This is a genomic window from Anaerolineales bacterium (assembly GCA_019637805.1).
Classification (GTDB): Bacteria; Chloroflexota; Anaerolineae; order Anaerolineales; family UBA11579; genus JAMCZK01.
This window is the reverse complement of the sequence record JAHBVB010000001.1, coordinates 677,176-903,610: the sequence shown is the minus strand read 5'-3', so window position 1 is coordinate 903,610 and position 226,435 is coordinate 677,176. Positions and strand designations below refer to the sequence as shown.

Sequence of the window (226,435 nt, the reverse complement as noted above, 5' to 3'; positions counted from 1 at the left end):
ACCGGACACCAGCAGACCACGCGGCAAGCGCTGCGCCCAAGCCTCTGCCAGCACAAAAGAAGGCATCACCGAATACGCCGCCAGCGGGCGCAGGCTGCCGCGTTCGGACTGGCGCTTGTAGGTGGCCACGAAGGCGGCGGGATCCTCAGGCGAGATAACCACCACGCCATCCTTGGTGCCCAGCAATACCAGCTTTTGGGGATCAGCGGCCATAAACTCCACCGTGCCCAGCTCGGCATCGCTATATTGGCCCATCAGCACGCCAGACCACGGCCAGCCGGGCGGCGTCAGAGAACTCTCCAGCTCCTCCGCCCGGGCCACGTCGACGATATGCGCATAGGGCAAATCCAGTTGGCGCAGCCCCCAACTGAGGCGCAGGCCGTCACGCCCCAACCAATAGGCCGACTGCAGCAAGCCATAGAGGCGATAGAACAGAATGGGCAACGGCAGCGCGCAAAGTAAGGCCACCACCACCAGCAGGATGACACCCAGCCCAGGCGGCTGGTCCAGCGCCGCGCTCAGGCAGACCACTAAAATGCTGGTGGCCAGCAAAGCCGCCGCGCCGTGCAGCAACAGACCACGGCGGCGTGGCGGCGAGAACAAGACCCAGTTTCCGCTCGAAGGAACGTCCATTGAACTCCGTTATGTTAATCCAAAAGACGGCAAATTGGCCCGCTGGAGGGATGCGAAGGCGCTTCAGCTTGACCCTGACTATGCGCCCATATACAATTCGCATGTGTCTTTGCTGCATCCTCCGGCCAACCCCTCACCCAACCAGTCCAAAGCATGGGCCCAACGTCTCAAGGCGTTTGGCCTGGGGCGGCTGGCGGCCGCCTGTTTGCAGGCCGGGCGTGCCCTGACGCCGTTGGCGGCGCAGGCGCTCTACATCACCCAACCCCTGGCCAGCCCCTGGCTCTCCAAACAGGCGTTGGGTGACTTGGCGCAACTTTTGGAAGAACCCGAGCAGACCGCCGCTTTTATTCAATGGCTGCAGGACGAATCTGAATGACTTTCTCGGCTGAGCATTTGGTGGCTCTGGCTTTATTCTTGTTGTTGCTGCTCTCCTTTGTGGGAAGAGACAACCCCAAACGCGCCTTTCGTTCCATCCCCGCCTTTAAAGAACTGCGCCGCACCATCCAGCTCTCCGTGGAAGATGGCTCCCAACTGCAGATCAGCCTGGGTCACGGCGGCCTGTTGGGGCCGCACAGTGCGGCCGCCTTTGCCGGCCTGACCCTGCTTAACCAGATGGCGGACACCGCTGCAGACAGCGATCAGCCGCCCATCGCCACCGGCGGTGACGCCACGCTGATGCTGCTGGCGCAGGATACGCTGCGCCACGCTTACTGGCGGCTCAAACTGCCGGAACAGTACCATCCCCACCTGGGCCGAGTGACCGGGCTGACGCCGTTCTCCTACGCCGCCGGCAGCCTGGCATTGATCCTGGACGGCTCCGTGTCCGCCAGTGCGCTGGTGGGCCACCACGGCCAGGAAGCCGGCCTGATCAGCAGCGCCAGCCAGCTGCGCGGCGCTTTCGTGCTGGGCGGCAGCCCAGACCTGAGCGGGCAGGCGCTGCTCTATGCCAGCGCGGAGGAGCCGCTGCTGGGCGAAGAGCTGTACGCGGCCGGCGCCTACTCGCAAGCCGGGCCGGCCCACCAGGCCAGCCTGCGAGCCCAAGATGTGCTGCGCTGGGTGATCATCATCGCCATTCTGATCAGCGCCGGGCTGCCCCTGCTGGAGAGCCTGCTGTGACCCGGCGGTTTAGCCTGCCGATCGCCGCGGCCGTGGCAGTGCTGGGCGGCGGCTTTGTCCTGGTCAGTCTGCTGATGCCAGGCCTGGAGGAAATGCACAGCCGCGTGCTGAACTGGGCGGTGCTTTTGGCGGCCTTGGCGCTGCTGCTCGGCTTGGCCAACCTGTTTCAGGTGCACTGGCAAAAAATTCGAGAGGGCGACCAACGCTTCTACAGCACGGTGCTGCTTGCTGCCATGCTGGCCACCTTCGGCATTACCCTATGGGAGGGCAGCCGGGCGGAAATCCCCATGTGGATATTTAGCCACATTCAACTGCCCATTGAAACCAGCCTGATGGCCGGCTTGGCCGCCAGTCTGACATTGGCGGCCGCCCGCCTGGTGCAACGGCGCAATACGCCGCTGGGCTATACGTTTTTGGTCACGCTATTTATTCTGCTATTGGGCAGCGGCCCACTTTTTGGGCAAGAAATCCCCTTTTTGACCCAAAGAGTAGCGCCGACCATCAACAACTTCCTGGCTACCGGGGCCATGCGCGGTCTGCTGATCGGCGTGGCGTTGGGCAGCATGCTCACCGGCCTGCGGGTGCTGATCGGCGCCGACCGGCCCTACGGTGGTTAAGCGCGCATGAGCCACGGCCACCACGACCCTGAAGACAACCTGCCGGAGTGGCTGCGCGCCCTGCGCCGCCAGCAGGAAGAGCAAGCCGGCCAGTCGGAGCCCGCCGCGGCGCCCGACCCGGCTGAGGAGCCGGACTGGCTGCAAGAGATCCGGCAGCGCTACCGCCCGGGGGCAACCAAAGCTGAGTCGCAGGAACCCACCGTGGGACCGTCAGAAGAAGCGCCGGCCCCCGCGCTGCAAGACACCCAGCCTCAGCTGCCGCTGCGCCTGGAACGCGAGGGTGAAGGGGAACCCCTAGCCGAAGAACTGGCAGAACCTCCCGAACCCTGGCTGCCTTTTGAAGCTGAAGAACCGCTTGAGATTGAACCAGTGGATGAAGCCCTGGAATTGGCCGAACCTGAAGCGCGGCAGTTATATGACGATAACCAAGAGGCTGAGCTGGCAGAGGACAACCTTGAACTGCCGGCGACGCCCGCCTTCATTGATGAAAGCGATGAGGCAGTTTTCCCCAGCACACCGGCTTTTTCCGAGGACCCCGATGACCTGCTAACGGAGCGGGGCTGGCTGGAATCTCTACGCCCGATCGAAGATTTTCCCCATGAGGATGCCCGTTCAGCCGCCATGCTGCCCGAAGGGCCGCAGCAGGAAGGCCCGTTGGCAGGGCTGAGTGATGTGCTGCCCACCAGCCACCTGGTGGGCCAGATCGGCAAATCGGTCGAGTACTCCACCCGCCTGCAGGTCACCGGCAGCCAGCGGCAACACGCCGCCGTCTTGCAGGAACTGCTGCAAAGCGAAGAGCAGCGCACCGCTAACCCCGTGGAGCGTCCTTTAGGCAACCGGCTGTTGGGGCTGCTGGGCAGCCTTTTGCTTATAACCGCGGTGCTTATCCCTCTGGTGACTGGGTCGCAGTCCGCTGGCCGGCCAGACTCTACACTGGCCCCTGAAGTACGCAATATTTTCAATAGCATTGATGTGCTCCCGGCGGGTGCGCCGGTACTGGTGGCCTTTGACCTGCAACCGGCGCAATACGGCGAAGTGGCCCCGGCGGTTTCAGCGGTATTGGGTCACTTGCTGGATAAGCAGGCCCGGCTGGTCCTGCTCTCTACGCAGGAAAGCGGCGCAGCACTGGCAGAACGCCTGCTGGCAGAGCATCTGGGCAATACACCTCTGGTTTCCACCGGCAGCTATGTCAATCTAGGCTATCTTGCCGGCGGCAGTGCTGCCTTACGCAGCCTGACCAGCGACCCGCGCGGGGTAATTCTCAGCGGCCCGGGGCGCAGCGACCCCTGGCAAACGCCTGCGCTGCAATCCATCCAGCATCTGCGTGACTTCGCCATGATCCTGGTGATCGCCAGCGATGGGGACAGCGTGCGCGTTTGGATCGAACAAGCGGGCACAGAACTCCCCGCCGGTTTGTACGCCATCACCAGCGCCCAGGCCCAACCCCTGCTGCGCACTTATCTGCAGAGCAGCCCACCCAGCCTGCGCGGGCTGGTCAGCGGCGTGTCCGGAGCGGTAATTTACGAACGGTTGCGCGGCGATGTGGGCCTGGGCCGCCACTATTGGGACGCCTACAGCTACGGGCTGGGCGCCATGGTGCTGGTGATCTTGTTCGGCAGCCTCTACAGCCGCCTGGCACAAACCACAGAACCCAAACCTGCCAAGCCGGGAGCCCCAAGTGGCGCTTGATCTGAATTTCTTCGGACTGGTGCTGGCGGCTGTGCTCAGCCTGTTGGCGCTCTCCTATGTCTTTGGCGAGCACCCGCTCTTCCGCGTGGTGCTGTATCTGTTCATTGGTGTCTCGGCGGGGTATGCCGCCGCCGTGGTGGTGCAGGACGTGCTCCTGCCCCAGTTAGTCTTCCCAGTGCTGGATGAGCTGTTCGGCACACCCACCCTGGACCTGGGTGAGTTGGGTATCCGTGTGGCACTGGCCCTTTTGCTGCTGGCCAAGCTCTTTCCCAAAACCGCCCGTCTGGGCAATCCGGCCACGGCCTTGCTGGCCGGGGTGGGAGCCGCCCTGGCCGTGGCCGGCGCGGCGCAGGGCACTATCCTGCCCCAGGTAGCGGCCACTCGCAACATTTTCGACGTGACCACCTTGCAACTGGCCCTGCAAGGCGGCTACTATCTGGACGCGATGGAGGTCATTTTCAGCGGCCTGCTGCTGGTATTGGCCAGCGTGAGCACCCTGGCCTATTTCCATTTCGGCGCCACAAGCCGCGGCAAGCAGGAGCCGCAGCGCAGCCTGCTGATTGATTCGCTGGCCTGGCTGGGCAGCTTCTTCATTGCCATCGCCCTGGCGGCCTTGTTCCACGGTGTGCTGCTGGCCGCGCTGGGTGCGTTGGTGGAACGCCTGGACTTCTTGCAAAGCACGCTGCGGCTGCTGTTGGGGATGCCATGAACGAGCCTGTGCAACACGGCCAATCCCTGATCGCCATTGATGTGGGCAGCGCCAACACCCGCGCCCACTTCTTTGACGTCGTCGAAGGGCGCTATCGCTTCCTGGCCACTGGTGAAGTGCCCAGCACCGGCGGCGCGCCGGCCTTTGACATCAACCTGGGTGTGCTAGAGGCGCTCAACCGCCTGCAGGAACTGATTGGGCGCACATTGGTCTCCAGCGAAGGGCTGCACATTTCTCCGGACAACGAAGGCGGAGTAGGCGCCAATGCGGTCAGCGCCAGCTTCTCCGCCGGGCAGCCGGTCAAACTGGTGACGGTCGGCCTGCTCGAAGGCGTTTCCCTGGACAGCGTCAACAAGCTGGCGGGGTCAAACTATTGCCAAGTGGTGGGCAGCTTTAACCTGAATGATCGCCGCAAGCCTGAAGCCATTATTGATTCGATCTGCCAAAGCCTGCCGGACATCATCCTGATGGCGGGCGGCACCAACCGCGGCGCCTCACGCTCGGTGGTGCGCCTGGCCAACTACATTGCCCTGGCGCTCAAGCTGATCCCCGAAAGCAGCCGTCCGCAGGTACTGTTCGCCGGCAACGAAAGCCTGGCTGAAGAGCTGGACCAATTGCTGGGGGCGCTGACCGGGGTGCACCATGCGCCCAACATTCGCCCCAGCCTGGACCAGGAAAACCTGACGCCCGCAGAACAGAAATTACGCGAACTGGCTTTTGATGTGCAAGCCAAACGGCTGACCGGCCTGCAGGAATTCCGAGGGCTGGCGGAAGGCGAACTGTATCCGTCGGCCGCCGCCCTGGGCCGCATTGTGCGCTTCTTCAGCACGGTGGTGGACCCGCCCAAGGGCGTACTGGGGGTTGACCTGGGTGCGGCTCACACCACGGTGGCGGCCGCTTTTGGCGGCGACCAGCGTTTACGCGTCTTTTCGGACTTGGGCATTGGCGGCAGCCTGAGCGGCATGCTGGCAGAAACACACCTTTCGCAGATCATGCGCTGGATTCCCTACGATCTGAGCGACGAAGCCGTCTTGGACTATTTGCACAACAAGCCACTCTTCCCCAACAGTCTGCCCACTTCGCTGGAGGAACTCGCCATCGAACAGGCTGCTGCGCGCCAGGTGATGCGCCTGGCGATTGGCAAGAGCTTGGCGCTCCTGCCACCAGACGCGATTTATCCTTTGCCTGGCACCGTGCCCTGGTTTGACCGTGTGCTGGTCAGCGGAGCGGCGGTCAGCCGGGCGCCGCGGCTGGAGCAGAGCTTGATGATGATCCTGGATGCTCTGCAGCCCGTAGGCATCGCCACCATCATTCTTGACCAGAACAACCTCGGTGCCTCCTTAGGCGCAGCCGCCGGGTTGGATGCGCTGCTTGCCGTGCAGGTGCTGGAAAGCAATGCCTTCATGAACCTGGGCACGGTCATCTCGCCGGTCGGTCGCGGCCGCGGCGGGCCGCTGCTGCGCATTCAAGTGGTGCGCAATGGGCAGAAAGAGCCCGTAGTGGATGTGCACGAAGGCGGCCTGCGCGTCATCCCGCTGCCGCAGGGCCAGGTGGCCGACCTGTATGTGCAGCCTCTGCAAAACGTGAATATTGGCCTGGGGCCGGGCCGAGGCGGTTGGGTGCGCCGAGTGGTGGGCGGCGCCTTTGGCCTGGTGATCGATGCGCGCGGCCGGCCCATTCAGGTGCCCAGCGCATTCAACCAACGCCGTGAAGCCCTGCTTGCCTGGCAAGAGGCTTTGAGGAGCTGAGATGCCCAACAGTCCCTTAGCTCCCATCAGCTACATGCAGCCCCTCATCCGGCTGCGCCGCACCCGGCGCCTGGATACCGAGGGCGAGGTGCTGGTCAGTGTGGGCCAGACGGTGGCCTCCGGCGAGCCGATTGCCCGCGGCACCCTGGCGGGCGGGCACCTGATGCTGGACGCGACCAGGGCTTTGGGCTTGCCGCCAGAACGAGCCCAGCGAGAAATCCTGCGCCAGCCTGGTGAGCAAGTCGAACCAGGTGATATTCTGGCGGGACAGCGCAAGGTCGGGGCGCGGCAGTTGCGCGCTCCCGTGGCCGGCGCCATCGCGGCGATCAGCGAGGGCCAGATCCTGCTGCAGGTCAACGACGAGCGTTCATTCCTGCCCGCGCGAGTTCCCGGGCAAATCGTAGACGTACACCCGGGGTACGGCGCAACCATTGAATTTCGCGGCGCCTGGGTGCAGGGTGTGTGGGGCAACCGCCAACTGGCAGAAGGTTACTTGCATATAGTGGGCGAAGGCGGCACACAGCTGCTGACTGCCGACCAGGTGGATATGAACTTGCGTGGTGCCATTTTGGTGGCCGGGCGCTGCGAACAAGCCCAGTCTTTGGAACTGGCAGCCCAAGTGCCGATCCGCGGGCTCATTCTGGGCAGCCTGGCCACCCACCTCGGCCCGCTGGCGGCCAAGCTGCCTTATCCACTCATTTTGATAGAAGGCTTTGGCTCCACGCCCCTGAATAGCGAAGCCTATCGCCTGTTGAGCCAGTTGGAGAACGAAGTGGCCACGCTCAACGCGCAAAAATCTGATCCGGCCACTGGTGACCGGCCTGAAGTGCTGATCCCTGTCAAAGATGCAGGCATCCCGCCTGAGGCGCTGCCCCCGCAAAGTTTCCGGGCAGGCCAATCGGTGCGCGTCCTGGTAGGGCCACAGAAGGGCTTGCTGGGCGAGATCCTATCCATTTCCCTGGCGGGGGTGCCCTTGCCCAGCGGCTTACGCGCCTCTGCCGCTGAAATAGTACTAGAGGATGGCAGTCAGATCAGAGCACCGCTGGTAAACTTGGAGCTTCTGGGGTAACTTCCCCAAAGGATCTGCATGCTCGACGATCTTGATCTGGATATCCCCGAAGCTGGACCTCCGCCCAAAAAGCCTGCGAATCGCGGTTTCATCACCATCGTAGCGGTGATGGGCGGCTTGATGCTGTTGGCCCTGCTGGCCATGGTTTATTACGCCATGGTGGTCTTGCCTCAGCAACGTGCCGCCCTGCCGCAGGCGACCCCGGCCGTCGAACTAACCGAAACACAAATTGTTGCCGAGATCCAGGCAACCGGCAGCGCCCAGCCGACCAACACGGGCACCCCTGAGCCGAGCAGCACCAACACGCCGCGGCCCACGGCCACAGAAACCCTGGTGCCCACTCAGATCACGCCCATCTTCACCAGTGCCGCACAGGCCGCCGAAAATGATGCCACCGCCACTGTGCATGCCCTGCTGACCCAGGCGGCGCTGGCGCAGACCGAAGCAGTGGCCGGAACGCCGGAAGCCGGCGAGGCGGCCAGTGGAGAGGCTTCGGCGACACCCACTGCCACTGTGACGCCCAGCGCTCTGCCGCAGAGCGGCTTCGCCGATGAAGTCGGCGTGCCGGGTTTGCTTGCCGCGGCGGCTATGCTGCTCTTCTTGATCTTTACTGCGCGGCGTCTGCGCACCGCATAACCGAGACCCCAAGAACGATGATCAAACTGAAGCTAATTTCACCTGCAGGTCTCTTCTTCTACCTGCTTCGCAGAAACGACAAAGTCTGGGGATCTTTGTCGCCAACGGAGAAAGAGCTTATCCTCCAAAATAACTCTAGGCACAATCAGGAGCGCCCAACCTACGCAAACCCTGCCTTATACAAGGGTGGGGCTTCCTATGATTCAGTTGACCCTGAACCATTGGATTTAAAAACTCAGTCTTTTAAAGAGTTTTTGCAGGATATCGCTCCAACTTCCGTTCTTGAGATTGGCCCTGGCAGTGGACAGTTAACCAAATACATAGTGCAAACGCCCTCTGTAGAAAAATACACTGCCGTAGACATTAACAAAGCCTTTCTGGATTATCTGCAACCTCGCCTTGCAAAGGCACAAAAAGATAAACCAGAGTTCTCTTACAAGTTGCTGGCTGGAGACATAAACGAGATCGATTTAGGTACGGAAAAATATGACGCTATCGTATTCCTCAGCGCGGTTCATCACATTCCTGATCGACTAAGGCTCTTTAGCCTTCTAAGCTCTCTTCTCAAAGATGACGGGAGGATATACACTCAGGAACCTGCGCATTACATCCCGCGGCAACTGTATTTATTCAAGAAGTTTATGCGCACATACAGGCACAAAGGCTATTGGTCTAATTCTGAGAATTACGGTACTCATCATTTTTGTACTATTGAAGAATTTGAAGAAATTGCTTCCCGCTTGGATCACCTGGAAATTTCAAGTTGTTATTTCTTTAGAATAAATTTTCCGTTTCCGAACTTGATCAAAAAGATTCTGGTAAAGGGTTTGCTTGCTTTTGGTAAACACCCAGAACTTGATGGGACTTTTAGCACGCATAGCCGAAAATCTCTCTTGCATTACTTCGCAGATGAGATCATTGTCCAGTTTCATCGTCCCAGCAAACTTTAGATCAACGCCGCCAATTTCCCTATCACCGTTCGGGCTACTTCGTCTTTGCTCATCAGCGGCAATTCCTCCGCGCCCTGTTTGCTCACCAGCACGACCCGGTTGGTGTCCACCTCAAAGCCGGCATCGCTGGCGCTGATGTCGTTAGCCACAATCATGTCGACCTGCTTGGCCTCCAGCTTCTTCTGTGCGTTCTGAAGCAGGTCCTGGCTTTCAGCGGCGAAACCGATGATGGTTTTGAGCTTCCGGCTGCGGGTTTTGGTCACCGCCGCCAGAATATCCGGGTTGGCAACCAGTTCAATTTGCGGCGCCCCTGCGGCGCGCTTGATCTTTTGGGCCGCACTGGTCTTGGGCCGGAAGTCGGCCACGGCGGCGGCCATCAGCAACGCATCGGCGTCTTTGGCCTGCTTGAGGACTTCAGCCAGCATCTCCTCGGCGCTGCGCACCGGGCGCAGCTCTGCGCCGGTGGGAGCGGCCAGCGCAGTGGGGCCGGAGACCAGGGTGACCTCTGCGCCAGCATCCAACGCCGCCTGGGCCAATGCGTAGCCTTGCTTGCCTGAAGAACGGTTGGCAATGGCGCGCACCGGGTCTATCGCTTCCTGCGTGCCGCCAGCGGTCACCAGTATGCGGCGACCCGCCAGCGGGCCGTGCCGCGTGAGGATATAACGCGCCTGACCGGCGATGGCCGCTGGTTCCACCATGCGGCCCACACCAACCATACCGGAAGCCAGATGGCCGCTCTGCGGGCCAAGAATATGGGCGCCGCGCTCAGCCAGTTGGGCCAGGTTAGCCTGCGTGGCCGAGCTCGTATACATATCGCCATCCATGGCCGGAGCCAACACCCAGGGCGCGCGGCCGGTAAGGGCGGCTAAGGTCAGCAGGTTATCTGCCCGCCCCTGGGCCAATTTTGCCAGGGTATTGGCGGTGGCCGGGGCCACCAGGATCAAGTTGGCCTCTTTGCCGAGGCGCACATGCAACACATGGCCTTCGTTGCCCCACAGGTCGGCATCCACATAGGCGCGCCGTCCGGTGACAGACTGGAAGGTGAGCGGAGTGATGAACTGGGCGGCCGCGGCGGTCAATACCACGTCCACCTCGGCGCCCAACTGGGTCAGCTTGGAGGCCAAGTCCGCCGCTTTGTAGCTGGCGATGGAGCCTGTGACCCCCAGAACAATGCGTTTTTCCGTCAACACACTCATGCCCTAATCGCTCCCGTCCAAACGAGTAACAATCGCATCTGCCAAACGGACTGCCGCACCTGGGTCTAGTTCGAGGAACAGATACGGCTCAATCAGTTCCAGCTCCATCAGCAGCAGTTTGCCCTGGCGTTCAATGGCGTCCACGCGCGCATAGAGCAGGTCTGCCTCAATGGCCTCCAAGACGGCAGCCGCCTGCCCCACCAGGGCGGCTGGAGCCTCTGCCGCCGCGGCGCGGCCGCCAAAATCACGTTGCACGCGGAAATCGCCGGCCTGGGGCTGCTTGATCACGGCATGGCTGAACTGGTGATCAAAGAAGAGCAAAGACCACTCACCCTGGCTCTGAATTTCCGGGGCGAATGATTGCACAATCACGCCTCCAGCCCGCAGCATTTCGGCGAACCTGGGCTGCAACTCGACTGCAGTGGATGGGTCTACTCGCAGGGTTTCATGAGCCGCAGCGGAGATCGTCGGTTTGATGACACCCTGTTGCCAGCCTTTCTCGGCAAGCAAAGCTGACAGATCGACTTGCGCGCCCTGCGGCAGCCAGACCGAGGGCAGCACCGCCACGCCTGCCTCTTGCAAGTCGCTCAGATACATCTTGTCCATATTCCAACGCAACACATCCACGGGGTTGGCCACATGCACCTTGGCGGCATCCAGCCTGTCCAGCCAAGCGGTGAACTCTGCGGCGCGCAGGTGGTAATCCCAGGTGGAGCGCAGCACTACCAGATCGTAGGCTGCCCAATCCACCGCCGGGTCATCCCAGCAACAGCCATCCACACGCTGGTCGCGCTCGCGCAGAACATCTGCTGCCAGGGCATCCCCATCCGTCAGGTTGGGAAAGCTCTTGTCCGTGGCAAAGGCAATTCGGGCCATCAGCGATTCAGTCCCCATACAATGCGCAAACCGTCCAGAGTCAGCCAGGGCGCCAGGATCTCGATCACGTCGGTCTCATTGGCGATCAGCTCGGCCAAGCCGCCCGTGCCAATCACTTTCATGCCCTCGCCCAGCTCGGCGCGGAAGCGGGCTACCAAGCCTTCCACCAGGCCCACATAGCCAAACAGCAGGCCTGACTGCAGGGCGTGGGTAGTGTTGCGGCCCACCGCCGAAGGCGGCCTTTGCAAATCCACGCGGCTCAGTTTGGCCCCGGCGGAAAACAGCGCCTCGGCGGCGATGCCAATGCCGGGAGCAATCGCCCCGCCCAGGTATTCGCCGTCGGCGGTGATGGCGTCAAAGGTGGTGCCCGTGCCAAAGTCCACCACGCAGGCCGGGCCGCCGTATAGTTGCTGCACGGCGGCGCAGTCCACGATGCGGTCTGCGCCTACGGCGCGGGGATCCTCGTACAACACGCGTACGCCAGTCTTAACCCCAGCGTCCACCACGAGCGGGTCGTGCTGCAAATAATTGCGGCAGGCTTCCACGATCTTGCCGGTCAGCGGCGGCACCACCGACGCCATACAGACGCCTCCCAATTGGGCAACATCTATGCCTGCATGGTTAAGCATGCCCACAAACTGCAAACCATACTGATCGGGCATGCTGCGGTGGTCCGTGGCAATCCGCCAGCGGGCTCCCAGCGTATCGCCGTCATACAGCCCCAAAGTAACGTTGGTATTGCCCACGTCAACAGCTAAAAGCATAGTGTCCTCAATCCAAGATCAGGTTATCGATCAAACGGGTGGAGCCAATATGAACCGCCATGGAGAGCAATGCGCCCTGCTCGACATGTTCCAGTTCCTGTAAGGTAAGCGGGTGTGCGCAAGAGACGTATTGAATGCGCGCCAACGGCTCCGCCTCAATCGTGCCGCGCATCAAGCCGCGCAAAGCCTCAGCATTGCGCTCGCCGGCCTCGTAGGCCGCTTCAGCCGCCTGCAAGGCACGGAACAGCACAGCCGCGGCCATGCGCTGGTCGGTGTTCAGGTAAGCATTGCGGCTGGACATGGCCAACCCGTCGGCCTCGCGCACCGTGGCGCCAACCACAATGTCCACCGGAATATTCAAGTCGGCGACCATCTGGCGAATCACGGCGACTTGCTGGGCATCCTTCTGTCCGAAATAGGCCGTATCAGGCTGCACGGCATTGAACAGTTTGGCGACCACCGTGGCAACGCCGCGGAAGTGCCCCGGGCGCATGGCCCCTTCCAGCGGAGCGCTGACGCCTTCCACATCCACCCAGGTGTTGAAGCCGGCAGGATAGATGACCTCAGGCGTGGGTAGCCAAACCAGGTCCACCCCGGCCTCTTGCAGTTTCTGCAAATCAACCGGGGTGTCGCGGGGATACGCATCCAGATCTTCAGTGGGGGCAAACTGGGTCGGGTTCACAAAAATGCTGACAGCAACCACATCGCAGTCCTGCTTGGCCTGAGCCACCAGAGAAAGGTGACCTTGATGCAGAAACCCCATAGTAGGCACGAACCCCAACCGGCCTTTGACTCCGGCCCGTGCCTGGCGCAATTCTTCAATAGTGACGGCTTGTTTCATGTCGCTCCTTGCAGCGCAGAGACCAACTTCCACATGGTTTCGTTGACCGGGGCGGACAGTCCCACCCCGCGTGCAGCCCGCACCACCGCCCCGCAGATGGCATCAATTTCCGTCGGGGCGCCGCGGCGCACGTCCTGCAGCATCGAGGACAGGTTGCCCGCAGTGCGCTGGGCGACCTCTTCTGCGGCGGCCGCCGGATCGCTGTGGGTCAAGGCAATGCCCTGCGCAGCGGCCACGGCCGCCACCTCCTGTGCCAACTGCCGGCACAGCTGGCGAGCGCTGGGCCGCGCCAGCAGTTCGCCGTTGGGTACATTCAGCAGAGCGCTCAGGGGATTGATCGCCGCGTTGATCACCAATTTGCTCCAGGCTAGTCCGGTCACATTTTCTGCCAAGTCCACCTGAAAGCCGGCTTGGCGAAGGAGTTGGGCCAGGTCTTCATGCGCCGTCAAAGAAATATAGCCTTCACCGCCCCAACGCACCTGGCCCGGTCCGACCAATGTGGCCCCCACGGTGATCACACCATACGCCACCCGCTCCTCACCCAATGCCGCCGCCAAGGTCTCGCGGTTGCCCAGGCCGTTCTGCAGGGTCAGAGCGAGGCCGTCTGGCGCCAGGCATTCTCGCAGCTGGGCCGCGGCCCGCGAAGTTTGCCAGGCCTTGACCAGCACCAAGGCCAGTTTTGCCCCGGTGAAATCGCCTGGTTCATGGCTGGCGCGCAGCGGCCAGCTTTGCCGGCGGTCAGCCTCCAGCAGGGTCACGCCCTCAAGATTGAGCGCGTCTATCCCCTCGACCCAGGAACCCAGAAGGTTCACTGCATAGCCCGCTTGCGCCAGGCGGGCGGCAAACAGGCAGCCCAACGCGCCGCTGCCCACGATCAGAATGGGGTCAGGACTTACTTTTGCCATTCAGGTCTTTGAGCAGGGCTTGCCACTGCTCTTCTTTGATGGATACGCTGTGTTCTTCCCCAGGGAAGCTACGCTGCTCCACCTCAGCCTTGTAAGCGGCAAAGGCATCCGCCATGACAGCGTGCATATTGGCATATTTTTTGACAAACTTGGGCGTGAAGCGGTCGAACAGACCCAGCAGGTCATGCGTCACCAGCACCTGGCCGTCGCAACTTACACCGGCGCCAATGCCTATGGTGGGGATGGTCAGCTCTTGGGAGATCCATTCCGCCAAGCGAGCTGGCACCGATTCGAGCACCAGGCTGAATGCGCCTGCTTTCTGCAAAGCCAAGGCGTCCTCGATCAGCTTTTTTGCCGCCGAGCTGGTACGCGCCTGCGGGCGAAACCCCCCCAGAGTATTCACGCTCTGCGGGGTCAGGCCCAGATGGCCCATCACAGGGATGCCGGCCGCCACGATCTGGCGCACAGCGTCGGCGCGCTCGCGGCCGCCCTCCAGCTTGACCGCGTCCATGCCGGCCTCCTGCAAAAAGCGGCCGGCATTGGCCACCGCTTGCTCCACAGAGACCTGGTACGACATGAAGGGCAGGTCCCCCACCAGCAGCGCGGAGTGAGCGCCGCGCGCCACGGCTCTGCAGTGGTGCAGCATGTCGTCCATGGTGACGGCCAGCGTATTGGGGTAGCCTAATACCACCATGCCCAGCGAATCACCCACCAGGATGGCATCAATGCCAGCCTGGTCCACCGCCAGGGCCGTGGGATAGTCATAAGCGGTCAGCATCGTGATCGGCTGGCCGTCTTTCTTCTTTTGGCGGAAATCACGCACCGTCACTTTGGGGCGCGCCGCCTGATGGTCTTGGGTCTTGGGAGCTTGTGTAGACACGGTACCCTCCTCTATCGGTAGAGTTCGTATAAGTAAAACAAAACCTCTCCACTTGGAGAGGCGGTTTGGGGCAAGCCCCGAGCTATGAACCGTCTCGGCTGCGGTGCAGTCCAAGCAGTTTGTTAATTATCTCTTAGTTACAAGCTTTGAGCAAGGTTAAGGCGTGTAGCCCATTTCTTTCAAGTAGGGCTCAAAGGCCAGGTTGGTGGTGTCCAACTGATCAGGCGTGAGCTCCGTGCGGAAACGTTCCGCCTGGCCGAACTGAAAGTGCTGGCCCTTTACGCCTTTTTCGGAGCGGTAGAAGTCAATCGCTTCGCGCACCGCCGCGGCGTCTGGGTCAGCTTTGAGGAAACGAGCCAGCCCTGCCGCCTGCGTGTCGTAATCCTCCAGCAGGTCCTCATAACGCATAATGTGCACGCCCGGTATGGCCACCCAGCTGCGCCATATGCGCAGATACAACTTCATGAAATCAATGGCCTGCTGGATGGTTTCCAGACGGCTGAAGGTATTGCTGCGGCCGGCCGCGCGCGCTCGCTGCCCATATTCATAGGCGGAGAGCAAGGCCGCGCGCGGATCACGGTAAATATAGGTGACCTTCATGCGGCCGCTGTCCATCAGACGGCGAGCCATGGCGCTGGGCTGCGAATGGGTCTTGATGGCGAAGGTGTTGCCCAGCATGGCAGGCACCAGTACCGGCCCGAGACGCTTGATACTCAAGCTGCCAATGTTGCAGTTCACTTCGGTCAGGATCGGCGCCAGCAGGAAACGTTTGCGGATCTGACGAGCGTCCTGCCCTCCGGCGGCAACCACAATGTCGTGGGTCAGGTTGTAATGCCAACCGGAACCGGCCCGCGGCATGCCCGCAGCCAGGATGATCATAGAAGGATGCCTTGAAATAGAGTTTTCATAGAACAGGGGAGTAACGAAAAGTCAGGTAGGCATGTTACCATAGTTAAGGAGAGTGACGATGCGGCGATTGCTTACTTTTGTATTAGGCTTACTGAGCGGCGCGCTGGTGGGCGCGGCGACCGCCATCTTGCTGGCGCCAACCTCTGGCGAAGACTTGCGCAGCGATTTCCAAACGCGCTTCAGCCGTTTCCGTGAGGAGTTGCAGAGTGCGGCAGACGAACGCCGCGAAGAACTGGAGCGCCAGCTGGAAGCCATGCGCCACCCCCGACGGGAAATCCCGCTGGAAGACCGCTAACTTAAAAAGCCCCTGCTGAAGCAGGGGCTTTTTTGTTGTTATTGACCAAATGAGAAGTTGTAAGCCGCGGGTGTGCGTGTAAAGCGCGTACTGCCCATCACCACCAGGGTCACTTCGTCCGCAGCGTCAAAGTCTAAGGGGATATTCAAGCTGTTGACGCCGTCCAGAACATAGTTCGTCACAGTCACTTCGTCGCCATAGGCGATCAGCGCCAGGCGGAAGGTTTGCGGCAGCACATTCTGCACGCGGGCAAAGCCGTCCGCCAGCCAACCGCCATCCCCCTGCTCAAAGTCTTCAAAGTACTCCAGGGCCGGGATGGCGATATCGTCCACCAGCAGGCCTTCGCCATTCAAGGCGGCATCGGTAATGTATTCAAAGCGCAGCAAAACCTCCAGCCCAGCATAAGGGGAAAGGTCTACCGTCTCTTCGATCCAGCCGTCCGAGACGCCGGTGTAGGCATAACCATAGTTATTGCCCATCGGATTGCTGCTAGTGCCGCTGGGCGTGCGCAGGAAATCCCAATCATCGCCGCCATTGGTGGAAGCCAGAACATAGAGGTAATCCCAATCCTCTTCAATGTCATACCATGTCTGGTAGCTGAGCTCGATTGGCCCGCTCACGCCGCCGAAGTCGAAGGCGCGGGTGAGGGTCATATCCGACTCATCGCCTTTGTTCGACCAGAAAGCATAGTTCCCGGAATAAGGATCCTCGGGTAACAAAGCCACACTGTTGGCGCCTTCAAAACGCAGGGTTGCCTGGCCGCGACAGCCGATGCGGATGTAGTCCACCCCGTATTGGCGCACATCCCGATGGTTGAGCTCGGTTGTGCAGTTGCTCACGTACTCGGTATCGCTCGGTTGGAAATTCAGCACTTGCGGATAGGTCGGATAGTCGTAACGTCCGTCCAATACGGCGCTGTCCCCCAAATAATTGGCGACTGCCCAGTCCATGACGACATCATCGGCTTGGATAAGCTGGGCGCTGAGCGGGTCCGTGGCGTTCAAGTCCGCCAGCACGGCATCTACGCTGTCCAGGCCATTGGCCGGGTGGGCTACCAATGCCTGGGTGGCCTGCTCCCCGAAACGCTCCAAGAAGTAGGTCACGAACATAAAAGCCGCTCCGTAATGCGGAGTGGTGCTGTAAGGATCATTGGGCCAATCGTTCAACTGCAAGTCGGGATTGCTGACGTAGTTCCAGATAAAGCCATCATGAAAATAGCCATTCAGCAGCGCGGCCAGTTCGGACATGCCTTCGTTCAGCCAGCTGGTCTCGTTACGATCCCGATACCAGTGGATCATGTGTTGGAATTCGTGGGCCAAAACGCCATAGGTGTATTCATCATCCAACGGGCTGTTGTCGGCGTTGAAGACAAACATCTCCGCCGCGTTGGAGTAGGTTTGGGCCAACGGGTTGACCGAATCAGCCGAGGAGAAGTAGCCCGCGGTGTTAAACCCGATGCCGCGCACGTACAGGATATAGATGTGCGGATCATTGTCAATGCCGGGGATCCACTCATCGCCGAAGAAAGCCCGGTTGGTGGGCACCATTTGGTTCTCAAACGTTTGGGCCAGGCGCAGCAGATCGGCTTCGTTGTAGCGAACCCCATCTTCAATGAAGAAGTACAGTTCATCGCCCAAATAACGCAGGGTGGCGGAGACTTCAAAGGTTTGATCGGTATCGTTGTTGCTCACCCAAAAGCTGCGCTTGTCGCCCACCTGGTAATAGCGCGCCGGGGCGGGAATGGTTTCAGGAATGTCCTCGATGCCCAGCAAACGATCGGCCAGCTCCAGCGGGTTGTTTTCGGGAACAATCGTGTTTTGCAATGTCAGCAAAGTTTCATGCGTGGGCGGCTCACTGTTTACAAACGGCGCCGCGGTGGGCGATTGCCTTCCAGGGCCTGGGGAGTATTCATCCGCCCAAGTAGAGGACTCTTCCAGAAAGTTGGTCACGGTGTTGCAAGCGAGGCTGGTAACCAGCAACATACTGAGAAAGATAAAGTTAGTTCTTTTCACGATGAGCCTTCCAGGCAAATGATTGGATTCCAGGAGTTAACCCAGCCAACATGCCGAGTGTTATCCACATGATTGGGAATGTGAGTGAATCCTGGGTGGTATTGCGCATGCTCAGTGCGATCAAGGCAAACAGGCCCGCTGTGGCGACAAATTGCAAAAATTTGTCGCCAGACATGGCCATGCGGCGCATAGAAGCAAAAAAGGACAAAAAGAAGAGCATAAACAGCCAGAAACCGGGCAGGCCGGTTTCAGCCAACAAGCGCACATACAGGCTTTTGATGTTAGGGATCAAATGGGAATCAGGGACGATGTGGCGGGCGACTTCCGCCGTATGGATCACCCAATCAGGGTACTCCTGGAACAGGTACAGGCCCGCCGCCCCCAGGCCGACCCCGCTGACCGGGTGGGCGGAGAAAACTTCCCAACCCGCTAAGGCATATGCCAGGCGCGGGCCGGCGCTGATATTGATGATGTAGTCCAGAGGATTGTCGCGGCTGGCGAAATCCCACAGGCTGGCAAAGTAATCATACTCGGCCAAAAAGCTGACGGTGGAAAAGAGGGCCACCAGGACCAGCAGCAACAAGCCCAGGCGCAGCCCGGCAGCTGCCAGGCTGCCCTGGCGCAGCGGGATGCGGAACCACTGCCAGGCAGATGCCAGCCGGTCCCGCCCCATGATCACGCCCACTATGGCGGTGGAGGCCAGGCCAATGATCAGGCCGCCGCGCGAGTAGGAAAAAACCAGCACCGCCCAGGTCAGGCCAAGCAGCAGCCAATCCACCCATTTCTGTTTAAACAAAGACCGTCCTTTGAGCAAGGCAGCAAACAGCCAGGGCATATAAAAGATATTGATCTGGTCGCCCAGCCAGGAAGGCTCATAAGCGAAGCCGCTCACCCGGCGCGGCACCAGAGGCCGGATCGAGATGTACGACTGAATGTCACTGATCAGGCTGCGGGGGATCAGGTCTGTGTGCTGCGCCAAGGCCTGCACCAGGCTCCAGGCGACCGTCAAACCCAGGCCGGCATAGATCCATTTGAGCGCCGTGTTCAGATCTGACTGGCTGCGCGTCATCCAAAAAGCGGTGAAAAAGAAGGCCAACCCGATCAAAAAGGAAAACCAACCGCGCAAAACACGCTCTTCATAGATGGCATTGCGCAGGGGGATGGGGGCAAACAACACACCGATCAAGCTGGCGACCAATCCGAAAAGTACAAAGGCCATCAGCAGGTTGAAGTTCAGGGGTAGCGGCATCCGGCGATTTCTGAGAAAGATCAACAGCAGCACGGGCAGCAGCGCCAGCAACGGGATGAAGGATAGAGGGCGCACCAGAGTGGCGCCCAGAAAATCTGGCATAGAACGAAAGCTGGTTACCGGCACACCAAGCAACAGCAGCCCCCAGAGCAAGCGCGAGATTCGCTGCAAATTGGGCATTGAGAACAGCTTGTCCATCATGAAGGGCGTCTGGGGGTCAAAGTCAGCCAGAGCGGCGCCAACAAGGCGCCCACCAATGAACCCACAAAGAGGTGCAGCCCCTGGCTGGTGGCCCGCCCTGCCGGGGCATCGGCCAGCTGTGCCGCGTATAGTTCCACATAGGGCGAAATGCCTTTGGTGTGCTCTGCCAGGTAGGCCAGTTCTTCTTTCAGTTCGCGCAAACGCGCCAGATCCGGGTCGGCTTTTTGGGCCTCGCTATTCAGTTGCGTGCGCAGGATTTGCATCTCAGGGGTGACCGCCACTGCGGCGCGCGCCGCAGCCACGAAGGATTCTGCCCAATGGCTGGCCAGTGCCTGAGCCAGCGCTGGCTGTTCCGACAGTGCGTAAAAGTGCCAGCCGCCATCCGAGGGATGGCTGAGCTGCAAGCGGCCGGAACGCAGTTCCCCAAGGCTTATTCCGCCCGCCTCACTGACCGCAGCCAGCACAGCATCGGACCAGGCCAGCTCTTCCAGGCGTTCGGTCTCACGGCCCAGGAATTGGAACAATTCGCGATCCTCAGCTGCCGGCCAGGCCTCTTCCAGGTTGTGGTCCACCACTACGGTGGCCTGGGCGCGGTACAGCGGCGGAAAGAGCTGATAAGCGGCAAAGCCCAGCAAGGCGCCAAGCAAAGCCCCCAACAGCCAAAAACGCCAAGCCTCCAGCCAGGTGGCCAGCAAGTCTCGTTGAGGTTTTGCAGGACGTCCAGATTTCGCCATAATTTCCTTCTACTTGGCCAGCATACGCCGGCGCCGGGCATGGATCAGCGGAGCCACCAGGCGGCGCAGCCAGTATTTGGCCACGATCGGGGCCAGCCAGCCGCCGCCTTCGCGCCAGTGCACCCGCAGCATTTCGTCCCAAGCCCGTTGATCATTCTGAATGGTTTTGGAATCTGTGTGCAGGCGGAACTGGGCCCACAGGCGCGGCAGATATTGTATCCGGCTGATTCTCGCCAGGCGCACCCACAAGTCATAGTCCATGGCGAACACGAATGAGGGATCCAGCGGGCCGACCTGCCGCCATAGGTCGGCCCGCCAAAAGGCGGCCTGCTGTGGGATGTGCACGTAGCCGCGGCGCAGGCGGGCATAGTCGGTCTGCGCGGCGGGGAAACGCCCGACCGCGCGGCCGGCGGCGTCAATGTATTCTGCGTCGCCGTACACCAGTCCGGTTTGGGGATGCTCCTCCAAATAGGCAACCGCCTCCGCCACGGCGTGGGGATGCAGCACATCGTCGGCATTCAGCCAGGCCAGGTAGCGGCCTGTGCTGCGCGCAAAACCTTTGTTGATCGCATCGGTCTGGCCCTGGTCCGCCTCGCTCACCCACCAAGCCAGGCGTTGGGCGTGGCTGGCAATGATCTCGCGGCTGCCGTCTTGCGAGCCGCCGTCCACCACGATGTATTCGATATGCGGATAGCTCTGGGCGAAAACGGACTGCATGGTCTGCGGCAAATAGACCGCTTGGTTAAACGAAGGCGTCACAATCGTGACAAGCGGCGCGGCGGCCATCAGTCCCAATCCTGTGAGTTGTAGTAGTGACCGGAGATGCTGGCGGTGAGCTGGCGAATACGCTCGATCTCCTCAGCAGACAAGCGCTGTTTCCAGTTTTCCAGGTTGGCGGCGCTGTCCAGGCGGGTGGAGTAGATCGACCGCAGGGAAACTTCCTGTGGATTGCCAGCCTCTGTGGCCCTCAGAATGCCGGCCTCGACCCCTTCCGTAAAAGGCAGTTCCATTTCATTGTACAGATCCTGGAAAAGCTCTATAGGCTGGCGCGAGAGATCTTCATGGCGCACGATGTGAATCTCTGGATGCTCCTTTTGCAGCTCAAGGGCCACGGTGCAGATCATGCGCCACAACAGGCTGCCCTGGCCGACCACATCATCGGGATGCTTCAGTGAAGCTTCCATTTCGGCTCGGAAGGGCTCCAGCCAATCGCGCATCAGCAGCGGTTGGGCCAGCAAATCACTGAAGTCGAAGGGCCAGCCCAGGCGCTTGAGGCTGCTGACAAAAGCCGCCGGATGGCGCAGCACAATCACAACATGGCAATCCAGTCGCCGGGCAAACCACGAAGCGGAAAATACGGCGAAGGGATCTTTGAACAAGACTCGCTGGCGGCGCAAACGTCCCAGCAAAAAAATACCCAGGTCGCGCGCCATGCGCAGCCCGTCTTTGAGCGAGCGCAATGAGCGGATTTCCTGCCAAACGTTGTAATCCAACCGCAGGGTTTGGTGGAAGGTCGATAAATACAGGTCTTCGTTGTCTTCGCAAATATAGGTGTACCAGTGGGCTACAGACACGCCGAACACGCCAGGGCGGTGGAGCACATTGAAAGGCTCACTCAGATAAGCCACGCGCCCGCTGAGGCTGAGCATGCGCCCCACCCAGGTAGTGCCAGAGCGATGCAGGCCGGTGACCAGGATGGGACGCTTGGCCGAAGGGGTCAACGGTGCCGGGCGCAGCCAGCCCAGGCCCAGGCTGCTGAGCAGCGCGTAGAGGATGCGCCCCCACTGCTCCAAGGCCATGGCCGGGTGCAGCCCAAAGCTGCGCAAATAGGCCTTAAAGGCGGGCCAGGCCTGGCCCGCATCCAGCAGGTAGCGGGCGTCCAAGCGGTGGGCGCCGGCGCGCACCGTGCGCCTGTGGGCCTTAACCTTTTCGGCCAGCACGGGCTCACCGCCGGCCCAATCCAAAATGCGAAATGCTTCGGTGCCAAAGTGCGAGGCCTTGGCGACGTTCTTGGCGGCCGGGTGGTGGCGGGCGGCGGCCCACACCTCCGGCACGTAATGCATCGGCGCCAGGCGGGCCATGCGCAGCCACAAATGGTGGTCCAGCAGATAGTTATAGCTCAGGTCCAGCTGCCCGGCACTGAACTGGATGGGGCGGCGCATAAATACGGTTGGCTGGCCGATGATGCGGAAAGAGAGCAGGTCCACCAAGTCGTAGTCACGGTAACGAATGGTGTTGAAAACACGCCCACCCCAGTCGATCGAGTGCAAGTCGCTGTAGACCATGCCGGCTTTGGGGTTGTCTTGCAAAGCCTTAACCGCCCGGGAGATCGCCCCAGGCTGATAGACATCGTCCGAATTGAGCCAAGCAATAATCTCACCCTTGGCGCGCGCCAGGCCTTTGTTGATCGCATCGGCCTGTCCCCGGTCGCGCTCGCTGACCCACCAGGTCAGTCGGTCGGCGTATTTGCGAATGATCTCCACGCTGCCGTCATCCGAACCGCCGTCTATCACCATGTACTCGATGTTGGGATAATCCTGCCCCAGTACGGAGAGGATGGTCTCCTCCAGGTAGGCAGCCTGGTTGTAGGACGGAGTAATGATGGAAACCAGGGGTTTGTCGTTAGGCATAGTTACTCGGCCGCGAGGCGAAGGTCATAAATAATGTAGCCATCCCCCTGGCTAAACACCGGGTAATGCGTCTGCAAGTATTCGGCCAGTTCAGGCTGTTCGCGTAGCTGGTTAAAAGCGGTGACCAGAAAGTAACTCATGCCCTCAGTGCGGTCGAGGAAGAAGGCTTCGAATTCTGCGGGCTGATTGCCGCGCAGGCCAGCCAGGTTCAACTCCGGGGTGGTGGGCCATAAGCTCACTGTGCGCCAGCCGTAGTAACTGAGCAGGTTGCCATAGGCGGATACCAGGCCAATCGTGCGCCCGTCTCTAGGGACAGCCGCACCCACCCGCTCCCAATAGGGCGGTTCGTGGTGGTAACTCACCCCTAGCATATCTGAGCGGGCGATCCAAGCGCCGAAAAAGGTCGCCGCCAACATCAGGCCGGCAAAAGCGGCCCGCCACCCGCCAGGCTGTGTGGCCACCTGGCGCACCAGCAGATCCAGCAGCCCGGCCAGCGAAAGGGCCGCCAGCGGCACCACGAACAAATGGTAATAGTCGTGTGTGGTGGTTTGGTGCGGCAGGGTAATGCCATAAAGCGCGTAACCAGCCCAGGCGCCCAGCAGCAGCCAGCGGGCGCGGCCGCCAGCCGCCAGCACACCGCTCAGCGCGGCGCCCAGGGCGGCCACGCCCAACAACCGGGCCAGGAAGAGCACCCAGCGCACATAGAAGCCCGGTTCCAGGGCCAGCGGCAGCAGGGCCACGATCCAGTTTTGGACGTAGCCGCTGGAGGTCGCTTCCCCTTTGGTTAAGTAGTACAAAGCCGCCGGCAGCACACACACGGCCAGCATGGTCCACACTTGCTTATCCCGCAGGGCTTGGCGCAGCGGCATGGCAGCCAGCACGGCCGCGGCCATGACGCCAAGGGCAAAATAGGCGGCGAAGGCTTTGACCAGGATGGCCAGACCCGTGGCTGCAGCGGCCCACCAGGCCCATTTCCCTTGGCGTTCAGCCGACCAACGATAAGCCGCATACATCGCGGCCACCAGCAAGGCGGCCATCAGCGGGTCGGGCTGGAAGGAACGGCTGGCTACTACTCCAAAAGGCAAAAACAGGTAATAGGCCACAGCCAACAGCGCCGCGGCAGAGTGTACGAAACGCCGCGCCAAGGCAAACAGCGGTACAGCGGCCAGCACCCAAAACAATGAGGACAGAACACGGGCAACCCATAGCTGCTCACCGCCTACCAGAAGGTATCCGCCGGCCGCCAGGCTCTCCAGGATCGGCGGTTCCAGGTCGGCAACGCTGTTGCGCATGTTAATCGCCTGTTGCTGGATGAACGCATCCGGCGAAGGCGAGAGCTGATAGTAAATACTGCGCGCCACTACCGCCCCGCGCAGTTGGCGGGTGGGGTGAAAGTCGAGGGGAGGGTCGGTCAGATCCACCAGGCGCAGGCCAAAGCCCAGCACCATCAGGACGATCAAGAGGATTTCAGCCCAGCGCGCAGAAAAGCGCGCTTGCCAGGCGGGGTTTTTGCGTTTGGTTTGTCTCATACGAAGGGTCAGAACAAAGAATTATAGTCAACCTTGGGGAAGACTGTGAGCTTGCCACCCAGAGTGGCGTCCAGCACCCGGCGACCGGCGGCTTCGTAAGCAGCGCGGGCCATCGCGTATGACCGCTCGGACATGTCCAGGTCGGGCAGCTGCCAGCGAAAGCCGGCCCCAAAATAGTCCTTGTTGAAATGATCGGCGTCGGCGCCCTGGGAAACCACGGTGGTGTTGGGTGTTCCCTTGGCGCTGAAGCTGTGGTCCACACCGATCAAAATCACCTCTTCAAAGCCCATGTGGAAGGCCAATTGCAAGGCCACATAAGTCACCGTGGCGCCTTCCCATACGCGCCCACCCGCATCCCGAGCAAAGAGGGGGCGTTCGTAGGTGGTGTGCAAAAAGCTGGTGTGCTCGTCTGGAGTGATAAAGCGCCGCGCTCGCCACGAGAGGAATTTAGGCATTTGCAGCGCCTGAATATCCCCAGCCGACTGCTCGACGACCAGGTCATTCACGCACACAAAAAAGCTGGTGGGGAAGCCCCATTCAGGGAAGGCGAGATAGACCCGGTTCATGCCAAAGGTGTATTCATTTTTGAGTTTGCTTACATCTGTGCGCGCCAGGCTGGGCCCATTGCCCAGAATAAAAGCGCGCTGACCGGTATAGGCGTCCTTGTATGCTGCCAACCGCCGCCGACTGGCCTGCCGCCAGGGATGCCAGGCAGCCGCCGGCCACAGAGCGGCGTGGCGCAGTGCCAGCCAGGACTGGCGTCCGGCGGCCCACAGCGGGGCAGGCACCAGGCGTTTGGCTTGGTGGCGCAAAGAAGAACTCATTCGGTGCTGAGACGGGCCAGCGCGCCGCCGTCGGCGACGATGGATTGGCCGGTGATGTAGCTGGAACGCGCAGCATCAGCCAGGAAATAGATGACCTCAGCGATCTCTGCCGGGGCGGCCAGGCGCTGCAACAAGATCTTACCGGCCAGGTCGGCCTTGCGTTGGTCAAGGCTGCCGCCAGCGACATGGCCGCGGCCCAGGCCGGCGGTCAGCATGGGTGTGTCCGTGGCGCCGGGCAGCACGGCGTTGGCGCGCACGCCGTGCGGGGCGAATTCAATCGCCATCGCCCGGGTCAGTGCCAGCAGGCCGCCTTTGGTACTGGCATAGGCGCCAATCTCGGCTGAGGTGGCCTGAGCATGCACAGAAGACACGTTGACCACCGCGCCGCGCGCCTGCAGCAAAGCGGCATAAAAGGCTTTGACGTACAAAAACGGCGCGCGCAGATTGACCGCGTGGATCCAGTCCCATTCCTCAGGAGTAGTTTCGTTGATAGGCTTGGTGATCTGCACGGCCGCATTGTTGACCAGAGCGTCCAGACCGTCGGGGAGCTGGGCAGCAAGTTCCCCGGCTACGGCATCGATCTGGGCCGGGTCAGCTGCATCGCTGTGGAGGAATTCGATCCCGGCCGGCAGCGCCGATTTCGGGTTCTCAATATCCAGCGCCCATACCTGCCAGCCCTGCTGGGCAAACAGCTCGGCCGCGGCACGGCCCACCCCACCGGCGGCCCCCGTAACCAATACAGTTCGGCGCTTGTCCATCTTGGGTATTGTATCCATGCCGCCGCGGCCTGCTCAGGCCAGCGGGGGGTAATCCTCGGGCCGCAGGCTGTCCGCCGCCAGTCCCAAGCCGTCCAATAGGTTGCGGATGGTGTTCCAATGCACGTGTTCCCAGGCGCGCGGGCTGGCATTGGAATTGTGGGCGGCCAACAGCACGTTGTCCATGGCCAGCAGCGGGCTGTCTTGGGGCAATGGCTCATGCTCAAAGACGTCCAAGCCGGCGCCGGCCAGCCGCCCGGCTTGCAGGGCTGCCACCAGGGCCTTCTCGTCCACCAGGGGGCCGCGAGCGGTGTTTACCAACAACGCCCCGGGCTTGACCTGAGCCAGTGTGGCGGCATTGATGATGTGCTGGCTGCTCGGATTGAGGTCGCAATTCAGGCTGATAAAGTCGGCTTCGGCCAGCAGATGATCCAGGCTGGTCATTTGCACCGGCACGCTCTGCAGGAAATCGGCAGGCATCTCAAGGATGTCATGGCCCAACAGGCGCATGCCGAAGCCCTGGGCGCGGCCCAGTACTGCCTTGCCAATGCGGCCTACACCGATCACTCCCAGGGTGCACTCAGACAGCGAGCGGCCGGGCAGCTTCTCCCACTGGCCGGCTTTCATCGCCCGGTCCATCCAGGGTGACTGGCGCGCAAAGGCGAGGATATAGCTCAGCACCGAATCGGCCACCGGCTCTGTGAAAGCGCCGGGCGTGTTGCGCACGGCAATGCCCAGCTGCGCGGCGGCGGCTTGGTCGATCGAATCGATGCCCGTGCCCCACTTGGAGATCACCTTGAGGCGCGGCGCGCAGGCGGCCAGCACCTCTGCCGTAAAACGGTCGTCGCCGCAGATGGCGCCATCGAACTGGCCAGCGTAGTGCAAGATCTGCTCAGCTTCCATGCGCTCCTCCACCACCGGGGCGATCAATTCAATGCCGTAGCGGGCAAAGGCCGGGCGAAAACGCTCCACGGTAGGCAGCATGTAAGGGGCGGAAAGCAAGACCGTCTTGGACATCTAACCTGCCTGGCGTTGGCGCATCAGAAAATCAACCACTTGAAAGTCGAGCTCTTCATCAATATCCCAGGCTTCCGCACGTGGAATGGGGAACATCAGCGGCGCGGAGCCAATGCGATGGTCGTATTTTTCCAGGTTCTCACGCGTGAACAGATACAAACACGAATTCTCTTCGTACACCGGCGGCAAATCCTGGGTGCGCAGCAGTTCTCGCGGGTTGTGGTTGATCGCCGCCCCGGCGCCATCGTATAAGCGGGTTTGCAAGGCAGTGACCGTGAAGAGTGAGTCCTTACTGTGATCCGCCAAAAACGCTTCGATCGCGGCCTGAATAGTGGCCGGCTGCAGCAGCGGATTGGTGCTGTGGGTTTGCAAATACAAATCTGCCGGGACCTGTGCTGTATCGTGCAACAGGATGGTGTTCATCGGGATGTCGCCGGCGCGCAAGTGTTCGGGGCGCGGCAGCACGCGCACCACCGGGAAGTCTTGCGCAAGGCCCTGCTGGATGCTGGGGCTATCTGTGTCGACCACCACTTCGGTGATCTGCGGGCAGGCCAGTAAAGCTTCGATGACGTAATGGAACAGAGGTCGCCCAGCCAGCAGGCGATAGTTCTTGCCCGGGACGCGTTCCGAATGCTCGCGCATGGGTACCAAAGCCACGATGCGGCGAACCGTCATCAGCGCACGCTCGCCGGGTTCTCACCGCGCCGGTCCGCGGCCTTGGCCCCACTGCTGGATTTTTTCTCCAGAGAACTGGGCGGATAATAGAAGACCTGCTGCAAAGCTGGGCTGGGCGTCAGAGGACCGCGGTACCCGCGATAGGTGCCCCAGTACTGCAAAAAACGAAAAGCGATAATGCCGCCCAGCTCGCGCAGCAACACGCCCTGGCGCAGGGCGACCCCTAAATCGGAGAAGACGCTGCGCACAAACAGGCTGAGCATATTGCCCAAACTGAAGCGACTCTTGGGCAGGATCTGGCGCAGGGCCAGCGCCTCACGGCGGTGCCGGTTAATGACCTGCACCGGGCTCTCGTCATGCAGGTGAGCCACACCGGCCTCAGCCACATAGGCGATCTTGTAGCCCTGCTCGCGCAGGGCTGAAGACCAGGCGATATCTTCCAGGCCAGTCAAGTGCTCATCGTATGGCTGCGCTTTCCAAGCAGACAGGCGCAAGGCCAAATTGGCGTTGTTGCAAAATGGGCTGGGCTGGTCCAGGTCGGTCTCTTCAGGAAACCATTTGATGAAATGTTGGCTTTCGGAGAATTTGGTGCCTTCGCCACCGCGTTGTTTGCCGTAGGCAATCGCCACCACCGGATCATCGAACGGCGCAATCAAATTGGCTAACCACTCACGGCTGAGCGGCACTACATGGGCGCTGGCCAGCACGGCGAATTCGCCGCGCGCCGCAGCCAGGCCCATGTTCAACGAACGGCCGAAAGTGAAATCGCTCGGCTGGATGTGCAGGACGCGCACAGGGTACCGCGCCGCAATCTCCAACGTAGCGTCTGTGGAGCCAGAGTCGACCAGGATGATCTCGTAATCACGGAAGCTTTGCTGCTCGATGGCCGCCAATAGGTTGCCGAGATGTTTTTGCTCATTAAACGCCCGGATGACAAAGGACACGCGGGGATTTTTGGCGTTTGCAGAGGGCTGCATAGCCGAATCTTACCAGTTCTGGTCTTTTTCGTACCCCAGGCGCTGCAATAGGTCGCCAGTGACGGTTTTGAAGAGTTTTTTGTGAGCGGGGGTAAAGTGCTTCTTCCAGCCGCCTGAACCACCGCTGCGGAACGTAGGCGAGTTCTCAGGCTGGATGGCCCGGGCAAGTATCTGCACGCCGTTCTCCCGACTGGAGCGGGTCTGAAAACCGCGCTGCAGCGTGTAGTCCCAAATACGTCCCAACTGGCCAAGAGTATCCTGCAAAAGGTCTTCGTAACGGAGACTCAGCACTGCGGGCTGTTCCAACCAACCCAGATAGGGTTCAAAGCGAGCGCGGACATCCGGAAAGGGCACTTTCAACTCTGGGCGGCCGAGGATACTGACCTTCAGACGTTGATCAAAGCTTTTGAGCTGATGCATGTAGTACTTGTGGTGTACATGCCGGCTACTGATATCAGTGACATAAAAGACGTGTGAGACGACCACGTCGCGTGGGTCCCGGTAAATAAAGTATGCGGCCGCGCCCGGTGAAGTGAGTTTTGATACCAACTGCGGCAAAGCATGCAAATGGCCATAGCCAATATCGCCGGGCCGCAAACGTTCTAAGTCAGCCAGAATAGCGTTCAGCGGCCGAGGCAGGCCACTGGCGCCTTCAAAGGTCAGCACTGGCGGCATGCCGCTCGCGGCTACCGGTCCTAAACCAGTAAAACCGGCCAGGATTTGCGTCAGCAGGTGGGTTCCGCTTTTGGGGAAAGAATTGCCGAAAAGCCAGGGCATCTGTCCGATGGGCAAGCCCGCAAAACGAGCCTGGGCCAACCAGCGGCGCAAGTGGCGCCGCACCAGGCGGGCGGCGAAAGCGGAGCTTACCACTTGCGGTCTCGCTCGTACCCCAGACGCTGCAATAGGTCATCGGTGGCCGTTTTGAAGTTTTGTTTGTTGGCTTCTGTGAAATGCTCGCGCCATTCGCCAGGCTGGCCGCGCCGGAACGTGCCCGAGGCACGCGGTTTGACCGCCGCGGTCAGGACATCAATGGCTTGCTGGCGTGACGCCTGCGGAGTGAAGCCGTGTTCGGCCAAGTGGTCCAGCATACGACCCAGCGCCGCGGGACGGTCCAGGATCAGGTCTTCAAAGCGCAAACTGCACACCGCCGGCTGTTGCAGCCAACCAAGATAATGTTCGTACTTGGCGGCGATCGATGAAAGCCGGGCAGTGTCCATCTGCACACCTTGAATGGCTGCATTAATGCGCTCTTCCACGCTGGAGAGTTCCTGGTTGTAATATTCGTGCATGCCATGGCCCGCGTGCATTTGCGTGGCGTAAAAGACCTGCGAGACAATCACATCGCGCGGGTCGCGGTAGACAAAGAAAGCCGCAATGCCCGGTCGGGTTAGCTCTTCAATATAGGGAGCACGCGCATGCAAATAGCAGTAAGCAATATCGCCCGGCCCCAGCCGGCGCAGGTTGGCGACCACCTGCGCCTCCGGCAGGTTGCGGTTGGCCGCTGAGCGGCTGAGCGGCGGCATGCCCGGGTCCACAAAAGGGCCCAGCTGAGTGAGGCCGTTAAGGATCTGAATGAGTAAGTGCGAGCCGGACTTAGGCATAGCGTTGCCCACCACGGCTGGCACAGACTCGGCCAGCTGCCGGCCCCAGCGGCGAGCGGCCTGCGCCCGGCGCCACTGCCAGCGCGCCTGCTTGAACGGCTGCTTGAGTGCAGTCAGCGGGCTCATACAGCTCCCAGATGCGGATCGCTGGGTTGCGGCCGATCGCTCAGCGAGACCAGGCCTTTTTCAACCAGCGGATCCACCACGTCCATCACCTGTTCCAGGCTGCAATCCAGCTCCAGCGCAATATCGGCGGCGCTGCGCGTCCCGTCAATGCGATCCATGATGCGGAAGTGGCGCCGGTGGCCCTCGGGGTCCTGGTGATAGTCCACCCACAGGCCAAAGCCGGAAGCAAAGATCTCGCCCTTGTAATGGTTGATCAAATAGCGCGTCTGGTCAAAAGCGGCCAGCAATGCCAGCACCAGATCACGCGAAGCTTCCAACCTTTGCTGTGAGACGATCTCTGGGCGGTCCAGATGGGAGTGATATTGCGGATAAGGATAGAAGCGCGACCCGGGCAGCTGCGGGTTGACCACCCGCGAGAGCGAGAGCATGGGCACCCGCACGCCAGGCGCATTGAACTGGCGCTCGTCATTGTCAATAATCGTACGTATAGCGCCCACGTAAGCCTCGGGCTCGCGTTGGCGCAGCGCCAGCACCAGGGCGCCGTCGGCCGGGCTGTGGCCCTGGTGGGAGAGCTGCAACGTGTGCGGCGCATCATTACCCAGCATCTCCAGGAACAGCCCGCCGTGCATTTGTGGGAGCAAATGCTCATGCTGACTCAGGTAAGCGATGGACCCCTGGGTTTCGGGAAAGACCAGGAAGCGCACGCTGTAGTGTGGCTTGGGGCCAGCCAGCAAGGCGCGCATCACGTCCAACCCCACCACCACTCCGCTGAGGTCGTCGTTGACCTGTGCTGGATGATCCAGATGGGCAGCCAGCACAAAGCAATCTTCGACCTCGCCGGGGACGAAGACCTCACCAATCTTGAGCGCGCCGGGTTCAAAGCGAGCAGCGATCTTGACCAGGTAGCGTTCCTCATCCAAGCTGTCGATCAAGGTCTTGGGCGCACACAGGCCCCAATCATGCTGGTAATACTTGAAGACAAAGGGGATCGCGTCTGGCAGATGGGGATGGCAATGTAAGTGCTTGAGTAGTTCCTCGCGGCTGACCTCACCCTCAAATGGCAGCGAGTACGAAACCACGTGCAGAGGATTGTCGGCCAGGTCGATCAAGCGGCGGCCATCCAAGGTTTCCAAATAAGCTTCGTCACAACCCCATTTTTCCGGCACGGTCCAGGTCCAGATCTTGGTTCCGCTGGGCACTTCATGGATGGTCATGGGCACTTCTTCGGCCAGGCGCGCCAGGGCGGCATCGTAGCCATCCGACACCAGATGGCGCGGCAGCCACCATAACTCCTTGATCAGTTCCAGCATGCTGCTCATGCAGACTCCGGACGGTTGGCCACCAAAGCCCAGGGATCGGCCGCCAGCAGCGCATCCGTGGCGGTCACAAAGTCCGCCAGGTGACAGGCGGCCACCTGCCCAAAGTGCAACGGAGCCTGGCGCCATTGCCCGGCAGCTTGCAATCTCTCTTGAATCGGGGCCAGCCGCAGCTGCGGCTGGTACTGCTCATCTCGCACGAACATCAAATACTTCTTGGGCAGCCACTGCCCGCCCAGGTGCACGCGGGCATGAAAGTCTTTCCAATAGCGATAAGGTACATTGGCGCGCTGCTCGCTGTAATGCACCATGGAGGCAGCTTGAATATCGGCGCCTAGCAACAAAAGTTTGAAGTCCAATTGGAGTATGCGCTCAAAGGCCGAGCCCTGGTCAAAAGCGGAGCAGGTATCCGGCACGGCCAGGGCCTTGGCGTGTTTCCCCAGCAAAGCCACGGATTGCATGGGGTGAGTGGTGCGTAGCACCTTGGGCTGTGTGCGTACAAATTCCGAGAAAGCGCCCATACCCTGCGAGGGGGTGGCGTAAGGGTCATAGTCTTCGCCGCGGGCGAAGGCGAAATTGAAAACCGGTACGGCCAGGGTGCCTTCCTCGCCAATCAGCTCAAGCAGCGTGGCCAGGACCATCTCCAGCCCGCCCTGAGGGCGTCCCAGCGGGTGCAAAGCCGAGTGCACCAGTAGGCCATCGCCCGCTTGTATGCCCACGGCCTGTAAAGCCTGGCGTAATGCGTCCGCGGTCAGTTCCGGCAGCGGCATGTTACAACACCTTGCGCACCAGGGTCAGGTCAGTGGCAAAGCCCTGCTTGTGCCAAAAGTCCAACCCAGCCTGGTTGCCCGCCTGCACCTGCACTTCCACAGAATGCAGTCCAAGTTCACGGAATTTCTGCAAAGCCGTATCGGTCAACTGCGCCCCCAAGCCAGAGCCGCGCAGTGATTCGTCTACATACAAATCGCTGATCTCGCCCACTTGCACAGCACCCAGAAAGGCGGCGCTTTGCTTCACACGCGCCAGCAAAAAGGCGCCAGGCTGCCCCACTGGCCCGGCCACCCATAAGAAGCTAAAGCGGCCCAGGCTGCGCTGAAAGCTGCCCAGCCATTTCTCGGCCGCGTCGACGGGCAGGGGAAAAGCCAAACCCAGGCTGTGGTGGAACTGCTGCAGGCGCAGCCAGGCGGCCGCGGTTGCAGGCAGATCGGCTTCTTCGGCGGAGCGCACCGGCCAATCAGCCATGCAGTGCCTCGCGCACCGGCGCTGGCCAGGCTGCCGGTTCCAGTCCGTATTGGCTCAAAAAGGCATAGGCCAAGCGTTCGAGGCCAAAGGCCACGCAGCCGGTATGGGCAGGCTTGCCATCGGGCAGGGTAATGTTGAGGTGGCGGCCGAAAAAATCTTGATGGTAATTGTACGAACCCACCGCCAGCGAGCTTTCTTTGAACGGCAGGCGGGCGCGGATTTCATATTTGAGTTGAAAGGCGTTTTGGAAGGCGGCCTGCTTGCGGAACTCGCCGACGAAGAAAGGGTCGTTGGCGCTTTCCACCAGGTACGCCAGGCCGATCTGTTCCAGGTAAGCAGCAACTTTCTGGCGGCCGCGCTCACGGTTCTCCAGCACGAAGTCGGCCGGGCCGACAAAGATGATCTCGCGCATGGTGAAGTCCCACAAGCGTTCCAGGGTGTTCAAGTTACTGGACTCGTAGCGGAAGCAGTGCCCCACAGCGGTGGCAGTCAGCTGGCCGCCGGGCAGCGGTTTGTCTGCCAAGGCAAAGTAGTAATGGTAGCAAACCGCCGGGGACAGCAGCGCCTGGATCTTGGAGAAAGCCTCTGGGGGCGCATTGAGACCAGTCTCTTCATAATGCGTGTGCTCGGCAAAGTCATTGATCACATGCAGGTCTTCACGCAGGTGCGTAGCAAAGGTCAACGAGTGAGGAAAGGCGCGGAAATACTTAACCCGATCCAGCTTTTCCGCGGAGATTAACGTCGGAAAACGCTGCGGAGCGGCCTCAAATTCGGCGGCCAGGAGCACAAAATAGCGCTCAAAGACTTCGATCAGGCGCGTGACCAGCGGCCCCAGCGAATAAATGCCAGTGTGCTCGCGGCTCACCTCGCCGCGCGCCAACAATTCAGGCATCGGGTCGGTGGCGTACGGCACTGGGCGGGCCATGTGGTCTTCCAATACCTCTACTTTGGGGGGCAAGGCGCCGCTGGCCATATCCGCCACCACTTGCTGCACCTTGGCCTCGAGCGCAGTCAATGCCTCAGCGCTCAAGCTGCTACGCAGCTGCAGGTGGACGCTGTCGCCGTCAGGCGCGATCTCCGCAGTTTGGATGGCCTCATCCACATAAGCCAACTTGGACTGCACTTGGCCCACCAAGTGCGTTGGAATGGTCACCTGCGGCGCGAAGCGGTGTTCAGCCGCCATTCTGCAACTCTTCTACATGCGCCAGGATCAAAGGCAGGCTGGTCAGCCCACCAATCGTCTCTGCTGTGATTTGCACCCCATAGCGGACTTCCAAAGCCAGCATCAAATCCATATGTGCCATCGAATCCCACTGGGGCAATTCCCCCAGTTGAGCATCTGGGTCGATCTCAGTCAAATCCACACGGAAAGTTTCGGCCAGTAGCGCAAGCAACTCATCCATCAAAGGGGTGTCTGTCATATCAGTGCTCATTTGCAGTCTTATACCAGAAAAGGCTTGTCGTTTATCACGCCGTCGAAGACGGCCTGCACCGCTGCTGAATTTTCCGGCTGTAAAGCCTCTGTTGGGAAATCTTTGAAATGCACCAAGCCCTTGGTGGCGTGCGGATACAGAAAATCGCCAAAGGGCAGCGCCGTGCGATACAGCTGGTAGTACAGCACCCGGCGCGCTTCACTGACCATCTCAGCCGGCTGCGTCAGGCTCTCAGCTGCCAGGAACTGGTTCACTTGGCCCAGGTATTCGTCGGCAGACGCGGGATAGAAAACGGTCTTGTACTGCGTATAGCGCGCCGCCCCAGCACTCAACACCGGCTTGCCCAGAATAGAAGCTTCCAAGCCGATGGAGGAGTTGTAGACCATCACAAAGTGCGAGCGCTGAATGAGCGCATAGGAACTGAGGTACTCAGTGGCATCCACAAAGATCACATTGGGCAATTCAGCCACGCGGTTGGCCTGCACCCACTCAGCCACGCTCTCGCGACTCTTCTTGTTGCTGTTGGGGCGCATTTCATCCGGATGGGCGCGAATGACAAACAATGTGTCTTGATGCTGGCGGATTATGGGCAGCAAGGCATCCAACCAGGCAAACATGTGGGCAAAGCGGGTATTGGCATGCACCTGGCTGGTATCAAAAATGACGTTGGTGAATATGGGCACGATGTGTTTAAACTGGGCGGCCTTGCTTAGAAAAGCGTCGCCCAACTCTTGCATCTGCGGCCAAAACTGCACGCCCGCCATGCTAAAACGTCCCTGGAAACGATTGCCTAAATATTCATCCAACTGAGCGTTTTGGGCAGCATCCAACTGGAAATCGGGGGGAATATCCATAGGGTACGCGGTAGCCTCGCCCTCAGTGAAAAAAGCGGTGAAGGGTCGCAGGCCAACTTCATGGGTGATGGTGCGCAGGCCGCGCCGCCGGGCGGCCAGGGCGGCAGTAGCCTCCGGGAACATGATGCCGTTGAAGAGCACGACTGCCTTAGGCTGCACCGCATCCAGCATCTGCTCAAACTCCTGGGCGACGTTGTAGGCCGAGAGGATGTACTGCCGGAAGAAGATACGCGTCTGCTTGTCATCTTCCAAGTGGTGGCGGCGCAATGCCCAGCGCAGGCTGGGCAACACCAGCTGGCCCAGCGGCCAGTCCTGGTAGCTATACTCCGTCAACTGTGCCAGGTCCATACCTTGAATGTCGGCGCCAATCTCAGCACGCTCCTCAAAGCCAAACCAGCGCGTCTCGGCATCGGCGTATAGGTGGCGGGACAACGCTATGCACTCGTTGCATTCCGGTTCTTCGTTGGGGTCCAGCGCATTGGTGCCCAGCACGCAGCGGCGCATGCCGCTGCTGCAAATGAAATGCACAATGCGCACCCCGGCCAAACGCAGTCCCCAGGCCGACAAGATGGAGAAAGCCGCATTCTGACTGATGAAGCCCATGCGCGCCGAGGAGTTAAAAAACACCACTGCGGGGCCTTGCGGCTCCGCCTTGGTGGCCACGTCCCGGGCAATGCGCCGGGCGCGGTAGGTGCTTAGCAGATTGCGCAGCTTAGAGGAGATGCGTGCCAGCAAAGGTGCTCCCCTCCGAGCGCGTGCTACTGCACGCGGCGCATCTTCTTCAGCGAAGGCAATTCGCTGTCGTAGACGCGCTTCTTTCCGTCTCCCAGAGACTGCTCAGTCACACGGATATATTTGACCAGCTTCTGCAGGCCGCCCGGCTCCACAGAGGCGGCCTGGTCAGTGCCCCACATGGCCCGGTCCAGGGTGATGTGGCGTTCGACCAGACAGGCACCCATGGCCACGGCCACCGCGGAGGTCACCAAGCCAACTTCATGGCCAGAATAGCCCACCGGGCAGGGATATTGTTCTAATAAAGTCTGGATCATGCGCAGGTTGAGCTCTTCCGGTTCGCAGGGGTAGGTGCTGGTGGTGTGGGTCAGCACCAGGTTATCGGTACCCACCACATCCACCGAGGCCTTGATCTGCTCATCGGTGGACATGCCGGTCGAGAGGATGATCGGGCGGCCGGTCTTCTTGAGCTTGCGCAGCATTTCGTGGTCGGTCATGGCCGCAGAGGGCACTTTGTAGCACGGTGTGTCAAAGGCCTCCATGAAGTCGATCGATTCCAAATCCCACACCGAGACAAACCAGTCCATGCCCTTTTGTTTGCAGTGGGCATCAATCTCACGATAAGCTGTCTCGTCAAACTCCACTTTGTAGCGATAGTCCAGATAGGTAATGTAGCCCCAAGGAGTTTCGCGCATCTTGTCGCGCTGGTCGGGAGGCGTGGCCAATTCTGGGGTGCGCTTTTGGAACTTGACTGCGTCGGCGCCAGCCCACTTGGCCAGGTCAATCAGCTGCTTAGCGACGTCAATATCGCCGTTGTGGTTAATGCCAATCTCGCCGATGATATAGGCTGGGTGACCATCACCGACTATGCGCTTACCGAGCTGAATTTCACGCTTCATTTGTTCTCCTTGGGGAGGTTCTCTAGAATTAAATCACAAAGCTCGCGGACTGCGCCCCGGCCGCCGGGGTAAATCAAAACTCTGTCTGCCTGGCGCAATACGGCTGGATGAGAGTCGCCCACTGCCACGGCGCAACCGACCAGAGGGAAGCAGGGCAGGTCGTTGGTGTCATTGCCAATATAAACCGTGTTTTCGGCCGCGATCTGCTTTTCAGCCAATATCTTCTTTAACAAAGTAGCTTTATCTTCAATGCCCTGGTAATACTCAATGCCCAGCTTTTCACAGCGGCGCGCCACCACCGGGTTGGTCTCCATCGACATCACCAGGGTCTGCACCCCAGCTTTGCGCAATTGCAGCAGGCCCAGCCCGTCGCCGCGGTTGGCGGCCACCTGTTCGCGACCGTCCTGGTCCACCCACACGCGGTTGTCAGTCATCACGCCGTCGAAGTCCAGCACCAGCAAGCGTACCTCGGCGGGCAGCGGCCGGCGAGAGGCACCGGGCCAGACCAGGTCCAGTTCGCCTGAGGCGGCCAGCCACTCAGCCCGCTTCCAATCGTTGTGGGTATCAATATCCACTGTGTAGCGGGGATCAATATGCACCGGCCAGATCGACGCTCCGCTCATACTGCCCTGCAGAATCGTCGCCGCCCGAATAGCGTCCACATGTCCGGTCTGCCAGTAGGTCGGTGGCAAGACCTGGCGGGGCGAATTGTAGGGTTCCAGGTTGTGATCCACGGTCAGCAGCGGCTGCATCGCTTCGCTTTCGTTTATCCGCCACATCTTGTAAGGGTTTTGGCCGGAAGGTACTACGCCACGCACGGAATCGGCGGCGGGGTGGTTGAGCAAGATCTCCACGGCTTCATCCACCAGACTGTGCGGCCGCACCGGAGAGGTGGGGCGCAGCTGCACCACGATCTCGGGATGGTAATCTTCGTTCTCGGCCAGCCACCCCAAAGCATGCTGGAAGACTGGCAAATCTTGAGTGCTGTCCTGAGCGAATTCGGCCGGGCGTAAAAACGGTGCTTCGGCCCCGTATTGGCGAGCCAGCTCCGCCATTTCGGCATCGTCGGTGGAAATGATGGTGCGGGTCACTTTCTGGGCTTGCACCCCGGCAGCGACACTATAAGCCAATAAGGGATGCCCCAGAAAGGGGAGTGCATTTTTGCGCGGAATGCTCTTGGAGCCGCCGCGGGCGGGGATGATCGCCAGAACTTCCGGCTTCTTGGCGCTCACCAGGCCGTCCAGCCCCCATCCACAACCAGATTGGCTCCCGTCATGTAGCTGGAGGCATCCGAGGCCAGGAAAAGCAGGCCGCCATTCATCTCATCCGGCTGTGCCATGCGCCCCAGAACCGTGCGGGCAGAGTATTGCTGCACAAAATGCTCGTCATGTCCGTTGAATACGCCACCCGGTGTGAGGGCATTCACGCGAATGTTCTTGTCGCCGTAATACGTAGCCAGGTACTTGGTCAGCCCTAAAATGCCCGCTTTGGTGACGGTGTAATCCACTGGTTTGTATTGGGCAGGCTCACCCGGGCGCTGGTACAGGCGCTGGTCAGGCCCACCCAGGCCATAGGTGGAGCAGATATTGATAATGACGCCGCGACCCTGAGAGAGCATGTGCATTACCGTGGCTTGCGAGCATAGGAACGCGCCGGTCAGATTGACCCTGAGCGCGGCTTCCCAGGTTTCCAGCGCGTAGTCCTCAAAGGCGCTGCTGTGTTTACCCGCTCCAGATTTGTCGAATTTGGGGTCCAGGGCGGCGCTGTTGACCAGGATGTCCAGGCTGCCGAACTGCTCGGCCGCAGCGGCAGCCATCGCTCGCGCAGAATCAGCCTCGCCCACGTTGGTTTGCTGGGCTAAAGCCCGTCCGCCAGCGGCGCGGATGCCCTCGGCCACCGCTTCGGCGGCGTCCAGATCCATGTCCGCCACCAGCACCGCCGCCCCGGCCGAAGCCAGGGTTTGGCAAAACTGGCGGCCAAGCAAGCCCGCGCCGCCGGTTACTACGGCAGCGCGGGCAGTCAGGTCAAAAGAAGGGAGTGCGGACATGGTGGGCAACTGGCTGCCCTGCTGTGCAGCCTACTGGGCTCCGTTGCCGGAGACCGGCAGGGTCAGACCCTGGTCCTCCAGATATTGAATGATCTGGCGGGCATTTTGCTCTGGGGAGTTCTTGACCGTGTCCAGGGTGATCTCGGGATTGCGGGGCTCTTCGTAGGGATCGTCCACCCCGGTAAAACCGGTGATCTCGCCGCGGCGGGCCTTGGCGTACAGGCCTTTCACATCGCGCTGCTCACACACTTCCACAGGGGTATTGACAAATATCTCAATGAAGCGATCTTCTCCGACCATCTTGCGGCACTCGTTGCGCGCCGCCCGGAAGGGGCTGATGGCGGCGGCAATCACGGCGCCGTGCTGGCGCACAAGCTCACCGGCCACAAAACCGATGCGCAGGATATTGGTGTCACGATCTTCCCGACTGAAACCCAGACCCTTGGAGAGATGGGTGCGCACCACATCCCCGTCCAGAACAGTGACCTGGCGGCCACGCTCCATCAACAGCGAGGTGACCAGCTGCGCCACGGTGGACTTGCCGGATCCGCTCAGGCCCGTGAACCACAGGCAGAAACCCTGCTTGTGGCGCGGGGGGTACATTTCCATCAGGATTTCGGAGGTTTCACGACGAGTGAACCATTCCGGCAAATATTCCCCTTTGGCCAGGTAATTATCGCGCACTTGGGTGCCGGAGATGTTGAGGATCTTGGCGCCGGTCGGTTCCTGGCCGGCTTCTACATAGCGTTCTTCATCCGCCAGGTAGACCAACTCCTTGAAGGGCACCATCTCTACACCAATCTCATCCTGGTGTTTAGAGAGCAGCTCCTGGGCGTCATAGGGGCCGTAGAAGGGCTTGCCGTCACCGTCTTTGCCGGGACCGGCGTGGTCACGACCGACGATGAAATGCGTGGCGCCGTAGTTGCGGCGGATGATGGCGTGCCAAAGCGCCTCACGCGGGCCGGCCATGCGCATCGCCAGGGGCAGCAGGCTCAACACGGTCTTGTTCTTATCGTAATAGTTTTCCACCAGGCTGCGGTAGACGCGCACACGCGTGTAATGGTCTACATCGCCGGGCTTGGTCAAGCCGACCACGGGATGGATCACCAAGCTACCATTGACCTGCTCGGCTGCGCGCTTGGTCAGCTCTTCATGGATGCGGTGCATCGGGTTGCGGGTTTGGAAGAAGACTACATTGTGGTTGCCCATCTCTTCCAAGAGGGCGCGCACTTCGGCCGGGGTGCGGCGCAGTTCGACGAAGTCACTGTACATCGGCAGGTCAAAGACCTGCAGCTTGCCGGAGATGCACAGATCGCCCCAACGGATCATTTCCGAGACCAGCGGGTGGCGCGGATCCGTGGAGCCTAATACCTTCTGGGCTTCGACCTGAGGATCCCACTTGAACGTCTCTTCAATGTCCATGACGGCGAAGGCGTTGTTGCGTACATCGCGCAGCACGACCTGGTCGCTCTTCGGCAGTTCATCGCTCTTGATCGTCAGGGTGATTGGCAATGGAAAAAGAGTGCCATCGGCCAGGCGCATCTCTTCCATGACACGTTCGTAATCCGCCTGGCCCATAAAACGGTCCAGAGGGGAAAAAGCGCCTACTGCCAGCAGTTCGAGGTCATGCAGGGAACGCGGGGACAGGCGCACATCCGGCAAACGGCTGGCTTGTTCTCGCAAAGAGTCGCGCTCAGACCCGGTCTTGACCAGGTTCACTAGGGCGCCGCCATAAGGGGTATTTAGTACAGTGGATTTATCTTGGGTTGCCATTTAACTCCATAAATGACCCGGCACAAAACAGCCTGCACATAGTGGCAGGCTGTCAAACACGGGGTTCACGGCAGAAATGATACCACCAAGGCCCCTAAACAGCTATACACGCCTGGTTGGTTATAATCCCTTTCTTATGTTAAAAGCCCCCGTGCTTTCCCCAAAGACCACTCGCCTTTTAGGCGTTCTTGGTCTTATCGGCATCCTATTGGCTTTTGCCTTTTACTGCGCACGGTTTATTGAACGCACCAGCTTTGTCGTAGATGAACAGCGCTATTACGCTCTATTTGACGACGCCATGATCTCGATGCAATACGCACGCAACTTGGCCAATGGAGATGGCCTGGTATGGAACGCCGGCGGCGAGCGCGTGGAGGGCTTTAGCAACCCCGGCTGGGTGCTGTTCATGGCTCTTTTTCACAAGCTGGGCTTGCCGCCCGAGACGGTCAGCCTGCCCATCCAGATTAGCAGCGCCATCTTTCTAGGCCTGAATATTATTGTTGTTTGGCTGGTCGGCCGGCGGCTCTTTACAGGCGAGTTGGCTGCGCTGCTAGCCGCCGGGCTGACGGGGTTCTATTTCCATCTCAACAACTGGGCCCTGCAGGGCATGGAGGTCGGCCTGCTAACGCTGCTGCTAAGCAGCGCGGTCTGGCTGGCGCTGCGCGCGCGGGATGGCGGGCGCTTTTCGTTTTGGCCTTATGCCCTGCTGGCGCTGGGCACCTGGGTACGCGTGGACATGCTGGTGCCCCTGACAGCCCTGTGCATCCTGCAGGCCTGGCAAGATGCACCCCACCGCCGCCAGCATCTGGCCTGGGGCTTGGGGCTGCTGGGTGCCTCGCTGGCCCTGCAAACCGGCTTGCGTTATTGGTATTACGGAGAACTGGTGCCGAACACCTACACGCTCAAGGTTGCCGGTATCTCGCTGGCGGAACGCCTGCGCCGCGGTCTGGATGTCTTTGGCGGTTTCGTTTGGGATTCAGGTTGGTTCTTGACCCTGCTCCCGCTCTTGCTAATGGCCTTCTGGCCGGACAAAGCGACGCTGCTTTTGTTTGCCCTGCTGGCTGGGCAAGTGGCTTACAGCATTTACGTCGGCGGCGACGCCTGGGAACACAAAGGCGGCGCCAACCGCTTCATCGCCCTGGCCATGCCCTTATTCTTTTTGCTTTTCGTGCAAGTGTTGGACAAACTGCGCCGCAGGCTGCTGCAGTTGCGACCAGACAACTGGACTGCCTTGGCCAGCCATGGCGTGATGGCCGCGCTGGTGTTCACCAGTCTATTCAGCTTCAATGTCATCCACGAGAACGACGCCCGCGACAAGTGGCTGACGATCAAACGGCCCATCTTCGTGCCGGGTACGGAACGCTATACGCGGATCGGCCTGCTGATCAACCAAATCACCACGCCAGAGGCACGAATTGCGGTGGCTACGGCAGGCAACATCATCTACTTTGCGGAACGCTACGGGATTGACATGCTGGGCAAGAGCGACAAAGTTATTGCGAGCAGCGCGCCCCACAGTGCAGGCGGCACGCTCAGCAATGTGGAAGACACCTTCCGCCCGGGCCACAACAAATGGGACTACCAGCACTCCATCGTGCAGTTGCAGCCAGACATTGTGGCTCAGATCTGGGGCAGCAGCCGCGAAATGGCGCCCTACTTGGAAGCAGGCGGCTTTGAGCATTTTGAACTGGATGGCTATGTGCTCTACATCCGCACCGACTCACCCAATGTCCTCTGGGATCAGATCAACAGCTTGGCACCTTAATATGCCCGCTCTCAAACGCCTCCCACTCTATCCAATCGCCATGGCCATCCTGCTGGCTGCGTTTTTGCTTTACGGCTGGGCATTCATCCAGCGCACCAGCATCGAAGTGGAGGGGCAGCGCATGCACGCCTTGTTCGACGACGCCATGATCTCGATGCAGTTCGCCAAGAATTTTGCCCGCGGCGATGGTCTGGTGTGGAACGCAGGCGGGGAGCGCATTGAAGGCTTCAGCAATCCCTTGTGGGTGCTAGTGATGAGCTTGGTACACCTCTTCCCCCTGGAGATCACAGAAACCAGTTTCTACATCAAGCTGATCAGCCTGTGCTGCTTGTTCCTCAATCTGTGGATGGTCAAGGGTTTGGCCGAACAATTCTCGTCCAACCGCTTGGTGCCTTTGGCGGCGGTCTTCCTCACCGCGTTCTATTTCCCGCTCAACAATTGGAGCCTGCAGGGTATGGAAGTTGGCCTGCAGGCCCTGCTGTTCAGCGCGGCCCTGTACCTGGCCATACGCGGCCTGCAACACGGTCATTTCCAACCCTGGACTTATTTGCTCTTCGGCCTGGGCGTGCTGCTGCGCATGGATGCCGCCGCGCCGGCCCTAGCCGCCACAGCCGCGCTGGTCTGGATAGACCCAGGACATCGCCGCCAACACCTATTGGGTGGCCTGGGGGCCGTGTTCGGCACGCTGCTGGTTTTGACGCTGTGGCGGCTGGCCTACTACGGCGACCCACTGCCCACCACTTATTACCTCAAACTGGGCACTGGCTCCAGCGTCTTGCGCATCAGCATTGGCCTGCGTCGCCTGTGGGATTTTGTATGGACTTCAAACTGGGCTATCTTTGCCCTGCCGCTCACATTGCCTGCTGTGGACCGACGCAAAACCCTACTGCCGCTATACGCGGCAGTGTTGGCCCAGGTGGGCTACAGCGTCTACGTAGGCGGCGACGCCTGGGAGCATGTGGGCGGAGCCAATCGCTTCATCGCCGCGGTAATGCCAATCTTCTTTGTGCTTTACGCCCACACGCTGGGGCAGCTGGCCGCCGCTCTCCTGGCTACTATCAAAAAACCGCCCGCATGGGCCGGCGCCACAGCCCAGACGGTCCTGGTCCTGTGGGTGGGGATGAGCTTGCTCAGCCTGAACACGTTGAACGTACAGAATGGGTTTGCCCGCTGGACCTTGCGGGACAAGCCCATTTTCACGGAGAGCGTGGAACGCTACGCCAGCATCGGCCTCAAGCTGGGCGAGCTGACCGCGCCGCAGGCCACGATCGCGGTGGTGACCGCCGGCAACCTGCCCTATTTTTCCGAACGCACCAGCATTGACCTGCTGGGCAAAAACGACCCGGTCATCGCCCGCCAGGAAGCACACCTCAATGCCAGTCTATTTGAGCCGGGCAATTACCGCCCAGGTCACAACAAATGGGATTACGCCTACTCGATTGGGGAACTGCAGCCGGATGTGATTGCACAACTATGGGAAGACACGGATGCAGAAGCTGCCCCGTATCTGATGAACTACAAGAAGTATGTAGTGGATGGGATACCTTACTATTTCCGCAGCGACTCGCCCAACATCCACTGGGATCTGCTCAGCCCATAAGTTTCAGTCCAGGTCAATACGGCGGCCTTCAGCCGCCGAACGATGCACCGCCTCGACGATCCGTTGAGCCTGAATGCCATCCTCCAGCGTACAGCGCGGCGTGGTTTCGCCGTGGGTGACGGCAATGAAGTGGCGCATTTCGTCCAGAAACATATCATTGCGATCAAAGTCGGGCGGCGCCAGGAATTCCTGAGCGCCACTTTCGGCGGGCTGCACATATAGCGCTCCGCTGGGCGCGTCCCAATGCAGCAGCCCGCGGCTACAAATCACTTCCAGCCAGTGGGCTGCTGGCTGTTGCAGATAATTCAGATGCACAGAGGCCAGCACGCCGCTGGCAAACTCCAGGCCCACTTCGGCCTGGTCTTCGACTTCGATCTCCAATTGACCGCTGCGGCGGGTGCTGGCCCACAGGGCGCGCACATCACCCAGCAGCCAGCGCAGGTAATCGAAGGGGTGGCTGAGGGTCAGCACCACTCCGCCGCCCAGGTCGCTGCGCGCACTGTAACCCTGGCGGTAATCTTCCCAAGGGTGCCAGTTGGGCAGATATTCACCCCAGTGCGCCCGGGCGGCCAGTGGCTGACCCAGCTCGCCAGAAGTGAGGAATTTGGCGGCCTGCTGCAAACCCGGATGGAAACGGTATTGGAAACCGACCAGTGCCTGCCCGCCGCCGCGGGCCAGAGCCGCCTGCAGCTCCGCCACACGTGCCAACGAATGTGAAATGGGTTTTTCCATCAACAGGTGGCAGCCGGCGGCAGCGGCCGGAATGGCCACGTCCAGGTGCAGGGCAGTGGGGTTGGCCACAATGACCGCATCCGGCTTATGGGCCAGGGCCGCCTGCAGGTCCGTCTCCACGATAAAACCATCCAACTCTTCATCGGGTAATGAGCTGCTGCGCGTGCGATAGAAAAGCACATCCCTTTCGCCCAGCGTGCGCAGGTTGCGGAAGTGGCGGCGCCCGATCGAGCCGAAGCCGGCGATGAGGAATTTCACGCTACCAATCCCCGCCTTGCTCATAGCCCCAAGTTTGCAGCACAGCGCCGGCGGCTTCCTTGAACAATTGTTTGTCCCTCTCAGTGAACAACTGTTTCCAAGAACCGCGCTTGCCCTTTTCCAACAAAGCCGCCAAGTCTGGCGCCTTTTGGCTCTGCCAGTCCGCATCCGGGTTCTCGCCCATCTCGGCCTGCACACGGGCTTCCATGGTGTCCGGGTTCACACCTAGGAAACTCCACAATTTGGAGAGCATTTCGTAGGGTCGCGCCAATAAATCCTCATAGCGCAGCGAAAAATAGCGCGCTCCATACAACTGGTGTCCTAATTTATCGGTTTCACTGACGTTTTCGGCCCAGCTCTTGGCCATGTTCTTAACCGCCTGGGGCGTGAACACGGAACGCTCGCCGGCAAAGAACGGCTCCGGGTTTTTGGCAAACTCATCACGCAGTTTCAGATCCGCTTTATTGAGGAATTGGACGCCGTCGATAAAGTTTTGGAAGCGATGCGAGATCAGTGTGTCGCGCCCGTCTCGTACGATGTTGATCAGGCTGCCGTCCGGGTACAGGCGGTGCATCTCGCTGACGGCTTTGCCGCCCAGCAGCACATTGGGGCTCTTGTCGCCCACCACCCGCTTGCCCTCGCGCAAGGCGTCGCGTTCGAGGATGTAGTCGCTCATCGCCCGCAGGGCGACCGGCGACATATCCCGGCCGCGGTTCCAGCGGTTGCTGCGTCGTGCCAACCAGTCTTCGTATTTCTTGTCGGCCAGGATGCCACTGAGCAGCGGCGGGCGGGTGAAGAAATGCGCCTGCCAGTTGCAGTGCACGTCCGGGTGCACGCGTACCAGGCGGGCCAGCAAGGTAGTGCCGGAGCGCGCGTGCCCAAAAATGAAGAACTTGGGCATTGGAAAGAACTGGCGAATTTCGGCCAGGTCCTCAGAGTGGATGGGAGGGACTTCGCGCAGCGTCCCGGATTCACTTTTGCCGGTGAGCAGCACGCGCAGGGCGCGTTGAATGCGATTACTCATCTTGTTTTCCTATACGAGAAAGCAAATAGTCTGCGGTGCGCTGCCCGGCGCTGCCGTCGGTGAAAGTGCACTCGCGCTGCACAAACGCAGCACGGGCTGCCTGGTCTGCCTGCGGGTTCTGCAAGTAATGGTTGATCGCCGCCGCCAGCTCCGCGGCGATATAAGCCACGCGCCCCGCGCCCGACTGGCGAAAGCGGGAGTGCGTGGGCCAGTCACCAATGCGCGAAAGCGGCAAGGTGAACTTGCCCGGCCAACCCAGCGGTGAGTCAATGCAAGCGCTGACCACCGGGCTGCCTTGCACCGAAGCTTCCACCACCATGGTGGAATAGACGGTCACGAATACATCGGAATACGCCATCATCGAGGCTTTTTCGGGCATGTCTTCTCCCGAATAATAGCCTAAAGAACCACCCAGGGGCACCGGTTCGACCAGGTGCACATGCGGGAAGCGCTGCGCCAGGGCGCGGATTTGCTCGCGTTCGGCAGCGAAGCGCTCCACATCCATGAAGTGATTGGGGTGCAGGCGGATCAAGAGCTGGCTGGGCTCAGCCAGCTGCTGGCCGGAAACCAGCTCAGCCAGTGCTTCAATGTTCTGGATATTGGGCGAGAAGGTGATGAAGCTGCTGGCATAAGAAATCAACTTGCGCTGCGGGTCCAGCCCATGCTGCGCAAAATACTGTTGGCGCGGCAAGCGCCACTCATCACGAAAATAGCCGTCGTAGGAAGGAATGCCGCCGACGTGGACGCGCTTGGCGTCCCAATCAGAGCCCTGGGTCAATTCCTCTTTTTGCAGCTCAGACCAACAGCTGATCCAGTCCACGGGGGCACCGGGCAGGCTGTAGCTGCTGCTGTTGTCCCAGCCCACGATCACCGCCGCAGTCGGCACGCCGCGGGCAGCCGCCTCGCGCAATAGATAGCGGTCATGCCGCCAACCCGGCGTGCTGGCCACGACCAGTTCCGGCTGATACTTGGCGAACAGGTCGGCATACAGATTGGGAGTGAAGCGCCGCTGGGCACGCACCAACAATTGGCGCGCCCAGCGCAAATTGCGCAGGGCAGCCACCACGATTTGCATCAACGGGAACAACCTTTTGCGCCGCGGATTGGCCTCAGCTTCCACCTGCTGGATGTAACTTTCCACCGCCTCCAGATTGATGCGCCGTGAGGCGCCAGCGCGGCGCAAAAAGTCCAGCCACCACTGCCAGAACGGCGAGACAGTTTTGAAGTAGTTTTCGGCCTGCGACAGGCGCAGTCCTTCCACCACCAGGCCGGGTCGCCCGAAACGCTGCTGGATCTGCTCGATCAGGCCGTCGTCGCTGAGCAGGACCACTTCCACACCGGCAACGATCAGACGATCGACCAGATCGCTTTGCAGGAAATAGACAATCGCCAGACCATGGTCGGCACTGATGAAAACGCGGCGCTTGCCCATCTTAGCTGCGGTGGAGCTTGTCAAAGCTCCAACCATGGATCCTTTGCAATAGTCTGCGCACCAGGCCGGAACGCCAAAAACTCGATAAAGTGGCAGGTTTTTCGGCGCGGTCCGCCAGGCCGGCAGGTGCTTCCAACAAATCCTGGGGGCGCGGCAGTGTGTTGCCCATGTGCTGCACGTGCCAACCGACCGTACACAGGCGCAGGTAGCCCGCCTGGTTCATGGCCTCGTCCAGGAAGCGCACGCGTCCCATCGGCCGCTGTGCGGGGATGGGTAACACCGCCTGCAAGGCCGCCTTGGGCGCGGTGAACTGGAAGTGCGCCGCGCCCAGATAATATGATCGCCCTTTTGCGCTGAGGCGGACGGCTTTGTTTTGGGCATAGAACTCGCCGGCCTGCGCCTCGCTATCGCCCAGGCTGCGGGCATGCCGCCAAAAGTCTTCCCAGGGCAGCAGCTCGCCGCGTTCCAGCTTCACCCCGGACTGTTGTTTGGCCCAGGCCAGCGTGGTGGTGGAGTACTTCTCTGGGATGAGCATCGGCATGGCGGTGACCATACCCAGCTTGGGAAAGGCTCGCAGAGTTTCCACGCTGGCCTGCAGCCAACCCGGATAGAAATACACATCGCTGTCGGCATAAGCCACGATCTCGCCCGGCGCGGCCGCCAAAGCCGCATTCCAGGCGGCTGGCTTGCCCAGGTTGCGCTCAGACAGCCACAAATGCTGGATGCGTTGGGCGGCCTGTTCGGCCAGCAAATATTCGCGCACTTCAGCACAGCTGCCATTATCAAAAACGAGTAGATCGTATTCGCCTTGCGGGGTATTGGCGCGCAGGCTGCCCAGACACAGCTTGAGCACATCCAAGCTTTCCGCGTAATACCCGCTCAGAAAGGGGATATAGGCAATGACGACCACCGTCACTGGAGCGGGCGGGGCGATCTCTTCGATAGACTTGACCGGATTCTGTCCGACGCGCATTTTAGGCCAATCCCATTCTGTTCAATTTGCGCCGCAGACGGCGCAGCCAGGTCAGCAGCCGCCAGCGCAGCCCGCGGCCTTCCATCTCGTCGGTCTGCAAGCCGCGTTCCAGCCAGCGGAAGGCGCGCGCCAGGCTCCAGGGACTGCGCTCCACGCGCCCGTCCACCAGACGGTGGCGCAGGTCCAGCAGCGTATACATAGTACGCATGCCGCCAGCCAGCTCGGCATTCTCATAGGTCTCCGGGTGGCGCTGGTGATCCTTGCCGCCATCCAGGTGCGCATAATCGTGGTTTTGGTGCACCACAGTTAAATCAGGGGTGGCGTCTATATCCAACCACGGCTGGCGCACGGCCTGGTAGATCATCCAATTGTCCCAGCCCGCCCGGCCAATCGCAAAGTCAGGAATATCCACATACAACTGGCGCGGGAACAAGAAATAGTCGCTGCCTCCCAACGGGTGCAGGCGACCGCGAGCCTGTACATCGGCACGCAAACGCTGTGACCAGCCTGGGCCAAAGTCCAAGGGCTCACGCACATCCAGGTCATAACGCTGGCCCATCAGCACAAAGTCAGCATGGTGTTCGTGCAATTTGAGGGCTAGGGCCAACGTCTCGGGAAAAAAGAGGATGTCGCTGTTGCTGAATAACAGCAGCTCTGCTTGCGAGGCTTGGCGCGCCGCCTGGAAGATGGCGCTGACCAAGGGGGTTCCATGCGCATTGCGGGCCACCTGCGGGATGTGGTTGGCGCCAAGCTCTTTGGCGGCGGCGGCCAAGCCGGGCTCATCGCCGATCAGCAAGACTTCCACCTCTGGCCCCATCTGCAGCCAGGAGCGGATGGCGTTGCGCTGGATGATGTTGATGTGCTCGTCGCTGAATGGCTTGGGCGTGGAGAAGATCGTCAGCTTCTTCATTGGCGTGGGTCTACATCATATTGGCTTTTGTGCGGCACGGCGGCGTTGATTTGGGCCAAGTGCGGCTGCTGCTCGAACAAGCGGATCACGTCCAACCAGGAAAAAGCATCATCCGCAAAGTGCGTCGCCACCTCGCGCAGCAGCTGCAGGTCCTCAGGCGTATCCAGCGTCCAACGGTACTGGCCATAGCTGGGGTGATGCTCCATATGCAGAATATTGAAGCGCTGCGGATTCTCGTACAAGAACGGCATGACATGCTCGCGCTGGTGCGGCGCTTTGGCTTCGCGCCAGGCCGCATCCAGGGCGGCACGGGTGCAGTACTCGGCGTCCAGGCCGATCGGGATGCTGCGCGGCTGGCCGGGCAGGCGATTGGCGGCGAAGTCCAGCCCGGGTTGGGCCGCCAGAAAGACTCCCAGGTTGTCGTCCAGTATGCTGGGATCGATCAACGGGCAATCGCCGGTCAGACGCACGACGATCTCGGCCCGGCTTTCTTCGGCGGCCTGGTGGAAGCGATCCAGCACGTCGTGCAGGCTGCCGCGTGTACAGGGCAGCCCGGCCGCCTGGCAAAATTCAGCGATGGCGTCGTCTTGCTCATCAGTGGAGGTGGCCACCACCACCTGGTCTATGCACTGGGCGCGCGCCGCCCGGCGGGTGACCCAGGCCAAGGCCGGCTGGCCGCCCAGGTCAGCCAGCACCTTGCCCGGCAGCCGGCTGGAGCCCATGCGGGCCTGTACGATCGCCACGACGCGCGCGGCCATCAGCGCGGCCCCTGCATTGCAAGGCGATAGGCCTCAAACAAGCCTTGCTGATTGTGCGCCCAGTCGGCGCGCTGCTCCGCAGTGCGCCGTGCTGCAGCAGCCATGCCGGCCAGCTCTTTGGCCGCGGCGGCCCGCAGGATGCGCTCAGCCAACACCTCGGGCTTGCCGGCCGGGAAGAGCCAGCCTTGCTCGCCGGGCTGTACCCATTCGCGGTTGCCCGGGATGTCGGAAACCAGCGCGGGCAGACCGCTGGCCAGCGCTTCCATCAGCGAAACCGAGGAACCGTCGCTGAGCGAAGCGCTCAAATACAAGTCAGCCGCCCGGTAATACTCGGGCAGTTCAGTTTGGCTCAGGCGTCCGGGCAGGCGCACGCGCTCCTGCAGGCCGGCCCGCGCAAAAATGGCGTGCAGCCGCCCTTCCAGGCGGCCGCTGCCCGGCATCAGCAGGCGCAGGCGCGGCTGCTGGCGGGCAGCCAGCACAAAGGCGCGCGCCACCGTTAGGGGGTCGTAGACGGCTTCCCAACTGCGCAAGTGCAGCAGCACAAAGTTGTCCCTCCAGCCCAGGCGGGCGCGCAGGCCGCCGTCGCTGTTGTGCGGGTTGAAGGCTTGCAGATCAATGCCCCAGGGAAAGGTGACGATCTTATCAGCAGGCATGCCGTAGTTTTCCGCCGCTTGGCGCACTACGGCGCAATCACCGATCAGCGCATTGGCCGCCCGCAAACTTTTGCGCACGCGCAGGCGTTTCAAGCCGTTGCGCCGGGCGGTCCACAAAATATCAGATCCCCAGGACATGGCCACCAACGGGTGAAAGCGGCTGCGCGCCGCCAGGTAGGCGCAGTCATCCAGCGGGCCGGCGTGCAGCAGGTCAGGCTGGGCCTCGTCCAGCGCGGCCGGCAGGCTGCCGCGCCAGGCCAGGGCTTGCACTCCGGCAGGCAGGGCGCGCGGCTCGCTGCCGCCCTCGCCGGGCAGTCGCAAAAAAACCGCCTGGCCGCCGCCTTGTTGGATGGCGGCCAGGAAACGGTGGTCATGCGGCGTGTAGCTGCGGCTGAAGTACAAGACCTTCATGGCAGAGAGCTAGGCCAGATCCTCCGGGCGGATATCTTTGCCGTAAGGCAGGTCGGCGGCGGCTTTCCTGCCCAGCACCTGGGGGATGTCCCAGGCCATCAGTGCGCCGGGAGTGGCCGGGCGCAGCACCTCGAGCATATCTTCGCTGAAGACTTCGCCCGCCTTGATCTGGCGCGCCGCCCGCAGGCAGTGGCGCTGCACGATGTAGGTTTCCTTCTCGTTCTCGGCCACAAACTTTTCGGCCGAGCCGAGGGCGCGCTCCAAAATGCGCACTTCGGCGACCATGTGGGCCCAATTCTGCGGGTTGAGCGCAAATTTGTGATCGGGGCCGTCGCGCTCGTTGCTGTCGGTAAAGTGGCGCTCGATCACGCGGGCACCCAGCGCCACGGCGCCCACCACGGGGGCGGCGCTCTGGGTATGGTCGGAGAGGCCCAGGATCACATTCGGCCAGCGTTCGGCATAGGTCTTGAGCACGTTGAGGTGCAAGTGGTCGTAGTTGCCCTCCGCAGCGGTGTAATTGGTGTTGCACTGCATCAGCACCACCTGCCGGTTGACCGCCAGCAGCATCTCCATGGTGCGTTCCACATCAGCCATATCGGAATCGCCGGTGGCGATCATGACTGGCTTGCCGAACTCGGCCATGCGCAGGATGGCCTGCGGCCAGGAGATCAGGCTGGAGCCGGCTTTGTAAGCCGGCACATAGGGGTCGAGCATCTCAATCGCATCGTAGTCATACGGAGAGGAAAAATAATGGATATCAAATTCCTCACAGGCTTCCTTCAGCGTCGGCGTCCACTCGAAAGGGATCGAGGCCTCGGCGTAGACCTCGACCACGCTCTTGGTCCAGGCCGCCTGGTGGCCGATCTGGCCATCCAGCGAGCGAAAGCCATAATCGGAGACGATCTTGGGAGCCTGGAAGTTCTGGAACTTGGCCGCATCGGCCCCGGCTTCTTTGGCCAGGCGGATCAGCTCAACGGCGCGCTGCAGGCTGCCATCATGGTTGGCAGCAATGTCGGCGATGAAATAGGTGGGGTGCTGCAGGCCGATCTTGCGGCCCTGAATGGTGATCTCCATGACGGTCATCCTTCCTGCGGCTGGGATTCGGCCATGGCCCGCAGGCGCAGGCGGTGGCCGTTCTCTAGCTGGGCGTGTAAACCTTCAATGCCCCGGGCAATGCTGGGCGGGCGGCGGCCCAGTGCTCCCACCAGCCGGCTGGTGTTCAGGCTCAGGTCGGGGGAGCGTTTAGCGGCCGGATTGTGCGCCGTGCTCTCGGCAGGCTCGATCGAGCTGGGATCCAAACCAAACCGTTCGGCAAGCGCCAGGCCGAATTCATACTTGGTGATCGAATCGGCGCTGGCCACGTGATAAATGCCATTCAGGTCTTTATCCAACATCTCCAGCAAGAGTTCGGCTAGGTCGGTGACCAGCAGCGGACAAAAGCGCCGGTCGGTGTGGCCCTGCACAGATTGCCCAGCGGAGAGGTTGTTATAAAAGAACTCGGCCAGGCTTTGCTGGCCATTCACACTCCAGCCAAAAAATACTGTGCGGGCCAAGATCGCTCCCGGGTGGGCAGACTTGACCGCCAATTCAGCCATGCGTTTGCTCTGTGCATAAACGCTGAGCGGCTTGGGGCCGTCCGTCTCGCGGTAGTTGCCCTTGCTGCCGTCAAAGACGGCATCAGTGGAGATGTGCACCAGGCGCAGGCCGCGGGCGGCCGCTTCAGCCGCCAGGCGGCCGGGCATCTCGGTGTTCAGCCGCCGGGCCAGCTGCGGCTGCTGCTCGGCCTGGTTCAGGTTGGCCAGGGCGGCGCAATTCACCACCCAGTCCGGCTGCACGGCGTCCAGCAGGGGGCCCAAGCCATCTAGATCCAACAGGTCTGCCTGCACGGTTTCAAAGCCAGGGTTGTGCAGCCCTTGGCGGTGTACCACGCCCACCACTTCATAACGCGGCGCAGCGGCCAGGGCCAGGTTGCTGCCCAGCAGGCCGCTGACGCCGGTCACCAGGATGCGGGTCATCCCAGTTTGCCCGCCTGCCATTCAGCCGCGATGGGGGCCACAATATCCTGGATCTCGCTCACATTCAGGACCTGGTCGTTCTCATTGCTGGCGTAGTGGAAGCCATCCGGCAGCGGCTTGCCTTTGCCATCCCAGGAACGCACAAACCAGGGCCCTTGGGCGGGCTGCAGTACGTACATATCGTCCAATTCCACCGCGGTGCGCGCTTCGTCCTCGGAAATCAGCACTTCATGCAGTTTCTCGCCGGGACGAATGCCGATCACATCCAGCTCAGCCTCAGGGGCCATGGCGCGCGCCAGGTCGGTAATGGTCGTGCTGGGAAGTTTAGGCACAAAGACCTCACCGCCCTGCATCAATTCGATCGACTTCAACACAAAGCGCACGCCCTGCTCCAACGAGAGCCAGAAGCGCGTCATACGCTCGTCGGTGATGCTCAGTTTGCCGGCAGCGCGCTGCTTTAAAAAGAGTGGCACTACCGAACCGCGGCTGCCGACCACATTGCCGTAGCGCACGCAGCTGAAACGCGTCGGGCGCTCGCCGGAATAGGCGTTGCTCTGCACGGTCAGCTTCTCGGCAGCCAGCTTGGTGGCCCCGTACAAGTTGACCGGGCTGACCGCTTTGTCGGTACTCAGCGCCAGCACCTTGTGCACGCCGGTGGCCAGGGCGGCCTCGACTACGTTGGCGGTGCCCAGAATATTGGTCTTGATCGCTTCCATTGGGTTGTACTCGCAGGCCGGCACCTGCTTCAGCGCCGCGGCGTGAATGACAATGGTGACGCCGTCCATGGCGCGGGTCAGGCGGTCCTGGTCGCGCACATCGCCAATGAAATAGCGCAAGTTGGGCTGGTCAAAGCCAGCCATGCGCATTTCATGCTGCTTCAGCTCATCCCGGCTAAAAACGATCACCTTGGCCGGTTTGTATTCATCCAACAACAGGCGGATGCAGGCCTTGCCAAATGAGCCCGTCCCGCCGGTAACCAGTACGACTTGTTTTGTCCAATCCATCACTAACTCCACTCTACTTGGAAATCACAACCAGGGGATACAGGCCCTTTTCGCCAAAAAAGTGCGGGAACATTTCTTCCAGGCCGTACAACAAGCGCAGCCAGTAACGACCCAACCATTCAGGGCGAATAAAGAAGCGCAGCACATTAGTGCTGGCGCTGCGCCACACCAGCAGGTCAAAGTGCATCTTGTCGCCTAAGGCAGTCTTTAGCCCGGCGGCCTGATTCTTGTTAACAAAGGTGCCTTTACCCAGCTCTGCTTCTTCAGGCAAAAGGATTTCTTTCGCCTGCTGCTTGCGGCCTTTGCGCCAGGCGATAAAGCGCTCAAACAGGTTGTTCAAGGGAGAGAAACTCCAGCCGTTGACCACTACGGCTTTGCGCCCGCTCGCCAGGACACGATGCAACTCCCCGTAGGCTTGCAGGTGCTGCTCGGCCGGCAGGTGGTGGATGGTGTGCAGCGAGACCACCGCATCAAAACGCTTAGGCGCAAAGGGTAGGCGCGAAATATCGGCGACCACAAAGGCGCCGTGGCTGCCGACCCGCTCACGGGCGGCCTTAAGCGCTGTGATCGAAATGTCAGCGCAGACGCGCAAGCGGTAGCCGCGCGAGTACTCCACATAAGCAGGGTATTGGATCGGCCCGGAGCCGGCATCCAGGAACAGGTCGCCCGTGGGCAGCAGGTGGCGAGCCACCCGCTGGTGGCAGCGCTGGATGTACTCCTGGCTCACCGGACGCAGATCTTCGTAGCGTGCGTTCTGGTATACGCCGTCGGCGACCTCCATCCAGCCCACCTTGTCATAAAACTGGCGCACCTGGCGCTTAATGTCTTGCTCGTTATGGCTCATTCCGTCTTTATGCATCCCAATCAAAAGGTTGGCCCAGCAAATACTCAAAAGTGGCCGCATACTGGGCCTGCCCCTCTGCCGACCACAGTGTTTCCAGAGGCCGCGTCTCAGCATCCGTCCAGAAGTGCAAGAGATGCCAGGGAAACGGCTGGGGATAGTCGAAAAAGAAGCGGTAGGCGTAATGCCAGGCCGTGTCGATCTGCTCGGGGGTCAGCCGGGCGGCGGGCAAATCCGCCAGGCATGTTTCCAACAGGGCAAAGTACTCATCCCAAGAACCAGGATCTTTCGTGAAGCCTTTGCCGCGGTAATGCGTGCGCCCCGCCACGATCACAGGCAAGCCGCTCATGGCCATCTCCAACCCCACCGTGGTGGTATAGACCAGGCCCAGGTCGGCGATCGCCACCAGGTCATAGGTGTTAACCGGGTCGCCAGCCGCCACCACGCGCACATTCTCGGGCAATTCGGGCAGCTGCGTGTGGACCAAATCCGCCACTGAGGGGCCATCCAGGTTCTTCTCGCCCGGGTGCACGCGCAGCACAAACTGCACCTGCGGCCGCTGGGCGAAGAAGGCCAGGCTGCGGTGCAGCCAGGTGCTCATGTCACCGCTAAAGGTGGCCCGGCCCAGGGTCAGGCTGTCGCCGATCACATTGGCAGCCAGCAGCACCACCGGGCGCTGGTCCAGGCCCAGTTTGGCGCGCACGGCCTCGCCACCCTCGGCGGGCAGGTTTTGCCAACGGCGGTAGAAATTGTGGAACAGGTCCGCCGCCTGGCGGCTGGCAAACAGTTCCTGTACCTGGGCGCGTTGGGCTTCTTCAAAAGGCCGGCCGCGGCGAGACGCCCACAGCGCGTCGGTCTCTTGCAGCATCACCGGCTGGTTGCGCGCCAACCAAATGCGCTCGCGCTGCTCACCGAACTCGTAGCTCACCACGGGGATATCCAAATAGCGCGCCGCCTGGAAGATCGCCCCAAATTCCAGAATGAGGCCGTTGGGCAAGATGACCACGTCGGGCCGCTCCGCCTGCAGCCAAGCCAGGGCTGCGGCGGCGGCGGCCCGGTTACGCTGGGCGCGCAGCTGGAACAGCTGGCTGGTCTTGTCGACCTCTTCCACCTGCAAGGTGTACTGGGTATCCATCACCGAGACCTGCTCCACGGCTTCGGCCAACGCTGCCGGCAGCTCCACAGCTGCAGGCGCCTCCAGAAAAGATTGCAGGCCGATCAGCCCAGCAGCCGGTTTGAGCACCTGGCGCAGGTAAGCCTCCCGCCGGCGCAGGTCAAAGCGGCTGACCGGCTCCTTCCAGGTAGCGTAGGGCAGCCAGGCCAGGGTGGTTTGGTGGCCGCTGCCCGCCAGGGCCAGCGAAAGCAGCGCCGCATGACCGATCCAATAATGCAGTGTGGCAAACACCAGCGCCTTGCCGCTGGTGGTCGCCTGCTGTGCTACGGCGTCCGCCGCGGCAGACGCCGCAGCGCACCAGCCCGGCAGGGATGTGCGCAATTCCTCAAGCTTGAAGCCGTCACCAGGCGCCTTGCGGCCGCGCAGGCTCCAATCCAGTTCAGCCGTCAGGGGCAGGCTGCCCAGCCAGCCCTTCAAGCGCTCACGCGTATTAGGCACGCGCCGCTCCATCATGCTCGATCATCCAATCCAGCTTGGGCCGCACCAGACCCTGGCGCGGCTCCGGCCACTGCATGCCCGGGGCGCCCATCGCATCCACGATGAAGGCCAGGGCGCGCTCGTCCTGAAAATAGCGGCGCACGCGGAACGCGCTGGCGTTCAAGCCCAGCACATACTGGCCTTCGTTCAGCGTGTCGGCCGGAATGGTGACGCGGCTGACATAGTGGCCGGCGGGACGCGTGGCGTATTTCTCATAGTCTTTGGGGTCGTCCGTATCGAAGGAAGTGAAGACCACTTCGCCGCGCATGGTTTGCAGGTAAATGCCCAGGCGCAGCCCTTGGATCGGCTGGCTGAGTTCGTATTCGACTTCGATGTCTACCGGCTGCGGAGACTGGACCGTCTCGGCCACCCGGCCGGCGGTGTCTTTGACGCGCATGGCAATCGGGCGGAAAGGGGCCGCATCGGCAGGCACCTCTTCGGCAGGCCAGGTGCGTTCACCGGTCTGCGAGAGGCCGGTGGCCATGTAATGGTCCACGGCCTGGCTGGTGGGCGCCCGGTAGACCAGCTCGCCTTTGTCCAACACGATCGATTCTTCGGTCAGGCGCAGAATGGCGGACATGTTGTGGCTGACGAACAACACGGTGCGGCCCGCCTCGGCCACTTCACCCATTTTGCCCAGGCACTTGCGCTGGAATTCAGCATCGCCCACCGCCAGCACTTCGTCCACCACCAATATCTCCGGCTCCAGATGGGCCGCCACGGAGAAGGCCAGGCGCAAATACATCCCGCTGGAATAATGCTTGACAGCCGTATCAATGAACTTGGACACGCCGGAAAACTCGACGATCTCGTCGAACTTGGCGCCAATTTCGCGGCGCTTCATACCCAGCACCGCGCCATTCAGGTAAATGTTCTCGCGCCCAGAGAGCTCCGGATGAAAGCCGGTGCCCACCTCAAGCAGGGAGCCGACCCGGCCGTTGATCTCGGCATAGCCGGCGCTGGGGTCAGTGACCCGCGAGAGGATCTTGAGCAGCGTGCTCTTGCCTGCGCCGTTGCGCCCAATCACGCCCAAAACCTGCCCCTGGCGCACATCGAACGAGATGTCTTTCAAGGCCCAAATGCGCTCGGCATCCCGGCGCAAATCGCCCTTCAACATACGCGCCGGCCAGCTGACCATATCCGCCAGGCTGTCGCGCAGGGTGCGGTAGCGCTCTACTTTGCCGCCCAAGGCATAGCTCTTGCCCAGGCCATCAACCCGAATGGCGTATTCGCTCATGGCTTAGACCACATCCGCAAAGGTGCGTTCCATACGGCGGAAGTACACCAGCCCGCTCAGCAGCAGCACCAGTGAGGTCAGGATCGAGATCCACAGCATATCCAGCGAATAGATCGGCGTGCCCACCAGGGCGCTGCGAAAGCCTTCCACCACGCCCACCATCGGGTTGAGCGCGTAAAGCCATTCCCAGCCAACCGGCAGGCGGCTAAAGACTTCACTGGCTTCATAGGCAATCGGGGTGGCCAGCATCCAGAACTGGGTCAGGAAGGGGATGATGTAGCGGATATCGCGGTAGTGAACGTTGAGCGCGGCCAGCCACAGGCCCACTCCCAGAGCGGTAACCAGGGAGAGCAGCAAGTACAGCGGCAAGCCCCACACGCCACTGGTTGGCATCACGCCGTAATAGACCATCATGCCCGCCAGCAGCAGAAAGGCCACCAGAAAGTCGACCACGCCGCTGAGCACCGAAGAGAGCGGCACGATAATGCGTGGGAAATAGACCTTGGTGATCATGTTGCGGTTGGTCACCAGCGAGCGGCCCGCATCACTCATCGAAGTGGAGAACAGGTTCCAGGGCAGCAGGCCGGCATAGGTGAACAGCGGGCGCGGCACGCCGCCGCTGGACAGCCCGGCGATATCACCAAAGAGCACATTGAAGATCAGCATCTGCAGCACAGGCTGCAGAATGGCCCAGGCGCCGCCCAGCAAGGTCTGTTTGTAACGCACCAGAATGTCACGCCAAGTCAGGAAAACGATCAGCTCGCGGAAACGGAACAGTTCCTTGAAGTCCAAGCCGACCAAGCCGCGTTGCGGCTTGATCAGGACGCGCTGGCTGCTTTGCGCCGGGGGAGTCAGCGGTTTATCCACCCACCACCTCGGCGCGGTGCTGGCGATACCAGTCGATCGTCTTGCGCAAGCCCTCTTCGAACGGTGTGCCTGCCACGAAGCCAAAGTTGTCCTTGGCGCGCTGCACGTCCAGCAGACGGCGCGGCTGGCCGTTGGGCTTGTCCGTCTGCCAAACGAATTCGCCCTGGTAGCCCACCAGGCGGGCGATCAGCTCGGCCAAATCCTTGATGCTAATCTCCTGGCCGGATCCCAGGTTGATGGGCTCACCACCTTCATAGCGTTCAGCCGCCAGCACCACGCCCTCAGCGGCGTCTTCCACATACAGGAACTCACGCGTGGGCGAGCCGTCGCCCCACAGCGGCACACTGGCGTCGCCGCGCTCCTGGGCTTCCAGGAACTTGCGGATCAGCGCCGGGATGACGTGCGAGGTTTCCAAGTCAAAATTGTCGCGCGGCCCATACAGGTTCACCGGCAATAGATAGATCGCATTGAAATCGTACTGCTGGCGATAGGCCTGCGCCTGCACCAGCAGCATTTTCTTGGCCAGGCCGTAGGGCGCGTTGGTCTCCTCAGGGTAGCCGTTCCACAGCTCTTCTTCGCGGAAAGGTGTGGGCGTGTGCAGCGGGTAGGAGCAGATCGTGCCCAGGGCGACGAACTTGTCCACGCCAGTTTGCCAGGCCTGGTGCATCAGCGGCACGCCCATCATCAAATTGTCATAGAAGAATTCGCCAGGGCGGGCGCGGTTGGCGCCAATCCCGCCGGCCAGGGCGGCCACATGGATCAGAATGTCGGGCTTGCCATCCGCCAGCATGCGCGCAATGTCTTCCGGCTGGACCAGGTCATAATCTTTCCGGCGCGGCACAAATATCTCGGTGGCGCCGCGGCTGCGCAGCTTCTCCACAATGAAGGAACCCAAAAAACCGCCGCCGCCGGTGACGGTCACTCGCTTGCCCTGCCAAAAATTGTTCTCTGCCATAGTCACCTATTCCACAATGAATTGCGCATTCCGGAAGCGCTCATCCAACGGGTTTTTGATCAAACCCTGCTGCAGGGCATGCAAAACTTCCCGCACGCCGTCATCTACGTTTAGGCGAGTCTCAAAGCCCAGCTCCCTGCGTATCTTTTCAAAGGACACGCGAATATCACGCATGTCGCCGCCGAAAGTCAGATCCTTGTAGCTGATGCGGATCTCGGGAAGACGCTTGATGACGAAATTGACGATCTCGTCTTTGCGGTAATTGCCTTGTTCGGTGCCCAAATTGTAAACTTGGCCGCGCGTCTTCTCTTCCGGCGCTTCCAGCCCCAGCACCAGGCCTGCGACCACGTCACGCACATGCACAAAGGAGCGCGAATAGCCGCGCTGGTAGATCAGCAGCTCGCGCTTGGTGTAGGCGTCCAGCACAAACTGGTTGACGATCAAATCGAAGCGCGTGCGCGGCGAGATGCCATACAAGGTCGCCAGGCGAAAGATCAGCGGCGCACAATCTGCCGCCTGGTTCTCCAGCAAATAATTCTCAGCGGCGATCTTGGTCTCGGCGTACAGCGACTGCGGGTTCAGGGCGGTCTCCTCGTCCACCGGCTGGCCGTCCTCAGACAGGCCATAGTTGCTGTAAGTGGAAGCGAAGACAAAGCGCTTCACGCCCAGTTCCTGGGCCTGTTCAAAGACGCGCTGCGTGCTCTCCACGTTGTAGCGCCAGGCCACTGAGCGCCCTACGGCCTGGCAGGCCGGGAAGCCGACAATGGCGGCCAGATGCACCACCGCATCCGGCTTCTGCCCGCTGCCTTTAAAGACCTCACGCAGCGCGCGCGGTTCCCACACATCCACATTGGCGAAATAGAAATTGGGGTGCGCCAGATAGCTGAGCAGCGAATCACCGCCAAACAGCAGTTTGTCCATCACGGTCACGCGGTAGCCGCGGCGCAGCAGTTCACCCACCAGTAGTGAGCCGATGTAGCCCGCCCCACCGGTCACCAGCACATGCTGGGCTTCAGCCGGCTTAGTGGGCATGCTCGCCCTCCCACTCCAGGTAGACCTTGTGGCCCAAAATGCGCAGCACGGGGCCGGGTTGCTCGGCTTCGGCCAATTGCATGCCCTGCTCTAGGCAGGTCAGGCGGCATACATCAGCAATGTCTTCGGGGTCTTGGCTGGCCTTCTCCACCCGCACGCTGGTGTAGCCTTGCTCGCGCACCTCTTCCAGCAGCTGCTGCACGCGCTTGCGCGTCTTGCGATACAACTGCATGGAATGGTCGATGTAATTGACCGTCAGGCGTGCTCGCCGGCTGATGCCCTGCGGGGTGATGATGTAGCGCAATTTACGGCGCTGGGCGCGTTTTACTTTGACGTAGCCTTTGGCCACCAGGCGCTTCAGATGCCAGTTAACCGTGCCCACCGCCACGCCCAGCTGGGACGCCAAAGTCGCCTGGGTCACATCAGGGTCGTTTTCTATCTGCTCCAACAGGAGCATATCGCGGGCTGTATCGAATCCGGAATCCATGATTTCAAAATTCAAGCGCTGAATTATAACAATGAATTGCTAAGAAGAAGGTGAGGCGTTGCTGCGCATCCAGTCCGACAGGATATACAAACCAGCCGTAGCCAAACCCACGCCAGCCACCTGATGCAGATCCACCAGAGGCCACTCAAAGTCAGCGTAACGGCGTAAATACCAGGGGATGAACCAGACCAGCAGGCACACCGCCACACCGATAGACCGGTGCAGCCAGGGGTCGCTGCGCTCGCGCGAGCGCACCCAGGCCCAGGCAGCCAGGATGAGTTGGATGGAAGCAAAGGCGCTGCGGTAGCGCGGGTTGTCCCACAGGTCGCCGCCGCCGCGGTAGGAAGTGAGGATATTGGTGGCCCACACCGCCAGCAGCAGCGCCCCCGGCACTTCAAGCCACTTGCGGTCACGCAGAACCAGATAGATGGCATACAGCAGGAAGGCCAGCAACACGGTCCAGCCCAACGCCCGCCAAACGCCAATCATCGTCCAGACCAGCGGGCCTCCGGCAGTCAGCGCGGCTGGCAACAAAGGGCGCAGCACGCCGTAGCTGACCAGGAAGGGGATCTGCGCACCCAGCGGCAGACGCTCAAATTCGCGCGCCACCCAGCCGGAGGCGTTGGCGCTGACGTACACCTGCCACTGCGCAGCTTGCACCAGCCACAGCTCGCTTTCATCAAAAAGCAGGAAGAAGAGCAGCACACCCAGGCCGGTGGCAGCCAACACGCCCAGCCAAACCCTGCGGCTGCGCAGCCAAGGCCAGCGTTCGATCGCCAAAAAGACCAGAGCCAGCGTGCCCAGCAATGAAGGGATGAAAGCGGAGGTCAGGGCCGCGGTGAGGCCAAGCGGGACCAGTAATAAAGCCAGGTTGGCCGCGCTAAGCTTCTCGCGGCAGCGCAGCAGCGCATACAACGCCAGGGGCAGCAGGCAGACAGTAAAGGCCTCACGCATTTGGGAAGAGCCGAGCAGCACCGCTTCTGGATAGAGCGCCACGCCGCAGGCTGCCAAATGAGCCACGCGCGGCCCCAGTGTACGCCGGGCGAAAGCCCAGGTGTAGGCCACCGCCAGACCGGAGACCGCCGCGGCCAGCACCAACACCATCAACGGCTGGTGCTCGCCGCCACCCAAGTACCGGTATACCGCTGCGCTCAGAAACAACAGACCGCCGTACTGGTCGGTGTGGCTGTAGCCTTGAAACGCGTGCACCAGCGGCGTCTCAGACTGGGCCAGCTGCCAGGCGGCTTGGTCTCGATTGAAGGCGTCTTGCATCACATAGCCCGCCTGCTGCACGTCGGTGTCGTAGCCGCCGGCGGGCAGGGCCAGCAGCCACACCACGCCCATCAGCAGGCGCAGCAGCACGGCGGCGCCTGTCAGCCAAGCGAGCCAGCGCGGCGGTTGCTCCGGTCGCAAAATGCGCCAGGTCAGCCCAAACAGGCCCACAGCGATGGTTAGTAGAACCAAAAAGGAGGGCAGGCTGGACAGGTGGGCAAAGCCAGAAGAGATCCAGGATAAACCCGCAGCCAAGGCGATTAGGGACGCGGCGTAAGGCAGCCGAGGCAGGAATTTGTTCAGCGTTTTCACCGGCAACTAGACTCTAGGGTATCAGAAATCAAGAGTTGGCCCGCTTCGCCGGCAGGGAAGACCGCCACGGCCGCGGCGTATGAGGCGCCGCGGCAACGCAACACCAGTACATCACTGCTAGCCGGAAAGGAAACATGCGGCTGGCCGAACGGCAGGGCCACACTGCCAGGATCGGGTCCTAGCAAATAGAAAGTGATTCGCTCAAAATCCATCACAGAAGTGAGATAGAAGTCGCCTTCACTGGTGCCGGCCCCAGCCGCATAATAACGCGGGTGCAGCGCGCGCCCATAAAGTGCTTGGAGGTCGCCGTTTTTCAGCCCTTCCAGCAACCAGGGTTGCGCCTGGCCCGTGGCCTGCAGCATGGCGCTGGCCTCGGTACTGCTGGGCCGCTGGTAACGCGGGGTGGATAAGGCTTCGATCAACAAGAAAGAATTGCCCATCAGCAAAAGCAGCAAAAGCGCACCAGCTGCGCGCCCGGCTGTCAATTTGGCCGGTGCAGAAGGTGGACTGACAGGCTGAGACAGGTCAGACAGAAAAGCCTGCACTGCCGGACTGCGCCGCAAAAACACAAAGGTCCACAGCAACAATTGCCCCAGGCCCAGCGCGTAGTACAACACCAGGCTCCAGTCCGCGGGCAGGTTGTAACGCCAGCCAGAGACCCGCGCCAGTGCCAGGTTGGCGGTGAAACCCAGGTTGATCACCAGCGGCACCAGGCCTGCCCAGCGCGCTTGCCGCCAGGCCACCGCCAGACCCAAGGCCACCAGGAACAGGTTCAAAGCAATCGGCAGGACGCTTTCCAGCGCCAGGCGACCATCCCAACTCGGCCAGTACGGCAGCTCCCGCACATGACTCTCAAGGTCGCGCAACTCTAAGGAAAGCGGCATGGGCAGCGCAGTCAGGATCAGGTTGCGGGCGTAGTTATCGGCAACAAAGCCTGCCACATAACCCGGGTTCTCTTGCGTAAAAGTGCGCACGCTTTGCATATGGCGGGCGTAATACTGGCCCTCGCTTTCGCCGTCCAGGAACGGCAAGCCAAAGGTGCCCGGCGTGTGGCTGTAACGATTGGCCAAAAAGCCGGCCACCACCGCGTCCTCGATCGCCCATTGGCCCATCAGCACGCGGTTGCGCACCACCCAGGGGGCCGCCACCAACAGCGCTCCTAACCCGAACAGCAGCACCGGCCGCCAGCCAACCCGTAACCCCCAGGTGAGCAGCCCGATCAAACCGAAGAACGGCACCAGGGTCAGCACCTGCGAGCGCAGCAAAATAAACCAGCCCAGCAAGCCACCCAGCAGCAGCGCACCCAGCCAGTTGCGCGGCGAGCCTCGCAGCCAGGCCACTGCGCCCAGCCCAAAAGCAGACATAGCCAGCGCAGTGGGCAGGTCTGCCATGATCAGCTTGGCATGTGAGCTGTTAATCACATTGCCCAGGGCAATCGCATTGGACTCTTTTAAGATAATCAGGCCGGCCAGCACCAAGCCGGAGAGTGGGTTATGCAGGCGGCTGGCCAGCAGGAACAAAAAGGCGGGAAACAAGGCCAACACCAACACCTGCAGGCTGACCACCGCGCCGTAATTCGCCCCCACCACAGCTTCCAGGCCGGCGAGAAACTGAATGTAGAGCGGACGGCGGATGGCGACGAAGTCATTGAAGCGAAAGCCTTCGCCGATCAGCACACTGTTGGCTATCACATCATGGTTGAAAGCATCCGAGAGCGGGAAGCTTTGCTGCGTGGGTGGCAAAGGCGGCGAATTGTAATAAGTGGGCTGCGCAGGCTGGCCCAGCCACAACACCGCCGCCACCAGCCAAACCAGTGCAGCCAGCGCCAGTTCGAAGCACCGCGGCGCAACCAGGGCTGCCCAACGTTGGCGCAGGCCAAAAGCCAACCGCAATGTGAGCAGCGCTGCGGCCAGTGAAAGCCCAACCTGGGTCAGGAGGATGGGGGCATTGGGCGCGTTCCAGGTGGTGGCATCAAACCCCAGGCCAAGCCCAGTCAGCGCCACCAGACCGGCGAGGGCCAGGATGCCCAGGTAAACAGCAAGCCCCAGACGCAAGACGGGCTTCTGGCCAGTAAAGTCCGCTGCGCTCCCGAACCGCTCGGCCAGCAGCAACACCAACGCCAGACCACTGACCAGGGCGGCGAACCACAGCAAAGGCAGCAAGCGCAATAGATACAATGAAAGGGAGCCGAACAGAGAAACCGCCCGGGCTTCGGGCAGCAGCGCCAACCCGACTGAGATGAAGAAGACCACCGCCAACAGGGCGGCCAAGCCGGCAAACATGGCCTGGGGCAGACCGCCCACAGGCTTGAGTTTCTGCGCCAGCCCGCTTGGCTGGCGCCAGGTGCGTAGTGCCAGCCAGGTGAACAAAAGCGCCGGCAGCACGGCGGCCAGCGTCAGGGCCAGGCGTTCCAGTGAATAGCCACCCAGGCTGGCGCGACCGGCTTCGCTGGGCGAGGCCAGTAAAGCGGCCGCGGTCGCCCAGCCCGCCAAAGCCGCCAAGGCCAGGGCGAGTTGCCAGGCCTTCTGGGTCTTCAGGGGAGTCACAGCGGCGGCCATGCGCTCCTTAATCAGTCAACGATCTTGTATTCCGCCACACGCCGTTCCAGCGCTTGCCAGATGTCAGGAGCGGCTTCGCCGGCGGCCAAGTGTTCGGCAATAAAGCGGCCCATGTCGGCGCAGTGGTCGGAGTTGTTGTAGTTGTACATGCCGATGCGCCCGGTGGTCAGCAGGTTGGGCACCTGGCGCAGCTTGTCGCTGACCAGCTTCATCTTTTCGGCGTACTCCAGGTCGTAGCGCGGGTAAAAGTTGGGTTTGCGGATCACCAGGCTGCCTTCTACTTCATCAGCCTTGACAAAGCCGGTCTTGACCAAGCCGTCCACCACCTGTTGCACCAGGTCGGCGTCACTGGCCTGCCACAGGGCGCTGCCTTCGGCCGCGGTGAAGTCTGCGGTGATCACGGTGCGGTCAGCCGGGCCCAACTGCGGGTTCATCTGTTTCTGCTCGAACAAACGGCTGAAAACGACATTGCGCTGCGGGAAGAAGACCCACTGGTCTTGCATCACCAGCGAGCGCTTGACCCACACATACACCAGGACCAAGTGGCGGAACTGCAAGCCGGTCACCGCCCGGTTGAATTCAGCATCGCTGTCGCCGAAGACCATACGGCCCAGCAAGGGCAGCGGGAGCGAAGACACCAGGTAATCGCAGTCGAAATCCTGCGCCTTGCCATTCACCGCGCTGTGCACAGCGCGCACCCGGCCGCCGTCCATCTGCAGGCCGCGTACATCCACGCCGGTCAGCACCCGGCCACCGTGCGCCTGAATGCCTTCGGCCAGCGCCTGCGGCCAGTCGCCAAAGCCCGCTTTGGGATAATAGAAGAATTCCGCATTGGTATCTGCGGTTTCTTTCTTCAGGCCCAGCAGCTTCAACACCAGCTCCATGCCGCCTGAGGCGGGCAGGCGCGTGCGCGCCATTTCGGGATGCAGGCTGGCGGGCTGGCCCCAGACCTTGTCGGCCAGCGGCTCAAAGACCAATTCGTAGGTCGGCCGCCCAAAGCGGCGAATAATGTATTCTTCGTAGGAACGCGGCGCGTGGCGGTTGAAGAGTCCTTTGAGCAATTCGATGCCGTAACCAAAGCCGATCTGCAAAAAGCGCCAGGGGCCTAGCGCGCTGGCCAGGTTGCCCAGCTTCAACGGATAGTCCACCAGCTTGCCTTCCAAGTACAGGCGGTTCTTTTTCGGCAGGCGAACCAGCCGGTCGCCCATCAGGTCCAGAGCTTCGTCCAATACTCCCGGGATCACTGAATAGAGCTTGTGCGCGCCGTAGTCCAGCACAAAGCCGTCGTGTTCAAAGCTGGCGCACAGGCCGCCGATCACGGCTTCTTTCTCCAGCACGGTCACAGCATACTTGCCTGTGCGCGCCAAAAAATACCCCGCTGCCAAGCCGCCCACACCGGCGCCCAGCACTACGATCTTTTCTTTTTCCATCAAATGATTACGCTCCGCAAAAAGAAGGCGGCCGGCCGCTTTGACGCTGGCGAGCCGCCTCTGATATCCCAACAATAATAACGGGCCTTAAGCCTTTTCCGCCAGCACCAACATCTGCCCCATCCAATAAGGGATCTGCATGTGGGCCAGGCCCAGGCGTTTCACCAACCAGCCTGCCGCTCGGGCCACTGGGCGCACATAAGCTTCCATGCGGAAAAGCACATAGCCTAGCTCCAGGCTCTGCCAGTGCGGGCGCGTGCTCAGCACGTTCAGGCCCATCTCCGCCAGCATGCGCTTCAGCGTGGGCGGGGTGAAGTAATACAAGTGCACCGAAAGCAGGAAGACCCAGCGACGGCCCATCAGACGCGCGACCAACGAGTCGATGTCAGGATAATTGACCACCAGCAAACCGCCTGGCTTCAGTACCCGGGCGCATTCGGCCAGAGTGGTCTTGGGGTCTGGCGTATGTTCCAGCACATCCCACAGGCTGACCACATCAAAGCTCTCGTCTGCCAACTGCATGTCATGGATGGTGCCAGGCACCACATCCAGGCCGTAGTGCTGCTTGGCCCACTCCGACATCCAGCGGTTGGGTTCGCAGCCCGCCACCTGCCAGCCAGCGCGCTGCGCCACCGCCAGAAAGGAACCGCCGGCCGTGCCCACGTCCAGCAGGCGGCCGCGGCTGGGGCGCAGGCGCTCGATCAGCTTGAGCGACTTGGCAAACGTGCGCTCGCGGCCGGCCGCCTGCGAGACAAACAGCTCATCCGTACCATCGCTGTAACCGCCAATGACCACATCGGAGCGGAGCCGCGGGTTTAGATACAGCAGGCCGCAGGACTTGCAGCGCACCAACTGGTCCAACAGCACTTCATCGCCCGAAGAACGGAAAGTGTTGGCAATTTCGTCAGGCTTGGCCTCTTCGTAGCGCGGCGGGTAAACCACTTCATACTCGTCTGCGCCGCACAGATTGCAGGGCACAGTCTCTAGTAGGGCCTTATAGGCTTCAACAGTATTGGGCATCAGTTATCGGCTTCTTCGTAAGAAAGTTTTGATCTCTTGGAAACGAGTGTTGATAGCGTTGAGGGACAGACCAATGCCCAGGGCGATCAACCCTGAAGGCACGCCCAGCAGCACCACGCCGCCCAAAATGCTGTCCGGCAAGCTGCCCTGCCCAAAGATGCTGAACAAGCGCAGCACACCGGCGACCAGCGCCAGGCTCCAGAAAAATGCAGCGATGGCGCCAAACAGGCGCAGCGGGCGATGGTCGCGCAGCAGGATGGCGGCGGTCAGCACGATGCGGTAGCCGTCGGCGAAAGGCCGCAGCTTGGACTGGCTGTCCTCCGGGCGGCTGCGGTAACTGACCGGCACCTCCAGCACGCTCAGCCCTTCGGCCAAGGCCTGCAAGGTGATCTCGGTCTCCACCTCAAAGCCGCTGGTCAGCACCGGCACACTCTCCATGAAGCGGCGGTTGAAAGCCCGATAGCCGGAAAGCACATCGTCATATTGTGTATCGAATAGACGGTTAATGTAGGCCACGATCATGCGGTTGCCAAATTGATTGAGGCGCTTCATGTTGGCGTCGCTGGCGCCGTCCAAGCGATGGCCCACGGTCATGTCCGCCGCGCCGGTCAGCACCGGCTGCAGCAAAGTGCTGACTTCCTCGGCCGGGTAGGTGTCGTCACCATCCACCAGGACCACAATGTCTTCTTTGAGGTCATCGAAGATGGCGCGCAGCACATTGCCTTTGCCCAGTGCAGGCACCGGGTGCACTTCGGCCCCGGCTTTGCGCGCCAAGTCAGCGCTGCCGTCGGTGGAGGCATTGTCAAACACGTAAATTGGAGCGCGCGGCAAAGCCTTACGAAAGTCTTTGACCACTTTAGCGATCGTGGCCGCCTCGTTGTGGCAGGGGATCGCCACGGCGATACTCGGTTTGGCGCTGCGGGTCTTTTTTGCGGGCATACGGGCTATTCCTTAGCGGGCCAGCCAGCGCAGGGCCAGCGCCCGGTAAGGCACCATCTCCATCTTGGTCTCGAAGCGCCGGCGCAGGAAGTTAAAGGGCTGGCGCAGCAGCTTAAGGGGATGATAACGCAGTTTCCACCACAGGAAGTGAGCGTACAAGCGCAGGCGGAAACGCGCCAATTCAGCGTAGTCCTCTCGCCAGGTAGGGCTGAAGTTGAGTTCAGACAAACTGGCATAGCCGGAGAATTGCTTGTGAATAGAAGAACCTGGCACCGGCGTGACAATGAACAAAGCTACTTCGTCCACGCCCACTTGGGTCAAGTCGTGCACCAGATCCCAGGTCATCTGGCGGTCTTGGGCGGTTTCGCCAGGATAGCCCAGCACAAAGCAGGCCTGGGAGCGAATGCCCACTTGGTTCATGCGCTTGACCAGGCGCACAGCATGCTGCAAATTGAAGGGCTTGCGCATCAGCTTGAGCAGACGCGGCGACCCCGTCTCGGGCGAGATCGAGATATAGCGGCAGCCCGCCGCGGCCATCTGGTCGATGGTTTCTTCATCACGCATCGTCTCCACTTTGGTCCCAGCGGCGATCTTCCAGGTGACCTGCAAACCCCGGCGCAAGATCTCAGCACAGATGGCGCGGATGCGCTCGTCCGAGATGGTCGGGTCCAGGTCTTCGACGTGAAATTCACTGACGCCCAGCGTCTTCTGAAAATGCTCGATCTCATCGACTACGTTGGCGGCCGAACGCGGTCGCCATTTCTGGCGATTGGTGGCCGGCACCACACAGAAGCCGCACGGGTATGGGCAGCCGCGCGAGGTCAGCAGCGGCAGGTAGCGCTCGGCCGAAAGCGGGCCATGGGCAAAACGCAGGCTCCAATAATTCTCCAGCGGGAACAGGTCCCAGGCCGGGAGGGGCAGTGCGTCCAGCTGGCTTTCATCCATGAAGCCAGCCGGCAGGTTATAGAAATCCGGGCTGCCCAGGCCGTCAATAGCGCGGAGAGCCGCCGGGTCGCCGGCTTGCAAAGCCTCCAACAGGCGCAGGGCGCGTCGCTCTGCCTCGCCGGTCAGCACGAAATCAGCCCCGGCGGCATAGAATTCAGCGGCGACCTCGGACAAGGCGTAGGCGGTAACCGCCTGGGTGTTCTCCATCACCACCAGCTTGGCGGCCGGGGCCGCGGCTCGGGCGGCGCGCACCAGCGCCAGGCTGGAAAGGTGGTTGGTCAGATTAATGGCGTAGACGAAGACCACCTGCGCATCCGCCGGGATACGCTCAGCGACTTGGGCGGCGGTCAGGCCGTAAAAGTTGAAGTTGCCTTCACGGCGCGCCTGCCGCGGAGCCGCCGCGTAGGCATCAATCACCTGCAGCGGGTGCCCGGCGGCGCGCAACGCCCCGGCCAAATAGGCCAGGCTGATGGGCATGTAGACAATGCCGGTGGTGAAGGGGTCATTGCGTTGCGCCACCAGGTTGGGATTGATCAGGACGATGGACATAGAAAGAACGCCTCCAGTGAGGCGCTCAAGAAATTATACCCAGTGCGGCTGCTTGACTCAGTCGCACACGAATGGAGCCGGCCCCTCGGCAATCAGGGCAGGCTCCGGGCCGTTCAAAAATAAGACCGCGGCGGCTCGCATATAACCCTCCCGCGCACAACCCAACACCAATACATCGCTCGCATTGGGGAAGGCGGGCGCTATCGTGGCGGGCAGCGCCACCTGGTCATAGACCTGCAGGCCTACCAGGCGGAAAGACAGCCGGGCAAAAGGCTGCGGGGAGAAGGCATCGGCCTCATTGCTGGGCAACCCGCCGCCCGCGGGGTAATGACTGGGGTACAGACCACGGCCCCAGTACAAGCGTGCCTCCGGCTGCTGTAGGAAGGCCTCGCCATCCAGGCCAGCCGCCTGCAGGCGTTGCAGGGCGGCGGCCCGATCCAGGTCGGCATAGCGGCTGGGCACGGCCAGTTCCACCAGCGGGATGGTCGCACCGGCCAACAGCACTAAGGCCGCCGCGGCCAGCAAAGTCCGGCGCCCTGGTGCAACGCTCTGAGTTTCAGCCACGGGTTGCGCCTCAGCCTGCCGCTGGCTCCCAAACAAAAAGCTGCCCAGCCACAGGGTCAGCTGCCCCAGGCCAACGCAGTAGAACAAGAGCACCACCCAGTCGGCAGGCAGGATCAAGCGCCAGCCGGAGACGCGCGCCAAGGCGGTACTGATGCTGTAGAGCAGATGCAGACCGATCGGCACCAAGGTCAGCCAGCCCAGTTTGCGCCAGGCCGCGCCAATGCCCACAGCGATGACCGCCAGATTAAAGAGCAGGGGCAGCCAGGCCTCCGAGGGCAAGTCTCCCTCCCAGGCGCCCCAGTAGGGCGTGCTGGTCACATAACTGTCCAGCGAACAGCACTCGTTCCACAGGCGGCCTTCCAAGCCCTGCCAGTAAGGCTGCAGGTTGTAAAACGCCACCAAGCGGTCAGACAGATCAAAGCGCATGGGTAAGGCCAGCAAGGAAGAGACTTCGTTGCGCAGAGTGTGCGCTGTGATAAAGCCGGCCACCTCGCCGGGATGCGCCAGCACAAAGGCGCGCACGTGGGCCGAGCCTAAACGGACATAGTCTTCTACAGGCGTATCCGTGGGGAAGCCGGGATCCGCCAATTCCGGGGTCAGGCTGTATTGTTTGGCCATGTAAAGCATCTGCAAGGGCTGAGAATAGCCAAACTGGCCCGTACGCTGGGCGTTGCGCAGCAGCCAGGGCAGCGCCGCCAGGGCAAAGCCCACCAGCAGGACCGCCGCCAGCTGCAGGCGCGGCCGCCAGCCCCCGCCCGCCTGCCAAAAAGCCAGCAGCATCAAAAAGGGCAGAAAGATCAGGGTCTGCGAACGCAGCAACAGCATCAGGCCCAAGGCCGCACCGACCGCAAGCGCCCAGAGTGGGTTGCGCGGCTGCCTTTGCAGCCAGTGCAGCAATAGTAGTGTGAAGGCGGCCAGCGCCAGCGCCGCGGGTAAATCCGTCATCAGCAATTTGGAATGCGAAACCAGGATGTCACCGGACAGCGCCAGGGCATTCACTTCTCGTAAAGTGACCACAGCAGCCAGCAGCACACCGGCAAACCGCGTATGCAATCGTTTGGCCACGAAATACAGCATGGCGGGAAACAAGGCCAGCACCAGAATTTGTGCATTGACCACATTGGCATAGCTCTGCCCGGCCAGCACATGCAGCAGGGCCAAAAAGGTCGAATACAAGGGCTTTTCAATCACGTCGGGCAGGCCGGCGCCGATCAACAGGTGCTGCGCGGCAACATCCACAGTGGCCGCGTCGGAATTCGGATAGAACTCGAAGTTAGGTGCGGTCGGCGCGGGGGAGAAGTAGGTGGGCAAGATCGGCTGGGCGATCCACAACCCGGCCGCCAGCGCCCAGATCAAGAGCGCCAGGGCAGCATCCAGGCGGGTGAAACGCCAAGCGAGTTTGCGGTTGGCCCAGGCCAGCACGCCAGCCACCACCAGAGCGATCAGCCAACCCACGGCAACCTGTGTATTCAAGACGGGCGTGCCTGGGGTATCCCAACCAGTCCGGTCAGGCTGCAAGCCCAGGCCGCTATAACCCATAAACACTGCCAGCGAAAAGAGCGCCAATCCGGCCCACAAGGCCGGTTTCCAGACAGCTTTTTCGGCTGGCCACGGTTTGTTTTCAGGGCGCAGCCGGGGCAACAGCAGTAGGTTGAGGAATGCCAGCCACAAGAGCCAAACTATCAGCGGCAGCAGGCGCACCAGCCGGGCATAGACAAACGCATCGGTGAATTTGGCGGTCAGCAGCACCAGATAAACACACACCACCCCCAGCACTACCGAGACTCCCAGAATGCCCTTCAGGACCTGCGGCTGGCTGAGGATCTGGGCTACGCGGTGGGCGAACGGCTGCCCGTGCTGCAACATCAGCGCCAGCAGGCCACAGGTTGTGCTAAGGCCGAGCAGCAAGACCAACAACCCCCAGCGAGCCAGAGACAACTCCAAAAACCCGCTGCCTTCGCTGGGGAGAAACAGGAGGAAAGCAACCGCGATAAAACCGCCTTGCGCGGTGAGCCAGCCCCAGTTTTGCCACACCCTAGGGGCACTCAAAACTGCGATCCTTGGGCAGGAAAATCTCCACGCCTAAATCCCGGTAGTCCGAGATGGATTGGTAGTGCTGCAGCAAAGGTACCGTCACCCATTTGACCCAGGCGTTGTTTTCCTCGGCCATGCCGTCCCCCAAAGTATCTTCCATCTCTGCTTCTTTATATAGGATCGCCTGACGCTCGCTGACGATCAAAGCAAAACGTCCCGAGGCCAGGTCTCGTTCAAAGGCTTCAAAATAAGCGCCATCGCCTTCCAGCGCTTTGTCCATCACGAACTTCTTTTCATAGTCCACGATCAGCGGCAAGTCGCCCAGTTGGCCAAAGGTGAGCAGCTGGCGCTGGTCCATCAGCAGCACATCTCCGTGCTGGCGCGCGCAGGCCACCTGGTCTTGAATACGCTCCAGCACGAATTGGGTTCGCTCGGCCTCCGGCAGCTCCAGCGGCTTGCCGCTGGTTAGCGGCAGCAAAGCCGGGAGGAAGACCATCGCCGCCAAAAGCCAGCGCACAGTAGACGGGCGCGCCAACAACGGCTCCAGCCGCCCGGCCAAACCGCCCTCCCAGGCCAGGGCAGCCAGCAGCAACAGTCCCACCAGGAACATATCCATATTGTGCAGGTCGGCGCCGCCGCCGATCTTGGCGCTGGCGATCAGACCCACCACCAGCAACGCCCCCAGCCCCAGCAGGGTGGCGATGCGCTGCCACAAGACGGTTTGCCAGCCGCCGCGCCGCGCCAGCCAAACCAACAACCCGATCAGCGGCAGCGTGGCGGCGGCCAAGCCCAGCACAATGCCTGGGCCGTAGACCGGGTTGGGCAGCAGGCGCCCCCAAATATAGGGCTGTAGCTGGGTGACTTGCTGCAAGCCTTCGAGGGTTTCCACGGTGGTGGCAGTTCCCAAGCTGGAAGGCGCCTCTCCGCCCGGAGACGCAGCGGGCGAGAGGGCGGCCAACAGGCCGATGACAATGCCCTGCAGCACAGGCAGACCTTTGCTCCAGGCAGCAGCCAAACCCAGCAGGCTGGCGCGCAGCCAATCACGCCAGGTCAGTTTTCCCCGCGCCAATCCGGCGTCACCAAAGGTCAATATCACGGTGTAAATCGCCGGGGCAAACCGCCAGCTAAAGCGGCTCATGCCGGCGTAATCCCCCGCCAGGTAGACCAGCGGCAAAGCGAGCCAAAGCGGTTTGCGCCGGGCCAGAGCCACCAAAATCGCCGCCAACACCAAGGGGGTATACACCGGACCTTGGTTGAGGAACACCAAAGACCACAGCCCGGCCAACAGCCATTGGGCGCGCCCGTTCCTCGCTGGGCGGAAAGCCACCCAGCCCAACAGGACGTAAGGCAGTGTGATCAGCAGCGCGCCCCAAAAGCGCACCCAGGCAATCGATACATTCGGGATCAGGAAAGGCAGACCCCACAGGGTTTGGCGTACCTCGTCGATCCAGGCAAAAATAGGGCCGGAATGACGGTAACGCTCTGCCCCAAAAGCCAGCGAATAGTCCCACAGCCGGTTGCCTTCAGACCAGTGCAAGGCGAAGGGGAAGTTGCTGACCTTGACAAAGGCAACCCCCAACACCAGCGCTGCGCCTGTCACCAGCCCGGCCAGCAGCACAGACGCCCAATCCAACAACCTTGGGCCTTCGCCCAACAGCCAGGCGGACGCAGCAATTACGCAGGCAAAAAGCACCAGACGGATGCCGAGGCCCACAAATAAAGCGCCCCAGGGGGAATAAAACAGGAACCAGGCAAACAAGACCTGTAAAGCCAATAAGAGCGCCCAGCGGGTATGGCGCGCAAGTTTAGAGCGCAGGGCCAATAATTTGGCTTCGATCTCCGTTTTTTGTAGCGTATTGAACAGAAAAATATAGACGAGAGCCGCCAAAGTCGCTAAAGCCAGCCAAATCAGCCCGGCAGTCGCCGCCCATTTCAAGGAAAAGCGGCCCACCCAGAAGCCGGAGCCATCTCCCAAGTGAAAAACTTCATAGCCTGCCCAAAAAATCAGGAACAAAATAAGGGCGAACCCCAGAGTTCGCCCCCAGTGCAATACGGGAGGGTTAGCGCGTTTCATTCAGCAACTCAGTCATCAGCCGGGCGTAATTATTGCACATTTGCTCTGCGCTGTACGGCTGGGCCGCTTGCTGGGCACCGCGGCCCAACCGGCTGCGCACAGCGGGGTCGGCCAGCAGGCGCTGCAAAGCGACGCTCAGGGCTGTCGTATCTCCGGGAGGCACCAGCAGGCCGTGCTTACCGTCCCCGATCAGCTTGCCCGCCGCGCCCACCTGGGTAGCCACGATGGGCAACCCGCTGGCCATGGCTTCTAACAGGGCGATAGACAGGCCCTCGCTCAACGAAGGCTGGACATAAACATCGGCAGCCTGCAGCCAACGGCGCGCCGCCGGCTGGTTGCCCAGAAAGCGCACCCACTCGGCCAGGCCCAACTCGGCGGCCAGGTGTTCCAGCTCGGCGCGCAGTTCGCCTTCGCCCAGCACGGCCAGGCGCGGGCGCGGTTCGGGCAGGGCAGCCAGGGCGCGCAGCAGCCCCGCGTGGTTTTTGACCAGCGCCAGGCGGCCCACGGCCATCAGCAAAAGATCCTGTGGGGTTGCGCCCGCTTGGGCGCGCATGGCCTGGCGCTCCTCAGGTGTCACCGGCGGCAGAGCCAGATCAATGCCATTCTCGATCAATCGGATCTTGGTAGGGTGCACGCCCTGCGCCAGGGCCAGCTGGCGCACCTCTTCCGACACCACAACCAGTCCACTGACCAATCCAGAATTGATCAGCCGCCCGTGTAAAAAAGACAGCAACCCAAAGGCATCGGCCACAGCGCCATGCACGCTGGCCAAGCGTACCGGTACCCCTCGCAGCCAAGCCAGCGGCAGGCCGATCAGATTGCTGTGCTGGGTGAACGCCTCCACAACCTGCACCCCGCGCAACAGTCCGAGCAAGCGCCACAAGCCCAGCAGCAGCCTCGGCAGATGCCTAATGGCACTGCCCCCAAATTGCCAAGCGTCCAAGTTAAGGATCTCAAAGGGATAGGCCGCCCGCCAGACATCCGCCAGCCCCTGTTTGTCATACAAGAAAGCCACCCGCACAGGATAGCCCTGGCTGTGCAACCAGGCGGCCTGGGTCAACAACATTTGCTGGGCTCCGCCCAGCTCCATTTGTGTGCCCAACAGCAGCACAGAAAACCGTGAGGTGTGAGCCGCCATGCTCAGCCTTGCTCCAAGCCATAACGGCGGCGGCGCACCCAGGCCACCAGGCGCTGTCGCGCCCCGGACGGGATGAACGAAGCCAACCAGGGAACCACGCCGCCCCAGGCCAGCGGCCAGGCAGCCAGCGCCCGGCCGCACAGTTGGCGCACCAGGCGCATATCCTGGGCCTGGCCCTCACCCAGCAGGTTGCGGGCAAAGCTGGTGTACAAGCGCGCATACGCCTGCCGGCGGAAATTGGCGCTGAGCCCCGGGTCATCAGCGAAAGCCTTGTCCAAATAACGCTCAAAGTGGCTGACGGCTTCACGGCGTTGTGTCGAGATATTGCTGCCGTGCACACGCACGCCCACCAGGTCTTCGCGCACCAGGCTCACCGGGTGGCGCATCGCCATGCGCCGCCACAGGTCCAGGTCTTCGCCCCAGCGCATGGCCGTGTCAAAGCCGCCGGCTGCTTGCAGGGCATCCTTGCGCATCAGCATGCAGGGCATCGCCATCAGCACATCCCACTCTTGCAGCATGGCGGGGTAAATCTGCCCATCAAAACGCGAAGTGTCCCGCAAGCCCAAGTCACGGCCGGCATCATCGAACTTGGAAAACCAGCAGTGCACGAAGCCCAACTGCGGGTGGCGCTCAAAGAGCGCCACTTGCTTTTCCAGCTTGCTGGGCATAAAGAGATCATCCGAATCGAGGAAGGCGATGTAGCGGCCAGCCGCCTCAGCCACGCCGCGGTTGCGCGCCGCAGAGACCCCCGAGGCCGGCTGGGTGATATAGCGCAGCTTGCCCGCCTTGGCCAGCGGCTGCAAGATCTCAGCGGTTTCGTCCTCGGAACCGTCATCCACGACGATGATCTCGCAGTCAGGATAGGTCTGGGCAAAGACGCTCTCCAGCGCCTGCAGGATATAGGCGGCCCGGTTGCGGGTGGGGATGACCACGCTGACAGTCGGCGGCATGGCTAGATCTCCCGCTTGAAGAGGCGCGCCTGCCAGCGGTGCAGCAGCGGCAACAACCCGCTGCGCTGCAAGGCCGCCCGGACTGCGTGGCGCAAACGCCCCAGCTTCCACAGGGGTTGGCGGCGCGTAAGGTAAGCGTCCAAATCAGGCACAAAATTCGAGAGCGGCAGCCAGCTGGAGCCGCTGGCTAGTGCCTCCAAGCGCAAGGCGCTAGCCGCGTGCAACTGCGCCGGGTCGACTTTGTCAAAGACGCCGTAGCGCAGTTGCACGGCCGTGCGCTCCACGCTGGATTCTGTGGCGCCTTGGCGCGTGCTCAGCCCCTGGGCGGCATCGGTGAAATAACCCAGCAGGCCTTCAGCCCGCACCATACGCAGTCCTAAGGCCGCCAGGCGCAGCGAATAGTCCATATCGGCAGCGACGCGAAATTGCTCATCGTAATAGCCGGCCTGCTCACCCACCGCGGCGCGCAGCAGCCAAAAAGCGCCACCCTGGGCAAAGGCGCGCTGGAAATGGCCCGGGCTGTAAGCCGGCGTCTGGCGCAGTTCGCCCTGCTCTTCTCCATAGCGCGCCACGCGCAGATAATCTCCGTAGCACAGGACAGCCTCCGGCTCGCCATCCAAGGCCACGGCCTGACGCTGCAGGGAATCGACCACGCGGCGGTCGTCCACATTCCAGGGCGCCAAATACGGCGCTCTGGCGGCGCGCCAGGCGCGGTTCCATGAAGCGCCCAAAGTCTCCAGGCGCGGGGCTTGCAGCACCTGCACCTGTTTCTGATGCTTGGCGGCAAAGTCCCTGCACAGCTGCTTTTCACGCGCGTTGGGCAGGTTCAGCACCAGCACCAGTTCAGTTTCGGGGAAGATGGTTTGGGCTTGCAGGTTTTCGAAAAAGCCGGGTAAGTATTCCTCTCCCTGATAGACGGAAGCCAGAACACTAATAGAAGGCAAAAAATGCATTGCGCGGGATTATACCTGCGCCAAATTATGCGTGCCTAAGCGCTCAGCGGCCCCAAACGCGCCGCACCGGCTCAAATTCATCCAGAATATTGAAGATGCCCTGCACAAACTCGGTGGCCGTCCAGCGCGCCGCCCGCTGGCGGCCGCGCGCGACCAAGCGCTGGCGCAGCCTGGCATCCTTGTGCAATTTGGCGATGCCCTCGGCAATCGTCTCAGGGCTGGCCGGGTCCACCAGCAGGGCGGCATCCGCCAGTTGCTCCTCGGCCCCGTCCACTTTGGCGGCCAGCACCGGGCAACCTTGGGCAAAGGCTTCCAGCGGAGGCAGATTCTCCGGGCCGAAGAAGCTCACATAGCTCAGCGCCAGAGCGTGCTGGTAGAGGGCCAAGAGGGTCTCTTGTTCGACAAAGCCGAGAAAGTGCACCTGGTCGCCCAGACCCATCGCTTGAACGGCTTGCTGGATATAGGCCTTGTTGCCGTAGTCCGAGCCGGTCAACACCAGCGGTACGCGCAAACCCTGCTGGCGCAATTGTCGCAAAGCCAGCAGCAGGTTGTAGTGGTTCTTATGCGCCCAGAATTGGGCCGGGTAAAACAAATAGCCCGCTTCCAAGCCGGCAGGCAAGGGCAGTTCAGCCGCCTGCTGAGCGTACGCAGGCGTGGGGTGCGGCAGGATGTGGATGCGTTCCGCAGGAATTTGATAGAAGTCTACGATCTCTTGTTTGCCCGCCTGCGTGCCCGCCACTACGCCCGCGGCCCGGCGCAGGAAGGGGGCCAGGCCGCGCTCGCGGGCGGCCCACTCAGCGTATTCGCTCACCTCTGGGAACCAGGGCTGCTTGCGGTGCTGCAAATCCAGCACGATGGTCAGATACGGCAGGTCGATATCCAAGGGGCGCGGGCCGACCATCCAGACAAAGTCCACGTTCAATTGGCGCAGCTGGCGCTCCAGCGGACTGCGCCAGTCTCGCCGCTGGCGCCAGCTGGGCAGCAGTCGCTCGGCGAAGTCGTTCAGTTTCTCAGCCAGGCCGGGGCCGCGATAGGGCAGCCATTCCAAACCCGCTTGCTCGACCTGTTGGCGAGCCAGTTCACTGGGCGCGGAAACGACCACGAATTGGTGCTGTGATTGGGCGGCCAGCCGGCAGAGGGCGGCCAGCAGATCGCCCTGCATGGTAAATGCGCCGCCGTCTTCCGGGCGGTAGTGGTCCAAATAGACGGCGACCTTCATGCCGCCACCTTGCGGGCGACCGCCAGAATGTGCCAGGTGTCCTCGGTAATGGCGGCGTCAGTTTCGTACGCGGGCAAAAACTCCACCGGCTCAAAGCCGCTGCTTTCCAGGAAGGCGGCCATTTCCTGCACCAGGAAATAGCGGTTGACCTGAGTTTCGCTCAACTCCACGCGCCCCTCTGGCCCGTCCGCCACAATGGTGTAACCCACTTCAGCCAACTGGCTGGCGACATCCAAGCGGGTACGCGAAGTGCGCTGAATGCGCGTCTCGCCCTGGGTCCAGCTGCGTTCACGGTGGGGCTCATAGCCGCGCAACATGGCAGCGGCATGCCAAAATTCGAAGACGAACAGCCCGCCCGCCCGCAGGTGGCGGGCGACACCCTGCAATACCTGAAGGACGGCGGCGTTGGTTTGCACATAGCCAATCGAATCGAACAGGCAGTAAGCCGCATCAAAAGGCCCACCGTCCACGTCTAGATGGCGCATGTCTTGTAAGAGAAAATCCACTTTGGAGTTGGCCGCGGCGGCTTTGCGCCGGGCCACAGTCAGCAAATCTTCGGAATAATCTGTCGCCACGATTTGGTAGCCCAGCTTCTCCAGCTCCAAGGCATGGCGGCCGCTGCCACAAGCCAGCTCCAGTAGACGCCGGCTGGTTCCGCTGGCGTGCTGCTGCAGGCAGGCGTGCACGAAGGCCGCCTCGGCCGCATAAGGCTTCTCCGCATAGAAGATGTCGTAGTACTCGGCATGCTTGCCGGTATAGGAACTCATCAGCGGACAATTCCTCTAGCCCCCACTAACCCTCCCAGTTGGGGGCTTCGCGGATAGCGTCAGCAATAAAAGTGATCTGCTCTTCGGTCAGGTTCCAGGTGGAAGGCAGGTACAAGCCGTTTTCCCACAGCGAATCGGCTACCGGGCAGGGCACTTCACGGAAACCCTCCATCTTTTGCAAAACAGGCTGCTGGTTCATGGGGCAAAAGAAGGTGCGCGTCTGAATGCCGCGCTCGGCCAGGGCATCGGTCAGCTTATTGCGGTCAATGCCAAATTCCGGTTGGACCACAATGCCATACATCCAATACACGTTTTTGGCCCATTCCAGCTCGGTGGGCAGCTGAATTCCGGGGATCCCTGCCAATTTTTCGTTGTAGAGGCGCGCCACCCGGCGCTTTTCTTCCACGATCATATCTATCTTGCGCAGTTGGCCCAGGCCCAGGGCTGCCACGAATGCCGGCATGCGGAAGTTGAAACCGGCCAACTCGTGCTTGAAGCGCGGATTGGTGAAAGCCAGGTTGCGCAGTAAACGCAGCCGCTCAGCGTAGCCTTCATCGTTGGTGGTGATCATGCCACCTTCACCGGTGGTGATGATCTTGTTGGCGTAGAAGCTGAAAATCGCCATCTGCCCAAAGCTGCCAGTCATGCGCCCGCGCACCGTGGCCCCATGCGATTCGGCGCAGTCTTCAATCACCACCAGGTTGTGCTTATTGGCGATCTCCATCAAGCGATCCATGTCCACGGGGTGCCCATACAGGTGCACTGGGATGATCGCCTTGGTGCGCGGTGTAATCAAGTCCTCGATCAAATCCAGATCCAGGTTCCAGGTCTCGGGTTCGGAATCCACCGGCACGGGAACGGCGCCATTGTGCAAAGCCCCCAGAGCGGTAGCAATATTGGTACTGGCGCTCACCAGCACTTCGTCACCGGGCTGCAAATCCAGCGCCGCTACCGCCAGGTGCAAAGCCGACGAGCCACTGTTCACCGTCACGCCGAATTTGCAGCCTACATAGGCTGCAAATTCATTTTCAAAATCCTCAATGTATTTGCCATAGGTTCCAGAGACTTCGCCCTTACGCAGGGCGTCCACCACCATGGCAATTTCGTCTTCAGCAATCACGGGGTCAAAGACTGGGATCATTTTTTACATCCACAAAGACTTTGTCGTTCTCTTCGCCCAGGTACGGGCCTTGTTTAACGCTGATGCACTGCATGTCTTCCAAGACGCGGATGGCGTGTACACCGTGAATGAGCACAATCGCATCCCCCGGACCCATCTCAATTTCGCGCAGTTTCTCACCGTCGTCGCCGAACAAGTCCACCACCACCACCCCGCGCTGCACCACAAACATCTGCTGCAGATCATCGATCGTGCGGCTGACGGCCTTGTGATAATGCGGTGGCTCCACAAAACCGGCTTCGTGCGCCAGGAGGCCGAATTGGAATGAAGATTCTGCCGGAGAGTAAAAGGTGGTTTTATCCACGCGGGCATTCGCCCAAATGATCTCGGCATATTTAATGCCGTTGTATTCCACAACTTCAATGCTCATGAATTGGGCCTCCGGGTCGTTAAATTGTACTAGCCAAGATGATTTTTCGGTTTCCTGGCCACCACGCCAATAAATACGCCAAACAAATAGCTGGTATCTCTCTCCACCTGCAGACCGCCTTCAGTCACGAGCACGTGCAGCTCATCGCGGTCGTAGTTGCGGCCCAGCCAAATCTTATGGCTTTCATCCGCAATGCGGCCCAGCCAACCGGCTGGCCCCCGCCGGTTTGGAACTCCAATGAACAAAGATCCGCCTGGTTTAAGCAATCTCGCCATGGATTGGACGGCCAATAAGGGTTGGTCAATTTCTTCAATGGAAGAGCTGTTCCAAGCCAAGTCCAAGCTCTCTGGGGTGAGCGCCGGGTTGAATAGGTCCATCAGCACAAATTGCCCGGCAAATTGGGAAAAGCCAGCCTGCTGATGATCTTCTTGGTTGATATCCGCCGCGATGCTGAGCTGCACCTGAGGAAGCTGAGCCAGCAGGTGCGCCCCGTAACCACTGCCGCAGGCCACCTCAGCCACGCGCAGGTTCTCGCCGGTATGCAAGACTTGTGTCGCCAAAAAACGCACCAAGCCCTGGTTCATGCGCGCCCGCAGCCACTGATAAGGTCGTGTGGCTTCTAAGCGATCAAAAAGGGTCACAGCTTCTCCACCACGATCACCACCGAGGAGCCAAAGGGTAAGCGCAACCAGGGCAACAATAACGCTTCAAGCCGGCAAACAAGATCCAGCAAGGCGTTGACTGGCGGCGAGGGCAAAAACACGTCAGAACGGGTTGGCTGGTTGGCAGCCGGTTTGCGCAGGCGGTAAAGCACGCCGCGCACAAACACGACCAGCGGAAAGACCGCCGCGAACAAATACCCGGCATAGAGGGTCTGCACTGGTTGACCAGCGAACAGCGTTTTAAGCTGGGCCAGGTTGTACCGCCTTACCGAGTCCACGGCAATGTCATGCTGGCTGAGCAGCCAGGCATGCGCAGCCACCACCAGAATGCCGTAACCGCCGGGGCGAAGTGCGGAGACGAAGCTTGTGGCCAGCTCATCCGGCTGTACAGAAGCGACTTCAAGCACATCCACACAGGTAACCAGGTCGAATTGCTGGCGGAATGGCACGCGATTGGCGCTGGCCCGAACCAATGCCCCCGCCTGGCGGCGCGAAGCCCAGTGCAGCGCCACCGGGGAAAAGTCCAACCCAACAGCCAAGGCACTGCCGCCCGCTTGGGCGGCCAGTAAGCCACCGGTGCCGCAGCCCAGGTCGAGATAGCGGGTCGCCCGTCCCTGTTTATAGTCCGGTGGGATCAGGCGCTGCAAAAAGCGGCGCAATCCCCGGAACCACCAATGGCTTGGCTCCACTTCGTACAAACTTTGGTATTCATCAGGGCGCATAAAGACTTAATCACGGCCGGTGAGAAAACGGATGCGCAAACTGATCACTCGCAGCACATAGCGAAAACCAGTCACTAAAAAGCTTATCAGCGACGGCGCCGACTTGGAAAGACCCACGCTGCGATCACGGAAGGCATAGCCGACCTCGCGCACTCTCAATCCCGCCCGCTGCGCATCATAGATAAATTCAATGAAGTACTCACCATAACCGAAGGGGATCAACGTGACATGGTCAAAGACATTCCGCCGGATGGCGATGAAGCCGCTGTCATAATCGCGTACATGGCCGCCCAGCACCAGGCGGGCGAAACCGTTGATGGCATGACTGGCCCAAACCCGCAGGGGGTGGCGGCTGTCACTGCCACCCTCCACATAACGCGAGCCGATGGCGATGTCGCAGTCATCCAACTGGGCGATCAATTGGGCCATGACCGCGGCTGGCATGGTCATATCGGCATCCATCCAACCGATGATATCTCCGCTCGCTTCAAGTACGCCGCGGTGGAAGGCCGCCGCCAGGCCGCGTGCTTTACGGCGGATCAGCACCACTTCAGGCAAGCCTAACGCTGCAACCTGATCCGCCGTGCCATCTGGCGAATTGTCATCCACCACGATGATCTCCAGCGGTGGCCGGATCTCGGCGCGCAAAGCCTCAATGAGTTCAACAATATTCTCGCGCTCATTGTGGGTGGGGATGACAATGCTGACTTTGGGCTGAACGCTCATACTGTCTTTCGGTCCCTTACCACCTTTGCCGGGTTACCGACTGCTAAGACATAAGCAGGAACATCCGAATGCACTACGGACTGCGCCCCAATCACGGCCCCCGAGCCAATGGTCACTCCAGGCCGCACCAACACCCCAGTCGCCAGCCAAACGTCATCGCCTATCGTGATCGGCGCATAGCGATAGCCTTGCTGCTTGATCGGCGTATTGGGGTCAAAGTAAGCATGTTCCGCGGCCACCAGTGAGCTATACGCCGCAATCGCCACCTGGTTGCCTATGGTGATGTCATCGCCCGCATTGAGAATGGAACCCATGCCGACTTGAGTTTCAGCGCCAATCTGTAACTTCGCCTGGTTGGCTGCGACCAGGCGGGCCATCGTCTCCAGGTAAACGCCATCGCCCAGCACAATACTGCCCCGTTCGCGCAGGCGGAGATCCACATAAGGCAGTAGGGTGACATTGTCGCCAATAATCATCCGACCACGCCAACCGGGATCAGTGCGCACCAAAATTGGCCCTAAAGCCCGCAGGCCGCGGCCAATCTTGGCACCGGCGGCGCGTAAACGCAGCCAGGCCAGCAACGACCAAACGCCCCAGCGCACTGGGTGCTTGCGAGCAGCCATCAGCCACGCTCCTTGCGCACAGCATTTTGCAGACCCCAATAGATAGGCATGACCGCTCCCAACACACGCGTTGCCAGCCAATACCAAGGGCTGCGCAACAGACGCTCAATATCTTCTACGGGCCGCAGAGGTTCAGCAAGCTGGCCGCTGTCCAGGTCAGCGCGCAACTGCTGGATGGCTGGCGGATGCTGACCGCTGAAGCGCTGCAGCCACTGCAAAATTGGGCGACCCTTCTCGCCCAGGAACAGCGGCTCTTCAAGACGCAGATAATTCTTTTCATACCACTGTTGATTGCGTTTGAAGCTGTCGGTCCAGGTCACTTGAGAATAATAGCCGACCTTCTGCAGCGCCTGCTTCGGGAAGACGTAGGAATAATGGTGCAGGACGATGGGTTTTCCATCGCGCTGCGGAGTGGACTCAAGTTTCACAGCGCGCAAATCCCTGTCGTTTTGATCCACGACTGTAGCTGGCCTATGGTCTGTATAGCGAAAACCCTGCCCCCACTTGAACAAGCGATAAATCAGTGGATAGTTTTGAATATGCCACTTTCCGGTAATCACATAGTCCCAGCCTCCAAAGAACTCTACATAAGGAAAAGCCACCGCGGTTATGCCGGGTACGGCCTGCAGTCTTTCAAGGACGGCCCGAATGTCTTCGGGATGATAAAACTCGTCACTATCCACCTGCCACAGCCAATCACCGGTGGCGCGTTTGGCATAGGCCTGCGACATCTCATTCTTTTCCGGCCAAAAGCCGTCAGCGTAGCCTTCATCGGCAGCGGACACCAGGATCAATTTGCCCTCGGGATCTTCTTCCCTTTGAAAGCGCTGCAATCGTTCCCAAGTATCATCCTGCGAGTGTCCATCAACTCTGGCCAAAGGGGCGGCCGTTTGCACTGCGCCCTCGACCACGATGATCTGGTGCGCAAATGGGTACAAAGCCCGCAGGTTGTATTCGAGTAACGGTTGGGCGTTGAGCGCAATGATACCGAAGGTCACACGCGGTTGGCTCATGCGCGCCTCCAGCCCAACTGGCGCAAAGCGGCCTTTATACCAAAGGTTGCCTTGTCCACTAACGACCTTGGCGACCCCAATACGCGCCCAAAGTCCAGATACCGGCGCCAGGCCTCGATCCCCAGTGAGACATTGGCCCGACAAGCGGCCCACCAACGACGCTCGAGGGCGGCATCAAAAGCCGCTGCCGGGAAGACCCCCGAAGCTCGATTGGCTGTACGCAGCGCCGAAAACCAGTCTTCCAACTGCTCCAATCCGACGCGTCCCTGCGGATATTGCCAGTGGCTGATGGCGTGATGCATTTCGACCTCCGCCTGACTGGGGCTAAGGCCCATGCGTTGCAGCTGGCGTAGGCGAATTTGCTCAGCAATTTCCTGCTGCACATGGCCAAATTGCTGGCCAACCTGGTTGGGATGCAAACGATACAGCAGTAAAACCTCGTCCAAATTGGCAAAGCGCAGTTCGTCAGCTGCGCGCACCCACAAGTCATAGTCCTGGGCCCGGGCAAGGCGTTGATCGTATTGAAAGCCATCCGGGTCAAAACGAGTACGGCGCAGCATCACCGAGCTGTGCACCAACACCGGATTGAAAATCAATTCGCTGCGAATATCTGCGTCATGTGTGGGATACGCCCAGACCTGCTCTCGCTCCGTGCCTATGGTGCGCGCCCAACTGCCCAAGATATCAATGTCCGGGTGCTTATCCAAATAACGCGCCTGCAGTTCCAGGCGAGGCGGCAGGCAAATGTCATCATGATCCATGCGCGCAACGTATTCGCCAACCGCCTGTTGCAAGCCTGTATTCAATGAAGCCGCCAATCCCTGCTGTGATGGATTGGCCAAAACGCGTAAGCGAGGGTCTGTGCAATCGGTCAAGATCTGCGCGGTGTCATCCGTCGATCCGTCGTCTACCACCAGCAATTCAAAATCAGTCAGGGTTTGCCGCCATAGGCTGTACAGCGCAGCGGGCAAATGCTGCTGTCCATTGTACACAGCCATCACCACACTGACTTTAGGCATGGTCACCTGACAGCTCTTCCAGCAGGGCCAGCTCCATAGCCGCCACCCGCTCGAGAGAGAAATGCCGAAGTGCATACTCTCGAGCAGTTTTGCCCAACTGGGCCCGCAGGCTGGCGTCACCGGCTGCACGGCGAATTACCTCGCGCAAGCTGTCGGCGTCTGTTTCAGCAAGCAGCCCGTTGTCGCCATCTTGGATAATCTCGGCAATCCCGGATACCCGCGTGCCGATCACGGCGAGGCCACAAGCCATAGCCTCAATCAACGCTTTGGGATGGCCTTCATAAAAAGACGGCAGAATAAACACATCGCAGGTATTCAAAAGGGTGGGCAAATCGGTGTTGTCCATGCGGCCCGGCAGGCTAAGTTTTATGTCAAGGGTGTCCGCCTTGGCCCGCAATTCCGCTTTCTGGGGCCCGGCGCCAACCAAAACCAATTCGACATCCAACCCTGCCACAGCATTCAGCAAAGCGAGTAAATTTTTCTCCCAGGCCAGGCGGCCCACAAAGCCAATTCGTAAGCGGGAATTCTCTTGGGATTTCTGCGGCACAAACCGGTCAGTCTCCACATAGTTCGGGATGACTCGAATGCGTTCCTCAGGCAATCGATAATTTTCCTGGACGCGCTCAGCGATGACCTGAGTAGTCACTACCACTCGGTCGGCGGCGCCAAACACGTGTTTTTCGAGCTGGCGCGCGGCACGCGCCTGCCTAGAATCAACGCCATGGGTTTGTTCATCCACGAAAGAAAGCAAATAGCCACAACGGGCCACAAATCTTGCGCCAGCACGACGCGCAGCCGCCAGAGCGATCTCTGAGCCACTGACCTGATTGCTTTTGAATGCGTGCCCGCGTGGCGGAAACCATCTCAGGCAGCGTTTATACAACCCTGATGGCAGCTCGCGCGCATTGAAGCGCACACTAATCTCTGGTATTCGGGCAGCAATCTCGGCCTCGCCCGGTCCTCCATAAGTCACAAACTGGATGCGCCTGCCTAGCTTGGCCAAATGCTGATACAAAGCCACTTCGCGGGCCAGCATACCGCCCTGGGCCCAATCAGCTAGGGACACATCTTCAGTAAAAAAAATGACCAGGTCGTTCACCGGCTAGCTGACCTCATCCAAGATCGGTTTATAGATCTCGTGGTAATAGCGAGCGGCGATGCGCGGCCAGCCATACGCCTGAATACTCTCTAGGGCATTTGAGGTCAGCCGCTGGCTTAAAGCCTGGTCCTGCGCCAAAGCCAACAAATGTTCAGTCAGGCCGGCGCTGTCCTCCACTTCTGCCAGTAGGCCATTATGGGCGTGCTGCACAAGATCTGGCGCCAGGCCCACCCGCGTGCTCACCAGCGGCACGCCGCTGGCCTGCGCCTCCAGCACGCCGGATGGGCCACCCTCTTCGCGTGAAGCTACCAGATAGGCGTCCAAGGCCGCATAGCTTTTAGCCACAGCATGATAGTCCTCGAAGACATCATGTCGATAAGGAATACCCAGTTTGCGCAGGCCCTCGATCACATAGCCGCGCGCCGGCGCGGTGAGATAAACAAAAACAGGCATTTTGCCTTTAAGCTTGGAGACCACCTCCAACAGAACATCTGGCCCCTTGATCAGCTTGGGCTCCAAGCCTTCCTGGCTGCCCACCCCGTCCTTGTGGAAAGACCCAACAACAAACACGTTTTGCGGAATGCCTAAGCGTTCTCGAGCAGCCCGACGTGCTTCTTCACTGGACGGGTGAAATGTTTGCAAATCGACGCCCAACGGGATGTTGACGATCTTATCAGGGGATATTCCCCACGCTTTAAAGCGTTCTTCCATGATCGTGCTGGCGGTATGCAGTTTCAAGAACTGGTCTTGCTGCTGGACAATTTTGGCCAGAGCATTTTCAAAGCTGGCGTCGCCGCGAATTCCGTGAAAAATTGTCCCAACAACATAATTGTCGCGCATCACAGATCGTTGCAATCCAGCCTGGATCTCCCACAAAGAACCAAAATGAACGATCTGCCCAACCAATTTATCGGCAAAAGGTATCTTGCTGGCTGGCAAGCCAAAACTGGGCATTTCTTGCGCCACATAGTGGGCCACCCAATCCAATATCCAGTTGACTTCGGGGACCACAAAATACAGCTCTGGTCGCCCACTCAACCCAAGCTTGTGTTTCAGTTTCCGGGCCAGATAACGAACGCTAAGCATGTCCCGAAATCCTGGCGAATCTATTCAGTATATGCAGCCCATTGGCCGCAACCAAGTCACGGTAAAGGTTTCGATATTCCCCAGCCCTGGTGTGCAACTCAAAATTTTGCTCCACGACTTGACGGCCGGCCAGGCCCATTTGTCTGCGCAAACTGGCATCATCCACCAATTGCCGCAAAGCGGCGGTCAACTGGTCCAAATTATTGCTTTCAAATAAAATGCCGGTTTCGCCATCCTTTACCAGCTCTGGGATATCGTCGACGGCACTGGCCACCACGGGTTTCCCAGCGGCCATGGCTTCGATCAGCGAGTTGGGGATACCCTCATTATCAGGTAGCGAAGTGCAGGTGGCGATATCGTATCCCTTGGTCACCGGGATCGGATCCGCCAGTTCACCGGTGAAGATTACGGCGGCGCCCAGGTCTGCAGCCTCATCCCGCAATTGCTGCAACATAGGCGGAGCGCCAGGCTGGGTTGTATCTCCACCGCAAATTACCAGATGCACGTGCTGGTAGCCCGGCTGCTGGCGCAATTGCTTAACTCCAGCGATCAGCAGCGAAATATTCTTGCCTCCAGCCAGGCGGGAGGTACGCCCAATGATTACAGCATCTTGATCCAAACCGAACCGTTCAATCGAGGCGGCATCAAATGCTTGCAAATCCACACCGTTGTAAATCAAGCGAGCCTTTTCTGGCGAAACCACGGCCTCCAAACGCCGCAGCATGCCTCGCGTGGAGGCTACCACCATATCTAAGCCATCTTTGCGGTTAAGTGCCGCGCCGCCGCGCACGCCATCCACGCGCTCGATCACGCTAGGCACACCAGCCAAGCGGGCCGCATCTGTGTACAAGCGCAAGTTGGCCACCTGGGCTAAATCAATCCGATGACGCCACAAGTGCCAGGCTAACGCCCAGCGGCTGGGAGGCACAAAGTCCACTTGAGCTACTTGAGCATAGTCCGGTAAAAAATGATTGGAATGGGTCGCCACGAAGTAGAAATTGAATTCGTCTCTAAGCTCGCCTGCCAGGCGGAAGAGCCACTTTGGCATCCCTCCAACGCCAAACATCTGGAGCAGAAAAGCAATGCGCGGTTTCATCGTTGTTCTGGTTTGAAAGCCTGGATGCCAAAGCCGCCAGGGTATGCGCCCCAAAAGGCTTGTACTTGATGTACAGGTTGCTCATCGAAACGGAGGGCGTATTTACGCAAAACAAGATATATCTTGCGGAATGACCATGAGCGTAGTCGATAGAAACCGCCGCCGTTGAGTAAATTATTCGCCATCCAATGGCGCAGCATGTCGACAAAAACACTAAAGAACAAACCTTGTTTTTCAATCTGGATATTCTCAAAGCCCAACCGCTCCAGATGTGCTCTCCAGTACCATTCGGTATAGCGACCATAATCGCTCGGGTCTGCATGCTGACGGAACAAAAACGGCACAGTAACTATCAGGCGCCCTCCCGGTTTAAGTATCCGCCAAGTCTGGTGCAGCACAGCCGGAGGCGCAATCACATGTTCCAATACCTCGGCGCACAAAACCACATCAAATTGCTTGCTAACTAGCGGAAGTAAAGCTGCATCCGCTGCCAGGTCGGTCTGGTGACTTCGCCGAATGTTTAGGACCACGCGGCGAAAATCATCAGGCATACGGAACTCGCCACGGGTTACTCCTCGGACACCGCCTATGTCCAGTACGCGACTGGGGAATGAAATCTGGGCAAAGAGCTTTTGCTGAAAGCTGTCTACATAATACCTGCGCAGCGAGTACGAAATATCATCGCCTGATATTTCGGAAAGCGGTTTGTCTTTAAAAGGCAGCATAGGGCAATTACCCAGAGACCAACGCCTCTGCCCAAATCTCGCCCCAGCGAATTTCTAAATGCACGATTTCAAAGCCAGCTTCGGCCAACTCCGCGCGGAATTGCACCTCAGTAAATTCTGTTTTATGGTCTTCGTCCAGACGCCATTCGACCCCCAAGCGACGCTTATAGGGTACGCGCCAATCGCGCTCAAAAGAGGGTACGCGGATCAAAAAGCGCTTTGCTTGGCTGGCTTGCTGAATCGACTTTAGGGCCTGGGGGCGCTGTTCCAGATGCTCCAATACATTCGACATCACCACAATGTCATACGGCGGATTTGGGCTAATCTTCAACCCATCTCCTACAAAATACTGCACCTGTGAGTGCGAAAAGCGCAGGTGTGCTGTGGCAATGTTCTCTGGAACAATATCAATTCCATCAACCAAGGCTTTAGTCTGTTCCGCAATATCAGAAGCGACTGCCCCAATTCCAGTGCCGAAGTCCAATACGTGCTCGCCGGGCTGAATTCGCTCCACAAAGAACTGATGGTAATCCGTAAGCTCATGCTTGGGGTGTATCCCGCGGTTCTGTGCAATGGCTGCCTGCCCATGCAACTCATGGACTTTGCTGTCCAAGCGCATTAACGGCTCTGCGGCCCGTGCAGCATCTTTTGTCGTCATTTTTTCAAGAATCAAAAAAGCCAGCTCTCCCTGCTCATGTACTGAGAGAAATGTGATCAAGCGTTTGGTAATAAACCGAGCAAGTCTTGCCAACATGTGGGCTAACTCATTTGAAAGCAAATCTCGTGGTATCCGCCGCGATTCAGGGTTTCCGAAGCAAACACCACGGGCAGCTGCCAAAGCTCAATCATCTGTGTGATCGTCATTCCTCCCAACGGATCTGTGTGACTCGCATCTGTTCCCGGCGCAAAACCAATCATGATGTAGGCGCCTGGGGCTGCCACGCGTTTCCATTCACTTATCGTGCGCTGGGGGTCGACAGAATGGTCGAAGGAATTGGAATACAGCAGTTGAAATTTGCCAGTCCATTCTTTTGGAAGGTCATCAAAACTGCCTACATGAATATCTTCACGAGCGGCGTCAGGGTTGATCTCCACGCCCCATACACGGCCATCATGGGGATTTCCCGAGCCTATCCCCAAACGTTTGGCCAGGCGGATCTTTTCTTCGCCATGCTTCGACCGGTCAGCGCGGCGGGCAATCTCTTGCATTGTGTGAAGCCTCATTAACGGTCCATAGAACGTCGCTCGGAACATGTCCACTTCCGCGCCTGAGCGAACACCCAAGCACAAGATAGCGCCTGAGATGGACGGTTGCTGCTGACGCGTCTGATGAAGGCTCAAAAGTCGCTTGTAGCGCACCAAGTCGGTGAAATACACTTTGCAATAGCCGAACTTGTTTCTGCTGCGAACAACCTGGGCATCAATATACTCTTCTCGGTTCTTGTATCGGTATTGCTTCATGATTCCTCAGTCGGTCTTCAGATCAAATTGCAATTCGCACAGGGAACGGTATAAGTCACAGCGCGCCAGCAACTCAGTATGCTTGCCTTGGTCCACTACGCGCCCTTGGTCCAGCACTACGATTTGGTCGGCGTGGATCACCGTGGACAGCCGGTGAGCAATGATCACCGCTGTGGTGCCGCGGATCACCCGATCGATAGCATCTTGCACCAATTTCTCTGATTCGCTGTCCAATGAACTGGTTGCTTCATCCAGCAATAGGATCTGCGGCTTACGTACCACCGCTCGGGCGATCGCCAAGCGCTGGCGTTGGCCACCAGAAACCAGCACACCACGGTCGCCGATCAGGCTGTTATAACCTTGCGGCATGCGTTCAATAAATTCGTCAGCGTTGGCGATTTGGGCTGCTTCCCTTACATTTGCTAGAGAAACATCCAACCCCGGATAAGCAATATTGTCAAACACGCTGGCATTAAAGAGCAAACTCTCCTGCGAAACCACGCCGAACAGCCGGCGATATTCGCTCAGATCCAGCTCCCTGAGATCCTTGCCGTCGACCAAAATACGGCCTTCTTGTGGGTCATAGAAACGCAGCAGCAGATCGAACAACGTGGATTTGCCTGCCCCGCTGGGGCCTACCAGGGCGGTTATCTGGCCCTTGCGGATTTGAATATCCACATTCGTAAGCACCGGGCTATCGGCATAGGAAAAAGCCACATCGCTAAAACGAATGTCCTGTTTCAACTGCTGGACTGCTATCTCGCCGCCCCGGATGCTGGGCTGTTCACTGAATAAATCGCGCACGCGCTCACTGGTAGCAAACGTAGTCTGCAGGGCTGTATAGGTGCGCGCCAGGTCAGTAATCGGATCCAGAACAGCTCGCCCCACATAAAGATAAAGAAAGAAGCCTGTCGGCGTAAGAGTTCCCTGAAAGAGTTCCTGAGTGGCCAACAACAAAATCGCTACGTTACTGATGGCATTGATGATCTGTCCAACGGGCTCATCTACATGTTTAAAAACCCCATAGCGCAGGTTGATTAGGCGCAGCCGTTCTATGATATTGCTTAGACGCATGCGTTCATACGCTTCAGCGACAAACGACTTAACCACCCGAATACTGGAAATGACTTCCTGAATATAGGCTGTATTATCAGCCATAATATTGAACTGGTCACGCACGCGCTGCTTGATTGGATTGCGGATTAATTGAGTAAGGCCGTAATGCAAAGCCCCAGCCAAGATAATAAAGAGGGTCAAGCGCACATTGGTGCGGACGAGCAAGGCGCTGTAAAACAGGGCCAGGAAGCTGGAAACAACTACGCTGCGGGCAATGTTGGCTAGACCTGATACGGTAGCCCGCGTATCTTGATCCAGGCGAGAGATGAGCTCTCCAGTGCGCTTTCGATGGAAGAAATCCAACGAAAGCGAGATGACATGAGCAAACAGGTCCTTTTGTATCTCGCGTTCTGAATTGATACGAATCCATAAGGCAAGCAGATAGACACCAAAATTCAGCAGATACAAGAGGATCGAAATCACCAGATAGGCAATAGCCATGGCCCAAACAGTTTGCCATTGGCTCAGTTCGAATCCGGCGAGGATGGAAAGCAAATAGGCGCCGATGTTGTTCAGGTCCAAGCTGCCTAAGGCTTCTGGTTGTGCAGGAGTATTTTCCATGGACAAGTTGCCCAAGACAATATCCAGCATGGGCGCCATGACCAATGGTTGGGCCGCGGTCAGCAGGGAAACCAGAAAGTAACAGAAAATAAGCAGCAACACCAAGTGAAAGTTGGGACGCAAATAAGTCCAAAAAAATGTGCTGGCCTTTTCACCGACTGGTGAAGTCGAAGTTTGAGATGCCATTCGTGCTTGCCTTTAGCCAACCAGTGGGTTGGCTCTCTTTTGCGCAGTCCGGGCGGCTGCACGGTCCAAAATGCGTTCGCTCGAGCTGCCATCTCCCGGATCCACGTAGGTGCGAATATAGTTTTTTAATGCCTTAGCATCCACACGTAAATCGATCAAGCTTTTGGCCCCAAAACCAAGAATCATTTGCGGGATGCAGGTCCAGTGATTTACGCCTTCAAAATTAAACACACCGCCTTGGTGGGCTGTTCGCCACAGTTTATGGCTCAATTCATCCAAGTTGGGGCGATCCACACAAATGCCAAACGCATCAAACAGCGTCATCTCAAAGGCGGCGCTGCTATAGGAATGAATGCATACATCCGCAATACTCATCAGCTCATAGATGGTTGCTGGATAAAACTCTTCATCATAAATCGCCAAATCCGCCATGTCCTGGCTTGCAGGGCGCAGCAAATCCTTGCGACGGCCCTTAGCTACCAAAAAAGCATCGTTTTTGTCGCAAAAACGCCGCACGGCGCGGGTTAGAGCCTCGTCATTCCAGCCAAAAAGCAACCAAGGGAGATACTTCAGAAACGCCAAGCCTTCATCGCGCAGACCACGCCCAAAAGCCTTCAAGCGCTCTGTGCCTTTGCTGGCAAAGAAGGCGGGCCAATGCCCAGGCCAATAAGCCACATTGATGGGAAAGTACAGCACCACCGGCTTGCCATCCGCAATGCCATGCTTCTGCCGGATGAGCTCTGCATCCAGTTGGGTAGCAATGTCCAGACGCGGCGTACCCGTATAGACAACCTTGGCCTCCAGCTTTTGGCGAATTCCTGCCCCCGACCCTAGACCCTGTGCCGCAAAGTACTCACTCCCCCACTGCAGCCAATAAGGAGTTTGCAAGCAAATCAAATCGGAGCTTAGCAAGTCTTCGGGGGAAACACGAAGAAAAGTGTCCACCCCGTGATGCAACGTGACAAAGCAAGTGTTCCAGGCAGCATCCCCATAACGACTGCGCGGGTGCAGGGAAAATACTACGTCCGGGGCAGAGCGCTGCGCTAGACTCGGAACATCACTTTCCTGCTGAAACCATTCCAGCTTCACGCTCCCGGCAAAACGAGTTGGAAGCGGTTGATCCTTCAAAGCAAGATATTCCTTGCTCTCTCTGCCGGCATACAACCAAGCTTCGCACTGCCACCCACGGGCCAAGGCAGCCTGAATCAATGGCCCCATGTACTTGTAGAAATCTTTGCGATGCACCAGAAAAGCTGCTTTCATTTTGAGGATCACTTCTTTTTCTTGATTAGGTCGACATAGGTCTTGAACTGATCCATGGCGGCTTTATTCTTGGTCTTGTTGCTCTCGTGCATGCGGTAGCGGTACAGCGGAATGCGCAAATGATGGATCTGGTAATACTCCGCCAAGCGGGCGCGCAGTTCCTCCTCTTCCCGATGGCGGAATTCGCTGTTGTACATCCCCAAGTTGCGAATTAGGTCTGTGCGATACATGATGCCGCAGGACACCGGGTCGGTTTCCGCATACTTGCGTTCGAGCTTGTTGCCGAATTCATCCACCATGACATAGTCGCAGGAGACGCAAAAGGCTTCGTGGTTTTCCGCCAGGTAGCGGGTCTGAAACAGGAGTAGGTCTTCATTGATGTAGTCGTCCGCATCCACGCGCACGAAGTATTGGCCCATGGCCTCACGGATGCCTACGTTGGCGGATTCTGCAACGCCTTTGTTCTCTTCGTTCACAAAATAGCGGAAGTTCTTATGCTTCTTGAATTTCGCCAAGATCTTTACCGTGTTGTCTGTGCTGGCGTCATCGACCACAATGACCTCATAATCATTGTTGGGAAAATTCTGAGTCAGACAGCTGCGCAGGCAGCGATCGATGTACGCACCGTAATTGTATGAAGTGACAATGATGGTGGCTTTCATAGTAATTAACCCAGGTTGCTCTGCAGCAAGCTAAAGGTGTCTGCGTAGTAGCGCAGTTGGCGCAGGTCATCCAGGTCCATGGAACCCGCATGGCCCATCTCGGTCGGGACATGGAAGGTTTTGTTCAGGCTGAAATGCTTCTCAATGTAGGTTGCTCCACGAGCCAAGGCAAAGGCACAGGCGCCTACGCCCACCGTGTGGTCGCTGTATCCTTGAAAAATGCTGTTGGGGAAATCGGGCATGACTACTTCGCTGGCGGGGGTGGGGTACTTGGACACACAGTAGAAATACACAGCCTGCTCGTTGTCAAAAGGCACGCCCTTAGTTTGCCAGTCCCACATGCCCAGCGAGATCAGCACCGGTTTGCCGGTTTCGAAGATTTGCGCGCACAACGCAGGGTCTTCTTCCACCGTACGGCTGGCAATCTTGTAATATTTGAAGCCCAGATCCTCACACCACAGCACACGGTTGGCCGTAAATATAGACGCGGACAAATCAATGCCCAGGTTGTCGCAGTACTGCTTGAGCTCCTGTAGTTCGTCTTTCTCGATCTGCACATAGCTGCGCAACTCATCGCCAAACAGGACTTTGGAATCATACAGCTGGACCTTGACCGCGTCGGCCCCACCCAGCTTGCACTGCTGAATGATGGTCTTGGCGCGCGTCATGTCGCCGCTGAACTGCGGGTGAATTTCGGCGATCAAGTAGGTTTGTCCTAGGGCAGGGTGTTTATGCATAGCTGTTACCTATCACTGGGTTGGGAGTTTTGTTCCAGAAATTGGATGTCCTCCATGGTGTGCACATCCACATAGCGTGTGACAAACACGCCACAGTAGGTGCTCAACGATTTCTGGAAGACATAATCGTATTTCATCACACGAAACGCGGCATTTTGCAGCAGGCTCTCATCCACAGAAAAGATCTCGCTGCGATCATTCTCGATCAGTTTGGCAATCGCCGCGTCCAGGTCAGCTGCACGCACTTCAGGCGAATTGGCCTGCACTGACACGACCAGATCGGGTTTGTGGGCAAAGCTCTCGGCAGCGTGCACGATGACGTCTTGCTTAAAGGCCGCGTCACCTGCCAGCTGTGCAGGCCGGCGAATCAGCTTGGCGCCGAATTGCTCCGCCAGGCTGGCGATCTCGTCGTCTTCGGTGGAGACGTAGCACTCGCTGATATAGCTGGACTGCTGGCAGGCGCGCACGGCCCAATAGATCAGCGGCTTGCCCCACAGCATTTGCACATTCTTGCGCGGCAGCCGTTTGGAGCCACCGCGCGCCGGAATGACCGCATACACTACGGGCTTTTTCATCACGCTTTGCGCTCCAGAGAATATTCGCCGTCTGCGTAGCGCACGACCCAATCGGTATCGCTTTGCGGGTCAATACCCACTTCGAGGCAAGACAGACGGAAGATATCCAGCTCGGGTTCATCGCCCGTCAAAGCAACCTGGGCGATGCCGCGGCCTTTCATCTCTGTAATCAACTGCTTGGCCTGCAGGCGCAGTCCGTAGTACACCTTGAGCGAATCGCGTACGTATTGAGTGGCGTTGCGCTTAAAGGCATTCATGCCTTCGGCCGTCAAGTTGTAGCGCAGGCGAGTGCGGTCCATGCGGGTCGCCTTGAGGTAGCCGCGGCTGATTAGTCGCTTAATGTACCAGTTGACACTGCCGACGGCGATGCCCAAGTGGGTCGCCAGACCAGCCTGGGTGACGGTATCGTCCTCAGAGATCGCCTCCAGGAGGCGGTATTCGTGCTGTTTCATTTGAGCTTTCAGAATTTGAATTCTGACACGCGAACTAAGGAACGTCAAGAGTAGTCGCGCTAGGTTTATTTCAGCAGTTTGGCCGCCAAGATCTCTTCGATGCGTAAGGCAGTTTGGCCGTCCCAAAGCTCCGGGTGTATCGGTTGCGTTGGCGCGGCCTGCAAGTGCCTGTAACCTTCCAAGATGCCTTCAGGCCGGTTGCCCACCAGCCGGTTGGTGCCCTGGCTGATGGTGATCGGCCGTTCGGTGTTCTCGCGGGCCGTCAGGCAGGGGACGCCCAACATGGTGGTTTCTTCCTGGATTCCGCCCGAATCGGTCAGCACAAAGCGCGCCTGCGTCATCAGGCTGAGGAACTCCAAATAACCTATCGGCTCGGCCACCAGCACCCCAGCCTGCTCCAGGGGAGCCAACAGCTGCTGCGTGCGCAGCTTCTCACGGGTGCGCGGGTGCACCGGAAAGATTAGGGGGGCATCCTTTTGGATCTGCACCAGCACATCGACCAAGCCGCGCAAGATCTCCACATCGTCCACATTGGCCGGGCGGTGCAGAGTGATCAAGCCATATCGGCCGCGCGGCAAACCAAAGGTCTCCCAGGCGGCCAGCGCCTCTGCGACAGGCTGGAAGCGTTTCAGGCTGTCCACCATGATGTTGCCGACGCGGAAGATACGCTCGGCAGCCACGCCCTCGCGCAGCAGGTTCTCATCGCCGTCCGGGGAAGGCGTAAAAAGTACATCAGCCAGCATGTCGGTGACGATGCGGTTGTGCTCCTCCGGCATGCTGCGGTCAAAACTGCGCAGGCCGGCCTCTACGTGCGCCAGCGGCAAGTTGAGCTTGTTGGCCACCACCGCCGCCGCAAGGGTGGAATTGACATCCCCAAACACGACAACCATCTCAGGCTGGTGGTTTTGGAACTCTTTCTCAAGCTCCAAAACCATGCGGCCGATCTGCTCCGCCGGACTGCCGCCTTGAATATTGAGATATACGTCCGGCTGCGGCAGGCCCAGCTGCTCAAAAAAGATCTGTGACATGTTGGCATCAAAGTGCTGGCCGGTGTGCACCAGCCGCGCCGTAAAGCGTTGGCGCGCGGCGATCGACTCCATCAACGGAGCCGCTTTCATAAAATTAGGTCGGGCCCCCACCACCAATGTCAGCATATTGGGCATGGCGCAAGTCTACTCCAAAGCCCGGCTCTTGACGCTAGCCTTACCACCCTATACAATCACGCCACCTTAACATTGCTATGGGTGGCCGCAATCTCGCGGCATAACTGCGAAGCCGGTGTGAATCCGGCGCTGTCCCGCAACTGTAATTTGCTCTCTTGGAGCATTAAGCCAGGTCGCCGGCCCATAGCTTGTTTCGCACTCGTCCTCGTGGAAGGGAGGTGCACCAGCCGGAAGCCTCTTCCCGCCAGTGTCCCCTGCCGACGTGCAGGGTTTTTTGTTTAACTCGCAAGGAGAACTGAGAATGAAACTTAAGAATTTGCTTAGCACCCTGTTGCTGTTCAGTCTGCTGCTGGCCGCCTGTGGCGCGCCCGTGGCTGAGCTGCCTGCGCCTGAAGTGGATGTAGCCGAGGCGCCTGTCGCTCCAGAAGTTGCTGAAAACGCTTTCCCCTTAACCGTCACCGACGGTATGGGTCGCGAGATCACGCTGGAGACTCCCGCGCAGCAGATCGTCTCGCTGGCGCCCTCCAACACGGAACTGCTCTTCGCCCTCGGCGCGGGCAGCCAGTTGGTTGGCCGTGACATGTATTCCGATTACCCGGCCGAAGCCGCCAATGTCGCCGATATCGGCGACACCTATGGCTCTTTGAACACGGAGTTCATCACCAGTCTGGAACCCGACTTGGTGTTGGCCGCCGGCACCACCCCGCCCGAACAGGTCACCGCCCTGGAGACGCTGGGCATTACAGTCTATTGGCTGGGCGACCCCAGCGATTTTGAAGGCCTGTACCAAAACATCTACACCGTGGGCCAGCTGACCGGCCGCGACCAGGAGGCCAACGACCTGGTGGCTGACCTGCAGGACCGCATTGCCGATGTGGACGACGCTCTGGCTGGCAGGACGGAAACGCCTGCCGTGTTCTATGAATTGGACGCCTCAGACCCTGCGGCTCCCTGGAGCGCGGGCGAGGGCACCTTCATTGACATGATCATCACCCGCGCCGGCGGCGAGAATATCGTGGCGGACCTGGGAATGTATCCCCAGGTGAGCATCGAAGAATTGCTGGTACGCAACCCAGACCTGATCGTTCTGGGCGACTCCAACTTTGGCGTCACAGCTGAATCAGTAGCCGCCCGCGCCGGCTGGGGCACCCTGGCGGCCGTTCAAAACGGCGAGGTGCATCCTTTTGACGATAATTTGATCAGCCGCCCTGGCCCCCGCCTGGTGGAAGCGTTGGAGCAACTCGCCCGCCTGCTCCACCCCGATCGGTTCAACTAAACACAACACAAACATGGCGCTGCCTGCCTAAGGCAGGCAGCGCCTCTTTCTGATGAAGACGTGGTTACGCAAACACCCCATTCTCGCCAACAGCCTGGTGTTGGCTTTAGCGTTAATCTTTAGCGTTGCCGTCGGTTCGGTATTCATTCCTCCGCAGGAAGTGCTGCAAACCCTGCTGGGCAACCCAATATCCAGCACCACCGCCACCATCCTGTACAGCATCCGCCTGCCGCACACCTTTCTGATCGCCCTGACCGGCGCGGCGCTGGCCAGCAGCGGCGCGGCCTACCAGGGCCTTTTCCGCAACCCGCTGGCCGATCCTTACCTGATCGGCGTGGCCTCCGGCGCCGGGCTGGGCGCCGTTTTTGTCATGGCGCAGGCTTGGCCCAGTGACCTGCTGGGCTTTTACGCGGTACCCGCCGCGGCCTTTGCCGGCGCTCTGTTGGCCGTACTGCTGGTCATGGCAATTGCCCGGGTGGGCAAGGCCGTGCCGGTCACGACACTGTTGCTGGCCGGTGTGGCGGTCAGCTCCTTTGCCACCGCGCTCAGTTCATTCTTTATGCTGTATTCCAACAACGAGCTGCGCCGCGCCCTGGCTTGGCTGCTGGGTGGTGCGTCTCTCAGCGGCTGGCACCCCGTCTGGGCCGCTCTGCCCTACATTGCTGTGGGCCTGATCATCTTGCTCTTGTCCGGCCATCAGCTTAACGTCCTGCAAATGGGTGAGGAGCAAGCCCAGCAGCTGGGCCTGCGCGTGGAGCGCGTCAAACTCCTGCTGATCGTGGCGGCTTCGCTGGCCGCGGCGGCGGCGGTGGCCTTCTCCGGCATGATCGGCTTCGTCGGTCTGATCGTGCCGCACGCCATGCGCCTGGTTTGGGGCGGCGACTACCGCCTGCTGCTGCCGCTGTCCGTGATTGGCGGGGCCAGCGCCCTGCTGCTGGCCGACCTGCTGGCGCGTTGGGTGCTTGCACCTGAGGTGCTGCCCATCGGCATCCTGACCGCCCTGGCGGGCGTACCTTTCTTCCTCTGGTTGCTGCGGCGCACCAAGGCGCAACTGTATTGGTAGCCATGCTGACCAGCCGTCAACTTTCCGTCGCCTATGGCGACAAGTCCGTGCTCCAAGACATCAATCTCAGCCTGAAACCCGGCGAAATTCTGGGGCTCATCGGCCCTAATGGCGCCGGCAAAACCAGCCTGATCCGCGCCCTCAGCGCCGTGATCCGCCCCAGCGGCGGCCAGGTGCTGATCAACGAAACTGATTTAGCCGATCTGCCAGAGGCGCAGCGCGCCCGGCAAATCGCAGTGGTGCCGCAAGCCTCAGACCTGCCGCCCGCCTTCAGTGTGCTGCAGTGCGTTGCCTTGGGCCGCACACCCCACCTCAACTGGCTGGGGCGGCTGAGCCTCAGCGACGAGGCCAAGGTTCAGGAAGCCCTGCAGGCCGCCGAGATTGAGGCGTTGGCAGACCGGCTGACTGGCGAGCTCTCCGGCGGGGAAAAACAGCGCGTGCTGCTGGCGCGGGCCTTGGCGCAAGACTGCCCCATCCTGTTGCTGGACGAGCCCACAGCCCACCTGGATCTGCACCATCAGGTAGGCTTGCTGGAACTGCTGCGCCGCATGGTGGCAGAACGCCAATTGGCCGTGCTGATCGCCATGCACGACCTTAATCTGGCTTCGGTATATACGGACCGCCTGGTGCTGCTGGTCAACGGCCGCATCCGGGCTCAGGGCGCACCAGCCAGCGTACTCACCCAGGAAACGCTGCAGAGCGCTTACCAGGTACCACTTCAGGTGCGGGCCAATCCTAAACACGGCTCTCCCTGGGTCGTCCTGGATCGCAATTAGCCCAAATCCGCCAGCCCTCCAGCCAGCCCAAATAAAACTGCAATGCTAGAATGCCCAGAATGAGCGTTCGGCAAGCGAAATCCATCCTGCTGTTGGAAGAACAGCCAGAGATTGGCGCCATGCTGCGCAGCGGCCTGGAGCGGCTGGATGTCTCCATCCGCGTCCAGCTCGTGTCCGGGGCGCAGCAGGCCGCCCAGGCCATGTTGGCCGAACGCTTTGACCTGCTGATCGCCGATGTGGCTTCACCCGGCCTCTCCGGCCTGGAGCTAATGCAGCGTGGCCGCCAGCAAAACCCAGAGTTGCAGACCATCCTGCTCAGCGCCACGCATGACCCTAAGATCCGCAGCCTGGCGGCCAAAGCGGGCGTACACGCTTTCTTCTATAAACCAGTGGAACTGGCCGACCTGCTCGACGCGGTTGAGCGCATCTTTGGCTTGGTGCGCAGCTTCCTGCCGCCGGAAATCCAGGCGAGCCTGCCCGCAGAACCGGCCGGCCAACCCAGCCAGATCGCTCAATGGCTGGACGAATTGCTTTTCAACCTGCAAGCTGGCGGCGCGGGCCTGTACAACCGCCACGGTCAGTTGCTGGCCCACACTGGTGACCTGCCTGCCCAGCTGCGCGCCACCCTCAGCCCGCATTTGCTGGCCGCCCACCACGCCGCCGCACACCTGGCGCCAGAATCTCTGCAAGCCTTCCGCAGCGCCGACCAGCACCTGCTGCTGAGCAGCATGCAGCCGGGCTACGCTCTGCTGCTGGCCACCCAACCACTGAATGCCGCCCGCCTGGCCGCTCACACAGAGGCGATCAGCCAATGCCTCCGGCGCGCCCTGCCAGAGCTGGAGCATTGGCAGGCTGAACGCAACCAGCCAGCCCAGACACCCGCCAGCGTCACCACAGACCCACAGCTGGAAGCCGCTCTGGAGCTAGCCGAGACCAAGCCCATCAACCGCAGTGAGACCGATAAGTTCTGGAAAGAGCAGGAACAGGACTTGCAGCTGCTGCCAGCCGCCGGCACACTGACCTACGAGCAGGCTTCACTGCTTGGGCTTACGCCCGGTAACTAGCCTATCGCGCTGATTTGGCAGTCACTCCTGCGCATGTTACAATTTTGTCTGCCTTTTTAAGCATTGCAAGGCACCCTGGGGCGTGGTGCAATGGCAGCACACCGGACTTTGAATCCGTGGATCCTGGTTCGAGTCCAGGCGCCCCGACTGATACAAACACATATGTCTACCGAACTCCCTGAAGAACCTCCTTTACCTAGTTCGTTTTTCCTCTTTAACTCAGATCTGACCACTAAAGGCCGGTGTTTATGAGCGCGCGTGTCGTCTTACTCGCCGCGGGCAAAGGCACGCGCATGCGTTCCAAGCTGCCTAAACTGCTGCATCCGCTGGGCGGCACGCCCATGGTGCTGCACGCCCTACGGGCTGCCGTGGATGCCACTGCGGCCCGGCCGCTGCTGGTGGTCGGCCACGGGGCAGAAGCCATGCGCCAGACCGTAGGCGAGCGCGCTGATTTTGTTGAGCAAATCGAGCAACTGGGCACCGGCCACGCGGTGCTGCAGGCCCGCGCTGCCCTGCAAGGCGGGGCAGACCTGGTACTGGTCAGCAATGCTGACCTGCCGCTCCTCACCGCAGCCACGCTCAAGCTACTGCTGGAAACCCAGCAGGCCAACCCCGGCCCATTCAGCATGCTCACCCTGCGTCAACCGAATGCGCGTGGCTTCGGCCGCGTCAAACGCGGCGCGGAGGGCGGCGTGTTGGCCATTATTGAAGAAGCCGAAGCCACGCCGGAAGAGCTGGCCATCGACGAACTCAACGTGGGCGCTTACTGCTTCCGCGCCGATTGGCTGTGGCCGGCGCTGGACAAGCTGCACCCCTCGGCCAATAAGGGCGAGTATTACCTCACCGACCTGCTCGAAATTGCCACCGCTGCCGGCGAACGCGTCGAGGCCGTGGTGCTGCAAGATCCGCAAGAAGCTATCGGCGTCAACACCCGCGAGCATCTGGCGGAGGCCGAAGCCGCCCTGCGCCAGCGCATCAATCGCCATTGGATGCTGGCCGGCGTGACCTTGGTCGACCCGGCATCCACCTACATCGAACCCGGCGTCACCATCGGCCAGGACACGGTGATTTGGCCCAACACCATCCTGCAGGGCGACACTCACATCGGGGAAGATTGCCATATAGGCCCCAACACGGTAGTGCGCCACAGTCGCATTGGCAACGCCTGCCGGGTGGAAGCCGCCGTGGTGGAAATGGCGGTGATGGAAAACCACGTAGATATTGGCCCCTTTGCCCACCTGCGTAAGGACACCCACCTGGGCGACCACGTCCATATGGGCAACTTTGGTGAAGTCAAGAACTCCACCTTGGGTCCCGGGTCCAAGATGGGCCATTTCTCCTACATCGGAGACGCCACTATTGGGGCCAACGTCAATATCGGGGCCGGCACCATCACTGCCAATTACGACGGCGAGAACAAAAACAAGACCATCATCGAAGACGACGTATTCATTGGCAGCGACACCATGCTGGTGGCCCCGCTGCGCATCGGCCAGGGTGCCCGCACCGGCGCGGGTGCGGTTGTCACCAAAGACGTGCCCGCCCGCACCGTAGTGGTCGGCATCCCCGCCCGCGCCATCCGTAAACTGGAGGAACCAGATTAGTACGCTTATCACCCTGCTTGTCGTTTTACTCCTCATCGATTTGATTGTTACGGCCACTCGCGCCGGTTTACTGAATGCACGCTCCTCCCGCCTGGCAGCTCAAAGTGAAGAATTAGGCCTCAAAAGCGAAAAAACGCTGGAACTTATCCGGCGGCGAGCCAGCTTGCGCGACAGTCTGCGCCTGCTGCTCACCGTGCTGCGCTTCTTGATCGCCGGCCTGGTCTTGGCCATGGTCATCCCACTCGATGAGAGCGTCGTCCCGCTGCCCATACTGGCCGGCTGGCTGGCGCTGACCAGCCTGGGTATCTGGCTGGTGGAATTCTTTGTGGAACGCCGCATCCTAAACGACCCGGAAGGTTGGGCGGTGCGCCTGACCCCCATGGCCCAGATTGTTGCCGCGCTGATGGGGCCGTTGTTGGCCTTGCCCACGCGCCTGGCCAGCCGCAGTCGGGAGCCGCAGCAACTAGTCACCATCACCGAAGATGAATTGCGCCTGTTCGTAGACGCCAGCCAGCGCGAAGGCGTGCTGGAAAAAGAAGAACGCCGCATGATCTTCTCGATCTTCGAATTCGCCGACACCCTGGTGCGCGAGATCATGCTGCCGCGCATCGACATCTTCGCCCTGGACGTCAATACCACGATAGACGAGGCGCGCAGTGCCCTGATCGAAACAGGCTACTCACGCGTGCCGGTCTACAGCGAAACTATAGACAACATCATCGGCCTGCTCTACGCCAAAGACATGCTCAAGGTGTGGAATGGTGGCGGCCAGACCTCTTCGCTGCGCGACCTACTGCGCAACGTCAACTTCGTACCCGAATCCAAGAAGCTGGATGCGCTCCTGGCGGAAATGCAAGCGGGGCGCTTCCACATCGCCATCGTGGTGGATGAATACGGCGGAGTCGCCGGCCTGGTCACGCTAGAGGACATGATGGAAGAGATCGTCGGCGAAATTCAGGACGAATACGACCAGGGCGAAGAATTGCCCTATCAGAAGATCTCAGACGAAGAATACATATTCCATGGCCGCTTCAACTTAGACGATTTCAACGAGATCATGGGCAGTTCACTGAGCAGCGAGGACGCAGACACGGTGGGCGGCTTCCTGTTCAATGAAATTGGCCATGTCCCTAAAGCCGGAGAGCAGTGGGAAACCGAAGGTTTGCACCTCAAGGTGGAGCAGGTGGCCGGCCGGCGGGTACGTCGTGTACGCGCCCGCCGGGTTGCCAACCCGGAAACATCGGAGGATAATGCGAACCATGCTGACTAAAGAGCAACGCACCCAACTCGTGGAAGCAGCCCAAAAAGCCCAAGGGCTAGCCTATGCACCTTACTCCAAATACAATGTTGGCGCCGCCCTGCTCAGCGCCAACGGCAAAACCTATCTTGGCGCTAACATAGAAAATGCCGCTTACCCGGATGGCATCTGTGCCGAGCGCGTGGCTGTCTTCCAGGCCGTGATCGAAGGCGAACGCCAGTTCCAAGCGGTCGCCGTGGTTACCAAGGATGGCGGCACGCCCTGTGGCTCCTGCCGCCAGGTCATGGCCGAATTCGGCTTGGACACCGTGGTGCTGATCGCCAACGCTGCCGGCGAAGTGAAGCAAGAAACTACCGTGGCCGGTTTGCTGCCCGGCGCCTTTGGCCCCAGCAATCTGAGCAACTAGCCTCACAAGCCATGCGCGCCCTGGTACTCAGCGACATTCACGCCAATGCGAATGCGCTGGAAAGCGTCTTGCAGCTGGCCGGGCCGGTGGACGCCGTTTGGTGCCTGGGTGATGTGGTGGGCTACGGCCCAGACCCCAACGAGGTCATCGCCCGTCTGCGTCAGTTGCCCAACCTGCTCTGCCTGCAAGGCAACCATGACGCCGCGGCCATTGGCGCTTTGGCCCTGGACGGCTTCAATCAGGAAGCGCGCGCCTCGGTGGAATGGCTGCGCAACCGGCTCACCCCCGACTCGCTGGAGTTTCTGCAAAGCCTGCAACCCCGCCTGGAACTGGAAGAGGTCACCCTGGCGCATGCCAGCCCGCGCCAACCCACGCTAGAGTATTTATTGGACGTCTACACCGCCGGGGAGAACTTTGACCATTTTGACAGTTCCTTCTGTTTCGTAGGACATACGCACATCCCGGTGCTCTTTCACAAGAATGAGTTTCAGGTCACCCTGCATATTCCCCAGACGGAGCGCACTCTGGTACTGGAGCCGCGCTGCATCGTCAATCCCGGCTCCGTAGGCCAGCCACGCGACCGTGACCCGCGGGCCGCCTTTGCCATTTTTGACGACCAGGAACACACCTGGGCCTACCAGCGCGTGGAATACGACATCCCGGCGGTCCAAAAGCGCATGCAGGCAGCCGGCCTGCCGGAGCGGCATATCACCCGCCTGGCCAGTGGCTGGTAGGAACTTTCTCGCATCCTGTATCGTTAGTAACACATCACGCGTTATACATCTGAGGAGCAGGTCATGAAGAAGATATCTCACCTTACCCACGTAGCTTTGCTGAGTTTGAGCGTCGTACTGGTCGCCTGTGCAGCCGCCGCCCCGGCAGCCACGCAGTCTTACGCAGTAGAAGACGCCTATTACCCTGCCCCGGACGTAGCCATGGAAGGGCGCGGCGCGGGCGAAATCATGGAAATGGGTCCAGGCGCCGGGGCGCCCAACACCGCGCCCGCCGCCAACGCCACCCGCTTGGTGATCCGCAACGCCAATCTCTCCATCGTGGTCGACTCCCCGGAAGAACGCATGGACGAGATCACTTCGCTGGCAGAGCGCCTGGGTGGCTTTGTGGTCAGCTCCAATATCTACAAGAGCAGCTTGTCCAATGGCGTAGAAGTGCCGCGCGGCTCCATTACCATCCGGGTACCCAGCCAGCAATTTGAGCAAGCTCTGGATGAGATCCGCGCCGGTGCCATTGATGTGCCCAACGACAGCCAAACCGGCCAGGACGTGACGGCTGAGTACACTGACCTGCAGTCTCGCCTGCGCAACTTGGAAGCCGCCGAAACTCAGCTGCGCCAGATCATGGAAGGCGCTGAAGACACCGAAGATGTGCTGACCGCCTTCCGCGAACTGACCTACATCACCGAGCAGATCGAAGTGCTGCGCGGGCAGATCAAATACTACGAAGAATCGGCCGCCCTCTCCGCCATCACCGTGGAGATCATTGCCAATGCCGCCGTGCAGCCCATCCGGATTGGCCCCTGGAGCATTGAAGGCGCTGCCCGCCAGGCTGTGGAAGACCTGATCGGCGCCCTGCAAAACCTGGCCGAGTTCCTGGTTTGGGTGCTGATCTTCCTGATCCCGGTGCTGCTGGTCATCTTCGTACCCTTGTGGTTTATTTTCAACCTGGTGCGCCGCTGGCGGGCCAACCGCAAGGCTCGCCCGGCTGCCGAAAGCAAGCGCAAAGCGCCAGCCAAGACCAACGCCAAACCCAAGAAATAGCACCTTCAGCCAACAAAAAAGGCCGGGCAAATGCCCGGCCTTTTTATTGGCTCAATTACTCGCCAGCCCGCGCCAGCACCCGCTGGGCAGCCTTGACGATCGGCATATCCACCATCTTGCCGTCCAGAGCAAAGGCGCCTCGTCCTTCGGCAATGTTCGCTTGGTAAGCCTCCACCACGCGCCGGGCGGCAGCCAGCTCCTCAGCGCTGGGGGTGAATGCGTTTTGCACCGGCTCGATCTGGCTGGGATGAATGATTTGCATGCCGCTGTAGCCCAGCCCGGCACCTTCCGCAGCCAGCCGGGCCAGCCCTTCGCCATCCCGAAAGTCCACCCACAGCATATCAATCGCCTGCAAACCGTACGCGGCGGCAAAGGTGACCACCGCGCTGCGCGCATAGGCCACCTCGCCAGCCCTAGCGCTGCGCTTGGCGCCCAGGTCGCTGGCGTAATCCTCCGCGCCGAAAATCAGCGCCTGCAAGCGCGGCTCACCGCTGGCGATCTCCCGGGCATTCACCAGGCCCAGCGCGCTCTCGATCTGTGCCAGCAAGGCCACCGACCCCGCCGGCCAGCCCTGCGCGGTTTCGTACTGGCCGATCTGCTGGCTGATCTGGCGCAGCTGCTCTGGGTGGCTGACCTTGGGCAGTACCACGCCATCCGGTCGCCCAGGCAGGGTCGCCGCCAAATCTTCCGCCTGCAAGCCACTCTCGGCGCCATTCAGGCGTACCAGGCGCTCACTGCGCCCAAAATCCAATTCTTGCAGGGCGTGCAGAGCCAGCTGGCGCGCCTCGGCCTTCATGTTGGGGGCCACACCATCTTCCAAGTCCAGGCAAACACAGTCCGCCCCCAGTGTGGCGGCCTTTTGCAGTTTGTGCCAATCGCTGGCGGGTACATACAACAGGGCGCGTCTAGCTCGCATCACTCTCCTTGGGTCGCATCAGGAAAAGCACACTGCGTTCCACCTCGATCACAGGCTTGCCATGCTGGTTGCGGCCCGTGTGGCGCAGCTGCACCACGCCTCGGTCGGGCTGGCTTTGCGAAGGCCGCATATCCAAGACCTCGGTTTCCACGCTTAGCGTGTCCCCAGCATATACCGGCGCCGGGTGGCGCACGTTCTGGTAGCCCAAGTTGGCCACAATCGTGCCCTCGGTCAAATCCGGCACACTGATGCCCACCACCAGGCCCAAGGTGTAAATCCCATTGACCAGCACGCCTTCGAAGCCAGACTGGCGCGCAAATTCTTCATCCCAATGCAGTGGCTGCGTATTTTGAGTCAGTCCACAGAACAGCAGGTTATCCGCGGCGCTCACCGTGCGCGCCCGTCCGTGGAAAATGCGTTCGCCGACTTTCAGTTCATCGTAATAGCGTCCGCTCACTCTGTCTCCTGTTCCAGCTCCACCAAAAGTTGCTCACGCTCCACACTATCGCCCTCCGCCACCGCCAGACGGGCCACTTTGCCCGGCCGCGGCGCCTGGATGCGGATTTCCATCTTCATTGCCTCCAGGGTCAGGAGCATCTGGCCCGCCTGCACCGCCTGGCCAGCCCTCACTGCCACGCTGCGTACCTGACCGGGCATCGGCGCCCGCAGGCTCTGCTCGCCCGCCGCAGCCAAGCCACTGCGGCCGCCCAGGACGCGCCGCAAAACAAAGGTGCGTCCGCCGGCATGCACCCACACTTGGCGGCCCTGGCGCATGGCACTTACCGTAGCGTCTGGACTGAGACTACTGTCCAGCAAACGGCCATTCAGGGAAACCGCGTAGCCGCCCGGCGCCGGGATCAATTCCAGGCGATGGATCTGACCGCGGTATTCGTATTCAAACTTCATGAGCCACCCAAGCGAAAGCTCTGATGGTCATCCCATGGAGAATAGGGATGTGTGGTCTGATCATCTGCGTGCGTCACGCCCATCTCGATGGAAAGCGCGGCCAACAAGGTCGATTCCGTCAATTCAGCCGGCTGCCATTCAGCCATTTCCCGCTCGACAAAGCCGGTGTCGAATTCCCCAGCTGCCACCTTGGGGTGCGCCAATAAGTCCTGCAAAAAGTCCATGTTGTGCGTTACGCCCAGCAGCACGCTTGCGGCCAACGCCTCCCGTAGGGCGGCCAATGCCGCGCGGCGGTCCTCAGCATGCACGATTAGCTTAGCCAGCATCGGGTCATAGCTGCTGCCTACCGCGTCGCCCTGCGCCACGGCGGCGTCCACCCGCAGGCCGGCGATCTGTGGCCAAGCCAGGCGCAGCGCCTGCCCGGCCTGCGGCAAGAAGCCAGCCGCGGGGTCTTCAGCATACACACGACACTCAATCGCATGGCCGCTCTGGCGCAAATCGGCCTGCGCAAACGGCAGCGGCTCGCCGGCGGCAATGCGCAGCTGCCACTGCACAAGGTCCACCCCAGTGACCAGCTCCGTCACGGGGTGCTCCACTTGAATGCGTGTGTTCATTTCCAGGAAATAGAACTTGCGGGTATCCGGGTTGACCAGGAACTCCACTGTGCCTGCGTTCACATAACCCACACTGCGGGCTGCCGCCACCGCGGCCGCACCCATCTCGGCGCGCAAAGTCTCATCCAAGAAGGGAGAGGGGCTTTCTTCCACCAATTTCTGACGACGGCGCTGCAGGGAACACTCGCGCTCAAACAAATGCAGCAACTTACCCTGGGTGTCGCCCAGCACTTGCACTTCCACATGGCGGGCGCGTGCCAAATACTTTTCCAATATCAAACGCTCGCTGCCAAAACCGCGTTTGGCCTCGCCGCGCGCCGAGCCAATCGCTTCATCCAGTTCGGCCGGATGGCTCACCACGCGCTGGCCCATGCCGCCGCCACCAGCAGCCGCCTTCACTAGCAAGGGGAACCCTATCTCATTCGCGGCCTTCTTCAGCGCCGCGGGGGTGTCGGCCCCCTGATAGCCGGGCAGTACAGGCACGCCCGCCTTCAGCATTAGTTCGCGCGCGCCGGCCTTATCGCCCATAGCGCGCATCGCCGCCGGGGGCGGCCCGATCCAGACCAAGCCGGCTGCCTGCACTGCTTCAGCAAACTCGGCGTTCTCTGCCAAAAAGCCGTAGCCGGGGTGCACCGCCTGGGCGCCGCTGCGCTGTGCCGCGGCCAAGATACGCTCAATATGCAAATACGACTCGCGCGCCTCTGCCGGGCCGAGCCCCATGGCTTCGTCGGCGGTGCGGGTATGCAATGCGCCGGCATCCGCCTGGGAATACACCGCCACAGAACGCAGACCCAATTCACGGCAGGCCTGCGCCACACGCACGGCAATTTCGCCTCGGTTGGCGATCAACACAGTATCAAAAGCCATGCAACCATTGTAATCTTTAAGCCCCCATGGCTAAAAACCCTTAAACCCGCGTGTGTTAATATTAGGTCATCTCCAAAATAAGGATCCCTATCATGAAAGTTGATTTTCTCCATGGGCTAATCGCTGGATTGGTGTTCCTGCCCGTGAATTCTGAACCGGCCTATTTAGATCCGGGTTCCGGCAGCTTCATTATCCAGATCATCATTGCCAGTCTGGCCGCCATTAGCTACGCTTTTCGCAGCCAGCTCGCCAAACTGGGCAGCTTCTTACGCCGCTCCAAAGACAAAGACCAAGACAAGTAGTCCGCTCCAGCATGGCCGACCAGAAAGTCTCAGCCTCCTTTCGCGACCCAAGCGGATTCGTCTTCACGCGCCAGAACCAGCTATATCGGCAAGTCAACAAAAGCTACCAAGCGGATTACGAGCTTCTACACGAAACGGGGCTTTACGCAGAACTCACCTCAGCGGGCCTGCTGGTGTCCCACGAGGAAGTTTCCATCGCACCAGCGGAGAAGTCGCTGGCCTACAAGGTCTTGCAGCCGGAGCGCATTCCGTTTATTTCTTACGCCTATGAGTGGTCTTTCAGTCAGCTTAAAGACGCCGCTTTGCTCACTCTGGATTTACAAAAACGGGCTCTGGCCCGCGGCCTGTGGCTTAAAGACGCCACCAGCGCCAACATTCAGTTCCATCATGGCCACCCCATCCTGATTGACAGCCTTTCCTTCGAAGCCTATCCCGAAGGCCAACCCTGGACCGCCTATCGCCAGTTCTGCCAGCATTTCCTGGCACCCCTGGCTCTGATGGCTTTGGTGGATGTGCGCCTGAGCCAAATGTTGCGCATCCAGCTGGATGGTATAGACCTGGAACTATGTTCGCGCTTGCTGCCGCGCGGCACGCGCTTCAATCTCGGCCTACTGTTCCACATTCACCTGCACGCCTCGGCTCAAAAACGCTACGCTGGGCGCTCCACCAGTGAAGCGGCGACCCGCGCCAGCGTGAGCAAGATGGCTTTGCTTGGGATGGTAGACCAACTGGAGCGCACGATTGCCAAGCTGCAATGGAAACCCATCGGCAGCGCCTGGGGCAATTACTACGCAGAGACCAACTACAGCAATGCTGCGGAAACCCACAAAGGCGAGTTGGTGGAGAAATATCTCAAGAAGATCAAACCAAAAAGCGTTTGGGACCTGGGCGCCAACAACGGCCTCTACAGTCGTATCGCTGCCCGCCTGGGCGCCTTCACCGTCTCACAAGACTATGATCCGGCCGCGGTGGAACAAAATTACCTACGTGCCAGAGCCGAGCATGAGACCAACCTGCATCCGTTGCTGATTGACCTTGCCAACCCCAGCCCCGCGCTCGGCTGGGCCAACCAGGAGCGCGAAGCACTCAGCCAGCGCGGCGCGCCTGATGCGTTGATGGCCCTGGCATTGGTGCATCATCTTGCCATCGGAAACAACCTCCCACTGGAACGCATTGCCGAATTCTTCGCCAGCTTGGCCCCCTGGCTGATTATTGAATTTGTGCCCAAGAGCGATTCCCAGGTCAAACGTCTTCTAGCCTCACGCAAAGATATTTTCGATGACTATACGCTGGAAGGGTTCACTAAAGCTTTTTCCAAAACCTTCAAAATCGAGACGCAGACCTCGGTTACCGAGTCAGAGCGCACTCTGTTTTTGCTAAAACGCAAGTAAACTGACCACATGGTTGCATGGTTCCGACAAACATGAATAAATCAGCTTTCTGGCTGCGCAACCTGATCATTCCGGCAGTTGTCCTATCCGCCTACTGCCTTATTTTTGCCCATTACATTTCCGCTCTACGTCAGCTGCCAGATGGGGTCAATCTGGCGTTTACGCAGGCTCTCTGGCCAGCAATGCTTGGACTGGCGGGCATTGCGCTAATGGCTTATCTGCTAACGCTCCGTATGTCGGCAGGCGCATCCCCGCCCAAGGATGTGTTGGGCAACAAACTTGATTGGCTACTCTTGCTACTACCGCTGACCCCCGTAGTGCAGTACCTCCTCAAGAATCAAGAGATTCTCACCTTAGCGGATGTGAGCTATCTGCTCGGTTTGTTTCTGGTTTGTTCTGCGATGGTGGTTTTGCTCATCCCGGCAATCTTGCAGCAGCGGGCTTCACTTTCTGTTTTGCGTATTTCTGGCCTGACTTTTGTCTTCATGCTCACCAATATGGCCGCTCTTAGTGCCAGTTTCCGGTGGTTCTCTGAGGGGGAGCTCAAAATACAGCTCTCAATCGTCTTGGCATTATTTACCCTTGCCTTTTTGCTGTATCGTTCAAAACACCGGGCGCTGCTTTATCTGCTGATTGCGACATACTTCATCTCCAACGGCCTCGCAAACTGGGAGGCGCCGGCCACAACTGGTACAGACAGCTTACCGTTGACGCAGCACCCTTTGCTGCAGGCTGTGGCAGATGAACCACCAGCCCAAACACCCAACATTTACCTTTTGATCTATGATTCCTACGTTGCCAACGAAACCATGCTGCAATATGGCATCGACAATGGCGAGCAGGAAGAGTATCTGGTCCAGCAAGGCTTTAGGCTGTACCCACACACCTACTCTATCGGTGGCCATTCCGTGGCCTCCATCAGTACCGTGCTCAATGCCTCCACGGATTTTTACGGCAACTCCCGATCTGGCGCTTCGGGCAACGGCATCGTCCATGAGGCGCTGCAAAACCTGGGTTACGACACCTACGGCATATTTCCTTCGGACTTCTTCTTTCAGGGCATCAACTCTGGATATGATGTGACCTTTCCCGAAAGCAAACCAGTAGCACAGGTGTTGCTGGACGGGATCCTTGTGGGGGAATTTCGTTTTGATATTGGTTTTGACAGCCACACCAATGCAGGTTTTCTGCAACGCAAACTCCAGTTATTTCAAGAGATCCCCTCTTCCCCACTCTTTCATTATTCGCATTCCTATTTACCCGGGCACAGTCAAAACTCCGGCGCCTGCCTGCCAAACGAAAAAGAGCTTTACGCAAAAAACGTGCGTCTTGCCAATCAGGAAATGCGTATGGATCTTGATACTCTACTCCAATTCGATCCTCACGCCATTATCATCGTGGCTGGTGACCACGGTCCATACCTGAGCAAAAATTGCTATTCAACCAGCGAAGGCGGCTACAATCTGCGAGAAATTACTCGCTACGACATTCAAGATCGCTTCGGTACCTTTCTTGCGATCCGTTGGCCAACCCAAACCTATAAGCAATACGACCAAATCGTCGTACTGCAGGACCTTTTTCCCGCCATATTCGCTTATCTCTATCAGGACACCAGCATCTTAAATGTGCGCATCCCGCCTGTCATCCTCTATGAGCCTTCGCTGGTTAGCGGCGCCTATGTAGAAGATGGGATTATCCGTGGCGGCGTAAACGACGGCGAGCCGTTGTTTATCAGCGATTAGCTCTATTCGGGCCGGGCAAAATCCAGTGTATACTTCGGAAACTGGCTATGAAGATCTCCGTATTGCAGGAAAATCTGGCACAGGGGCTTAATATTGTTTCACGCGCGGTTTCACCGCGCAGTACCCATGCCATTCTGGCCAATGTTCTGATTGCAGCCGAAGACGGCCGCCTCAAGCTCTCAGCCACAGACCGTGAGCTGGGCATCACCGCCTGGATCGGCGCCAAGATCGAAGAACCCGGCGCCACCACCGTGCCTGCCCGCACCCTGGCAGACCTGGTCGCTACTTTCCCCAATGATACGATCCACATGGAACTGGCCGTGCGTACCCAGACGCTGCAGCTCAGCGCCGGGCGTTCGCACGCCGAGATCAAAGGCATTGATGCGCAAGAGTTCCCGCCAATGCCCGAACCAGACAAATCCGCCGGCATCGAGCTCAACGCCGGTGACTTCAAGGAAATGATCGGCCAGGTGGTCTTCGCCGCTTCGCGCGACGATGCCCGGCCGGTACTCACCGGCGTGCTCGTCACCGTAGAGGGCGACACTATCACGATGGCTGCGGCAGACGGCTTCCGTCTCTCCGTGCGCAAGGCAAAGCTGGCCGCCCCGCTGGACCAACCGCTGCGCGCCATCGTGCCCGCCCGTGCCCTCAATGAGCTGGCTCGCATCGCTTCGGACGACAAAGAACAGATCCACATGGTGTTGCCCGCTGGGCGCGGCCAGATCGTTTTCAGCCTCAAAAACGCCGAGTTGCGCTGCCAGTTGGTTGAAGGCGCCTTCCCGGAATACAACCAGATCATCCCCAACGGCCACAAGACCCGCACAGTGGTCTCGGCCGGGGCCTTCCTCAAGGCTGCCAAGCAGTCCGAGATTTTCGCCCGCGAAAGCTCGCACATCGCTCGGCTGGATATCAAGCCCGGCGACAATGGCAGCCCCGGCACGGTCGAGATCTCAGCCCAGTCCGAGGAGACAGGGTCCAACGACAGCAAGATCGACGCCATCGTCGAAGGTCAGGAGATCCTCATCGCTTTCAACGTGCGCTACCTGCGGGAAGCCCTGGACGTGATGAAGAGCTCCGATGTGGCCCTGGAAACCACGGCTCCCGCGGCACCCGGCGTCATCCGCCCAGTGGGCGACCAGGACTTTTTGCACGTGATCATGCCCATGCATTTGGGCAAATAGACTACGTCGCACCCAAAATCAGTATCATCTCCTGCGCGCCGAATACGGCGCGCAGGGTTTAATCTAACCATGGCGCTACCGCTCAGCTCTTTCGACCCGACTTATCGCATCTACCTGGCTCTGGCCCAGTACCCGCTGCTGCGCCGGCGCATGCGCACCCGTATGCGCCAGGAAATGTTTGAGCGCGGCATCATTACGCCGGCCGCGCTGGAAGAGCTGGTCCAGCAGCAGGCTACCAATTCCCAGATCCGTGAAGGCATGCAAAACACGGTGGATGAAGAGGCTTCGGACGACTGGAAGCAACGCCTGGATATCGTGCGTGAACACCTGACCGACCTGCATTTCGCCAACAACCTGCCTTTCAAGGTCTTTGACGATATCGTACGCCAGGTGCTGGCGGAACGGGGCGCAGAGAGTGAAGACCTGCAGCGCACCTTCAACCCGGAGCTGGCCCCTCAGGAAGCCTTGTTTGAACAAGCCAAAATGATCGCGCGTCTGCCATTGGCGGAGCGCGCCAAATACGAAGCGCGCGAACGCGAGATCAAGGTAGTCCTGATCCGCTCCACCATCTCCGACCAATTGGCCTACGTCAACATCGCCAAAGAGTGGTTCACGCTCGACGACTTGCTCGCCATCCGGCATCACAAGATTGGCAAGGGCAAGGTAGGCGGCAAAGCCGCCGGTATGCTGCTGGCCCTGCGCATCTTGCAGCGCGTGGCCGAGAAGGACATCGCCCAAAACGTGACCATCCCCGAATCGTATTTCCTTGGGGCAGATGTGATGTATGCCTTCATGGCCAACAACAACATGATCCACTGGGCTGACCAGAAGTATAAAGACGAAGACCAGATCCGCAACGAGTACGCCACGATCCAGCAGGAGTACGCGGCGGGCAGCTTCCCCGAAGACATCCTGGCAGAACTGGCCAAAATGCTGGAAAAGGTTGGCAATTCCCCCGTCATCGTGCGCTCTTCCAGCCTTCTGGAGGACAACTTTGGTTCATCTTTTGCCGGCAAATACGCCAGCTTCTTTTGCCCCAACCAGGGCACGCCGGAAGAAAATCTGCACGCCCTGACGCAGGCGATCGCCGCGGTGTATGCCAGCGGCCTTAACCCGGACGCGCTGCTCTATCGCCGTGCCAACGGCCTGCAGGACTATGACGAGCGTTTGGCTGTGCTGATGCAGGTGGTACAGGGCGAAGCTTACAGCGATTATTACTTCCCACACCTCGCCGGAGTAGCTTTCAGCCGCAATCTATTCCGCTGGTCGCCCAAGATCCAGCCCAATTCCGGGTTTGTGCGCCTGGTCACCGGGTTGGGCACGCATGCCGTCGAACAAATCGGCAACGACTACCCGCGTCTGGTGGCGCTGAGCCACCCGGAATTGCGCGCCACGGCCAACGTCAGTTCCCTGGTCAACTACTCTCAGCATTTTATGGACGTGGTGGACCTGAAAGAGAATGTGTTCAAAACGCTGCCGGTGAGCGAGGTGCTGGATGCCGGCTACCCACACTTGCGCATGCTGGCCTCGGTCTACAAAGACGGTGATCTGCGCCCCATCCGCACCAAGCTGGAAGCGCAGGACAGCGAAATGGTGGTGACCTTGGACGGGGCTATTCGCTCCACTCCGCTGGCGGATCGTATGAGCCGCGCTCTGAAATATCTGGAGAAGCATTACAAATCGCCGGTGGACATGGAATTCACCGTTCAGTTGCTCCCCGAAAAAGACGGCAAGGCAGATGTCAAATTCTTCATCCTGCAGTGTCGCCCGCAAAGCCACTTGCAAGAGGAAACTGCTGAATTGCCGGAAACCCTGCCGGCAAAGCGCACCATCCTGGCCACCAGCAAAATGGCGCCACATGGGCGCATTAGCGGCATTCGCTACGTCGTCTTTGTGCCGCCGGAAGGCTATTACAGTCTGCCCAGCGCAGAAGCCCGCGCTAGTTTGTCACGCGCGATTGGCAAACTCAACAAGCTGTTAGAGTCGGAAGACTTTATTTGTGTCGGGCCGGGCCGCTGGGGCACCAGCAACCCAGACCTGGGCATCAGCGTGTCCTACGCGGATATCTACAATACCCATGCGCTGATCGAGCTCTCCGGGCAGGGGGTAGGCCCGGTGCCAGAACCTTCCTATGGGACGCATTTCTTCCAAGACCTGATCGAATCGCGTATCTTCCCGCTAGCTGTGCACTTCGAAGATGCGGATGCCGTGTTCAACCGCGCTTTCTTTTACGATACGCCCAACCGCCTGGAGACTTGGGCCCCCGAGTTGGCCGGCTTGCAGAACAGTTTGCGCCTCATTTCCGTTGATGACTTTGCGCAAGGACAAATCATTGAGCTTATAATGGATTCTGAAGCGGGCCGTTCGGCCGCTTTTCTCAAACCGGAGGACGAGTAGTGAAACAGTACGTAGCAGTAGCGGGCAATATTGGCGTGGGCAAATCCACTCTGGTAGACAAATTATGCGCCCGATTTGCTTGGGAACCCTATTACGAACCGGTAGCAGAAAACCCTTATCTTTCAGATTTTTACGCAGACATGAAAACTTGGGCGTTCCATTCCCAGATTTTCTTTTTGAGTCACCGCCTGCGCATGCATCTCTCTCTGCTGGCAGACCCCAAATCCGTAGTGCAGGACCGCTCGATGTACGAAGATGCGGAAGTGTTTGCCGCCAATCTCTATCGCCAGGGGCAGATCAGCAAACGCGACTACGCCACCTACCGCAAACTGTACGACGTACTTTGCGACATGCTGCACCCGCCCGATCTGGTGATTTACCTTCAGGCCTCTTTGCCCACGCTGCAAAAACGCATCACCATGCGCGGCCGTGATTTCGAAAGCAACATTGACCCGCAATACCTCATCCAGCTGAATGACCTCTATGAAGACTGGATCAGCAACTTCACGCTATGCCCCGTGCTGGTGGTGCCCACAGACGACATGGATTTTGTGGCTCACAACGGCCATTTGGAATTGATCGCACAGAAAGTGGAGGCGCGCCTGCAAGGGCAAGAGCAGGTCATCTTCTCGCCTGAAGAAGTGCGCAGCTACAGCGATTAGATATCCCAAAAACAAAACGCCGCTGTTCAGCGGCGTTTTTAGCCTTGGGGTTGGTTTCGCTCTTCGACGACTAGTTTGATCGCAGTGCGCACTTTGCCGTCTATGTCGACGTCGGAGAATTCGGGGCAGCAGACCACGTCGTAACCATCTTCACGCAAATACCCTCGCGCCAGCACCAGGGCCTTGACTGCCTGGTTGACTGCGCCAGCGCCGATGGCCTGCACCTCAGCTCGTTTGTGTTCACGGAACACGCCAGCAATGGCGCCGGCAACTGCAGACGTACGGGAGGCCCCCGATACTTTGATTACATCCATGCCTGGCCCTCCGCTTTTTCTAGGGCGGATCGCGCAATACAGAAATTCTACAGAATTTCATCAGAGGAATCAACTGGCAAAGATACGGATGCCACCAGGAGAAGAATTTCGCTGATAGACTCGGTTTAACGATGGACGAAAAAGCCCTGCAAACTCTGGAATTTCCCAAGGTATTGGCACGCTTGGCGCGCCATGCCAGCTTCAGCCTGTCTGTCGAGCGCGCCGCCGAGCTGCGCCCGGCCAGCTCACTGGCTGAAGCGCAGCATTGGCTGGCGCTCACTACTGAAGCGCGCCAGCTGGTCAAAGCGCGGCCGCAGACCAGTGTGGGCGGGGCGCGAGATTTGCGCGCTTATCTGCAAGCGGCGCGGCGCGGCCAAGCCCTGGCCGCCAATGAACTATTGGACATCAAAGGCACCCTGGTGGCCGGGCGCACCCTGGCCCGCCAGCTGATGGATGAGGTGGGCGAGCGGCCGTTACTGGCGGCGATTGCGGAGCAAATGCCCAGCCCATCCGGCGTGGTGGACGCTGTGACCAAAGCCATCTCACCGCGGGCTGAGATCCTGGACACAGCCTCCGCCAAGCTAAGCTCCATTCGCAGTGAGCTGGGGGTGGTGCACGAACGGCTCTTGGCGCGCATGCAAAAGCTGCTGACCAGTGAACCGTTTGCCAAGGCTTTGCAAGAGCCGATCATTACCCAGCGTGACGGCCGCTATGTATTGCCGATCAAGGCCGATTCGCGGGTGCGCGCCAAGGGTGTAGTGCACGACCAGTCCTCCTCTGGGGCGACTTTGTTTATCGAGCCGTTGCAGGTCGTGGAGCTGAACAACCGTTGGCGCGAACTACAGCTAGCTGAACGCGACGAGGAGAAGCGCATCCTGCTGGAGTTGAGCGCCCTGGTCGCTGAGCAAGCCGACGCCATCGCGGCCGTGATGCAAAGCTTGGCCGAGCTGGATTTGCAATTGGCCAAAGCGCGCTACGCCACCGAGCTGGACGCGCAGCCGGTGGAGCTGCTGTCCATGCAGCCCGCCAAGGGGCAAAACCACCCCGGTGTGGTCGTGCGCCTCTTCAATGCCCGCCACCCGCTGCTGGACCCAGCCAGCGTGGTTCCGCTGGACATTGAGCTCTTCCCCGAAAACTACTGCCTGGTAATCACCGGCCCCAACACGGGCGGCAAGACTGTCACGCTCAAAACCGTGGGTCTGCTGGCGTTGATGAGCCAAAGCGGCTTGCATGTCCCCGCCGCCGCAGACAGCCAGCTATCTTACTTTGACGCGGTATACGCCGATATCGGCGATGAACAATCCATTGAACAATCGCTTTCCACGTTTTCCGGCCATATCACCAACATTATTCGCATCCTCAAGTCGGCAGACCGGCGTTCTCTGGTGATTTTTGACGAACTCGGCGCCGGTACTGACCCACAGGAAGGCGCCGCGCTGGCCCTGGCTCTGCTGGACCACTTGGTCAAGGCAGGCATCACCACTTTTGTGGCCACGCACTACCCCGAATTGAAGGATTACGCCCATGCCACCCAAGGCGTGGTCAACGCCAGTGTGGAATTTGACCTAAAAACCCTGGCGCCCACCTACCACCTGGTGGTGGGGTTGCCAGGCCGCTCGAATGCCCTGGCGATTGCCACCCGCCTGGGCTTGCCCAAAGAGATCGTGGAAACGGCGCGCGGCAGCATTGACCCCACGGAGCTGCGCTCCGAAGGCCTGCTGGACGAGATCCACCGCGAGCGCGAACGCAGCCGCCAAGCCCGGGCGCGAGCCGAAGAGGCGCAGCGTTCCGCCCAGGCGCTGCAGGCCGACCTGGCTGCCCGCCTGGAAGGCATCGAAGACGAGCGCCTAAGCATCCTGGAGCAGGTGCGCAAGCAAGCCCAGGCTGAGCTGGACTCTCTGCGCGACGAACTAGGGCCACTGCGCGCCCAGCTGGCCCGCGCCCGCCAACCCCTGCAAGATGTGCAGGTGGTGCAGCGCGAGCTGGAAACTCTGGAAGAACCGCTGCAAGCGCCCGTCCGGCGGCAAGCCGTGCCGGAATCAGCGCCAGACCGGCCCCTGCGCCTGGGCGACATGGTGCAGGTGCGTAGCCTGGGCCACCGCGGCGTGGTGATCGCCTTGGGAGAAGGCGAAGCCGAAATTCAAATTGGCGCCTTGCGCGCCCGCGCCAAGCTGGGCGACCTGGAACTGCTGCCAGAACAAGCTGCTCAGGCCAATTCGGAGCGCAGCTGGGGCGGTGTGCAAGTGCTGCCCGAATCCCCAGGCGGCGAGCTTGCCCTGCGCGGCCAACGTTACGAAGACGCTTTTGCCCAGTTGGATCGCTATTTGGACCAGGCTTATGCAGCTGGGCTGGCTTCGGTGCGCATCGTGCACGGCAAGGGCACCGGGGTGCTGCGAGACATGGTGCGCAAGGAGCTGAACAAGCGCAGCTATGTGGAGCGCTATGATTTTGCGCTGCCGCATGAAGGCGGCGAAGGCGTGACCGTGGCACATTTTCGGCAATAGCCGGTTTGACAAATACTACACACCTGAGATCAGGCCAGCCCACGCCGCATAAATCGGCTGGCTTATAATCAATGGAGCCATGGAACCGATCGCCAGCCGGCTGGATCCCCAAAGCCCTGAATTTCTTGCCAACGCGCAGCACCACCGCCAACTGGCCGCCGACCTGCGCGCCCAGCTGGCAGCCGTTCGCCAAGGCGGCGGTACTGGGGCCCGCCAGCGCCACGAAGCGCGCGGCAAGCTCTTCGTGCGAGAGCGCATTGACCGCCTGCTGGACCCCGGCGCGCCCTTTTTGGAACTCTCCGCCCTGGCTGCCCACGGCCTCTATGAGGACGGCGCACCGGGCGCAGGCGTCGTCACCGGCATCGGCCGGGTGGCGGGCCGCGAAGTGTTGATCGTGGCCAACGACGCCACGGTCAAGGGCGGCTCGTACTATCCGCTGACCGTCAAAAAACACTTGCGCGCCCAGCAGATCGCCTGGCAGAACCAGCTGCCTTGCTTGTATCTGGTCGATTCCGGGGGCGCCTTCCTGCCGCTGCAAGACCAGGTGTTCCCGGATGAGCAGCATTTTGGACGCATCTTCTACAACCAGGCCCAGATGAGCGCGACGGGCATTCCGCAGATCGCGGCGGTGATGGGCTCATGTACCGCCGGCGGCGCCTACGTGCCGGCGATGAGCGATGAAGCTATCATCGTCAAAGGCACCGGCACCATCTTCCTGGGTGGGCCGCCGCTGGTGAAAGCGGCGACTGGCGAAGATGTCAGCGCCGAGGACCTGGGCGGGGCGGATGTGCATACACGCCTTTCCGGCGTGGCCGACCACTTTGCGGAGGATGACGACCAGGCCATTGATATTTTGCGCCAAATCGTGGCCGGGCTGCCGCAGCGCCCGGCTCCCTGGACGGATGTGCAGCCGGTAGAAGAACCGTTGTACCCCGCTGAGGAACTGTACGGCGTGCTGCCCACCACTTTCCGCGAGGCCTATGATGTGCGTGAGGTGATCGCCCGGTTGGTAGACGGCAGCCGCCTGCGCGAATTCAAGGCGCGCTACGGCGAGACGCTGGTGTGCGGTTTTGCCCATATCCACGGCTACCCGGTGGGCATTCTGGGCAACAACGGCGTACTATTCAGCGAAAGCGCCCTGAAGGGCGCCCACTTTATTGAGCTGTGTGAGCAACGCGGCATCCCGATCCTATTCCTGCAGAACATCACCGGCTTCATGGTGGGCCGGGAGTACGAGGCCGGCGGGATTGCCAAGGATGGGGCCAAGCTGGTGCACGCCGTGGCTACGGCCACGGTGCCCAAGCTGACCGTAATCATCGGCGGCTCCTTCGGCGCCGGCAATTACGGCATGGCTGGCCGTGCCTACGACCCGCGCTTCCTGTGGATGTGGCCCAACGCGCGCATCAGCGTGATGGGCGGCGAGCAAGCCGCCAATGTGATGCTGACCATCAAGCAAGACCAACTGGCCCGCGAAGGCAAAAAAGCGCTAAGCACCAAGGCGGCAGCAGAACTGAAGCAGCCCATTCTGGACAAGTATGAGCACGAAGGCCACCCGTATTACTCCAGCGCCCGTCTATGGGACGACGGCGTGCTGGATCCGGCCGAGACGCGCACCGTGCTGGGCCTGGCGCTCTCGGTGGTGCTGCGCGCCGAGCGGCCGCAGGGCGGTTTCGGCGTGTTTCGGATGTAAGTTATGCGCAAGTTCCTTCGTTAACCCAGTATCTTGGGACATCTTTTGCGGCGTACCCCAAAATACCCTTTGGGGTTGTAGTAACTGTAGTCCCTAAAAAACAAGGAGATTGAATATGAAACTTTCAGCCCCAAAGCAAGTAACCTGGTGGATTGCCATCATCCTGGGCGGATTGGCCATTTTGAATCAATACGGCATCCTGTCGGTCGGCCTGGGCAATAATTTTGTGCTGCTGCTGCTTGGATACCTCTTGTTGGTGATTGGTACGGCGGTCAAAGGCCTCTAACCATCCACTTTGCAACAGCAACAAGAACGGCGGGCCGATGGCCCGCCGTTTTGGTTTACTACTTACCTTAACCTTACAGCCAGCCGCGCAGCTCCATGGCTTGCACCACGGAGTTGATGGCGACCATGTAGGCCGCATCGCGCATGTAGACCTGCTCGCGGGTGGAGACCTGCAGCACGTTGTGGAAGGCGCCGGTCATTTTGGTGTCCAAGCGCTGCAGCACCTCGTCCAAGTTCCAATAATAGTTCATGTCGTTCTGCACACCCTCGAAGTAAGAGACGGTCACGCCGCCGGCATTGCAGAGGAAGTCCGGGATGACGAAGATGTTGTTCTTCTTGAAATGCTCGTCGGCATCGATGGTGGTGGGGCCATTGGCGCCTTCGGCGATCACTTTGACCTTGCCGCTGATCTTCTTGACGGTTTCGCCGGTCAGCTGGCTTTCCAGGGCGGCCGGGATGAGCACATCCACGTCCTGCTCCAGCCAGGCATCTCCGTGCTCGATGGTATAGCCAGCGGCGGTGGCTTTGGACTTGTCAATCGTGCCGTATTGATCCGTGATGCCCTGCAAGAAAGGAATGTCCAGGCCCTTGGGGCTGACCACGCTGCAAGCGGCCTTGTCGTTGCGGTCCCAGTAGGAGACGCACACCACTTTGCCGCCCAGCTGCTCGGTGAAGCCGCGCGCCGCGTATTGGGCCACGTTGCCAAAGCCCTGCACTGCGGCGCTGGTCTGGCTGCTGTCCAGCTTGAGATGCTTCATCGCCTCGCGCACGTTGTAGACCACGCCGTACCCGGTGGCCTCGCGGCGGCCCAGGGAACCGCCGCCGCCCACCGGCTTGCCGGTGATAACGCCGGGGGTGTATTCGCCCGCCAGCTTGGAATATTCATCCATCATCCAGCCCATCATCTGGGCATTGGTGCCCACGTCCGGGGCGGGCACATCCGTACGCGGGCCCAGATTCTTATGAATAGCGCCCACCCAACCCCGGCAGAGTTGTTCCTTCTCGCGCACGGTCAAGGTGGCCGAATCCACCGCCACGCCGCCTTTAGCGCCGCCCAGGGGGATATCGGCCACGGCGCACTTCCAGGTCATCCACATGGCCAAGGCACGCACCGTGTCCATCGTTTCAGAGGTGTGAAAGCGGATACCGCCTTTCGTAGGGCCGCGCGAATCATTATGCTGCACGCGATAACCGAAGAAAACTTGCCAGCTGCCGTCATCCATGCGCACGGGGATCTGGAACTTAAACTCCCGCCGCGGCCAGCGCAATATTTCGCGCACATGGGATTCCAGGTTCAGTTGGGCGGCGACGCCGTCAAACTGCGCCTGGGCAATCTGGAAAGCATTGGTGGTTTCCGACATTACACACTCCTTTGTGTGCTGGTGATAATGGCCGGCGTCTGTGCAGGCCTTTAAACAACTATGCGGACACCTCGGAAAGGAGCCCGCACACTACTTCCAAAAACGTTGGTACTGTTTAACACTCACCATTACAAACGGGAAGAACTGTACCTTAACCCAGACTCGCGTTTCGGTCAAGCCGAGCCCAATTGGCCGCAGGACTACGCTTGAGAGACGGGGACACTACGCGGGGCTTCGACCAAGAAGCTCTCGCCCAGACGTAGCACACCGGGTACACGCACCCAGGCGACCAGGCCGCGCAGGTCCACGGCGGCCTTGGGGAAGCGATTGGTGAGCTTTTCACGGTCAGGGAAGAGCGTTTGCAGATAGCCGCCGGCAGTGGTGCAAGGCGCATTGTAGCCATCCACCACCAGGCCTACACCGCCTTCAAAATGCAGCTGGCTGCCCGGCGCCAAGTGAGTGAGGTTGGGCAGACCAGACAAGGTCAGGTTGGCGCCCAGCCAAGCGGGGTCGATGTGCGACAGGTCCAAGCGGGCAGCAATCTCATCCAGCTCCTCACGCGAGACCAGTGAGACCTGGCGCATGTTGCGCACTTCGGTGCCGCGGGCATAGGGTTGGTGGTGGCGGCCCAGTTTGCGGGTCAGTCCGTAATGCTTGTCCCCGAAGAAGCCCTCCCAATCCACCTGCACCTCATCTACATGCTCCCCAGGCAAATCCTTGACGGTCAAGCAGAGCGCTTCGACCCTGGCAATGGTTTGGTTCATGGCAGTTCCTCCCCGGAGGTCTCAGTGGCGGCGATCTGGCGCTGCAGCTCGGCGCGCAATTTGGCCGGGTCGGCCTTGCCGCCCGACAGCTTGAGAGCCTGGCCGAACAGCCAGTTGAGCAGCGGCGCATTACCGCCCAGGTACTCGGTCACTTGCTGCGAATTTTGCTGCAGCACGGCAGCCACCCAGGTTTGCAATTGTTGCGGGTCAGAGATCTGCTGCAGGCCCAAGCGCTCCACAATCTCGGCGGGTGGTCCGCCGTGGGCGAAAAGCTCGCCCAGCACCTGGCGGGTGCCAACAGCGTTAATGCTGCCACTAGCCAGCAGGTCCAGCAATGCGGCTAGTTCGGCCGGGCCGAACTGCAAGGCGTGCAACTCCACCCCGGCTTCGTTGAGCAGGCTGAAGAGCGGGCCGCTAACCCAATGAGCCGCCAACTTGGCGTCGGCCTGCTTGGCAGCCTCGAGCACGGCTTCATAAAAGTCGGCTACCTCGCGCTCGGCGGTGAGCACACCGGCGTCGTAGGAGGTCAGGCCATAGCGCTCGACAAAGCGATTGCGGCGCGCGTGGGGCAGCTCTGGCAGGGCGGCGCGGACCTCTTCGATCCAGGCCGGGTCCAGCACCAGCGGCGGCAGGTCAGGCTCAGGGAAATAGCGATAATCTTCGGCAAACTCCTTGGAGCGCTGCGCCACGGTTACGCCGCGGTCGTCATCCCAGCCCAGGGTCTGCTGCACCACCTGGCCGCCCTGGTCCAGCAGGGCGGCCTGGCGCTGCAGTTCATAGGTGGTGGCGCGCTCCAGTGAACGAAAGCTGTTGAGGTTCTTGATCTCCACGCGTGTGCCGAAGTCTGTGCTGCCCGCCGGGCGGACGGAGATGTTCGGTTCGATACGAAGTAAACCTTTTTCAAGGTTGCCGGAGTTGACGCCCACATAGCGCAGCACGCTGCGCAGCGCGTAGGCGCAGCTGCGCACGGCCTCCACGGAGTGCAATTCCGGTTCGGTGACAATTTCCAGCAAGGGCACGCCGGAACGGTTCAGATCCACCAAGGAATACCGTTGGCCATCGGCGTGCTTGTGGGTCAGCTTGCCCGTGTCCTCTTCGATATGTACGCGGCGAATGGTGACGTGCTGAATGCCTTCGGGGGTGTCAAATTCCAGCCAGCCCTGGGTGGCCAGCGGCTGCTCGTATTGCGAGATCTGGAAACCCTTGGGCAGGTCCGGATAGAAATAGCTTTTGCGGGCAAAGATGCTGGTGGGGTGCACTTGGCAGTTAAGCGCCAAGGCCACGCGCAGCGCATAGTCCACGGCAGCCTGGTTGATAACCGGCAGCATGCCGGGCATGCCAGAGCATACCGGGCAGACAGCCACGTTGGGCTCGGCATGGGTGGAATCGACCAGGGGGCAGTCGCAAAACATCTTGGAACGGGTTTCCAAGACGGCGTGCACCTCCAGGCCGACGACGGGCTGGTATGGTTGGCTCACAATATTTCCTGGGCTGGCAAGCCAGCTGGCTGATTATAACTAAGCCGCCGGGGCAGCCGCGTCGCCGTTGGAGAGCTTGCGACTCTCTTCGATATACGCCAGGCTTTGATGGCGGAAATAGGTGTTGTACAGGCCGGCATAGTGGCCGCCCGCGGCCAGCAAGCCGTCGTGGTCGCCTTCTTCGATGATGCGGCCCTGCTGCAGCACGATGATGCGGTCAGCGGCCTTGACCGTGGAGAGGCGGTGGGCAATGAGAATGCTGGTGCTCTCTTTGAGGATCAAGTTGAGCGCCTGCTGGATCTGCCATTCGGTGAAGGGGTCAATGCTGGCGGTGGCCTCGTCCAGGATGAAGATGGACGGGCGCTGCACCAGCACGCGCAGCAGCGAAACCAGCTGGCGCTGGCCCATGGACAGGCGCCCGCCGCGTTCGCCGACCTGGGTCTCCAGGCCGTCCGGCAGCGTCTCCAGCCATTCGCCGTCACCGATCTTGCCGGCCAGTTCCAGAATTTCGGCCTCGCGGATGTCCGGGCGAGCGTAGCGGATGTTCTCGGCCACGCTGCCAGCGAACAGGAAGGGGATCTGCGAGACAATACCGAGCTGGCGGCGGTACTGCGCCAGGTCCAGCGTGCGGATGTCGCGGCCGTCCACTTCCAGGCGGCCTTCCTGAAATTCGTAGAAGCGCGCCACCAGCTTGGCGATCGATGACTTGCCCGCGCCGGTGTGCCCTACCAGGGCCACATTTTCGCCCGGCTTGATGTGCAAACTGAAGCCATTGAGCACGGTTTCGCGTTCGGTGTAGCGGAAAATGATGTTCTCAAAGAGAATATCGCCGCGCAGGCGACCCACCGCTTCGTTGCCGGTTTGCACCACCTTGGGATCGGCGTCAATCAACGCGAAAGAGCGCTCAGCCGCTGAGAGGCCGGACTGCAGCTGCGTCCAAAACGAGGAGAGGTTTAGCACGGGGAAAAAGAAGCGGTCCAGGCTCTGCAGGAAGAGGAACCAGGCGCCAGCAGTGATAATGCCGTTGACCACGTTGAGGCCGCCGACATACAGCAACAGGCCGGTGCCGATGGCCGATAGGCCGTTGAGCACCGGGAACACCGCAGAGAGTACGAAACCGCGGCGAATGTTGACGTCAAACGAACTGGTGTTGGCGTCGTTGAATTCGTCAAAGATCATTCCTTCCTGGCGGAAGTTCTTGGCGACCGAAATGCCGCTGATCGTCTCCTTGATGGCGGCGTTGACGTTGCCCATGGCGCGCATGCCGCGCTGAGTGGTCCGACGGGCCGCGGCGCGGAAGGCCACTGCTGCCAAGTAAAAGAAGGGCAGCTGGGCGAACAACAGGAGTGAGAGAAAGCCCTGCACAAAGATCAGGCTGATCGCCAGCAGTAGCGCCAAACCGAACTGCGAGATCAGATCGGTGATCAGCACGATCATGTCGCCAAAGTCACGCGTGTCGGAGGTGATACGCGAGACCACCTTGGCCGAGGGATTGTCGTCATAGAAAGACAGATCGTGGGCCGCGGCGGCGCGAAAGCCGTCTTTGCGGATCTCCATGACCACGTCGCCGATCACCCGGGCCGTCAAACGGCGGCGCCACCAGTTGGTCAGCCAGATCAGCACGCCAGAGACGGTCACAATGGCGGTGACAGCGATGACTTGGGCGTTGCCGATCTGATCGCCGACCAGATCCAGGGCGCGGGAGAGCAGCAAGGGCACCGCCGCGCCGGAGACGGCGGTGAACAGCGCAGTCAAGCCAATCGTCAGGATGGCGCCCATATGCGGGCGAAAATAATGCGCCATGCGATCGACCAACTGGCGGTCGGTGTACTGGCGGTCGTATGCTTCTACATCAAGTCCAGAAAAGAAACCCATGGCCTACTCGCTAAAGATGCGCCGGTACGCCGGCGATGTTTTCATTAAGTCGTCGTGGCTGCCTGCGGCGGCCACCTTGCCGCCGCGCAGCACGACGATCTGGTCTGCCCAGCGGATCTGCGACAGGCGGTGAGTAATGATCAGCGTGGTGCGGTCTTTGGCCGCGGCGTAAATGGCGCGCTGGATCATGTCCTCCGTGGCGCTGTCGATGGCGCTGGTCGAATCGTCCAGGATAAGCACGGCCGGGTCGGTGAGGAAAGCACGCGCCAGGGCCACGCGCTGGCGCTGGCCGCCCGAGAGGGTCACGCCGCGGTCGCCGACAATCGTGTCGTAGCCGTTCTTGAATTCCATGATGAAGTCATGCGCCTGGGCCAGCTTGGCAGCCTGCTCAATATCGGCGCGGCTGGCATTAGGCACGCCAAAGGCGATGTTGTCTGCCAGGCTGCGCGAGAACAAAAAGATGTCCTGCTCGATGATCGAAATTTGCAGACGCAGCGATTCCAGGTTCCATTCGCGCACGTCCACGCCGTCCACCAGTACCGCCCCGCTGGTCACGTCGTAGGTGCGGTTGACCAGCTTGGCCAGCGTGGTTTTGCCCACGCCGGTCTGGCCCACGATCGCCACGGTTTGCCCGGCAGGCACCTTGAAAGAGATGCCCTCCACGGCGGGGTCGTCATCTTCGTAAGCGAAGGTCACGTTGCGGAATTCGATCTCGCCGGTCATTTTGGCCTGGCGGCCACTGACGTTCTGGTCCAGGTCGGTCTCGTTATTCATCAGGTCCAGAATGCGCGCCGCGCTGGCCACGCCCAAAGAGACCTGCGAATAGGCAAACAGCGAAGTGAACACCGGGAAGCCAAACAACTGCAGCAGGCCGAAATAGGCGATGACGTCGCCCATCAGCAGTTGGCCCTGCTGGTAAAGCGCCAGCGAATGCCACAGGCCGGCCGCCTGGGCCAGGCCCATAAGGAGCATGGGCAGGAAGCGGGCTTCCAGGTAGCCCTGCTGCACAAAAGCATCCCGGAAGCGTTGCACGTTACGGGCGAAGAGGGAGACTTCGCCCTCTTCTTGGGACATGCCCTTGACGGTTTCGATGCCGTCCAGCGCCTCGGACAAGCGCGAGTTCAGCGCGCCGAAGCTCTCGCGCACTTCACGGGTCAGGGGTGCCATCTGCACCAGGTAACGCCAAATCGCCAGGGCGTAGGCGATGGTGAACAGGAGTGGGGTGAGTACCAACTGCGGGTGGATTGGGTAGGCAGCGGCAATCGGGCCGAACAGGAAGAAGCTGGCGCCGATCACCAGGTTCAGCCCGGGGTTGAACATCAGGTTAATCTCACGTACATCGTTGGTGGCGCGGGCCATGGTGTCGCCCACAGACTGCAAGCTGTGGAAGGTCATGCTCTTTCCCAGCAGGTTGACGTAGAGCTCTTCGCGCACATCGCGCTCGAAGAGCTGGCCCAGCCACTCGGCCCCGAAGTTGCGGGCAAACTGCAAGCCGCTGCGGATGATCTGGCTGACCAGCAGGGTCACCACCAGCTGGCCCAGGATGTCCAGGCGGGCGGGTGTTTGCGTGATGGCTTCGTAGGCGTCACCGATGATGACGGGCACATAGGTGGCCAGGGCCCCATTGGACAGGGCGCCGAGCAGCAGCATGACGGTCAGCGGCCAGTAATGCCACAAGCGCGAGAACAGCCAGGGCAGCGGCCCGCTGCGGTTGGTGGGGTACCGTTCGGGCAGTGTGAATTCTGCCGCGTGATGCGCAGGAAGACTATTGGTTGCCATAGTTTTTTGGATGGAGTCGAGCAGCTTGGGGATTGGCCGTGCTGCACAGGCGCCGAAAATCTAGGATACCACACCGCTGTTTTTGCCGCGTGCAGCACAAACGAAAAAACGGGCCGTGTGCGATATCGCACACGGCCCGTTTTGGCTGCATTGCAATGCTAGGGCGCCAAGACCTCAAAGTTGTCGAAGGAGACCACCAGGCCGCCGTGATCCAGCGTGCCAGCAAACAGGCCCACCCGGCCGGAGGTCAAGTCAGTATCCGTGGTGGTGGCCAGCAGTTCGCCGTTGATGCCCAGAGAAAGCTGGGCGCCCTCGCAAGAGGCGTTGAGTGCAAACGGTTCGCTGTCGGTGGGGATCAGCGAAGAGGTGGTCCACTTAACCAACTCGTTGAATTCGCCATCAACCATTTTCCAGATGCTGTAATAGCCATCCTCGGAGACTTCCAAAGCGTAGTAATTGTCCGCGTCAATGTAGCGGCAGAGCAGGCCAACATCGCCCTGGTGGGAAGGCTGCTCAATGTTGACATCCACATTGAGGACCACATCTTCAATCGAGCCGGACTGCACACTCAGCGAGTACGATTCGGTCGGCATGACCTCCATGTAGTAACGGCCATTCAGGTAGTAGCGGGCGAACTCCTGGTCGTTGCTTTCATTCCAACCAGTGGAGGTGCTGGAGAAGTCGTCGAAATAGATCTGTTCCCAATCACCCGCTTGGCTGGCGCTCAGCGAGGTGGCGGAGAAGTTGTCTACCGCCACCACAAAGCGCTCGCCTACCGCCGCGTAGGCCGCGATGCCGATATTGCCGGTGGAGAAGCTGTCATCCGAGGCTTCGGCGACCTGTTCACCATCCACCAGCAAGGTCAGGCGTTCGCCGTCGCAAACCGCGGTGATGCGAGCGCTGCGCCCCTCTAAAGGATCCACGGCCGGAGCAGGATCAGAAAGGCTAATGTATTCGCCTCCCAGCCACTTGGAAATGCCCACCCAACCATCGGCAAAGATGCGGAACTCATAGCCATTGTCGGCGTCCACATAGCGGCAGCTCAGGCTGAATTCGTTCTCGTCGCCTTCGTTCTCGACAATGCGCAGATCGGCGCTGATCTCCACGTTGGCATGGGTCTGGTGCAAGAGGCTGACGTAGTACGGGCTGCCTTCAACATCTTCCAGGTAAAACTCGCCGCCAAAGTAGTAGGCGGAGCCGGATTCATAAGAATACACATCCCAGCCGCTGTTGGCGTCTGAGAAGTCATCGACAAAGCTGCTGCCCCCGGAGCTGCTGACCGGTTGAGCGGACCCGCCGGAAATATTGAACTCGCCGCGTTGGGCCGCCTGGATCAGCGGCAGGGCCAGGGTCACCGGGCGCAGGGCGTTGATAAAGCCGCCGGTGGGCACGCAGTTGTCCATATCGTCCACCACGCCGTCGCGATTGGTGTCCACCAGTACGCGGCAGTCGACGAACTGGTCATCGCCACCGTAGCCCAGCTGGGTGGGCACACCCACCAGGTAGCCTTCGGTATCCACGGCCAGGCCGCCACTGTTGCCGCCGGCGATGGTCGCATTGGTTTTGATGAAGGCCCGCGCCCCATAGGGCTGCTCGCTGGTGAAGCCGCTGACCGCACCGCGCGTCAAGGTCACCGTCTCCCCGCCAATGCCGGGATAGCCTAGAATGGTGAGCTCGTCGCCCAGGTTGAGCGAATCCGCATCGCCCAGCGAGACATAAGGCAGGTCCAGCGCGCTGTATTCCACGGCAACGCCGTCATAGTCGTGGGTCACCCGGATCACCGCCAGGTCCAGCGCTTCGTCAGCCTGCAGCACTTCAGCGAAGAAGGCTGGCTGCGGCTCCTGGTCCTGGTTGACGGTGAGAGCCACAATCAGCTCGTCCACAGCAAAGTAGCGATCGGGCAGGACCACATGCGCATTGGTCAGGATCAGACCGTCAGGGGTGATGATGGTGCCAGAGCCGGTCCAGCCGATCTGGAATTCCCCGGCCTGGTCGTAATACCCGGCCCAAATTTGGACCACGCCTTCAAAGGGCACGGCCAGGTTGGCAATGCCGCGGCTGCGCGGCAGATCGGCGGCCTCTGTGGCCGTCACGGTGTTGGGCTGCTCATTGCTGGGGGCAGGGCTGCCGCCCGAGCAGGCGATTTGCACCAGACCCAGAACCAGGGCGAGGCTGAAAAGGCGAAAACGGACAGGGAACATATCTTCCTCTTTTTTCTTAAAGTCGATCTGGTTGAGTTAACGTCAATTTAATTCAGAATACTATACACGGCTACTGCCCGTGCACCTGAGAATCGTCGCCAATATTGACGCGCCCCTTCACGCCGCGCACCTGGCTGCGCTCACCCAGCAAGGAGCCGTGCAGGTCGCAGTCTTCCACGATGACATGGCTTTCCAAAATGGCGTCTTCAATGCGGCTGTTGCGCACCTGGCTGCCGCGGCCCACGGAAACATAGGGGCCGAGGGTGCTGTTCTCCACCGTGGCCTCGGGGTGGATATAGACCGGAGCATGCAGGGTGACGCCCTCCCGCCCGCTCTCGGCGGAATTGCCGCGGCCTCGGTCCAGCAAGCGGCGGTTGGTCTCCAGTACGGTTTCCGGCAGGCCGGCGTCCAGCCACTCATCCACCACTTCGGTGCGCATGCGCAGCCCTTTTTTGAGCATGATGTCGATGGCGTCGGCCAGGAAATATTCGTTCTTGGTCTTGATGCCCTTTTGCATCTGCTCGTCAATAGCAGCCAGCAGGTCTTCGCCGCTTTTGAAGTAGTAAATGCCCACGATGGCCAGGTTGTTGCTGATGTCGTCCGGTTTTTCGATCAGACCGCTGACCAGGCCGTCCTCATTCAGGGCGGCGACACCAAAGCGGCGCGGGTCCTCCACCGGCTTGACCCACAAGACCGCATCGGCCTCTTCATTGGCCAGCTGGGAAAAGTCGGTCTCGATCACGGTATCCACAAAAATGATGATGGTGGGGCCGTGCAGATGGGCGCGGGCCTGGGCCAGGGCATGCGACTGGCCGAGCAGCTCTTTCTGTTCCACGTAATGGGCTTTTACCTCGGGGTGCTCATTTTGCATATAACGCTGCACCTGGTCGCCCAGGTAACCCAGGATGAAGACGAAATCGGCTTCTTTCACGTCCGGGGCGCTGCCCAGCAGCTTAAGCACATGGCCCAGCACCGTGTCGCCCGCCGCGCTCAGTAACGGCTTGGGGCGCGACCAGGTGTGCGGGCGCAAACGCGTGCCAAACCCAGCCATGGGGATGATGATCTTCAGGTTTTCGGTCATTTGTCTTCCCTCTTGGTGCAAACCAACAAGCCTTTGCCCACTGGCAAAACGGCGGCGTCCACACTGGCATCACGCCGGGCGGCCTCAACAAAAGCGACCAGTTCTTCCTGGTGGCTGACCACATTGTCCGCCACGAACAAGCCGCCGGCTACCAGGCGGGGCACAACGCTTTCGTAGACTTCGCTGTACATTTCTTTTTCGCAATCGAGGAAACAGAAGGCAATATCTTCCAGCTGGCGCAGGTGCGAACGGGCGTCCCCGTGGACCAGCTCCACCCAGTTTTCCACGCCTGCCTTGGCAAAGGTCTCGCGGGCCAGCTCCACCTTTTCGGGGAGCAATTCATAGGTCACAAAGCGCCCGGCGCGACGCTGGGCAGCCAAAGACAACCACAGAGCCGAATAACCGGCGCTGGCGCCCACCTCGACCATCAGGCCGCGCGGGGCGGCCTGGGCCAGGAGTGCTAGCAACATGCCGGTCTCGGCGGGGATCTGGCGCAGGCGTTTGAGCTGGGGCGTGCCGTCCTGGCGGTCGCGCGCGTCGCGCTGTTCCAGCGTGTGCATGCGGTCCAGCACCGCGTTGGGAATATCGGTGAACAGCGTTTTCATGCCAGGACCGGCCGCCGGGTATGGTGATCGCTGACCTGCTGATAGGCATGCGCGGCAGCCAGCAGGCGTTCTTCAGAGAAGTGCGGCCCCAGCAGCTGCAGGCCGAGCGGCAGACCCTGGCTGTCAAAGCCGGCCGGGATGCATAGGCCGGGCACGCCCGCCAGGTTGGCCGGCAGGGTGAAGACGTCTTCCAAGTACATCTGGATCGGGTCTTCGGCATGTGCGCCGATGGGGAACGCGCTGGACGGCGTAGCCGGCGCGGCGATCAGGTCGACCTGCTCAAAGGCACGCGCAAAATCGTCGCGGATCAAGGTGCGCACCTTTTGGGCTTGGCCGTAATAGGCATCGTAATAGCCCGCCGAGAGGGCGTAAGTGCCGATCATGATGCGGCGCTTGACCTCAGGGCCAAAGCCCTGACCGCGCGAATGTTTGAACATTTCAATGAGATTGTCCTGCTCGGCGCGCAGGCCATAGCGCACGCCGTCAAAGCGGGCCAGGTTGGCCGAAGCTTCGGCGGGGGCAATGATGTAGTAGACCGGCAGAGCGTATTCGGTGTGTGGCAGGCTGACCGGGCGCACTTCGGCACCCAGCGTTTCCAGCTGGGCGATGGCGGCGCGCACGGCCTGCTCCACCTCCGGTTGCAAGCCCTCAATAAAGTATTCCTGCGGGACGCCGATGCGCAGGCCTTTGAGCGTGGCATTGCCATTCAGGTGGATGTCCGGCGCGGCCTGCTCCAGCGTGGTGGCGTCGCGCGGGTCGTAGCCGCCCATCACGTTCAGCACCAGGGCGGCGTCTTGGGCGCTGCGAGCCAGCACGCCGATGGTATCCAGCGAAGAGCCGTAGGCGATCAGGCCGTAGCGGGAGACGCGGCCGTAGCTGGTCTTCAGCCCGCTCAGGCCGCAGAAGGCGGCCGGCTGGCGCACGGAGCCGCCGGTGTCCGTGCCCAGCGCTACGGGCGCCAGGCCAGCCGCCACGGCGGCGGCGCTGCCGCCGCTGGAGCCGCCCGGCACGCGTTGTTCGTCCCAGGGGTTGCGGGTAATGCCGTAGGCTGAGTTTTCGGTGGATGAGCCCATGGCGAATTCATCCGTATTGGTTTTGCCCAAAATGACCACACCGGCATCCAGCAAGCGCTGCACGGCGCTGGCGTTGTAGCTGGGCACAAAACCCTCCAGAATGCGCGAGCCACAGGTGGCGGGCATACCAGCCACCGCCAGCACATCTTTGACCGCGATGGGCAGGCCCAACAGAGGCGGCAGGCGGGCGGGGTCGCCTGCCTGGGAACGGCGCTCATCGGCGGCTTGAGCAGCGGCCAGGGCGCCTTCGGCGTCCACATACAGGTAGGCGTTGAGGCGCGGGTTGTGGGCCTGGATACGGGCCAGGTAGGTTTGGGTTAGCTCCCGGCTGCTGAATGCGCCGGTTTGCAAACCCTCCAGAATTTGTGCAACCGTCAGGGAGTGCAGGTCGCTCACGGCCCGCCGTCCAACACCGGAGGCACGCGGAATTGATTTTCGGCCGTGTCCGGGGCATTGCGCAGCAGATCGGCGCGGGGCATGCCGGGGCCGGGTTTATCCGGGCGCAGGGGGCTTTGCGGCACGGCCACGCTGCTCATCGGCTGCACGTTGGCCGTATCCAGCTCCTGGAGCTTATCGACGTGTTTGAGAATATCGGAAAGCTGCCGGCGATAACGCTCTTTTTCCTCATCGCTGAGGTGCAAGCGAGCCAGCAGAGCAATATGGTCTACATCTTCCGGGGTGAGCGACATACTGCGAAAATTATAACAGTGGCCTCTTGGGTGCCCTCACCACTCGGCGGCGTACCAGCGTAGGTACAACTCCACGTGCGAGCTCCAATAGACTTCGCTGTGATCTCCGGTGAACAAGCTCCATTGATGGGGGATGCCGCGTTCGTTGAGCAGACCCTCGAACCACTGGGCGGATTGCAGAATGCGCCGCTGGTCGCGCTCGCCAATGTCCAGCCAAATACGCGGCGGATCCCCGGCGGCTAGGGCATCCAGCTGGCCGCGCAGCTTCCAGGCCTCTTCGGCGAAGACCGGCGGGCTGTGCCCGCCCAGTGCGCCGAAGAGGTCGGGGTGGTTAAGCGCCAAGTGGATCGCCCAAGAGGCGCCGCGCGAGAGGCCGCCCACGGCGCGGAATTCCCGCTCGGGGACCACGCGGTAGTTAGCCTCAACCCAGGGGATCAGGTCGGCGAGGAAGACATCGTCAAAGGCGTTATCTGCCGGCGGAGCGAAGTGGCGGGAATCCTGCGGCATGACGATCAGGAAAGCGGCCACTTCGCCGGCAGCGATCAGCCGGCTGGCAGCTTCGTCGGCGCCCAAGCGGTCCCACTGGTCGGCAGTGTAGGTTTGGCCGTGGATCAGGTAGAGCACCGGATAGCTGCGCCCGGTTTCTTCGTAATAGCAGGGCGGCGTGTAGACGCGCAGCGGCATGGGATCAGAGAGCTGGTCGGAAGCCAGGCGGAACTCATGCACTTCGCCGCCGGCGGTCAGGCAGGCAGGAGACTCTTGCTTGTCGGGGTAGTCTATCTGCGGAGCGGGGGTGGGCGTGCGTGAGGGCACCACCGTGGGGCGCACCGGCGTTGGGCTAGGCGCCGGGGCCGCGGGCGGTGTGGGCGCGCACGCCGGCAGAAGCAGGGCCAGGGCGACAAACCCCAATAGAGGTCTCATGGGAGGCAGGCTACCAGCCGCGGGCGAAGCGCTGCTCTTTCCACACATCGGCCTGGTTGTGATACCCAGCCTGCTCCCAAAAGCCCAGTTTGTCCTCGGAAAGGAATTCCAGGCCGCGCAGCCATTTGGCACCTTTCCAAAAATACGGTGTTTCCAGGTCTTCACGGCCGGGCAGGTAACCGACCACAGCGCGCAGTGGGTAGCCGTGGTCCGGGGTGAGCGGCTGTCCATCGAAGGTATCCGCCAGCAGGAAGTTGTCCGCATAGGCCACGTCCAGCGGCACATTCACGGTGAAACCGTATTCGGCATGCTGCAGCAGGTGTTTGACGCCTGGCTTGGGGCGGATGAAGCCTTGGTCCACCAAGTCTTTGAGGGCGATGCCCTCCCAGACTGTGTCGAACTTGCTCCAGCGCGTCACGCAGTGGATGTCCATGGTGATGCTGCGCCGCGGCAATTTCTGGACTTCGTCCCAATTCCAGCGGCGCTCTTCTTCCACTTCGCCAAAGACGCGCAGGTCCCAAGTCTCCGGGTTGAAACTGGGCACCGGCCCATAATGCAACACGGGGAACTTTTGGGTCAGGGCCTGCCCGGGAGGAAGGCGGCCTTCCTGTCGGATGCGCTCTTCTTCTTCGCGGCGATTGCGGAAGTTCTCAAACATGGCCGGCTCTATTCCACGAGGCTGAGGGTGTCTCCTGGGGTCAGCACGTGCACGGTGGCTTCCGTCTCGCTGGAGACGCGCTTGGCCCAGGCATCGGGGTCCTGTTGGATGGTATCCCAGGTGCCGTAGTGGTAGGGCATGACCTGCTTGGGCTGCAAGAGCTTCACGGCGCGCAAGGCATCGTCCGGCCCCATGGTGAAATAGTCACCGATGGGCAGCACGGCCAGGTCCAGGCCTTCTTCGCCGATTAGGCTCATGTCGCCAAACAAGGCGGTATCGCAAGCAATGTAGATCTTGCGCCCGCGCGGAGAAGTGAGTAGGAAGCCCACGGCACAACCGCCGTAGCTGCCGTCCGGCATCTGCGAGCCGTGCATCGCCACGGTCAGCTTGACCTTGCCAAAGGGCATTTCCAGCTGGCCGCCCAGGTTTAGGCCGTGGGTCTGCACGCCCTGGCCGTCAAGCCAGCGGGCCACTTCCAGGGTGGTGATGATGGGAGCGTTGTTCTTCTTGGCCAAGGCCACCGCGTCAGCAATGTGATCATTGTGCCCATGACTGACCAGGATGTAGTCGGCATGCACGCTCTCCACAGTTTCCTCTGTGGCAGGGTTTTCTTCTAAGAAAGGATCCACCATCACCGTGTAGCCGCCTATGTTCATGGCTACGGTAGCATGGCCTATCCAGGTAAGAGAAAGGGACATCGCTTTGCTCCTTTTTTTTTTATGTATCTGTCTATTTTAGAGTATGTTTTTACTTAATAGTATTCTTAGTAGGGCCTGTGGATATGGGGATGACCGGATTGCCTTGAGAGTTATACCCTGCATAAAGGCTTCTTCCTAGAGACACCCACCGCATGTATGTGGGTGTGGCTTCAATTCTCTCCCGCGTAAGGCAGGGATAAACCCGGTACAAGTCGTAAAGACAGCGATGCTGTTGAAGTCGTCCACAAATTGAGCGAGATTGTGCTTCTCGCGTCCCCAAAGCACGCGAGTAACTTGCTTGGACCGTAAGCTTGACAAATGAAGATATCCCCGTGTGTTGCAGGGATATCCACAGATAAAAGCGCTCTTATCCACAGGTCTGTTATGCTAAACACCATGTCTTCACATTCCTCTTCGGAAAATCGAGCGGTGTGGCAGGCTTTGCTGGTCACCGTCTTATGGTCATCCTCCTGGGTGCTGATCAAATTCGGCCTGGGCAACATCCCTCCCCTGACCTTTGCCGGGCTGCGCTACACACTGGCTTTCGCCTTGTTGCTGCCTGTTTTGCTGCGCGGCGGCCGCCTGGCCGAACTGCGTGCTTTGTCCCGGCGCGACCTGCTCTTTTTGTTCGTATTGGGGCTGGTCTACTATACGGCGACCCAAGGGTTGCAGTTCGTGGGGCTCTCACTGCTGCCAGCCAACACGCTCAGCCTGATGTTGACCCTGAGCAGCCTGACCATCGCCCTGGCCGGCCTGTGGCTTCTGGGCGAGCGCATGCGCGGCTTGCAATGGCTCGGCGTGCTGGTCTCCATTGCCGGGGCGCTGGTCTATTTTGGCAACATTGAGGGGCTGGCTGGACTGGGCTTGTTGGTAGGTGTTCTGGCGGTGCTGTTCAACACGGCAGGCGCCATCCTGACCCGCAGCATTAACCGCACAGCGCACATCTCTCCGCTGCTGGTGACCGTGGTCAGCATGGGCGTGGGCTCGCTGTGCCTGCTGCTGACCGGCCTGTTAACCGAGACTTGGGCGGCGCTGCGCTGGCAGGATGTGCTGATCATCTTTTGGCTGGCGGCGGTCAACACAGCTTTCGCCTTCACGCTGTGGAACCACAGCCAGCGCATCCTTTCGGCAGCGCAAGCCAGCGTAATCAACAACACCATGCTGATCCAGATTGCTATTCTGGCTTGGGTCTTCCTTGGGGAGCGGCCCAGCACCTGGCAGATGCTGGGTATGGCGGTGGCGGCGGTAGGCGCCGTGATGGTGCAGCTGCGCCCGCGGGCCTAAATATCGCGGATGTAGACGCGGTGGTTCTTGTAAGGTTTGCCGCCCAGGTTTTCCAAATCCCGGCGCATCTCCCAGGCCGTCTCGGCTACCTGGGTCAGGTCGCCTTCCTGAAAGTCAAAATCCCACAGCGTCTTTTCCATCTCTGAATACATCAACGCATTGCCGCCGCGGCCCTGGAACTCCGGCAGGATGCCGATGCCGTTGACCGAAACCCACTTGGTGCGGCGCAGCTCCAGCAGCAGGTCGAACAGCCCGAAAGGCAGCAGCCTGCCGCGGGAGCGCTGCAGGGCGGCCGAGACGTCGGGGAAGGCGAACAGAAAACCGACGATGTCCTCGCCGTGGGTGATGACCTTGATCAGCTTGGGGTCTGCCACCACCAGGATGTTTTGGATGACAAAGTCGATCTCGCCCTGGGTCAGCGGGTAGTACTCCCAGTTGTTGACGAAGGCCTGGTTGTAGGCCTTGCCGATGCGCGGCCCCCAAGTGCGCAGTTCACGCTTGTTGGCGAAACGTTTGACCTGCAGGGCGCCGCGCTGCAGCACCCGTTCGGCGATGCTGTGGACGCGTTCCGGGAAACGGAAGACGTCGCGATGGGCGTAGCAGGAGACGAAATCCACCTCTTTGCGGAAACCCAGCGCCTCGACCAGGCGCGGGTAGTAGGCATAGTTGTAGTTCATCATGTTCATCATCTGGCGGTGTTCAAAGCCTTCCACCATGATGCCGTAGCCATCCAAGGGGCCGAAGCCCTTAGGCCCCACCACTTGGGTCAGGCCACGCGCTCGGGCCCAGTCAAAGGCCTGTTCAAATAAGGCGTTTGCCACCGCCTGGTCATCAATGCTGTCAAAGAAATAGAACTGGGCTTGTTGCTTGCCGTGATAGCGGTTGTAGGGCTTGTTCTCCAGCGCAGCAATGCGCCCCACCACCTGGCCATTCTGGACCGCTACGAAGAATTCAGCCTCCGAATGCTCGTAGAAGGGATGTTTCTTGGCGTCCAGAAAGGCGTAGGCATCCACCAACAAGGGCGGCACCCACTGCGCGCAATCCTTGTAGAGTTTGAACGGGAATTCGACGAAGCGCTTGACTTCAGCTTTAGATATGGTGTTGATCTGTTCGACGGCGAGCATCGCCGGATTATACGCTTAGCCGGCCAGCTGTTCCAACTGGGCTACGTTGGTTTCCAGTTCGCGGAAGGCGGCCTCGATGGGCGCCTTGTTGCTCATATCCACGCCGGCCAGGGCGAAGAGGTCCATGGCGTAGCGCGAGCCGCCGGCCTGCAGGAAGCGGTGGTAGCCCGCCGCGGCTTGTGGGTCGCCGCTGAGCACCTTCTCTGCTGCAGCGTGGGCGGCGCTGATGCCCACGGCGTATTGGAAGCTATAGAACGGGATGTACAAGTGCAGGAACTGCGCCCAAGTCACCGAGGTGCGCTGCGTATCGTCGTCCATCGTCTCTCCGTAGCCCTCGGCGTAGAGTTCACCAAGGATCCCGTTGAATATCTCCGCGCTGAGCGGCTTGCCGGCTTTCGCCCGTTCATAGACCTCCAGCTCAAAACGCGCCAGAGTGGGCATGATGAAGAAATAGCGATGGAAGTTGGACATGGCCTCATCGATCATGGCCAGCTGGAAGTTGGCGTCGCCGGCCTTCTCCTTGCGCAGGTAGGCGCGGGTCATGGCCTGATGAAAGTTTGAGGCCGTCTCCGTGACGGTGGAGGAGATGGCGCCGTAGTCGTTGTAGACGATGGGTTGGTGCAGGGCAAAAGCGTGACTGTGCATCGAGTGGCCCAGTTCGTGCGCCAGGGTGCTGAGGCTGAAGACTGAGTCGCTGTAGCTCATGAAAATATAAGGCGGCTTGCGCCCGACCATGCGGGAGGATGCGGCGCCCTGGCGTTTCTCGATGTTCGGCGCCCAGTCCACCCAGCGCTCCTCCAGGCTGCCGGCGCGCATGATTTCTACGTACTCCTTGCCCAGTGGCTGCAGTGAGGCACAGATCCATTCGACGGCCTGGTGATAGGGCACTTGCGGCGGGTCAGCCAGGATTGGCGCCCATACGTCGTATGGCGCCATCTTTTCCAAGCCCAGCAGCTTGGCTTTCACGGCCCAGTAGCGGTGCCAGACGGGCAGGTTATCGCGGAAGACCTCGATCAGGTTGTGAAAGACCTGGGTGGGCAGGTTATTAGGCGCCAGGCGCATTTCCAGCACGCTGTCAAAGCCGCGTACCTTGCGCTGAAATTCCATCTGCTTAACGCTGCCCAGATAGAGCGCCCCCAGGGTTTTCTGCATACCCAGGTACCCATCAAAATAGTGCTGCCAGGCGCTGCGCCGGCGTTGGCGATCTGTGGACTGCAAGGAGCCGTTCAGGGTGGACTGATAGACCGGATGCACCCCACCAGCCGAATCGACCGCATCCTGGAACTTTAGGTCGGCATTAGTCAGTTCGCTGAAGGCGCGATAGGTCATATCGAAGGCATCTTCTGCCATGCCCAGCACTTCTTCGACCTCCTCGGAGCGAGTGTTCTTTTGCAGGCGCAGCAGGTTATCAAAGTAGTGCCGAAAGATCCTGAGCCGCGGTTCCTCCTCTGCCCAGGACAGCAGTTCCTCGCCCTTGGCGATCAACTGCGGTTCGGCGAAGGCGGTGGCCGCCAGGAATTCCGCTTCGAGGCTGCCGATCAGCCCCATGCGGCGGCCGGCCTGTTCATCGCTGGTGTCCACTGTGGCCGCCCAGCCCACGAAGCCGGAGAGTTCGCCTAGACTGACCGCCACGGTCTCGTAGGCGTCGAACCAGTCGGCCAATACGGCCGGGCTGCCGGTCAAGGTGCCGTTGAAGGACTTGAGTTCAGGAATGGCCTGCTTAGTGTGCTCGAACTGAGTGTCCCACTCCGCCCAAGAGTCGAAGGTGGCTTCGCGGTTCCAGGTGGCTTCAACTGGCACATTGCTACGTTTCAAGGTGGTCATGGCAGATTCGCTTTCAAGTCGGCGATTTTTTGTGCCCCAGGTGGGAGTCGAACCCACAACCTCGGCCTTAGGAGTGCCTTGCTCTATCCAATTGAGCTACCGGGGCCTGCGCTCCACAAAACGGAGCGTTTAAGAGTTTCTGCTCGGCTGTGCCGAGCTAAGTCTACACGATTATCGCCCCTTCCAGTTGGGCTTGCGCTTCTCGGCGAAGGCGCGCATGCCTTCCTTCTGGTCCTCTGAGGCGAAGAGGAAATAGAAGGCTTGGCGCTCTTCGGCGATGCCATCGGCCAGGTGGGTTTCCTCGGCGCGGTTGACGGCTTCTTTGCCCATGCGTACCGCCAGAGGGGCGCGGGCGGCGATCTGGGCGGCCAGCTCCAGCGCCTCGTCCAGGCAGCGCTCGGCGGGTACTACGCGGTTGACCAGACCGTAGCCCAGCGCCTCGGCAGCGGTTAAAGTGCGGTTGTTCAGCACCATCTCCATGGCGATAGCCTTGCCCACGGCGCGCGTCAGGCGCTGGGTGCCACCGGCCCCGGGGATGACGCCCAGGTTGATTTCCGGCTGGCCGAAGCGCGCCGTTTCCCCGGCGACGATCATGTCGCAGGACATGGCCAGCTCATTGCCGCCGCCCAGGCACCAGCCGGATACGGCGGCAATGACCGGTTTGGAGATCTTCTTGATGCGGTCAAAGGGCGAAATGTGGCCGCGCAGCAATAGCTCTACCGAGGAGGACTCGGCCATTTCTTTGATATCTGCTCCCGCGGCGAAGGCGCGGGCGTCGCCAGTCAGCACGAAGGCGCCTACGCTATCGTCGGCGTCATATTTCTCCAGCTGGTCCATTAACTCGATCATCAGGGGGCTGTTCAGCGCGTTCATCGCTTCGGGGCGGTTGAGGCGCAGCAAGACCACCCGGTCGCGCACTTCGGTCAGGATAAGGCTGGCTGTTTGGGACACGGCGTCCTCCTAGGGTTGTTTCGTCTCGGCCAGGCACAGCGCCAAGATCTGGTCTGGCTCAGCCGGGCAGCTGTGCACTGCAATACGGTGCGTCCCCAATTCTACGCCAGCCGCGGCGGCCAGGGCCCCCAGCCCGCCGCTGGCGGCCTGCCAGGCGGGCGGCGCCCCAGGCTGCAGGCTTTGCGCTAACACCATGCGTCCGCCGCCCAGCTCGCGCATCACGCGCCCGACTGACTGCATACACAGGAAGGCGGCGCTTAGGTTGAGGTCCAGAGTGCGGTGCCAGTCCCACTCATCCAGGTCCAGCAGATTCCCGGCCGGCTGGGCGACAGGCAGGAAGACCAACAGGTCAATGCGCTCCCAGGGCTCCAGCACGGCCTGCAGCATGGTCTGCAGGGCCAGCTTGCGTGAGACATCGGCGGCGTGGGCGATGGCTTGCGCGCCGCCGGCGTTCAGCTCCTTAGCCAGGCTTTCGATGCGGCCGGGCATCAGGTCGTTGAGCGCCAGGCGCAGCCCGGCGGCGGCCAGGCCGCGGGCCACGGCCTCACCGGCGGGCGAACTGGCGCCCACGATCAGCGCCACGCGTTTAGGGTCCGTCATGGTGCAGCTCCCAGGGTTCAAAAGTCGCCTCGCCGGCGCATACCGGAATCTCCTCGGCGTTCTGGCGATGGTTCAGGACCAGGCCAAAATACGGACTGGGGTCATAGGTGTTGCGAATATCCAGTTCATTGAGGAACTCGTCCTCTTCATCTTTGACGACCGAAAAATGCAGATGCAGGCCGGTGGGGGCGGCCGGGTCGCCGGAATAATTGCCCATGTAGCCCAGGAAGGTGCCGGCCTCTACATAAACCTCATGGCTGTCCGGCGGGAAAGCCTCTGAGATAAAGCTCTGGCCCTGCTGGTCCGCCAGATGGGTGTAGTAGGTCCAGATCTGCCGGCCGGGCTGCAGTGGGTCGCTGGGGATGCGGATGATGACGGTGGATTTCCAATCCGGCTGACGGGTCAGGTAGCCTGGGTAGGCGGCGTAGATAGGCGTGACTCCCGGCTGAGTGCCGGAAAAAATGTCCACGCCCGAATGGCGATGGCCGATGCGATAAGACTCATCCCACAGACCGAGGATGACGCCCGTGGTGGGGAAGGCAAAAGGCGCATCCCCACAGCGCAAGCCGGGCTGCAAGGCATAGCGCTCAAAGATCTGGGGGCTGGTGTGAATCTCCGAGAAATACGCCCAACGGCCGATGGGGCGGAAGTAATTGCGATAGATGTAAAGGCCGGCCGCACCAACCAGGACAAGCAGCGCAAGAATGACCAATAGGGTCGGCATACGCCAGGCTTTGCGCCGCTTCATGCCCGGTCAGTGGGAGGTGCGGCGGGCGCATCTCCCAGGAAAGCAGCCACTTCATCTTCCAAGTGGTCAGCCAGCAGCAGGGTGACCTTGCCGCCGCTGATCTGCTGTAGGACCTGGCCAGCGTGTTCCCCCTCAGGGGAGCCCATTGCCTGGCCGGCGGCGGTCAGCGAGTCGAAATGAAGTTCGTGGATCAGGTGAGCCTGGAAAGCGCCGTGCAGGGCGCGGTCGACGCGGCTGGTGACCTCACGGCGCAGGCCGGGCATGCGCTCGGCCGCCGCCAGGAACAGCGGCCACTGGCTGTCGAATTCAGCCGGGTGGTCTTGCGGTTCGATCAGAATGACCAATTTGTACATGGAGTTCACGATTATAACCTTGGCAAAAATTGAGGCCCGCGCTTGACACCAGCGCCACCCCGCGTATGGTAATATTCGCCACTGTAAGGCAGTCTGACTATCTGATGCAAGAGAAAATCACCATTATTGAAGGTCCTTCACCCACATTTGAAATTGTGGATGAAGGCTGGTCTACCGGAGTGCTGGAAGGCCCGACGCTGTACGGGGTGGCCCTGACCCATTTGCGCACCTTCAACGGCCGCGAGCTGGTGGAGCGCTGCCACCGGGCCTGGAACAAACAGGACAGCATTCAGCTCGAATATCGCGATGAAGACGGCCTGACCAAAGAAGCGCCCATCGTGGCCGCCCGGGCGGCAGAGACGGCCGAGGGCGAAATGCTGATGCTGTGGGTGCGCCTGCCCGACGAAGAGATCGAACTGGCCATCGGCTACGAGGACGATGATATGGACGAAAGCGACCTCGACGAGATGGACCCGCTGGTCTAGAACCCTACCGTGAAGACAAAAGCGCAATGCAGTTCGCATTGCGCTTTTTTGTTGCCCTGCTGGATGCCGTTAGAATACTTGCAACCCGATCCCCTGTACAAATGGAGCAGCCATGAGCGAAGAGACAATTTTGCGCGATGTCAAAGACGGTGTGTTGACCCTGACGCTGAACCGGCCCAAAGCCAATGCCTTTGACTCGCCCATGGTGGCCAGGCTGCAGGGCTTCCTGAAGGACGCCGCCAAAGATGCGGCGGTGCGCAGCGTGCTATTCAAGGCCAATGGCAAGCTGTTCAGCGCCGGCCAGGATGTGACTGAGTTTGGTGAGGGCGAGCACCTTTCCTTCCGCCAGCACTTGCAGAAGAACTACAACCCGCTGGTGCTGCAAATGCGCCAGCTGGAGAAACCGATCCTGGCGGCCATCCAAGGGCCGACAGCCGGCGCTTCGCTGGGCATTGCCCTGGCCTGCGACCTGCGCATCGGCACGCCGGCCGCCAAGTTCGTGGTCGGCTTTGGCGGCATCGGTCTGGCGCCGGATTCGGCCGTCTCGCTGATGCTGCCCAGCATCATCGGGTTGGGGCGGGCGGCGCAGGCGACCTTCTTTAATGAGCCGATCAACGCCGAACAGGCGCTGGCTTGGGGCCTATTGAACGCCGTGGTGGCGGAAGAAGAGCTGGAGCAGACCGCCTGGGACTGGGCCGCTCGCCTGGCGCAAGGCCCGGTGGGGGCGATGGGTTACGCCAAGCGCGACTTCAACAAGGCCAATCTGGCCAATCTGGAAGAAGTGTTGGATTACGAGGCGCACACTCAGGAGATCGCCGCGCAGGGCGCCGACCACCAGGAAGGCCTGGCCGCCTTCTTGGAGAAGCGCGAACCCAAGTACATGAAATAAACAAAAGCCCCGCCACTGGCGGGGCTTTTGTTTATTTATCAAAAAAACTACTTGGGCAACTGCGAAGCCCGCTTGGCCAGCGACTGGCCCAGGAACATAACGCCGATGCCGAAGATGGGGTGCAGGGCTTTGACAATGTCCGGCATGCCTGGGCCGCGCAGCAGGAAGCTCTGGGCGGCCAGCATGGCAAAGGCCAGCAGGCTGAGACCGATGATACGGCCCCCCATTTTGCCGACGATCGACAGGATCAGCATCAGCAGCAGCGCCAAGAGCATCAGGTTGCCTCCCATGGCATGGTAACTGCTGGGCAACACATTAAAGTAAGCCGCGCCGATCAGGGCGATTTGGACAAAGCCCCAGAAGAAGACGGCTTTGCCCAGGCCAATAAACAGGTTACGAAGTTGCATGAATATGCCTCCAATCAAGAATCAAAAAAAGAGCGTGACCTTAATTATAAGAGGCAAAGGTTATTTACGGGCAGAGGAAAAGGCTTGGTAAGTCTCCAGCAGAGACAGCAGCACTTGGTTGGTGAAGGCGTCCATGCGGCGGGCCATGTCGGCCCAGGCTTCTGCCGAGCGGATGGCGGCTTCCTCGTAGGAACCCAGCAACGCCTCTTGCAGCGCATTGCGGAAGAAGAGGAAAGCGCGGGTGGCCTGCACTGAGTCCAGACCGTGGCGACGGCCCAAGGTGGCGTAGTCGTAGCCCATGGCGCGCGCTTCGGCCTGGCCGACTTCGTCGTCTGAGGCCAGGAAGGTGTTGAGGCCCTGCATCAGCTTGCGGCCGCTGCGGGCGTATTCCCCGCGGGCCGCCTCGTCCAGTTTTTGGTACCAATCCTGCTGGGCCAGGGCGCCTTCGCTGATCTGCACACGCGTGTAGCCCAGGGCGCTCTGCACCAGCTGGGCGGCTTCGGCCTTGGAGGCGTTGGCGCGCTGCGACTTGGCCCACAGGTCCAGCTCCTGGCGGCGGAAACGGCGGTGGCCGCCCTGGGTGCGGTGGCTGGGCAGGTGGCCGCGGTCGGCCCAATTGCGGATGGTACTGGGGTGTACGCCCAGCCAGTCGGCGACTTCGCTAAGGGTCAGCCAGTCTGCCGGGCCGCCTTTGGGGTGGGTTAAAAGGGAATCCATTTAAGTGGGTACCAAACCCTGAAATTCTATCAAGGAGACCAAGCCAGCATCAATGTAGGTTTTGTAGGTTGGCTACCCGTCGCACTTGCTACGCCAACACAGGCTCGCCGGCGAACTCGTCCACCAGCCGGGTGAAATCGTCTGCGGTTTGGCTGGTGAGCAGCAGTTGGCGCTGTTCTGTGCTGAGCCGGAAAGGGCTGATGTAGCGGCTGGCGTGTTTGCGGAAGAGCACCAGGCCGCGCTCCGCGCCGTAAAAGTCCAGCATGCTCTCCAGGTGGGCCAGCATGGTGGCGCGCACCTGCTGCGGCGACACTTGCTGGCGGTCCAGCCCGGCGAAGATCCAGGGATTGCCGATGGCGCCGCGGCCGATCATGACCGCATCGCAGCCGGTGAAGCGGCGCATGCGGGCGATGTCGGCCACTGTGCACACATCGCCGTTGCCGATGACCGGGATGCGCAGCGCGGTCTTGACCTCGGCGATGGCTTCCCAATTGGCCTCGCCGCCGTAGGCCTGCTTTTTGGTGCGGCCGTGCACGGCCAGCAGCTGGCCGCCGTTGTCCTGCACGATGCGGGCGATCTCCAAGTAGTTGAGGCTGTCATCGTCCCAGCCCAGGCGCATCTTGCCGGTGACCGGGATATCCAACGCTCGGCTGAGGGCGCTGAAGATCTGGGCGACCTTGGCCGGCTGGCGCAGCAGTCCGGCGCCGGCGCCGCGGCCGGCGACGGTCTTGGCCGAGCAGCCCATGTTGACGTCAATAATGTCCGGGTCGTATTGGCGCAGGCGCAGGGCCGCTTCCAGCAGGCGGGCCGGGTCGTCGTCGAAAAGCTGGAAGACCATCGGACGCTCAGCGGCGGTGTAGGCGATCTTCTGCTGCACGGAGGGATGGCCCTGCATGACATCGATGGCGTTGATGAACTCCGAATAGCTCATCGCCGAGCCCAAGCGGCGGGCCATGGCGCGAAATGGCAGGTCGGAGAAGCCGTCCATGGGCGAAAGGATCGCCTCGCCATGGATGGGCAGGTCGCCTATATAGAAGGAAGGGGTGCCGGGAACGCTCATCACCAGCTAGTATACTGTGCGCACTCGACAACCTTCTTTTCCCCCAAGGTGACCTAATGATCCCTGATTTCGACAAAAAGCTTGACCTGTACGCCGAACTTATCCTCAAAGTGGGTTTGAACCTGCAGCCCGGCCAGAAGCTGGTGATCAGCGGCAAAAACCTGTTCCGCGGCGCGCCGCTGCGCTCTGCCCCGCTGGTGCGCCGCATCGCCGCCCAGGCCTACCAGATGGGCTCGCCGCTGGTGGACGTGATGTGGGACGATGACCAGACGCAGCTGATGCGCTTCCAAAACGCTCCCCGCGACGCCTTTGGCGAATTCCCCAGCTGGCGCACCCAAGCCTTGTTTGATTACGCCAACAGCGGCGCGGCGATCGTTTCGTTTTATGGGGAAGACCCCGACCTACTCAGTGGTCAGGACCCTAAGCTGGTGACCCAGGCCCAGCGCACCATGGAGCAGCACATGCAGTCCCAAATGGAACTGCTGATGAAGAACGCCTATGCCTGGCTGCTGGCCGCTGTGCCGCACCCGACCTGGGCGGCCAAGGTCTTTCCGGACCTGCCGGCCGACCAGCAGGAAGACGCCCTCTGGGAGCAGATCTTCACCCTCTGCCGGCTGGACCAGCCCGACCCGTTGGCTGCCTGGCAGGCACACATCCAACAGCTCAACGAAGCCAGCACCTATTTGAACGAGAAGCAATACGACGCCCTGCACTATACCGGCCCGGGCACCGACTTCACCGCCGGCCTGCCCGCCGGACATGTGTGGAACAGCGCCCAATCCGACACGCTGGGCGGCATCACCTTTACGCCCAACCTGCCCACTGAGGAGGTCTTCACCCTGGGACATAAGGACCGCGCCGAGGGCCAACTGGCGGCCAGTATGCCGCTCAGCTACGGCGGGCGCTTAGTGGAGGACTTCAGCCTGACCTTCAAAGACGGCCGCGTGACCGATGTGAAGGCCAAGAAGGGCGAGGAGGTGCTGCGCGACATCCTGGCAAGCGACGATGGCGCCGGCCGGGTAGGCGAGATCGCCCTGGTGCCGCACAGCTCGCCCATCGCCCAGTCCGGCGTGCTGTTCTACAACACGCTGTTCGACGAGAACGCCGCCAGCCACATCGCCATCGGCCGCGCCTACCGCTTCACGCTGGACGGCGGCGAGACGATGAGTGATGAGCAGTTCGCCGCCGCCGGCGGCAACGACAGCCTGGTGCATGTGGACTTCATGATCGGTTCAGAGAAGATGGATATCGATGGCATCGCCAAGGACGGCAGCCGCGAGCCGCTGATGCGCCAGGGCGAATGGGCGTATAAGAGTTAGCTCGTCATTCCAAGGAGCGAGACAAACGCCTTTGCGCGACCGGCTGAAAATGCTGGCGCGCAAAGGCGTTTGGGTTATCCCCCTTGACTTCATAGATTATTTGTTCTATATTGGAGCATCTTAATCCCGAGGAGGGCAATGCGATGCCCATGGAAACCTATTCGTTAGCAGAGGAGCAAGGCCGAGGGTATTTGGCCCTGCCGCCTGAGGGCCGCGGCCCGGGGCTGCTGCTTTTGCATGCTTGGTGGGGGCTGACCGACCTTTTCACCAAGCTGGCCGACAAGCTCGCTGCCGAAGGCTTCGTGGTCTTCGCCCCGGACTTCTTCGCCGGCGCGCAAACCGCCGACGTCGCCGAGGCGGAAAAGCTGGTGACCGCCGCCGAAGAGGATTTCCCCGCCATGGCAGCCTTGGCCGCCGCGGCGGCTGCCTACTTGGCAGCTCACCCGGCGGTGACCCGCGAGAAGCTGGCGTCAGTGGGCTTCTCCTTCGGCGCGGCTTACGCGCTGGTGCTGGATGAGGGCATGCCAGACGCTTTTGAGCGCGTGGTGTTGTTCTACGGCATGGCCGGCGCCGATGTGAGTAAGAGCAAAGCGCATATCCTGGCCCACTATGCCGAAAACGATCCGTTCGAGTCCACCGAAGCAGCTCGCGCCATGCAGGCGCCCAACCTGGAAGTGCACATTTACCCCGGCACGGGCCATTGGTTCTTCGAGCACAACCGCCCAGATGCGTATAACGCCGAAGCCGCCGAGCTGGCCTGGCAGCGCACGCTGGCCTTCTTGAAGGACGAGAGCGAAAACGCGGACGCAACCTAGCCCATAGCGCTGGGCTGACTGAAAACCTGTTTCGTGACCAGGGCTGCCGCCTCTTATAGGGAACCACGGTGTTATTATTTTCACCGTGGTTTTTCTTTGGAGGAGACTGCTATGCAACAAGTCTTGGCTGAAAAAGTACTGACCCGCTCCGGCGCCAAACCCGGCGCCCTGGCGGATGGCTTGCTGATCCTGCTGGGCGGGCTGTTCATCGCCGCCCTGGCCCAGGTGCGTATCCCACTACAGCCAGTGCCGATCACCGGCCAAACCCTGGCTGTGCTGCTGGTGGGCATGGCCCTGGGCAGCCGGCGCGGCCCGGTGGCCGTGCTAGGCTACCTGGGCATGGCCGGCGCAGGCCTGCCCTTCTTCACTGGCGCGCAAGCCGGCCTGGCCTATATGGCCGGCCCCACGGGCGGTTATCTGCTGGGGTTCATCCCTGCCGCCTGGTTGGTGGGCTGGCTCGCCGAACGCGGGTGGGACCGCAGCTTATGGACCACCCTGGCGGCGATGGGGCTGGGCAACTTGGTGATCTACGTCTTTGGCATTGCCTGGCTGCAAACCCTGATGGGCGGCTGGTCGCAAGCTTTGGCGGCCGGCCTGTATCCTTTCCTAATAGGTGATACCATCAAGGCCTTACTGGCCGCCCTGCTGTTGCCAGCAGCCTGGAAGTTGGTAAAGAACTAATCTAAAGTACGAGGAAAAGAATGGCACAACAAACTGTTAATTTCATCGACCTGTTCAGCGCAGCCACGGACGCGCTGCAGCAAAATCGTTCGCAGCTGAACAAGGCCGATAGCTACAATGGCAACCACGGCGACAACATGGTGCAGATCATGGAAGTCGTGCAGCAGGCCATGCGCGAAAAGAAGACCGCCGACCTGCCCAGCCAACTGGAGTATGCGGCTGACCTGGTGCGCCAGAAGAGCCAGAGCGGCTCCGCCAATGTGCTGGCTGGCGGTTTGGCCCAGGCGGCCAAGCAGGCCTTGGGCGAAAAGGCGGATGGGCTGCCAATTGACCTGGCGCTTAACCTATTGATGACCATCCTCAACGGTGGTCAGAAGAGCAGCGCCAGCTCCGGCCAGGATTTGGCTGGCAGTCTGCTGGGCAGCCTGGTGTCTGGCCTGGCTGGCAGCCAGAAGAGCACGGCCAGCAGCCAACAAAGCGGCGGCACCGACTGGTTGAGCCTGGGCCTGGATCTGCTGCAGTCTTCACAGGACGCGGGGATTGATATTGGCCAACTGGCCCAGACGCTGGTCTCCGGTACGGAGATGGGCAAGAGTGAACACCGCTCTCAGTCCGGGCAGCTGATCGCCAATGCGGCGCTCAAGATGCTGATGTCCAACCTAAACAAAAAGTAGACCGACACAGAAATGCAAAACGGGCGCCGAGAGGCGCCCGTTTTTTGTTTTGCATGAGGCGATTAAAGCGACAAGCGCCTAGGTGAGGGGGGCACCCAGACGCTCGTCAAGGTGATTATACCGATTGCGAATTGCGTGTCAAGGTAAAGGGCTTTCTCTAATCTAAGAATAGGTTAAACAAAAAACCGCTCGCTGCGAGCGGTCTTGAGTGCCGAAGGTGGGAGTCGAACCCACACTCCCGGAGGAACACGAGTTTGAGTCGTGCGCGTCTGCCAGTTCCGCCACTTCGGCAAGGCAGAGCGAAAGTATAATCATTCGAATGTCCAAGGTCAAGCACCCCACTAAATTGCAAACAAAAATTCAAGTTTGGAGCGGCCGCCCGCACGGCGGGTTAGCCACTCTCGAGGCGCAGGATCTATGCGCTTAGGAATTATTGGCCTGCCGCAGGCGGGCAAAACCACCATCTTTAACGCGCTGACGCGCAGCGACCGCCCGCTGGCGATGAGCGCCGGTCGCATCGAGACCACCACCGCGGTGGTGGACGTGCCGGACGAGCGCCTGCAGCAGCTGGCTGATCTGTTCTCTTCCAAGAAGATCGTGCACGCCCAGATCTCTTTTGCGGATGTGGCCGGCATGGGCTCCGGCGAAGCCGGCAAAGACCTATCGCCGCAGCTGCTTAATGCCCTGACGGGCATGGACGGCTTGCTGCTGGTGCTGCGCGCCTTCGAGAACGACAGCGTGGCGCACCCCCACGAGACCGTGGATGCTGCCCGTGATTTCGCCTACACCCAGGATGAGCTGCTGCTCAACGATCTGGTGATCGTCGAGCGCCGCCTGGGCAAACTGAGTGAGGAGCGCGGCAAGGGCGGCCGCGATATGGCGGCGATCGAGCGCGAGCAGGCCCTGTACGGCCGCCTGCAGGAAGCGCTGGCCGCCAACCAGCCGCTGCGCGCTCTGGGGCTGAGCGCCGAGGAGATCGCCCAGGTGGGCGGCGCCGGCCTGCTGACCCTCAAGCCGTTGCTGGTGGTGCTGAACCTGGGCGAGGGCCAGAGCGCTCCAGCGCTGCCAGAAGCCGGTGTGCCGGTGCTGGCCCTGCAAGGCAAGCTGGAGATGGAACTGACCCAGCTGCCCGCCGAAGACGCCGCCACCTTTTTGGCCGAGTACGGCCTTAGCGAGAGCGGGGCGCAGCGCGTGATCCGCGCCGCCTACGACCTGCTGGACACGCAGACCTTCTACACGGTCGGCGAGCCGGAAGCGCACGCCTGGATGCTGCGGCGCGGCGAAAGCGCTCTGGAGGCGGCTGGCACGATACACAGTGATATCGCCCGCGGCTTCATCCGCGCCGAGATCATCGCCGCCGCCGACCTGCTGGCGCTGGGCGGCATGGCCGCCGCCCGCGAGGCGGGCAAGCTGCGCCTGGAGGGCAAGGAGTACGTGATGCAGGATGGGGACATCATCAACGTGCGCTTTAATGTGTAGGGTATATCCAATTCGAGAAGCAGTGTGGGGCCAGGTTTAAACCTGGCCCCTCTGGTTTTAATGAAAATGGGCATTTGACTTGGGTACTATCTAGCCTCAACTGCTGGAGAGGAGGCGAAGATGTCCAAACTCCCATTGACAGCCCTATTATTGCTGCTGGCCGCCTGTGGCCCGGCGGCCTTCGAGGCTGGTCTGCCGCCCGGCGAACTGCGAGCCGAAGCCAACGGCATCACTGTCACTGCCGGCAACTTCCGCGTGGAACGCCTGCATTTTGTGGCCGACATTTGCTTTGAGCGCCCAAGCGTTGCGGACTGGCTGTTGGGAGACCAGACCCTGTTAACCTACGGCACGGAGAGCGTGCGGGTGCGTGAGATGGGCCTGCTCGATCCCACCACTGAGATCGATTCGCCGACTCGCTGTGATGCTGTGCGGTTCCCGGTTGGAACAGACGAAATAATCGAATTCCAACTGGTCATCCCTTTCCTGCAGACAAGCTACCCAACACATGACTGCGCTACGGCGCAGGCTCGCTTGGACGAGGCCCATAGCGGCATTGAAATTTCCTGCTATTCGGAAGTCCTCGAAAATGGCGGGATGGGTGGCTATCGCATCGAAGCCAAGCCGGATAATCTGCCTGACGAAGAGGCCAACGCGTGGATCTACCAGGCGTTCGTGGACCGGGTCGACGGCTCCTGGATCTTCGAGGGCATCGTGGAGTAGCGACAGCCACAAGTACACCGCCTCATCCCCAGCGCAAATCGGCCCCATTGTCCATAATGGGGCCGATGCTTACATTGCCCCTCAACCAAATCCTGGTGGGCGACTGCCTGCAAGAACTGGCGCGCCTGCCTGCCGAGTCGGTGGATCTGGTCTTCGCCGACCCGCCCTACAACCTGCAGCTGCAAAACGAGCTGCGCCGCCCCAACGACAGCACAGTGCGCGGCGTGCGCGAGAGCTGGGACCAGTTCGCCGACTTCGCCGCCTACGATGAGTTCACCCGCGCTTGGCTGGCGGCCTGCCGCCGGGTGCTGAAGCCCAGCGGCACGCTGTGGGTGATCGGCAGCTATCACAACATCCACCGCGTGGGCAACGCTCTGCAAGACCTGGGTTATTGGCTGCTCAACTCGGTGGTCTGGGTCAAAGCCAACCCCACGCCCAATTTCCGCGGTGTGCGTTTCACCAACGCCCACGAGACGCTGCTGTGGGCGCAGAAGGAGAAGGGCGCGCCTTACACCTTCAACCACCATGCCATGAAAGCCCTCAACGAAGGCTTGCAGATGCGCAGCGACTGGTGGCTGCCGGTCAGCTCCGGCGGTGAGCGCATCCGCCTGCCAGACGGCCAAGCGGCCCACCCCACGCAGAAGCCGGAAGCGCTGCTGTACCGGGTGCTGCTCTCCAGCAGCCGCCCGGGCGACGTGGTGCTGGACCCGTTCTTCGGTTCCGGCACCACCGGAGCGGTAGCCAAGCGCATGCACCGCCACTGGATCGGGATCGAACGCGAGGAGAGCTACGCCCAGGTAGCTTTCAAGCGCATTGCCCAGATCGAGCCGGTCGCCTATGAAGCCGAGCTCTTCGAGCCGGCTGAACCGCGCCGCGAGCCGCGCATCCCCTTCGGCAATCTATTGGAGGCGGGCCTGCTTGAAGCCGGCCAGCGCCTGTATCTGGGCGAGCGCAGCCGCATCAGCGCCCGCATCCTGGCGGACGGCTCATTGAAAGCCGGTGCGGAGCGCGGCTCCATCCACCAGCTGGCCAAACAGCTGCTGGACGCCCCGGCCAATGGCTGGCAGCACTGGTATTATGTGGACGCCGAGAGCGGCCAGCGCCGCTCCATCGATACCCTGCGGCAAATTTTGCGTGAAGGAATACGAGAACGATGACAACTTCGGAATACACCCCGCAACGCTGGAGCCTGGCGGACCTGTTCCCCGGCCACGACAGCAAGGAAATGAAAGCGACCATCAAGGAGCTGGAAAGCCATGTGGCCGAATTCGAAAAATGGCGCGACAAGCTCAATGAGAATATCAGCGAAGCGGACTTCCTCAAATTGGTGCAAGCCATGGAGAAGAACACCCGCCTGGCGGTGCGCATCGACCAGTTCGCCGGCCTGTGGTTCTCTGAAGACACTCAGAACCAGGACGCCCAGACCTTCCAGTCTCAGGTGGAACAGCGCATGGCGGAACTGCAGAACCGCACGCTGTTCTTCAGCCTGTGGTGGAAAGCCCTGGATGATGCCAATGCTGATCGCCTGCTCAAGGCCAGCGGGCCGGATTTTGAGTACTGGCTGCGCCAGATCCGCAATTTCAAGCCCTATACGCTGAAGGAAGCCGAAGAAAAGATCGTCAATATCAAAGACGTCACCGGGGCCAAGGCGCTGCAGACCCTGTACAGCTCGATCACCGACCGCTACACCTTCAAAGTGGATGTGGACGGCGAAACCAAGGAGTTCAACCGCTCTGAGTTGATGCAGCTGGTCTACTCCCCCAACGCAGAACACCGCGCCAAGGCCTACCAGGAGATGTACCGGGTATACGGCCATGACGGCCCGATCCTCGGCCAGATCTACCAGACCCTGAGCCGCGATTGGCACAACGAGAACATTGAGATGCGCAAGTTCAGCAGCCCGATCGCCGTGCGCAACTTGAGCAATGATGTGCCCGACGAAGTGGTCGACACGCTGCTGGGCGTCTCGGAAGAGAATACGCGCATCTTCCAGCGCTTCTTCAAGCTCAAGGCCAAGCTGCTGGGCATGGACAAGCTGCGCCGCTACGATATTTATGCCCCCGTGGCCAGCTCGGACAAGAAATACAGCTACGACCAGGCCGTGCGCCTGACCTTGGATTCCTTTGGCGAATTCGATCCTAAGTTGGCTGAACTGTCCAAGCGGGTCTTCGATGAGAAGCACGTGGACAGCGAGACGCGCAAGGGCAAGCGCGGCGGGGCCTTCTGCTCCTCCGGCGACCCGGCGCTCTCGCCCTGGGTGCTGATGAGCTACAACGGCAGCGCCCGCGATGTCTCGACCCTGGCGCATGAGTTCGGCCATGCGGTGCACGCCATGCTGGCCTCACACCACAACGTCTTCAACTTCCACTCCTCGCTGCCATTGGCCGAGACGGCCTCCACTTTCGGTGAGATGCTGCTGGTGGACAAGCTGCTGGAGCAGGAGACGGATGAGGCCGTGCGTCGCGATATCCTCTTCGCCAAAGTGGACGACTCTTACGCCACCATCATGCGCCAGGTGTACTTCGCGCTCTTCGAGCGCAAGGCGCACGACCTGGTCAAGGGCGGCGCTTCGGTGGACGATCTGTCCGGCGGCTATATGGAGAGCCTGAAAGAACAGTTCGGCGACTCGATGGACGTGGGCGAGGAATTCAAGTGGGAATGGGTCTCCATTCCGCACATCTTCTACTATCCGTTCTATGTGTATGCCTACGCCTTCGGCCAGCTGTTGGTCTTCGCCTTATACCAGCAGTACAAGGCCGAAGGCAAAGCCTTCGTGCCGCGTTACCTGGAACTGCTCTCGGCCGGCGGCTCGCGCTCGCCGGAGGACATCCTGACCGGCGCCGGCATCAACATCCGCGATGCAGCCTTCTGGCAGGGCGGTTTTGATGTGGTCAACGGCATGGTGGACGAGCTGGAGAAGTTGACCGCCAAGTAAAAGCTCAAGGCAATAAAAGAGCGCACCAGTCGGTGCGCTCTTTTTGTTCCCGTTTATATTCTATCGCTAGAGTATTAGCGTAAGTTCCAATATGACAGCTGGTCAATGCTATAGGTGTAGTTGCCAGCCGCGCCGGCATTGACGAACAGGCCAAAGCGGCCGGCGCTGTAGCGACTGTCCTCGATCGAGTCGAGCTCGAAGCCGTTGGCATACAGCACGATCTCACTCCCCACCATCTCCACACCCAGCACGTTGTCCTGGTTGGCGCCGTCGTTGATGTAGTCGGTCTGCGTCCAGGGGATCAGTTCCACCTTGGTGTAGGGGGCGGTGCTGTCCAGGCGGTCTAGGCGGTAGCTGCCGTCGCAGGCGAAGCTGTAGATGTAGCCGCGGCCCGAGTCGCCGGCGCTCTGCGGGCCGCGCAGGATCAAGCCATAGGCCTGCTGGCCGCTGCAGTTGCCGCTGTTGACATGCATCTCGATGAAGAAGTCGCTAGGCGCGGTGGCAGTGAACCACCAGGTGTCCCAACCCACTTGCTTGCCGGTCACGTTCAAGCGGCCATTGCCCAGGGCCAGGCGCAGGTACTGGTCGTCTGGCAGCCCGCTGCCGCTGGCCCAGTTGCGGTTGTCGTCCATGTTGTCTCGCAGGCTGGGCGTGCCGTAGCTGGCGGAGGGGTCAAAGGGCAGCGGTGTGGCCGTCGGCGTGATCGTGGGGGTCTCGCTCGGCTCTGGGGTTTCGCTGGGCGGCGGCGTTTCGGTTGGGGTCTCGCTGGGCGGCGCGGTCGGCGTATCGGTGGGGCTGGCGGCCAGAGTGGGCGTGCTGCTGGGCAGCACGATCTCAGTGGCAGTGGCGGTCGGCTCCACGAAGAAGGGCAGCGGCATGGAGCAGGCGGCCTGGGCCAGGCTCAGGATGAGTACAAAGGGGATCAGTCGTTTCATTGGTCCTCGTTGAGCACACTATAGCATTTTGGCGGCTTTCCTGCAGGCCAAAGCGGCCTTAAACCCGACTGTGAGAGGGTCATCGTGGTATGCTAAAAATCACCATGTATATTGCCATAGAAGGTGTTATCGGAGTGGGCAAGACCACTCTGGCGCGGCTGCTGCAGGATGAATTTCAGGCGGAACTGCAGTTGGAAGTCTTTGAAGAAAATCCTTTCCTCAGCCAGTTTTATTCGGACCGGGCGCGCTACGCCTTCCAGACCCAGATCTTCTTTTTGCTCAGCCGCTACCAGCAGCAAAACCGCGCCGTGCCCGACGCGCTCAAGCGCGGCAAGAACCTGATCGCCGACTATACCTTCGCCAAAGATGCCCTCTTCGCGCGCATCAACCTGCAGGGCAACGAGCTGGATATGTATTACAAGGTGCACGATGCCCTGGCGGAGAAGATCCCGCGCCCCGACTTGGTGGTCTACCTCAGCGCGCGCACGCCGGTGCTGATGCAGCGCATCACCCTGCGTGACCGGCCCTACGAGCGCAACATGGAAGAAGCCTACATCGCCACACTCAATGACGCCTACGAAGACTTCTTCGACAACTATTTCCAGGGCGTGCCCGTGCTGCGCGTGGATACCAATGAGCTCAACATCATCAGCCAGCGCGAGGATTTGGAAAGGGTCATCGGCCTGATCCAGCAATGGTTGGCTGAGGCGCCTCGCCAGACCGAGCTGCCGCTCACGTAAACAAAAAGCGCCGCTGGTATCAGCGGCGCTTTTTGTTTATGTGTCGAAACGGCTGTCGTCTATTTGGCGGCGGCTGCGCTCAGCGGCCTCATCGCCACGGGCGGCTTGCTGGTCCTGACCGCGCCAGCGCGCCTCGGCGGTGGCCAGGTCTGCCGGCTTGGCGCGCCCCACCCAGGCCCATTTGCCGCAGTGCGGGCAGCGCTGCAACCGGCGGGTGATCAGCCGCGGCGCCAGCCAGTGCAGCGCATACGGCAGCTGGCATTGCGGGCAAACCGCCCCGCCCAACAGGCCGTAGCTGCCGTCAAAGGGCTTGCTGCTGACCCGCAGGCTCAAGGCACCTATTAGCAAACTGATCAGCAGAGTAACGCCCAGGATAGGCCCAACGGTGCGCACCAGCATCTGGCGCGATTCTTCTGCGCTCAGCAATACACGCTTTAGCTGGTTGGACTGCAATTGCTCGCCAGAGGTGGTGAAGCCACGCGCTGAGAAGACATGCTCACCCGCCGGGTATTGATTGGTGTTGAACTGGTAGCGGAAAGGCGGCTCGTTCACCGTCGCCATTAACTGGTTGTCGATGTAGAACTCCACCCGGGTCAGCGTCTGCGGCCCTTCGGCGCGCAGGCTGAACAAACCCTCGATTTGATTGTCGAAACCGCCATAGCCAAAATCGCGGCTCATACGCAGTGTCAGCGCCTCGCTTTGTGCCTGGGCCGCGGCCGGGCTGGGCAGCCACAACGCCAGGGCCAGGGCCGCCCAAAAGATTATCGATCGAATTTTCATCTTCACTTCCAACGCGTCAGGATGTTTTCACGCTGAAACAACTGCACCGCAAAGAAGAGCAAGGCCGCATCCACCAGCACCAGGCCGGCGGCCACCCACAGCATAAAGGTCTGGTCGACCACCAACAGACCGAACAGTTGGCCCATGAACAGCGCCGTGATCGGCAAGACCAGCAGAGCGGTGAGCTGTTCGGCGGCGCGCGGCTCACTGACCCGCGAGGAGATCATCACTGCCAGGCTGACCCCGGCCAGAGAGAGCAGCGGGCCGACGGTAAAGATGCCCAGCAACCACAGCGGGCTGAACAGTTGGGCAGCCACTGCTGGGCTGGCCAGGAAGTTTGCGCCGGCGACGAAGATGAAAAAGCTGGAAAATGAGCCCACCACGGCCGGGATGACCGCCGCCAAGGCCTTGCCGGCCAGCAATTCTTCTGTGCTGATCGGTGTGGCCAGCAGCGGTTCCAGAGTGCGCGTATTCTTCTCGCCTACGATGCTGTAGGCGGCGATGGTCACCGGGATAATGGCCGGCATCATCAAAAACAGGATCATGAACTGCTGCAGCAGCAAATACTGCCCGCAATCCACGCCCTGCAGCGTACCGCACAGCTGGGCCATCATCTCAGCGCCCATGCCCATACCCAGCTCGCTTTCCAGGCTGCTCATGTCCGTGGCCCCTTGCAGACCGCTGAGGATGCCGATGGGAATGGCGCTAAAGAGCAGCGGCACGCCGATGGTGGTGTACAGCACAATACGGTTGCGAAAAACTTCGTCCCATTCCTTGCGAATAATGATCCAGATCTTTTTCATGCTGCGCTTCCATTTTCCATGAGCTGCAGATAGACATCTTCCAAACTTTGGCGCATTTCGCCCACGAACTGCACTTGGGCGCCTAAATTGACCAGTTCAGCCACCAATTGAGGGTTGCGCTTCTCTGGGTCATCCAGTTTCACCACCAGCTTGTTCTCCAGGGTTTCCACGCTCTGCACAAAAGGCAGGGCCGCCAGCGCTTTGGCGAAGACCGCCTTGGCCTTGCCCAGGTGAAAGACCACCGAGCGCCCGAACAGCTGGCGGCGCAGGTTGGTAGGCGTGTCCAGGGCCAGCAAGCGGCCGCGCAGCACGCCGATCCGGTCGCACAGGCGGTCGGCTTCGTCCAGGTTGTGCGTGCTGAGGATGATGGTGCGGCCTTCTGCCTTGAGCTCCGAGATGAATTCGCGCACCAGGCGGGAGGCCTCGGGGTCCAGCCCGCTGGTAGGCTCGTCCAGAAAAAGCACCTTGGGCTCGTGCAGCAGCGCCCGGGCAATGGCCAGCTTTTGGCGCATGCCCTTGGAGAAGGTGCCTACCGGGTCATTGCGCCGCCCCCACAAGCCCAGCATGCGCAGGTAGCGCTCTACCTGCTTGTCTACCTTGGGCACCTCGTAGAGTTGGGCGAAGAAGCTCAGGTTGCGCTGGGCGCTGAGCTGCTCGTACATGCCCGGCGTCTCGGTCAGAATGCCGACTTCTTTGCGGATCAGGTTGTCTTCCTCGCCGATGCGGTGGCCGGCCACCCAGGCGTGGCCGCGGGTCGGAGCGATCAGCGCGCTGAGCATGCGGATGGTGGTGGTTTTGCCGGCGCCGTTGGGACCCAACAAGCCAAACACCTGACCGGCGGGGATCTCCACGTTGAGCTCGTCCACTGCCGTGACTGTGCTGAACTGCTTGCCCAGGTTTTCCGTGGCGATCATCGTGCCGCGTTTGGGCGTGCGCGTGGGCGGCGGGTTGGTTTCACGTGAAACAACGGCGGTGTCGTCGCCGCGCCACAGCAGATAAGCGGCCAGCAGCACCCAGGGCAGGCCGCCGATCAAGCCCACAGGCAGCGGGCCAATCAGCGGGTTGGGCTGTGCATCCACGCCAAGAAAAAGTGCGTTGATGCTGGCGATGCCGTTGAGCCCGGCATGGGCGATGACCGCCGGCCACACACTGCGCCCGCGCAGGGTCAGCCAGCCAAACACGACGCCGACTGTGATGCAGAACCAAGTCATCATCAGGATGCCAGTCCAGGGGGCGCCGAAATAGCCGAAGCCGTAGTTGTGCCCCATGGCGATCACCGGGGCGTGCCAGACCCCCCAGATGACGCCCAGCAGCAGCATAGCTTTACGGAAACCCAGCGGCATCAGCTTGTCTTGCAGGTAGGCGCGCCAGCCAAACTCCTCACCAAAAGTGAACAGGCTGTTGATCAACGGGGCCAACACCACCGCCTGCCCCAACTGGATCAGCATAATGGTCCAGACATCAAACGGAATGGCTTGGCCGGTGACCTGGACCGCGTTGTTGAGCAGCTCGGAGAGCATTCCCAGTTCGGGATCGTAGTGATGTGGGAAGACCAAGAAGTAGGCCACGGCGCCCAGCAGGGTCAGGATGGTCGGCAGCAGCCAAGCCAGTGCCGGGGCCTTCCAGCGGCCCTCGCCCAGGTTGAGGTTGAGACCGCTGTTCTTCCAGCCTTCTTTGGTGATCACCCGAGTCAGGATATGGGCGATGGCGGGCGACCACATGTACAGGGTGGCGATCAGCACCAGCGCCAGGCTGATGCCCGTGTTGGGGATCAGTTCCGGGCTGTTGACGATGCCGCCGGTCAGGTGGACGGCCAGGGCGGTCAGCCAGGCCAAGCCGAAGGCAATAAATAAAAACAGGGTGATGCGGCGGGTGTCTAGTGTGGATTTCATGCGACTCCTAAGGTTTCACGTGAAACATACTCCCAGTCTACACCCGGGAGTGTGTTTCGATACGCCGGTGTCAGACCAGCCTCAGCAGGTTGAGCACGACGAAGAACAGGATGAAGAAGGCCAGGATGGCGCCGACCACCCACAGGGCGATCCCGGCTTCGGATATGCCGTAGGTGGTGCGGTAAGGGTCGTACCCCTGCGGGCGACTGGCATCCTGCCGGCGGGCGCCTACTGGGCGGCGGAAACGCACGCGCGACTCGTCGAACTTCTCGAGCAGTTCCCAGTCTCCCTGGCGCTCTTCGGCGATGGCGCGCTGCAGGGCCTGGGGATTGCGGAACTGGTTGATGTGCGAACGCAGGATCTTGAACTCCCATTGGCTCAAGTCTTGTGGGTCGTAGCGGGTCATATCTTCCTCCTCTTGTTGGCGGATGCGGGCGGCTTGGGCCGCCGCGGCGGCAACAGCTGCAGAGCTCATGGCGCTTCCTTGCGGTTGAAGCGGCGCAGGTCGCGCTTCCAACCTTCAAACTGTTTGTTGAAGATGGCCTGGGCCTGGGTGGGAGCAAACCCCAGGCGTTCGGCTTCGTGCAGAAAATGCTCGGCCAGCACGCTCAGTTGCTGGCGGCGCAGGCTTTCTGGGTCGCGCTTGGCCTGGCCGGAGATGAAGGTGCCGCGTCCGCGTTGGGTGGAGATGATGCCCTTTTTGTCCAGCAGGCGGTAGGCTCGCGCCACGGTGTTGAAGTTGACCTCCAGTTCGTTGGCCAACTGGCGTACTGTTGGCAGTTTGTCCCCAGCCTGCAGCTGGCCGGCGTCCAAAGCGGCGCGCACCTGCTCTACGATCTGCAGGTAGACGGGATGGTGGGTGGTCAGATCAACGTGTATCTTCATGTTTGTATCATTGTATATTTGTATTATTGTATATACGCCGGGGGATTTTGTCAAGCATTGGTTGTCCCTTTTGTAGCCTGTTTGACGATTTAATAGATAGAGGCCAACCCACCCATGCCGCCACCAGACCCCGCCATGATCCGCAGCGCTCAACGCGACCGCGCCCAGTTCGCGGCGATCTATGAGTATTACGTCCAGCCCGTGTTCCGCTACCTGTTCAGCCGGGTGAGCAACCGCCAAGATGCCGAAGAGCTCACCGCCCAGACCTTTCTGGCGGCGCTGGAGAGTTTGCCGGGTTATCGACACAGCGGCGCCTTCAGCGCCTGGTTGTTCTCGATTGCCCGGCGCAAAGCCGCCGATCACTTCCGCCGCCAAAGCCGCGCCGGCCACCCCGCTTCGCCGGACGAGGTCGAGCAACTGGCGGCGGTTTCCGCTCAAGGACAGCTTGAACTCGCCGCCCTGATCGCCGGGTTGCCCGCGGCTGAACGCGAATTGCTGCAGTTGCGCTACGTGGCCGACTTGAGCTTCGTTGAGATCGGCGCGCTGCTGGAGCGCAAGCCGGACACAGTCAAGAAGAGCGTCTATCGCTTGCTGGCGCGTTTACAAGCTGAAATGGAGTCCCCCAATGAGTGACCAGCCTGCTGCCTATTTTGAAGAGCAAGTGCGCGCCGCCCTGGCAGCACCGGGGGCGGAGGCCGCCTTTGTGCACCGCCTGCGCCAGCAGTTGCTGGACCAGGCGGCCCACGCGCCGCGCCGCCATGCTGCGCGGCGCGGGCTGGCACTGGGCGCCGCGGCGCTCTTGCTGGCAGTGGTCCTGGCCCTCGGCCCGGGGCGTGTGCTGGCCCAGCAGGTGCTGGACTGGTTGGGCGGATATATCCCCGGTATTGGTTTCGTGCAGACTGAAGGCGGCCTGCGCGTCTTGGAGAGTCCCGTGACGGTTGAGCGCGACGGCATCACCCTGCACGTGGAGCAGGGTGTGATTGATGACGAGCGCACCCGGCTGACGATCTTTTTCGAAGGCATCCGCCCCGATCAGTGGCCTAACGACGAAGCCGATACGGGCTGCCTGCTGAACCCGTATCTGCTTACGCCCGAGGGCGAGCGGTTTGATAGCCACCATGCCAGTGGGGGCGGCGGGCTCAATTGGCGAGAGATCAGCCTGGAAGCAGCCAGCCTGCCGGCAGGCGTGGGGCCGGTCACATTGGTGGCCCCTTGTCTGCCCGGCACCCGGGAGGACAATACCCCTCAGGACTGGCAGGCCTCCCTGAACTTCATCCCGGCCCCGGAAGGCTTTGAGGTGCTCCCGATTGTGCATTTGCCGCACAATCCGCAAGAGACGCCTCCGCCCGCGGACGGAATCCGTCTTTCCGTCAATCAATTGGTGGAGGTCGAAGGCGGCTACCTGTTCCCCGTGTCCTTTTCCTGGGCAGACACGCCGTATGAGTTCGTATCAATTTCTGAGCTTGAACTGCTGGATGCCAAAGGCAGTCGCGTGCTCTTCGAAGTGGACTATCCCAACAATTCCAGTGACTGGGAGAATAAATCAGAAACCTGGAGCATTCGCACCCAGACGACGCAGATCGCTTCACCGCTGACGTTTCGCCTGCAAGCGGTAACCACCCCGCGCCAGCTCAGCACAGAGCAGAGGCCGGTGGTGGAGATTGACCTGGGGGAGAACCCTCAAGATCAGCAGGTCTGGCCGCTCAACCAGACCCTTACCGTCGACGGCTACCGGGTTGAGGTGTTGACAGTGCGCTTTGTGGCCGCCGCGGATGGCAACTTTGGACTGCAGCTGACGATACAACTTGATGAACAGCTGGCCTCCGTCAGCTTTATCGACCCAGACAACCAGAGTCAGATGTTGTTTGGCGGGGGTGGCGGTGGAGCGGATGGGTCCATGACCCAGATGATTGGCTATGACTATGTGCCGCGCGGCCTGCGCCGGATTGAGCTGTCTCATATGGAAGTGGTGGTTGAAGGCCCCTGGGAGACCCAGGTGGATCTGCCCCATGCGGCGCCACAAACCACAACGAGCCAGCCCGAAACCTCTGGCGCTTGTTTTAGCCGCTTGAGCTACCAGCAACGCGCCCAGCAAGTTCCGGCTGAGTGGCTGACCGGTACGGTGCTGGTCCAGGATTTCTCGGCCGGCGGCCCCCTGCCCCAGTTGGTCCTGATTTCGCTGCCGGATGGTCAACGCCGAACCATCGCCACGGGCAGCTCGGCCTTCCTCTCTCCGGATGGCAGCCAGGTGGCTTATGCCCGCGACGGCCTGCGCCTGTTTGATATCGCCAGCGGGCAGGACCGCCTGTTGCCGGCCGGCCAAACCTATCGCCCGCTGGCCTGGTCGCCGGATGGAGCGCAACTGCTGCTGGGCGGCGATGGTTTGGCTGTGCTTAACGCGGATGGCAGCGACTTGCGGACTGTGCCCGGCGATACGCAATATGTTGTGGCGGTGGCTGGCTGGCCTGAGGGCCAGCAGATCGTGGTCAGCCGCCTGACCGCCAATGGCACAGAATTGCAGTCGCTGGAATTGACCAGCGGCGCTGCGCAGAGCTTGCACGTCTTCAATAATGTGAAGGGCGGGTTTCCTGCCCTGTCCTCAGATGGGCGCTATGCTACTTATGGCGAACAGCTCTTCGGCGGCTTCAATTACAGCCTGCATCTGGTCGAGCTGCCCAAGGGAGCCCCACGCGTGCTGGCCGAATCCGACGCGGAGGTTCAATTCTCTGCCGGGGCTTGGATGGATGCTGACTGGCTGCTGATCAACGTGCTGGACGCAAACCTCTCCACCTGGCAGCCGCCTCTGCTACTGAATGTAAATGACTGCAAGGCCTACACGCTGCCGCTGCCAAGCCTGCAGGTGATGGGCTGGGCGCCTTGAGGCAAACCAGCCTATAATTTTGGGCATGCAATTTGACCGGGCCTTCATTGTGGCAACGGTACTGGTGGTACCGCCCACCCTGCTTGGCTTTGCTCCCCACGACGCGGCTGGCTGGTTGCTGGCCCTTGCCGCCGGCCTTGGCCTGACGGCCTTCTTTTACTGGGTGCAACGCCGCATCCAATCCTTGGGGCGCGGCCAGTTGGGCCGTGAGATGGCGTTGGGGGCCTTGCTGCAGCCTCTGGCTGGCGCGGGGTTGGTCAGCAGCCTTATGCTGGGCCAGGTGTTGCTGGGCAGCTTCATCAACCCAGCCCAGGCCGCGGCCATACCCACCGCAGGGCTGGACCCACTGACTGAAGGCCACCGGCCGTTTGCCTTGGCTGCCGACCTGGTGGAACTGGGCGTTGGTGGTTTGGCCGTCTTCGGCGTGTGGGCCCTGAGCGTCTGCGGCCTGTCAATCCTCGCCTTGTTGTTTGCCCTGCTGTATCCACCACTGCGCAATTGGCTGGGTCGCCCAACCCAAACGCCATGACCATCGCTCACCTGGGTGGCGCAAAAGCTCCTGGCCCGCCGCTGGACGCCTATGTCGAGACGCTGTGGTATCAAAATATCCCCATCTACCAGGCGCGCGAGATCATTCTGCCCAGCCCCTATATCGAACTAATCTTCAACTTTGGCCGGCCTCACCGAGTGTATGAAGGAGCGGACCTGCAGGCCCATGAAGAGCATTCCGTCGCTTGGCTGGCCGGACCGCAGAGCCGCTACATCACGATTGAATCGCAAACCAGCCACATGGTCGGGGCGCGGCTGAAGCCGGGCGGCGCGGCGGCCCTCTTCCCGCAGGCGGTAAGCAGCTTCGCCGACCGCGTCGTGCCCCTGGCCGAGATCATCGGCGTCCAGAAAACCTCCCAACTGCACGCCAGCTTGTCAGCTGCCGGCCCGCTGCGCTTTACCCTTCTGGAAGACTTCCTGCGTGCCCAACTCGACCCGCGGCGCCGCGGCCTGGCTCTGGTCTTGGCCGCAGTCGCCCGCATGCAGGCGGCCGGCGGCAACATTAACCTGGCCGCGCTCAGCGCCGATTTGAACGTCAGTCACAAACACCTTATCCAGCAGTTCACTGTCTTGGTCGGCCTGCGGCCCAAGCAGTTCGCCCGTGTGCTGCGTTTTGCCGCATTGCTGCCCAGCTTAGGCATGCAGGGCACACCCGACTGGGCCGCCTTGGCGCAGATGGCGGGATACCATGACCAGGCGCATTTCAATCGAGAATTCCAGCGCTTTGCCGGGTTGACGCCCCGCCAATACATCCAGCGGCGCCAGGCCTATCGAGAGGCCTATGACCTGGATGGGGATACGCGCTTCGTCCCATTGGGTTGATCTGCCCGATTCCGGCGACTATTGTGAGGCCGGCCCAAAGAGTAGAATCAGCGTCCTCCACTCCAGGAAGGAGCTAGCATGCAGCAGCCCTCACTCACTTTTCGCGAAGTAACCCAGGCCAATTGGGCGGATATGGCCGCTCTGTTCGAAAGCAAGGGCGCACCTGGCTACTGCTGGTGCATGGCTTGGCGGCCGCTGGCCGGTGACCGCAACAAGGCCAGCAATGCGCAGCGCAAGCAAGCCTTGCAGAGCATGGTGCAGGCGGGGACGCCGGTAGGGATCCTGGCTTACCATGGAGACAAAGCGGTGGCCTGGTGCTCGATCGCTCCGCGCCCCAGCCACAACGCGCTGGGCGGCCCGGACTATGCGGGCGTAGCCGCGGACCAGGTCTGGTCGCTGACCTGCTTCTATGTGCCGCGCGCCTTGCGCGGCGAGGGCCTAATGAAACAACTACTGCAGCAGGCCACCGAGACAGCGCGCCGGCGCGGGGCGCGTATCGTGGAGGCCTACCCGGTGGACCCGGATTCGCCCAGCTATCGTTTCATGGGCTTTGTGCCCACTTTTGAACAGGCGGGCTTCATCGAAACCGGCCGGGCGGGCAGCCGCCGGCATGTGATGCATTTGCGTCTGAGCTAGTAGCCGCAGCGCGCACAGTTCGATAACCCCGCATGGTAGAATTTTTTTTGCGAAATACGTCCCCTCCCGGAGCTGTGATGGAAACCCAAGTAGCCACTTTTGAAGTCAAGGCCGGACTGGCCCAGATGTTGAAAGGCGGCGTGATCATGGATGTGGTCACCGCTGAGCAAGCCAAGATCGCTGAGAACGCCGGCGCCTGCGCCGTGATGGCTTTGGAGCGCGTCCCCGCCGACATTCGCGCCCACGGTGGTGTGGCGCGCATGAGCGACCCCGGCCTGATCGAAGACATCATGGCCGCGGTCAGCATCCCGGTGATGGCCAAGGTGCGCATCGGCCACTTCGTCGAGGCGCAGATCCTGGAATATCTGGGCGTGGACTACGTGGATGAATCCGAGGTGCTCACCCCGGCCGACGAGGCCCATCACATCAACAAACATGACTTCAAGATTCCCTTCGTGTGCGGCTGCCGCAACTTGGGCGAAGCCCTGCGCCGTATCGGTGAAGGCGCGGCGATGATCCGCACCAAAGGCGAAGCCGGCACCGGGGATGTGGTCGAAGCCGTGCGCCATGCGCGCACCGTGTTGGGCGAGATTCGCCGCCTGCAGACCATGGCGGATGAAGAGTTGTACACCTATGCCAAAGACATCCAAGCGCCCTATACCCTGGTCAAGCAGACCCAGGAACTGGGCCGCCTGCCGGTGGTCAACTTCGCCGCCGGCGGCCTCGCCACCCCGGCCGACGCGGCGCTGATGATGCAGCTGGGCGTGGACGGCGTGTTCGTTGGCTCCGGCATCTTCAAGTCCGGCGACCCGGCCAAGCGCGCCGAGGCGATCGTCAAAGCCACCACCCACTACAAGAATCCTGAGATCCTGGCGGAAGTCAGCCGCAACCTGGGCGAGCCGATGGTCGGCCGCCAGGTGACCGATATTCCACAAGAAGAGTTGCTCGCCAAGCGCGGCTGGTAAGTCCAACCAATCACCAGTTGATGTAACTGGGAATTTTGAAGGCTCCTTCTATGCACATCGGTGTCCTCGCCCTGCAGGGCGACTTTGCTGAGCATTTGGCCGCCCTGGCCCGTCTGGGTGTGGCCACCCGCGAGGTGCGCCTGCCGGCTGAGCTCGACGGCCTGGATGGGCTGATCATCCCCGGCGGCGAGTCGACCACCATCGGCAAGCTGGCGGTGGACTTCGGTCTGGTTGAGCCGTTGCGGGCTTTCGGCCGCGAGAAGGCCATCTGGGGCACCTGCGCCGGAGCCATCTTCCTTTCCAAGGATGCTCGCCGACAGCAACCCCTGCTGAGTCTGATGGACATCACTGTGGAGCGCAACGCCTTTGGCCGCCAGGTGCAAAGCTTTGAGGCTGACCTGCACATCCCGGCCCTCAAGGAAGTCGACCCCAGCGATGCGCCCCTGCATGTGGTTTTCATCCGCGCCCCGCTCATTGAGCAGATCTCAGGTGACGCCGAGGTGCTGTGCGCTCTGGCTGACGGGCGCATTGTGGCAGCCAAACAGGGCCGCCTGTTGGCCACCTCGTTCCATCCGGAGATCAGTGGCGACGACCGCTTCCATAAATACTTCCTGCGGCTGGCCGAACGCGCATAAGAATTACATAATCTTTACAAATGCGCCCACGCGGCCGCCAAGGCGCTGTTGTAGAATAGTTGCGTGGTAAGCGCTTTTACAATTACAAAGTATGTCCAGTTCCGCCAGGCGACCCGGCGGGCCGTGTTCCTCAACAGTCAAGTTTTACATACACGCGGCACCCGCTCTCTGTCCCTGGGCGCGCTGTTCTCCCCATTGTCTCCGCTTACCGGCATTTATACCTATGCTTGCGAAAGAGCCGGCCAGGGTTCCTCTCTGTTCGCCCAGGTCTACCATCCCGAAGGATCGGGAGCGGCTTACTGCCTGTTCCTGGCGCCGGCCAGGGCCATCAACGCCGCAGGCGTGGCGCAGCTGCTGGATGACATCATCGCCGACCTGGGCAATCAGGGTGTGCACCACCTGGTGGCCGAGGTGGATGAGCAGCACCAGGTGGTGACCCTGCTGCGCAAGAATGGCTTCAGCATCTATACCCGCCAGCAGGTGTGGCGCGTCACCCAGGACCCGGCCCCGCGGGCGCAGGCCAGCTGGCGGCCAATGGAAGCGCGCGACCATCTGACCGCCGACCTCCTGCACAAGGCCGTGGTTCCCGGCCAGGTGCTGCAGATGGAACTGCAGCCGCGCCACCAGCGCGAGAGCTTTGCTTATTACCGCCAGGGCGAAATGCTGGCCTTCGCAGAAGTCGAACCTGGCTCCAGAGGCCTGTGGGTGCAGCCTTTCGTGCACCCGGATGCGGTGCCCTTTGAACAGCCTCTGGCGGAGCTGCTTTCCCACCTGGGCCCGGCGCCGCGCAAACCCGTCTATGTGGTCTTGCGCGCCTACCAGGACTGGCTGCAGAGCGCTCTGCAAGATTTAGGCGGCCGCCCCGGGCCGCGGCAGGTGGTTATGGTGCGCCGCACCAGCTTGCCGCTGCCTGTAGAAGACCCCTTGCTGCGCCTGGCCCTGTCCGGCCGGCCAGACCCCAGCGCACCAATCCGGGCCCGGCAAACGTTTTACGAGAACTAATGGACGTTTTTATGACACGACGAGAAATCACAGACGATCTGGACGCCCTGCTTTCCGCCCTGCCTAAAGATATTGAGCGGGCGGTGCGCGAGCGCAATCACACCGCCGATCTACTGGAAGTGATCCTGGACCTGGGGCGCATGCCCACCGTGCGCACGTCCAGCGAAGAAGCTGTGGTGCTGGAGCGCGAGATCACCCATGAGGACATCGCTCATGTGGTTCAAGGTCTGGGCGATTTTGACGAGGACAACCGCGCCGGCATCGAGCGCACCCTGCACCGCATCTCCGGCATTCGCAACCGCCGCGGCGACGTCGTCGGCCTGACGCTGCGCGTTGGCCGCGCCGTCTTCGGCACCTTTGACATCATCAAAGATCTGATCGAAGATGGAAAAAGCCTGCTGCTGCTGGGCCGCCCCGGTGTGGGCAAGACCACCCTGCTGCGTGAAGCGGCGCGCTATTTGGCTGAGGGCAAGCGCGTGGTGATCGTCGACACGTCCAACGAGATCGGCGGCGACGGCGACGTGCCGCACCCGGCGGTGGGCCGCGCCCGCCGCATGCAGGTGGCCACGCCCTCACGCCAGCACGAAGTCATGATTGAAGCCGTGGAAAACCACAACCCGGAGGTGATCGTCATCGACGAGATCGGCCGTGAGCTGGAAGCTATGGCCGCCCGAACCATCGCCGAGCGCGGTGTGCAGTTGATCGGTACAGCCCATGGCAATTCACTCGAAAATCTGATGCTCAACCCGACCTTGTCCGACCTGGTCGGCGGTATCGAATCCGTCACCCTTTCCGACGAAGAAGCCCGCCGCCGCGGCACCCAGAAGACCGTGCTGGAACGCCGCTCGCCGCCCACGTTTGACGTGCTGGTGGAGATCCAACACCGCAACACCCTGGCGGTGCACCGCGATGTGGCCGCCGCGGTGGATGCCTTGCTGCGCGGCTATCCGCTTTCGCCGGAGCTGCGCACCCGCGGCGAAAATGGCGAAGTCCACATCCAGGCCGGCATGGCCCCGCCGCGCCAACCGGCGCGCGGCAACAGCAATGGCGGCTCCTCCGGCCCGCGGCGCAGCGAAGCGGCGCCTATAGCGTCGGAGCAGGCCTATGCCCGCCGCCCGGCAGGCGAACAGGCCGAGCTGGACATGGAATTGCCGCCGCGGCGCAGTTCAGCCACCAACCTTAAACCCGTGCGCATTTATCCTTATGGCGTGGCCCGCAACCGCCTGGCGAACGCCGCCAAGCGCCTGGGTTTGCCGGTGGTGCCGGTCAACGAAGCGGGCGAGGCAGACGTGCTGGTCACGCTGCGCTCGTATTACCGTAAGCGCCAGCGCGCCATCGTGGATGCCGAGCAGCGCGGCACGCCGGTGTATGTGCTGCGCGCCAACACCATCACCCAAATGGAGCGCTTCCTGAGCGGCCTGTTCGACCTGCCCGGCGCGGCAGAAGAAGAGGCCAGCGTGGAGGACCAGATGCAATCCACGCAGCAGGCGATCAATGCGGTCCTTAACGGTGAACGCTGGGTGGAATTGGCCCCGGCCAGTTCGTATGTACGCAGGCTGCAACACGCCCTGGCGCAGCAGTCCAATCTGGTCTCGCACTCCTACGGCAAAGAGCCCAACCGGCGCGTGCGCATCTTCCGCGAATAACCATGAGCAAACACATTGGCATTGTCGGCGTCTCCTATGAAGGCGCTGCCTTGTGTTATCGCACCATCTGCCAGGAGGGCAAGGACTGGCTGGGGATGTACGAACACCCCCAAGTGACGATGCACACCTTCAACATGAATGATTACAAGAAGCCCTCGGACGCTGAGAACTGGGCTCAAGTGGGCGAATTGCTGCTGGCCTCTGCCCAGATCCTGGCCAATGCCGGGGCAGACTTTGTGATTTGCCCGGACAATACCGTGCATGTCTCGCTCGATCCGCTCTTGGCGCGTTCCCCGCTGCCCTGGCTGCACATCGCCGAAGAGGTGGCCGCTGCAGCCGCTCTGGCGGGCTATCGCCGGCTCGGCATCCTCGGCACTCAGCCGCTGATGGAAGGCCCGGTGTACCCCAGCCGGCTGGAGCCGGTGGGTTTGCAGTGGCGCACGCCGGACCTCCCGGCCCGCCAGAGCGTCCATCAATACATTGTCGAAGAGCTGATCTACGGCACCGTGCTGCCGGAGACGCGAGCCTACTTCCAGGGCTTGATTCAAGAATTCGCCGAGGCGGGTTGTGATGCCGTGGTGCTGGGCTGCACCGAGATCCCGCTGCTGATCAACCCCGAAGATTCGGTACTGCCCACGCTCGATTCGACCCGCCTGCTGGCGCGGGCCGCCCTGCAAGCCGCGCTCTGACAGGATATAAAAAGGGCGGGTCGTTAGACCCGCCCTAGGCATTCCCGGCACGCAGTGTGTGTGCTTAGTGGTGGTGATGGTCGCCGTGGGAGTGCACGTGTCCGTGGGCGATCTCTTCAGCGGTGGCGGGGCGCACGTCGACGACCTTGATCTCGAAGTGCAGTTCCTTGCCCGCCAGCGGGTGGTTGAAGTCCATGGTCACGCTCTCGTCGCCAATGGCGACGATGCGCCCATACAGGTCATTGCCTTCCGCGTCTTTGAGCTCCAGTTCCATATCCATTTCCGGGGTGACGTCTTCCGGGAACTCGCTCAGCGGCACTTCGTCAAAGGCGTCCTCATCGACTGCGCCATAGCCTTCCTCGGCCGAGACGCTGACTGTCTTGCTCTCGCCGACTTTCATGCCGTCCAGCTGGCTCTCCAGCCCGCTGATAATGTTGCGGTGGCCCTGCAGGAATTCGATCGCATCCTGCTCGTCGGCCATATCAATGATTTCGCCGTCCACGGTCAGGGTGTAAGCCAGTTTGACCACGGTGTCTTTCGCCACAATATTGTCTGCCATTGTCAATCCTTTCGTGCGCCTGAAGCGCCAAGAGGGCGATTCTATCAGCCCTTCGTCCACTGGCCATCGCAGTGATTTGGATGCTGACATTCTACGCTAGCCATTTGTCCAAGGCCACCTACCCGAATGGCGGATGCCTCAAATTATCGAAAGCTATAAACTGATATTGAAACGCAACCCCATCTGTTAGTCTTAAGGAGGACTATGTCAAAGAATACTGAGTTACACACCTTGTCCAATGCCCTGAGCGCCGCAGTAGAAGCGGCCGGGGCTTCCGTGGTCAGCGTGGCTGCCCGCCGGCGTATCCCCGCCAGCGGCGTGGTCATTCGCCCCGGGATCGTCCTGACCGCCAGCCATGTGGTGCAGGAAGACGAAATCCGCGTGACCCTGCCCGGCGGCCAGGAACTGGCCGCCGAGCTGCTGGGCCGCGACCCAGGCAGTGACCTGGCCGTGCTGAAGCTGGCCGAAGAAACCGGCCAACCGGCGCAAACTGCCGCCGCCCAGGTGGGCCAGCTGGCCTTGGCGCTGGGCCGGCCGGGCAGCAGCGTACAAGCCAGCCTGGGCATCGTCAGCGCGGCAGGCGGCCCGGTGCCGTTGCGCCGCGGCGGCGTGCTGCAGGCCTACCTGCGCACAGATGCAGTACCTTACCCCGGTTTCTCCGGCGGCCCGTTGGTGGACGTCGAAGGCCGCGTCCTGGGCATCAACACCTCAGGCTTGGGTTGGGGCGCCGGTCTGACCATCCCGGCCGAACAGGCCTGGCAAATCGCCGCCTCCATTGAGGAGCACGGCGGCATCAAGCGCGGTTTCCTGGGTTTGCGCAGCCAACTGGTGGAGCTTTCCACTGAGGCGCGCAAGGCGCTGGGCCGTGAACAAGCGGCTGGTTTGCTGGTCATCAATGTCGAGGATGAGAGCCCGGCGGCGGCCGCCGGCCTGATCGTGGGCGACGTGCTCACTGGTCTGGGCGGCCAACCCGTGGAGGACCACGACGACCTGATGCTGCATCTCAACCAGACCGCCGGACAGGCCAGCGCACTGGATGTGCTGCGCGGCGGCCAGCCGCAATCCCTGCCCGTCACCGTGGGTGAGCAGGTCTGGGAAGGCAAGCATCGCCGTCGCGGCCGCCGCTTTGGCTTCGGCGAGCATCGTCACGGGCATCACGAGAATAAGCATGGCCGGGGGCGCAAGCGCTAATGCGCTCCCTTGGCCGGCGCTTCCCCACTTTGACCCTATCCCTCAGCCATCAGGGGCAGGAGGCCCTGTCCTCTGATGGCTGAGGCGTCAGCCGCCATCCGGGTCGCCATTCTGGCGCCCACCCCGGCGCTGCGCAGCGGTTTGCGCGCCCTGCTGGCCGCCGGCGAAGAGATGGATATCTTCGCCGAGGCGGCCGTGGCCGAGCAACTGTCGCTGGTAGACGATGTGGATGTGCTGGTGCTGTCTGGCGGTGAGAACGCCCTGCCAGACCTGCGGCCCTGGCTGGAAGAGTTGGAGACGCCTGCTGGTCTGGTAATGCTCAGCGAGGAGCCCCGCGCGGCCCGCAGCCTGGCAAGCCTGCCGCTCCGGGCCTGGGGCATACTCTCCGCCGAAGCCAGCGAAGAGGAATTGCTGGCCGCCGTGCAGGCCGTGCATCACGGTCTGCTGGCCGGTGCGCCGCAATTCCTGCAGCCGCTGCTGGGGACGCCGCCCGAGGCGGACGAAGACCTGATCGAGGAGCTGAGCGAACGTGAGGGTCAGGTGCTGCAGCTTCTCGCTGAAGGCTTGCCTAACAAGCAAATTGCGCTGGAACTGGGCATCAGCGAACACACCGCCAAGTTCCACGTCTCGGCGATCTATGCCAAGCTGGGCGTCACCAACCGGACAGAGGCGCTGCGGCGCGGAGCGCGCCTGGGCTTGATCACTCTCTAAGGAGCAGGCATGTTTACCCAAACCGAACTGGAGTACATTCGTTCGCAGAAGCTGGCCCGCATTGGCACCGCCTCTGCGGAAGGCCGCCCGGACGTGGCGGCAGTGGCCTTCGACTTCGATGGGGAATACTTTTACATCAGCGGTTACGTTAACCAACGCACGCACAAGTACCGCAACACCAAGGCCAACCCGCGCGCTTCGCTGGTTATCGACGATCTGGCCAGTGAGCGGCCCTGGAAGCCGCGCGGCATCAAGCTGTTCGCCTCAGTAGACTTTGTGCAGCGCAGCGGCTATGTTGGCGAGAAGGAATACCTGCGTCTGAAGCCTTTGCGCAAGCATGCCTGGGGTTTGGACTAGCGCGTTCTGTCGCGTGCGCTCCGCTGAGTGTTTGTTGTGCATTGTTGGTTTATCCATAGGAGGAATACATTTGAATATAAAAACGAACCTTAATCATTGTCGCATGGGGGCTTACTAATGTACGGCATGCGCCGCATGCTGCGCTACGAGGATGTGCCCGGCGGCACCAAGCTGGACCGGGAACTGTTGCGCCGCGTCTGGGGTTACGCCAAACCATACCTGGGACGCCTGTCCTGGATGCTGGTGGCGATCGTGCTGGTCTCGCTGATCGAGCTGGTGCCGCCGCTGCTGTACCGGGACTTGTTCGATACGGTATTGCCCAACCAGGATTACAACCGCCTGACCCTCCTGGGCTTGCTCATGCTGGCTGTGCCTTTGCTGAGCAGCGTGATCGGTCTCGGCCAGCGCTACCTCAGCGCCCAGATCGGCGAGGGTGTCATCTTCGACCTGCGCCAGGGCATGTACGACCACCTGCAACGCATGGGTCTGCGCTTTTTTACCAATACCAAATCTGGTGTGATCATCTCGCGCTTTGAAGAAGACGTAGTCGGCGCGCAAAATGCCATTACAGGCACGCTGCCCAGCCTGCTGACCAACGGCGTCACCTTGCTCAGTACCCTGGCGGTCATGCTGGCCATCGAGTGGCGCCTGACCTTGATGGCGATTGTGGCCGTGCCGCTCTTTCTGCTGCCCGCCCGCCGGGTAAGCCGCATTTTGCGCGACATTCGCCGCCAGGCGATGGACTACAACGCCCAAATGTCCACCATCGTGGGCGAGACACTCAGCATCAGCGGCGCGCTGCTTTCCAAGACCTTTGGCCGCCAACCGGAGGAGCGCGAGCGCTATCGCCAGAACAATGAGAATGTGCGCAGCACCGGTCTGCGCCGCGCCTTGATCGGCCGCTTGTTCTCCATGTGGTTGGAACTGGCCGGCACGATCGGCATGGTGCTCATCTTCTGGGGCGGCGGCTATTTCGTGCTGCAGGGCACCATCAGCTCCGGCAGCATTGTTGCCTTCGTCGCCTACATTTTCAGCTTGTACGGGCCGATCGCCTCGCTTTCCAACCTGCAGGTGGAATTCGCCACCTCGATGGTCAGCTTTGAGCGCGTCTTTGAATTTTTGGATATGCCGATCGAGATCCAAGACAAGCCCAACGCGATCACGCCGGCCAGTGTGAAGGGCGATATTCGTTTTGAGAATGTCTCTTTCAGCTATCTGGACGAGAAAGAAATCGCCAAACTGGACGAGCGTGGTCAAGACGACAATCAAGTCGTGGTGCCTACCCGCAGCCAGGCGCTTCGCGATATCAGCTTTCACATCCGGCCCGGGCAGTTGGCCGCTCTGGTTGGCCCCAGTGGCGCGGGCAAAACCACGGCCACTTATCTGCTGCCGCGCCTCTATGACCCAAACCAGGGCCGTATTCTGCTGGACGGCAATGACCTGCGCGATCTGAAGCAGGAATGGCTGGCGCACCAGATCGGCGTGGTCACGCAGGAGAGCTACCTGTTCCACGACACAGTACGTGCTAACCTGCTTTACGCCCGCCCGGAGGCGACCCAGGCCGATCTGGAAACCGCTGCCAGGGCTGCCAACATTCACGACATGATCGCCGGCCTGCCCAACGGCTACGACACCATCGTGGGTGAGCGCGGCTACCGCATGAGTGGCGGCGAAAAGCAACGCCTCTCCATTGCCCGCGTGATTCTCAAGGACCCGCGCATCCTCATTCTGGACGAGGCCACCTCGCACCTCGACTCGCAGTCCGAGGCGCTGATCCAGGCCGCGCTGGAACCGCTGATGCGCGGCCGCACCAGTCTGGTCATCGCCCACCGCTTGTCCACCATCCTGGCGGCGGATGTCATCCTGGTGCTCAAGGACGGCCGCCTGGTGGAGCAGGGCACCCACGCCGAGCTGCTGGCTCTGGATGGCCTGTACGCTGATCTCTACGAGACCCAGTTCCGCCATACCCAAACAGAACAGACGCCTGCCGTTTAGGCAGGCGTCTGCCTTGCGGTACACTTCACGGCATGTTCATCACCCTGGAAGGCCCGGAGGGCAGCGGCAAAACCACCCAGGTACCCTTGCTGGCAGATTTTCTGCGCGGCCGGGGTCACCGGGTTCTGACCACGCGTGAGCCGGGCGGCACGCCGATCGGCGACCAGATCCGCCAGGTGCTTTTCAGCCTGGACAACAAAGCCATGCACCCGCGCAGCGAGATCCTGCTCTTTCAGGCTTCGCGGGCCCAACTGGTCGAGACGGTCATTCGTCCCGCCCTGGCCGAGGGCCAGTTGGTGTTGTGTGACCGTTACGCCGACAGCACTCTGGCCTACCAAGGCTATGGGCACGGCGTGGATTTGGGCGCCCTGCGCGAGATCATCCACTTTGCCACTGGCGGCTTGCAGCCCGACCTGACCATCTTTCTCGACATTGAAGTAGAAGAAGGCCTGCGCCGCCGTGACCGTGGCGGCGACTGGAACCGTCTGGACGATTACCAGCTGGACTTCCACCGTCGCGTGCGCGCCGGCTATCTAGAGCTGATCGACGCCGAGCCGGACCGTTGGCTGGTGGTCAACGCCGCCCAGCCGCTGGATGCCGTGGCCGCCGCCCTGCAAGACGTTTTGCAGCAAAGGCTGCCGTTGTTGGGCTAGCAGCCAGCTCTTATAATAAGGAAGCCAGTATGACCGACCACACCCTCGAATTCGGCCCCCCGCAGGCCCCTTTGCTGATCATCATCTCCGGCCCATCTGGCGTTGGCAAGGACAGCGTGCTGCAACGCATGAAAGACAAAGGCCTGCCCTTCCATTTTGTGGTCACGGCCACCACCCGGCCGCAGCGCCCGGAAGAGCAGGAGGGTGTGGATTATATTTTTGTGGGCCGTGAAGAATTTGCCCACATGATCGATCAGAATGAATTGCTTGAATACGCCTTGGTCTACGGGGACTACAAAGGCATTCCCAAGGCGCAAGTGCGTAAAGCCCTGCAGAGTGGCAAAGATGTGGTGATGCGCGTGGACGTGCAAGGCGCCGCCACCGTGCGCAAGATCTCGCCCGAGGCCATTCTGATTTTTCTCACCACGGCCAGCGAAGAAGAACTGGTACAGCGCTTAGAGAATCGCAATACCGAGAGCTCTGAGGACCTCAAGCTGCGCATCGCCACGGCCCGTCAGGAATTCAAGCGCATCGCCGAGTTCGACTACATCGTGGTCAACCGTGACAATGCCCTCGACGAGACGGTGGACGTGATCAAAGCCATCATCGATGCCGAACACCACCGCGTCCAGCCCAGACGGGTCAATCTGTGACCCAGCCGGCCCCCGGCAGCGATGCCCGGCCTCCCGAAGAGCCCCAGTCCGTCCAGGTAGAAGTGCGCAACCGCCAGGGCCAGCGGCCTTGGGTGGTGTATGCCCTGCTGGCCACCACAATTTCGGTGTTTCTCCTGCAGCTCGGCACCCAAGACCCTCGCCTGGCGATCAACGGCATGGCCTGCGGCAACCTGCCCACCTGCATCGGTGTGAAAATCAACCAACTCATCTTGGAAGGTCAATGGTGGCGGTTGATCACGCCGATTTTGCTGCATGGCAGCTTGCTGCACCTGGGCTTCAATATGTATGCCTTGTATGTATTGGGACCTGAGGTGGAACACCACTACGGGCATCTGACTTTCCTAGTCTTGTATCTGCTTAGCGGTTTTTCGGGCGTGGTGCTCTCCTTCATGTTCACCGTGCAGCCCTCCCTTGGCGCCTCATCCTCCATCTTCGGCATGCTGGCCGCCCATGCCGTCTTCGTCTTCCGCAACCGGAACATCTTTGGCGTACAGGGCCAGGCCGTGATGCGCAGCATCCTCAACGTGGCCCTGATCAATCTGCTGATCAGCCTGACCCCTGGAGTGGACGGATGGGGCCACCTGGGCGGCGCCATTGGCGGCGGTTTGTTTGCCGGCCTGGCTGCCCCCCAGTACAAGATCGAAAAAGACGAGAACGGCTATTTCCTCGCCAACCAAACCTCGGCTGGCTACGTCTGGCTGGCGAGTTTGGTGGTGCTAATTTTGTTTGCTGGTTTGACGGCAGTCAGGCTCTTGAGCTAACAAAAAACTGGCGTCCATCGGACGCCAGTTTTTATTTTAAGAGATGCTTGTTGGCTAGGCAGTCACTTGTTTGCGGCGCAGGTTGCGCAGCAGGAACCACTTGGTGATCTCAGCTGCAATAGCAGGCACCAAGGCCAGCGGCAGAATGTAGATCCAGTGCTCCAACCCCATCGGGGTGGTTTCAAAGATGCCCTGCAGGCCAGGGACATAAACCACGATCAACAGCAGGACGCTGGAGAGCAGCACCGCCCAGTTCATGTTCTTATTGCTGAACACGCCGCCGTGGAACATGGAGTAGTGCTCCGAACGAGCGGTGTAGGCGCGTGCCAGCTCGCAGAAGCCCAGGGTCAGGAAAGCCATTGTCTCGGCGGTCAGGTTGATGCCTTCGCTGACCGGGAAAAGCTGCAGGCCGGCGATGTAAGCGCCCAGTACCGCGACGGTCTTGACGATGGTCTGGATGATGATGCCCAAGCGCATCTCGCCGTCAATGATCGGCTCGTCCTTGCCGCGCGGTTGGGCTTCCATCACATCTGGGTCGCCCTTCTCGGTGCCCAGCGCCAGCGCCGGGGCGCCGTCGGTGAGCAGGTTCAGCCACAGCAGCTGGATCGGCGCCAGCGGCGCCGGCAGGCCCATCATGATCGCGGTGAAGATGATCATGATCTCCGCAGTATTGCAGGAGAGCAGGAAGAAGACGAACTTGCGGATGTTGCTGTAGATCACCCGGCCCTGCTCCACCGCCGAGACGATGCTGGCGTAGTTGTCGTCGGTCAGCACCATGTCGGCGGTTTCCTTGGCGACGTCTGTGCCGGTGATGCCCATCGCCACGCCGATATCGGCCTGCTTCAGGGCGGGAGCGTCATTGACGCCGTCGCCGGTCATCGCCACCACGTTGCCGTTGGCGCGCAGGGCGCTGACAATGCGCACCTTGTGCTCCGGCGAGACGCGGGCGAAGACGCTGGTGCGGTGCAGCTCTTGCTGCAGCTGCTCGTCGCTCATCTCGTTCAGCTCTGTGCCGGAGATGACTTGGCTGTTCTCCTCATTCACCAGGCCGATCTGCAGCGCGATGGCCCGGGCGGTTTGCGGATAGTCGCCGGTGATCATTACAGTGCGGATGCCCGCTTTGCGCGCCTTTTGCAACGCGCCCTGCACTTCGGGTCGCGGCGGGTCGATCATACCCAGCAGGCCCACAAACACCAGGTCCTTCTCCACATGTTCGGGGGTCAGCTTGTCGGGCACGTCCTTCACCAGGCGGTAAGCCACGGCGATGACGCGCAGCGCATCCTGTGCCATGTGGTCGTTGGCCTCCAACACGCGGTTGCGCATATCGTCGGTCAGGTCCACGACTTTGTCGTCCATTGTGGCGTATTGCTGGCAGAGGCCCAGCACCACATCCGGGGCGCCCTTGACGGCCACCACATGCCAACCTTGTTTCTGATCATCGGAAGCGAAGGGTGATAGATCGCTATTGGCCGGTTGGGCCACATGGTGGATGGTGGACATACGTTTGCGGGTCGAGTCGAAGGGGATCTCCTGCACCCGCGGGAAGGTGTGTTTTAATTCTTCGTAAGCGGCGTAGGCCTTGGCTGCAGCCACCAGCATGGCGGCTTCGGTAGGGTCACCGATCACCCGCAGGGTTTGTTGGCTTTCGCTCTCGCCACTGGGTTCCAGGATGGCGTCGTTGTTCAGGGCCGCCAACCACAGGGCCGTGCCCAGGCCGTCGTTCTTGCTCAGGTCCAGGGGTTTGCCGTCCAGGCTGAATTCGCCGCGCGGCACGTAACCTGTGCCGGAGATGGAAACGCGCCGCCCGTCCACCCATACGTCGGTGACGGTCATGGCGTTTTGGGTCAGCGTGCCGGTCTTGTCTGAGCCGATCACGGTGGCGGAGCCGAGCGTCTCTACAGACGACAGGCGGCGGATGAGCGCATTGCGCTGGATCATCTCGCGCATGCCCAGCGCCAGGGCGATGGTCACCACCGCCGGCAGGCCTTCTGGCACCGCCGCGATCGCCAGGGTCACAGCGACCTCAAACATGTGCAGCGCATCCTGGCCGCGCAGCCAGCCCACCAGAAAGACCACGCCGCAGATCACCAGGGCCGCCCAGCCCAGCCAGCGGCCCAGTTCCTCCAGGCGGCGTTGCAGCGGGGTTTGTTCCTGGTGCACAGCTTGCAGCATCTCGGCGATCAGGCCCACCTGAGTGCGCATGCCGGTGCCGATCACAATGCCGCGGCCGCGGCCGTAGGCCACCAGCGTGCCCATAAAGGCGGTATTGACCCGGTCGCCCAGCGAGACATCCGCCTGCTCCAGGCGGGCGGCGGATTTCTCCACTGGCACCGATTCGCCGGTCAGAGCGGCTTCTTCAATCCGTAGATTGACCGACTCCAGCAGGCGCAGGTCAGCGGGGATATAGTTGCCCGCTTCGACAAAGACGATGTCGCCGGGCACCACCTCGTGCGAAGGGATCGTCAGGCGGCGGCCGTCGCGCAGCACTTGCGCGTCGGGCGAGGCCAGCTGGCGCAGAGCCGCCAGGGCTTGCTCAGCCCGGCGCTCTTGGATGATGCCGAAGCCGGCGTTCAACACCACGATGGCCAGCACCGCGCTGGCTTCCACCCACTCGCCCAACACCATTGAAATGCCGGCTGCGGCGAAGAGCAGGTAAACCACAAAGTTGTTTAACTGCTCCCACAGCATTGCCAAAAAGCCCTTGGGCGGAGCTTCCTCCAGGCGATTGGGGCCATATTTTTGCAGACGTTGTTGCGCCTCGGCTTCACTTAAGCCGCGCTCACCGGAGCTGCCGAGTTTTTCGGCAACTTCTTGGCGGCCCAGTTGGTGCCAAGGCTGATCAATTTGTGCTTCTCGGTTAATAGGTAAAGGCGTACGTGCCACTAGCGTCCTCCTTCAGGGACAACTTGCGGAATGTATGAATGATATTAAGCAGGCTTTTGGTCTGGGCTTGCGCCCCGAGGGAAATTGCGGCACAGCACGCCGCATCCAACTGCATAGACGGAAATCATTATAACAAAACCCGCTTTGGTTTGTGTGAAAAATCACCGGAAGAAAGCCGCTTGGAGGGGCTAGTATAATTCCGGCAAAAAGCCGTGGAGATATGCATGACCTATAAAGATGTGACAGTCCCTGAGGGCGGCACCATCAGCATCAAAGACGGTGTACTCAACGTACCCGATAACCCGATCATTCCCTTTATCGAAGGCGATGGCACCGGTCGCGACATTTGGCGCGCCAGCCAGCGCGTGCTGGACGCCGCGGTGGAGAAGGCTTACGGCGGTAAGCGCAAACTGGTCTGGATGGAAGTCTATGCCGGCGAAAAGGCCTTCAATAAGTTCGACAATTGGCTGCCCGAGGAGACCTTGCAGGCCTTCCGCCAGTTCCTGGTCGGCATCAAGGGTCCGCTGACCACTCCCATCGGTGGCGGTATGCGCTCGCTGAATGTGGCCTTGCGCAAGGAGCTGGACCTCTACGTCTGCCTGCGTCCAGTGCGCTGGTTCCAGGGCGTGCCCTCGCCGGTCAAGAACCCGCAGGACGTGGACATGGTCGTCTTCCGTGAAAACACCGAGGACATCTACACCGGTATCGAATTCGAGAACGGCACCGAAGACAACCAGCGCTTCAAACAGCTGTTGAAAGAAGCCTTCCCCAAGGAATACGCCAAGATCCGTTTCCCGGACAGCTCTGGCTTCGGCCTCAAGCCCGTTTCGCAGGAAGGCACGGCGCGCCTGGTGCGCGCCGCCATCCAGTGGGCCTTGGATAACAAGCGCCGCAACGTGACCCTGGTGCACAAGGGCAACATCATGAAGTACACCGAGGGTGCCTTCCGCAACTGGGGCTACGACTTGGCTGAGGCCGAGTTCGGCGACAAGGTCTATACTTGGCAGACTTGGGAGCAGACCAAGGCTGATAAGGGCGAAGAGGCCGCCAACACTGAGCAGGACGCCGCGCTGAAAGCCGGCAAGCTACTGATCAAGGATGTGATCGCCGACATCGTTTTCCAGCAGACGATCACGCGGGCCAGCGAGTTCGACGTGCTGGCGACCATGAACCTCAACGGTGACTACCTTTCGGACGCGCTGGCCGCCCAGGTAGGCGGCATCGGCATCGCGCCGGGCGGCAACATCAATTACGTCACCGGCCATGCCATCTTCGAGGCCACGCACGGCACGGCGCCTAAATACGCGGATAAGGATGTGGTCAACCCCGGCTCCGTGATTTTGTCTGGCGAGATGATGCTGCGCTACATGGGCTGGCGCGAAGCCGCCGACCTGATCATTCAGGGCATGGACGGCGCCATTGCGGCCAAGACGGTGACCTACGACTTCCACCGCATGATGGACGGCGCCACCAAGTTGAGCACCTCGGCTTTCGGCGACGCGGTCATCGCCAAGATGTAACCCATATCGCGTAGGGGCGCAGCCTTGCCCTGAGCGAAGCGAGGAATGTTACACCCCTACTGCAGCCAGCCTCGTCATTGCGAGGAGCACGCCCAGCCGAAGGCTGGGTAGCGGACGAAGCAATCTCGGTGCTCTATTGTAAATAACCTCAAGATTGCTTTGTCGGCCCTGGCTAACGCCGGGCCTCCTCGCAATGAGGGAAGGTATGGCCAATGGACAACAACCTCACCATCCTCCCGGCCAATCAAGCTTCCTGGGATGACCTGCTGGCCGTGCTCGGCCCGGCGCGCTGCCACGGCAATCCCTGCTACTGCCAACGCTTCAAGATCTATGGGCGCGACTGGAGCGTGGTCAGCGACCAGCAGCGCGCTGAGCGCCTGCGTGCCCAGACTCAGTGTGGCGACCCGGCCGCGTCGCAGACCAGCGGCCTGGTTGCCTGGCTGGATGGCGAGCCGGTGGGCTGGTGCGCGGTGGAGCCACGTGAGGCTTATATTGAACTGATGCGCAGGAATTGGATCTGGGCGGGCCGCGACGAAGCGGAGGAAGGCGTTTGGGCGGTGACCTGCTTCATCATCCGCAACGGCTACCGCCGCCGCGGCCTCACCTACGCCCTGGCGCTGGCCGCAGTGAACTTCGCCCGCCAGCGCGGCGCCCGCGCCCTGGAAGCCTATTCGATGATCACCTACCCCGGCAAAATCATCACCTGGGGCGAACTGCATGTGGGCAGCTACAACATCTTTGAAGAGGCGGGCTTCAAGAAGGTCAGCCAACCCAGCAAACGGCGCATCATCATGCGTGTAGACTTTGAATAGGTTTGGGCCTCGCTTGGGGTGCACGGCCGTGAGCCCCAAATTGTCATTGCTGAGCGCTGATAGCTTACGGGTTAGAGCTTACAGCTATAACACCAGTGCTATAATCAAAAAGGCTTTCTAAACCATAGCTTTCCACAACTTTGCAGGAGGCCTTCTTGGCTAGTTCCGTTTCACCCATCAAAACCACCGCTGCTGGATATGTGGGCTACCAGGGTAGGGAAGGGCATTACGCTTTCCTGCTCCATCGCCTGACCGGGTTGGGCACCTTGCTCTTCCTGCTCATCCATATTCTCGACACCTCCACCGTCTATTTCTTCCCCGCCCTCTACGAGCACGCCATTGCGCTCTACCGCAGCACGCCCTTCATGTTGGGTGAGATCGGCTTGGTCTTCGCCGTGGTCTATCACGGTGTTAACGGTCTGCGCATCGCCGTCACCGACCTGTGGATGCCCAAACGTTGGGCGATCAACACCCAGCGCAATGCCGTGCGCATGACCCTGCTGATCAGCGTCATCCTCTGGGCGCCTGCCGCGCTGTGGATGCTGTACAACATGCTGCTGCACAACCACGGCATCAACATCCTGCCCTTCATCGGAACGCACTAAGCCATGACTACACAAGCCAAAGTTAAACCCAGTTTCGAGGCGATTGCCTGGCGCGCCATGCGCTACAGTGGCATTCTGCTGATCCCCTTGGCCTGGTTCCATGTCTATTTGCAAGATGTGATTGTTGGCGTGCACGCCATCGACATTGACTACGTGGCCCTGCGCTTGGACATGGTTGCCTGGGTGGTATACGACATGGCCTTGCTGGCCTTTGCCTTCGCCCACGGCATGTATGGCTTGCGCCAGGTCAGCTTTGAATTTATTCACGGGGAACGCGCCCGCCGCAACGTCAGCCTGCTCATTCTGGGCCTGTGGCTGGTTGTCAGCCTGATTGGCGCCGTCGCTTTGATCGGCGGCGCCCGGCCGGAACTGATCTCCCACTAAGGAACTCAAGGAACCCTCATGGTGCAACATCATCAACATGAAGTAGTCATCGTGGGCGCCGGCGGCGCCGGCCTGATGGCCGCCCTGTACGCTTCACGCGGCGCCGACACTGCCGTGCTCAGCAAGCTCTACCCCACCCGTTCGCACACCGGTGCTGCCCAGGGCGGCATTGGCGCCGCGCTGGGCAACCTGGAAGAGGACCACGCCGACTGGCACACCTTCGACACCGTCAAAGGCAGTGACTACCTCGGTGACCAGGATGCCATCGAATACATGTGCCAGCAGGCCGTGCCCGTGGTCTACGAGCTCGAGCATATGGGCCTGCCTTTCTCCCGCAATCCGGACGGCACCATCGCCCAACGCCGCTTTGGCGGGCACACCAATAATGAAACCAAGAAACCGGTGCAGCGCGCCTGCTATGCCGCGGACCGCACCGGCCACATGATCTTGCAGACCCTCTACCAGCAGTGCATAAAGAACAAGGTGCACTTCTATGATGAATTCCACGTGCTCGACCTGTTGATGCGCGATGGCGTGGTCAACGGGGTGGTCGCCGTGGAGCTCGCCACCGGCGACCTGCACGTCTTCCACGCCAAGTCGGTGGTCTTCGCCACCGGCGGCCACGGCCGCGTCTGGGAGGTCACCTCCAACGCTTACGCCTACACCGGCGACGGGGTGGCGATCGCCATGCGCCGCGGTCTGCCCGCTCAGGACATGGAATTCTTTCAGTTCCACCCCACCGGTATCTTTAAAATGGGCATCCTCATCACCGAAGGTGTGCGCGGTGAGGGCGGCATCCTGATCAACCACCAGGGCGAGCGCTTCATGGAGCGCTACGCCCCCACGGTCAAAGACCTGGCCTCGCGCGACGTGGTCAGCCGCTCCATCTATCTTGAAGTCAAAGAAGGCCGCGGCATCAACGGCGGCCGCTACGTCTACCTGGACATGCGCCCGGAGACGGTCAACAAATATCTGGCTCTGGACGGCCGCACCGGGCCGGATGGCAAGCCGCTGGTGGTCACCGGCGACCAACTGCTGGCCAAGGTGCCTGACATTGTCGACTTTGCCCGCACTTACCTGGGCGTCGACCCGATCAAAGAACCTATGCCCATCCAGCCCACCGCGCACTACGCCATGGGCGGCATTCCCACCAACTACTACACCCAGGTGCTGGCAGACGCCCAAGGCACCGTGGTCCCCGGCTTCTTCGCCGCCGGCGAAGTCGCCTGCGTCTCCGTGCACGGCGCCAACCGCCTGGGCACCAACTCGCTGCTGGACCTGGTGGTCTTCGGCAAGGAAGCCGGCAAGCAAGCCGCCGAATACGCCAAGGGCGCTGACTACAAGCCGTTGGAGGACGACCCCACTGCCTTCACCCGCCAGCAGCTCGACCGCATCCTCTCCAACCAAGGCGGGGAAAAAATCGTCACGCTCGGCGAAGAAATGAAGATGAAGATGATGGACGATGTGGGTGTGTTCCGCACCGCCGAGGGCATGCAAAGCGCCGCCGAGAAAATGCGTGAGCTGCGCGGCCGCTACCCCAATATCAGCGTGGACGACCATGGCCGCCGCTTCAACACCGATCTGCTCAATGCCTGGGAACTAGGCTGCCTGCTGGATGTAGCCCTGGTCACCGCTGTCTCCGCCGAAGCTCGGCCGGAGAGCCGCGGCGCCCACTCCCGTGAAGATTTCCCCAAGCGCGACGATGTCGACTGGCTGAAACACACCCTGGCTTGGTTAGACGGCGACCAGGTCAAACTGGACTACAAGCCGGTGACGATTACCAAGCACCAACCCATGGAACGCGTGTATTAAGGAGCCGCCATGCTGGTTTATCTCAAAATCTATCGCTACAACCCGGAGGCCGGACGCAATGTCCCCTCCTACGACACCTACAACATAGAGGCTGAACCGACTGACCGCGTGCTCGACCTGCTGGAAGAGGTGAAGGGCCACATCGACGGCACCTTGTCCTATCGCCGTTCCTGTGCTCACGGCGTCTGCGGCTCCGACGCCATGCGCATTAACGGCCGCAACATGCTGGCCTGCAAAGCGCTGGTCAAAGACGTGGGCAGTGAGATCACCGTGGAGCCGATCCTGGGTTTGCCGGTGCTCAAGGACATGATCGTGGACATGGAGCCGTTCTTTGACAGCTACAAGGCGGTCATGCCTTTCCTGGTCAACGACGAAATCCCGGCTGACGGCAAGGAACGCCGCCAAAGCCCGGAGCAGCGCGAGCGCTTTGACGACACCACCAAGTGCATCATGTGCGCCGCCTGCACCACGTCCTGCCCGGTCTTCTGGGCGGATGACCAGTATGTCGGCCCGGCGGCCGTGGTGGCGGCGCACCGTTTCATTTTCGACAGCCGAGACCAGGCCGGCGACGACCGCCTCAAGATCCTCTCGGATCACGGCGGCGTCTTCCGCTGCCGCACGGCTTTCAACTGCACCGAGGCCTGCCCGCGTGAGATCCATGTCACCCAGGCCATCGCCGAGGTCAAGCAGGCCATCACCAGTTAACCCTGTAACAGGTCGGTTTCCATCAGCGTTTTATTGGAAACCATGAAATATTGCGGGTTGTTGCTCATCCCCCTATTGCTGGTTGCCTGCACGGGGGTTTCTGCGGAGGCGCAGGCCACCACGATGGCGATGGCCGTCGAATTGACCTTGCAGGCCGCCCATCGCGAGACGCTTACGGCTCAGCCGACCGAGACGCCGGTAGAGATCGCAACTGAAACGCCCGTCGAAACGGCCAGCAGCACCCCGGAACCCACCGCAACCAACCCGCCCACAGCTACTTATACCGTTACAGCTTACCCAGTCCCCGACTGGCCGTTGTTGCGCAATGGGGATAGCGGACCGGAGGTCTTCGCCGTCCAACACCTGCTGCGTTCCCATGGCTACGATGTCACCGTGGATGGCCAGTTCGGCCCACAGACCCGACTGCGTGTGATTGCTTTCCAGAACGACAAAAACTTGGGCGCCGACGGTATCGTTGGCCCGCAGACCTGGGCCGCTCTGATTCAGGGCCGTACCCTCAGCCAGGGCGATACCGGACAGGGCGTGCGCGCCCTGCAGCGCTTGCTGGTCAAGTTTGGCTACAACGTCAATGTGGACGCCACCTTTGGCCCCGCCACCCGCACCGCCTTGGTATCCTTCCAAGGTAACTATGGCCTGACCGCTGACGGCGTGGCTGGTCCCGACACCTGGAAAGCGCTGGTGGCCATCGTGCCTTAGGCGCGGCCAAGCTTGCTCATAAAAACGCCCCTTTCGGGGCGTTTTTTAGTGGACCTCTACTAGAACTGCGGATACCGCCCGCCGATAGTTGTAGTTGCCTGTTCCCGGATCAAAACCTTCACAGGTGAGCAGGGTCAGCCAGGCGTAGCCGTCATTGCGTTTGAGGATGTTCAGGTTCTTCTGCGAGACCAGCTGGGAACTGCGCACTTCGTAGACGTATGTGCGCCCATCGGCGCGTATCTCCACCCGGTCGCCGTATTTCAAGTTGTGCAGCTCAGCAAACACGCCCGGCGTGTTGTCACTGTCCCAGACGTGACCGGTGAGCACGCTGTTGCCGACCCAGGTAGGCCAGGTGGTGCCTTGCAGGTAGCCGGCTTGGTCGCCCAGCCAGCTCACATCCCATTGGCCGTCGACCAGCGGCACGCCAACCACGGTGGTCTGCACATCCAGCGCGGGGATGGCCAACCCGATGGCGGTTGAGGCATACTCGGCGCGTTGCGGTGGCAAAGCGGCCATGCCACCCGGAGCGAAGCCGGTGGCCGGCAGCGCTTGCGGGCTACGCGGGCTGGCCTGCGCTGCTGCCGTTGAGACGTCTGGGACGAAGGCCATCTTCAGCGCGCTGTTGGTCACATCATAGTAGCTGATGTAGGCGCTGCCCAACTGCAGGGAGGTATCCCAGCCCACATCGCCGGTGCTGTCCACTACGCTGATGGTTGCCGAGACGCAGTTGGCGTCGGCGCAGCGGGCCAGTTTGAGGTCCCCGTTGGTTTCATCGTAATAGCTGATCACCGGCAGGCTGCCATCCAGCTTCATGGAGGAGTACTGCCCCACATTGGCCGCATCATCCACTACCCTCACAGTAGGGGACCCGCTGCAGGACACATCAATGCAATGGGCCAGTTTGAGACGCTGGTTGGTCAAATCGTAATAACTCATCAGCGGATACCCGGCCGCGTTCAACTGCAACGAGATGCCATTGAAGCCTACATGGCTGCTGGCATCTACTAGGAAGTCGGTGATCACAGAGCAGTTGGCCGCAGTACAGCGCAGCAAGCGCACGCTGTCTGCAGTGGCATCGTAGTAGCTGATCACGGGAAAACCACTTGAATCCAACTGAAGTGAACTGAACATACCTACATCGCTGGCCGAAGCGGTAAGTGAATGGATGTTGCTGGCGCTGCAGTCAGCGTTGGTGCAAATTGCCACCTTCAATTCACCGTTTCCGCCATCATAGTAGCTGATCACGGGATTGTTGCCCGCCAGCGCAAGCGAAGTGTACGAACCCACCCCGCCGCTGTCTACGGTCACGTCGCTGAAGCCGTTGCAGGCCGGGTCGGTGCAGCGCAGCAGGTGCAGTGTTTCAACTGGGAATGTGTAGTAGCTGATGACGGGCTGGTTGCTGGCGTCCAGCTTCATGCTGGTAAATGTGCCTTGTCCACCCACACCGGCCACCAGGGTCTTTGTGGTTGGGCTGCTGCAGGCTTTGTCATTGCAGAAAGCAATCTTTAGTGAGGAGTTGCTCCTGTCGTAATAAGCAATAACCGCATTGCCGTTTGAATCGACATCCAGCGCGGTGTAATACCCCACATCAGCGGCGTTGTCCACGATCTGGGCGCTAGTGGCAGCCTTAACAACGCCGATGTTAATCAGGCTGAGCAGAAGCACAAAGAGGGTCGCCAGACGCCTTTGCATATTTGTAAGAAGTGTAAATTTTAGCACAGCCTTTTTTGATGGGCTACTGTGCCTAAAATAAAAGCCGCCCCGAAACGGGGCGGCTTTTTAGTCGCTTCAAGCATCCCCCATCTTTGCTACTAGCTAGCGGCTAGTTGCCCACCGCTAGCTAGGCCTCTACGTCTTGCGTTTTCTTGACGCCGGAGGGCTTGCCCGCCTTGAAAACGGTGTCTTCGCCCTTCTCGTCCACATCGACCAGGATGCTGTCGCCGGGCTTGAAGTCGCCGGCCAGCAGCTGCTTGGAGAGCGGGCTCTCCACGTACTTCTGCAGGGCGCGCTTCAGGGGGCGGGCGCCGAAGGCGGCGTCGTAGCCCTGCTTGGCCAGCCACTCGCGCACCGCGTCGCTCAGGGAGACGCTAACGCCCTTCTCGGCCAGGCGCTCCTGGATCTCGGTCATTTGCAGGTCAACGATCTGCATCATGTCCTCGGTGGACAGCGGCGAGAAAGTGATGATCTCGTCGATGCGGTTGATGAACTCCGGCCGGAAAGTGTCGCGCAGCGCCTTTTGGATCTTCTCGCTGGACTGGCGCTCTTCGTCGCTGCCGGTCTCCTGCAGGAAGCCCAGTGAGCCGGACTTGCGCACGAATTCCGTGCCCAGGTTGCTGGTCATGATCAGCACGGTGTTGCGGAAGTCCACCGTGCGGCCCTGGCCGTCGGTCAAGCGGCCGTCGTCCAGGATCTGCAGCAGGGCGTTCCACACGTCGGGGTGCGCCTTTTCGATCTCGTCGAAGAGGATGACCCGGTAGGGGCGGCGGCGCACCGCTTCAGTGAGCTGGCCGCCCTCTTCGTAGCCGATGTAGCCTGGAGGGGCGCCGAAGAGGCGGGCGGTGGTGTGCTGCTCTCGGTATTCGCTCATGTCGATGCGCAGCAGCGCATCTTCATCGTCGAACATGAATTCGGCCAGCGCCTTGGCCAGCTCGGTCTTGCCCACGCCCGAGGGGCCAATGAAGATGAACGAGCCGATCGGGCGCTTGGGATCCTTGAGGCCGGAGCGCGCCCGGCGGATGGCGTCGGACACGGCGGCGATGGCTTCGTGCTGGCCGATCAGGCGCTCGTGCAGGCGGTCTTCCATCTGCAGCAGCTTCTCGGCTTCGGTCTCCATCATCTGGCTGACCGGGATGCCGGTCCACTGGTGGATTACGTCGGCGATGTCGTTGACATCTACGACTTCGTCCAGCTGATGCTCGCCTTCCCAGGCTTCACGCTTGGCTTTGAATTCTTCTTCAATGCGCAGGCGGGCCGACTTCTTCTCGGCGGCGCGCTCGTAGTTGCGTTCCACGCCGGCCTGCTCTTCTTCGGCCTGCAGGCGGTCGATCTCGGTCTTGAGGTTCTTGAGCTCCTCCGGCAGGGAGTAGAGCGCCACGCGCAGCTTGGCGGCGGCCTCGTCCATCAGGTCGATGGCCTTGTCCGGCAGGTGGCGGTCGGTCACGTAACGGTGCGAGAGGCGCACGGCTTCGACCAGCGCCTCGTCGGCGAAGCGCACATTGTGGTGCGCTTCGTAGCGGTCGCGCAGGCCCATCAGCATTTGGATGGTGTCCTCGACATTGGGCTCTTCGACATAGACCGGAGCGAAGCGGCGCTCCAGGGCGGCGTCCTTCTCGATGAACTTGTGATACTCGTCCAGCGTGGTGGCGCCCACCGCATGCAGCTCGCCGCGCGCCAGGGCCGGCTTGAGCATGTTGCTGGCGTCCATGGCGCCCTGTGCGGCGCCGGCGCCGACCACGGTGTGCAGCTCGTCAATGAAGAGGATGATCTCGCCGCCGGCGCGCTGGACTTCTTCCAGCGTGGCCTTGAGGCGCTCTTCGAACTCGCCGCGGAAGCGTGAGCCGGCGATCATGGCGCCCAGGTCCAGCGAGATGACCCGCTTGCCGCTGAGGATCTCCGGCACGTCGTTGCTGGCGATCTTCTGGGCCAGGCCCTCGACGATGGCGGTCTTGCCCACGCCGGCCTCACCGATCAGTACCGGGTTGTTCTTGGTGCGCCGGGAGAGGATCTGGATCACGCGCAGGATCTCCATATCACGGCCGATGACCGGGTCCAGCTTGCCCTCGCGGGCCGCCTGGGTCAGGTCGCGTGAGTATTTTTCGAGGGTGCGGTAGCGCGACTCGGCCTGCGGGTCGGTGACCCGCTGCCCGCCGCGTAGCTGCTGCACCGCATCCAGCACCCGTTCGCGGGTCAGGCCGGAGCCCTCCAGCAGGCGGGCGGCTGGGGTGCTGCGCTCGTTGAGGATGGCCAGGAAGATGTGCTCGGTGGAGATGTACTCGTCCTTGAGCTTGTTGGCCTCTTCGTTGGCGATATCCACGATGCGCTTGACGCGCGGGGTGATGAATATCTGCCCCGCGCCCCCGCCGAAGATGTTGGCTTTGGGGCTGGTGCGCAGGATGTAGTCGAGGCGCTCTTTGAGCGACTCGGCGTCGATCTTGAGGATCTCAAGCAGCTGGCCGACGACGCCTTCCGGCTGTTCGATCAGGGCCAGCAGTATATGTTCGGTATCAATTTGATTGTGCCCATAGCGCTGGATGATCTCTGCTGCCCTTTGGGCAGCTTCCTGGGCACGCTCGGTAAATCGGTCAAATCTCATCATAATCAGTACCTACCTTTAAAGAAACGCATTGGGGCGTTGGCAGGATTATATAGGAGTGGGTTGCAAGGGTATACAAGAATCGTGTTAGAAAAGCAGGGAGTCGTTTGCTTTCCTTGCTTTGATTTTGGATATTAGCCACATGCACAAAAAAGTAAAACCCTAGTGAATCCTATGCATTTGCATTTGTCCCATTGCACAGAGCATCTATGATTTGTTTCATACCCGTTGCCCTATTGTGCAGGAAATCCTTATATTCAGAGCTTGAGAGATCCTTAAAGTCAATAGAGTGGGACTTAAGGCGTCGCTCTATTTCTTTTTCTCCTAAGTTGCTGGCGTCCGCCCGCTCCCGTAAATAATCTATTGGGTCTTTTGCGGCCACCTTTCTATTAGTTTTCCAGCTGATTAATGCGCAATTTAACGCCCTGTTTGCAAGCTGTTCATCGTATCCCTTTTGACGTAAAAAGCCGATAGGGAATAGATGATGGTACTCGCGCTTAATTACGTTACTTCTAGTCACTTGTGACCCATCGGCTATATCAAGAGCTCCCCGAATTAGCGAAACCATCAAAACTGCTCTTGCAAGTCTATCTCTCTTCTTTGGCCAGCCAGCTTGTTCAATGGATTCGATAGTGGGAAGCGGGTGTTGTGCTTCATTTAGACATGGTATGTTTTCTTCTGGTGCCGACCCGGTAAGGTAATCACGAATAGCCCTATAATCCTGTAAGCTAGCTGTTGCAGCAGCACGCTCATATCGGTCTGTAAAGAAAGACCGCCACAGATATTTTCGCAATAAGATTTGAGCATTCCCAATCTCGTCGGGATCATTGGAAACATGTGACCAAGCAACTATAAGCGGAGCAAGAATACTCTCGGTTGGTAAGCGGGAGTTGTCAAAAACGCGTTCCTGCTCAAGGAAGTCTACAGCCTTTTGAGCAGCAGAAACCATCTTTGGCCAGTCGTTTACTACTTTTCTGAAATCCATTCCTAAATAGCCGGTCTGATTTGGGACCCGGTCTTGAAACAAAGCCATGCTTCCCAGCACAATATCTTCGGGTGTATCGTAAGAAGATAAACCTGGAACCGTACTTGCTAAACTCTCTACTAGATCATGCAAGGATTCTCCAACTGCATCCTCGACTTGAGCGACGATAATATCAAATGTTGTTAATCTAACTGTGCGAGTATTCATCTTGATAAAGACTTCAAGTGCTACTTCTCGCGGTGTCTCTATAGGTAGGGATAAGAAGGGAAGGTTATATGTAGCAATTTTTTGACGTAACTTTAAAATCAAATTTGTGAGATTTTTGTTTTCGGTGGAATCATTGCCGATTGCCGCATCCACCCAATCATCCATGTTCTTTTCTCCCACATCACCTGGCAACAAAAGACTTATGGGTATAAACCCCCTTTCCCAACTCGCACGTGGTTCATCTGCCCATGCTGGAAATCTTTTACCGTCACGCTCCCAACGATTAACTGACATTATTTCTGTATCATCTTCCTGGTTTGGGATAACAGAGACAAAATATTTTCTGTCGCTATAGTCATCGGTTAGCGCTCTCCAGATAGCTGTAATTCTCTGTTGCCCATCTAAAAGCAGTTCTGTTGTGCTTTCTGAAACTTTTGTTACTCCAGAAATAGTTCTCGACTGAAAGGGTATCTCGTTACCAACCCCCAGGATGAGGAAAGAGCCAACAGGTAAACCACGAAGCATTGCATTGAGTAAGTCTGTAATTTCTCTGTAGCCCCAAGCTTCTAATCTTTGAAACCTAGGCAGCTGAATTTGGCCGGTCCTTACTCTTGTTAACCAGTCAGGTAATTGTCGGTTGCGAGCTTCCACTAGTGTCTCCCTTTGAATTTAGGCGTGTTTGTCAATTTTACGCATAAAAAGAGAGCTAGATAACACTTCGATAGTGATATAATTCACATGTGGTTGCCGTGCCCAAGAATTCACCTGTCGAGCTTTGCCGGGGGCAGCTTCGAAGCAGTACGCTACCCGAAGGAGCCGCACGATGCAGATGGACAAATACCGCCCCTGGTTCTACGCGGCCGCGCTGTACAACCTGTTCTGGGGCGCGCTGAATATCTTCTTCCCCGCCGCACTGTTCAGTTGGATCGGCATGCCGCCGCCGGCGGACACGGCGATCTGGCAGGTGGTGGGCATGTTCGTGCTGGTCTACGCGCCCGCCTTCGGCTGGGTGATCGTGTTCAACGACCTGGTCTGGTGGCCGGCCTTCGGCAGCTTCCTGCGGGCCATGGCGCGAGGTCACGGCCGGAAGGCGCTGATCACAGGACAATAGACCCATCCCAGGCGACGGCCGCCGCTCTACAATGGAGGCAATAGAAACAGCCTCTATCAAAGGAACAGCAATGAAAGTACAAGACAAAGTGATTGTGGTCACCGGCGCCGGCAGCGGCATCGGCCGGGCGCTGGTGCTGGCCCTGCTGGACCAAGGCGCCCGCGTGGCGGCGGTGGATGTGAGCCAGAGCGGCCTGCAAGAGACGCTGGCCCAGGCCGGCGCGGCCGAGGAGCGCATCTCGACGCATGTGCTAGACCTGAGCGATAAGGCCAAGGTCGAAGCGCTGCCCGCCCAAGTCATCGCCGCCCACGGCGCGGTGGACGCCATCATCAACAACGCCGGCATCATCCAGCCCTTCGTGCCCTTCAACGACCTGGACTACAAAGACATCGAGCGCGTGCTGCACGTCAACCTCTACAGCCAGATCTACATGGTCAAAAGCTTCCTGCCGGAGTTGCTCAAGCGGCCCGAGGCGCATGTGGTCAATGTCTCCAGCATGGGCGGCTTCTTCCCCTTCCCCGGGCAGACGCTGTACGGCGCCACCAAGGCGGCGGTCAAGCTGCTCACCGAAGGGCTGTACGCCGAGCTGTTGGAGACCCAGGTGGGCGTGACAGTCATCTTCCCTGGCGCCATCGCCACCGACATCGCCAAGAACTCTGGCGTGCGCATGGCCGGGGCGGACAGCGCCGAGTCCTCGGGCATGTCGATGACCAGCGCGGCTTCCGCCGCGCAGCAGATCATCGCCGCCATGGAGAAGAACAAGTTCCAGGCCTTCGTGGGCAATGACTCCAAGATGATGAACCTGTTCTACCGGCTGAACCCCGGAGCAGCCACGCGCTTCATCCAGAAACAGATGAAGAAACTGCTGCAATAAGCAAAGAGTTCCACCGGTATCCAGAGCGCAGGCAAATCGCCTGCGCTCTTTTGATGTTTGCTGTTGACAATACTGTGTGTAATACAGTAATATTCATCACATGGTAACACAAGAGGAGTACCCCGCTTTACTGGAGAACCTCAGCCTGGAGCTGCGCCGCGGCGCGCTGGTGCTGGCCGTGCTCAGCCAATTGAGCGAAAAGCAATACGGCTATTCGCTCAAACAGCAGCTGGCCAGCCAGGCTTTGGAGATCCCCGAGGGCACCTTGTACCCGTTGCTGCGCCGTCTGGAGGCGCAGGGCCTGCTGGAAAGCGAGTGGGAGCTGGCCGACGAGGCGCGCCCGCGGCGCTACTATCGCCTGAGCGCACAGGGCCGGCAGGCGCTCCAAGACCTTAAACAAGAATGGCAGGCGCTGAGCGCCGCCCTGGGCGGCCTGCTGCGAGAAGGCAAGAAATGAACGAACACAACCTGATTGAACGCTATGTCCACGAAGTGGGCGCCCACCTGCCGCGGCGCAGCCGGACGGATGTGCAGCTGGAACTGCGCAGCCTGCTGTTGGACGAGCTGGCCGCCCGCGGCCTGGAAGCAGATAACCCGGCCGATACCGGCCGCGTGGCCGAGCTGCTGAAAGAATACGGCCACCCCGAGGAACTGGCCGCCCGCTACCACACCGAGCAGTTCCTGATCAGCCCGCCGGCCTTCCCCGCCTTCCGGCTCAGTTACGGGATCGCGGCGGTGGTGGTTACGCTGGTCTATCTGGTCGGGCTGGGCCTGCGCCTCAACCAGGGCGGCCTCGGCCTCACCGAACTGGCTGGGTTCCTGGGGTCTTATGTGGAGACCATGCTGCTCAACTTCGGCCTTGTGGCTTTCGTCTTTTACCTGCTGGAAGGCCTGGGGTGGATCAAGCCCGCCAAAACCGGGGCCGACTGGGACCCGCACAAGCTGCCGGCGGTCAAAGACCCTGACCGCATCAACCGCACGGAACTGCTGGTGGGCATCTTCTTTATGATCGCGGCGCTGCTGGTCTTCAACTTCGTGCCGCACTGGATCGGCATTGTGGGCTGGCACGACGACGGTTTCGGCGTGATGCCCATGCTGTCAGCCAGTTTTCTGGCCTATGTGCCCTGGCTGAGCGCCCTGTGGGCCGGGGAACTGGGACTAAAAGCCCTGCTCTACCGGGCTGGGCGTTGGACGCGCCGCCTGCGTGCGCTGGAATTGGCCCTGTCTCTGGCCGGCCTCTTCGTGCTTTACACCATCGTGCAGAATGCGGTCATCGTTGAAATCGGCATTGTGGATGCCATCGTCAAATTCGCCTTGTGGATCGTGTTGGGCATTGGCGTGCTGGAAGCTGCGCTGCAGCTCTACCGCCTGCTGACCGGCAAAGCGAACAATCCTCTCGGGGTTCCGAGCACTACGGAGAACCAATGAAACCATCCCAGTTGATCGACCGCTATTTGGCCGCGGTGGGCATGCACCTGCCGGGCAAAACCCGCGCCGATGTGCAGCTCGAACTACGCACCGCCATCCAGGATGCCTTGGACGAGCGCGGGCTGGACGCAGACAAGCTGCAAGACCAGCCCGCGGTGACCGCGCTGCTGCGCGAGTTCGGCCGCCCGGAGGCGATCGCTCTGAGCTACGGCAGCCACAGCTATCTGATCGGCCCGCAAAGCATGCCCTACTACACCATGGTGCTGCGCGTTTCGGGCACGATCATCGCCGTTTTGCACCTGATCGGCCTGGCCGCGGCGCTGGTGACCAGCGGGCAAACACCTTTCAGCGCAGGGAACGTGCTGAGCAATTTCTTCAGCACACTCTTCACCGCTTTCGGCATCATCACCCTGATCTTTGCGCTGATCGAGCGGCGCGTGCTCAACATCAACCTGGCCGAGGACGACTGGGACCCGCAAAGCCTGCCGGAGGTGCAGCCAGACCCGCAGCGCGTCAATCTCTTCGAAAAGGGGTTCGAGCTGCTTTTCCTGGCCGGCCTTATCGCGGTGGTGAACTTCTTCCCGGATTGGTCGCCAGCTGCACTGGACTTTGCCCCGGTGCCGACGGACTTCGACATCATCCCGGCCATTGTGGGCCAGCTGGGCGCACACAAAGCCTGGTTCACCCTTGTGTGGTCCGGGGAACTGATCGTCGGTCTGATCGCCCTGGTACGCCGGCGCTGGAACAAGGCCCTGCGCATCGCAGACGTCATCTTTGCTTTCGGCTCTGTGGCCCTGGTGGGCCGCATCACGGCCAACCTTACCAGCCGGGCCGGCGCGGGAGTGCTGGAGCAGACGGTGATGATCAGCTTCGTGATCAGTTTCCTGATCCTGCTGGTGGACGCCTCGGTGCGGCTGTACCGGCTGCTGCGAACCAATCAGGTGCTGAGCGGCCTGCTGAAAGAAGGAGAGAAGAAGTGAGCAATTTGATCGACCGTTACCTCGTGGAGGTAGGACGCCTGCTGCCCGAAGCGCAGCGCGACGACGTGCAGCTGGAACTGCGCAGCGCGCTGCAGGACGGCTTGGAGGCGCGCGGCCTGGAGGCGGACAAGAAATCCGACCAGGCTGGCGTGGCCGATCTGCTGCGCGAGTTCGGCCCACCCATAGAGATGGCCAAGGGCTACGGTCTACGCACCTTCTTGATTGGCCCGGAACTGCAGCCCATGTACCGCCTGGTACTGCGCATCAACGCCATTGCCACCACGGTGGTGCAGCTTATCCGCTTCGTGCAGACCGCCAATGCCGAGACCGCGGTGAGCGCGGCTTTCGGGGCCGCGGTAGGCGGCTTCGTCAACCAACTGCTGTTCAGTTTCGCCATTGTCACCATCGTCTTTGGCCTGCTGGATTACTTTCTGCCGGATGTGAAGTCGCAGATGAAGATGAAGGACTGGGATCCCAACAGCCTGCCCGAAATCACCCGGGACAGCGACGGCCCCCGCTGGTTTGAGGTGGTCGCGGAGGCGGTGGTGGAGATGGTCTTCGGGGCGGCGCTGATCGGCGTGGCGGCCACGCTGCCCAACTGGACACTGCCTGCGCCCCTGGCCGCCTTCGTAGCGCCGCTGCTGCCCTTCTTGCCTTGGGTAGTGGCCCTGGCCAGCGCGCGATTGGCGGTGCTGGTCTTCCTACTGCTGCGCGGCCGCTGGGCGGACTGGCTGCGTTGGGCAGACCTGGCCATCGCCCTGGGCTGGGTACTGTTAGCCGGCGCCCTTTTCCGGCTGCACCCCTTCGGTGATGCGCCCGGCATGAGCAGCGCCTTCCAAATCTCGGCCGGCGTGGCCTTCGCCGTCATCCTGATAGAGTTTGCGGGCAAACTCTATCGACTGACGCGGCCCAGGCGCTAGCAGGCGCAGTCCTCAAGCCAAGCGGCGTACCGATATTCGGTGCGCCGCTTTTTTCGTCTTTGCGCGGGGTTTCAATCGCGGTATGCTTGGGCTGGGCGCACGGTCGTGGCCCCCAACCCCAAAATGGAGAGTGTGAATGGATATACGCGGAAAGAATGCCCTCGTACTGGGAGGTTTCGGCTTGGTTGGCAGGGCGGTGTGCCGGGAATTGCTGGCACACGACCCAGCCCGCCTGCTGGTGACCTCGCTGCGCAAGGAAGAAGCCGAGCAAGCCGTTGCAGAGCTGAAAGCTGAATTTCCCAATAGTCCGACCAAATTCTTTGCCGTGTGGGGGGACATTTTCGTCCGGGCCGAGTGGCTGACGGACAACCCCTCCCGGGCGGCGATCATGGCCGACCCAGGCAAACGCAAACAGCTGGTGGCGGATATCGTCGGCGAGCTGACCCCTGAAGTGCTCTCCGCCTCGCTGCTGTACCAGATCATTTTAGGCAAATCGCCCGGCCTGGATGGCGCCCCCAGCCAGATCATTGCTGACTGCATCAATACCTCCACGGCGGTGGCCTACCAAAACATTTACGCCGCGGCGGGCAGGCTGAACAAGCTGATCGCTGCGCAAGACGCGGCCACCAACTGGCCAGACGAGGTGGAGCAGCTGCTCTCCGCCTTGTACATTCCGCAGTTGGTGCGCCATGTGCAGGTCCTGCATGACGCCATGCTGGAAGCCGGCACCCAGGCCTACATCAAAGTGGGCACCAGCGGCACCGGCGGCATGGGCCTCAACATTCCCTACACGCACGGCGAGGAGAAACCCTCGCGGGTGCTGATGTCCAAAGCAGCCCTGGCCGGCGCGCAAACCCTGCTGACCTTCCTGATGGCGCGCACCCCCGGCGGCCCGCAAGTGGTCAAAGAGGTCAAACCCTCAGCGCTGATCGCCTGGAAAGAGATCGGCTACGGTCCCATCCGCCGCGGCGGGCAGGATGTGCTGCTGTATGACTGCCCGCCCGAGCAGGCGGTGAGCCTGGACGACCCGGCCAACCTGGCCCCGCAGGGCCAGTTTGGCACCCAGACCGGCGGCGTGTTGGAAGAGGTCTACATCAACACCGGCGAGAACGGCCTGTTTGCCGCCGGCGACTTCGCCGCGATCACCGCCTTTGGCCAGATGGAATTCGTCACGCCGGAAGAGATCGCCCACAATGTGGTGCGTGAGATCCTGGGCGGCAACACCGGCAAGGACATCGTCGGCGCGCTGGACAGCGCCGTGATGGGGCCGACCTTTCGGGCGGGCATATTGCGCGAAGCCGCGCTGGAGCGTTTGCGCCAGCTGAGCGCCGAGCACGGCGAGTCGGTGGCCTTCGAGATACTTGGCCCGCCGCGCATGTCCAAGCTGCTCTACGAAGCTTTCCTGCTCAAGCAGGTTTACGGCACATTCGGGCCGGCCTTGGCCGACACGCCGCAGGCGATGGCGGCCAAACTGGAGACCCTGATCAACCAGGACGCGGCCCTGCGCCAGAAGATCATTTCCATCGGGCTGCCGATCGTGCTGCCGGACGGCAAACGCATGCTGCGCGGGCCGGTGGTCAAGTCGGAGACCGCAGAGCAAGGCTGGGTGGACCTGACCCCAGCCAACATGGGCCGCTGGCATACGCGCCTGGAGGGTATCCGCGCCATGGTGCAGGATGGGCTGGCGGGCGAGAGTTCCTCGCGCTCCGACCGCGGCTATCCGGACCTGCGCCGCTGGCAGGCCAGTGAAGCCTTTGAGATCGGCGAGATCGTGGCCTGGGTCTCGATATACGAAGATGAGGGCCGCCGCGGCAAGCACTAATAACGCCGGTTGGATGTGCGGCGTTAGCTTAAGTGACCCAACCCAGAGAAGGAGGGCTGACGATGTACAAACGAATTTTGGTGCCCCTGGACGGTTCGAAGCGCGCTGAGCGCATTCTGCCGCACGTAGAGGACCTGGCGGCGAAAGAAGCTGCCACGGTGATCCTGCTGTATGTAGTGGACCCCGGCCTGGTGCCCTTCACCCCGGGCATGAGTATGGGCATGGCTCCCGCGCCGCAAGAGTTGGAACTGTACTGGCAGAGCCTGCAGGAGGCCGAGCAGGATGCAGACAAGTATCTGCAGGCCCAGGCGGCGCGCCTGGCCAAGCACAAGATCAAGACGGAGAATCTGGTGCGCCGCGGCGACCCGGTCAACGCCATCGTTTCGGCTTCCGAGGAAGAGAACGTGGATCTGATCGCGATGAGCAGCCACGGCCGGACTGGCCTGGAACGCGTCTTTTACGGCTCTGTGACCAGTGGCGTGCTGCACAAGGTCGACCGCCCGCTGCTGTTGATCCGGGCGCAGAAAGAGGAATAGCCTCTGATCACAATCATAAAAAAGAGACCGGCCATTATGGCCGGTCTCTTTTTTATTTCTTGCGTTTGAACTTGCCCGCCGGTTTGTCCTCTGGGGCGGGCGGCGGTGGCTCTGCTGCCTCCGGCGCAGCCGGTTCGGCTGGCGCCACCGCCTGGGGGGCCTCGCCATTCGCCGGGGTTGGCGCGGCTTCCTCGGCGGGTATCGCGTCCGCTGCGGCCGGCGGTTGAAGCTGCAGCTCCACTTTCTCTTCCATCTGGATCTGGCCGCGCAGGAAGGCGCCTTCTTCGGTGGCCATGGAGGCGGTGGTGACGTTGCCCCACACGCGGCCGTTGGCGCGGATCTCGACCCGCTCGGCGAGGATGTCGCCGCGCATCGCCCCGGCGATGATCACGTGCCGGGCGCGCAGCTGCGGGCAGGTCACCCGCCCGGTGGGGCCGATGACGAACAAGCCGTCCAGCTCGATCTCGCCGTCAAAGGCGCCTTCAATGCGCACGCCGCCGGCGCCGTGCAGGCGGCCGCTCAGGCTGACGCCGTCCGCCACCACGGAGGTGATGCGCGGCAGCGGCGCGGCTTCTTTTTCCGGCGAGGCGTTCTTGCGGCGGAACATCAGGCGCTTTTGGCCTCGTCGTCGCCAATGGCGATGATATTGAAGCCCGAGTCGACGTAGAGGATGTCGCCGGTGGTGCGGGCGGAAAGGTCGGAGGCCAGGAACAAGGCGGCATTGCCGACGTCTTCAATCGTCACGCCTTCGCGCAGCGGGGCCACTTCGGCGAAGCGGGTGTGCAGGTTTTTGAAGCCGGTCACGCCGGAGGCGGCCAGGGTGCGGATGGGGCCGGCCGAGATGGCGTTGACGCGGATCTTCTGCGGGCCGAAGTCGCGCGCCAGGTAGCGCACCGAAGCCTCCAAAGCGGCCTTGGCTACGCCCATCACGTTGTAGCTGGGCACGGCCTTTTGCGAGCCGTAGTAGGTCATGGTCATCAGCGAGCCGCCGGGGCGGATGATGGGTTGGAAGGCCGCCGCCAGGGCGGTGAAGGAGTAGACCGAAATGTCCATGGCGGTGTGGAAGCCGGCCCGCGAGGTGTCGTAGTAGTAGCCGCCCAACTCCTCACGGTTGGCGAAGGCGATGGCATGCACCAGGATGTCGATCTCGCCAAAGGCTTTTTTGGCTTTCTCGGCCACGCTGGCAATGTCTTCATCCTTGGTCACGTCGCACTCTTCAACAAAGGTGCAGCCGATCGATTCGGCCAGCGGTTCGGCACGCTTCTTGAGCACCTCGCCCGCGTAGCTGATGCCGATCTCAGCGCCGTGCTCGTGCAGGGCCTTCACCACGCCCCAGGCGATGGAGCGGTCGTTGGCTACGCCAAAGACCAGGGCTTTCTTGCCTTCCAGTAATTTGGTCATATTCGTCTCCTCAGAATGTCGTAATCTCAGCCAGGAAGCGCCAGGGAATGCTCTTCCAGGGTTCGGGTACGCTGTACAAGCCAATGCGGGCGGAGCGGGCCACTTGGGCTTCCGGCACGGCTGGCCCAGCTTCGATAAATATTATAGCTTTGCTGGCGGTCAGGTCTGTCCGGTTGTGGCGGCCGTCGATCCCCAGCGCTTTGGTCAGTTTGCCCGGCCCGTCGGTCCAGCGTTTTTCGGGTTGGCCGGAACGGCGTTGGGCTACCACTTCTAACCCCTCCAGCGGCTGGATGGCGCGCACCAAAACCGCTTCAGGCTGCCCTTCCGGCCGGGTAACACAGTTGAACAGCCAGTGGTTGCCGTAGGTGAAGTAGACGTAGGCGTGCCCTGGCGGCCCGTAGAGCGGATCGGTGCGGCGGGTGCGCCCGGCCTTGGCGTGGCAGCCCAGGTCGCCCTCGCCGCAGTAAGCCTCGGTCTCGGTGATCAGGCCGGACAAGCGCTGGCCGCTGTCGGCGTCCTGGTGCACCAGGACGCAGCCCAGCAGCCCTCGGGCTACATCCAGCGTGGGCTGGGCGAAGAAATCTCGGTCAAGACGGGCGGCCATGGTTAGCGGGCGGGCTGGCGCTGCAAGAGCGGCACGAGTTCGTTGAGGTAGTCGATCACCGGGTATTCGGTGCTGGGCTCATACAGCCCTTTGGTATTGACCAGCACGGCGGGGATGCCGGCGGCGTGTGGGCCGAGCACATCGGCATAGTAATTGTCGCCCACGTAGAGGACTTCTTCTGGCCGGCGCCCGATGAACTCGAGCATATTCAGGAAAGCCTGCTTCTCGGGTTTGTAGGCGCCCAGCTGGCCGGCGGTCAGAAAGGCATCCATGAACAGGTCTAGGCCGAGGGTGTGCATCTCGTGGTAGACGGTGCGGCTGCGGTTGGTCAGCACGCCCAAGGTCAGGCCGCTGGCGCGCAGCTGCGCCAGGGTCTCCAGGGTGTGCGGGCGCAGCAGGTTGCGCGGGCGGTAGTTGGCCTGCATATAGCTGCGCAGCTTGGGGCCGAGGCTCTCGGCCTGCGCTTCGCCCAAGCCCAGGGCCAGCAGGTGCAGTCTGCTGTAATGGCTCCAGAAAGCCGGGGTGTCGTCGCCCAGGCGGGCCTCATCGGCCAGCAGTTCCGGCGAGTTGGCCCAGTACTGGTGCTCCCACAATTGCGCCGCCCGCCGGCGGGGCCAGTCCAGCTCCAGTCCCTGGCTGCGCAGGAACAGATCGACCATCTCGTTGGCGCGCGGTTCGGATTCGCGCAGCGTATCGTCCAGGTCAAAGATCACGGTAGTGATCCGTTCGGGGTCGAGGACAGGGATGGACTTAGCCGCCAATATAAGACATCTCCACTTTTACAGGATTTTTGCTCTGCCTTGAGCGCAGCTCGGAATAGCGGTCCGCCCGGCGGTTCCACACACCGGCGATGGCAGTGCGCAGCTCTTCATCGCTGGCCCCCTCACGCAGCAGCTGGCGCAGGTCGGCGCCCTGCACGGCGAACAGGCAGGTGAACAGCTTGCCATCGGCGGAGAGACGCGCCCGGGTGCAGTCGCCGCAGAAGGGCTGCGAGACCGAGGCGATGATGCCGACTTCGCCGGCGCCATCGGCGTAGCGATAGCGCTCGGCCACCTCGCCGCGATAGTTGGGCTGCAAAGGTTCCAGGGGCAGCTCGGCGTGGATGGTTTGGAAGATCTGCTTGGCGGTGACGACGTCATCCATGCGCCAGCCGTTGGTACTGCCCACATCCATGAATTCGATCAGGCGCAGAATGTGGCCGTGCTGGCGCATGTAGCGCGCCATGGGCAGGATTTGATGGTCGTTGACGCCGCGCTTGACCACCATATTGACCTTGACCGGCCCCAGCCCGGCCGCGGCGCTGGCCGCGATCCAGTCCAGCACCGCAGCCACGGGGAAGTCCACGTCGTTCATGGCTTTGAAGACCGCGTCGTCCAGGGCGTCCAGGCTGACGGTCATGCGCTTCAGCCCGGCTTCTTTGAGCCGGGCGATATTCCCCAGGGGGAAGGAACCGTTGGTGGTCAAGGCCAGGTCCTCTACCCCCGGCGTGGCGCCCAGCCTGCGCACCAGTTCGGGCAGGTCACGGCGCATCAGCGGTTCGCCGCCGGTCAGGCGCACCTTGCGCACGCCCAGGCTGGTGAAAATGCCTGTCAGGCGCGTGATCTCCTCGAAACTGAGCAGTTGTTCACGCGGCAGGAACTGGTAGTCACGCCCAAAGACTTCTTTGGGCATGCAGTAGGTGCAGCGGAAATTGCAGCGGTCCGTAACGGAAATGCGCAGGTCGTGCAGTGGGCGGCCAAGGGTGTCGATCGGAAGGTTCATGGCAACGGCTGGGTTTGAAAACTGGCACAGCTATTCACTGCGCCAGTCCAGCTACTTGGATGATTATATCGCGCCGGAATTTGGACGGCCGAACGCGGCGCTATTGATGAACCAGTTCGTTGGCGTGGGCGAATTCTTCGGCCAGGGCTGCCCGTTCTGCCTTGCTGAGCGGCAGCAGCTCGGCGGCCGCCAGGGAGCTGCGCGCCAGTTCGGCGTTGTCGGTGCGCACGGCTAGCTCGGCTCTGTACAAGTAGGCCCGGGCCAGGTCGGGGGCGGCGGCGTCCTGGTAGCGCCCCAAACCGGTTTCCAAAGTCTTGAGCGCTTGAAGCTCATCCCCGCGGGCGTCTCCCAGACGGGCGGCTACCAGAATGATCTGGGCCAACCCGCTGGCTTCTTCGCCAGCTTCAGTTTCTTCCTCGGCGCCCTGCTGGTAGACCCGCAACCAATTGCCGCCCGGGTCCACCAGGCTGAAGCCGCTCACGGTGCCGTATTTCTTGCGCGGCCGCAGCAGGCGCGGGATGCCCTGCACGGGCAGCTTGCCGTAGTGCTGGCGCAGCCCGGCCGCAAAAGCCTGGTACAGGGCGTCGGCGTCCGGCACAGTCACGATCACACTGCCGTAGGAGTTGGCCGGGTCGAAGCCGTCCATGCCGAAGAGGTGGATGTGGATATCCTCTAGAGCTACCACTGCGGAGGGGTTGGGACGCAGCTGGCGGTAGGTCCTTTTGAAGCCCAGATGTTCATAAAACGCGATGGATACGTCAATATCGACGCAGGGCAGCATGGGGTAGGTGCGTTCGTCAGCCATAGCTGAGGGCTAGTCCCAGTTAACCCGGCCGCCCAGCAGCAACCAAAAGCCGCCGATGATGAGCAGCACCGGCCAGAACTGGCCTAAAATGCGCGGCCCGCCCATAAAACTGCCGAAGACGGCAAAGATCAGCAGGCTGAACAACACCGCGCTGAGGCCCTCACGCAAGCCCGCGCCAAAGCGTCCCTGCAAGAAGTTCATCAGCATGCTGCCCACGCCGGCAAAGCCCGGGATCAGCGCCCAGGCGTAGGCCCAGCTGGCCCAATCGCCCGTGTTGTTCTGGTAGAGCAGGATGCCGCCAATGCCGGCGATAATGCTGGCCGGCACGGCCAGTGCCGGGGTGCGCCCCAGCACGCTAAAAAGCAGAAAAGCCGCGCCAGCACCAATGATCCACCACGGCCAACTGAACTGCACATTGATCAGCTGGGCCACTTCGGGGAAGAACTGACCGGCCAGGAACCAGCCCCCGACCAAAATCAGCAAAATGCCGATGAATAAATTGCCCCTACGTTCTTGGTCCATATACACTCCTTGTCTCACCAATTAATACGTATATTCTACGCTTTGGTTGCGTTTTGTTGGCGCTTGCGCCGCTCCTGAAAGACCCCGGCCACGCCGATCAGCACGAACAGACTGCCGAAGATGATCCAGGGCGTGATCTTCTCGTTCAGCACCAAGCTGCCCAGCAGCACGGCCAGCACCGGGTTGACGTACGCATAAGTCATCACGATCTGGGTCGGCAGCCGCCGCAAGGCGGTCACGTAGGCTGTAAAGGTGAAGATGGAGCCGACCACCACCAGGTAGCCGAAGGCCCACCAGGCCTGCGGGGTGGGCGTGGGCCGCGGTTCGCCCATCAGCAGGGCCACCAGGGCAAAGCCCAGCGCGCCGAAAACCATTTGGTAGGCGGAGCTGGCGCCGGGGTTGAGTGAGACCGGCCGGCGGGCCTGGAACACCGACCCGCCCGCCCAGGCGATGGCGGCGAAGACCAGCGCCAGGCTGGCCACAGTGTCGGCGGCCACGCCGCTCATCAGCTCCGGCACCACCAGCAGACCGGTGCCGATGAAGCCGGCCAGCAAGGCCAGCACCAGGCTGCGCGAAGGCCATTTGCGGTCCACAATGGCTTCAATGATGGCGGCCCAAATGGGCGAGGCCGCCACCAGCAGGGCCGCCAGGCCGGACTCAGTGCGTTGTTCGGCAAAGGTCACCAGCCCATTGCCGCCCAGCCAGAGCAGCAGGCCGGAGACGATCAGCGTGACCGTCTCGCTGCGGGTCGGCTTGAGCTGCTCCCGGCGCAGCTTGGCCCAGGCCAGCAGCACGACGGCGGCCAGGGCGGCGCGCATCAGCCCCATGGTGAAGGGCGGGAAGCCGGCGCCTTCCTGCACGGCCAGGCGAATGGCCAGGTAGGTGCTGCTCCATACGATGTAAACGACGAACAGGTTGCTCAGGCCCACCGGGTCGAGCTTGCCGCCGCTGCCGGCGGTCTGTGGGGATGTGGACATATGTCTCCTTCTAGGCAGGCTGGGCCGCAGGGGCCGCCAGTCGACTGCGATACACGACAATGATGCCGAGCAGCACCGCCGCGCCGCCCAGCCACTGCTGGGCTGAGAACTGCTCGCCCAGCAGCGGGCCGGCCAGGAAGGCGGTCAGCACCGGCTGGATCAGCAAGGTGGGCGCCACCACCGAAGCAGGCAGATAGCCCTGGGTGAACGTGATCAGCAGCCAGCCCACGCCCTGCACCACCACGCCCAGGCCCACGAAAGCCCAAATGCTGCTGGCCGGGTAGCCGGTCAGCGGGTCACCCAGCAGGAAGACCAGCACCAACAGGCAGATGGCCGAGCCCAGGGCGCTGAGCCAAAAGAAGCTCAGCGCGTTCAGGTGGTCACGGCCCTTTTGGGTGGTGAGCAGGTAAGCGCCGTAGAACACGGCTGAGACCAGCCCCCAGCCCGCCCCGGGCGTGGCCTGCAAGCCGTTCTCGAAACTGAGGTTGAGCACCACCAGCACCCCGGCCAGCGCAATCGCCAGGCCGCTCCAGAACTTCCAGTTGAGCTGCTCTTTGAAGATCAGCCAGGCGCCCAGGGCCACCCAAATGGGGGCCAGGTTGCCCAACAGCGTGGGGATGGTGGCGCCGCCGGCACGGATGGCAGTGGCCCAGGCGGCCAGATCCAGGCCGAAGAAGAGGCCGGCCAGCAGCGCCAGCCATACGCCGCGGCCGGAGAGACGCAGGCGGTCTTTGCGGAAGCTGGCCAGGAAGGGCAGCAACAGCACCAGGTTGCCGATCAGCACCCGGTAAAAGCTGACCACAGCCCCCGGGGCCTGGGCCATGGCAGTTAGGATGGCGGACAAGCTTAAAATAAGAACGCCCACAAACAGGGCGGCATAAGCCTTCCACGATGCGTTCGTGGGCATGGCGGTCATTGTACCGCCTGGGAAAGGCGGCAGGTATAATTTCTCGCACGGCATACGTTATTAACAATAACTATGGAAGGAAATCTTATGCCCGACCCCAAACGACGCAATGTTTCAAAATTTGATGGCGATTTCTTCGCCCGTTTTGGTATTCAAATCCGCCTAATCGCTCGCTTGCTGGCTGACGGCCGGGTGAGCCTGCTGGCCAAAGCCTTGCCGGTCTTTTCGATCTTGTATCTGGTCTCCCCGCTGGACATGGCCATCCCGCTGGTGGACGATGCTCTGGTGATCTGGATCGCCAACACTCTGTTCTTGGACCTGTGCCCGCCGGACGTGGTGGCCGAACACCGCAGCGAATTGGAGAACGAAGCCACCCCCAAGAGCAGCGCGGCGCGCCCCAAGCCCGATCCGGAAGTGATCGACGCGGACTACCATGACAAGGACGTCTAGTCTTTCCCTGCTCTTGGCTCTAGGCTTGCTGCTGACCGCCTGCGGCAGCCGGCCCACCCCGACTGTGGTGACCAGCCAGCCGGCGGCGCCGCCGGCCGCGGCGGCCGAAACCGAAGCGGTGGCAGACCCGCCTTCGCAAGCTGTTCAGCCGACCAGCGACGGAGGCGTGGCCCGAGCCAGCCAGCTACCCGACCCCAACGGATTCACATGGGTGCAAGTGGCCACCGGTTTTGACAGCCCGGTGTTCATGGCTGAGACGGCAGACCAGAGCGGACGCCTGTTCGTGGTGGAACAGCCCGGCCAAATTTGGGCGCTCTCTGAGCAGGGCGAAGCCAGCCTCTTTCTGGATATCCGTGAGCGGGTGGGCAGCCGGGCCAACGAGCAGGGCTTGCTGGGACTGGCTTTTCACCCCGATTATGTGCAGAACGGCTACCTGTACGTGAATTACACGGACCGCTCCGGTGATACGGTCATCTCGCGCTTCAGCAGCGACGCCAACCAGGCTGATGCCGGCAGCGAGAAGATCCTGCTGCAGGTGGACCAGCCTTACGACAACCACAACGGCGGCCATTTGGAATTCGGCTTGGATGGCTACTTGTATATTGGGCTGGGCGACGGCGGCTCGGGCGGCGACCCGCTGGGCGCCGGCCAGTCGTTGGACACCCTGCTGGGCAAGCTGTTGCGTATTGATGTGGACAACGGCAACCCCTACGCCATCCCGGCAGACAATGCCGGCGGCGGCCAGCCGGAGATCTGGGCTTATGGCCTGCGCAACCCCTGGCGCTTCAGCTTTGATGTGGCGACCGGCGACCTGTACATTGGGGATGTAGGCCAAGGCGCTTGGGAGGAGATCAACTTCTTGCCGGGCGGTACGGCTGGCGGGGCCAATTTTGGCTGGAATTACTATGAAGGCACGCACGGCTACCAAGGCAATCCCCCCGCGGGTGGCGACTTTGTCTTCCCGGTGGCGGAATATGACCACAGCTCAGGCTGCTCGGTGACCGGCGGCTATGTTTATCGCGGCCATGAACTGGAAGAATGGCGCGGCGTGTATGTCTATGGCGATTTTTGCAGTGGCGAGATCTATGGCCTGCTGCGCAATGCCGACGGCAGCTGGCAAAATGCCCGCTTGTACGACACCAATTTTCTGATATCCTCATTTGGTCGTGATAAACACGGCGGGATATATCTCGTGGATCGCGCCGGGAGTATTTACCAGCTCCAGCGCCAATAACACCTTGCCAAGCCCAACGCCCCCGACTTCTGATGTGCTGGTTGTCCACAACCCGGGCGCCAGCGCCGCCGATGCGGGGGCGTTGTCGCGCCTGATGGCAACGCATTTTGCCGGCCGCCAGGTGGACTATGTAGAATGCCACCGCCAGCAGTTGGCAGGGCGCCTGGCGCCCTGGCTGGAGCGCGGTGTGCGCCTGATCATCGCGGCGGGCGGCGACGGCACGCTTTCCGATATTGCCACGGCGCTGCCCCCCGGCGGCCCGACAGTGGGCGTGCTGCCGATGGGGACGGGCAACGTGATGGCGCGCGAGCTGGACTTGCCGCTGGACCTGGACGAGGCGGCCGCCATGCTGGCGGGCAACTTCGCCGTGCGCCGGCTGGACCTGCTGCAGGTGGACGGCCGCGCCTATCTGCTCTCCGTCAGCGCCGGGATGAGCGCCCGAGCCATGCGGGAGACCGGCCCGTGGCGCAAACGCGTCTTTGGCAAAAGCTCCTACCTGGTTAGCCTGCTGCTCAATTTCTTCGCCATGCACCCTACAGAATTCGTGGTGCGCGCCGATGGCCGCCAGGTGCGAGTGCGCGCCAGCGACCTGATGGCGCTCAACTCCGCCAGCCTGGGGTACAAGGCCCTGCGCTGGTGGCCCCAGGTGCGCCCGGACGACGGCCATATGGACATGTGCCACTTGGAAGCGGAAAACGGGGTTCGTTATCTGTGGGTGGTCTACAACTTTTTACGCGGCAACTATTTCCGCCAACCCTGGCTGGACCATGCCCCGGTGAAACGCACCCTGGTGATCGAGGAGCCGCGCGGCCTGGCGGTGCAGGGCGACGGTGACTGGATCGGTGAAACCCCTGTGGAAATCACCCTGCTGCCGGCGGCGCTGAACGTCGCCGTCCCTGCTCGATAAAACTAGGCTGTTCGCCTTTGGCGCACCACCTCAAACAAGACGATGCTGCCGGCAATGGCGACATTCAACGATTCACTGCCGCCGGGCATGGGGATGTGCAGGCTTTGGCCGGCCAAGTTGCGCGCCCCGGCGCTGGCCCCATGGGCCTCGCCGCCCAGGATGAGCGCAACCGGTTGGCGCAGGTCGGCGGCGTAGTAAGCCGGGCCTTCGCCGGCGGCGGTCAGCACAGCCTGCAGCTTGTGCTGCGCCAGTACGGCGCCGATCTCGCCCCAGCTTTGCGGGAGCACAGGCAGGCGAAAGTGCGCGCCCATGCCGCCGCGCAACGCCTTGGGGCCGTAAGCGTCGGCGCAGCCCGGGCCAAGCAGCACCGCTCCGCAGCCGGCGGCGGCCGCGCTGCGCAGCAGCGTGCCCAGGTTGCCGGGGTCGGCCAGGCCGTCCAGTACTAAAGCAAAGTCCAGCTGGGCGGGCAGCGCGGGTGGCTGCCAGGCCAGCTGCAGCAAGATGCCCTGCGGCGTCTGCGTATCGGCCGCGGCGGCCATCACCGCGTCGGATACCAGCTCAAGGCTGGCGCCTTTGGAGCGCAGTTGGCGCAGCAGGCCCGCTTCTGCGGCGGCCAGCGCCTCGGTGTACAGCGCCAGGCGCAGCGGCCAGCCGGAAAGCAGCGCTTCATTGGCCAGGCGCACGCCCTCCACCACGAAGGCGCCGGCTTGCTTGCGGCGCTTGGTTTGGCGCAACAAGGCGCGCGTCTCTTGCACTTTGGGGTTTTGGGCGGAATTGATCACCCAGTCATTCTAATTCAGCCAGTGTTAGAATGCCGAAACTCTAGCAATACCCGAGGTGCTCTGATGGCGGATGCGCGCGTGCAAAAACTGGCCCAAACCCTGGTGGAATACTCTGTGGGGGTCAAACCCGGCGATTGGGTAGTCATTTTTGGCCATCCGGTGGCCGAGGCGCTGACCAGCGAGGTCCTGCGTTACACCCTGCGGGCCGGCGGCAACCCGAGCGTGCTTTACGGCTTGGGCAGCACCAGCCAGATCTTTCTTGAGGAGGCCAATGGGGAACAGCTCAAGTTCCTTTCGCCCTTCGAGCGCATGCCGTTTGAACAGGCCGACGTCTTTGTCAGCATTGACGCCACCGAGAACACCCGCACGCTGAGCACGGCCGACAGCGAGAAGCAAAAGATCCGCTCGGTGGCGCGCAAAGAGGTGATGGAAGCCTACATGCGGCGCAGCGCCAGCGGCGAGCTGCGCTGGACGCTGACCCAGTTTCCCTGCAACGCCTTCGCCCAGGAGGCCGATATGCCCCTGGGCGCTTATGAGGACTTTGTCTACAGCGCCTGCAAGGCTGACCAGCCGGACCCGGTGAAGATCTGGAACGAGATCGAGGCTGACCAGGCGCGCCTGGTGAAATGGCTGGAGGGCAAGAAGATGCTGGAAATGCACAGTCCGACGATCGACATGCGCATGTCCATCGAGGGCCGTACCTTTATCAACTCCACCGCCAAGCACAACATGCCCGGCTCAGAGATCTTTACCGGTCCGGTGGAGGATTCGGTGAACGGCTGGGTGCAATACACTTTCCCCGCCATTCGCCTGGGGCGGGAAGTGGACGGCATCCGCCTGGAATTCAAGGATGGCAAAGTGGTCAAAGCCTCTGCCGAAAAGAATGAGGAGTACCTGATCAAGATGCTGGACCAGGACCCCGGCGCCCGCTTCCTGGGCGAGCTGGGGATTGGCACCAACTACAGCATTGACCGTTTTACGAAAAGCATTCTGTACGATGAGAAGATGGGCGGCACGATCCACATGGCGGTGGGCGCCAGCTACCCCGAGACGGGCGGCAAGAACCAATCCGCCCTGCACTGGGACATGATCTGCGACATGCGCCAGGACAGCGAGATCCGCGTGGATGGTGAGCTGTTTTATAAGGATGGGCAGTTTCAGGTGTAGGCGCACCCTCATCCTGAGCGAAGCGAAGGATCCCTGATGCCATCGCTTGGGGAGAGCCCAGGCGCTATAAGTGAGCAGGTTTAAGGGATCCTCGCGACGACTAGGTGTTGCTTGCAACACTTAGCCAGCTCAGGATGAAGGGTGCTTATTTACTAAGATTACTCAAAGAAAAGCTAATAGACGGATTGCACTAAAAGTTCTCCGGTCAAATAAAAAGGCCCGCTATGTAGCGGGCCTTTGTTTGACGGTGATAGCCTAATTGCTCTGCTGCACCAGGGCGCTGAACGCCTTGGGGTCGTGCACGGCGATCTCGGCCAGCATCTTGCGGTTCACGCCGATGTTGGTCTTCTTGAAGGCGCTCATCAGACGGCTGTATGTGGTGCCGTTGATGCGAGCGGCCGCATTGATGCGCGTGATCCACAGGCCGCGCAGGTCGCGTTTGCGGTTGCGGCGGTCGCGGTAGGCGTACCACAGGCTTTTCAACAGCGCTTCGTTGGCGCGCTTGAACAGCTTGGAGCGCGAGCCGAACTGGCCCTTGGTGGCCTTCAAAACTTTTTGGTGCCGCTTGCGGCGGGTGATACCGGTCTTTACTCTTGCCATGATTGCCTCTTACTTCGCCGTGTGGGTGCTGGGGTTGGCGCGGTACTTATGCATGTAGGGCGCCAAGCGACGGATGCGCTTGATGAACCCCTTGCCCTTCACGGGGATCATTTCACTGAACAGGGCCGCGGTGCGGGAAGAGGTGCGCCGGCGCAAGTGGCTCTTGCCGCCCTTGGTGCGCACCAATTTGCCCGAACCGGTCAAGCGGAAGCGCTTGGCGGTGGCCTTGTGGGTCTTCATGCGGAACTTTTTAACTGCCACGCTAAACTCCTACTCTGCCGCTTCTTCAAGTTCTTCGGCAGGTTGTTCTTGATTTGTGTCTGCGGCCTCAGGTTTTTCCACCTGGGCGGCTTTGGCGGCCCCTTCGTTTGGGGCCAGCACCATCAGCAGCGTGCGGCCTTCAAAAGCCGGGGCCTGCTCGATGAATGAGACATCCTGCAATTCCGCGGCGATCTCCTTGAGATCCTGCAAGGCGATCTCGGGATAATCACGTTCACGGCCGCGGAAGCGGATGCGCACGCGCACCTTTTTGCCTTCCAGCAACCAACCCCGGGCCGCCTTGGTCTTGAAACCGCGGTGGTGTTCGGTGGTCTTGGGGCGCAGACGGATCTCTTTGATCTCAATCTTCTTCTGCGCCTTGCGGGCCTCGCGCTCCTTCTTGGTGCGCTCGTAGGTGAACTTGCCGTAATTGACTACCCGGCAAACCGGAGGTTTCGAATTGGCCGCAACCTCTACCAAGTCCAGACCAGCGGCTTCGGCGATCCGCAGGGCTTCCTCGATGGAAACCACGCCGCGGTTCTCGCCGTCACCGTCGATCAGACGGACTTCTTTTGCCCGGATGGCTCTATTTACCCGGTAATCGGATGTACTAATCTGTATATTCTCCTTGCCACTTGGTGCTTATATGGGCGGGCCGCATCATACCATACCCCTTTGAAAGGAGTCAACCGACTCTGCCACGCGCACCTTTTGGGGGTTTTGTGTGTTTATACCGTTATCTGCGCCGTTCGTACTCAGGAGAAGCAAAGATGGCCAGCCCGTACGCCCTGGTCGTCGAAGACGACCCGCAAGTCGCCGGATTGTTCAGGATCGCCCTGCAAGATGCCGGCTATCAAACCGAAGTTCTGGATAATGGCCATAAGGCTCAAGTCAGCCTGATGTTCACCGCGCCCGATCTGATCTTGCTGGACCTGCACTTACCCGCCCTGGATGGCGGCGTGCTCCTGCGCCAGATCCGCAGCCAGTCCCGCTTGGCGCACACCCGCGTGATGCTGGTCACCGGCGACGAGGCCGGCGCCCAGCGCTTTGCCGACCAGGTGGATAGCACGCTCTACAAGCCGGTGGGCTACGACCAGGTCCACCAAGTGGCCCGCCAGCTCATGCCGCTCTTCGCCAGTTCCTGAATTTATAGATCGACCGTGGCCGAGTGAATGCCGGTGGCCCCGCTGGGGATCGTGCCGCGCGGCGTCAAGTCTTGCAGCTGGCCGCTGCCGTCGTAGGCGCGCACGCTGATGGTGTGCCGGCCACGCTCGTAAGGCCAGCCATACTTCCATAACGTCCAATTTAACGGGCTCAGCTCTGGCTGGATCAGCTCGGCGGCTTGCCAACCTTGGCTGTCCACCTGCACTTCCACCTTGCTGATGCCGCGCGCCCCCGCCCAGGCAATGCCGCCGGTATAGACCATGCCTCCGGCGCCTTCGCCCGGTTCGACCATCACCGTATCCACCACCGAGACCGTGTGGGGGATGGCCTCACGGTCCCAACCGCGGCGCACCCAGTAACCATCCATACGCTCGGACACGAATTCGATGCTGGTGATCCACTTGGGTTGCTTCATGCCGTAGCGGTTGGGGATGTAGATGCGCAGCGGGTAGCCGTGCTCAGAAGGCAGCGGCTCGTCGTTCATGGCGTAGACCAGCATGCAGCGCTGGTCCTGCAGATCCTCCAGAACCACGAATTCATCAAAGCCGTCTGCAGCGGTGATGTGGGCGCCCACCACGCCGGCCTGCGGGTCGACCTCGGCCAGCAGGTAAGGCAGCGGCACGCCCGTCCAACGGCTGGAGGAGGTCAGGTCGCCGCCGATCGGGTTGGAAATGCACTGCATGGTCAAGATCTGGGTTTGGGCCGGCAGGCTGCGGATGTCGCTGAGGCTGAGCTGCAGCGGATGGTTGACCAGGCCGTGCACCTGCACGCGCCAGCTGCTTTCGGCCACCTGCGGCGCCATGGTGTTAATGTCGATGCGGTAGAAATCCGCCGTGGAGGTCAATTCCGGCCGCGTGCCCGGCACGGGCGCTGGGCGCCCGGCCAGCGCTTCGGCCGAGGGCGAGGCGGCCGGCCCGGAGGTGAGCTGGCTGCCAAAGGGGTCGCTGGGGTCCAGCGCTTCGGCGGCCCCTTCGCTGCGCTCTGGCAGCCGTTTGACGCTGCCAAAAAGCTGCGCCAGCCCCCAGCTGCCCAGGGCGGCTGCGGCCAGCCCGGCGCCGCTGACGCGCAGGAACTGGCGGCGCGAGAGCGGGCTGCTGTGTGCGGCGCGGCCGCGCTGCAGCAGCGCCGCCAAACCCCAGCCCCAACCCACCAGCACCACGGCCAGCCAGACCATGGCAAAGCCACGCAAGGCCTTGCCCAGGGTGATCTCGATCAGCAGCACCCCGGCCAAAAGCGCCAGCCCGGCCAGTTGGCCGTAAAAGCTGAGTTGGCCCGGGTTGCGCCGGGCCTGCCAGCCCAGCAGGGCGCCCAGGCCGCCGCCCGCAGCCACCAGCAGGCCCAGGGCCATGCCCTGTTCGGTCAGCTTGGCGGTATCCGAGATGTTGCCAATGGGCAAGATGTTCTGCAGAGCGCGGATAACCGCCACCATGCCGGAGATGACTGAGCCGATCAGCCAGCCCGGCAGTACGCGGGCCAGCCAGTCGAACAGGTCAAAAGGCACAAAGGGCAGGGCCCACAGCTGGCTGCCCATCCACAGCAGGCCCAGCACGGCCAGGCTGCTCAGCAGGCCCAGCCACAGGCCCAAGGCGGTCAGGGAACCTTCTTGTTCGGGAGTTTTTGTGTGGGTCACGCCATCACTCCTCAACCATTATAGGAGCGTTGGCGATCTGGCAGGTTGGCGAGGGATAAGAGTCAACCCTTGGCTGGCGGTTCTTTGGTTTGTTGGCGGCGCACCAGCCAAACGATGAAAACGATCACCAGGTAAGCCGCCAGCATCATCAGGCCCAGCGGGATGGAGGCAATCGCCAGCCAGCCCATCATGCCCATGCCGTACAGCGTCTCGCCGTAATCACGGCCGCCGATGATGCAGGGGTTGACAAAGCCCTCATGCAATGTGCAGTCGTTGGCCTCGGCCACCCAGCCAGCGCCCAGAGCGAGGCTCAGCGGGCCGCAGGTGATGGCGGCGATGAGCAGCAGCGCGGTGATATGCACCCACCAGATCTTTTTCATGGTTTGAGCACCTCTCCAAAGGCGATGTCGTGTCCGTCCGGGTCTTGCACGCCAAATTCACGCGTGCCCCACGGGGTAGTGTACAACGTAAAGTCGATCGGCGCGCCGCGCTGCTTTACCTCAGCATACAGCGCGTCCACATCCGCCACCCAGATGTAAATGTTGTTGGTCTTGGGCGCCACGCGCCAGTGCGGCAAGTGGCTGGCGCTTGCCGGCTTCTGGGCCAGCATGATATGGACCTGGTCGCGCCCGATGATGGCGAAATCCGCCGGATGGTTGTACAGGTCTATCTGGGTGAAGCCGAGTTGGTCACGAAAAAAGCTGCTGGCAACGACCACATCGGCTACCAACAGTACCGGGGCCGCTTCCAGCAGCTTTGTCATCTCGAAGAATTCCTGTTAGCCGGCACTGGGCTGGTTGCGGAAGCGCCGGGCGTATTCGCGCCAGCTGATCAGCTTATGGGTTTGCTCGTCCCACAGGTGCAGGAAGATGCTCTGCAGGCTGCTGAGCAAGGTGATGGTCTTTACCTGTTGGAAGCTGGGGTTCTCGTAATGAGCCTGCTCCAGGTTGTAGTTGGGGATCTTGGGGCTGAGGTGGTGCAGGTGATGGAAGCCAATGTTGCCGCTGAACCACTGCAGCACCTTGGGCAGTTTGAAGAAGGAAGAGCCGCGCAAAGCCGCCTCGGCATAATCCCACTCTTCGTGCCAGCGCCAGTAAGTATCTTCAAACTGGTGCTGCACATAGAACAAGTACACGCCGACGGTGGCCACGAAGATCATCATCGGCAGCCACATCTTGACCAAATTCATGTAGCCAATTTGCGAACCGACGCCAAAGAAGATCAGCGCCAGCATCAGGTTGGTGAACAGCACGCTGTTGCGGTCCTGTTTATCCTTCAGGTTCTGGCCCTTGGGAATGCGATGCAGGACGATGAACAAGATGCTGGGGCCGATCACGAACAGCACCAGCGGGTGACGGTAGAAGCGGTAGCGCAGCTTGCCCCAGAAGGAGAGGGCCTGGTATTCATTGACCGTGATGGTGTCTACATCGCCAATGCCGCGGAAGTCCAGATCGCCGGAGTTGGCATGGTGGCGGGCATGCGAGCTGCGCCAGGCGTAGTAGGGCGTCAGGGTCAGTACGCCCAAAAGGGTGCCGACGCGGTTGTTCCACTTGGTGGATTTAAAGAAGGAGTTGTGACCGCAGTCGTGCTGAATGATGAAGATGCGCATCAGGAATAGGCCGTTGAGGAAGGCCAGCGCCAGAGTGATCAGATAATTGACCTGCAGGCTGTAGTACATCAGCACCCAAATGGCGAAGAAGGGCACCAGGCTGTTGACCAGCTGCCAGATGCTCTTGCGGTGATCGGGCACCGTATATTTTTTAACGATCTCTACCCAAGCGGGTTTGGTGCGGACAGCAGTTTCTTGCATTGTGAATACTCCAGTACAAAGATGGCTGATTGTAGCAGGCTTTGCCGGGTGAAGACGCGCTCAAAGACACCAGGACAGCGCTTTTTGATTAGAAAAACCTGCGTTATTGTCGAATATCTACGAAATTCTCTACCAGAACGCGGTCAAAAAGACGCAGCCAGAGCACATTGAGCAAGCGCATGACCGTTTCGGTGAAAGCGCGCCACAACGAGGCGTAGCGCCGCCCGGAGGCGTCCACGGTAATGTCTGGCAGTAGTGTGATCTTGCCGTGCTTGGAGAGCTGCAGGCCCAGGTAGGTGTCGGCCTGGGTGTTGATCTGCGGGTCATGGCCGCCCACGGCCAGGTAGGCGTCCTTTTTGAAAGACATATTCATGCCGACCATGGTGGCGATGGTGAAGCGGAAGGAAATGCGATTGAGGACGCGCACCAGCCAACGGATCAGCTCGTGGCCGTCGTAAAACTCGAAGCCGCCGCCGACCCCGACCAGTTCGGGGTCGCGCTGGTAGGCGGCGTGGATCTTGTTGAGCCAGCTGGGAGGCACGCGCGTATCGCTATCGGTCATGGCGATAATTTCCCCCCGGGCGGCATGAATGCCGACGATGGCGGCATGCACATAGCCTTTTTCGGTGGTGCGCACGACCGTGGCGCCAAAGCTCTTAGCGATCTCAGGTGTGCGGTCGGTGGAGTTGTTGTCGCTGACGATGACTTCGCAGGGGACGCCGGCGCGAGCCACGGCTTGATTGACGTGCTGCAAGCAGATGGCCAGCACGCGTTCTTCGTTATATGCCGGAATCACTACGGAAATAACCGGTTTGGGTGGCACAGGCTGAGTATACAAGAGACCCCGCAAAGGAAAATTAAAGGTGGCTGAGCGCTAAGCGCTTGTGTAATAGATAACACTTGCCAGCCGAGTTTCGTTATGTCTTTTGCAATTAAATCCAACCTGAGGAGGAAAGTATGCGCAGAAATTTTGGTTTTACCCTTTTGGCAGTTTGGTTGATTTTGGTAGGCCTGGCTGAATTTGTCACCCTGGGGAGCATCGGTACCCTGCTGAACATTTTGGCGCTGATAGCCGGTGTGCTTATCCTGATCGGACGTTAATCCTCCCCACAGCCCGCCCGGCGAGTAAGTGGCTGGGCAGCCCCGGTTGCCGCTGGGGTCCTCTCAAAAAGGCCATCCGCACACTGTGCGGGTGGCCCTTTTGTTTGTTGAGCACGTGCGTTTGTGTAGATGCGGTCATTCGTCTCGAGCGTGTTGCTTGTGTAGGTCGTGTGGCCAGTGCGCCGTGGGTGCGGGCTGGCGGCCCATGGCAACCGCCGCCCGCTGTCCCCCTGGCGCGGCCTCCCTGCCGGCGTCCCGGCAGCCTGGTTGGGCTGAGGTGGCTTGCTGAGCTGTCCCCAAGGGCTGGCCGACCCTCGTGAACTTCGCTTGCCAGCGAAGACGCCTCAGCCTTCCCGGGCGGAAGGCTGGTGTATTAATGCCACACTATGAAAGAGAAGCAAGTCTTTGGGCGGCCTGTCAACGCCCCGACAAGTCAGGCTGTCTTGCGCAGCTCGCGCAGCATGACCACAGCCGCCAGAAAGAGCGCCAACTGGGCCGGCAGGTAGAAGAGGCCAATCGAGAAGCCCGCCAACAGGGTGAGGAGGAAGGGTGGCAGGCAGGCCGCCAGCGCCCAACCGGGCTGCTCTTGTAAATAGAAAACCAGCGGCGCGCTGTACAGCAGCAGGAAGATCACCAGGATCAGGGCGCCCCAGCCGCCCTGCGTCTCGAGCCAGGTGGTGCTGGTTGTGCTGGTGTTGCCCAGCGCGTCCATGGTCACGGCGGTGCCGCTGGGGGTCAGTAAAATGAACAAGCCCGCCGCCAAGGCCAGCAGGCTGGCGGCCAGCAAAGGAATGCGCGGGAAGTAATTGTTCATGTGCCTATTGTAGCGGGTGCGAGGCATGCCTCGCACCTACGCGGGCTGTGAGGCCATCTCCAAAGCTTCGCGCAGCGTGCGGGCTTCTTTGACGGCGATGCCTTTGGGCAGCGTCTCGCCGGCGCGCAAGCGCTTGGGCAGCACTGCGGTCTTGAAGCCCAGCGCGGCGGCCTCCTTCAGGCGGGCGGCCAGCTGGGGTGCGGCGCGCAGCTCGCCGCTCAGGCCGACCTCGCCGATCAGCACCGTGTCGGCGCGCAGCGGCAGGTCCTTGCTCGAAGAATAAATGGCGGCCGCCAGCGCCAGGTCGGCGGCCGGCTCGCCGATGCGCAGCCCGCCAACCACATTGACGAAGACATCCTGGTCGCCCAGGCGCAGCCCCAGCCGGCGGGTCAGCACGGCTGTGATCAGCAGCAGGCGGTTGAGGTCCACGCCGTTCCCGGAGCGGCGCGGGTTGCCAAAGGCGCTGGGGCTGGTCAGCCCCTGCACTTCGACCAGCAGCGGGCGGGTGCCCTCCATCGTCACGGCGATGGCCGAGCCGGGCGCATTGACCACCCGTTCGGCCAGAAAGGCCTCCGAGGGGTTGGGCACTTCCTGCAGGCCCTGGCCGCGCATCTCAAAGACGCCGACTTCGTCGGTGGCGCCAAAGCGGTTCTTGACCGCCCGCAGCAGGCGGTAGCTGTGGAAGCGGTCGCCCTCCAGGTACAGCACGGTGTCGACCATATGCTCCAGCAGGCGTGGGCCGGCGATGACGCCCTCTTTGGTCACATGGCCGATGAGGAAAACCGCCAGGCCGCTTCCCTTCGCGAGCTGGCGGAAGCGGTCGGAGCACTCACGCAGCTGGGTGACCGAACCCGCCGAAGAATCCACCCCGGGGTCATAGACGGTCTGGATCGAATCGATGATCAGCACGCGCGGCTTGACCGCCGCGACGTGCTGCAGAATGGCCTCGATGTTGGTTTCGGTGACCAGCAGCAGTTGGTCCGGCAAGGGTTGGTCGCCGTTTGCCTGGTTCATGGGTTGGCGTGTGGCGTTGCTGTCGGCAACGCCGGCGGAACGGCGCAGCCGTTCCGCACGCATCTTGATCTGCCCGGGCGACTCCTCGCCTGAGACGTACAGCACCGTGTCGCTGGCCGCCAGTTCTATGGCGGTTTGCAGCAGTAAGGTGCTTTTGCCGATGCCGGGGTCGCCGCCCAGCAGCACCAGCGAGCCAGGCACCACGCCGCCGCCCAGTACGCGGCCGAACTCGCCGATGGAGAGCGCCAGGCGCTGGTTCTCGGCGCCGCCCTCGATCTCGGCCAGCGGGCGCGGCTGGCTGCGGCCGGTGCGGCCATTGGCCGCGGCGCGACGCGGGCTGCTGCTTTCCAGGATCTCTTCGGCGTAGGTGTTCCACTCGCCGCAGCCTGGGCAGCGCCCCAGGGGCTTGGCTGCCGCCCGGCCGCAGCTGGTGCATTTGTATTGGGTGATGGTCTTGGCCATGCTAGTCTCCCGTGACCTGTTGGCGCATGTCCCAGCCCATCAGGTCGCCTTCCGGCACTTGGCCGGGGTAGCCCACGCGGTGCAGCATGTGCTGGATCTCGGCGCGGTGGTGCATGTTGTGGGTCACCAGGTGGCCGATGGCGCCGCCCAGCGTCTTTTGTTGCGGCGGGCGGTCCAGCACGTCCGTGAACAGGTGATCCAGGCGGCCTTCGCGCTCGGCCTGCAGGGCAAAAGCGGCGAAATCGCTGTAAGCCGCCTCCAGCCCGGAAAAGCAGGTCCAAGGTTGAATTGGGCCGCGGGGCGGTGCGCAGCGGGTGTTCCTGCATCAGGTCGCTCCACACTTCAATATTCGCGATCATGTGCTCGAAGGTCAGGCGCAAGGTGCCCCAACCGGCGTCGATACGCCGGTCCAACTGCTCGTCGCTGAGGGTCAGGCACAGCTCCAGCAGCTGGCGGCTGCTGTCCAGGTCGTGCCCGAGGAAGCGCTCCAACATGTTCATTGGGCTGATTGTACATCAAAAATAGAACAGATAAGCTATTTAAATTACTAAACTATTTGGTTGACAATGGGGCGCCGGGCGTGTATCCTAAACCATATGGTTGATGAAACTCCCCCTGTTTTGGACCGCGTGTTTTACGCCTTGTCCAACAGCACCCGGCGGGCGATGCTGTGCCAGCTAACGGACGGCCAGCGAAGCGTGGGCGACCTGGCCGCCCCGCACGCGATGAGCCTGGCCGGGGCGGCCAAGCACGTGCGCGTGCTGGAGGAGGCCGGCCTGGTGGCGCGCCAGGTGCGCGGCCGGGTGCACCTGGTGCGCCTGCAGCCACAGGCGCTGCAGCAGGCCAATCAATGGCTGGCGTTCTATACGCGCTTTTGGAACGAGCAGCTCGACGCCCTGGAAACTTTGTTTGCTGAAGAGGATTGACGAATGCAAAAGTACACACCTTTCTTGATGTTTGTGGGAGACCAGCACGGCAAGGCCGAAGAAGCCATGCAGTTTTATGCGGCCGTGTTTGCCCAGGCAGAGATTGCCAACCTGGAACGTTTTGGGGCGGGCGAGATGGAGCCGGAGGGCACCCTGCGCAACGGCGTGCTGCGGCTGGGCGGGCTGGACTACATTTTTATGGACAGCAGCCTGGACCATCATTTTACGTTTACGCCGGCCTTTTCGATTTTTGTGCAGTGCGAGAGTGAAGCCGAGATTGAGAGCGTGTTTGCCAAGCTGACTGAGGCTGGCCATATTTTGATGCCGCTGGACAGCTATGGTTTTAGCCGCCAGTTTGCCTGGGTGCAGGACAAATATGACGTCTCCTGGCAAATCAACCTGGCTTGAGGTGGCGTGGTGATTCGAATTCGGCAAGTTTCTGTGATTGTGGATGATCAGGACAAGGCTTTTTGCTTCTATACCGAGGTGCTGGGCTTTGTGAAGAAAACCTTGTATCCCCTGGATGTGGACGGGGTGCGCAAGAAAATTGCCCTGGTTTGCGCGCAGGACAAAGAGGGCCCTGAACTGGTGCTGGAAGCGCTGAACCCGGCTCTGGCTGGGGCCGAGACAGATTTGCAAAAGGCGCGCTACGCGCACAAGGTGGCTGCGGCGGCCTTTGAGGTGGAGGACATCAAGAAGGAATTCAAGCGCTTGAAGAAGCTGGGCGTGCAGTTTGCCCAGGAGCCGATTCGGGCCGGAGCGCCGATTACCTGGGCCTTGCTGGACGACACCTGCGGCAACCTGATTCAGATTTTTGAATACTGGGACTATGACGGTGAGACCCGTTCTGTGACAGTGGAGCGGCACATCGCCGCCCCGCCGGAGCAGGTCTTTGAGGCCTGGGTCAACCCGGAACTGGCTTGCAAGTGGCTGATGGCCTCGGCGCAGAGCGTGCCGGGGGATTACGCCCTGGACACGCAGGTGGGGGGCGAGTGGACAATCCACCGGCGGACACAGGACAAGATTTATACGGCGGTGGGCGAGTATGTGGAGATTGACCCGCCGCGGCGGCTGGTATTCACCTTCTCGATGCCGCAATTTGCCGTGGATGTGGGCACGGTGACGGTGGAGATTGAGCCAGCCGAGGGCGGCAGCCGGGTGCGCCTGACGCAGTCTGGCGACCGGCCCGGCTACGAGCGCAGCACGGCGCACGGCTGGGAAGGCATGCTGATTCGGCTGGAGCGCAGCCTGACGGGCAAGACCGGCCAGACCCTGTCCAGCCGGGCTATGCCCAAGAGCAAGAAAGCCAGCCCGGGCAAGAAGGGCTAAGGGCGGCTGCGTTGACGGGCGGCCCGGCGGCCTGTATAGTCACGGGACGATGCGCCGAGTGAAACTCTGGTTTGATGCGTTGCGTGGCGACTTGCGGCAGGTGAATCTGCAAGCGCGCCAGATGTTTGTGGTGTATAGCGTTTGCTTCATCGTCTTCTTTGGGTTGGCGATGGTGGGGGTGACGGACCTGCTGCTGCGCGGTGAAGATTGGGCAGACGGCCTGGGCCTGCTGTTGCGTGGCCTGATTGTTGAGGCTGTCTTCTTCCCCCTGCTGGGCTTTGGGTTTTTCGGCTTCCTGACTGTGCAGGTGGGGCTGCAGATTTGGCATGAGTACCAAGCCCAACGGGTGCGGCGCACCCCCACCAAGACGTAAAAAGCGCTCCTGTTGAGGAGCGCTTTTTTATTCGCCGGCCAGCAGGCGGGCGGCCAGGTGCTGGGCCTGGCTGCGAATTTCCGGGATGGCGGTTGATTCCCAGAGGATGCCCTTGAGGGCGGTGCCGAGGGTGTAGAGCCCGGGGCCGAGCCAGCCGTCTGGCTGGGCCTGCAAGCCGAGGCCGAGCGCGTCGGGGCGGATGAGGCGGCGGGCGAGCAGGTTGCGCAGCAGGGGCTGCTCCAGGCGCGCAAGGCGGCTCTCGGAGCCGGTGCAGTTGATGATGATGTCTGCCTCGCGCTGGTGCTGCTGGCCGTGCTGGCGGTAGCTGACCTGCAGGCCGGCTGGAGTGGCCTGGATGGCCTGGATGCGCCCGGTGAGGCGCTGCAACTGGCCAGCGGCTTCCAGCTCGCTGAGCACGGCGGCGCACTCGGCCGGCAGGCGGTGGCGGGCCACGTCCCAGAGGCGGCGCAGGTGGCGCAAAAAGCGGCGCTGCTCCGCGGCGGGCAACGCCTGCCAGAGGGCTTGGGTGTCTGGGCG

The 226,435-nt window shown here is 61.0% G+C and carries 226 protein-coding genes, 3 tRNA genes, 1 pseudogene and 1 riboswitch (2 of these 231 running past the window's edge); of the genes and pseudogenes, 85 read left to right on the top strand and 145 right to left on the bottom strand.

The annotated features are described in order from the left end of the window. On the bottom strand, window positions 1-633 hold the 5' portion of the coding sequence (locus KF885_04415; protein MBX3048396.1) for a hypothetical protein. Its footprint begins 297 nt before the window's first position; the window shows 633 of its 930 coding nt (coding positions 1-633); the start codon lies at window positions 631-633; its stop codon lies off the left edge, out of view. A 103-nt stretch (window positions 634-736) separates the two neighbouring features. Here KF885_04415 and KF885_04410 point away from each other — a divergent pair, with 103 nt between their 5' ends. From KF885_04410 to KF885_04370, 9 genes are read left to right on the top strand one after another with little or no spacing between them, the layout of a single operon-like run. Beyond that, window positions 737-1,009, top strand: coding sequence for a hypothetical protein (locus KF885_04410; protein ID MBX3048395.1), 273 nt, complete (start codon window positions 737-739; stop codon window positions 1,007-1,009). After that, a complete protein-coding gene (locus tag KF885_04405; protein ID MBX3048394.1) occupies window positions 1,006-1,749 on the top strand; it encodes a hypothetical protein in 744 nt (247 codons plus the stop codon). The genes KF885_04410 and KF885_04405 overlap by 4 nt, the downstream gene beginning before the upstream one ends. Continuing rightward, the gene (locus KF885_04400) at window positions 1,746-2,366 is read left to right on the top strand and encodes a hypothetical protein (GenBank protein MBX3048393.1); all 621 of its coding nucleotides are present in this window, start codon (window positions 1,746-1,748) and stop codon (window positions 2,364-2,366) included. The genes KF885_04405 and KF885_04400 overlap by 4 nt, the downstream gene beginning before the upstream one ends. Before the next feature lie 6 nt (window positions 2,367-2,372). Further along, window positions 2,373-4,055 (top strand): hypothetical protein, encoded by a 1,683-nt coding sequence (locus KF885_04395; protein ID MBX3048392.1) that lies wholly within the window; start codon window positions 2,373-2,375, stop codon window positions 4,053-4,055. Next, window positions 4,045-4,764, top strand: a complete 720-nt coding sequence (locus KF885_04390; protein ID MBX3048391.1) for a hypothetical protein — start codon at window positions 4,045-4,047, stop codon at window positions 4,762-4,764. The genes KF885_04395 and KF885_04390 overlap by 11 nt, the downstream gene beginning before the upstream one ends. Continuing rightward, complete coding sequence (locus tag KF885_04385) at window positions 4,761-6,512, top strand: glutamate mutase L (protein MBX3048390.1); 1,752 nt, start codon at window positions 4,761-4,763, stop codon at window positions 6,510-6,512. The genes KF885_04390 and KF885_04385 overlap by 4 nt, the downstream gene beginning before the upstream one ends. Window position 6,513: 1 nt before the next feature. Next, window positions 6,514-7,581: a KOW motif-containing protein gene (locus KF885_04380; GenBank protein MBX3048389.1), complete on the top strand. Its 1,068-nt coding sequence runs from the start codon at window positions 6,514-6,516 to the stop codon at window positions 7,579-7,581. A gap of 18 nt (window positions 7,582-7,599) precedes the next feature. After that, on the top strand, window positions 7,600-8,217 hold the full coding sequence (locus tag KF885_04375) for a hypothetical protein (protein MBX3048388.1): 618 nt from the start codon (window positions 7,600-7,602) through the stop codon (window positions 8,215-8,217). A gap of 17 nt (window positions 8,218-8,234) precedes the next feature. Then, the gene (locus KF885_04370) at window positions 8,235-9,167 is read left to right on the top strand and encodes a class I SAM-dependent methyltransferase (GenBank protein ID MBX3048387.1); all 933 of its coding nucleotides are present in this window, start codon (window positions 8,235-8,237) and stop codon (window positions 9,165-9,167) included. Here the strand turns inward: KF885_04370 and coaBC are convergent. From coaBC to KF885_04335, 7 genes are all read right to left on the bottom strand, one after another. Then, on the bottom strand, window positions 9,164-10,363 hold the full coding sequence (gene coaBC, locus KF885_04365) for a bifunctional phosphopantothenoylcysteine decarboxylase/phosphopantothenate--cysteine ligase CoaBC (protein MBX3048386.1): 1,200 nt from the start codon (window positions 10,361-10,363) through the stop codon (window positions 9,164-9,166). The two genes, KF885_04370 and coaBC, sit on opposite strands and share 4 nt — an antisense overlap. Window positions 10,364-10,366: 3 nt before the next feature. Next, a complete protein-coding gene (locus KF885_04360; GenBank protein MBX3048385.1) occupies window positions 10,367-11,257 on the bottom strand; it encodes a hypothetical protein in 891 nt (296 codons plus the stop codon). Then, a complete protein-coding gene (locus tag KF885_04355) occupies window positions 11,239-12,003 on the bottom strand; it encodes a type III pantothenate kinase (GenBank protein MBX3048384.1) in 765 nt (254 codons plus the stop codon). The genes KF885_04360 and KF885_04355 overlap by 19 nt, the downstream gene beginning before the upstream one ends. A gap of 7 nt (window positions 12,004-12,010) precedes the next feature. Beyond that, window positions 12,011-12,844 carry a pantoate--beta-alanine ligase gene (gene panC, locus KF885_04350; protein MBX3048383.1) on the bottom strand — a complete coding sequence of 278 codons (834 nt, stop codon included), beginning with the start codon at window positions 12,842-12,844 and terminating at the stop codon, window positions 12,011-12,013. Next, window positions 12,841-13,749 carry a 2-dehydropantoate 2-reductase gene (locus KF885_04345; GenBank protein MBX3048382.1) on the bottom strand — a complete coding sequence of 303 codons (909 nt, stop codon included), beginning with the start codon at window positions 13,747-13,749 and terminating at the stop codon, window positions 12,841-12,843. The genes panC and KF885_04345 overlap by 4 nt, the downstream gene beginning before the upstream one ends. Then, a complete protein-coding gene (gene panB / locus KF885_04340; protein ID MBX3048381.1) occupies window positions 13,730-14,578 on the bottom strand; it encodes a 3-methyl-2-oxobutanoate hydroxymethyltransferase in 849 nt (282 codons plus the stop codon). The genes KF885_04345 and panB overlap by 20 nt, the downstream gene beginning before the upstream one ends. Window positions 14,579-14,785: 207 nt before the next feature. Further along, window positions 14,786-15,508 (bottom strand): sulfotransferase domain-containing protein, encoded by a 723-nt coding sequence (locus KF885_04335; protein MBX3048380.1) that lies wholly within the window; start codon window positions 15,506-15,508, stop codon window positions 14,786-14,788. A gap of 88 nt (window positions 15,509-15,596) precedes the next feature. On the opposite strand from KF885_04335, the gene KF885_04330 reads away from it, so the two are divergent. Then, window positions 15,597-15,833 carry a YtxH domain-containing protein gene (locus KF885_04330; protein MBX3048379.1) on the top strand — a complete coding sequence of 79 codons (237 nt, stop codon included), beginning with the start codon at window positions 15,597-15,599 and terminating at the stop codon, window positions 15,831-15,833. Between the two features lie 38 nt (window positions 15,834-15,871). Here the strand turns inward: KF885_04330 and KF885_04325 are convergent, their stop codons facing one another. From KF885_04325 to KF885_04215, 23 genes are all read right to left on the bottom strand, one after another. After that, complete coding sequence (locus KF885_04325; GenBank protein ID MBX3048378.1) at window positions 15,872-17,815, bottom strand: immune inhibitor A; 1,944 nt, start codon at window positions 17,813-17,815, stop codon at window positions 15,872-15,874. A gap of 16 nt (window positions 17,816-17,831) precedes the next feature. Continuing rightward, the gene (locus KF885_04320) at window positions 17,832-19,196 is read right to left on the bottom strand and encodes an O-antigen ligase family protein (GenBank protein ID MBX3048377.1); all 1,365 of its coding nucleotides are present in this window, start codon (window positions 19,194-19,196) and stop codon (window positions 17,832-17,834) included. Window positions 19,197-19,291: 95 nt separating this feature from the next. Beyond that, complete coding sequence (locus KF885_04315; GenBank protein ID MBX3048376.1) at window positions 19,292-20,029, bottom strand: hypothetical protein; 738 nt, start codon at window positions 20,027-20,029, stop codon at window positions 19,292-19,294. Window positions 20,030-20,038: 9 nt separating this feature from the next. Beyond that, on the bottom strand, window positions 20,039-20,815 hold the full coding sequence (locus KF885_04310) for a glycosyltransferase (protein ID MBX3048375.1): 777 nt from the start codon (window positions 20,813-20,815) through the stop codon (window positions 20,039-20,041). Further along, window positions 20,815-22,659 (bottom strand): glycosyltransferase, encoded by a 1,845-nt coding sequence (locus KF885_04305; protein ID MBX3048374.1) that lies wholly within the window; start codon window positions 22,657-22,659, stop codon window positions 20,815-20,817. The genes KF885_04310 and KF885_04305 overlap by 1 nt, the downstream gene beginning before the upstream one ends. 2 nt (window positions 22,660-22,661) lie before the next feature. After that, the gene (locus KF885_04300; GenBank protein ID MBX3048373.1) at window positions 22,662-24,188 is read right to left on the bottom strand and encodes a glycosyltransferase family 39 protein; all 1,527 of its coding nucleotides are present in this window, start codon (window positions 24,186-24,188) and stop codon (window positions 22,662-22,664) included. Between the two features lie 8 nt (window positions 24,189-24,196). Beyond that, complete coding sequence (locus KF885_04295; GenBank protein MBX3048372.1) at window positions 24,197-25,012, bottom strand: DUF115 domain-containing protein; 816 nt, start codon at window positions 25,010-25,012, stop codon at window positions 24,197-24,199. Next, window positions 25,009-25,770 carry an SDR family oxidoreductase gene (locus KF885_04290; GenBank protein MBX3048371.1) on the bottom strand — a complete coding sequence of 254 codons (762 nt, stop codon included), beginning with the start codon at window positions 25,768-25,770 and terminating at the stop codon, window positions 25,009-25,011. The genes KF885_04295 and KF885_04290 overlap by 4 nt, the downstream gene beginning before the upstream one ends. A gap of 33 nt (window positions 25,771-25,803) precedes the next feature. Continuing rightward, window positions 25,804-26,784, bottom strand: coding sequence for a phosphoglycerate dehydrogenase (locus KF885_04285; protein ID MBX3048370.1), 981 nt, complete (start codon window positions 26,782-26,784; stop codon window positions 25,804-25,806). Continuing rightward, on the bottom strand, window positions 26,785-27,459 hold the full coding sequence (locus tag KF885_04280) for an acylneuraminate cytidylyltransferase family protein (protein MBX3048369.1): 675 nt from the start codon (window positions 27,457-27,459) through the stop codon (window positions 26,785-26,787). It lies immediately after the preceding gene. Then, on the bottom strand, window positions 27,459-28,403 hold the full coding sequence (locus KF885_04275; GenBank protein ID MBX3048368.1) for a glycosyltransferase family 2 protein: 945 nt from the start codon (window positions 28,401-28,403) through the stop codon (window positions 27,459-27,461). The genes KF885_04280 and KF885_04275 overlap by 1 nt, the downstream gene beginning before the upstream one ends. Before the next feature lie 42 nt (window positions 28,404-28,445). Continuing rightward, on the bottom strand, window positions 28,446-29,306 hold the full coding sequence (locus KF885_04270; protein MBX3048367.1) for a sulfotransferase domain-containing protein: 861 nt from the start codon (window positions 29,304-29,306) through the stop codon (window positions 28,446-28,448). Next, window positions 29,300-30,163 carry a sulfotransferase domain-containing protein gene (locus tag KF885_04265; GenBank protein MBX3048366.1) on the bottom strand — a complete coding sequence of 288 codons (864 nt, stop codon included), beginning with the start codon at window positions 30,161-30,163 and terminating at the stop codon, window positions 29,300-29,302. Before KF885_04265 ends, KF885_04270 begins: the two co-directional genes overlap by 7 nt. Further along, a complete protein-coding gene (locus KF885_04260; protein ID MBX3048365.1) occupies window positions 30,160-31,482 on the bottom strand; it encodes a DUF4910 domain-containing protein in 1,323 nt (440 codons plus the stop codon). The genes KF885_04265 and KF885_04260 overlap by 4 nt, the downstream gene beginning before the upstream one ends. Continuing rightward, window positions 31,479-32,249, bottom strand: coding sequence for an AAC(3) family N-acetyltransferase (locus KF885_04255; protein ID MBX3048364.1), 771 nt, complete (start codon window positions 32,247-32,249; stop codon window positions 31,479-31,481). Before KF885_04255 ends, KF885_04260 begins: the two co-directional genes overlap by 4 nt. 1 nt (window position 32,250) lies before the next feature. Then, window positions 32,251-32,721, bottom strand: a complete 471-nt coding sequence (locus KF885_04250; GenBank protein ID MBX3048363.1) for a GNAT family N-acetyltransferase — start codon at window positions 32,719-32,721, stop codon at window positions 32,251-32,253. Then, a complete protein-coding gene (locus tag KF885_04245; GenBank protein ID MBX3048362.1) occupies window positions 32,714-33,904 on the bottom strand; it encodes a hypothetical protein in 1,191 nt (396 codons plus the stop codon). The genes KF885_04250 and KF885_04245 overlap by 8 nt, the downstream gene beginning before the upstream one ends. Further along, window positions 33,894-34,142 carry an acyl carrier protein gene (locus KF885_04240; protein ID MBX3048361.1) on the bottom strand — a complete coding sequence of 83 codons (249 nt, stop codon included), beginning with the start codon at window positions 34,140-34,142 and terminating at the stop codon, window positions 33,894-33,896. The genes KF885_04245 and KF885_04240 overlap by 11 nt, the downstream gene beginning before the upstream one ends. Window positions 34,143-34,162: 20 nt before the next feature. Then, window positions 34,163-35,743, bottom strand: coding sequence for a hypothetical protein (locus KF885_04235; protein ID MBX3048360.1), 1,581 nt, complete (start codon window positions 35,741-35,743; stop codon window positions 34,163-34,165). A 23-nt stretch (window positions 35,744-35,766) separates the two neighbouring features. After that, complete coding sequence (locus KF885_04230) at window positions 35,767-36,639, bottom strand: N-acetylneuraminate synthase family protein (protein ID MBX3048359.1); 873 nt, start codon at window positions 36,637-36,639, stop codon at window positions 35,767-35,769. Beyond that, window positions 36,636-37,871 (bottom strand): acylneuraminate cytidylyltransferase, encoded by a 1,236-nt coding sequence (locus KF885_04225; protein MBX3048358.1) that lies wholly within the window; start codon window positions 37,869-37,871, stop codon window positions 36,636-36,638. Before KF885_04225 ends, KF885_04230 begins: the two co-directional genes overlap by 4 nt. Beyond that, window positions 37,868-38,686 (bottom strand): SDR family oxidoreductase, encoded by an 819-nt coding sequence (locus KF885_04220; GenBank protein MBX3048357.1) that lies wholly within the window; start codon window positions 38,684-38,686, stop codon window positions 37,868-37,870. Before KF885_04220 ends, KF885_04225 begins: the two co-directional genes overlap by 4 nt. A 30-nt stretch (window positions 38,687-38,716) precedes the next feature. Then, window positions 38,717-40,459 (bottom strand): bifunctional sulfate adenylyltransferase/adenylylsulfate kinase, encoded by a 1,743-nt coding sequence (locus KF885_04215; protein ID MBX3048356.1) that lies wholly within the window; start codon window positions 40,457-40,459, stop codon window positions 38,717-38,719. A gap of 136 nt (window positions 40,460-40,595) precedes the next feature. On the opposite strand from KF885_04215, the gene KF885_04210 reads away from it, so the two are divergent. Both KF885_04210 and KF885_04205 read left to right on the top strand, forming a co-directional pair. Continuing rightward, window positions 40,596-42,224, top strand: a complete 1,629-nt coding sequence (locus KF885_04210) for a glycosyltransferase family 39 protein (protein ID MBX3048355.1) — start codon at window positions 40,596-40,598, stop codon at window positions 42,222-42,224. A 1-nt stretch (window position 42,225) separates the two neighbouring features. Further along, the gene (locus tag KF885_04205; GenBank protein ID MBX3048354.1) at window positions 42,226-43,824 is read left to right on the top strand and encodes a hypothetical protein; all 1,599 of its coding nucleotides are present in this window, start codon (window positions 42,226-42,228) and stop codon (window positions 43,822-43,824) included. Between the two features lie 3 nt (window positions 43,825-43,827). Here KF885_04205 and KF885_04200 read toward each other — a convergent pair whose 3' ends face one another. From KF885_04200 to wecB, 51 genes are all read right to left on the bottom strand, one after another. Further along, complete coding sequence (locus tag KF885_04200) at window positions 43,828-44,814, bottom strand: Gfo/Idh/MocA family oxidoreductase (GenBank protein MBX3048353.1); 987 nt, start codon at window positions 44,812-44,814, stop codon at window positions 43,828-43,830. 1 nt (window position 44,815) lies between these two features. Next, entirely contained in the window at window positions 44,816-45,838 is a 1,023-nt protein-coding gene (locus KF885_04195; protein ID MBX3048352.1) for a sulfotransferase, read from the bottom strand. After that, complete coding sequence (locus KF885_04190; protein MBX3048351.1) at window positions 45,831-47,294, bottom strand: hypothetical protein; 1,464 nt, start codon at window positions 47,292-47,294, stop codon at window positions 45,831-45,833. The genes KF885_04195 and KF885_04190 overlap by 8 nt, the downstream gene beginning before the upstream one ends. Continuing rightward, window positions 47,272-48,243 (bottom strand): glycosyltransferase family 2 protein, encoded by a 972-nt coding sequence (locus KF885_04185; protein ID MBX3048350.1) that lies wholly within the window; start codon window positions 48,241-48,243, stop codon window positions 47,272-47,274. Before KF885_04185 ends, KF885_04190 begins: the two co-directional genes overlap by 23 nt. Window position 48,244: 1 nt before the next feature. After that, entirely contained in the window at window positions 48,245-49,153 is a 909-nt protein-coding gene (locus tag KF885_04180) for a hypothetical protein (GenBank protein ID MBX3048349.1), read from the bottom strand. Further along, a complete protein-coding gene (locus tag KF885_04175) occupies window positions 49,150-49,911 on the bottom strand; it encodes a glycosyltransferase family protein (GenBank protein MBX3048348.1) in 762 nt (253 codons plus the stop codon). Before KF885_04175 ends, KF885_04180 begins: the two co-directional genes overlap by 4 nt. Further along, entirely contained in the window at window positions 49,911-50,975 is a 1,065-nt protein-coding gene (locus KF885_04170) for a glycosyltransferase (GenBank protein ID MBX3048347.1), read from the bottom strand. The genes KF885_04175 and KF885_04170 overlap by 1 nt, the downstream gene beginning before the upstream one ends. Before the next feature lie 9 nt (window positions 50,976-50,984). Beyond that, window positions 50,985-52,049 (bottom strand): N-acetylneuraminate synthase family protein, encoded by a 1,065-nt coding sequence (locus KF885_04165; protein MBX3048346.1) that lies wholly within the window; start codon window positions 52,047-52,049, stop codon window positions 50,985-50,987. Window positions 52,050-52,054: 5 nt separating this feature from the next. After that, window positions 52,055-52,990 (bottom strand): SDR family oxidoreductase, encoded by a 936-nt coding sequence (locus KF885_04160; protein ID MBX3048345.1) that lies wholly within the window; start codon window positions 52,988-52,990, stop codon window positions 52,055-52,057. Next, entirely contained in the window at window positions 52,987-53,994 is a 1,008-nt protein-coding gene (pseB, locus tag KF885_04155) for a UDP-N-acetylglucosamine 4,6-dehydratase (inverting) (protein ID MBX3048344.1), read from the bottom strand. Before pseB ends, KF885_04160 begins: the two co-directional genes overlap by 4 nt. Window positions 53,995-54,007: 13 nt before the next feature. Further along, a complete protein-coding gene (locus KF885_04150) occupies window positions 54,008-54,838 on the bottom strand; it encodes a methyltransferase domain-containing protein (GenBank protein MBX3048343.1) in 831 nt (276 codons plus the stop codon). 7 nt (window positions 54,839-54,845) lie between these two features. After that, a complete protein-coding gene (locus KF885_04145) occupies window positions 54,846-56,447 on the bottom strand; it encodes a hypothetical protein (protein ID MBX3048342.1) in 1,602 nt (533 codons plus the stop codon). Next, window positions 56,440-57,723: an ABC transporter ATP-binding protein gene (locus KF885_04140; protein MBX3048341.1), complete on the bottom strand. Its 1,284-nt coding sequence runs from the start codon at window positions 57,721-57,723 to the stop codon at window positions 56,440-56,442. Before KF885_04140 ends, KF885_04145 begins: the two co-directional genes overlap by 8 nt. Before the next feature lie 3 nt (window positions 57,724-57,726). Beyond that, entirely contained in the window at window positions 57,727-58,578 is an 852-nt protein-coding gene (locus tag KF885_04135) for an ABC transporter permease (GenBank protein ID MBX3048340.1), read from the bottom strand. Window positions 58,579-58,582: 4 nt separating this feature from the next. Beyond that, window positions 58,583-59,545: a GDP-L-fucose synthase gene (locus KF885_04130; GenBank protein ID MBX3048339.1), complete on the bottom strand. Its 963-nt coding sequence runs from the start codon at window positions 59,543-59,545 to the stop codon at window positions 58,583-58,585. A 6-nt stretch (window positions 59,546-59,551) separates the two neighbouring features. Beyond that, a complete protein-coding gene (locus KF885_04125; GenBank protein MBX3048338.1) occupies window positions 59,552-60,577 on the bottom strand; it encodes an NAD(P)-dependent oxidoreductase in 1,026 nt (341 codons plus the stop codon). Further along, window positions 60,567-61,064: a winged helix-turn-helix transcriptional regulator gene (locus tag KF885_04120; protein MBX3048337.1), complete on the bottom strand. Its 498-nt coding sequence runs from the start codon at window positions 61,062-61,064 to the stop codon at window positions 60,567-60,569. Before KF885_04120 ends, KF885_04125 begins: the two co-directional genes overlap by 11 nt. Window positions 61,065-61,103: 39 nt before the next feature. Next, window positions 61,104-62,648, bottom strand: coding sequence for a glycosyltransferase family 39 protein (locus KF885_04115; protein MBX3048336.1), 1,545 nt, complete (start codon window positions 62,646-62,648; stop codon window positions 61,104-61,106). After that, window positions 62,645-65,206, bottom strand: coding sequence for a hypothetical protein (locus KF885_04110; protein ID MBX3048335.1), 2,562 nt, complete (start codon window positions 65,204-65,206; stop codon window positions 62,645-62,647). The genes KF885_04115 and KF885_04110 overlap by 4 nt, the downstream gene beginning before the upstream one ends. Before the next feature lie 11 nt (window positions 65,207-65,217). Continuing rightward, window positions 65,218-66,636 (bottom strand): FAD-dependent oxidoreductase, encoded by a 1,419-nt coding sequence (locus KF885_04105; protein ID MBX3048334.1) that lies wholly within the window; start codon window positions 66,634-66,636, stop codon window positions 65,218-65,220. A gap of 87 nt (window positions 66,637-66,723) precedes the next feature. Then, complete coding sequence (locus KF885_04100; protein ID MBX3048333.1) at window positions 66,724-67,656, bottom strand: class I SAM-dependent methyltransferase; 933 nt, start codon at window positions 67,654-67,656, stop codon at window positions 66,724-66,726. Between the two features lie 3 nt (window positions 67,657-67,659). Further along, window positions 67,660-68,595 carry a glycosyltransferase gene (locus KF885_04095; protein ID MBX3048332.1) on the bottom strand — a complete coding sequence of 312 codons (936 nt, stop codon included), beginning with the start codon at window positions 68,593-68,595 and terminating at the stop codon, window positions 67,660-67,662. Between the two features lie 12 nt (window positions 68,596-68,607). Further along, window positions 68,608-70,089, bottom strand: a complete 1,482-nt coding sequence (locus KF885_04090) for a B12-binding domain-containing radical SAM protein (GenBank protein MBX3048331.1) — start codon at window positions 70,087-70,089, stop codon at window positions 68,608-68,610. Window positions 70,090-70,146: 57 nt separating this feature from the next. Beyond that, entirely contained in the window at window positions 70,147-72,702 is a 2,556-nt protein-coding gene (locus tag KF885_04085; protein ID MBX3048330.1) for a hypothetical protein, read from the bottom strand. Further along, window positions 72,689-74,761, bottom strand: coding sequence for a hypothetical protein (locus tag KF885_04080; protein ID MBX3048329.1), 2,073 nt, complete (start codon window positions 74,759-74,761; stop codon window positions 72,689-72,691). The genes KF885_04085 and KF885_04080 overlap by 14 nt, the downstream gene beginning before the upstream one ends. Continuing rightward, a complete protein-coding gene (locus tag KF885_04075; GenBank protein ID MBX3048328.1) occupies window positions 74,748-75,899 on the bottom strand; it encodes a glycosyltransferase family 4 protein in 1,152 nt (383 codons plus the stop codon). The genes KF885_04080 and KF885_04075 overlap by 14 nt, the downstream gene beginning before the upstream one ends. A 2-nt stretch (window positions 75,900-75,901) precedes the next feature. Then, window positions 75,902-76,849 (bottom strand): glycosyltransferase, encoded by a 948-nt coding sequence (locus KF885_04070; GenBank protein ID MBX3048327.1) that lies wholly within the window; start codon window positions 76,847-76,849, stop codon window positions 75,902-75,904. A gap of 2 nt (window positions 76,850-76,851) precedes the next feature. Further along, window positions 76,852-77,802 carry a glycosyltransferase gene (locus tag KF885_04065; protein ID MBX3048326.1) on the bottom strand — a complete coding sequence of 317 codons (951 nt, stop codon included), beginning with the start codon at window positions 77,800-77,802 and terminating at the stop codon, window positions 76,852-76,854. 43 nt (window positions 77,803-77,845) lie between these two features. Continuing rightward, window positions 77,846-79,021, bottom strand: coding sequence for a glycosyltransferase family 4 protein (locus KF885_04060; GenBank protein ID MBX3048325.1), 1,176 nt, complete (start codon window positions 79,019-79,021; stop codon window positions 77,846-77,848). Beyond that, window positions 79,018-79,788, bottom strand: coding sequence for a class I SAM-dependent methyltransferase (locus tag KF885_04055; GenBank protein ID MBX3048324.1), 771 nt, complete (start codon window positions 79,786-79,788; stop codon window positions 79,018-79,020). The genes KF885_04060 and KF885_04055 overlap by 4 nt, the downstream gene beginning before the upstream one ends. 25 nt (window positions 79,789-79,813) lie before the next feature. After that, window positions 79,814-80,929 carry a DegT/DnrJ/EryC1/StrS family aminotransferase gene (locus tag KF885_04050; protein ID MBX3048323.1) on the bottom strand — a complete coding sequence of 372 codons (1,116 nt, stop codon included), beginning with the start codon at window positions 80,927-80,929 and terminating at the stop codon, window positions 79,814-79,816. After that, window positions 80,913-81,338: a hypothetical protein gene (locus KF885_04045; GenBank protein MBX3048322.1), complete on the bottom strand. Its 426-nt coding sequence runs from the start codon at window positions 81,336-81,338 to the stop codon at window positions 80,913-80,915. The genes KF885_04050 and KF885_04045 overlap by 17 nt, the downstream gene beginning before the upstream one ends. Before the next feature lie 29 nt (window positions 81,339-81,367). Continuing rightward, window positions 81,368-81,979 carry a class I SAM-dependent methyltransferase gene (locus KF885_04040; GenBank protein ID MBX3048321.1) on the bottom strand — a complete coding sequence of 204 codons (612 nt, stop codon included), beginning with the start codon at window positions 81,977-81,979 and terminating at the stop codon, window positions 81,368-81,370. Further along, window positions 81,976-82,722 carry a class I SAM-dependent methyltransferase gene (locus KF885_04035; GenBank protein ID MBX3048320.1) on the bottom strand — a complete coding sequence of 249 codons (747 nt, stop codon included), beginning with the start codon at window positions 82,720-82,722 and terminating at the stop codon, window positions 81,976-81,978. Before KF885_04035 ends, KF885_04040 begins: the two co-directional genes overlap by 4 nt. A gap of 6 nt (window positions 82,723-82,728) precedes the next feature. Then, window positions 82,729-83,448 (bottom strand): glycosyltransferase, encoded by a 720-nt coding sequence (locus KF885_04030; GenBank protein MBX3048319.1) that lies wholly within the window; start codon window positions 83,446-83,448, stop codon window positions 82,729-82,731. Then, a complete protein-coding gene (locus KF885_04025) occupies window positions 83,445-84,071 on the bottom strand; it encodes an acyltransferase (protein MBX3048318.1) in 627 nt (208 codons plus the stop codon). The genes KF885_04030 and KF885_04025 overlap by 4 nt, the downstream gene beginning before the upstream one ends. Then, window positions 84,071-85,084, bottom strand: a complete 1,014-nt coding sequence (locus KF885_04020; GenBank protein ID MBX3048317.1) for a glycosyltransferase family 2 protein — start codon at window positions 85,082-85,084, stop codon at window positions 84,071-84,073. The genes KF885_04025 and KF885_04020 overlap by 1 nt, the downstream gene beginning before the upstream one ends. Continuing rightward, window positions 85,081-86,103, bottom strand: a complete 1,023-nt coding sequence (locus KF885_04015; protein MBX3048316.1) for a glycosyltransferase — start codon at window positions 86,101-86,103, stop codon at window positions 85,081-85,083. Before KF885_04015 ends, KF885_04020 begins: the two co-directional genes overlap by 4 nt. Beyond that, window positions 86,096-87,202 (bottom strand): glycosyltransferase family 4 protein, encoded by a 1,107-nt coding sequence (locus KF885_04010; GenBank protein ID MBX3048315.1) that lies wholly within the window; start codon window positions 87,200-87,202, stop codon window positions 86,096-86,098. The genes KF885_04015 and KF885_04010 overlap by 8 nt, the downstream gene beginning before the upstream one ends. Before the next feature lie 3 nt (window positions 87,203-87,205). After that, window positions 87,206-88,156: a glycosyltransferase family 4 protein gene (locus KF885_04005; GenBank protein ID MBX3048314.1), complete on the bottom strand. Its 951-nt coding sequence runs from the start codon at window positions 88,154-88,156 to the stop codon at window positions 87,206-87,208. Window positions 88,157-88,280: 124 nt separating this feature from the next. After that, a complete protein-coding gene (locus KF885_04000) occupies window positions 88,281-89,336 on the bottom strand; it encodes a glycosyltransferase family 4 protein (GenBank protein ID MBX3048313.1) in 1,056 nt (351 codons plus the stop codon). Window positions 89,337-89,380: 44 nt separating this feature from the next. Then, window positions 89,381-90,109 carry a methyltransferase domain-containing protein gene (locus KF885_03995; protein MBX3048312.1) on the bottom strand — a complete coding sequence of 243 codons (729 nt, stop codon included), beginning with the start codon at window positions 90,107-90,109 and terminating at the stop codon, window positions 89,381-89,383. Between the two features lie 7 nt (window positions 90,110-90,116). Then, complete coding sequence (locus tag KF885_03990; GenBank protein ID MBX3048311.1) at window positions 90,117-90,863, bottom strand: class I SAM-dependent methyltransferase; 747 nt, start codon at window positions 90,861-90,863, stop codon at window positions 90,117-90,119. A 5-nt stretch (window positions 90,864-90,868) separates the two neighbouring features. Next, a complete protein-coding gene (locus KF885_03985; GenBank protein ID MBX3048310.1) occupies window positions 90,869-91,570 on the bottom strand; it encodes a class I SAM-dependent methyltransferase in 702 nt (233 codons plus the stop codon). A gap of 6 nt (window positions 91,571-91,576) precedes the next feature. Further along, window positions 91,577-93,433 carry an ABC transporter ATP-binding protein gene (locus KF885_03980; GenBank protein MBX3048309.1) on the bottom strand — a complete coding sequence of 619 codons (1,857 nt, stop codon included), beginning with the start codon at window positions 93,431-93,433 and terminating at the stop codon, window positions 91,577-91,579. 12 nt (window positions 93,434-93,445) lie between these two features. Beyond that, on the bottom strand, window positions 93,446-94,696 hold the full coding sequence (locus KF885_03975; protein ID MBX3048308.1) for a hypothetical protein: 1,251 nt from the start codon (window positions 94,694-94,696) through the stop codon (window positions 93,446-93,448). An 8-nt stretch (window positions 94,697-94,704) separates the two neighbouring features. Next, window positions 94,705-95,358, bottom strand: a complete 654-nt coding sequence (locus KF885_03970; protein MBX3048307.1) for a glycosyltransferase family 2 protein — start codon at window positions 95,356-95,358, stop codon at window positions 94,705-94,707. Between the two features lie 5 nt (window positions 95,359-95,363). Next, window positions 95,364-96,095 (bottom strand): N-acetylneuraminate synthase family protein, encoded by a 732-nt coding sequence (locus KF885_03965; protein ID MBX3048306.1) that lies wholly within the window; start codon window positions 96,093-96,095, stop codon window positions 95,364-95,366. A gap of 5 nt (window positions 96,096-96,100) precedes the next feature. Then, window positions 96,101-96,670, bottom strand: a complete 570-nt coding sequence (locus KF885_03960; protein ID MBX3048305.1) for a 2-C-methyl-D-erythritol 4-phosphate cytidylyltransferase — start codon at window positions 96,668-96,670, stop codon at window positions 96,101-96,103. Beyond that, complete coding sequence (locus KF885_03955) at window positions 96,670-97,122, bottom strand: winged helix-turn-helix transcriptional regulator (GenBank protein MBX3048304.1); 453 nt, start codon at window positions 97,120-97,122, stop codon at window positions 96,670-96,672. The genes KF885_03960 and KF885_03955 overlap by 1 nt, the downstream gene beginning before the upstream one ends. Window positions 97,123-97,187: 65 nt before the next feature. Further along, the gene (gene wecB / locus KF885_03950; protein ID MBX3048303.1) at window positions 97,188-98,285 is read right to left on the bottom strand and encodes a UDP-N-acetylglucosamine 2-epimerase (non-hydrolyzing); all 1,098 of its coding nucleotides are present in this window, start codon (window positions 98,283-98,285) and stop codon (window positions 97,188-97,190) included. 62 nt (window positions 98,286-98,347) lie between these two features. Beyond that, window positions 98,348-98,485, top strand: a riboswitch (cobalamin riboswitch). A gap of 101 nt (window positions 98,486-98,586) precedes the next feature. On the opposite strand from wecB, the gene KF885_03945 reads away from it, so the two are divergent. The 10 genes from KF885_03945 (at window position 98,587) to KF885_03900 (ending at window position 107,507) form a co-directional block, all read left to right on the top strand. Next, a complete protein-coding gene (locus KF885_03945; GenBank protein MBX3048302.1) occupies window positions 98,587-99,561 on the top strand; it encodes a cobalamin-binding protein in 975 nt (324 codons plus the stop codon). A 52-nt stretch (window positions 99,562-99,613) separates the two neighbouring features. After that, complete coding sequence (locus KF885_03940) at window positions 99,614-100,624, top strand: iron ABC transporter permease (GenBank protein ID MBX3048301.1); 1,011 nt, start codon at window positions 99,614-99,616, stop codon at window positions 100,622-100,624. 2 nt (window positions 100,625-100,626) lie between these two features. After that, the gene (locus tag KF885_03935) at window positions 100,627-101,400 is read left to right on the top strand and encodes a heme ABC transporter ATP-binding protein (protein ID MBX3048300.1); all 774 of its coding nucleotides are present in this window, start codon (window positions 100,627-100,629) and stop codon (window positions 101,398-101,400) included. 59 nt (window positions 101,401-101,459) lie between these two features. Continuing rightward, window positions 101,460-102,464 carry a response regulator gene (locus tag KF885_03930; GenBank protein MBX3048299.1) on the top strand — a complete coding sequence of 335 codons (1,005 nt, stop codon included), beginning with the start codon at window positions 101,460-101,462 and terminating at the stop codon, window positions 102,462-102,464. Window positions 102,465-102,540: 76 nt separating this feature from the next. Then, a tRNA-Gln gene (locus tag KF885_03925) sits at window positions 102,541-102,611 on the top strand. Window positions 102,612-102,712: 101 nt separating this feature from the next. Further along, window positions 102,713-104,068 (top strand): bifunctional UDP-N-acetylglucosamine diphosphorylase/glucosamine-1-phosphate N-acetyltransferase GlmU, encoded by a 1,356-nt coding sequence (gene glmU, locus KF885_03920; protein ID MBX3048298.1) that lies wholly within the window; start codon window positions 102,713-102,715, stop codon window positions 104,066-104,068. Between the two features lie 40 nt (window positions 104,069-104,108). Next, on the top strand, window positions 104,109-105,338 hold the full coding sequence (locus KF885_03915) for an HlyC/CorC family transporter (GenBank protein MBX3048297.1): 1,230 nt from the start codon (window positions 104,109-104,111) through the stop codon (window positions 105,336-105,338). Then, the gene (cdd, locus tag KF885_03910; protein MBX3048296.1) at window positions 105,328-105,732 is read left to right on the top strand and encodes a cytidine deaminase; all 405 of its coding nucleotides are present in this window, start codon (window positions 105,328-105,330) and stop codon (window positions 105,730-105,732) included. The genes KF885_03915 and cdd overlap by 11 nt, the downstream gene beginning before the upstream one ends. An 11-nt stretch (window positions 105,733-105,743) precedes the next feature. Beyond that, complete coding sequence (locus KF885_03905; protein MBX3048295.1) at window positions 105,744-106,466, top strand: metallophosphoesterase family protein; 723 nt, start codon at window positions 105,744-105,746, stop codon at window positions 106,464-106,466. A gap of 63 nt (window positions 106,467-106,529) precedes the next feature. Continuing rightward, entirely contained in the window at window positions 106,530-107,507 is a 978-nt protein-coding gene (locus KF885_03900) for a DUF4349 domain-containing protein (GenBank protein ID MBX3048294.1), read from the top strand. Between the two features lie 55 nt (window positions 107,508-107,562). Here KF885_03900 and KF885_03895 read toward each other — a convergent pair whose 3' ends face one another. Genes KF885_03895 through KF885_03880 form a run of 4 tightly spaced genes read right to left on the bottom strand, consistent with a single transcriptional unit; the run spans window position 107,563 to window position 110,810 of the window. Further along, entirely contained in the window at window positions 107,563-108,423 is an 861-nt protein-coding gene (locus tag KF885_03895) for a CoA ester lyase (GenBank protein MBX3048293.1), read from the bottom strand. Continuing rightward, complete coding sequence (locus tag KF885_03890) at window positions 108,413-108,880, bottom strand: MaoC family dehydratase (GenBank protein ID MBX3048292.1); 468 nt, start codon at window positions 108,878-108,880, stop codon at window positions 108,413-108,415. The genes KF885_03895 and KF885_03890 overlap by 11 nt, the downstream gene beginning before the upstream one ends. Further along, entirely contained in the window at window positions 108,877-109,329 is a 453-nt protein-coding gene (locus KF885_03885; GenBank protein ID MBX3048291.1) for a biotin/lipoyl-binding protein, read from the bottom strand. The genes KF885_03890 and KF885_03885 overlap by 4 nt, the downstream gene beginning before the upstream one ends. Then, entirely contained in the window at window positions 109,326-110,810 is a 1,485-nt protein-coding gene (locus tag KF885_03880; GenBank protein MBX3048290.1) for an ATP-grasp domain-containing protein, read from the bottom strand. Before KF885_03880 ends, KF885_03885 begins: the two co-directional genes overlap by 4 nt. A 92-nt stretch (window positions 110,811-110,902) precedes the next feature. Here KF885_03880 and KF885_03875 point away from each other — a divergent pair, with 92 nt between their 5' ends. The 6 genes from KF885_03875 to KF885_03850 all read left to right on the top strand — a co-directional run bounded on the left by KF885_03875 (window position 110,903) and on the right by KF885_03850 (window position 118,485). Beyond that, window positions 110,903-111,112: a hypothetical protein gene (locus KF885_03875; protein MBX3048289.1), complete on the top strand. Its 210-nt coding sequence runs from the start codon at window positions 110,903-110,905 to the stop codon at window positions 111,110-111,112. A gap of 11 nt (window positions 111,113-111,123) precedes the next feature. Next, complete coding sequence (locus tag KF885_03870) at window positions 111,124-112,503, top strand: hypothetical protein (protein ID MBX3048288.1); 1,380 nt, start codon at window positions 111,124-111,126, stop codon at window positions 112,501-112,503. Window positions 112,504-112,535: 32 nt separating this feature from the next. After that, window positions 112,536-114,245: a hypothetical protein gene (locus tag KF885_03865; GenBank protein ID MBX3048287.1), complete on the top strand. Its 1,710-nt coding sequence runs from the start codon at window positions 112,536-112,538 to the stop codon at window positions 114,243-114,245. A 47-nt stretch (window positions 114,246-114,292) separates the two neighbouring features. Then, window positions 114,293-115,426, top strand: a complete 1,134-nt coding sequence (gene dnaN, locus KF885_03860) for a DNA polymerase III subunit beta (GenBank protein ID MBX3048286.1) — start codon at window positions 114,293-114,295, stop codon at window positions 115,424-115,426. Window positions 115,427-115,495: 69 nt separating this feature from the next. Continuing rightward, a complete protein-coding gene (locus KF885_03855; GenBank protein ID MBX3048285.1) occupies window positions 115,496-117,823 on the top strand; it encodes a PEP/pyruvate-binding domain-containing protein in 2,328 nt (775 codons plus the stop codon). Continuing rightward, entirely contained in the window at window positions 117,823-118,485 is a 663-nt protein-coding gene (locus KF885_03850) for a deoxynucleoside kinase (GenBank protein MBX3048284.1), read from the top strand. Before KF885_03855 ends, KF885_03850 begins: the two co-directional genes overlap by 1 nt. A 38-nt stretch (window positions 118,486-118,523) precedes the next feature. On the opposite strand, the gene KF885_03845 is transcribed toward KF885_03850, so the two are convergent. After that, window positions 118,524-118,799, bottom strand: coding sequence for a stage V sporulation protein S (locus KF885_03845; protein ID MBX3048283.1), 276 nt, complete (start codon window positions 118,797-118,799; stop codon window positions 118,524-118,526). Window positions 118,800-118,930: 131 nt separating this feature from the next. Here KF885_03845 and KF885_03840 point away from each other — a divergent pair, with 131 nt between their 5' ends. The 3 genes from KF885_03840 to KF885_03830 all read left to right on the top strand — a co-directional run bounded on the left by KF885_03840 (window position 118,931) and on the right by KF885_03830 (window position 123,279). Next, on the top strand, window positions 118,931-121,303 hold the full coding sequence (locus tag KF885_03840; GenBank protein MBX3048282.1) for an endonuclease MutS2: 2,373 nt from the start codon (window positions 118,931-118,933) through the stop codon (window positions 121,301-121,303). Between the two features lie 79 nt (window positions 121,304-121,382). Then, a complete protein-coding gene (locus KF885_03835) occupies window positions 121,383-122,993 on the top strand; it encodes a hypothetical protein (protein ID MBX3048281.1) in 1,611 nt (536 codons plus the stop codon). Between the two features lie 115 nt (window positions 122,994-123,108). Further along, on the top strand, window positions 123,109-123,279 hold the full coding sequence (locus tag KF885_03830; GenBank protein ID MBX3048280.1) for a hypothetical protein: 171 nt from the start codon (window positions 123,109-123,111) through the stop codon (window positions 123,277-123,279). Between the two features lie 73 nt (window positions 123,280-123,352). Here the strand turns inward: KF885_03830 and KF885_03825 are convergent, their stop codons facing one another. The 13 genes from KF885_03825 to KF885_03765 form a co-directional block, all read right to left on the bottom strand. Further along, window positions 123,353-124,639, bottom strand: coding sequence for a Glu/Leu/Phe/Val dehydrogenase (locus KF885_03825; protein MBX3048279.1), 1,287 nt, complete (start codon window positions 124,637-124,639; stop codon window positions 123,353-123,355). Between the two features lie 200 nt (window positions 124,640-124,839). Then, a complete protein-coding gene (locus KF885_03820; GenBank protein ID MBX3048278.1) occupies window positions 124,840-125,403 on the bottom strand; it encodes an MOSC domain-containing protein in 564 nt (187 codons plus the stop codon). After that, complete coding sequence (gatB, locus tag KF885_03815; GenBank protein MBX3048277.1) at window positions 125,400-126,881, bottom strand: Asp-tRNA(Asn)/Glu-tRNA(Gln) amidotransferase subunit GatB; 1,482 nt, start codon at window positions 126,879-126,881, stop codon at window positions 125,400-125,402. Before gatB ends, KF885_03820 begins: the two co-directional genes overlap by 4 nt. A 39-nt stretch (window positions 126,882-126,920) precedes the next feature. Continuing rightward, entirely contained in the window at window positions 126,921-128,756 is a 1,836-nt protein-coding gene (locus KF885_03810) for an ABC transporter ATP-binding protein (GenBank protein MBX3048276.1), read from the bottom strand. A gap of 3 nt (window positions 128,757-128,759) precedes the next feature. Beyond that, entirely contained in the window at window positions 128,760-130,535 is a 1,776-nt protein-coding gene (locus tag KF885_03805; protein ID MBX3048275.1) for an ABC transporter ATP-binding protein, read from the bottom strand. A 158-nt stretch (window positions 130,536-130,693) separates the two neighbouring features. Further along, the gene (locus KF885_03800; GenBank protein MBX3048274.1) at window positions 130,694-132,736 is read right to left on the bottom strand and encodes a trypsin-like peptidase domain-containing protein; all 2,043 of its coding nucleotides are present in this window, start codon (window positions 132,734-132,736) and stop codon (window positions 130,694-130,696) included. 70 nt (window positions 132,737-132,806) lie between these two features. After that, complete coding sequence (locus tag KF885_03795) at window positions 132,807-133,817, bottom strand: hypothetical protein (protein MBX3048273.1); 1,011 nt, start codon at window positions 133,815-133,817, stop codon at window positions 132,807-132,809. After that, window positions 133,814-134,422: a class I SAM-dependent methyltransferase gene (locus tag KF885_03790; GenBank protein ID MBX3048272.1), complete on the bottom strand. Its 609-nt coding sequence runs from the start codon at window positions 134,420-134,422 to the stop codon at window positions 133,814-133,816. The genes KF885_03795 and KF885_03790 overlap by 4 nt, the downstream gene beginning before the upstream one ends. Next, window positions 134,419-135,891: an Asp-tRNA(Asn)/Glu-tRNA(Gln) amidotransferase subunit GatA gene (gene gatA / locus KF885_03785; GenBank protein ID MBX3048271.1), complete on the bottom strand. Its 1,473-nt coding sequence runs from the start codon at window positions 135,889-135,891 to the stop codon at window positions 134,419-134,421. Before gatA ends, KF885_03790 begins: the two co-directional genes overlap by 4 nt. Further along, on the bottom strand, window positions 135,888-136,184 hold the full coding sequence (gene gatC, locus KF885_03780) for an Asp-tRNA(Asn)/Glu-tRNA(Gln) amidotransferase subunit GatC (GenBank protein MBX3048270.1): 297 nt from the start codon (window positions 136,182-136,184) through the stop codon (window positions 135,888-135,890). The genes gatA and gatC overlap by 4 nt, the downstream gene beginning before the upstream one ends. A 36-nt stretch (window positions 136,185-136,220) precedes the next feature. Further along, window positions 136,221-137,105 (bottom strand): hypothetical protein, encoded by an 885-nt coding sequence (locus KF885_03775; GenBank protein ID MBX3048269.1) that lies wholly within the window; start codon window positions 137,103-137,105, stop codon window positions 136,221-136,223. 10 nt (window positions 137,106-137,115) lie between these two features. Next, entirely contained in the window at window positions 137,116-137,763 is a 648-nt protein-coding gene (locus KF885_03770) for a molybdopterin-dependent oxidoreductase (protein MBX3048268.1), read from the bottom strand. 8 nt (window positions 137,764-137,771) lie between these two features. Then, the gene (locus KF885_03765) at window positions 137,772-138,461 is read right to left on the bottom strand and encodes a metal-dependent hydrolase (protein ID MBX3048267.1); all 690 of its coding nucleotides are present in this window, start codon (window positions 138,459-138,461) and stop codon (window positions 137,772-137,774) included. 396 nt (window positions 138,462-138,857) lie between these two features. Between KF885_03765 and KF885_03760 the strand changes: the two genes are divergently transcribed. Beyond that, window positions 138,858-139,745, top strand: a complete 888-nt coding sequence (locus KF885_03760; protein MBX3048266.1) for a DMT family transporter — start codon at window positions 138,858-138,860, stop codon at window positions 139,743-139,745. On the opposite strand, the gene KF885_03755 is transcribed toward KF885_03760, so the two are convergent. The 7 genes from KF885_03755 to KF885_03725 form a co-directional block, all read right to left on the bottom strand. Continuing rightward, window positions 139,742-140,869 (bottom strand): hypothetical protein, encoded by a 1,128-nt coding sequence (locus KF885_03755; GenBank protein ID MBX3048265.1) that lies wholly within the window; start codon window positions 140,867-140,869, stop codon window positions 139,742-139,744. The genes KF885_03760 and KF885_03755 overlap by 4 nt on opposite strands. A gap of 15 nt (window positions 140,870-140,884) precedes the next feature. After that, a complete protein-coding gene (locus KF885_03750) occupies window positions 140,885-142,693 on the bottom strand; it encodes an oligoendopeptidase F family protein (protein ID MBX3048264.1) in 1,809 nt (602 codons plus the stop codon). Window positions 142,694-142,725: 32 nt separating this feature from the next. After that, window positions 142,726-142,799 (bottom strand) — tRNA-Arg (locus KF885_03745). Between the two features lie 65 nt (window positions 142,800-142,864). Beyond that, complete coding sequence (locus KF885_03740) at window positions 142,865-143,566, bottom strand: enoyl-CoA hydratase/isomerase family protein (protein MBX3048263.1); 702 nt, start codon at window positions 143,564-143,566, stop codon at window positions 142,865-142,867. 87 nt (window positions 143,567-143,653) lie between these two features. Continuing rightward, window positions 143,654-144,244, bottom strand: coding sequence for an SDR family NAD(P)-dependent oxidoreductase (locus tag KF885_03735; protein ID MBX3048262.1), 591 nt, complete (start codon window positions 144,242-144,244; stop codon window positions 143,654-143,656). After that, window positions 144,231-144,992, bottom strand: a complete 762-nt coding sequence (locus tag KF885_03730) for a M23 family metallopeptidase (GenBank protein MBX3048261.1) — start codon at window positions 144,990-144,992, stop codon at window positions 144,231-144,233. Before KF885_03730 ends, KF885_03735 begins: the two co-directional genes overlap by 14 nt. Beyond that, window positions 144,989-145,345, bottom strand: coding sequence for an EthD family reductase (locus KF885_03725; GenBank protein ID MBX3048260.1), 357 nt, complete (start codon window positions 145,343-145,345; stop codon window positions 144,989-144,991). Before KF885_03725 ends, KF885_03730 begins: the two co-directional genes overlap by 4 nt. Before the next feature lie 104 nt (window positions 145,346-145,449). Between KF885_03725 and KF885_03720 the strand changes: the two genes are divergently transcribed. Together KF885_03720 and KF885_03715 are read left to right on the top strand one after the other, a co-directional pair. Further along, on the top strand, window positions 145,450-145,830 hold the full coding sequence (locus KF885_03720) for a hypothetical protein (GenBank protein MBX3048259.1): 381 nt from the start codon (window positions 145,450-145,452) through the stop codon (window positions 145,828-145,830). A gap of 112 nt (window positions 145,831-145,942) precedes the next feature. After that, complete coding sequence (locus KF885_03715) at window positions 145,943-146,719, top strand: enoyl-CoA hydratase/isomerase family protein (protein MBX3048258.1); 777 nt, start codon at window positions 145,943-145,945, stop codon at window positions 146,717-146,719. A 47-nt stretch (window positions 146,720-146,766) separates the two neighbouring features. Here the strand turns inward: KF885_03715 and KF885_03710 are convergent, their stop codons facing one another. From KF885_03710 to dusB, 3 genes are all read right to left on the bottom strand, one after another. Next, a complete protein-coding gene (locus tag KF885_03710) occupies window positions 146,767-147,126 on the bottom strand; it encodes a hypothetical protein (GenBank protein ID MBX3048257.1) in 360 nt (119 codons plus the stop codon). Between the two features lie 60 nt (window positions 147,127-147,186). Next, entirely contained in the window at window positions 147,187-147,843 is a 657-nt protein-coding gene (locus KF885_03705; GenBank protein MBX3048256.1) for a helix-turn-helix domain-containing protein, read from the bottom strand. 88 nt (window positions 147,844-147,931) lie between these two features. Beyond that, window positions 147,932-148,903: a tRNA dihydrouridine synthase DusB gene (dusB, locus tag KF885_03700; GenBank protein MBX3048255.1), complete on the bottom strand. Its 972-nt coding sequence runs from the start codon at window positions 148,901-148,903 to the stop codon at window positions 147,932-147,934. A 56-nt stretch (window positions 148,904-148,959) separates the two neighbouring features. On the opposite strand from dusB, the gene KF885_03695 reads away from it, so the two are divergent. From KF885_03695 to KF885_03680, 4 genes are all read left to right on the top strand, one after another. Beyond that, complete coding sequence (locus tag KF885_03695) at window positions 148,960-150,222, top strand: aminopeptidase (GenBank protein ID MBX3048254.1); 1,263 nt, start codon at window positions 148,960-148,962, stop codon at window positions 150,220-150,222. Between the two features lie 143 nt (window positions 150,223-150,365). Continuing rightward, complete coding sequence (locus KF885_03690) at window positions 150,366-151,037, top strand: dienelactone hydrolase family protein (protein ID MBX3048253.1); 672 nt, start codon at window positions 150,366-150,368, stop codon at window positions 151,035-151,037. A gap of 111 nt (window positions 151,038-151,148) precedes the next feature. Beyond that, a complete protein-coding gene (locus KF885_03685) occupies window positions 151,149-151,718 on the top strand; it encodes a biotin transporter BioY (GenBank protein ID MBX3048252.1) in 570 nt (189 codons plus the stop codon). Between the two features lie 20 nt (window positions 151,719-151,738). Then, complete coding sequence (locus tag KF885_03680) at window positions 151,739-152,392, top strand: hypothetical protein (GenBank protein MBX3048251.1); 654 nt, start codon at window positions 151,739-151,741, stop codon at window positions 152,390-152,392. A gap of 209 nt (window positions 152,393-152,601) precedes the next feature. On the opposite strand, the gene KF885_03675 is transcribed toward KF885_03680, so the two are convergent. Continuing rightward, window positions 152,602-152,683, bottom strand: a tRNA-Leu gene (locus tag KF885_03675). A 126-nt stretch (window positions 152,684-152,809) separates the two neighbouring features. On the opposite strand from KF885_03675, the gene KF885_03670 reads away from it, so the two are divergent. The 4 genes from KF885_03670 to KF885_03655 all read left to right on the top strand — a co-directional run bounded on the left by KF885_03670 (window position 152,810) and on the right by KF885_03655 (window position 157,526). Beyond that, window positions 152,810-153,871 carry a YchF family ATPase gene (locus tag KF885_03670; GenBank protein MBX3048250.1) on the top strand — a complete coding sequence of 354 codons (1,062 nt, stop codon included), beginning with the start codon at window positions 152,810-152,812 and terminating at the stop codon, window positions 153,869-153,871. Between the two features lie 120 nt (window positions 153,872-153,991). Next, a complete protein-coding gene (locus KF885_03665; protein MBX3048249.1) occupies window positions 153,992-154,591 on the top strand; it encodes a hypothetical protein in 600 nt (199 codons plus the stop codon). A gap of 65 nt (window positions 154,592-154,656) precedes the next feature. Next, the gene (locus KF885_03660; GenBank protein ID MBX3048248.1) at window positions 154,657-155,748 is read left to right on the top strand and encodes a site-specific DNA-methyltransferase; all 1,092 of its coding nucleotides are present in this window, start codon (window positions 154,657-154,659) and stop codon (window positions 155,746-155,748) included. Beyond that, entirely contained in the window at window positions 155,745-157,526 is a 1,782-nt protein-coding gene (locus tag KF885_03655) for a M3 family oligoendopeptidase (GenBank protein MBX3048247.1), read from the top strand. The genes KF885_03660 and KF885_03655 overlap by 4 nt, the downstream gene beginning before the upstream one ends. 74 nt (window positions 157,527-157,600) lie before the next feature. Here the strand turns inward: KF885_03655 and KF885_03650 are convergent, their stop codons facing one another. Then, window positions 157,601-158,461 carry a hypothetical protein gene (locus tag KF885_03650; protein MBX3048246.1) on the bottom strand — a complete coding sequence of 287 codons (861 nt, stop codon included), beginning with the start codon at window positions 158,459-158,461 and terminating at the stop codon, window positions 157,601-157,603. A 134-nt stretch (window positions 158,462-158,595) separates the two neighbouring features. Between KF885_03650 and KF885_03645 the strand changes: the two genes are divergently transcribed. Continuing rightward, window positions 158,596-159,201: a deoxynucleoside kinase gene (locus KF885_03645; protein MBX3048245.1), complete on the top strand. Its 606-nt coding sequence runs from the start codon at window positions 158,596-158,598 to the stop codon at window positions 159,199-159,201. A gap of 36 nt (window positions 159,202-159,237) precedes the next feature. Here the strand turns inward: KF885_03645 and KF885_03640 are convergent, their stop codons facing one another. The 5 genes from KF885_03640 to KF885_03620 all read right to left on the bottom strand — a co-directional run bounded on the left by KF885_03640 (window position 159,238) and on the right by KF885_03620 (window position 163,561). Continuing rightward, the gene (locus KF885_03640) at window positions 159,238-159,981 is read right to left on the bottom strand and encodes a hypothetical protein (GenBank protein MBX3048244.1); all 744 of its coding nucleotides are present in this window, start codon (window positions 159,979-159,981) and stop codon (window positions 159,238-159,240) included. 2 nt (window positions 159,982-159,983) lie between these two features. Further along, the gene (locus tag KF885_03635) at window positions 159,984-160,784 is read right to left on the bottom strand and encodes an ABC transporter permease subunit (protein MBX3048243.1); all 801 of its coding nucleotides are present in this window, start codon (window positions 160,782-160,784) and stop codon (window positions 159,984-159,986) included. Continuing rightward, the gene (locus KF885_03630; protein MBX3048242.1) at window positions 160,781-162,676 is read right to left on the bottom strand and encodes an ATP-binding cassette domain-containing protein; all 1,896 of its coding nucleotides are present in this window, start codon (window positions 162,674-162,676) and stop codon (window positions 160,781-160,783) included. The genes KF885_03635 and KF885_03630 overlap by 4 nt, the downstream gene beginning before the upstream one ends. Window positions 162,677-162,746: 70 nt before the next feature. After that, window positions 162,747-163,151, bottom strand: a complete 405-nt coding sequence (locus KF885_03625) for a hypothetical protein (GenBank protein MBX3048241.1) — start codon at window positions 163,149-163,151, stop codon at window positions 162,747-162,749. Further along, entirely contained in the window at window positions 163,148-163,561 is a 414-nt protein-coding gene (locus KF885_03620; protein ID MBX3048240.1) for a GntR family transcriptional regulator, read from the bottom strand. Before KF885_03620 ends, KF885_03625 begins: the two co-directional genes overlap by 4 nt. Before the next feature lie 114 nt (window positions 163,562-163,675). Between KF885_03620 and KF885_03615 the strand changes: the two genes are divergently transcribed. The 10 genes from KF885_03615 (at window position 163,676) to KF885_03570 (ending at window position 173,386) form a co-directional block, all read left to right on the top strand. After that, window positions 163,676-164,194 carry an RNA polymerase sigma factor gene (locus KF885_03615; protein ID MBX3048239.1) on the top strand — a complete coding sequence of 173 codons (519 nt, stop codon included), beginning with the start codon at window positions 163,676-163,678 and terminating at the stop codon, window positions 164,192-164,194. Next, window positions 164,187-166,442 (top strand): hypothetical protein, encoded by a 2,256-nt coding sequence (locus KF885_03610; protein ID MBX3048238.1) that lies wholly within the window; start codon window positions 164,187-164,189, stop codon window positions 166,440-166,442. The genes KF885_03615 and KF885_03610 overlap by 8 nt, the downstream gene beginning before the upstream one ends. Window positions 166,443-166,467: 25 nt before the next feature. Further along, window positions 166,468-166,971, top strand: a complete 504-nt coding sequence (locus tag KF885_03605) for a hypothetical protein (protein MBX3048237.1) — start codon at window positions 166,468-166,470, stop codon at window positions 166,969-166,971. Then, complete coding sequence (locus tag KF885_03600) at window positions 166,968-167,813, top strand: AraC family transcriptional regulator (protein MBX3048236.1); 846 nt, start codon at window positions 166,968-166,970, stop codon at window positions 167,811-167,813. The genes KF885_03605 and KF885_03600 overlap by 4 nt, the downstream gene beginning before the upstream one ends. Before the next feature lie 78 nt (window positions 167,814-167,891). Further along, a complete protein-coding gene (locus KF885_03595; GenBank protein ID MBX3048235.1) occupies window positions 167,892-168,449 on the top strand; it encodes a GNAT family N-acetyltransferase in 558 nt (185 codons plus the stop codon). A 77-nt stretch (window positions 168,450-168,526) separates the two neighbouring features. Next, complete coding sequence (gene pdxS, locus KF885_03590) at window positions 168,527-169,414, top strand: pyridoxal 5'-phosphate synthase lyase subunit PdxS (GenBank protein MBX3048234.1); 888 nt, start codon at window positions 168,527-168,529, stop codon at window positions 169,412-169,414. A gap of 50 nt (window positions 169,415-169,464) precedes the next feature. After that, entirely contained in the window at window positions 169,465-170,049 is a 585-nt protein-coding gene (gene pdxT, locus KF885_03585; protein MBX3048233.1) for a pyridoxal 5'-phosphate synthase glutaminase subunit PdxT, read from the top strand. A 63-nt stretch (window positions 170,050-170,112) separates the two neighbouring features. Then, window positions 170,113-171,051 (top strand): hypothetical protein, encoded by a 939-nt coding sequence (locus tag KF885_03580; protein ID MBX3048232.1) that lies wholly within the window; start codon window positions 170,113-170,115, stop codon window positions 171,049-171,051. Window positions 171,052-171,062: 11 nt separating this feature from the next. Continuing rightward, window positions 171,063-172,697, top strand: coding sequence for an AAA family ATPase (locus KF885_03575; protein ID MBX3048231.1), 1,635 nt, complete (start codon window positions 171,063-171,065; stop codon window positions 172,695-172,697). 2 nt (window positions 172,698-172,699) lie between these two features. After that, window positions 172,700-173,386: an amino acid racemase gene (locus tag KF885_03570; GenBank protein MBX3048230.1), complete on the top strand. Its 687-nt coding sequence runs from the start codon at window positions 172,700-172,702 to the stop codon at window positions 173,384-173,386. 64 nt (window positions 173,387-173,450) lie between these two features. Here the strand turns inward: KF885_03570 and KF885_03565 are convergent, their stop codons facing one another. After that, entirely contained in the window at window positions 173,451-173,945 is a 495-nt protein-coding gene (locus KF885_03565) for a peptidylprolyl isomerase (protein ID MBX3048229.1), read from the bottom strand. A 204-nt stretch (window positions 173,946-174,149) separates the two neighbouring features. Between KF885_03565 and KF885_03560 the strand changes: the two genes are divergently transcribed. From KF885_03560 to KF885_03530, 7 genes are all read left to right on the top strand, one after another. Beyond that, window positions 174,150-175,136, top strand: coding sequence for a trypsin-like peptidase domain-containing protein (locus KF885_03560; protein ID MBX3048228.1), 987 nt, complete (start codon window positions 174,150-174,152; stop codon window positions 175,134-175,136). Window positions 175,137-175,211: 75 nt separating this feature from the next. Continuing rightward, window positions 175,212-175,847: a response regulator transcription factor gene (locus tag KF885_03555; protein ID MBX3048227.1), complete on the top strand. Its 636-nt coding sequence runs from the start codon at window positions 175,212-175,214 to the stop codon at window positions 175,845-175,847. 9 nt (window positions 175,848-175,856) lie between these two features. Then, window positions 175,857-176,204, top strand: a complete 348-nt coding sequence (locus KF885_03550; GenBank protein MBX3048226.1) for a PPOX class F420-dependent oxidoreductase — start codon at window positions 175,857-175,859, stop codon at window positions 176,202-176,204. Between the two features lie 117 nt (window positions 176,205-176,321). Further along, window positions 176,322-178,199, top strand: coding sequence for an ABC transporter ATP-binding protein (locus tag KF885_03545; GenBank protein MBX3048225.1), 1,878 nt, complete (start codon window positions 176,322-176,324; stop codon window positions 178,197-178,199). A gap of 32 nt (window positions 178,200-178,231) precedes the next feature. Further along, window positions 178,232-178,852: a dTMP kinase gene (locus KF885_03540; GenBank protein ID MBX3048224.1), complete on the top strand. Its 621-nt coding sequence runs from the start codon at window positions 178,232-178,234 to the stop codon at window positions 178,850-178,852. A 29-nt stretch (window positions 178,853-178,881) separates the two neighbouring features. Further along, complete coding sequence (locus KF885_03535) at window positions 178,882-179,505, top strand: guanylate kinase (protein ID MBX3048223.1); 624 nt, start codon at window positions 178,882-178,884, stop codon at window positions 179,503-179,505. Continuing rightward, on the top strand, window positions 179,502-180,287 hold the full coding sequence (locus tag KF885_03530) for a rhomboid family intramembrane serine protease (GenBank protein MBX3048222.1): 786 nt from the start codon (window positions 179,502-179,504) through the stop codon (window positions 180,285-180,287). Before KF885_03535 ends, KF885_03530 begins: the two co-directional genes overlap by 4 nt. 54 nt (window positions 180,288-180,341) lie before the next feature. Here KF885_03530 and KF885_03525 read toward each other — a convergent pair whose 3' ends face one another. Continuing rightward, a complete protein-coding gene (locus KF885_03525) occupies window positions 180,342-183,170 on the bottom strand; it encodes a cation-translocating P-type ATPase (GenBank protein MBX3048221.1) in 2,829 nt (942 codons plus the stop codon). A gap of 224 nt (window positions 183,171-183,394) precedes the next feature. Between KF885_03525 and icd the strand changes: the two genes are divergently transcribed. From icd to KF885_03490, 7 genes are all read left to right on the top strand, one after another. After that, entirely contained in the window at window positions 183,395-184,690 is a 1,296-nt protein-coding gene (gene icd / locus KF885_03520) for an NADP-dependent isocitrate dehydrogenase (protein MBX3048220.1), read from the top strand. Window positions 184,691-184,902: 212 nt separating this feature from the next. Continuing rightward, window positions 184,903-185,502, top strand: a complete 600-nt coding sequence (locus tag KF885_03515) for a GNAT family N-acetyltransferase (protein MBX3048219.1) — start codon at window positions 184,903-184,905, stop codon at window positions 185,500-185,502. Window positions 185,503-185,657: 155 nt separating this feature from the next. After that, complete coding sequence (locus KF885_03510; protein ID MBX3048218.1) at window positions 185,658-186,107, top strand: hypothetical protein; 450 nt, start codon at window positions 185,658-185,660, stop codon at window positions 186,105-186,107. A gap of 3 nt (window positions 186,108-186,110) precedes the next feature. Beyond that, window positions 186,111-186,491 (top strand): hypothetical protein, encoded by a 381-nt coding sequence (locus tag KF885_03505; GenBank protein MBX3048217.1) that lies wholly within the window; start codon window positions 186,111-186,113, stop codon window positions 186,489-186,491. A gap of 18 nt (window positions 186,492-186,509) precedes the next feature. Continuing rightward, the gene (locus KF885_03500) at window positions 186,510-188,303 is read left to right on the top strand and encodes an FAD-dependent oxidoreductase (GenBank protein ID MBX3048216.1); all 1,794 of its coding nucleotides are present in this window, start codon (window positions 186,510-186,512) and stop codon (window positions 188,301-188,303) included. A 9-nt stretch (window positions 188,304-188,312) separates the two neighbouring features. Continuing rightward, window positions 188,313-189,008, top strand: a complete 696-nt coding sequence (locus KF885_03495; GenBank protein MBX3048215.1) for a succinate dehydrogenase iron-sulfur subunit — start codon at window positions 188,313-188,315, stop codon at window positions 189,006-189,008. 42 nt (window positions 189,009-189,050) lie between these two features. Beyond that, on the top strand, window positions 189,051-189,725 hold the full coding sequence (locus KF885_03490) for a peptidoglycan-binding protein (protein ID MBX3048214.1): 675 nt from the start codon (window positions 189,051-189,053) through the stop codon (window positions 189,723-189,725). 45 nt (window positions 189,726-189,770) lie between these two features. On the opposite strand, the gene KF885_03485 is transcribed toward KF885_03490, so the two are convergent. From KF885_03485 to KF885_03475, 3 genes are all read right to left on the bottom strand, one after another. Next, entirely contained in the window at window positions 189,771-191,417 is a 1,647-nt protein-coding gene (locus KF885_03485; GenBank protein ID MBX3048213.1) for a class F sortase, read from the bottom strand. A 148-nt stretch (window positions 191,418-191,565) separates the two neighbouring features. Next, the gene (locus KF885_03480; protein ID MBX3048212.1) at window positions 191,566-194,037 is read right to left on the bottom strand and encodes an AAA family ATPase; all 2,472 of its coding nucleotides are present in this window, start codon (window positions 194,035-194,037) and stop codon (window positions 191,566-191,568) included. Window positions 194,038-194,209: 172 nt separating this feature from the next. Continuing rightward, entirely contained in the window at window positions 194,210-195,880 is a 1,671-nt protein-coding gene (locus KF885_03475) for a DUF262 domain-containing protein (protein MBX3048211.1), read from the bottom strand. Window positions 195,881-196,052: 172 nt separating this feature from the next. Between KF885_03475 and KF885_03470 the strand changes: the two genes are divergently transcribed. The 8 genes from KF885_03470 to KF885_03435 all read left to right on the top strand — a co-directional run bounded on the left by KF885_03470 (window position 196,053) and on the right by KF885_03435 (window position 202,900). Continuing rightward, entirely contained in the window at window positions 196,053-196,340 is a 288-nt protein-coding gene (locus tag KF885_03470) for a hypothetical protein (GenBank protein MBX3048210.1), read from the top strand. A 70-nt stretch (window positions 196,341-196,410) separates the two neighbouring features. Next, entirely contained in the window at window positions 196,411-197,214 is an 804-nt protein-coding gene (locus KF885_03465) for an SDR family oxidoreductase (protein ID MBX3048209.1), read from the top strand. Window positions 197,215-197,314: 100 nt separating this feature from the next. Continuing rightward, window positions 197,315-197,671 (top strand): helix-turn-helix transcriptional regulator, encoded by a 357-nt coding sequence (locus KF885_03460; GenBank protein ID MBX3048208.1) that lies wholly within the window; start codon window positions 197,315-197,317, stop codon window positions 197,669-197,671. After that, window positions 197,668-198,642: a hypothetical protein gene (locus tag KF885_03455; GenBank protein ID MBX3048207.1), complete on the top strand. Its 975-nt coding sequence runs from the start codon at window positions 197,668-197,670 to the stop codon at window positions 198,640-198,642. The genes KF885_03460 and KF885_03455 overlap by 4 nt, the downstream gene beginning before the upstream one ends. Next, window positions 198,639-199,622, top strand: coding sequence for a hypothetical protein (locus KF885_03450; protein MBX3048206.1), 984 nt, complete (start codon window positions 198,639-198,641; stop codon window positions 199,620-199,622). Before KF885_03455 ends, KF885_03450 begins: the two co-directional genes overlap by 4 nt. Continuing rightward, window positions 199,619-200,542 (top strand): hypothetical protein, encoded by a 924-nt coding sequence (locus KF885_03445; GenBank protein MBX3048205.1) that lies wholly within the window; start codon window positions 199,619-199,621, stop codon window positions 200,540-200,542. Before KF885_03450 ends, KF885_03445 begins: the two co-directional genes overlap by 4 nt. Before the next feature lie 136 nt (window positions 200,543-200,678). Next, window positions 200,679-202,364 (top strand): hypothetical protein, encoded by a 1,686-nt coding sequence (locus KF885_03440; protein MBX3048204.1) that lies wholly within the window; start codon window positions 200,679-200,681, stop codon window positions 202,362-202,364. A gap of 62 nt (window positions 202,365-202,426) precedes the next feature. After that, on the top strand, window positions 202,427-202,900 hold the full coding sequence (locus KF885_03435) for a universal stress protein (GenBank protein ID MBX3048203.1): 474 nt from the start codon (window positions 202,427-202,429) through the stop codon (window positions 202,898-202,900). Window positions 202,901-202,952: 52 nt separating this feature from the next. Here KF885_03435 and KF885_03430 read toward each other — a convergent pair whose 3' ends face one another. The 9 genes from KF885_03430 to KF885_03390 all read right to left on the bottom strand — a co-directional run bounded on the left by KF885_03430 (window position 202,953) and on the right by KF885_03390 (window position 209,877). Continuing rightward, entirely contained in the window at window positions 202,953-203,507 is a 555-nt protein-coding gene (locus KF885_03430) for a polymer-forming cytoskeletal protein (GenBank protein ID MBX3048202.1), read from the bottom strand. After that, complete coding sequence (locus KF885_03425) at window positions 203,507-204,301, bottom strand: enoyl-ACP reductase (GenBank protein MBX3048201.1); 795 nt, start codon at window positions 204,299-204,301, stop codon at window positions 203,507-203,509. The genes KF885_03430 and KF885_03425 overlap by 1 nt, the downstream gene beginning before the upstream one ends. A gap of 10 nt (window positions 204,302-204,311) precedes the next feature. Beyond that, window positions 204,312-204,905: a DNA-3-methyladenine glycosylase gene (locus KF885_03420; protein ID MBX3048200.1), complete on the bottom strand. Its 594-nt coding sequence runs from the start codon at window positions 204,903-204,905 to the stop codon at window positions 204,312-204,314. A gap of 2 nt (window positions 204,906-204,907) precedes the next feature. Continuing rightward, complete coding sequence (locus tag KF885_03415) at window positions 204,908-205,666, bottom strand: HAD family hydrolase (GenBank protein MBX3048199.1); 759 nt, start codon at window positions 205,664-205,666, stop codon at window positions 204,908-204,910. Next, the gene (gene moaA, locus KF885_03410; protein MBX3048198.1) at window positions 205,656-206,666 is read right to left on the bottom strand and encodes a GTP 3',8-cyclase MoaA; all 1,011 of its coding nucleotides are present in this window, start codon (window positions 206,664-206,666) and stop codon (window positions 205,656-205,658) included. Before moaA ends, KF885_03415 begins: the two co-directional genes overlap by 11 nt. Window positions 206,667-206,766: 100 nt before the next feature. Further along, complete coding sequence (locus KF885_03405; protein MBX3048197.1) at window positions 206,767-207,471, bottom strand: VOC family protein; 705 nt, start codon at window positions 207,469-207,471, stop codon at window positions 206,767-206,769. Window positions 207,472-207,480: 9 nt separating this feature from the next. Then, the gene (locus KF885_03400; GenBank protein ID MBX3048196.1) at window positions 207,481-207,993 is read right to left on the bottom strand and encodes a hypothetical protein; all 513 of its coding nucleotides are present in this window, start codon (window positions 207,991-207,993) and stop codon (window positions 207,481-207,483) included. Between the two features lie 35 nt (window positions 207,994-208,028). Next, the gene (locus KF885_03395; protein ID MBX3048195.1) at window positions 208,029-208,970 is read right to left on the bottom strand and encodes an EamA family transporter; all 942 of its coding nucleotides are present in this window, start codon (window positions 208,968-208,970) and stop codon (window positions 208,029-208,031) included. A 10-nt stretch (window positions 208,971-208,980) separates the two neighbouring features. Continuing rightward, the gene (locus KF885_03390) at window positions 208,981-209,877 is read right to left on the bottom strand and encodes a DMT family transporter (protein ID MBX3048194.1); all 897 of its coding nucleotides are present in this window, start codon (window positions 209,875-209,877) and stop codon (window positions 208,981-208,983) included. A gap of 87 nt (window positions 209,878-209,964) precedes the next feature. Between KF885_03390 and KF885_03385 the strand changes: the two genes are divergently transcribed. From KF885_03385 to KF885_03375, 3 genes are read left to right on the top strand one after another with little or no spacing between them, the layout of a single operon-like run. Beyond that, entirely contained in the window at window positions 209,965-210,327 is a 363-nt protein-coding gene (locus KF885_03385; protein ID MBX3048193.1) for a hypothetical protein, read from the top strand. Then, on the top strand, window positions 210,311-211,561 hold the full coding sequence (locus KF885_03380; GenBank protein MBX3048192.1) for a PQQ-dependent sugar dehydrogenase: 1,251 nt from the start codon (window positions 210,311-210,313) through the stop codon (window positions 211,559-211,561). The genes KF885_03385 and KF885_03380 overlap by 17 nt, the downstream gene beginning before the upstream one ends. Before the next feature lie 34 nt (window positions 211,562-211,595). Beyond that, window positions 211,596-212,468 carry a hypothetical protein gene (locus tag KF885_03375; GenBank protein MBX3048191.1) on the top strand — a complete coding sequence of 291 codons (873 nt, stop codon included), beginning with the start codon at window positions 211,596-211,598 and terminating at the stop codon, window positions 212,466-212,468. Between the two features lie 2 nt (window positions 212,469-212,470). On the opposite strand, the gene KF885_03370 is transcribed toward KF885_03375, so the two are convergent. Continuing rightward, window positions 212,471-213,250, bottom strand: coding sequence for an RNA methyltransferase (locus KF885_03370; GenBank protein ID MBX3048190.1), 780 nt, complete (start codon window positions 213,248-213,250; stop codon window positions 212,471-212,473). A gap of 63 nt (window positions 213,251-213,313) precedes the next feature. On the opposite strand from KF885_03370, the gene KF885_03365 reads away from it, so the two are divergent. Next, window positions 213,314-214,417, top strand: a complete 1,104-nt coding sequence (locus KF885_03365; protein ID MBX3048189.1) for an aminopeptidase — start codon at window positions 213,314-213,316, stop codon at window positions 214,415-214,417. A 255-nt stretch (window positions 214,418-214,672) separates the two neighbouring features. On the opposite strand, the gene rplT is transcribed toward KF885_03365, so the two are convergent. The 3 genes from rplT to infC are packed head-to-tail and all read right to left on the bottom strand — an operon-like array spanning window position 214,673 to window position 215,896. Further along, window positions 214,673-215,017, bottom strand: a complete 345-nt coding sequence (gene rplT, locus KF885_03360; GenBank protein ID MBX3048188.1) for a 50S ribosomal protein L20 — start codon at window positions 215,015-215,017, stop codon at window positions 214,673-214,675. A gap of 9 nt (window positions 215,018-215,026) precedes the next feature. After that, complete coding sequence (locus tag KF885_03355) at window positions 215,027-215,257, bottom strand: 50S ribosomal protein L35 (GenBank protein MBX3048187.1); 231 nt, start codon at window positions 215,255-215,257, stop codon at window positions 215,027-215,029. 30 nt (window positions 215,258-215,287) lie between these two features. Beyond that, window positions 215,288-215,896 carry a translation initiation factor IF-3 gene (infC, locus tag KF885_03350; protein ID MBX3048186.1) on the bottom strand — a complete coding sequence of 203 codons (609 nt, stop codon included), beginning with the start codon at window positions 215,894-215,896 and terminating at the stop codon, window positions 215,288-215,290. 149 nt (window positions 215,897-216,045) lie between these two features. Here infC and KF885_03345 point away from each other — a divergent pair, with 149 nt between their 5' ends. Then, window positions 216,046-216,420: a response regulator gene (locus KF885_03345; protein ID MBX3048185.1), complete on the top strand. Its 375-nt coding sequence runs from the start codon at window positions 216,046-216,048 to the stop codon at window positions 216,418-216,420. 2 nt (window positions 216,421-216,422) lie between these two features. On the opposite strand, the gene KF885_03340 is transcribed toward KF885_03345, so the two are convergent. From KF885_03340 to KF885_03320, 5 genes are all read right to left on the bottom strand, one after another. Beyond that, on the bottom strand, window positions 216,423-218,069 hold the full coding sequence (locus KF885_03340) for a molybdopterin-dependent oxidoreductase (protein MBX3048184.1): 1,647 nt from the start codon (window positions 218,067-218,069) through the stop codon (window positions 216,423-216,425). A 62-nt stretch (window positions 218,070-218,131) separates the two neighbouring features. Beyond that, window positions 218,132-218,449, bottom strand: a complete 318-nt coding sequence (locus KF885_03335; GenBank protein MBX3048183.1) for a hypothetical protein — start codon at window positions 218,447-218,449, stop codon at window positions 218,132-218,134. Continuing rightward, window positions 218,446-218,832 (bottom strand): VOC family protein, encoded by a 387-nt coding sequence (locus KF885_03330; GenBank protein MBX3048182.1) that lies wholly within the window; start codon window positions 218,830-218,832, stop codon window positions 218,446-218,448. Before KF885_03330 ends, KF885_03335 begins: the two co-directional genes overlap by 4 nt. Before the next feature lie 15 nt (window positions 218,833-218,847). Then, entirely contained in the window at window positions 218,848-219,879 is a 1,032-nt protein-coding gene (locus KF885_03325; protein ID MBX3048181.1) for a fatty acid desaturase, read from the bottom strand. A 103-nt stretch (window positions 219,880-219,982) separates the two neighbouring features. Further along, window positions 219,983-220,702: a glycosyltransferase gene (locus KF885_03320; protein MBX3048180.1), complete on the bottom strand. Its 720-nt coding sequence runs from the start codon at window positions 220,700-220,702 to the stop codon at window positions 219,983-219,985. A gap of 134 nt (window positions 220,703-220,836) precedes the next feature. Here KF885_03320 and KF885_03315 point away from each other — a divergent pair, with 134 nt between their 5' ends. Then, entirely contained in the window at window positions 220,837-220,980 is a 144-nt protein-coding gene (locus KF885_03315; GenBank protein MBX3048179.1) for a hypothetical protein, read from the top strand. A 433-nt stretch (window positions 220,981-221,413) separates the two neighbouring features. Here the strand turns inward: KF885_03315 and KF885_03310 are convergent, their stop codons facing one another. The 4 genes and pseudogenes from KF885_03310 to KF885_03295 all read right to left on the bottom strand — a co-directional run bounded on the left by KF885_03310 (window position 221,414) and on the right by KF885_03295 (window position 223,770). Further along, window positions 221,414-221,794, bottom strand: a complete 381-nt coding sequence (locus KF885_03310; protein MBX3048178.1) for a hypothetical protein — start codon at window positions 221,792-221,794, stop codon at window positions 221,414-221,416. A gap of 36 nt (window positions 221,795-221,830) precedes the next feature. Beyond that, complete coding sequence (radA, locus tag KF885_03305) at window positions 221,831-223,270, bottom strand: DNA repair protein RadA (GenBank protein ID MBX3048177.1); 1,440 nt, start codon at window positions 223,268-223,270, stop codon at window positions 221,831-221,833. A gap of 1 nt (window position 223,271) precedes the next feature. Beyond that, window positions 223,272-223,559 (bottom strand): hypothetical protein, encoded by a 288-nt coding sequence (locus KF885_03300; GenBank protein MBX3048176.1) that lies wholly within the window; start codon window positions 223,557-223,559, stop codon window positions 223,272-223,274. Window positions 223,560-223,563: 4 nt separating this feature from the next. After that, window positions 223,564-223,770: pseudogene (locus tag KF885_03295) on the bottom strand (hypothetical protein). A 96-nt stretch (window positions 223,771-223,866) separates the two neighbouring features. Between KF885_03295 and KF885_03290 the strand changes: the two are divergent. Genes KF885_03290 through KF885_03275 form a run of 4 tightly spaced genes read left to right on the top strand, consistent with a single transcriptional unit; the run spans window position 223,867 to window position 225,898 of the window. Beyond that, on the top strand, window positions 223,867-224,196 hold the full coding sequence (locus KF885_03290) for a winged helix-turn-helix transcriptional regulator (GenBank protein ID MBX3048175.1): 330 nt from the start codon (window positions 223,867-223,869) through the stop codon (window positions 224,194-224,196). A 3-nt stretch (window positions 224,197-224,199) separates the two neighbouring features. Further along, a complete protein-coding gene (locus KF885_03285; protein ID MBX3048174.1) occupies window positions 224,200-224,604 on the top strand; it encodes a VOC family protein in 405 nt (134 codons plus the stop codon). Between the two features lie 9 nt (window positions 224,605-224,613). Next, the gene (locus KF885_03280) at window positions 224,614-225,525 is read left to right on the top strand and encodes an SRPBCC domain-containing protein (protein ID MBX3048173.1); all 912 of its coding nucleotides are present in this window, start codon (window positions 224,614-224,616) and stop codon (window positions 225,523-225,525) included. A gap of 49 nt (window positions 225,526-225,574) precedes the next feature. Continuing rightward, on the top strand, window positions 225,575-225,898 hold the full coding sequence (locus tag KF885_03275) for a hypothetical protein (protein MBX3048172.1): 324 nt from the start codon (window positions 225,575-225,577) through the stop codon (window positions 225,896-225,898). 27 nt (window positions 225,899-225,925) lie between these two features. On the opposite strand, the gene KF885_03270 is transcribed toward KF885_03275, so the two are convergent. Next, window positions 225,926-226,435, bottom strand: the 3' end of a protein-coding gene (locus KF885_03270; GenBank protein ID MBX3048171.1) for an FAD/NAD(P)-binding protein. 828 nt of this gene lie beyond the right edge of the window; only the last 510 of its 1,338 coding nucleotides appear in the window; the start codon falls outside the window, past its right edge; its stop codon occupies window positions 225,926-225,928.

Coding starts and splice junctions, on each gene's coding strand:
- KF885_04150 (MBX3048343.1), bottom strand. CDS start 54,838: ATGAGCCATAACGAGCAAGACATTAAGCGCCAGGTGCGCCAGTTTTAT.
- KF885_03470 (MBX3048210.1), top strand. CDS start 196,053: ATGCAGATGGACAAATACCGCCCCTGGTTCTACGCGGCCGCGCTGTAC.
- KF885_03835 (MBX3048281.1), top strand. CDS start 121,383: ATGGAACCGATCGCCAGCCGGCTGGATCCCCAAAGCCCTGAATTTCTT.
- KF885_04385 (MBX3048390.1), top strand. CDS start 4,761: ATGAACGAGCCTGTGCAACACGGCCAATCCCTGATCGCCATTGATGTG.
- KF885_03650 (MBX3048246.1), bottom strand. CDS start 158,461: ATGAAACGACTGATCCCCTTTGTACTCATCCTGAGCCTGGCCCAGGCC.
- KF885_03855 (MBX3048285.1), top strand. CDS start 115,496: ATGGCGCTACCGCTCAGCTCTTTCGACCCGACTTATCGCATCTACCTG.
- KF885_04285 (MBX3048370.1), bottom strand. CDS start 26,784: ATGTCCAAGACGGTCTTGCTTTCCGCCCCTTACATGCTGCCTACCGTG.
- KF885_04255 (MBX3048364.1), bottom strand. CDS start 32,249: ATGCCGCTGCCGGAACTGACCGCGGACGCATTACGCCAGGCTTTACAG.
- KF885_03390 (MBX3048194.1), bottom strand. CDS start 209,877: ATGCCCACGAACGCATCGTGGAAGGCTTATGCCGCCCTGTTTGTGGGC.
- KF885_03655 (MBX3048247.1), top strand. CDS start 155,745: ATGACAACTTCGGAATACACCCCGCAACGCTGGAGCCTGGCGGACCTG.
- KF885_04380 (MBX3048389.1), top strand. CDS start 6,514: ATGCCCAACAGTCCCTTAGCTCCCATCAGCTACATGCAGCCCCTCATC.
- KF885_03660 (MBX3048248.1), top strand. CDS start 154,657: ATGCTTACATTGCCCCTCAACCAAATCCTGGTGGGCGACTGCCTGCAA.
- KF885_03770 (MBX3048268.1), bottom strand. CDS start 137,763: ATGTTTGAGAACTTCCGCAATCGCCGCGAAGAAGAAGAGCGCATCCGA.
- KF885_03535 (MBX3048223.1), top strand. CDS start 178,882: ATGACCGACCACACCCTCGAATTCGGCCCCCCGCAGGCCCCTTTGCTG.
- KF885_03670 (MBX3048250.1), top strand. CDS start 152,810: ATGCGCTTAGGAATTATTGGCCTGCCGCAGGCGGGCAAAACCACCATC.
- KF885_03705 (MBX3048256.1), bottom strand. CDS start 147,843: ATGGATTCCCTTTTAACCCACCCCAAAGGCGGCCCGGCAGACTGGCTG.
- KF885_03760 (MBX3048266.1), top strand. CDS start 138,858: ATGTCTTCACATTCCTCTTCGGAAAATCGAGCGGTGTGGCAGGCTTTG.
- KF885_04300 (MBX3048373.1), bottom strand. CDS start 24,188: ATGAGACAAACCAAACGCAAAAACCCCGCCTGGCAAGCGCGCTTTTCT.
- KF885_03630 (MBX3048242.1), bottom strand. CDS start 162,676: ATGAAATCCACACTAGACACCCGCCGCATCACCCTGTTTTTATTTATT.
- KF885_03975 (MBX3048308.1), bottom strand. CDS start 94,696: ATGAAAGCAGCTTTTCTGGTGCATCGCAAAGATTTCTACAAGTACATG.
- KF885_03935 (MBX3048300.1), top strand. CDS start 100,627: ATGCTGACCAGCCGTCAACTTTCCGTCGCCTATGGCGACAAGTCCGTG.
- KF885_03845 (MBX3048283.1), bottom strand. CDS start 118,799: ATGGATGTAATCAAAGTATCGGGGGCCTCCCGTACGTCTGCAGTTGCC.
- KF885_03290 (MBX3048175.1), top strand. CDS start 223,867: ATGGTTGATGAAACTCCCCCTGTTTTGGACCGCGTGTTTTACGCCTTG.
- KF885_04000 (MBX3048313.1), bottom strand. CDS start 89,336: ATGCCAAAGTGGCTCTTCCGCCTGGCAGGCGAGCTTAGAGACGAATTC.
- KF885_04140 (MBX3048341.1), bottom strand. CDS start 57,723: ATGAGCGAATACGCCATTCGGGTTGATGGCCTGGGCAAGAGCTATGCC.
- KF885_04125 (MBX3048338.1), bottom strand. CDS start 60,577: ATGCCCACTAAGCCGGCTGAAGCCCAGCATGTGCTGGTGACCGGTGGG.
- KF885_04230 (MBX3048359.1), bottom strand. CDS start 36,639: ATGAAGCGTGAAATTCAGCTCGGTAAGCGCATAGTCGGTGATGGTCAC.
- KF885_04070 (MBX3048327.1), bottom strand. CDS start 76,849: ATGCCGCCGACTGTCAGCGTGGTCATCCCCACCCGCAACCGGGCCGCC.
- KF885_03570 (MBX3048230.1), top strand. CDS start 172,700: ATGAGCAAACACATTGGCATTGTCGGCGTCTCCTATGAAGGCGCTGCC.
- KF885_03895 (MBX3048293.1), bottom strand. CDS start 108,423: ATGCGAGCTAGACGCGCCCTGTTGTATGTACCCGCCAGCGATTGGCAC.
- KF885_04050 (MBX3048323.1), bottom strand. CDS start 80,929: ATGATCCCAGTCTTTGACCCCGTGATTGCTGAAGACGAAATTGCCATG.
- KF885_03795 (MBX3048273.1), bottom strand. CDS start 133,817: ATGACCGAAAACCTGAAGATCATCATCCCCATGGCTGGGTTTGGCACG.
- KF885_04355 (MBX3048384.1), bottom strand. CDS start 12,003: ATGCTTTTAGCTGTTGACGTGGGCAATACCAACGTTACTTTGGGGCTG.
- KF885_04305 (MBX3048374.1), bottom strand. CDS start 22,659: ATGCCTAACGACAAACCCCTGGTTTCCATCATTACTCCGTCCTACAAC.
- KF885_03710 (MBX3048257.1), bottom strand. CDS start 147,126: ATGCAACTTCGTAACCTGTTTATTGGCCTGGGCAAAGCCGTCTTCTTC.
- KF885_03735 (MBX3048262.1), bottom strand. CDS start 144,244: ATGACGGACCCTAAACGCGTGGCGCTGATCGTGGGCGCCAGTTCGCCC.
- KF885_03395 (MBX3048195.1), bottom strand. CDS start 208,970: ATGTCCACATCCCCACAGACCGCCGGCAGCGGCGGCAAGCTCGACCCG.
- KF885_03820 (MBX3048278.1), bottom strand. CDS start 125,403: ATGAACCAAACCATTGCCAGGGTCGAAGCGCTCTGCTTGACCGTCAAG.
- KF885_04405 (MBX3048394.1), top strand. CDS start 1,006: ATGACTTTCTCGGCTGAGCATTTGGTGGCTCTGGCTTTATTCTTGTTG.
- KF885_04180 (MBX3048349.1), bottom strand. CDS start 49,153: ATGAAGAAGCTGACGATCTTCTCCACGCCCAAGCCATTCAGCGACGAG.
- KF885_04210 (MBX3048355.1), top strand. CDS start 40,596: ATGTTAAAAGCCCCCGTGCTTTCCCCAAAGACCACTCGCCTTTTAGGC.
- KF885_03565 (MBX3048229.1), bottom strand. CDS start 173,945: ATGGCAGACAATATTGTGGCGAAAGACACCGTGGTCAAACTGGCTTAC.
- KF885_04170 (MBX3048347.1), bottom strand. CDS start 50,975: ATGAAGGTCTTGTACTTCAGCCGCAGCTACACGCCGCATGACCACCGT.
- KF885_04130 (MBX3048339.1), bottom strand. CDS start 59,545: ATGGCAGAGAACAATTTTTGGCAGGGCAAGCGAGTGACCGTCACCGGC.
- KF885_03450 (MBX3048206.1), top strand. CDS start 198,639: ATGAAACCATCCCAGTTGATCGACCGCTATTTGGCCGCGGTGGGCATG.
- radA (MBX3048177.1), bottom strand. CDS start 223,270: ATGGCCAAGACCATCACCCAATACAAATGCACCAGCTGCGGCCGGGCG.
- pdxS (MBX3048234.1), top strand. CDS start 168,527: ATGGAAACCCAAGTAGCCACTTTTGAAGTCAAGGCCGGACTGGCCCAG.
- KF885_04215 (MBX3048356.1), bottom strand. CDS start 40,459: ATGGCAACCCAAGATAAATCCACTGTACTAAATACCCCTTATGGCGGC.
- KF885_03665 (MBX3048249.1), top strand. CDS start 153,992: ATGTCCAAACTCCCATTGACAGCCCTATTATTGCTGCTGGCCGCCTGT.
- KF885_03400 (MBX3048196.1), bottom strand. CDS start 207,993: ATGGACCAAGAACGTAGGGGCAATTTATTCATCGGCATTTTGCTGATT.
- KF885_04080 (MBX3048329.1), bottom strand. CDS start 74,761: ATGAAACGCGCTAACCCTCCCGTATTGCACTGGGGGCGAACTCTGGGG.
- KF885_03775 (MBX3048269.1), bottom strand. CDS start 137,105: ATGAGACCTCTATTGGGGTTTGTCGCCCTGGCCCTGCTTCTGCCGGCG.
- KF885_03840 (MBX3048282.1), top strand. CDS start 118,931: ATGGACGAAAAAGCCCTGCAAACTCTGGAATTTCCCAAGGTATTGGCA.
- KF885_04020 (MBX3048317.1), bottom strand. CDS start 85,084: ATGAGCCAACCGCGTGTGACCTTCGGTATCATTGCGCTCAACGCCCAA.
- KF885_04265 (MBX3048366.1), bottom strand. CDS start 30,163: ATGAGCCCGCTGACTGCACTCAAGCAGCCGTTCAAGCAGGCGCGCTGG.
- KF885_03605 (MBX3048237.1), top strand. CDS start 166,468: ATGCAATTTGACCGGGCCTTCATTGTGGCAACGGTACTGGTGGTACCG.
- KF885_03980 (MBX3048309.1), bottom strand. CDS start 93,433: ATGGCATCTCAAACTTCGACTTCACCAGTCGGTGAAAAGGCCAGCACA.
- icd (MBX3048220.1), top strand. CDS start 183,395: ATGACCTATAAAGATGTGACAGTCCCTGAGGGCGGCACCATCAGCATC.
- KF885_04395 (MBX3048392.1), top strand. CDS start 2,373: ATGAGCCACGGCCACCACGACCCTGAAGACAACCTGCCGGAGTGGCTG.
- KF885_03560 (MBX3048228.1), top strand. CDS start 174,150: ATGTCAAAGAATACTGAGTTACACACCTTGTCCAATGCCCTGAGCGCC.
- KF885_04090 (MBX3048331.1), bottom strand. CDS start 70,089: ATGTCCATCGTCCTGATCAATCCCAACCTGGTGGCGCAACGCAATGAC.
- KF885_03490 (MBX3048214.1), top strand. CDS start 189,051: ATGAAATATTGCGGGTTGTTGCTCATCCCCCTATTGCTGGTTGCCTGC.
- KF885_03465 (MBX3048209.1), top strand. CDS start 196,411: ATGAAAGTACAAGACAAAGTGATTGTGGTCACCGGCGCCGGCAGCGGC.
- KF885_03810 (MBX3048276.1), bottom strand. CDS start 128,756: ATGGGTTTCTTTTCTGGACTTGATGTAGAAGCATACGACCGCCAGTAC.
- KF885_03790 (MBX3048272.1), bottom strand. CDS start 134,422: ATGAAAACGCTGTTCACCGATATTCCCAACGCGGTGCTGGACCGCATG.
- KF885_03730 (MBX3048261.1), bottom strand. CDS start 144,992: ATGAAGCGGCGCAAAGCCTGGCGTATGCCGACCCTATTGGTCATTCTT.
- KF885_03905 (MBX3048295.1), top strand. CDS start 105,744: ATGCGCGCCCTGGTACTCAGCGACATTCACGCCAATGCGAATGCGCTG.
- KF885_03750 (MBX3048264.1), bottom strand. CDS start 142,693: ATGACCACCTTGAAACGTAGCAATGTGCCAGTTGAAGCCACCTGGAAC.
- KF885_04310 (MBX3048375.1), bottom strand. CDS start 20,815: ATGGCCGCCGCGCCGCTTGTCACGATTGTGACGCCTTCGTTTAACCAA.
- KF885_03865 (MBX3048287.1), top strand. CDS start 112,536: ATGAATAAATCAGCTTTCTGGCTGCGCAACCTGATCATTCCGGCAGTT.
- KF885_04015 (MBX3048316.1), bottom strand. CDS start 86,103: ATGCCTAAAGTCAGTGTGGTGATGGCTGTGTACAATGGACAGCAGCAT.
- KF885_03480 (MBX3048212.1), bottom strand. CDS start 194,037: ATGAGATTTGACCGATTTACCGAGCGTGCCCAGGAAGCTGCCCAAAGG.
- KF885_03315 (MBX3048179.1), top strand. CDS start 220,837: ATGCGCAGAAATTTTGGTTTTACCCTTTTGGCAGTTTGGTTGATTTTG.
- KF885_03720 (MBX3048259.1), top strand. CDS start 145,450: ATGCAAGAGAAAATCACCATTATTGAAGGTCCTTCACCCACATTTGAA.
- KF885_04360 (MBX3048385.1), bottom strand. CDS start 11,257: ATGGGGACTGAATCGCTGATGGCCCGAATTGCCTTTGCCACGGACAAG.
- KF885_03985 (MBX3048310.1), bottom strand. CDS start 91,570: ATGAAGCAATACCGATACAAGAACCGAGAAGAGTATATTGATGCCCAG.
- KF885_04055 (MBX3048324.1), bottom strand. CDS start 79,788: ATGAGTTCCTATACCGGCAAGCATGCCGAGTACTACGACATCTTCTAT.
- pseB (MBX3048344.1), bottom strand. CDS start 53,994: ATGGATTGGACAAAACAAGTCGTACTGGTTACCGGCGGGACGGGCTCA.
- KF885_03330 (MBX3048182.1), bottom strand. CDS start 218,832: ATGACAAAGCTGCTGGAAGCGGCCCCGGTACTGTTGGTAGCCGATGTG.
- KF885_04345 (MBX3048382.1), bottom strand. CDS start 13,749: ATGGCAAAAGTAAGTCCTGACCCCATTCTGATCGTGGGCAGCGGCGCG.
- KF885_03945 (MBX3048302.1), top strand. CDS start 98,587: ATGAAACTTAAGAATTTGCTTAGCACCCTGTTGCTGTTCAGTCTGCTG.
- KF885_04280 (MBX3048369.1), bottom strand. CDS start 27,459: ATGACGGTTCGCCGCATCGTGGCTTTGGTACCCATGCGCGAGCATTCG.
- KF885_03500 (MBX3048216.1), top strand. CDS start 186,510: ATGGTGCAACATCATCAACATGAAGTAGTCATCGTGGGCGCCGGCGGC.
- KF885_03740 (MBX3048263.1), bottom strand. CDS start 143,566: ATGAACGCGCTGAACAGCCCCCTGATGATCGAGTTAATGGACCAGCTG.
- KF885_04095 (MBX3048332.1), bottom strand. CDS start 68,595: ATGCCCGCAAAAAAGACCCGCAGCGCCAAACCGAGTATCGCCGTGGCG.
- KF885_03615 (MBX3048239.1), top strand. CDS start 163,676: ATGCCGCCACCAGACCCCGCCATGATCCGCAGCGCTCAACGCGACCGC.
- KF885_04075 (MBX3048328.1), bottom strand. CDS start 75,899: ATGGCGGCTCACACCTCACGGTTTTCTGTGCTGCTGTTGGGCACACAA.
- KF885_03870 (MBX3048288.1), top strand. CDS start 111,124: ATGGCCGACCAGAAAGTCTCAGCCTCCTTTCGCGACCCAAGCGGATTC.
- KF885_03440 (MBX3048204.1), top strand. CDS start 200,679: ATGGATATACGCGGAAAGAATGCCCTCGTACTGGGAGGTTTCGGCTTG.
- KF885_03755 (MBX3048265.1), bottom strand. CDS start 140,869: ATGCTCGCCGTCGAACAGATCAACACCATATCTAAAGCTGAAGTCAAG.
- KF885_04030 (MBX3048319.1), bottom strand. CDS start 83,448: ATGAGCGTTCAGCCCAAAGTCAGCATTGTCATCCCCACCCACAATGAG.
- cdd (MBX3048296.1), top strand. CDS start 105,328: ATGCTGACTAAAGAGCAACGCACCCAACTCGTGGAAGCAGCCCAAAAA.
- KF885_04065 (MBX3048326.1), bottom strand. CDS start 77,802: ATGCATTTTTTGCCTTCTATTAGTGTTCTGGCTTCCGTCTATCAGGGA.
- KF885_03765 (MBX3048267.1), bottom strand. CDS start 138,461: ATGTCCCTTTCTCTTACCTGGATAGGCCATGCTACCGTAGCCATGAAC.
- KF885_03345 (MBX3048185.1), top strand. CDS start 216,046: ATGGCCAGCCCGTACGCCCTGGTCGTCGAAGACGACCCGCAAGTCGCC.
- KF885_04175 (MBX3048348.1), bottom strand. CDS start 49,911: ATGGCCGCGCGCGTCGTGGCGATCGTACAGGCCCGCATGGGCTCCAGC.
- KF885_03825 (MBX3048279.1), bottom strand. CDS start 124,639: ATGTCGGAAACCACCAATGCTTTCCAGATTGCCCAGGCGCAGTTTGAC.
- KF885_04045 (MBX3048322.1), bottom strand. CDS start 81,338: ATGAGCATTGAAGTTGTGGAATACAACGGCATTAAATATGCCGAGATC.
- KF885_03420 (MBX3048200.1), bottom strand. CDS start 204,905: ATGGCCGCCCGTCTTGACCGAGATTTCTTCGCCCAGCCCACGCTGGAT.
- KF885_03325 (MBX3048181.1), bottom strand. CDS start 219,879: ATGCAAGAAACTGCTGTCCGCACCAAACCCGCTTGGGTAGAGATCGTT.
- dnaN (MBX3048286.1), top strand. CDS start 114,293: ATGAAGATCTCCGTATTGCAGGAAAATCTGGCACAGGGGCTTAATATT.
- panC (MBX3048383.1), bottom strand. CDS start 12,844: ATGAAACAAGCCGTCACTATTGAAGAATTGCGCCAGGCACGGGCCGGA.
- KF885_03545 (MBX3048225.1), top strand. CDS start 176,322: ATGTACGGCATGCGCCGCATGCTGCGCTACGAGGATGTGCCCGGCGGC.
- moaA (MBX3048198.1), bottom strand. CDS start 206,666: ATGAACCTTCCGATCGACACCCTTGGCCGCCCACTGCACGACCTGCGC.
- KF885_03725 (MBX3048260.1), bottom strand. CDS start 145,345: ATGTACAAATTGGTCATTCTGATCGAACCGCAAGACCACCCGGCTGAA.
- KF885_03940 (MBX3048301.1), top strand. CDS start 99,614: ATGAAGACGTGGTTACGCAAACACCCCATTCTCGCCAACAGCCTGGTG.
- KF885_03900 (MBX3048294.1), top strand. CDS start 106,530: ATGAAGAAGATATCTCACCTTACCCACGTAGCTTTGCTGAGTTTGAGC.
- KF885_03600 (MBX3048236.1), top strand. CDS start 166,968: ATGACCATCGCTCACCTGGGTGGCGCAAAAGCTCCTGGCCCGCCGCTG.
- KF885_04205 (MBX3048354.1), top strand. CDS start 42,226: ATGCCCGCTCTCAAACGCCTCCCACTCTATCCAATCGCCATGGCCATC.
- KF885_03875 (MBX3048289.1), top strand. CDS start 110,903: ATGAAAGTTGATTTTCTCCATGGGCTAATCGCTGGATTGGTGTTCCTG.
- KF885_03540 (MBX3048224.1), top strand. CDS start 178,232: ATGTTCATCACCCTGGAAGGCCCGGAGGGCAGCGGCAAAACCACCCAG.
- KF885_04220 (MBX3048357.1), bottom strand. CDS start 38,686: ATGTCCGCACTCCCTTCTTTTGACCTGACTGCCCGCGCTGCCGTAGTA.
- coaBC (MBX3048386.1), bottom strand. CDS start 10,363: ATGAGTGTGTTGACGGAAAAACGCATTGTTCTGGGGGTCACAGGCTCC.
- KF885_03880 (MBX3048290.1), bottom strand. CDS start 110,810: ATGGCTTTTGATACTGTGTTGATCGCCAACCGAGGCGAAATTGCCGTG.
- KF885_03970 (MBX3048307.1), bottom strand. CDS start 95,358: ATGAAAGCCACCATCATTGTCACTTCATACAATTACGGTGCGTACATC.
- KF885_03805 (MBX3048275.1), bottom strand. CDS start 130,535: ATGGCAACCAATAGTCTTCCTGCGCATCACGCGGCAGAATTCACACTG.
- dusB (MBX3048255.1), bottom strand. CDS start 148,903: ATGAGCGTTCCCGGCACCCCTTCCTTCTATATAGGCGACCTGCCCATC.
- KF885_03485 (MBX3048213.1), bottom strand. CDS start 191,417: ATGCAAAGGCGTCTGGCGACCCTCTTTGTGCTTCTGCTCAGCCTGATT.
- KF885_03355 (MBX3048187.1), bottom strand. CDS start 215,257: ATGAAGACCCACAAGGCCACCGCCAAGCGCTTCCGCTTGACCGGTTCG.
- KF885_03620 (MBX3048240.1), bottom strand. CDS start 163,561: ATGAAGATACACGTTGATCTGACCACCCACCATCCCGTCTACCTGCAG.
- KF885_03495 (MBX3048215.1), top strand. CDS start 188,313: ATGCTGGTTTATCTCAAAATCTATCGCTACAACCCGGAGGCCGGACGC.
- KF885_03455 (MBX3048207.1), top strand. CDS start 197,668: ATGAACGAACACAACCTGATTGAACGCTATGTCCACGAAGTGGGCGCC.
- KF885_03460 (MBX3048208.1), top strand. CDS start 197,315: ATGGTAACACAAGAGGAGTACCCCGCTTTACTGGAGAACCTCAGCCTG.
- KF885_03425 (MBX3048201.1), bottom strand. CDS start 204,301: ATGACCAAATTACTGGAAGGCAAGAAAGCCCTGGTCTTTGGCGTAGCC.
- KF885_03405 (MBX3048197.1), bottom strand. CDS start 207,471: ATGGCTGACGAACGCACCTACCCCATGCTGCCCTGCGTCGATATTGAC.
- KF885_03885 (MBX3048291.1), bottom strand. CDS start 109,329: ATGAAGTTTGAATACGAATACCGCGGTCAGATCCATCGCCTGGAATTG.
- KF885_04160 (MBX3048345.1), bottom strand. CDS start 52,990: ATGACCCGCATCCTGGTGACCGGCGTCAGCGGCCTGCTGGGCAGCAAC.
- KF885_03365 (MBX3048189.1), top strand. CDS start 213,314: ATGGCGGATGCGCGCGTGCAAAAACTGGCCCAAACCCTGGTGGAATAC.
- wecB (MBX3048303.1), bottom strand. CDS start 98,285: ATGCCCAATATGCTGACATTGGTGGTGGGGGCCCGACCTAATTTTATG.
- KF885_04315 (MBX3048376.1), bottom strand. CDS start 20,029: ATGGCGAAATCTGGACGTCCTGCAAAACCTCAACGAGACTTGCTGGCC.
- KF885_03595 (MBX3048235.1), top strand. CDS start 167,892: ATGCAGCAGCCCTCACTCACTTTTCGCGAAGTAACCCAGGCCAATTGG.
- KF885_04185 (MBX3048350.1), bottom strand. CDS start 48,243: ATGCGCGTCGGACAGAATCCGGTCAAGTCTATCGAAGAGATCGCCCCG.
- KF885_04165 (MBX3048346.1), bottom strand. CDS start 52,049: ATGGAGATCACCATTCAGGGCCGCAAGATCGGCCTGCAGCACCCCACC.
- KF885_03930 (MBX3048299.1), top strand. CDS start 101,460: ATGAGCGTTCGGCAAGCGAAATCCATCCTGCTGTTGGAAGAACAGCCA.
- KF885_03275 (MBX3048172.1), top strand. CDS start 225,575: ATGCGCCGAGTGAAACTCTGGTTTGATGCGTTGCGTGGCGACTTGCGG.
- KF885_04025 (MBX3048318.1), bottom strand. CDS start 84,071: ATGGCTGCTCGCAAGCACCCAGTGCGCTGGGGCGTTTGGTCGTTGCTG.
- KF885_04110 (MBX3048335.1), bottom strand. CDS start 65,206: ATGGCCGCCGCTGTGACTCCCCTGAAGACCCAGAAGGCCTGGCAACTC.
- KF885_04120 (MBX3048337.1), bottom strand. CDS start 61,064: ATGGATTCCGGATTCGATACAGCCCGCGATATGCTCCTGTTGGAGCAG.
- KF885_03695 (MBX3048254.1), top strand. CDS start 148,960: ATGATCCCTGATTTCGACAAAAAGCTTGACCTGTACGCCGAACTTATC.
- KF885_03800 (MBX3048274.1), bottom strand. CDS start 132,736: ATGTTCCCTGTCCGTTTTCGCCTTTTCAGCCTCGCCCTGGTTCTGGGT.
- pdxT (MBX3048233.1), top strand. CDS start 169,465: ATGCACATCGGTGTCCTCGCCCTGCAGGGCGACTTTGCTGAGCATTTG.
- KF885_04060 (MBX3048325.1), bottom strand. CDS start 79,021: ATGAAGGTCGCCGTCTATTTGGACCACTACCGCCCGGAAGACGGCGGC.
- KF885_04295 (MBX3048372.1), bottom strand. CDS start 25,012: ATGAGTTCTTCTTTGCGCCACCAAGCCAAACGCCTGGTGCCTGCCCCG.
- KF885_03690 (MBX3048253.1), top strand. CDS start 150,366: ATGCCCATGGAAACCTATTCGTTAGCAGAGGAGCAAGGCCGAGGGTAT.
- KF885_03640 (MBX3048244.1), bottom strand. CDS start 159,981: ATGAAAATTCGATCGATAATCTTTTGGGCGGCCCTGGCCCTGGCGTTG.
- KF885_04240 (MBX3048361.1), bottom strand. CDS start 34,142: ATGACAGACACCCCTTTGATGGATGAGTTGCTTGCGCTACTGGCCGAA.
- KF885_03625 (MBX3048241.1), bottom strand. CDS start 163,151: ATGAGCTCTGCAGCTGTTGCCGCCGCGGCGGCCCAAGCCGCCCGCATC.
- KF885_03555 (MBX3048227.1), top strand. CDS start 175,212: ATGGCTGAGGCGTCAGCCGCCATCCGGGTCGCCATTCTGGCGCCCACC.
- KF885_04290 (MBX3048371.1), bottom strand. CDS start 25,770: ATGGACAAGCGCCGAACTGTATTGGTTACGGGGGCCGCCGGTGGGGTG.
- KF885_04325 (MBX3048378.1), bottom strand. CDS start 17,815: ATGTTGCTGGTTACCAGCCTCGCTTGCAACACCGTGACCAACTTTCTG.
- KF885_04105 (MBX3048334.1), bottom strand. CDS start 66,636: ATGGAAAAAGAAAAGATCGTAGTGCTGGGCGCCGGTGTGGGCGGCTTG.
- glmU (MBX3048298.1), top strand. CDS start 102,713: ATGAGCGCGCGTGTCGTCTTACTCGCCGCGGGCAAAGGCACGCGCATG.
- KF885_03385 (MBX3048193.1), top strand. CDS start 209,965: ATGCCCGACCCCAAACGACGCAATGTTTCAAAATTTGATGGCGATTTC.
- rplT (MBX3048188.1), bottom strand. CDS start 215,017: ATGGCAAGAGTAAAGACCGGTATCACCCGCCGCAAGCGGCACCAAAAA.
- KF885_03515 (MBX3048219.1), top strand. CDS start 184,903: ATGGACAACAACCTCACCATCCTCCCGGCCAATCAAGCTTCCTGGGAT.
- KF885_04195 (MBX3048352.1), bottom strand. CDS start 45,838: ATGAGTAATCGCATTCAACGCGCCCTGCGCGTGCTGCTCACCGGCAAA.
- KF885_03685 (MBX3048252.1), top strand. CDS start 151,149: ATGCAACAAGTCTTGGCTGAAAAAGTACTGACCCGCTCCGGCGCCAAA.
- KF885_03435 (MBX3048203.1), top strand. CDS start 202,427: ATGTACAAACGAATTTTGGTGCCCCTGGACGGTTCGAAGCGCGCTGAG.
- KF885_03830 (MBX3048280.1), top strand. CDS start 123,109: ATGAAACTTTCAGCCCCAAAGCAAGTAACCTGGTGGATTGCCATCATC.
- KF885_04330 (MBX3048379.1), top strand. CDS start 15,597: ATGCGGCGATTGCTTACTTTTGTATTAGGCTTACTGAGCGGCGCGCTG.
- KF885_03430 (MBX3048202.1), bottom strand. CDS start 203,507: ATGTTCCGCCGCAAGAACGCCTCGCCGGAAAAAGAAGCCGCGCCGCTG.
- KF885_03715 (MBX3048258.1), top strand. CDS start 145,943: ATGAGCGAAGAGACAATTTTGCGCGATGTCAAAGACGGTGTGTTGACC.
- KF885_03310 (MBX3048178.1), bottom strand. CDS start 221,794: ATGAACAATTACTTCCCGCGCATTCCTTTGCTGGCCGCCAGCCTGCTG.
- KF885_04245 (MBX3048362.1), bottom strand. CDS start 33,904: ATGGCGGCTGAACACCGCTTCGCGCCGCAGGTGACCATTCCAACGCAC.
- KF885_04260 (MBX3048365.1), bottom strand. CDS start 31,482: ATGAGCAGCATGCTGGAACTGATCAAGGAGTTATGGTGGCTGCCGCGC.
- KF885_03965 (MBX3048306.1), bottom strand. CDS start 96,095: ATGCATAAACACCCTGCCCTAGGACAAACCTACTTGATCGCCGAAATT.
- KF885_04005 (MBX3048314.1), bottom strand. CDS start 88,156: ATGCCCAGTTTTGGCTTGCCAGCCAGCAAGATACCTTTTGCCGATAAA.
- KF885_03380 (MBX3048192.1), top strand. CDS start 210,311: ATGACAAGGACGTCTAGTCTTTCCCTGCTCTTGGCTCTAGGCTTGCTG.
- KF885_03955 (MBX3048304.1), bottom strand. CDS start 97,122: ATGAAACAGCACGAATACCGCCTCCTGGAGGCGATCTCTGAGGACGAT.
- gatC (MBX3048270.1), bottom strand. CDS start 136,184: ATGTCGCTCACCCCGGAAGATGTAGACCATATTGCTCTGCTGGCTCGC.
- KF885_03610 (MBX3048238.1), top strand. CDS start 164,187: ATGAGTGACCAGCCTGCTGCCTATTTTGAAGAGCAAGTGCGCGCCGCC.
- KF885_03575 (MBX3048231.1), top strand. CDS start 171,063: ATGACACGACGAGAAATCACAGACGATCTGGACGCCCTGCTTTCCGCC.
- KF885_04375 (MBX3048388.1), top strand. CDS start 7,600: ATGCTCGACGATCTTGATCTGGATATCCCCGAAGCTGGACCTCCGCCC.
- KF885_03550 (MBX3048226.1), top strand. CDS start 175,857: ATGTTTACCCAAACCGAACTGGAGTACATTCGTTCGCAGAAGCTGGCC.
- KF885_03680 (MBX3048251.1), top strand. CDS start 151,739: ATGGCACAACAAACTGTTAATTTCATCGACCTGTTCAGCGCAGCCACG.
- KF885_04335 (MBX3048380.1), bottom strand. CDS start 15,508: ATGATCATCCTGGCTGCGGGCATGCCGCGGGCCGGTTCCGGTTGGCAT.
- KF885_04100 (MBX3048333.1), bottom strand. CDS start 67,656: ATGCCCAATACTGTTGAAGCCTATAAGGCCCTACTAGAGACTGTGCCC.
- KF885_03335 (MBX3048183.1), bottom strand. CDS start 218,449: ATGAAAAAGATCTGGTGGGTGCATATCACCGCGCTGCTGCTCATCGCC.
- KF885_03285 (MBX3048174.1), top strand. CDS start 224,200: ATGCAAAAGTACACACCTTTCTTGATGTTTGTGGGAGACCAGCACGGC.
- KF885_03995 (MBX3048312.1), bottom strand. CDS start 90,109: ATGCTGCCTTTTAAAGACAAACCGCTTTCCGAAATATCAGGCGATGAT.
- KF885_04250 (MBX3048363.1), bottom strand. CDS start 32,721: ATGGCTGATTGGCCGGTGCGCTCCGCCGAAGAAGCCGATCTGCCTGCA.
- KF885_03960 (MBX3048305.1), bottom strand. CDS start 96,670: ATGAAAAAGCCCGTAGTGTATGCGGTCATTCCGGCGCGCGGTGGCTCC.
- KF885_03635 (MBX3048243.1), bottom strand. CDS start 160,784: ATGAAAAAGATCTGGATCATTATTCGCAAGGAATGGGACGAAGTTTTT.
- KF885_04035 (MBX3048320.1), bottom strand. CDS start 82,722: ATGCGCCCTGATGAATACCAAAGTTTGTACGAAGTGGAGCCAAGCCAT.
- KF885_04320 (MBX3048377.1), bottom strand. CDS start 19,196: ATGCCAGATTTTCTGGGCGCCACTCTGGTGCGCCCTCTATCCTTCATC.
- KF885_03505 (MBX3048217.1), top strand. CDS start 186,111: ATGACTACACAAGCCAAAGTTAAACCCAGTTTCGAGGCGATTGCCTGG.
- KF885_04370 (MBX3048387.1), top strand. CDS start 8,235: ATGATCAAACTGAAGCTAATTTCACCTGCAGGTCTCTTCTTCTACCTG.
- KF885_03990 (MBX3048311.1), bottom strand. CDS start 90,863: ATGTTGGCAAGACTTGCTCGGTTTATTACCAAACGCTTGATCACATTT.